This is a genomic window from Streptomyces sp. NPDC021749, assembly GCF_040640655.1.
GTDB lineage: Bacteria > Actinomycetota > Actinomycetes > Streptomycetales > Streptomycetaceae > Streptomyces.
Map to the genome: position 1 here is coordinate 1 of NZ_JBFACE010000001.1, position 226,394 is coordinate 226,394.

Genomic DNA, 226,394 nt, shown 5'->3' on the forward strand with positions numbered 1-226,394 from the left:
CTCTTCTGTGGGTTTGTGTTTCCCTCTTGCGTTGGGCCCTTGTGCGCCCCCGGCGTCGGGGGGCGGCCCCGGGGGCCCGCCCCCCCGCCCGGCGCTCACGCCTCGTCCTCGATCCGGCGGTCCCGGCCGGCCAGCACGCCGACCGCGATCTGCGGCACCATCAGCCCCGCCATCAGGGCGATCGGCAGGCCCCAGCCGCCGCTGTGCTGGTAGAGCGTGCCGACCAGCAGCGGGCCGGGGATGGAGATCAGATAGCCGACGCTCTGGACGAAGGCGGACAGCTTGACGACGCCCGCGGAGCTGGTCGAGCGCATGCCGATCATGGTCAGGGCGAGCGGGAACGAGCAGTTGGAGATGCCCATCAGCAGCGCCCAGGCCCAGGCCCCGGCGGCCGGCGCCAGCCACAGGCCCGTATAGCCGGCCAGACCGCACAACCCCAGGAGCACCGCGATCGGACCCTGATGCCGCATCCGGGTCGCCAGCCGGGGCAGTACGAAGGACAGCGGGACGCCCATCGCCATGGTGACCGCGAGCAGCACCCCCGCGGTCTGCGCCGAGACCCCGGCGTCGCGGAAGATCTGCGGCATCCAGCCCATGGTGATGTACGCGGCGGTCGCCTGGAGGCCGAAGAAGACGGCGAGCGCCCAGGCGGTCGGCGACGAGGTGATCCGCAGCGGGGCCCGCCCGGTGTGCGCGGCGCCGCCAGCGGCCGGCCCGGAGGCCGTGGCGCGCTGCCGTACGACGGCGAGCCACGGCAGCACGGCGACCGCGGCGAGCACCGCCCACACGGCCAGCCCGGTGCGCCAACTGCCGCCCAGCGCCTGGGTCATGGGCACGGTGACCGCCGCGGCGAGCGAGGTGCCCAGGGCCAGCGCCATCGAGTACAGCCCGGTGAGCGGGCCGACCCGGTCCGGGAACCAGCTTTTGATCACGACCGGCATCAGCACGTTGCTGACCGCGATGCCGGCCAGGGCGAGCGCGCTGGCGGCGAGGAAACCGCCGGTGCCGCCGGCGTACGGCCGCACCACGACGCCGACGGCGATCGCGGCCATGCCCGCGCAGACGATCGCGCCGGGCCCCCAGCGTCGGGCCAGCCGGGGCGCCGCGATCCCGAAGACCGCGAAGCACAGCGGCGGTACGGAGGTGAGCAGCCCGGCGAGGGTGCCGCTCATGCCGAGGCTGTCGCGGACCTCCTCCAGGAGCGCGCCGAGGCTGGTGATGGCCGGACGGAGGTTGAGCGCCGCCAGGACGAGACCGGCGATCACGATCCGCGGCAGCCAGCGCCCGGCAGCCGGGGCGCTCCCCCGGCCGCCCGCCGCGGCATCCGGTTGCGCCCCGGGGCCGTCGGGCGCCGGGGCGGTGGTGGTCGTAGGGGCCTCGGTTTCGGTGCCGAGGGTCGCGAGGTCTTCGTCTGCCATGCGCTCCATCATAGAATCATGGGATGAATACGTGTCCAGCCGAGGTCGCAGCCGATGTCGGTAGCCTCTGCTGTCCCGGCCGGCACCGGGGGCCGGGAGGACCCGCCGGGCGCCGCGCCGCCGTCGTCCGTCCGCCCCTGCACACCGGAGCGCCGACATGCCGCCTCTGACCTCGCCCCGCCGCTCCGCGCTGGCCGACCAGGTGATCGCGCAGCTGCGCGCCCAGATCACCTCCGGCGAGTGGCCGGTGGGCTCGCGCATCCCGACCGAGCCGGAACTCGTCGAACAGCTCGGGGTGGCCCGCAACACCGTCCGCGAGGCCGTGCGCGCCCTGGCGCACAACGGGCTGCTGGACATCCGGCAGGGCTCGGGCACCTACGTGGTGGCGACCAGTGAACTGGCCGGGGTGATGAACCGCCGGTTCGCCGCCGCCGAGCAGGGGCACGTCGCCGAGCTGCGCAGCGCCCTGGAGGCGGCCGCCGCCCGGCTGGCCGCCCGCCGCCGCACGGACCAGGACCTGCGGCAGATCGACGCCTTGCTGGAGCGGCGCGAGCGGGCCTGGGAGTCCGGTGCCGCGGAGGCGTTCGTGGAGGCGGACGCAAACCTCCACATGGCCATCGTGTCCGCCTCGCACAACGAGGTGCTGGCCGAGATCTATGCCGATCTCGGCGGCGTGCTGCGCGACTTCCTCCGGGCGGACGTCGGTGAGGAGCTGCGTCCGGAAGCGCACATGGACCACTCCCGCCTGGTGGAGGCGATCCGCGCGGGCGACGGCGAACGCGCCGCGGCCGAGGCCAGCACCCATCCCTTCGGGTGCCGGGCGGGGGCCTTGGAGAGCTCGGCGGAGCGCTAGGGGCGGGGAGGCGGGGGCTGGGGGCCTGAAGGCCTTACGGCTCGGGGCGGGGCTGGGGGCCGGAGACCTTAGGGGCGGTCGAACAGTTCCCGTAGGGGACGCGAGGGCCCCCTGCGGGGCCACAACCAGCCGGGGTCAGAAGGTATTCCCGCAGAAGGCCCCGGCACTGAGCTCACGGCTCACGGCGCGGGGCTCACAGTCCGGGGCTCACGACTCAGCGCAAGGCTCACAGCCCGGGGTCCACGACTCAGCGCGAGGCCCACAGTCCAGGGCTTCACGACTCACAGCGCAAGACCCACAGTCCACGGCTCACGGCTCACGATTCACAGCGCGGGGCCCACAACGCGTACTGCCCGCCCCGGCGACCGGGGCGGGCAGTACGGAAGTACGCCACGGAAGACGGAGCCGTCAGGCGCCCATCATGTGGACGCCGCCGTCGACGTGGACGATCTCGCCGGTCGTGCGGGGGAAGAAGTCGGACAGCATGCCGACCACGCCGCGGCCGGCCGGCTCCGGGTCGGCCAGGTCCCAGCCGATCGGGGCGCGGTGGTTCCACACGTCCGCCAGTTCCTCGAAGCCGGGGATGGACTTGGCGGCCATCGACTTGATCGGGCCGGCCGAGACCAGGTTGCAGCGGATGCCCTTGGGGCCGAGGTCGCGCGCCAGGTAGCGGTTGGTGCTCTCCAGCGCCGCCTTGGCCACGCCCATCCAGTCGTACTTCGGCCAGGCGATCTGCGCGTCGAAGGTGAGGCCGACGACCGCGCCGCCGTGCTCCATGAGCGGCAGGCAGGCCATGGTCAGCGACTTGTAGGAGTACGCCGAGACCTGGACCGCGGTGCTCACGTCCTCCCAGTCGGCCTCCAGGAAGTTGAAGGCGCCCTGGGGACCGAAGGCGATCGAGTGCACGATGCCGTCGAGGCGGGCGCCCTCGCCCTGGTGCTCGCGGATCTTGTCGGCCAGGCCGTCCAGGTGCTCCTGGTTGGTGACGTCCAGCTCGATGACCGGGGCCTCCTTGGGGAGGCGCTTGGCAATCCGCTCCACCAGGGAGAGCCGGCCGAAGCCGGTCAGGATGACCTCGGCGCCCTCGTTCTGGGCGACCTTGGCCGCCTGGAACGCGATGGACGACTCGGTCAGAACGCCCGTCACGAGGATGCGCTTGCCTGCGAGGATTCCACTCATGCTGATCAGTGACCCATGCCCAATCCGCCGTCGACGGGAATGACGGCTCCGGTGATGTACGCGGCCTCGTCGGAGGCCAGGAAGCGGACCGAGGAAGCGACCTCCTCGGGCTGCGCGTACCGCGCGAGCGGCACCTGCTTGACGATGTTCTCCCGCTGCTCGTCGGTGAGCACCCGGGTCATGTCGGTGTCGACGAAGCCCGGCGCGACGACGTTGACGGTGATGTTGCGGCTGCCCAGCTCGCGAGCGAGCGAGCGGGCGAAGCCCACCAGACCGGCCTTGGAAGCGGCGTAGTTCGCCTGACCCGCGCCGCCCATCAGACCCACCACGGACGAGATGAGCACGATCCGGCCCTTGCGGGCCCGCAGCATCGCGCGGTTGGCGCGCTTGACCACCCGGAACGTGCCGGTGAGGTTGGTCTCCAGGACCGAGGTGAAGTCCTCCTCGGACATCCGCATCAGCAGCTGGTCACGGGTGACACCGGCGTTCGCCACCAGCACCTCGACCGGACCGTGCTTCTCCTCGATCTCCTTGTACGCCTGCTCGACCTGCTCGCTGTCCGTGATGTCGCACTTCACGGCCAAAAATCCCGCGGGCGGCTCGCCCGAGCGGTAGGTGATGGCGACCTTGTCGCCTGCCTCGGCGAAGGACCGGGCGATGGCGAGACCGATGCCGCGGTTACCTCCGGTGACCAGAACCGAGCGGCTCAAGAGATCACCCTTTCCGTTTTCTGTCCGTCCTGCGTTCGATACGAAACTATCGGTCACGGGCCCCTTCCGGGGAATCGAGCACGGACAGCCGCGCGCGCCGCGCTCTGTCGGGTCCCCACAGAACCGCCACCCTCGGTGGCCGACGCGCCGTGCCACGCACCCGTTCCTCTGGGCCGCGCGCCCGGCACAGGGCATGATGCAGGCGCCGACTACGGGAGGACGCCTTGGCCGCTGCACCACCTGCCCTCGACGCATCGTTCCTGGCGCTGCCGCTGCGCGCGCTGGCCGACGCCGCGCTGGCCCGGGCCCGTGCCCTGGGCGCCACGCACGCGGACTTCCGCCTGGAACGGGTCCGTGAGGCGTCCTGGCGGCTGCGGGACGCCCGGACGTCCGGGACGTCCGACACCACCGATCTGGGGTACGCGGTCCGGGTGGTGCACGACGGGGCGTGGGGATTCGCGTCCGGGGTGGACCTGACGATGGACGCCGCGGCGCGGGTGGCCGCGCAGGCGGTGGCGATGGCGAAGCTGTCGGCGAAGGTCATCAAGGCGGCCGGCTCCGAGGAGAGGGTGGAGCTGGCGGACGAGCCGGCGCATCCGGACCGTACATGGGTGTCCTCGTACGAGATCAACCCGTTCGAGGTGCCGGACACGGAGAAGACGGAGCTGCTGGCGGAGTGGAGCTCCCGGCTGCTGGCCGCCGACGGCGTGGCCCACGCGGACGCCTCGCTGACGACCGTCCAGGAGAACAAGTTCTACGCGGACACCGCGGGCACCAGCACCACCCAGCAGCGCGTCCGGCTGCACCCGCAGCTGACCGCGGTCGCGGTGAACCCCGAAAGCGGCGACTTCGACTCGATGCGCACCCTCGCCCCGCCGGTGGGCCGCGGCTGGGAGTACCTGACCGGCGGCCACTGGGACTGGGACGGAGAGCTGGCCCGGATCCCGGAACACCTGGCCCGGAAGATGTGCGCGCCCAGCGTCGAGCCCGGCAGGTACGACCTGGTGGTGGATCCGTCCAACCTGTGGCTGACGATCCACGAGTCGATCGGGCACGCGACCGAGCTGGACCGGGCGCTGGGCTACGAGGCGGCCTACGCCGGCACCTCGTTCGCCACCTTCGACCAGCTCGGGAAGCTGGCGTACGGCTCGCCCCTGATGAACGTGACCGGTGACCGCACCGCCGAGCACGGGCTCGCCACGATCGGCTACGACGACGAGGGGGTGGCCGCGCAGTCCTGGGACCTGGTCCGGGAAGGCACCCTGGTCGGCTACCAACTCGACCGCAGGATCGCCAGGTTGACCGGTTTCCCGCGGTCGAACGGCTGCGCCTACGCGGACTCGCCGGGCCACGTCCCGGTGCAGCGGATGGCGAACGTGTCCCTGCAGCCGGCGCCCGGCGGCCCGTCCACCGAGGAGCTGATCGCCGGCGTGGAGCGCGGCATCTACGTGGTGGGCGACCGCTCCTGGTCGATCGACATGCAGCGGTACAACTTCCAATTCACCCAGCAGCGGGCGTACGCGATCCGGAACGGGCGTCTTTGCGGACAGCTCCGGGATGTCGCCTACCAGGGCATCACCCCGGAGTTCTGGGGGTCCATGGAGGCCGTGGGCGGGCCCGGCACCTACGTCCTGGGAGGGGCTTTCAACTGCGGAAAGGCCCAGCCGGGACAGATCGCCGCGGTGTCCCACGGCTGCCCGTCCGCGCTGTTCCGGAACGTCAACATCCTCAACGCTTCGGCGGAGGCGGGCCGCGCCTGACGGGCATCCGGCACGGCCGGGGAGGGCGTCGACGCCCCTGCTCCCGGTCGGCGGCGCTTCGCCGGTCAGTCAGGTGAATTCCTGCTCAGCGGCTCAGCGTCTCCACCCCCGGTGGTACATGAGGCACGTGAGCTCCCCACCACCGACCGGCCCGCCTGCCGGCCCTCCGAGCGGCCCCCTGCCCGGGCACACCCCGGTGCCCGGCACCCCGCCCCCTCGACGCCCCTGGTGGCGCACTCCGCCCGTGCTCGTCGGCGCCGGCATCGGCGTCGTGGGAATCGGGGTCGCGCTCGCCTTCATTCTGAGCGCCGGCGGCGATTACTCCCCCAACGCGAATTCCGGTGAGCCGTCGAGCATTCCGAGCGTCGACTCACCTGCGGCGGCCCGCACCGTCGTGAATCGCGTGACGCTGAAGCCGGCAGACTGGGGCAGCGGGTATGTGGCGGAAGACCCGTATGAGACGCGCGATCTGACCGACATTTCCGTCGACCAGAACTGTGATTGGGCGGTCCGGTCGATCAATGATGCGTTCGCTACCCTGTTGCGCTCGTCCAGAACATCCGACAAGACGGCCTTCACCTCAGCACGAACCACCGTCTACAAGGCTGCGGACCCGGCCCGGTACCGCATGTCTCAGCAGCGCGAGGCGTTGCAGCGATGCCCGACGCAAAAATCAGGAAAATCACGGATTGAGAATGTCCACGAGATCAGCATTCCGGAGCTGAAAGGTTTTGATGAAGTGGTGGCCGAGGAAGGCCACCAGGTCCTGGATGAAAATGGCGAAAAGGTCGACGTCTATTACACCTACCTCACCGGCCGTAAGGCGAATTACGTGATGACCAGCGAGGTGGACAGATCAGGAACGGAAACGCAAGAGCAGAACCGCAACGACGCGAGCAGCGCCCTTTCACTCATGTTGAGCCGTCTTGAGGGTGGCGCATCATACTGAGCCGGGTGCTTCCCCACGGTGAAGTCCGCGACGCGACTCCCCCGGTCACGCCCCCTGGCAGCGCGCCGCCCGGTCGATAAGCTCGGGTGCCCGTCGGCCCTCTTCGAGGGCGTCAGCGTCGTGACCACCCTTCAGGAGGCCGGTCGATGCCCCGTCGTACCACTGCGCCGCACGAGATCGTCGAGCGGGCTCTGGAGCTGTCCCGTGCCGACGGGTGTGTCGTCATCGCCGACGAGCACTCCGACGCCAATCTGCGCTGGGCGCGCAATGCGCTCACCACGAACGGTGTCACCCGGGGGCGGACCCTCACGGTGGTGGCGACCATGAACGGCGCGGAGGGCACCGCCTCCGGGGTCGTCTCGCGCTCGGCGGTGACCGCGGACGAGCTGGAGCCGCTGGTGCGGGCGGCGGAGGCGGCGGCGCGGGACGCCGGTCCGGCCGAGGACGCCCAGCCGCTGGTGGGCGGCGAGAAGGCGTCCGCGGACTTCACCGACGCGCCGGCCGAGACCTCTTCGGAGGTGTTCGCGGCGTTCGCCCCGGCCCTGGGTGAGGCCTTCAAGCAGGCCCGGGCGGCCGGTCGCGAGCTGTACGGCTTCGCGCAGCACGGCGTGGTCTCGTCGTACCTGGGCACCTCGGCCGGGCTGCGGCTGCGGCACGACCAGCCCACCGGGACGCTGGAGCTGAACGCCAAGGCACCGGCCCCCGGTGCGGCGGCCGCGCCGCGCTCGGCCTGGGCGGGGCGGGCGACCCGTGACTTCACCGATGTCGACCCGCGGGAGCTGGAGGCCGAGCTGGGCCGGCGGCTGGCCCGGGCCGAGCGGCGGGTGGAGCTGCCCGCCGGGCGGTACGAGACGCTGCTGCCGCCGACCGCGGTCGCCGATCTGCTGATCTACCAGATGTGGTCCTCCGGGGCGCGGGACGCCGCGGAGGGACGTACGGTCTTCTCCCGGCCGGCCGGGAGCGAGGGCGGGCCGGCGGACCGGCCGGCGGACCGCACCCGGCTCGGTGAGCGGCTGAGCGAGCTGCCGCTGACCCTGCGCAGCGACCCGCGGGCGCCCGGCCTGGAGTGCGCGCCGTTCGTGCTGGCGCACTCCTCCGGGGACGACGCGTCGGTCTTCGACAACGGGCTGCCGCTGGCGGCCACGGAATGGCTGCGCGAGGGCGTGCTGAACCGGCTGGTCACCACCCGGCACAGCGCCGGGCTGACCGGGCTGCCGGTGGCGCCCGGTGTCGACAACCTCCTTCTGGAGGGCGGCGGTTCGCGTTCGCTGGAGGAGATGGTGGCCGCTGCCGGGCACGACGGGCCGGCGCTGCTGCTGACCTGTCTGTGGTACATCCGCGAGGTGGACCCGGCGACGCTGCTGCTGACCGGGCTGACCCGGGACGGGGTCTACCTGGTCGAGAACGGCGAGGTGACCGGCGAGGTCAACAACTTCCGGTTCAACGAGTCGCCGGTGGACCTGCTGTCCCGGGCGGTGGAGGCGGGCCGTACGGAGCGCACGCTGCCGCGGGAGTGGAGCGACTACTTCACCCGGGCGGCGATGCCGGCGCTGCGCATCCCGGACTTCAACATGAGCTCGGTGAGCCGGGGCGTGTGAGCGGGCGCCCGGCCGGGCGCGCGGGCACAGCAGCGGGAGTGTCACAGGGGGCTAATAGACTGTGCGCCTGTCCTCCCGTTTCGGGAACAACGATCGATCAGGGACGCCATGACACGCCTCGGCGAATCCGTCGCCCGCGCCAGTACGCTGCTCTCCGCCGACCTCTCCTCGGACGCCACGGTCCGGGAGCTGCTCCAGGAGACGGGCGCGCGGCGTTATCTCGACCTGACGGACCTGCCCGCCAAGGAGCAGGCCGAGCTGATCGCGTCCCGTACGGTCGAGGTGCTTCCGGGTGTGGAGCAGCTGGCCGAGCGGATCGAGGAGCGCCGGGCGGCCGGCAAGGGGCTGCACATCAAGCTGGGCATCGACCCGACGGCGACCGATGTGCATCTGGGACATGCGGTTCCGCTGATCGTGCTGAGCCGGTTCCAGCGGCTGGGCCATGACGTCACGCTGATCATCGGTGACTTCACCGCCAAGATCGGTGACCCGTCGGGCCGTACGGCCGAGCGGCCGCCGCTGACCGACGAGGACATCGCGCACAACCTCGCGACGTACCGCGAACAGGTCCGCCCGTTCTTCGACTTCGAGAAGGTCAGCTTCCGGCAGAACAGCGAGTGGCTGGCGCCGTACACCTTCCCGGAGCTGCTGTCGCTGCTCGCACAGGTGCCGGCCTCGCAGCTGCTGCAGCGCGAGGACTTCCGCAACCGGCTCGCGGCCGGTTCGGGGCTGACCATGACCGAGCTGCTGTACCCGATCGCGCAGGGCCTGGACTCGGTGGCGCTGGAGTGCGACGTGGAGCTGGGCGGTTCGGACCAGCTGCTCAATCTGCAGATGGGCCGGAAGCTGATGGAGCTGCGCGGGCAGCGGCCGCAGCTGGTGGTGACCATGCCGCTGATCGAGGGCACGGACGGCACCGGCGCCAAGATGTCCAAGTCCAAGGGCAATTACGTCGGGCTGAGCGCGCCCGCCGACGACGTCTTCGGCAAGATCATGTCGGTGCCGGACCGGCTGATGGAGCCGTACCTGAAGGCCTGGACGGAGTGGACGGACGAGGAGATCGCGCTCGCCCTGGGCCGGGTCACGGACCGCTCGCTGCACCCGATGGACCTGAAGAAGATCCTCGCGGGTGAGGTGGTGGCGGCGCTGTACGGCCTGGACGCGGCGATGGCGGCGCGGGGCGGGTTCGTCGCGCAGTTCTCCAAGAAGTCGTTCTCCGACGTGGAGTCGCTGCCGGTCGTCGAGGTCGCCGAGCACGGCGCGGAGACGGTGGCGACGGTGCTGAGCAAGGTGCTGGAGTTCACGCCGAGCGCCTCGGCGGCCCGGCGGCTGGCCAAGCAGAACGCGCTGCGGCTGGTCGTGGAGGGCGAGGGCGGTCAGCAGACGGTGGTGCTGGCGGAGGCCGATGCGATCCGTCCGTTGGCCGAGGTGCTGGCCGAGAAGCTGGCGGAGGCGGCCGGGGACGTGTACCTCAAGGCGGGGCGGAAGCTGGCCCACCTCCAGGGCCGCTGAGGAAGCCGTACGGCGGGGCGGCCGGTGCGCATGGTGCGCGCCGGCCGCCCCGCCGTCTTCTCCGTCGGGTGTCTGTGTGTTCTTCTCAGGTCGCGTGTCTGCGATGGCCGCGCAGGGAGGCCCACAGCCGGTCCCCGATGGCGACGATAAGGACCGCGCCCGCCAGTTGCAGCAGGTGGCGGACCCAGTCGATGCCCTTGGTCTCATTGACTCCGAGACCGGTGGCCGCCCAGTTGCCGAGGACGCTGCCCAGCATGCCGAAGATGATGGTCAGCCACAGCGGGATCCGCTGCTTGCCCGGGATGATGGCCTTGGCGATGAGGCCCAGGACCAGGCCCAGAATGATGGCCCACAACCACGTCATGTCGCCTCCTCTGACGGCGCGGTGCACATGAGGTCGCACGTGCGGGTCGCCCCGTCAGTGTCGCTCCGCCCCGGCCGCGGCGCACGCCGGAGCCGGCCCGGGCGGGCGGGCCCCGGTCTCGAATGCGGCGCAGCCTGGGCGTACCGTGGAATCCGACCGGAAACCGGGGAATATTCCGGCGGAATCGAAGCAGGTGGTGGACATCGTGATGCGGAAGCAGAGCAGCGACCAGACCTTCCGGATCACGGGGGCCCGGCAGGGGCTGACCGAGGACGTGCGCGGCCGGCAGCGCCGGTATGTGATCTCGATGGGCGTGCGGACCGTGGCGGTGCTGCTGACGGTCGTGCTGTGGAACGTCGAACGGCCGGTCGCCATTGCCACGCTGGTGCTGGGCATGGCGCTGCCGTACATTGCGGTAGTGATCGCCAACGCGGGCCGGGAGAACGCCCCTTCGCTGCCGTCGACGTTCGTGGCGGGGCCGAGCCGGCCGATGCTGACGCCGGGGCCGAGCAGCGGTGCGGCGGATTCCGTTCCGGAACGGCCCGCGGCGGGCGCGTCGGCATCCGACTCCGACCTCGGCTGATCGCCTACCGGTCTGCAAAGCTCAAGAAAAGCTCAGATCAATCATGGAGTTCCGGTGCACCGCGCACCATTCCCCGTGACATACTGCGTACGCGCTCCGCATCCCCCGTCGGAGCGACGGACCGACGCCGGGCGGCTCCCCCCGTGGCTGCCCGGCGTCGTCATGTCCGCAGGCCGGTCGGGCGGCCCGGGCGGGCGGACGTAGGGTTGAGGCGTGAACTCCCCGAACTCCGCCGAGAACGTCACCATCTGTTCGGCCAAGGGCTGCCGGGCCGACGCCGTGTGGGTGCTGGCGTGGAACAACCCGAAGCTGCACACTCCGGACCGCCGCAAGACGTGGCTGGCGTGCGAGGAGCACCGGGAGCATCTGTCGCAGTTCCTCGGCGTGCGCGGGTTCCTCAAGGACGTGGTGGCGCTGCGGGAGTGGGAGGCGTCGGCGGGCGGGCGCTGACGGCCGGGGCGGGTCTTCGGGCTCAGCCGCCGATCGCGGACATCGGGCGTTCGGGCTGGAGGAAGGACGGGTCGTCCAGGCCGGAGCCCGCCTTCTTGCCCCACATCGCAAGCTTCCATATCCGGGCGATCTCGTCGTCCGGCGCCCCGGAGCGCAGTGCGCCGCGCAGGTCGGTCTCCTCGGTGGCGAACAGGCAGGTGCGGACCTGGCCGTCGGCGGTGAGCCGGGTGCGGTCGCAGGCGCGGCAGAACGGGCGGGTGACGGAGGCGATGACGCCGACGCGGTGCGGTCCGCCGTCGACCAGCCAGCGCTCGGCGGGTGCGGCGCCGCGGGCCTCCTGGCCCTCGGGGGTGAGCGCGAAGCGGGTGCGCAGCGAGGTGAGGATGTCACCGGCGGTGATCATGCCGTCGCGCTTCCAGCCGTGCTGGGCGTCGAGCGGCATCTGCTCGATGAAGCGGAGCTCGTAGTCCTGGGCGATGGCCCAGGCGAGCAGGTCGGGGGCCTCGTCGTCGTTGAGCCCGGGCATCAGGACGGTGTTGACCTTCACCGGGGTCAGGCCGGCGTCGCGGGCCGCCGCCAGACCGCGGAGGACGTCGTCGTGCCGCTTGCGGCGGGTGAGGGCCTGGAAGACGTCCGGGCGGAGGGTGTCCAGGGAGACGTTGACGCGGTCCAGGCCGGCGTCGCGCAGGGCCCGGGCGGTGCGCTGCAGGCCGATGCCGTTGGTGGTCAGCGACATCTGGGGGCGCGGGGTGAGGGCGGCGACCCGCTCGACGATGCCGACCAGGCCGGGGCGGAGCAGGGGCTCGCCGCCGGTGAAGCGGACCTCTTCGATGCCCAGGTCGCGCACGGCGATCGTGATCAGCCGGACGATCTCGTCGTCGGTGAGCAGGTCCGGCTTGGCGAGCCACTGCAGGCCCTCTTCCGGCATGCAGTACGTGCAGCGCAGATTGCACCGGTCGGTGAGCGAAACCCGCAGGTCGGTGGCCACGCGGCCGTAGGTGTCGATGAGCACAGGGCCCCCTCCCCGAGAGCGACGGACCGGTACGTCGTCCGCTGGTGGATCAGTACGTCTTCGAGACTACGCGATGGGTCCGACAGTGAGCAGAGATCAGAAGCACGAGGTGGGCGGGACGGCGTCGTAGCTCTCTACGACGCCGCCCCGCCCGGGTCCCGTACGGATGGCTCAAGGAGTCAGTGCGCTCCGGTGCCGGTCAGGGAGCGGACCTCCAGTTCGGCGTACTTCTGGGCGTCCGGCTCCTCCTTGGAGAGCAGGGAGGCCAGCCAGCCGAGCAGGAAGCCCAGCGGGATGGAGATCAGGCCGGGGTTCTCCAGCGGGAAGACGGCGAAGTGCGCGCGGGGGAACATCGAGGTGTCCTTGCCGGAGACGACGGGCGAGAAGAGTACGAGCAGCACGGACGAGGCCAGGCCGCCGTAGATGGACCACAGCGCGCCCTGGGTGGTGAAGCGCTTCCAGAACAGGCTGTAGAGGAGCGTCGGGAGGTTGGCGGAGGCGGCGACCGCGAAGGCCAGCGCCACCAGGCCGGCGACGTTCAGTCCGCGGGCGAAGACGCCCAGCACGATGGCGACCGCGCCGATCCCGACGGTCGCCCAGCGGGCCGCGCCGATCTCCTCCTTCTCGGTGGCCTCGCCCTTGCGGAGCACGTTGACGTAGATGTCGTGGGCGAAGGACGAGGACGAGGCGAGGGTGAGGCCGGCGACCACGGCGAGGATGGTGGCGAAGGCGACGGCGGAGATGAGGGCGAGCAGGACGGCGCCGCCGGTGGATCCGGCGCCGCCGCCGATGACCTCGGCGAGCTGCGGGGCGGCGGTGTTGCCCGGCTTCTCGATGTCCGCGGGCTTGATCAGGGCCGCGGCGCCGAAGCCGAGCGCGATGGTCATCAGGTAGAAGACGCCGATGATGCCGATCGCCCAGTTCACGGATTTCCGGGCGGCCTTGGCGGTGGGGACCGTGTAGAAGCGGATGAGGATGTGCGGCAGGCCGGCGGTGCCCAGGACGAGCGCGAGGCCCAGCGAGATGAAGTCGATCTTCGAGGTGGCGGTGGCGCCGTATTTGAGGCCGGGCTGCAGGAAGGCGGCGCCCTTGCCGCTGTTCTCCGCCGCGGCGCCGAGCAGCGACGAGATGTCGAAGTGGAACTTCAGCGCCACCAGGAACGTGATCAGCAGGGTGCCGGCGATCAGCAGCACCGCCTTGATCATCTGGACCCAGGTGGTGCCCTTCATGCCGCCGATGGTCACGTAGAGGATCATCACGATGCCGACGAGGACGACGACCAGGACCTTGCCGGTCTCGCTGGTGATGCCCAGCAGCAGGGTGACCAGCGCCCCGGCGCCCGCCATCTGGGCGAGCAGGTAGAAGATCGAGACGACGATGGTCGAGGTGCCCGCGGCGGTGCGGACCGGGCGCTGGCGCATCCGGTAGGCGAGGACGTCGCCCATGGTGAACCGGCCGGAGTTGCGCAGCGGTTCGGCCACCAGGAGCAGCGCGACGAGCCAGGCGACGAGGAAGCCGATGGAGTAGAGGAAGCCGTCGTAGCCGAAGAGGGCGATGGCGCCGGCGATGCCGAGGAAGGACGCGGCGGACATGTAGTCGCCGGAGATGGCCAGGCCGTTCTGGAAGCCGCTGAACCGGCGGCCGCCGGCGTAGAAGTCCTCCGCGCCCTTGGTCTGCCGGCCGGCCCAGACGGTGAGGGCGAGGGTCGCGGCGACGAAGACGGCGAAGAGGGTGATGATCAGGGGGCGGTGCTCACCCGCTCCGCCGGCCGCGAGCGAAACCGCGGACAGCTGCTGATGGGTACTCATGCGCCCGCCTCCAGGCGGGACTTGATGGCCTCGGCCCTGGGGTCGAGCCTGCGGGCGGCGTACCGCGAGTACCACCAGGCGATGAGGAAGGTGGTGACGAACTGGGCCAGGCCGAGGACGAAGGCGACGTTGAGGTGGCCGACGACCTTGGTGGCCATGAAACCGCCGGCGTAGCTCGACAGCACGACGTACACCAGGTACCAGAGGACGAAGGCGACGGTGAGCGGGAAGGCGAACGAGCGGTGGGCGCGGCGGAGTTCCTCGAATTCCGCGCTCGACTGCACCTGTCGGTAGTCGGGCGGCTCGTGCGTCCCCGGATCGATGGTCGGTGCGGCGCTCACGGGATCTCCTGACGCGAGGGGGCGGTTTTCCCGGCCGGTCCGGCGGCTGCGCGGGCCGGTCCAGGCCGACGATAAAGCTCACGTAAGTGACGTGGATCACGCATGGTAGAGCCGTGGCACCCGATCCGACAGGGGGCCGTTGGTTGAAAAACTGAGGAAAAACGCGGCGGATGGCGGCACCGCCCGCCACCGCGCGCGGGGCGCTTCGTTGAGCCCGGTGTGAACCCGCCGCCCCAGCAGGCCCCGCAGCCCTCCGCTCCCCGTCGGCGCCCCTACGGCAGCGTGCGGCTGCCGGCGCCGCTCGTCATCGTCCCGTCGGAGCCCCGGCCGGGTGCGGCCCCCGCCGTGCGCCGCTGGTACGGCCGGCGGATCCCCCTGCCGCCGCTGAGCATCACCACGCTGCGCCGCACCGACTGACGGTCCGGCATGGATGACGGTACGTCAACCCCCCGTCGCCACAGGTCCGTACCACCTCCGCCGCCGTACGGTTTTCGCCCGGTTTTTTCTCCGGATTCCATTGCTGCACCCGAGTGATCGCCGATAGCTTCACGTCTCATTGCACCCGCCCGTGCGCAAACCCGTGCACGGGCGGTCTCACGGATGATGTGGAGTACCCATGGCTCATCCCCGATCCAGACGCATGCGGGCGCTGGCCGTACCGCTCGGGCTGGCTCTGACGGCGTCCCTCGGCTTCCTCTCCCCCGCGGCCACCGCCGCGCCGCAGGACGCCCCGGCCGCGGCCGACGGCCCGCTGCTCTCGTACGTCGTCAACACCACGCCCGGCCATGCCACGGTCGGCAAGGTCGAGAAGGCGATAGCCCGGGCCGGCGGGAAGGTGATCGTCGCCCACGAGAAGATAGGCGTGATCGTCGTCCACTCGGCCGATCCGCAGTTCGCCGCCTCGATACGCACCGTGCCGGGCGTGGCGTCGGCGGGTGCGACCCGGACCGCGCCGCTGAAGGCGTCGGGCACCACCGACGTCGGCAAGCCGCAGAAGGTGGACCTGTCCACATCGCAGCTCGCGGCGGCCGGCAAGGCCGCCAAGGCGAAGGGCGGCGAGCCACTCGAACCGCTGCAGTGGGACCTCCCCGCCATCAAGGCCGACCGGGCCGCGAAGGTGAACCCCGGCAGCCGGAACGTCACCGTCGCCGTCATCGACACCGGCGTGGACGACACCCACCCGGACCTGAAGCCCAACTTCTCCGCCCGGCAGTCCGCCAACTGCGTGGGCGGCGTGGCCGATACGTCCAAGGGGGCCTGGCGGCCCTGGGACCCGGCCAGCGACTACCACGGCACGCATGTCGCCGGCACGATCGCCGCGGCCCGCAACGGCGTCGGGGTGGCCGGTGTCGCCCCGGGCGTGAAGGTCTCCGCCATCAAGGTCAGCGAGCCGGAGACGAGCCTGTTCTACGCCGAGAGCGTGGTGTGCGCCTTCGTCTTCGCGGCCGACCACGGCGTGGCGGTCACCAACAACAGCTATTACGTCGACCCGTGGATGTTCAACTGCAAGGATGACGCCGACCAGGCCGCCATCGTTGACGCGGTCGGCCGGGCGGCGAGCTACGCGACGCGCAAGGGCGTGCTCAACGTCGCCGCCGCGGGCAACTCCGACCTCGACCTCGCGGCCCCGAAGCTGCCCGACGCGTCCAGCCCGAACGACTCCACGCCCGTCGAGCGCAGCATCAACCCCAAGACCTGCTGGGACGTGCCCACCCAGCTGCCGGGCACGGTGACGGTCGCGGCGACCGGTGTGCACAAGCTCAAGTCCGGCTACTCGAACTACGGCCTGGGCCAGATCGACGTGGCCGCGCCGGGCGGCGACTCGAAGCAGGTGCCCGAGCTGCCGGCCAAGAACGGCAACATCCTCTCCACCATGCCGGGCGGCGACTGGGCCTATCTGGCGGGTACGTCCATGGCCACCCCGCACGTGGCGGGCGTCGCGGCGCTGCTGAAGAGCGCCCACCCCAAGTCCAGCCCGCAGGAGATCCAGTGGCTCCTCAAGGCACAGGCGGACAACCCCGGCTGCCCCACGGGTGACACCACCTGCACGGGCACGCAGCACATCAACAGCCACTTCGGTTACGGGATCGTCGACGCGCTCGACGCGGTGAAGAAGTAACCGCGGACGTCACCGGGAGACGCGGCCGCGAGCCGCTCAGGCGGTGACCGTCTGCGGGGGCCGGGTGCTTCGGCGCCCGGCCCCTTGCCGTTCCGCCGCCGCCTTCAGCACGCCCTCGGCCAGCGCGAACTGCGCCGCCGTATACGTGAACATGATCCAGAACTGCGGGGCCGGCAGCTGCGGCCAGTGGGCGATACCGGAGGCGATCAGGGTGTCGGAGAGCAGGAAGAGCAGTCCGCCGGCCGCCGCCCAGGGGCCCGCGCGCAGCGCGCCGAAGGCCATCGCGGTGAGCAGCAGGCTGTATCCGGCGACCGGGATCCGCAGGTCGGCCGGGAGGTCCGGCCACAGCAGGGCGACGGTGGCGACCAGCGCGAGGGCGTAGCCGCCGGCGAACGCACCCGTACGGGCCCGGCCGCCCGGCGGGGTGCCGTGGCGGCCGCACAGCAGCAGGTAGCAGACGTGCCCGGCCGCGAACGAGCCCATCCCCACCAGGAAGACCACGCCTCCGCCGTGTCCGCCGATCTGGAGGAAGGTGTCGCCGCCGCAGCCGAACAGCAGCGCCCCGGCGAGCAGTACGGGGCCGCCGCGGGCCAGGACGTATGCGGCGAGGACCGGCATCAGGGCGGGTTTGGTGAGGTGGTCGACGAGGGTGGCGCCCGCGAGCAGCGCACCGAGGTGGACGACGGCGAGCACGGCGAACACGGCCAGCAGGGGCCGGACGGCCCCCGGCCGGCGGGGCGTCACGCGACGGTCTCCTCGACCGAGGCGGGGGCGGAGGCTGCGGGGGCGGGGTCGGTCCCGGGCCGCCGGGCGGCCGGGGACCAGCCCGGACCGCGGAAGATCCGCCCGGCGCGCTCGGCCCAGCTGTCCGCGGCCCGTACGTCCCGGGCGATGGCGGCGTACTCGTGGGTGGCCACCCGCAGCGGGTTGTAGGTCTCGATGTTCTTGGTGAGGCCGTAGACGGGCCGCTCGGTCTCGGGGACGAACGAGCCGAACATCCGGTCCCAGATGATCAGGATCCCGCCGAAGTTGCGGTCCAGATAGCCGCCTTGGGAGGCGTGGTGGACGCGGTGGTGGGAGGGTGTGTTGAGGACGAACTCGAAGGGGCGGGGCAGTTTGCCGACGCGTTCGGTGTGCACCCAGAACTGGTAGACGAGGTTGGCGCCGGAGGTGAAGGCGATCACGGCCGGATGCACGCCGAGCGCGACCATCGGCACGTAGAACGGCCAGACGGTCCAGGTCGTCCAGGGCTGGCGCAGGGCGGTGGTGAGGTTGAACTTCTTGCTGGAGTGGTGCACCACGTGGCAGGCCCACAGGATGCGGATGACGTGGTGGCCGCGGTGCGACCAGTAGTAGAAGAAGTCCTGGACGAGCAGCATCAGCAGCAGCGTCCACCACAGCACGGGGATGCGCAGCGGGGTGAGTTCGTAGATCGCGGCGTAGATCGCCACGATGGGTATCTTCCACAGCGCGTCGAAGACCAGGCTGCCCAGTCCCATGCCGACGCTGGTGGCCGCGTCCTTGGCCTCATAGCCCGCCGCGTCCTCGTCGGGATGCAGGCGGTAGCTCACCATCTCCACCACGGTGAGCAGGACGAAGGCCGGTACGGACCACAACACGACATCGGGCAGGTGCGGCATGTCCCGCACCATAAGGGCGTGGACGGGGGTGCCGCTAGGGGTTGTTACTCAGAAGTATGTGAGACGTGATGTCAGTTGCCGGCGAATGCTGTGAGGCCCGATGACGACCGCACCCTCCCTCGCCGTCCTCGGCGGCGGTTTCTCCGACGATCCCGACACCCTGCTCGACGACTTCGTGCTGGCCGCCGCCGGGCGGCCGCGGCCGAAGGTCTGCTTCCTGCCCACGGCCAGCGGCGACGCCCCCGGCTACATCGAGAAGTTCCACACTGCCTTCGCCGCCCGGGACTGCGAGAGAAGCCACCTGGAGCTGTTCCGCCGCACCGTGACCGATCTGCGGGCCTTCGTCCTCGCGCAGGACGTCGTCTACGTCGGCGGCGGCAACACCGCCAACATGCTCGCCGTCTGGCGGCTGCACGGCCTGGACGCGGTGCTGCGCGAGGCGTACGCGGCCGGCGTCCTGCTGTGCGGCATCAGCGCGGGCGCCTGCTGCTGGTTCGAGAGCGCCTTCTCCGACTCCTTCGGCCCGCCGGCGCCGCTCACCGACGGCCTGGGCCTGCTGCCGGGCAGCCTGTGTCCGCACTACGACACCGAGCCGGAACGCCGCCCCGGCTACCTGGCGGCCGTCAAGGACCGCTCCCTGCCCGCGGGGTGGGCCGTCGACGACGGCGCGGCGGGCCTGTTCTCCGCCGGCCGCCTGGTGGACGTCGTGACCCGCACCCCGGGCGCCACCCTGCACCGGGTGACCCTTGGCCCGGACGGCACGGCACACGAGACGGCGGAGGAGGCACGGGTGCTGGGCGGGTGACGGCGGGCGGGCGGTCCCGGCCGGGGTGCGGGCGAGGGCAGACGACGCTCACCGTCCCGGCCTGGGCCGGTAGTGACACTTGTCCATCAGCAGGTCGAGGTCGATCACGCCGTCCTGAGCCAGCCGGCGCGACGCGACGAGGGCCTGGGCGCGCCGCACGCGATCTGCCCCTGCGGGGAGGGGGTCGGACGCCTCCCGGGCGGCGGCCCCGGCGTCCTCGTCATTGGCGGGGGGCACCTCGGCCATGACTGCCTCCTTGCTCGTCAGGCGGGCAAAGATAGTGGACAACGCCGGGTCGGGCGGCGGCGCTTCTCCCCCTGGTGGTCCACCGCCCCGCCCCTCACCACACCCGTACCGACCCGCCCGGGGCGAAGGCCGGGCTGGTGGCGGTCGGGGGGATCTTGTCGAGGGGGCGGGTGAGTTCGGTGACCGTGGGGCCGACGCGGGCGGCTATGGGGGCCAGGTGGGCGAGGTCGAAGCCGTAGACGTGGGCGGCGTTGGTGGCGAGCAGGGCGGCGGTCTCGTCGCGGGGGAGATCCGCGTAGGCGAGGCGGAGGGCCTCGCGGGAGTAGGGGTGGGTGCCCTCGTCGTGCGGGTAGTCGCTGCCCCACATGATCTTGTCGAGGCCGATGCGGTGGCGCAGCGGGACCTCGTGCGGGCGCATGAAGCTGGCGCCGACGTAGCAGTGGTCGCGCCAGACGGCGGCCGGGGTGGCGTCCATGGTGGCGTCCAGGCCCGCGCCGAACCGGGACTCCGCCGTGGTGGCGGTCCGGGACGCCGCGGCGACCAGCCGGCCGTGGTAGTAGTCCAGCATGTCCAGGACGCCGGGGATCCAGCCGGAGCCCTGTTCCGTCAGGACGAGCCGGAGGCCGGGGTGGCGGCGGAAGGCTCCGCCGAAGATCAGGTGCCACAGGGCGCGGTGCGAGAACCAGGTCGTCTCGACCATGAAGACCGCGCGGGCGGCCGGTTCGTCGCCGAGCGGCGGGGAGGCGGAGCCGCCGTGGTGGTTGACCGGGACCTGCAGCTCGTCGCAGACCGCCCAGAGCGGGTCGTAGACCGCGGAGTGGAGTTCGGGGAGGCCGGAGCCGGGCGGGGTGCCGGGGAGCAGGACGCCGCCGGTGAGGCCCGCCTCCTTGGTGCGGCGGACCTCCTGTGCGGCCAGCTCGACGTCGTGGAGGAGGATCTGTGCGACGCCGGCCCGGCGGCCGGGGGCCTCGGCGCAGAAGTCGGCCAGCCAGCGGTTGTGGGCCCGCAGACCGGCCCAGCGCAGCTCGAACTCGGTGCCGGTGGGCGGCGGCGCCATGAGGGAGGCGCTGGGGAAGAACGGCGGGATGGTGTTGGGGAAGACGACCTCGGCGACGATGCCGTCGGCCTCCAGTTCGGCGAGCCGGCGGGCGGAGTTCCAGTTGCGGTCGGCGGTGTCGGCGAGCAGGTCCTCGTGCGGGTTGACGTAGGTGGCCGCCCAGGCGTCGAAGTCGTCGTGGTGGCGGGACTCCAGGTACGGCTTGTAGTCGAGCAGGTCGGCGCCGGCGTGGCAGTCGGCGGAGATGACGGTGTAGCGCTCCTCGGTCGTCATGGTGGTTTCCCTCGGTGCAGTCATCGTCCTCACTCCGTTCCCAGGACCGGGAAGTCGTGGCCGGTGAGCCAGTGGCGGCCCGCGGCGCGGGAGCGGGCCCAGGCCGCCTCGACCGCCGACTGGTCGTCGGACTGGCCGAGTTCGGCGGGTGTCGGGCCGAAGCGGCGGGCCAGCGGGGCGAGCGCGTCCGGGTCGAAGCCGAAGACCTCGGCCGCGGCCAGGCCGAGCATCCGGCGGGTCTCGGCCACCGGTATGTCGTGGAAGGTGTCGCGCAGCCACCTCCGGGTGTCCGGCCAGGTGCCCTCGGGGTGCGGGAAGTCGCTGCCCCAGAGGATGTTGTCGACGCCGATCTCGTAGCGCTGGGCGAGTTCGCGGCGTTTGGTGTTGGTGGCGCAGACGAACACCTGGCGGTCGAGGTATTCGTGGGGCGGACGCTTCAGCTCCGCGAAGGGGCTGAGCTTCTTGCCGCCGTGGGCGCCCAGGTAGAGACGGTCCATGAACCACAGCAGGTTCGGCAGCCACCAGCAGCCCGACTCCGCGACGCCGAACTTCAGGCCGGGGTGGCGTTCGAAGACGCCGGACCAGAGCAGGAACCACAGCGGGCGGGCCGGCCACCAGGTCACCTCGGAGACGAAGATGCCCAGGTGGTCGCCGTATTCATGGCGGGGCGCGGCCCCGGAGTGGGTGACCACCGGCATCGCGCACTCGGCGGCGGCCGCCCATACGGGGTCGTAACGGCGGTCGTGGTAGGGCGCCTTGTCCGCCCACATGGCGGGGATCATCAGCGCGCCCAGGCCGGACTCCCTGGCGCGGTGGATCTCCGCGACGACCTCGCCGGGGTCCGCCGTCACGGGCAACAGGGCGACGCCGCAGTGCCGTTCGGGGTGCGCGGAGACGAACTCGGCGAGCCAGCGGTTGTGGGCCCGGGCCCCGGCCATGCCCAGGTCGGGGTCCTGGTCGCCGGAGAGGCCGAGCCCCACGCCGAAGGGCGCGGCGGTCCGGCTGTCCACGGCGTCCGCGTCCGGGAAGACCACCTCCGCCGCGACGCCGTCCCCGTCGAGTTCCTTGACGCGCTGTGCCGGGTCCCAGCCGCCGCGCAGGCCCTCCTCGTGGTCGGCGAACCAGCGGGCGGCGAAGGCGTCGTTGCGGATGCCGAGGCGGGTGGCCTCCTCCCGGCGGGCGCCGCGCTCCCCGAGGAACTCGTCGAAGGCCCGGTGGAACCGGCGCTCCAGATAGGGCCGGTACTCCTCGGTGGGCAGCCCGGCGTGGCAGTCGGAGGAGATGATCAGGTACGGGTCCTGGTCGGTCATCACACACCCCTCAGTCCAGGATGAAGCGTTCGAGGTACGACGGGGCGGACCGGTCGAGCATCGACCGGGCCCGGGCCCTGATCTGCCGGTCGCCGTGCTCGCCGGGCGGCAGCATCCAGAACCGGTCGGCCCGGATGCCGGCGACCACGGATGCGGCGACCTCCTCGACCGGTGTGAACGCGATCTCGTGCCCGGCCTCCTTCATCGCGGCCTCCCACTGGCCGAGGCTGCGGTAGGGCGTGCGGCGGGGCTTCTCCTTGGCGTACCGCGCCGGCCGGTTGCGGTGCGACTCCCACAGGCCGGTGCGCAGCATGTGCGGGCCCGGGAAGAGCACCGACGTCCCGACGGGCGCGTCCTCCGCCTTCAGATGGGCGTAGAGCGATTCCGTCATGGTCACCACGGCGGCCTTGGTGACGGCGTAGACGGACGCGGTCGGCAGCGGGGCGATACCGCCGTCGGTGGACGAGGTGTTGACGACGTACCCGGGTGCACCGCCCGCGAGCATGCGGGGCACGAAGGCCTGGATGCCGTGGAAGACGCCCCAGACGTTGACCGCGAAGGCCCACTTCCAGTCGTTGACCTCGTGTTCCCACATGCGGCCCTCGGCGCCGGAGCCGACGCCCGCGTTGTTGCACAGCACGTGGACCGCGCCGAAGGCGTCGTACGCCGCGGCGGCGAGGCGGTGCACCTCCTCGCGCACCCCGACGTCGACGGTGTGCGCGAGGACCTCCGCGCCGTCGGCCGTCAGCGCGTCCGCGGCGTCCCGCAGCGGCGCCTCCTCGACGTCCGCGAGGACGACCTTGAGCCCCTCGGCGGCGAAGCGCCTCGCCAGGGCGAGGCCGATGCCGCTCGCGGCGCCGGTGACGACCGCGACCTGTCCCGCCCGCAGGTCCATCAGACGCTCCCCTCGGGCGGCCCGTCGAGGATCTGCTGCGGATCGTCGTACCGCTGGTGGGCGTAGGGCAGCAGGGCCTGCGGGTCGACCCGCGCGACCACCGTGCCCCGCTGGTCGCTGGTCTTCTCGCCGAAGGTGATTCCCACGAGGGTGCGGACGGGGAGGTCGGCGACCGGGTCGTGCATCGACTCCCGGAGGACGACGTCGCCGGTGACCCGCTCCAGGGTCCGGTGCTTCTCCTGCCGCACGCAGTGCACCAGCACCGGGTCGGTGTCGAAGCCCGAACCGTCCACCGCGGGAAGGAACTTGAAGTAGAAGTCCGTCCTCGGCTCCGGGTCGGGGACCGGCAGGGCGCCGCTCACCGCGCCGCGCACCTCCACGAAGGCGATGCCGTGCCGGGCGAGCGCGGCGCGTACGGTCAGGCCGTCGCGCTCGACGGTCACCTCGCCCAGCTTCTTGGGCTCCCCGAAGACCTCCCGGCCGCCGGTCAGGGCCCGCTCGTGGGTCATCGGCATGACGAGCGGATACCAGCCCGGCACGCCGTCGTGCGCGGCGGCGACCGCGACCGAGCCGGCGCCGAGCGGATAGCCGGGCAGCGTAACGGTGCTGATGGTGGCCCGGACCAGCGGGCGTCCGGAGGGTTTCAGCGGCGGCGGCAGCACGGCCGCGACCGCGTCCGGATCACTCTCCCAGAGCGCCACCACACCGGTGGACCAGATGTCGGGGAGCCGGGAGCCGGTGGCGCGCGCGGCGGCGATCTCCGCCTCGGTGCGGGCTCCGTAGCGTATGCGTGCCATGCCGTACCGCCCTTCTCAGGTCGTGACCTTCCGGGGGTTCCATCGGCGCCTGTAACACAGTTACACCGCGCGGGACGAAGGGTAAAGGGCCTTGCGAACAAGGGAAGTTGACGGGATGGGTGAGGGTCATGACACGTACCGGACTGACCGGCGAGGAGGTGCTGGCGGCCGCCGCCCGGCTGGTGCGGGAGCACGGCCCGGCCGCGCTGACCATGCGCCGGCTCGCCACGGAACTGGGCACCGCCGTCACCTCCATCTACTGGCACGTCGGCAACCGCGAGTCCCTGCTGGACGCGCTGGTCGAGCGCACCGTCCGGGAGATGGGCGAGATCCGGCCCGCCGGACGCACCCCGCACGCCCGGATCGTCTCGGTCGGCCGGGCGCTGTACGCGGCGCTGCGCGAACGGCCGCAGCTGATCGCGATGGTGCACGAACGCGGCCTGACGGAGCGGATGTTCCTGCCCGCGCAGCAGGCGCTGGTCCGTGAGCTGCACGTCGCCGGGCTGCGCGGGGAGCCGGCCGCCGAGGCGGTCCGCGCGGTGCAGTTCCAGGTCGTCGGCTTCGTACTGGTCGAGCGGGCCCGCGAGCGGTCACCCGCGCAGCACCCGAGCGAGGGCGAACTGTGGGACTCCCCCGCCGCGGCACACGATCCGGCGCTGGCCCGTGCCCTGGCCGCACCGGCGGACGCGGAGCGGCTGTTCACGGTCGCGCTGGAGGCGCTGGTGTCGTCGCTGCTGCCGACCTGAGGGGGGATCGGACGGCGGGGGCGTCAAACCCGCGCCATCGGGCCGGATTTGCCCGGATGCAGGCCGTACGGGCGGGTTGCGGCGGCGGTACGGGTTCGGCCGGTGTCGGTGGGGGCCCGTATCCTCAGGGACCATGCTCGAAGACCGCATGGCAGCAGCCGACCCGATCGCGCCGAAGATCGGGCAGCAGCCGGGACCATCGACCCCACCGGGTCCGCCGGCTCCCTGGCCGTCCGGGTACCCCGAGGGGTACGCGGTGGTCGACGTGGAGACGACGGGCCTGGCACGGGACGACCGGATCATCTCCGCGGCCGTGTACCAACTCGACGCACACGGCGAGGTGCAGGACCACTGGTACTCCCTCGTCAACCCGCAGCGGGACCCGGGCCCGGTGTGGATCCACGGGCTCACCAGCGCGGTGCTCGCCGACGCCCCGCTCTTCGCGGACGTCGTCCCGGAGCTGTCCCGGCGGCTCGACGGCCGGGTGCTGGTGGCGCACAACGCCATGTTCGACTGGTCGATGATCGCCCGCGAGTACGCCCGCGCCGCGGCCGTCGCCCCGGTCCGCCAGCGGCTGTGCACCATCGCGCTGTCGAAGGAGCTGGGGCTGCCGCTGCCCAATCACAAGCTGGAGTCGCTGGCCGCCCATTACGGCGTCGTCCAGGAGCGCGCCCACCACGCGCTGGACGACGCCCGGGTGTTGACCGAGGCGTTTCGCCCCAGTTTGCGGCGGGCCGCCCGGGAGAACCTCCGGCTGCCGCTGCTGAGCTGCCAGCCGCTCACGGAGTGGTCGGACAGCCCCGCCCCCCGCCGGACCGCCGCCGCGTCGTCCTACCGCCCGTCCACCTGGCGGCCGTCCCGTAAGCGGCCGGCCTGCCCGTACCCCAATCCGGGGCGCTACGTCGAGGGCGGGCGGCTCGTCCAGGGGATGCGGGTCGCCTTCTCCGGTGACACCTCGGTGGACCGCGAGCTGCTGGAGGACCGGGCGATCGAGGCCGGCCTGCACGTCGCCACGAGCGTGTCCCGGCTGACCAGCCTGCTGGTCACCAACGACCCGGACGCCCGTACCTCCAAGACCGCCAAGGCCGCCGCGTACGGCACGGTCGTGATCGACGAGGCGGCGTTCATGCAGCTGCTGCAGGACGTCGCGCCGGCCGGGTCCGCGCCTGCGTCCGGGTGAAGCCCGCCCAACACGCCCGCCGGCGCCTCGCCCCGCACCCGCCCCGCCCGCACGCTGTGGCGCATGGCACGTTGTGAGGTCTGCGGAAACGATTACGGAATGACGTTCGAGGTGCACGCGCAGGGCGCGGTGCACGTCTTCGACTGCTTCTCCTGCGCCATCCACCGCATGGCGCCGATCTGTGAGCACTGCCGGGTCCAGATCATCGGCCAGGGCGTCGAGGCCGACGGCAAGTGGTACTGCGGGGCGCACTGCGCGCGGTCGGACGGGCGGGTGGGCATCGTCGACCGGGTGTGAGCGCGGGGCGGCGGCCGGCGCTCCAGGACCCGGCGCCGGGCGGCCGGACCGCCCCAGGTACCGTCGAAGCCGTGTACCGCTTCCTGTTGTCCCGGCAGTGGGTGATCCTCACCCTCGTGGGTCTCGTGCTGATCCCCGTCATGATCAAGCTGGGCTTCTGGCAGCTGCACCGCCATGAGCACAAGGTGGCGCAGAACCGGCTCATCGCGTCCAGCCTGGCCGCGAAGCCGGTCCCGGTGACCGACCTGGCCGCCCCCGGACGGGACCTGCCGCACCGCGACATGTGGCGCCCGGTGACCGCCACCGGCCGCTACGACACCGCCCACGAGGTCGTGGTCCGGCAGCGCACCGCCGCCGACGAACAGTCCATCGGCTACTACGTGCTCACCCCGCTGGTCCTCGCCAAGGGCGACGCCGTGCTGGTCAACCGCGGCTGGATCTCGGCGGGCAACGACCTCACCAAGTTCCCCCACGTCCCGCCGGCCCCCAAGGGCACGGTCACCGTCACCGGCCGGATGATGGCCGACGAGACCACCGCGGTCAGCGGCATCAAGGACACCAAGGGCCTGCCGCCCCGCCAGGTGATGCTGATCAACAGCAAGGAGCAGGCGGAGCGGACCGGCCGGACGATGCTCGGCGGCTACATCGAGCAGACCGCGCCCGAGCCGCCGGGCGGCACGCCGGAGCTGGTCCCCGAACCGGACCACGACTCCATCGGCCCGCACATGGCGTACGCGATCCAGTGGTGGCTGTTCGCCGCGGCGGTACCGGTCGGCTGGGTGGTGCTGGTGCGCCGGGAGCGCCGCGACCGGGTGAAGGCGGCCGAGGAGGCCGGGGCGGGACCGGACGGGTCGGGCACGGACGGGTCGGGCACGGACGGGGCAGGCACCGACGGGACGGGCACGGCGCCCGAAGTCCCCGGCACCGACGGCGCGGGCATGGCACCCGAAGTCGCCGCAACGGGGCGGGAGAACGGCGGCTCCGCCGGCGTAGCCCGGTCGGCCGTCAGCACCGAGTAGGGCGAGCGCACCGCGGGAAGGCGAGCTGCGTGCACCCACATATCGAGGACTACGCGCTCATCGGGGACCTGCAGTCCGCCGCGCTCGTCAGCCGCGACGGCTCGATCGACTGGCTGTGCCTGCCCCGCTTCGACTCGCCCGCCTGCTTCGCGGCCCTCCTCGGCGACAAGGACAACGGCCACTGGCGGCTGGCCCCGCAGGCGTCCGAGGCCCGCGCCCACCGCTCGTACCGCGGCGAGTCACTGATCCTCGACACCGTCTGGGAGACCCCGACCGGCCGCGTGAAGGTCACCGACTTCATGCCGCAGCGCGACGTCCAGCCCGATGTCGTACGGATCGTGGAGGGCCTCCAGGGCCGCGTCGAGATGCGCGGGACGCTGCGGCTGCGGTTCGACTACGGGCGGGTGGTGCCCTGGGTGCGGGCCACCGAGGGCTGCCGGGTGGCGATCGCCGGCCCGGACTCCGTATGGCTGCGCACCCCGGAGCAGAGCCACACCTACGGCAAGGACCTCAGCACCCGCTCGGACTTCACCGTCGCCGAGGGCGAGCGCACCGCCTTCGTGCTGACCTGGCACCCCTCGCACGAGCCGCGGCCGGACCAGATCGAGCCGTTCGGCGCGCTGGACGACACGCTGGAGGACTGGCAGGCCTGGGCCGCGCGGTGCCGCTACGACGGGCCGTACCGCGAGGCGGTGGTCCGCTCGCTGATCACCCTCAAGGCCCTCACCTACGCGCCCACCGGCGGTATCGTCGCCGCGCCCACCACCTCGCTGCCCGAGGAGCTCGGCGGGGTGCGCAACTGGGACTACCGCTACTGCTGGCTGCGCGACGCCAGCCTGACCCTGAACTCCCTGCTCTCCGCCGGCTATCTGGACGAGGCCGGCGCCTGGCGGGACTGGCTGCTGCGGGCGGTGGCCGGCGCCCCGGACGACCTGCAGATCATGTACGGGCTGGCCGGGGAGCGGCGGCTGCCGGAGTACGAGGTGCAGTGGCTGACCGGCTACTGCGACTCCGCGCCGGTGCGGATCGGCAACGGCGCCGTCGACCAGCGCCAGCTGGACGTCTACGGGGAGGTGCTGGACTCCTTCCACCTCGCCCGCACCGCCGGTCTGCCGGCCGAACCGCACGCCTGGAGCATCCAGCGGTCGCTGATGGAGTACCTGGAGTCCAACTGGCGCGACCCCGACGAGGGGCTGTGGGAGATCCGCGGGCCGCGCCGGCACTTCGTGCACTCCAAGGTCATGGCGTGGGTGGCGGCCGACCGGGCGGTCAAGGCCCTGGAGGCGAACCCGAAGCTGGGCGGCGATGTCGACCGCTGGCGGGCGATGCGCGACGAGGTGCACCGGGAGGTGTGCGAGCGGGGCTACGACGCCGAGCGCGGCACCTTCACCCAGTCCTACGAGACCCGGGACCTGGACGCGGCGACCCTGCTGATCCCCCGGGTGGGCTTCCTGCCCGGTGACGACCCGCGGGTGCGGGGCACCATCGAGGCGGTGCGCCGGGAGCTGACGCACGAGGGCCTGGTGCGCCGCTACACCACCGACGGGGGCTCGGTCGACGGGCTGCCGGGCGGTGAGGGCACGTTCCTGGTCTGCTCGTTCTGGCTCGCCGACGCGCTGCGGATGAGCGGCCGGCGGGACGAGGCGGCGCAGCTCTTCGAACGGCTGCTGTCGCTCCGCAACGACGTGGGGCTGCTCGCGGAGGAGTACGACCCGGCGGCCGGCCGCCAGCTGGGGAACTACCCGCAGGCGTTCAGCCACATCGGGCTGGTGGGGACCGCCTTCGGGCTGCTGGACGGGTCGGAGGCAGACTAGGGCCATGGATCTTGGACTCACCGACCGGACGTACCTCGTCACCGGGGCGACCCGTGGCCTGGGTTTCGCCACCGCCCGTGAACTCGTCGCCGACGGCGCGAACGTCGTGATCAGCGGACGCACCGAGGAGAGCGCCGCCGAGGCCGCCGCCGCGCTGGGCGACCGCGCCGTGGGGGTGGCGGCCGACAACGCCGCGGCGGACACCCCGGCCCGTCTGGTGGCGGCGGCCCGCGAGCGCTTCGGCCGGCTGGACGGCGTGCTGATCAGCGTGGGCGGGCCGCCGCCGGGGACGGCGGCGGCCAACACCGACGAGCAGTGGCAGGCGGCGTTCGAGTCGGTCTTTCTCGGCGCGGTGCGGCTGGCCCGGGCGGCCGCCGCCGAGCTGGACGAGGGCGGCGTGATCGGCTTCGTGCTGTCCGGCTCGGTGTACGAGCCGATCGCCGGCCTGACCGTCTCCAACGGACTGCGGCCCGGTCTGGCCGGTTTCGCGAAGTCGCTCGCCAACGAGGTGGGGCCGCGCGGCATCCGGGTCCTCGGTGTGCTGCCCGGCCGGATCGCCACCGACCGGATGACCCAGCTCGACGCGCTCTCCGGCGACCCGGAGGGCGCCCGGGCCCGTAACTCCGCAAAGATCCCGCTGGGCCGGTACGGCACGCCCGCGGAGTTCGGCCGGGTCGCGGCGTTCCTGCTGTCGCCGGCCGCGTCGTACGTGTCCGGAGTGATGGTGCCGGTCGACGGCGGGGCCCGGCACGGCTTCTGAGGGGCGGGCGGCGACCCGCCCCGGCCTCAAGTGACGCGTTCGGGGCGGTGCTTGACCTCGCGGAGCCGGACCTCGGCCGGCAGCCGGTCGAGCCCCGCCGAGCGCCGGGCGTGCGTCATCGTCTCGTCGGACAGCCGGCCGAGGACCTTGCCGGGGTCGGCGTGCGGGGCGAGCGCGAGGACCGCGCGGATGCGGGGGTCGGTGCGGCGGCCGGTGAGCCGTACGGTGGCCCGGTCGACGCCGTCCAGCGCCTCGGTCTCGGCGGTGAGCACCGCCTCCAGCGCCCGCCCGCGCAGCTCCGCGCCCTCGCCGTCGCCGCTGTCGACGAGGAGCTCGCCGAGCCGGTGGCGCCGGAACTGGGCCAGCAGCCACCACAGCAGGAGCAGCACGAGGACGGCCAGGCCGGCGATCACCACCGGCCAGAACCAGCCCTGGCCCGTCCAGCGGGTGCGCTGGTACGCGGTGAGCAGGACGTCGCCGGGATGGGACCAGGGCCAGCCGGCCGGCAGCCCGAGGTGCCAGGCCGCGGGCAGGTCCAGCCCGCCCAGCAGCACCAGCCCGCCGGCGCCGAACAGCACCACACCGATCAGGCCGAGGAGCACCCGGTTGGCCGTTCTGCGGGTCCGGCGCATCGCACTCACCTCTTCTTCGGACGCCGGACGTGCACGGTCAGCCGCGGCCTGTGGGCCAGGCCCAGCTGGTCGAGGCCCACGCCGAGTGCGGCGTCGAGGTCGGCGCGGACCTCGTCCAGTTCGCGGAAGTGGGAGACCGCCCGCGCCCTGGCCCGGTGCCGGCCGACGCTCATCCGTACCGACTGCACACCGGCGACCTCCATGGCGCGGTCGCGCAGGATCAGTGCGGCGGCCGGGCGGTCGAGGCCGGCCCGGACGTCCGGGGCCACCGGCCGCATCGGCAGCATCCGGCGCAGCCCGGGAGTGACGGCGAGCACGATCAGCCACAGGCCCACCGCCGCCACCAGCGCCGCGGCGGCCAGCACGTAGGTGTCGTCGAGGTGACGGGTGGCCAGTTCCCGGGCCAGCCACTTGCGCCAGACCATCGCGGAGCGGTCCGCGCGCACCGCGGCGACGTCGTAGAGGAGAAGGCCCGCGGCGGCCAGCAGCACGGCAGCGACCAGTGCGGCCGGGACCCGGCGGGACGACCAGAAACGACCGGTGCGGCCGCCGTCCGCGGCACCGGTGGCGGTGGCGCCGGTGGCGGAACGGGCCGATCCGCCCGGCGGCTTCTCCAGCGTGGGCAGCCGTCGGGTGTCCGCCGGCTCCGCGTCGTCGTCGCTCATCGCACCCTCTCCCGGCCCCGGCCCTCCAGCAGTGCGGAGTGCAGCCGCTCGACCTCCACGCCGACCTCGGGAACCGTCATGTTCGCCAACTCCGCCACACGCTCGGTCACCCGCCTGCGCACCGCAGCGCACTGCGCGCCGATGTCCGAGGGGTAGCCCAGCTCCACCGCGATCCGGACCCGCGCCTCGCCGAAGTGCGCCAGGTCCTCGCGGCGGTGGACGGTCACCGTGGCGTGCGCGTCCGTACGGTCCTGCGGGGATTCCGCGCGCAGCGCCTCGCGGGCGGACCGCGCGGCGATCTTCGCCACCACCCGGTCCGCGATCCGCGTCGCGCCCCGCTCGCCCGCCGGTACGTCAGCGGCAGCGGTGGGCGGGGACACCGTCGCCACCCCGGATCACCGCCGCCGTTCTTCGCGCTCGCCGGTGCGCGCGCGGAAGAACTCGCGGGCCTCCACGTCCCCGTCGAGGATCCGGCCCGCCACGAACCCGACCGCGCCCAGCGCCGCCACCAGTACGAACGCGCCGAAGCCGCCGAAGTATCCGGCGAAGCCCAGCGCCATTCCGGCCAGAAGACCGGCCACAGCCATGCTCATCGTGCGCTCCCTCGCTGCCACTCCGGACGGGCCCGCTCACTGGAGCCGGGGCTCCGCTCCCTCTTCTTCGTCCGATTCGTCGGGGAGCTTGACGTCGCTGACCGCGATGTTCACCTCGACGACCTCCAGGCCCGTCATCCGTTCCACCGCCGCGATGACGTTCTCCCGGACGTTGCGCGCGACCTCGGCGATCGCGACGCCGTAGTCGACCACGATCTCCAGGTCCAGCGCCGTCTGCACCTCGCCGACCTCGGCCTTCACCCCGCGGCTGGCGGTCGCCCCGCGGCCCCCGGCCGCGGGCACCCGCTCGCGGACCGCGCCGAACGTGCGGGCCAGACCGCTGCCCATGGTGTGCACGCCGACGACGTCCCGGGCCGCGAGGCCGGCGATCTTCTCCACGACGCCGTCGGCGATGGTGGTCCGTCCGCGGGTCGCGGGGGCACCGCCGCCGCGCTTGACCGGCGTCCTGGGTCCGTCCTCTTGCTGGCTCTCGGTCATCACCGTACGTCCCTTTCCGGAAAGAAGGGGATTAGATCCTCACTTTTCCGATTTCAGCCTGTTTCGCTCTCACCGTAGGCGCGGTCGGCCCCGGCCGCTCCGGGAATGCGGCAACGGAGTGCTCCCCCTGACGCCGTTCGCCGCACCGCCCTGCCGTACGGGCCGGTCTGCGGCAGGCTGGGGGCGGGGAAGCGAAAGGGGTGACGCGGTGGCCGGTGAGCAGTTGGCGCAGACGGTACGACAGCAACTCGGGATCGGCCGGGTGCTGCCACTGGGCGGGCCCGCGAACGGGTCCTGGATCACCGAACAGGCCGCCGCCGGCGCGCTGCGCGCGGCGCTCGGCACACCGGCCGGGGTGCGGCTCGGCACGCTGCGGCTCTCCGTCGCCGACCCGGCGCACGCCCCCGCCCCGGCGGTGCCCGCGCCGGCGAGCGCCCTGCCGCCGGGCCCGCTGCGGATCAGCGCCGAGTTCGCCGCGGTCGCCGACCGGCCGCTGCCCGCGGTCGCCGACCAGGTGCGGGCGGCGCTGCTGGAGACGTCGGTGCAGGGGCTGGGTCTGGTGGTGGCCGCGGTGGACCTGCGGGTGACGGGCCTGCTGGAGGAGGACGAGGCCGGCGCGGGCGGGGCGGAGCCGGCGCTCACCACCGTCCGCCCGGAGAAACCGCCCGTGACGGCCGAGCCGTCCGGTGCGGCCGCGGAGGGCCCGGAGGGCATCGCCGCCGCGGTGCTGGCGGTGTCCGGAGTGGCCCGGCTGGCGCCGGTGCTCGGCGGCCGGACCCGGGCGGTGCGGAGCACCGACGGTCATGTGCTGGTCCAGCTGGCCGTGGCGGCCGGCTACCGCGCGCTGGACGTCGCCGTCGCGGTCCGGGAGGCGGTGGCGTCCCTGGCGGACCCGCCGGAGACGGTCGCGGCGCTGGTCACGGCGGTGGAGCGGGACTGAGGCGGGAACCGGCGCGGGGACGGACGCGGCCCGGCCGGGTGCCGTGCGGCGGCCGGCCGGGCCGCGTCAGGACATACGTCGGCCTCGGTGTCCTAGTCGCCGACGCCGGCGAGGTCGCGCAGCCGGCGGGCCTGGGCGGCACGCTCGGCGCGGCGCTGCTCCTCGTAGGTACGGCCCGCGGCGCCCGCCAGCAGGGCCTTGGTCTCGATGACGGCGGCGCGCGGCGGCGCGAGCAGCGCGGCCGCCAGGTCCGCCACCGCGGCATCGAGTTCGTCCGCGGGCACGACGAGGTTGGCCAGGCCGATCCGCGCGGCCTCGTCGGCGTGCACGAACCGCCCGGTGGCGCAGATCTCCAGCGCCCGGGCGTAGCCGACCAGCCCGACCAGGGGGTGGGTTCCGGTCAGGTCCGGGACCAGCCCGAGGCTGGTCTCCCGCATGGCGAACTGGGCGTCCTGGGCGGCCACCCGCAGATCGCAGGCGAGCGCCAGCTGGAAGCCGGCGCCGATGGCGTGCCCCTGGACGGCGGCGATGGACACCAGGTCGTTCCGCCGCCACCAGGTGAACGCTTCCTGGTACTCGGCGATCGTGCCGTCCAGTGCGTCGTCCGCACCGCGTGCCAGATCGATGAACGACGGCTCGCCGTCGAAGCCTTCGGGCGTGAACGCCTGCCGGTCGAGGCCGGCGGAGAAGGACTTGCCCTCACCGCGCAGTACCGCGATCCGGACGTTGCCCGGCAGCAGCGAGCCCGCCTCGGCCAGCGCCCGCCACATGGCCGGCGACTGCGCATTGCGCTTGGCCGCATTGGCGAGGGTCACCGTGGCGATGTCGCCGTCCACGGTGAGCCGCACACCGTCCTTGTCGAGCAGAGTCATGAGGCGCCTCCGAGTCAGCCAGCCGCACGTGCGTGCGTAAGTGACTGAACGGTAACCTCCCGGCCGACGGGTCGGCCGACCGGGGGGACACCGCTGCTCCGGAGACGCGGCCGTCAGACCGCGGCGGCCTTCTTACCCCTTGTGGCTCCGCCGCGACCGCGCAGCACCACGCCGGATTCGGTGAGCATCCGGTGCACGAATCCGTAGGAGCGGCCGGTTTCCTCGGCCAGCGCCCGGATGCTCGCACCGGAGTCGTACTTCTTCTTCAGGTCTGCCGCGAGCTTCTCGCGCGCGGCGCCGGTCACCCGGCTGCCCTTCTTCAGAGTCTCGGCCACCCGTGCCTCCTCGTGGGAAGTGCGCTCTGGACTCTCATGATCACCCCTCCCCGGCTTCCTGGCCACCCATTCCGCAAGGCTTCTCCGACATCCTTCGCCGACGCGGGCCCGCTCAGAGCGGCCGGAATGTGCAATTCCGCTCTTCTCGCGGGCCGAGCGTCCGCCGATCAGGACGAGAAGTGGCAGGTCAGGTGGTGTACAGCCGAAAAGGGGCGCTCCGGGGCGGAGCGGACCGGGCGCCGCGCGCAGGCACGCCGGTGTATGAGCCGTTCTCACTCAGATGATGGATCACACGTCGGCCGAATGATCCAGACGGCATGATCCCTCCCGCCGTGAGCGCACCGCGGGAGGCCGCTACGCCCCGGCCCGGGGTCACCGGGCCGGGCGCCCGGATCAGGCCAGGGCGACCAGGTCCGCGTAGTCCTGGCCCCACAGGTCCTCGACGCCGTCGGGCAGCAGGATGATCCGCTCCGGCTGGAGCGCGTCCACCGCGCCCTCGTCGTGCGTCACCAGGACCACCGCGCCCGCGTAGGTGTGCAGCGCGCCGAGGATCTCCTCGCGGCTGGCCGGGTCGAGGTTGTTGGTGGGCTCGTCGAGCAGCAGCACATTGGCGGACGAGACCACCAGCGTGGCCAGCGCCAGCCGGGTCTTCTCGCCGCCGGAGAGCACCCCTGCGGGCTTGTCGACGTCGTCGCCGGAGAAGAGGAAGGAGCCCAGCGTCTTGCGGATGGCGACCAGGTCCATGTCCGGGGCGGCCGAGCGCATGTTCTCCAGGACCGTGCGGTCCGGGTCCAGGGTCTCGTGCTCCTGGGCGTAGTAGCCGAGCTTGAGACCGTGGCCCGGGCGGACCTCACCGGTGTCCGGCTGCTCGACGCCCGCCAGCAGCCGCAGCAGGGTGGTCTTGCCCGCGCCGTTCAGGCCCAGGATGACGACCCGGGAGCCCTTGTCGATGGCGAGGTCGACGTCGGTGAAGATCTCCAGGGAGCCGTAGGACTTCGACAGGCCCTCGGCGGTGAGCGGGGTCTTGCCGCACGGCGCCGGGTCCGGGAAGCGCAGCTTGGCGACCTTGTCGGCGACCCGCACCTCCTCCAGGCCCGAGAGCAGCTTCTCGGCGCGCCGGGCCATGTTCTGGGCGGCGACGGTCTTGGTGGCCTTGGCCCGCATCTTGTCGGCCTGGGAGTTGAGCGCGGCGGCCTTCTTCTCGGCGTTCGCCCGCTCGCGCTTGCGGCGCTTCTCGTCGGCCTCGCGCTGCTGCTGGTAGAGCTTCCAGCCCATGTTGTAGACGTCGATCTGGGACCGGTTGGCGTCCAGGTAGAACACCTTGTTCACCACGGTCTCGACCAGGTCGACGTCGTGCGAGATGACGATGAAGCCGCCGCGGTAGGTCTTGAGGTAGTCGCGCAGCCAGACGATCGAGTCGGCGTCGAGGTGGTTGGTCGGCTCGTCGAGGAGCAGGATGTCGGAGTCCGAGAAGAGGATCCGGGCCAGCTCGACGCGGCGCCGCTGACCGCCGGAGAGGGTGTGCAGCGGCTGGCCGAGGATGCGGTCGGGCAGGCCCAGGCTGGCCGCGATGGTCGCGGCCTCCGCCTCGGCCGCGTACCCGCCCTTGGTGAGGAACTCGGTCTCCAGGCGCTCGTACTTCTTCATCGCCTTTTCGCGGGTGGCGCCCTTGCCGTTGGCCATCCGGTCCTCGTTCTCGCGCATCTTGCGCAGCACGGTGTCCAGATCGCGGGCGGACAGGATGCGGTCGCGGGCGAGGACGTCGAGGTCGCCGGTGCGCGGGTCCTGCGGCAGATAGCCGACCTGTCCCGAGCGGGTGACCGTGCCGGAGGCGGGGATGCCCTCCCCCGCCAGCACCTTGGTGAGGGTGGTCTTGCCGGCGCCGTTACGGCCGACCAGGCCGATCCGGTCGCCCTTGGCGATGCGGAAGGAGGCGGATTCGATGAGGACGCGGGCGCCGGCGCGCAGCTCGATGCCGGAAGCGGTGATCACGGGAAAACTCCAGGGCAGGAAGACGGCGGATTGGACGGACGGTCCGAGAGCGGGCTGCGCCGTCTAATGAACCCAGAGGAGAACTGCCATGGGAGGCAGTCTAACGGGCCGGTGCAAGTAGTTTTTCCGGCCGCCCGGCGGGGGCGGGGGCCGGTCGCCCGCCCGGCGGGGCGCAGGCGACGCCGTGCGCTGCGGCGGCTTCCGCGAGCGGCGGGCGGGCGTTGTCGGTCCCCGGTGCAAGACTGTGATCCAAGACACAGGAAGCCGCTGAGGGAAGGACGTGATCACGATGTCAGGAACCCCGACGATGTACCCGACGGTGCTCTACCAGGACGCCCAGGCCGCCATCGCCCAGCTGACGAAGGCCTTCGGCTTCGCCGTCGGCGCGAAGTACGAGACCGAGGACGGCCTGGTGCTGCATGCCGAACTCTCCTACGGCAACGGCACGGTGATGGTGGGTTCGAAAGGGCGCGGCGGGGTCTTCGCCGAGGCGATGGAGGACGCCGGGCCGGTCGGCGTCTACGTCCGCGTCGAGGACACCGACGCCCACTACCGGCGCGCCGAGCGGTCGGACGTGGAGATCCTGCTGCCGCCCACCGACATGGAGTACGGCTCGCGGGAGTACCTCGCCCGGGACGCCGAGGGCAACGTCTGGAGCTTCGGCACCTACACCCCGGCCGTCGCCACCGCCGGTGCCGGGCCCTGACCCCCTGGTCCGGACCGGCACCGGCCGCCGGCGGTCAGGCCCCGCCGGTGTGCACCTGGAACGCCGCCCGGCGCACGGCCTTGGCGAGGGCCGGGTCGGGATGGGCCGCGGCCAGCGCGACCAGTACCTGGACGGTGCGCGGGTGGCCGACGGCGCGCACCTCTTCGAGGAGGCGGGGCACCGAGCCCTGGACCGCCGAGTCGAGGTGGCGCACCAGCAGCTGGGTCTCCCCGTGGTCGGCGACCGCCGCCGCGGTGTCCACCCACAGCCAGGTCGACTCCTCGCGGGTGAGCACGTCCGGCGCGGTCTCCGGGTCGCCGCCCTCGTGCTCGACGAGCCACAGCAGGGCGTACGGGCGCAGCACGGGCTCCTCGGCGGCGGCGCGTACGGCCTGTTCGGCGGGGGCGCCGACGGCTCGCAGCGCCTCGAAGGCCAGGCCGCGCAGCAGCGCGTCCTCGCCGCGGGCCACGGTCAGCAGTTCCTCGACGGCCGCGCCGACGGAGCGGGCGGCGAGCCAGGCGCGGTACTCGGCGCGGGCCGGTCCCGGGGTCAGCCGGGCGCAGCCGCGCAGCATCGCCTCCGCGGACTGCTCGATGTTGCCGGCCGGGCTCTGCGCGGCGACGCAGATCTGCTCCAGCTTGACCCACACCGACCAGTTGCCCAGCGCGGTGAGCTGCGCCTCGGCCGCGTCAGGTGCGTCCTGGTGGGCGCCGCCCTTGCCGGCACCCTCCAAAGGCATCAGCGCGCCGACGGTCAGCAGGGCGTCCAGTGCCCAGCCCAGGAGTTCGGCCAGCGACGCCCCCGCGGCGCCGTCGGCCGGGGCGGGTGCCGGGTGCGGGGCGCCTGGGGCGTCCGGCGCGCCGGGAGTGGCCGGGGTGTCCTGGCCGTAGGGGACCTCGCAGCGCTCCGTGCGCAGTTCGGTGACCCGCTGTTCGAGCATGTCGAGCAGGACCGGCAGCCGTACCGGCCCGGCGGACAGGTGCAGCAGGGAGAGCAGCTGCGGCAGCGCCTCGACGACCTCGGCGACGATCGCGGGGGCCGCGCCGGGCGGGGCGGGGCGGGCCAGCGACCAGGCGTCGAAGAGCGCGACCCAGCCGCGCAGCACGGCGGTGTCGTCGCGGTCCCAGGCGCGCAGCCGCCAGCCGGGGCGGACCAGGCCGTCGTGCAGCTCGATGAGTCCGGCGAGCCGGGCCAGGTCCCAGTCGGTGCGCACCTGCCGCGGCGTCAGGGCCAGCGCGTCCGCCGCGCGTTCCACCGCCGCCGGCGGCAGCGCGCCGTCCGGGCCGGCCCGCAGACCGCCGGTGCCGCCGGCCGCGCCGGTGCCGTCGGCCCAGCGGGCGAGCCGGGCCGCGCCGGCCAGCACGGCGCGGGCCTGGCGGGCCAGTTCCGCGGGCGGCGGGGTGCCCTCGGGCGGGCGGGGCGCCGGCCGCTTGGCCCGGGTTGTCACTGCCCGGCGGGCGGCCGCAACCGGTTGACGGGGGACGAGTCGGAGCCGGGAGTCGCGCGGAGTACGGGACGTCACAGGAGCAGTCTTGCCGCTGACGGCCCGAAAGCCCAATCGGAACCCGGCTTGCGATCTGGTGGGGCGCCGTCATCGCGCCGACCCATCCCGGATGGGGGGAGTTGTCCTTCCGTACGCCGGGGCGTCACCGGGCCGCCCGGGGCCGGGCCGGGCGTGGCCGCGGCGCATCCGGCGGCGCCCGGAGCAGCACCGGAAGCGGCACACCGGGCGCCGCACGGGGCCTCACATGAGGGGGATGAGGAAGCGGCGCAGGGCCTCCTCGTAGCCGGCCGGGTCGGCGTTCCACATCGCGGCGTGCGGGGCGTGCGGGACGGCGTGCAGGGTGACCAGGTCGGGGCGGCGGGCGGCGAAACCGCGGGAGGCCGCCCAGGGGGCGATCCGGTCGTCGGGGCCGTGGAAGATCAGGGTGGGCGCGTTGAGGGCGGCCGGGTCCGCGGCGTCGGCGGGCCGGTCGACGGGCATCCCGGTGACGCCCTCGGCGGCCCGGACGACGAGCGGCAGCAGGGCGCGCGGGACCCCCCGGGCGGCGGCCAGCGCGCGGACGGTGGTGTGCCGGTCGAGGACGGGCGAGTCCAGGATCAGTCCGCTGATCCGGTCGCGCAGCGCGGAGTGGGTGGCGGCGCGCAACGCCATGGTGGCGCCGACGGACCAGCCGTGCAGGACGACGTCGCGGGCGCCGTGGCGGACGGCGTAGCGGATCGCCGCGTCCAGGTCGCGCCATTCGCTGTCGCCGAGGTGGTTGATGCCGTCGGTGGTGCGCGGGGCGCCCGGGTCGTTGCGGTAGGCCAGGTCGAGGACGGGCAGCCGGTGGCGGTGCAGGAACGGCATGACCACCATGGGGTGTTCGCGGGTGGTGCCCAGGCCGTGCGCGGTGATGACCCAGGTGTCGCGGACGCCGGGGACGAACCAGGCGGGGAGCGGCCCGAGTTCGCCGGGCACGTCGACGTCCGCGCAGTCGAGGCCGAGGGCGTCGCGGGGGTTGCCGCTGTGCACCTGCGGGGTGAGCCGCATCCGCATGCCGGGCCGCAGGGTGCCGTGGGTGACCCGCTCCAGGCGGCGGACGACGGCGTCGGCGGGGTGCGGGGCGCCGTGGACGACGGAGCCGATCTCCGCGTGGCAGCCGGCGCCGCTCAGGCCGTAGGTGCCGGGTCGCAGGGACGCCAGGCTGCGGGTGAGGGCGATCCGCTCCTGGCCGGCTGAGTGCACGGTGAGCCGGGAGTCCCCCGGAAGGGGGTGGTCGGGGGATGGTTTCAGGGCAATGTTGCCGGCGTACCGGCCGACCGCCACGGCGGCCGCCCCGGCACCGGCCACGGTGAGGACGGCCACGGCCGCCGCGGTAACCGGACGCACCCCCTCAGTGTGGGCGGCGGCGCCGGGTGCGGCCACTCGGCCGAGTCGACGGGGTGACGGCGGGGCGGCGGCCCGCCGGCTGCGTCGGCCGCCGTCCCGGGTGCGGTCAGCCGCGGGCGCCGTTGGGCTGGCCGTAGCCGCGCAGCCGGGCGCCGGCCGCGTCGAGCTGCCCGGGTGACAGCACGGTGGGCGAGCAGCCGGGCACGGAGTGCGCGAGCAGCCAGACCCGGGACATCCACTCCAGCTGGGCGGTGCGGTCGAAGGCCTGGTCGAGGCTGTCGCCGTAGGTGAGGGTGCCGTGGTTCTGCAGCAGGCAGCCGGTGCGGTCGCGCAGCGCCTCCAGCATGTGGCCGGCGAGCTCGTCGCTGCCGTAGAGCGCGTAGGGGGCGACGCGGACCGGGCCGCCGAGCGCCGCGGCCATGTAGTGCACCGGCGGGAGCTCGGGGACGAGGGTGGAGACGGCGGTGGCGTGCGGGGCGTGAGTGTGGACGACGGCGGTGGCCGGGGTGCTGCGGTAGACCGCCAGGTGCATCGGGAGCTCGCTGGTCGGCCGGAGGGTGCCGATGATCTGGCGTCCTTCGAGGTCGACGGCGGTGGTGTCGCGGGGGCCGAGCCGGTCGTAGGGGACGCCGCTGGGGGTGACCAGGACCAGGTCCTTCAGGCGGCACGAGACGTTCCCCGAGGTGCCGACGACCAGGCCGTCGGCGACGGTTCTGCGGGCGGTGTCGACCAGGTCGCTCCAGGCGGCGGCGAGCTGGTCGGAACGGTCCTTCATGAGGTCCTCCGGCGCGGTGCGGCGAGTGCGGATGCAGTGCGCGCCACCGTACGAGCAGGCCGGAGAAGGGTACGCCGCGGGCCCGCCGGGCCGGTATCCCCCATATGGGGATACCTGGTGGACTGAGGGGGATTGGCCGGAGATCGACCGTCTTGCGCGACTGAGCCGTTACCTTCGCATTGTCATGCACGGCACGACCGGCCACGGACCGGCGTAGCCCAGGGACTTCACCAACGGGTGAGACGAAAGTGACGGCGGAGGCATCTCCGTGTGAACAGTGCGGGGGTGTCACCACCACGCCCGGCCCAGTTCACCTTCCGTTCACCCACCCTCCGTACGTTCCGAGCGACACTGACCTTCGAACTGATTGCCTGGGTGAATGGAACACATCACGCTTCTCATCGGGATCGTGATCGTCACGGCCTTGGTGTTCGACTTTACGAACGGCTTCCACGACACGGCCAACGCGATGGCCACCACCATTTCCACCGGGGCATTGCGACCCAAGACCGCGGTGGCGATGTCGGCAGTCCTCAATCTTGTCGGCGCGTTCCTCTCCGTCGAGGTGGCCAAGACCATCTCCGGCGGCATCATCGACGAAGCCTCCGGCATCAGACCGGAGGTGATCTTCGCCGGCCTGGTCGGCGCGATCGTCTGGAACCTGGTCACCTGGCTCGCCGGCCTGCCCTCCAGTTCCTCCCACGCGCTCTTCGGCGGCCTCATCGGCGCCACCCTGGTGTCCGTCGGCACCCACGGTGTGCACGGCGAGGCCGTGGTGATGAAGGTCCTGATCCCGGCGGTGGCCGCCCCGTTCGTCGCGGGCCTGGCCTCGATGGCGGCGACCCGGCTCACCTACCGCCTGGCCCGCGGCCGCGACGAGGCCGACACCGCCAAGGGCTACCGCGCCGGGCAGATCGCCTCGGCCGCCCTGGTCTCCCTCGCCCACGGCACGAACGACGCCCAGAAGACCATGGGCGTGATCACCCTCGCGCTGATCACCGGCGGGGTCGTCGCCCCGCACGCCGATCCGCCGCTGTGGGTCATCGCCTCGGCCGGTCTGGCCATCGCGCTCGGCACGTACCTGGGCGGCTGGCGGATCATCCGCACGATGGGCAAGGGCATCACCGACATCCAGCCGCCGCAGGGCTTCGCCGCCCAGACCGGCGCCGCGGCCACCATCCTGGCCTCCTCCCACCTCGGCTTCGCGCTCTCCACCACCCAGGTCTGCTCCGGCTCCGTGATGGGCTCGGGCCTGGGCCGCAAGGGCGGCGTGGTGCGCTGGTCCACCGCCGGCCGGATGGTCGCCGCCTGGGCCCTGACGCTGCCGGCCGCCGGTGCGGTCGCCGCGGGCGCCGCGTTCCTGACCGGTCAGGGCACCTGGGGCGTGGCCGCGGTGGCGATCCTCGCACTGGGCGTCTGCGGTGCGATCTGGGCCGCCTCCCGGCGCAAGCCGGTCGACCACACCAACGTCAACGAGGGCCCGGCCGCCGAACCGGTGGGCGTGGTGACCGCCGCGCTGCGCGCCGTCTCCCCTCCCCCGGCCGGCCACCCGGTCGCGCCGGCCGACACCCGGACCGACGCCGAGGTGCCGGCCCAGGCCGGCGCCACCGACACCCCCTCCCCCTCCGCCCCGCGCGCCCAGGCCGCGACGGTCACCCGCTAGCGGCTCTCACCTAAGGAACCCCATGACCATCGACTGGGCAGCTCTCGGCCAGGTCTTCGGCGTCACCCTCGTGGTGACGGTCGGCCTGGTGGGCCTCTTCACCGTCGGCATCGTCGGCACCTCCCGCAAGCCGGTCCAGGAGGGCGAGGCGGCGGCCGTGACCGCGCCCGGGACGGGCGCGCGGACCGGTGCGCTGGTCGCCTTCGCCCTGTGCGCGGCGGCGGTGGCCTACGGCATCTATCTGATCGTCGCCGGCTGACGGCGGACGACGGCAGGACCGACGGCGCGAGGCGTCCGGGGGGGCACGGCTTCAGCCGTCCTCCGCCGGGCGCCTCGTCCGTTGTGCGCCCCGCCCGCTGAGCGCCTCGTCCGCCTCGCGGGCCAGCTCGTCGGCGATGGCCGTACCGCCGGGGCTGGCCAGGTACTCCGAGACCCGGATCTGCACGACCTTGCTGAAGGTCTGGTAGTGCGCGCTGCGCGGGCGCGGTGCGGCCGCCAGCAGCGCCGCGTACAGCGTCCTGGTGTACGGCGGCTCCTGGTCCGGCCAGGGCTGCCCGGCAGCGCCGTGCTCGCCCCGCTCGGGCGGCAGCGGGCAGACCGGCGCCTTGCCCGCCCGCCGGTACGCCGAGTCGCGGGTGGCCGCGAATCCCCGTTCCAGCAGACAGCGTTCACCGGCCGGACCGGTCAGCGCCTCGATCAGCGCGCGGGCCCCGTCCGGCCGCTTGCTGCCGGCGGAGATCGCGAGGTTCTGCCCGCCCAGGACGGACATCCGCTTGCCGTCGGCGGGCCGGGCCGGCAGCTCGGCGACGTCGAACTTCTCGCCGGGGGTGAGCTTCTCGGCGACCGAGGCGTACTCCACCGGCCAGTTCCGCATGAACAGCGCCCGGCCGTCGGCGAACCAGCGGCGGCTCTCCGTCTCGTCCATCGTCGTGGCCGCGTGCGGCATGATCGTGTCGAGCCGGTTCTTGAGGTCCGCGACGCCCAGTTGGAGGGCGCCGACCTGCTCGCCCTTGGTGAAGCTGGTGGCGTCCGGGTCGCCGCCGTTGGCCCAGGCGGACTCCAGGGTGTTGACGGTCAGTCCCTCGTAGGGCCGCAGCTGGGCGACCATGCCGTACATCTTCTTGTCCTCGGGGACCTTTCCGTCCTTGGCGGTGCGGGCGAGCGCGCGGTTGTACGCGCCGGTGACCGCGACGGCCAGGTCCTTCAACTGGCCCCAGTTGGTGGGCGGTTGGGGATGGCGGCCGTACTTGGCGAGGATGTCCTTGCGGTAGTAGAGCAGGCCGGCGTCGGTGTTGAAGGGGACGGCCCAGACCTTGTCGTCGTACTCGACGGTCTTGACCACGCTGTCGAGGAAGTCGCCGTCCAGGCTCGTGCCCCAGGGGCGGATGACGCCCGCCTCGGCGAACTCCGCGGTCCAGGCCACGTCGAGGTTGAGCACGTCGTAGGCGCCGCTGCCGGACTGGCCGGCGGCCAGCAGCTGACTGCGCTGGCCGTCGGCGGTGTCCGGCAGCTTGACGATCCGCACCGAACGGCCGGTGCGCCGCTCGAAGTCCCGGATCAGGGCCTGGCGGACGCCGGTGCTGCTGAGGTCGCTGCCGGTGGCCAGGACGATCGGACCCTTCTCGGGTCCGGGTCCGGGACCGGAGGTGCAGCCGGAGACCGCCGCGGTCAGCGTCAGGGCGAGCGCGGCGGCCGGCCAGGTGGTACGGCGGTTCCTCACCGGTCCTCCTTGCCCGCGGTGCCGATCGACGCGATCAGACCGGCCAGCAGATCGGGTGCCTGGGGGCCGCCGGGCACGCACTGCCCCCGCGAGGCGCCGGCCAGCCCCTGGAGGGTGAAGGTGTCGCAGCCGGCCTTGTCCAGCACCAGCGTCAGCACCGGCACCGCGGGCTTCTCCTTCAGCAGCGCGGTCAGCCGCTGCTCGACACCGGCCGCGCGCCGCGACCTGCCGTCGTCCTCGTCCATGATCAGCACGATGGCCTGGTTGCTGCCGGACGACTTCTTCATCTCCCGTACGGCGGCGGTCAGCGCCTCCTCCATCGCGGCGCCGTGGTCGACGAGTTCGCCCTTGGCGATCCGGTCCAGGGCGGCCTTGCCGGGTGCCGGAACGGCCGTGCCCAGCGGGACGACCCGGCGCACCGCGTCCGGATCGCCGGGGTGGGCGCGGTCGGGGAAGGTCCACAGGCCGTAGGTGTGGCGGTCGCCGACCATTTCCAGGGCGCGGCCGGCGGCGCCGAGGGCGACCGGGAGCTTGCCGCCGTCGGCCATCGAGGTGGAGGTGTCCATGAGGATCAGCAGCCGGCTGGGCTTCTGCGCCTTGTCGTAGCCGTCCAGCACCCGGGCGACCTGGTCGGTGCCGGCCGTGAAGCGGTTGACCGGGGCGTCGAGGTCGGCGTTGGCGCGGCTGCTGCGCAGCGGGGAGCCCGGCGCGGGTGCGGGGTCCGTGCCGTCCTCGCCGGGGACCGGGCGGTAGCCCTGCGCGCTGAGGACCGGCCGGCCGCCGTCCGGGGCGCGCAGCCAGTCGGCGAAGCGGTCGACCGCGGCCCGGCGGGCGGTGGCGTCCGTGGTGCCGCGCCAGTCGACGCGGATCAGCGGGTGGTCGAGCGCGGGGACGTTCTTGGGGTAGTACGCGACGTACCGGTCGCGGGGGGCGAGCGGGCCGTCCAGGGCGGGGCAACTGCCGATCGCACGGCCGAGGTTGTAGTCGGCCAGGGACTTCTCGGAGACCAGCGGTGCCGAGCGGTCGCCACGGCCGCCGCCGGCGGGGGCCTGGGCGGCGGCCGGGGCGGCGGCGTCCGGGGCGGCGGCCGGGCGCAGCGAGCACAGCAGCTCGGTGCTGTCCGCGTACTGGCTGCCCGGGGCGGAGAGCCGCTGCTCGGCGCCCTCGGCGAGGGCCGGGTCCGGGGAGCCGGAGGAGCCGATGCGCGAGCCGTCGTTGGCGAGGTAGAGGCCGATGGTGTGCAGCAGGCCGGTGCCGGAGAGCACCGGGCTGGGGCGCAGCAGTTTCAGGTCCTGGTGGCCGCTGTCGGTGCCGGTGAGCAGGTCCTGCCAGGAGGCGCCGACCCGCCGGACGTCGTCCAGCCGCTTTCCGGCGGGGATGCCGACGACCAGCGGGCTGTAGGCGACCGGGCCGGTGTTGTGCAGGGTCGCCGGGGAGCCCTTCGCGGGCATGCCGCGGCGGGCCTCGTCGTAGTCGGCGGTGGATTCGGGGATCCACAGGTCGGGTTGCGGGCCGGGCCGGTAGAGCGGATCGGTGCCCTTGTCGTCCTGCCGGCCCTGGCCGGTGCCGCGGGCCTCGCCCTGCCAGCGGCCGGCGGCGGCGAAGCCCTGGTCGGTCTGGTCCTTGGCGGCGGAGTAGACGGTGATCTGGGCGCGCCGGCAGCCCGCCGGGAGGTCGCCCTCGCCCGGCAGCGGGCGGGTGTTGGCCTCGGACATCTCGTAGTCGAACGCGGCCCGGCGCAGGGTCGGTTCGGCCTCCGGCGCGGTGAGCAGCCGCAGTTCGAGGGCGGGCGGGCAGTCCGGCAGCGGCTGCAGCAGGTGCCGTACGACGAGCCCGGCGGCGATCAGGGCCAGGGCGGTGACGAGCGCGAGCAGCAGCTTCAGGCGGGGCCGGAGGTGCTGGTTGAACCAGCGGCGTAAGCGGACCCGCGGCGGGGTCGGCAGCCGCGCCTCGGGGGTGGCGAAGGACAGCACGACGTCGTCGACGGTGTTCTGCTTCGCCGACCGGGGCTCCCACACGTCGCCCATCGGCGTCCGCTCACCGGCGAGCCGGACCCGCAGTTCCCGTACGAGGTCCTCGAAGGTGACGAACCGGCGTCCGGGGATGCCGTTTTCGAGGATCTGCACCAGCGCGCGGGTGAAGACGGTGCCGCCGGCCGGTTCCTCCCCGCTGAAGATCCGGCGGTTGGGCTGCGCGGCCATCAGCAGCGACATGGGCTTGCGGTGGGAGTGGAAGGCGCCGCCGGCGTTGCCCGCGTAGCAGGACTCCAGGACGATCACGATGCGTTCGGCGCGGGCGCTGTCGAGGCAGGAGAGCACCGCGTCCTGCCAGGAGACGGTGGTGTGGCTCTGCCGGGGCACCGAGGCGCCGACCATCAGCTGCAGGTCGCCGCCGTCGCTGCCGACCCAGCCGTGGCCGGAGAAGTACACCAGCAGCAGTCCGCGGGCCTCGTCGGCGGCGGCCTTCAGCGCCTGGCTCAGTTCCCAGGGCTCGGCCGGGCGGCAGAGGGTGACCTCCTCGGCGGTGAACAGGTCGGTGGCGGTGAGGGCGCGGCGCAGCTCGGCGGGGTTGCCCTCCACCGCGGGCAGTCCGTTGAGCGTGGCGTAGTCGTGGACACCGATCAGCAGCGCCCGGTTGATCTTTCCCCGCGCGTCGTATTCGGACATCCGGGTCAGTCCTCGCCGGTGCTGCCGCTCTCGTGCGTCGGGTTGCCGGGATCGGGGCGCCCGGGGCCGCCGTCGCCGATGATCTCGACGGCGGGCTCCTCGCCGGCGGAGCGCTCCTCCCGGCGGCGCCGCAGCCATTCCCGCAGGGCGATGCCGAGCCCCTTGGTGACCTCGGCGGCCATCGCGCCGACGATGACCAGGATCAGGTCGTCCACGCCGACGGCCATGTCGGCGGGGCCCGGTTCGCCCCCGTCGTCCGTGGTGTGCGGGGGCTGCGGCCGGTGTTCCCAGGCGTGGTCCCGGCGGTTCAGCCAGGGTTCGCGCTCCAGCCAGGCCCGGAGGTCGTCGAGGTCCTGCTGCGGATTGTCCGTCCCGGTGACCCTGAGGCGGATCTCCTGACGGTCCTCGTGATGGTCGGCGTGCTCCGGCATCCCCCAGCCCCCTTCCGGCGGCCCCTTCGCCGCCGTGCACCAGATAGTGACGTGGAATCAGGGACCGGGGCAACCGTCCGTGACGCCACCACCACCCTGTGGCGTGCGCCACAGGACCTGCTGCGGGGCAGCGCCGCAGGTCAAGGGCGAGTTGACGGGCCTCGCGGACCGTGGTGGACTGCCGGGGCCAATCGGCGACAGATGAGGAAGTCCGGTGAGAATCCGGCGCGGTCCCGCCACTGTCACCGGGGAGCGTTCCTCCGAGGAGGGCCACGGTCCGTACGGAACGTACGGACGGGAAGGCCGGGGGACACGCCGATCCGGGAGCCAGGAGACTCTGGTCGCCGTCACGTCGAGCCAGGGCGAGGACCCTGAGTGAGGACATACCGCCATGCCCGGCCGCCCGCCCCGATCCCCACTTCCCGCTGCCGCAGGGCCCCTTCGAGGACTGACGGCGGCCTGATCCGATGCGCGGCGAACACGCGGGATACGCGTGCGGCGCGGCCCTCGGCTTCCTCGGCGACCTGATCGTGGCGGACCCCCGGCGCGGCCACCCGGTGGCCGCCTTCGGCCGGGCCGCCGCCGCCGTCGAACGCCGGCTGTGGCGCGACCACCGGGGTCACGGCGCGGTCCATGCCGTGCTGTGCGCGGGCGGTGCGGCGGCCGGCGCGGCGCTGCTGGAGCGGGCCGTACGGCACCGCCGCGGCGCCCGGGTGGCGCTCACCGCGGCCGCCGTGTGGGCGGTGCTGGGCGGCACCTCGCTGGGCCGGGAGGCGCGGGCCGTCGGCGGTGCGCTGGAAGCGGGCGATCTGGACGTGGCGCGGGAGCGGCTGCCGCATCTGTGCGGGCGCGACCCGCAGGCCCTGGACGGGCCGCAGATGGCCCGGGCGGTGGTGGAGTCGGTGGCCGAGAACACCTCGGACGCGGTGGTCGGCGCCCTGGTGTGGGGTGCGTTCGGCGGGGTGCCCGGCCTGGTGGCGTTCCGGGCGGTGAACACCCTGGACGCGATGGTGGGTCACAAGTCTCCGCGCTACCGCCGGTTCGGCTGGGCCGCGGCCCGGCTCGACGACGTCGCCGGCTGGCCCGGTTCCCGGCTGACCGCCGCGCTGGCCGTGCTCGCGGGCCCCGACCGGCGCGGTGCGCTGCGGGCCTGGCGGGCGGACGGCGGGGCGCACCCGAGCCCCAACGCGGGCCCGGTGGAGGCGTCGTTCGCGGGCGCACTGGGCGTACGGCTGGGCGGCACGCTGGCGTACGGCGGGCGGGTGGAACACCGTCCGGTGCTGAACGGCGCGGCGCGGCCGCCCGCGGTGGCGGACATCGATCGGGCGGTGCGGCTGTCGCGGCGGGTGAGCGCGCTGGCGCTGGTGGCGACGGTGACGGGACGGCTGGCGGCGGGCGCGGTACGGCGCAAGGCCGCGGGCAGCAGGGGCACGAGCGGGAGGAAGCGCCGGTGAACGGGCAAGGCGGGACGGCCGGGGGGCTCGGCGGCGGGCTGCTGGTGGCCGGTACGACGTCCGACGCGGGCAAGAGCGTGGTGACGGCGGGGATCTGCCGCTGGCTGGTCCGGCAGGGCGTGAAGGTGGCGCCCTTCAAGGCGCAGAACATGTCGCTCAATTCGTTCGTCACCCGCGAGGGCGCGGAGATCGGCCGGGCGCAGGCGATGCAGGCCGCCGCCGCCCGGGTCGAACCGACCGCGCTGATGAATCCGGTCCTGCTCAAGCCGGGCGGCGACCGCAGCAGCCAGGTGGTGCTGCTGGGCAAGCCGGTGGGTGAGCTGAGCGCGCGCGGGTATTTCGGGAGGCCCGGGGGGTCGTCCCCCGGGGAGACGCAGTACGCGGGCGGGCGGGAGCAGTTGCTCGGCACCGTCACCGACTGCCTCGCCGAGCTGCGCCGCACCCACGACGCCGTCATCTGTGAGGGCGCGGGCAGCCCCGCCGAGATCAATCTGCGGCGCACCGACATCGTGAACATGGGCATCGCCCGGGCCGCCCGGATCCCGGTCGTGGTGGTCGGCGACATCGACCGCGGCGGCGTCTTCGCGTCCTTCTTCGGCACCACGGCGCTGCTGTCCAAGGAGGACCAGGCGCTGGTCGCGGGATACCTCGTGAACAAGTTCCGGGGCGATGTGACGCTGCTGGAGCCCGGTCTGGACATGCTGCGGCGGCTGACCGGGCGGCCGACGCTGGGCGTGCTGCCGTACGCGCACGGCCTCGGCATCGACGAGGAGGACGGCCTGAGGGTCTCCCTGCGCGGTGCGGTGCGCGAGAGCGTGGTGGCGCCGCCGCACGGCGCGGACGTACTGCGGGTGGCGGTCTGCGCCGTCCCGCTGATGTCGAACTTCACCGACGTGGACGCGCTGGCCGCCGAACCGGGCGTGGTGGTGCGGTTCGTGGACCGGCCGGAGGAACTGGCCGACGCGGACCTGGTGGTGCTGCCGGGCACCCGCGGCACGGTCCGCGCCCTGCGGTGGCTGCGCGAGCGCGGCCTGGCGGACGCGGTCGCCCGGCGGGCCGCCGAGGGCCGCCCGGTGCTGGGCATCTGCGGCGGCTTCCAGATACTCGGCGAGCACATCGACGACGAGATCGAGTCGAAGGCGGGCGCGGTCGAGGGCCTCGGGCTGCTGCCCGTACGGGTCCGCTTCGCGGCGGAGAAGACACTCGCCCGGCCGGTGGGCCAGGCGCTCGGCGAGCCGGTGGAGGGCTACGAGATCCACCACGGGGTCGCCGAAGTGACCGGCGGGGACGAGGAGTTCCTCGACGGATGCAGAGTGGGTTCCGTATGGGGCACGCACTGGCACGGCTCGCTGGAGAGCGACGCCTTCCGCCGGGCCTTCCTGCGCCGGGTGGCCGCGGACGCCGGGCGGGCCTTCGTCCCGGCCCCCGACACCCGCTTCGGCGCGCTGCGCGAGGAGCAACTGGACCGGCTCGGCGATCTGATCGAGGAGCACGCGGACACCGACGCGCTGCTGCGGCTGATCGAGAAGGGGGTGCCGGAGGGGCTGCCGTTCGTGCCTCCGGGGGCGCCATGAGGGGTACGCAAGGGACGGGACACCGGCCGGCCGGCGACGTGGAGGACGACACAGCATGACGAGCGCGCACAACACCACCCCGCAGTACCCCTTCACCGCGGTCGTCGGCATGGACGACCTGCGGCTGGCGCTGCTGCTGAACGCGGTGAGCCCGGCGGTCGGCGGGGTGCTGGTCCGCGGCGAGAAGGGCACCGCGAAATCCACCGCGGTGCGCGCGCTGTCAGCGCTGATGCCGGCCGTGGACGTGGTGGCCGGCTGCCGCTTCGCCTGCGCCCCCGCCGCGCCCGACCCCGGCTGTCCCGACGGGCCGCACGGTTCCGGTGCCGCCGAGAGCCGTCCGACGCGCATGGTGGAGCTCCCGGTCGGCGCCTCCGAGGACCGCCTCGTGGGCGCGCTGGACATCGAACGGGCCCTGTCGGAGGGCGTGAAGGCCTTCGAGCCGGGCCTGCTGGCGGACGCGCACCGCGGCATCCTGTACGTGGACGAGGTCAACCTGCTCCACGACCACCTGGTCGACCTCCTGCTGGACGCCGCCGCCATGGGCGCCTCCTACGTGGAGCGCGAGGGCGTCTCCGTCCGGCACGCCTCCCGTTTCCTGCTCGTCGGGACCATGAACCCCGAAGAGGGCGAGCTGCGGCCGCAGTTGCTGGACCGGTTCGGGCTGACCGTCGAGGTCGCGGCCTCCCGGGAGCCGGAGCAGCGGGTGGAGGTGGTCCGGCGGCGGCTCGCGTACGACGCCGATCCGGCCGGGTTCGCGGCGCGCTGGGCGGCCGAGGAGGCGGCGCTGCGGCAACGGATCGCCGCGGCACGGGAGTTGCTGCCAAAGGTGGTGCTGGGCGACGCGGCGCTGCGGCAGATCGCGGCGACCTGCGCGGCGTTCGAGGTGGACGGGATGCGCGCGGACATCGTCATGGCGCGGACCGCCACCGCGCTGGCCGCGTGGGCGGGACGGACGGAGGTCCGGGAGGAGGACGTGCGGCAGGCGGCGCTGCTGGCCCTGCCGCACCGCCGGCGCCGCAACCCCTTCGACGCCCCCGGCCTCGACGAGGACAAGCTCGACCGGACGCTGGAGGAGTTCGCCGGACAGGACGATCCGGCGGACGGCGGGGACGATCCGGAGCCGGACGGTCCGGACGACGGGGGCCCCGACGGGGGCGGCCCGGGCGGCGGGCTGCCCCCGCAGGAGGGCGGCCCGCAGGAGGGCGGCTCCCAGGAGTCGCCGGTTCCGCCGGGGGACGGACTGCCGCATCAGCGTGAGCAGGAGACACCGCAGGCGCCGGAGCCCGCGCCCGAGCCGTCGGGGGACGAGGCCGGGGCCCGGCCGCAGGCACCGGGCGGGGCGGCCGCGGAGCAGGCGGCGGTGGCGGCCGGTGAGCCGTTCAAGGCCCGGCGGCTGGACGTGCCGGGGCTGGGCGAGGGCGCCGACGGGCGCCGCTCCCGGGCCCGTACCGCGCACGGCCGGACGACCGGCGCCCGCCGCCCCCGGGGTGCCCTGGGCACGCTGCACCTGGCGGCCACGGTGCAGGCCGCGGCGCCGCACCAGAAGGCGCGCGGGCGGCGCGGCACCGGTCTGCTGGTGCGCCGGGACGATCTGCGCGAGGCGGTGCGCGAGGGCCGGGAGGGCAATCTGGTCCTGTTCGTCGTGGACGCGTCCGGCTCGATGGCGGCGCGCAAGCGGATGAGCGCGGTCAAGGGTGCGGTGCTCTCGCTGCTGCTCGACGCCTACCAGCGGCGCGACAAGATCGGCATGATCACGTTCCGGGGCGCCGGCGCGGAGGTCGCGCTGCCCCCGACCTCGTCGGTCGAGGCGGGTGCGGCGCGGCTCGCGTCGCTGCCCACCGGGGGCCGTACCCCGCTGTCCGAGGGGCTGCTCGCGGCGCACGAGGTGCTGCGGGTGGAGCGGATGCGGGACCCGGCGCGCCGCCCGCTGCTGGTCGTGGTCACCGACGGCCGGGCCACCGGCGGCCCCGAGCCGCGGGTCCGGGCGTCCCGGGCGGCGCGGCTGCTGGCCGCCGACGGCACCGCCTCGGTCGTCGTGGACTGCGAGGCCGGTCCGGTACGGCTGGGCCTGGCCGGCGAGCTGGCCCGGGACCTCCGGGGCACCGCCGTCACCCTCGACGCACTGCGCGCGGACAGCGTCTCCGCGCTGGTACGGACCGTTCAGGGCACAAGGACCGTTCACGGCAACAGGAAGGCCGCGTAATGCCGCAGGGACAACCGTCCGTCGTACCGAACGACGGGCTCACCACCCGCCAGCGCCGCAACCGGCCGCTGGTGCTGGTCCACACCGGTCTGGGCAAGGGCAAGTCGACCGCCGCCTTCGGGCTGGCGATGCGGGCCTGGAACCAGGGCTGGCCGGTCGGGGTGTTCCAGTTCGTGAAGTCGGCGAAGTGGAAGGTCGGCGAGGAGCGGGCGCTGCGGGTGCTCGGTGACTCCGGTGAGGGCGGCACGGTCGCCTGGCACAAGATGGGCGAGGGCTGGTCGTGGGTGCAGCGCGACGCGCAGTTCAGCAACGAGGAGGCGGCCCGCGAGGGCTGGGAGCAGGTCAAGCGGGACCTCGCCGCGGAGACCTACAAGCTGTACGTCCTCGACGAGTTCGCGTATCCGCTGCACTGGGGCTGGGTGGACACCGAGGAAGTGGTCTCGGTGCTGCGCGACCGGCCCGGCACCCAGCACGTGGTGATCACCGGCCGGAACGCCCCGCAGGCACTGTGCGACGTGGCCGACCTGGTCACCGACATGACGAAGGTCAAGCACCCGATGGACGCGGGTCAGAAGGGCCAGCGGGGCATCGAGTGGTGAGCGAGGTGGACGCAGCATGAGCGGCGGGGGCGGCATTCCCCGGCTGGTGATCGCCGCGCCGTCGTCCGGTGCCGGGAAGACCACCGTGGCCACCGGTCTGATGGCGGCGTTCGCCGAGGCGGGGCTCGCGGTCTCGCCGCACAAGGTGGGCCCCGACTACATCGATCCGGGCTACCACTCCCTGGCGACCGGCCGCCCGGGCCGCAACCTGGACGCGTACCTGTGCGGTCCGCAGCGGATCGCACCGCTGTTCCTGCACGGTGCGGCGGGCGCGGACCTGGCGGTCGTCGAGGGCGTGATGGGGCTGTTCGACGGAGCCTCCGGCATGGGCGAGCTGTCGTCGACGGCGCAGGTGGCGAAGCTGCTGCGGGCGCCGGTGGTGCTGGTGGTGGACGCCTCCTCGCAGTCCCGGTCGGTGGCCGCGCTGGTGCACGGCTTCGCGTCGTGGGACCCGGAGGTGCGGCTGGCCGGGGTGATCCTCAACAAGGTCGGCTCGGACCGGCACGAGGCGCTGCTGCGGGAGGCGATGGAGTCCTCCGGTGTGCCGGTGCTGGGCGCACTGCGGCGGGACGGCCGGGCCGGTACGCCGTCCCGGCACCTGGGGCTGGTGCCGGTGGCCGAACGCCGGGCCGAGGCGCTCGCATCGGTGCGGGAGCTGGCCGCGCGGGTGCGCGAGGGCTGCGACATGGAGGCGCTGCTGGCGCTGGCGCGGTCGGTGCCGGAGCTGCCGGACGCCGCCTGGGACCCGGCGGCACAGGTGCGGGCGGTGGCGTCCGGGGGCCGGCCGGTGATCGCCGTCGCGGGCGGTGCCGCGTTCACGTTCTCGTACGCCGAGCACGCCGAGCTGCTGACCGCGGCGGGCGCCGAGGTGGTGCCGTTCGATCCGCTGCGGGACGAGCAACTGCCGCCCGGTACGCGAGGGTTGGTGATCGGCGGCGGCTTCCCGGAGGTGTATGCGCCGGATCTGTCGGCGAACGCACCGCTGCGCGCCGCGGTGGCCCGCCTGGCCGCCTCGGGGGCGCCGGTGTCCGCCGAGTGCGCCGGGCTGCTGTACCTGTCCCGGGCGATCGACGGGAAGCCGATGTGCGGGGTGCTGCCCGCCGAGGCCCGGATGACCGAACGGCTCACGCTGGGCTACCGGGAGGCGGTGGCGCTGGCGGACAACGCGCTGGCCGCGGCCGGGACCCGGGTGCGCGGCCACGAGTTCCACCGCACGGTGCTGGAGCCGGGCGCGGGCGACGGGCCGGCCTGGGGGCTGACGCATCCGGAGCGGCGGGTGGAGGGCTTCGTGACCGGCGGGGTGCACGCGTCGTACCTGCATGTGCACTGGGCGGCGGAACCGTCGCTGGCGGCGCGGCTGGTGGCGGGCGCGGCGCGCCGGGTGGCGGTGGCCGCGCCGTGACCGGCGGGCCCGATCCGGAGCAGCCCGCGCCGGACCGGCCGCGATGGTTCGGCATCGACGCGCTGACCGGGCCGCGGCTGGTCACCTGGGCGGTCCGGGTCACCGGTATCGCGGACCGGGTGGCCGCGGCGCGGGCGCTCGGCCACGACCCGGGCGAGGCGGTGGCGATGTCCCGGCGGACGCCGGACGGCGGCCGGCTCACCTGGCGGCTGACGCCGCCGGGGGCGGGCGACGGGGTCGTGCCGTTCCTGCTGGACTGGGGCGCCACCCCGCATCCGTCCGCCGGGCTCCCGGTGTTGCCGCTGGTGGCGCTGCGGGCGGTGGACCCCGATCCGGCGGTGACCCGGGCCGCCTGGGCGGCGCTCGGCGTCCGGTGGCCGGGTGAGCTCACCGCCGGGCCGGAGCCCGGGCTGACCGCGGTGGTGCAAGGGCGGGACGGCCGGGTGGCGTTCGGGCGGGGAGTCGGCGCGGTATGAGACGCCGGACGGCCGGTGGCCGGGGCGGTCCGGCGGCCCTGGTGGTGGGCGTGGGGGCGCGCCGCGGGGTACCGGCGTCCGAGGTCCTGGAGCTGATCGGGGCGGTGCGTACCGCAGCCGGGTGTGCCGGTCGTCCGGTGCGGGCGCTGGCGACGGTGGCGGCGAAGGCGGACGAGCCCGGACTGACCGAGGCGGCGCGGCGGCTGGGGGTGCCGTTGTGGTCGTTCCCCGCGGCGGCGCTGGCGGCCGTACCGGTGCCGGCTCCGTCCGCGGTGGTGGCGGCCGCCGCCGGGACGCCGGGTGTGGCCGAGGCCGCCGCGCTGCTGGCCGCCGGGCCGGGGGCCGAACTGGTCGCCGGCAAGCGGAAGTCGCCGGCGGGCGGGGCGACCTGTGCGCTCGCGCTGGCGGCAGTAACGCCCCACGGTGGGCTTACCGCTGGTAGGGAGGGAGCGGCCGCCGCCCCCTCGCCCGGTGCCGATATCGTCATGTCCTCCCCCGACCCGCTCCACCGTGGCACCGGCCGGCGGCGGCCGGACATCGACGACAAGGCGCCCGACGGCGAAGACACCGGTAGCAAGGAGACCCCGTGACACCCCCTCCCGCAGTGCTCATCGCCGGTCACGGCGCCCGTGACGACGGCGCGGCCGAGGCCCTGCGCGCGCTGGTGAGCGCGCTCGGCGAGCGTCATCCCGAGGTCCCGGTCGCCGGCGGGTTCTTCGGCGCACCGGGGTCGCCGATGCCGCTGGCCGATGCCGTGGACGGGCTGGCCGGGCAGGGAGTGACCGAACTCGTCGCGGTACCGCTGCTGCTGGCGCCGACCGGTGCGGGCACGGAGAGCCTGCCCGCGGCGCTGTCGCGCGCGGCCGCCGGGCACCCGGGTCTGCGCACCGCCTGCACCACCGAACTGGGCCCGGATCCGCGGCTGCTGGACGTGCTGGAGCGGCGGCTGGAGGAGGCGCTGGGCGCCGGCGCCCGTACGCCGCAGGACCGGGCCCGGACCACGGTGCTGCTGGTGGGGCGCGGGGCGAGCGATCCGCACGCCAACGCCGAGGTGGCGCGGGCCGCGCGGCTGCTGTGGGAGGGGCGCGGATTCGCGGGCGTGGAGACCGCGTTCGTCGGGCAGACCGCGCCGGACGTGCCGGCCGGGCTGGACCGCTGCCGGGCGCTGGCCGGGCCGGTCCCGGGCGCGGCCGGCCCGGCCCGGATCGTGGTCCTGCCCTACGCCGTCTTCGCCGACGGGCCGGTGGAGCGGCTGTGGATGCAGACCGAGGGCTGGGCGGCGGCGCACTCGGGCATCGAGGTGTTCGGTGCCCAGGTGCTGGGCACCGGGCCCGAGGTGGCCGAGGTGGTCATGGAGCGCTACCGCGCGGCGGTGGCCGGGGGCGCGCTGCCGGCCGGCGACCGGGCGGTGGACGGCGGGGAGTCGTACGGCCCGGCGCGGGTGGCGGCGGGCGCCGGGGAGCGGTGAGCATGCCGGCGCACACCGATGCGGTCCGGCTGCACGGCTCCGGTCCCGCCGTGTCCGCTCCCGCCCCGGCCGGTCCCTCCCCCGGCCCGGCGGACGAGCCCGATCTGCGGCACCACGGTGATGCCGAAGTGCGGGGCGACGGCGGTGCGTTGACGGACCTGGCGGTCAACGTCCGGGCCGGCACTCCCCCGGCGTGGCTCAAGGCGCACCTCGCCGCGTCACTGGACTCGCTGGCCGCCTACCCGGACGGCCGGGCGGCGCGCCGGGCGGTGGCCGGGCGGCACGGTCTGCCCGTGGAGCGGGTGCTGCTGACGTCCGGGGCCGCGGAGGCGTTCGTGCTGCTGGCGCGGACCGTGCGGGCCCGCCGCCCGGTGGTGGTGCACCCGCAGTTCACCGAGCCGGAGGCGGCGCTGCGGGACGCCGGGCACGACGTGGCACGGGTGCTGCTCGCCGAACGGGACGGGTTCCGGCTGGATCCGGACGCGGTGCCGGACGAGGCCGATCTGGTCGTGGTCGGCAATCCCACCAATCCCACCTCGGTGCTGCACCCGGCGGACGTGCTGGCCCGGCTGGCGCGGCCCGGGCGGACGCTCGTGGTGGACGAGGCGTTCATGGACGCGGTGCCCGGTGAGCGGGAGTCGCTGGCCGGGCGCACGGACCTGCCGGGGCTGGTGGTGCTGCGCTCCCTGACCAAGACGTGGGGGCTGGCGGGGCTGCGGATCGGCTACGTGCTGGCCGGTCCGGAGACGGTGGCGGAGCTGGAGCGGGCCCAGCCGCTGTGGCCGGTGTCGAGTCCGGCGCTGGCCGCCGCAAAGGCGTGCAGTGCGCCGGCGGCGCTGGCGGAGGCGGCCGCGGCGGCCGAGGAGATCGCCCGGGACCGGGCCCATCTGCTGGCCCGCCTGGGCGGGTTCGGGCAGATCCGGGTGGCCGGGCCGGCGGCGGGGCCGTTCGTCCTGCTGCGGCTGCCGGGCGCGGCCGGGGTGCGGGAGGGCCTGCGGGCGCGGGGCTTCGCGGTGCGCCGCGGGGACACCTTCCCGGGCCTGGGGCCGGACTGGCTGCGGCTCGCGGTGCGGGACCGGGCCACCACCGACCGGTTCGTGGCGGCGCTGGCCGAGGTCCTGCGCTGACCGGACGTGCGCGGGTCCGCCGGGTCCCGTCGCACCACGCTTCCCTTCCGACGGGCCCCGGCGGGGTGGGGTGTGCCGTACGGGCCGCCTCCGGTCCGTACGGCACACCCCGGCCGTACCCCGCCGCCGACGCCCCCACAGCACCGGCACGGGGTACGGGGCCGTCAGCCGCCCTGCGGGGCGGCGGCGCGGCGGCGGCGGGTGAGGGCCAGGGCCCCGGCGCCGGCCGCGACCAGCAGCGCGGCACCGCCGGCGAGGTACGGGGTGGCCGAACTGCCGCCGGTCTCGGCGAGGTCGGGGCCGGTGTTCCCGGCGCCGCTGTGGCTGACCTGGGTGCCGCCGCCGGCCGGCTTGTCGCCCCCGCCGCCGCTGGTGGCACCGCCGTCGCTGCCGCCGCTCGTGCCGCCGGAGCCGCCGTGGCCGGGCGGGGTGGTGGCGCCGGGCGCGGTGCAGCCGGCGCGGACCAGGGTGACCCGGCCGTGCACCTCGGCGACGTTGAGCTTCAGCGGGTTGACCGAGACGTTCAGCTGCAGCGCGGTGGCCGCGGCGGTCTTCCCGGTGACGCTCTTCTGCGACAGGTCCAGCCGTACCTCGCCGACGCCCGGCACCTTGACGTCCGTCGTGCCGCCCGCGGTGAGCGTGACCTTCTGGCCGAGGACGCGGACGGGGCCGAGGACGTTGGCCTCCGCCCGGGGACGGTGGCCCGCCTCGCACACCGCCTTGGCGGTGACCTGCTGGACCTCGATCAGGGACAGCAGCGGGAGACCGGGCAGCCGCACCTTGGCGTGCAGCAGGTTGGCGTAGCCCTCGGCCTTGTGGCGGCCGGTGGTGGCGCGGGCGGTGGCCGCGTCGGCGCGCAGCACGGTGAACGGGCGGCCCCCGTCGAGGCCGTCGAGGCGCACGGTGAGCGCGGTCTTGCCGGCCGAGGCGGGCGCGTGCACCTCGTTCAGCACGGCGTTCAGCGGAACATCGGCCGTCTTGTTGAGTAGGCCGACGTTCAGGCCGGTGCGCAGCACGACCGCGTCGGCCGTGCCACGGGCCGGGCCGTGCCCTCCGGTGGCGTGTGCGGGCGCGGCGCCGAGCAGCACGGCGGGACCGGCCGTGAGCGCGGCGGCGACGACGGCCGCGGCCAGGCGCCGGGGCGTACCGGAGGACTGGGTGGGACTGGTGGACACGTGTGTGGAACCCCCACGAGAGAAATGGAGCCGCCGGCCGCGCCAATGGGGGACATCACGCGGGCCGGCGACATCGACCCGCACATCGTGTCCGCACCGAGGGTGAACGGGCAGCCACGTGGGGTCAGTTCATCCCAACGGGTGGTTTTCGCGTGGGGGTTCGATTCCCGCAACACCCCGCTTCTCCCCCGCCACAGCCGCCCCACCGCCCGGGTGATCACCGTTGACCACCCCGGTCCGGCGACGGACCGGATCGGGTGCCCGTCCAGGATCCGAACTCGTTGCCCTGTACACGAACACTGCGGATAGGGTGCCGCCGTGTCGATCGAGCAGAACAGCCAGCACCCGGACGTACGGCGGGAACGCCCTGCCGCGCCCCCTCCGGGCGAGCTGCCCGCGTCCGAGGGGGCGGCCCGCCGAGCGGTCACCGTCTTCCCGCTGCTGGTGGTCGCCGCGGGGGCGGTCGGGCTGGGGTGGCCGGCGCACTTCACCGGCTGGGCGCCCGCGGTCCCGTGGCTGCTCGGCGTGGTGATGTTCACGATGGGGCTGACCCTGACCCCGCCCGACTTCGCGGCGGTCGCCCGGCGGCCCTGGGCGGTGGGCCTGGGACTGGTCGCCCACTACGTGATCATGCCGGGGCTCGGCTGGCTGATCGCGACCGTGCTGGACCTGCCGCCGCAGCTCGCGGCCGGGGTGGTCCTGGTCGGCTGCGCGCCCAGCGGCACCGCGTCGAACGTGGTGACGTTCCTGGCGCGCGGCGATGTCGCGCTGTCCGTCGCGGTGGCGACGGTCTCGACGGTGCTCGCCCCGCTGATCACACCGGCGCTGACGCTGCTGCTCGCCGGGCGGTTCCTGGCCGTGGACGCCGGGGGCATGGTGACCGACATCCTGAAGACGGTGCTGCTGCCGGTCCTGGCGGGGCTGCTGGTCCGGCTGGCCGCGGGCCGGTTCGTGGACCGGCTGCTGCGGGCGCTGCCCTGGCTGTCCGCGGCGACCGTCGCGGTGATCGTCCTGGTGGTGGTCGCCGGCAGCGCGCCGGCGATCAGGACCGCGGCGGTGCCGGTACTGCTGGCCGTGGTGCTGCACAACGGCCTCGGGCTGGCGCTCGGGCACGCCGCGGGCCGCCTGGCCAGGCTCGGCGGGCCGGCGAGCCGGGCGATGGCCTTCGAGGTCGGCATGCAGAACTCCGGCCTGGCCGCCTCCCTGGCCACCGCCCACTTCGGCCCGGCCGCGGCGCTGCCCGCCGCGGTCTTCTCGGTGTGGCACAACGTCTCGGGCGCGGTGGTGGCGGCCTGGATGTCCCGCCGGAGGCAGTCCCCGCCCCGAGGGGCCCGCTGAGCCCCCGCGCAGCGCCTCAGCCGACGATCTCGCCGCGCAGCACGATCCGGCGCGGGGCCGCCAGCACCCGGACGTCCTCGCGCGGATCGCTCTCGTAGACGACCAGGTCCGCCGGGGCGCCCTCGGTGAGGCCCGGGCGGCCGAGCCACTCGCGGGCGCCCCAGGTGGTGGCGGAGAGCGCGGCCCGGGCGGGCAGCCCGGCCCGGGTCAGCTCGACCACCTCGTCGGCGACCAGGCCGTGCGGCAGCGAGCCGCCCGCGTCGGTGCCGGCGAAGACCGGCACCCCGGCGTCGTAGGCGGCCCGGACGGTGTCGTAGCGGCGGTCGTGCAGCCGGCGCATGTGGTCCGCCCAGCGCGGGAACTTCCCGGCGCCGGCGTCCGCCAGGCGCGGGAAGGTGGCGATGTTGACCAGCGTGGGGACGATGGCGACCCCGCGCTCGGCGAACAGCGGGATGGTCTCCTCGGTGAGCCCGGTGGCGTGCTCGATGCAGTCGATGCCGGCCTCGACGAGCGGGGCGAGGGTCTCCTCGGCGAAGCAGTGGGCGGTCACCCGGGCGCCCAGGCGGTGCGCCTCCGCGATGGCCGCCTCGACCGCGCCCTTGGGCCAGCAGGCCCCCAGGTCCCCGGTGGAGCGGTCGATCCAGTCGCCGACGAGCTTGACCCAGCCGTCGCCGCGGCGGGCCTCCCGGGCGACGTAGGCGACCAGGTCCTCGGGCTCGATCTCATGGGCGTAGTTGCGGATGTACCGCTTGGTGCGGGCGATGTGCCGGCCGGCACGGATGATCTTCGGCAGGTCCGTGCGGTCGTCGACCCAGCGGGTGTCGGAGGGTGATCCGGCGTCCCGGATCAGCAGGGTGCCGGCGTCACGGTCGGTGAGCGCCTGCTTCTCGCTGGTGGGGGCGTCCACCGGGCCGTGCGCGTCCAGCCCCACGTGGCAGTGCGCGTCGACCAGGCCCGGCAGTGCCCAGCCCTGCACGGTGGTGGCATCGCGTGCCAGGACCGGCCGGTCGTAGGTCACCCGCCCGCCGACCACCCACAGCTCGTCGCGCACGTCGTCCGGTCCGACGAGGACCCTCCCCTTGAGGTGCAGCACCGCACCTTCACTCATGGACGTCATACCGGCACTCTAGGCCGCGCCGGCGGCTCTGCCGGAGACGGCGGTCACAGTCGTGAGGGGGCGGCCGGGAGGCGGCTCGCGACGGCGGGTACGCGGGGGTTCCGGGCCGGCGGGCCGGTCGCCCGGCGCGGTCGCCGACGCTCGGTAGGCGTTTATTGCCGCAATGTTTCCGAAAAAGCCCCGCGGCCGTTCTCGGCGTATGTTCTTGCGAAGCTTCTCATGGGTGTGCCGCACAGCTTTTCTCGGGCCTTGCGCCAGGGTCTCCGGTGGCGAATTCCCATTTCTTTCGAGTACAGCTTCCCGTCTTCTTCTGCCCGCTTTCCCGCAGCTCAAACGCCAAGATTCCGCTAGCGCCGGAGCCCGTAATTCGGACGGATCTCGCGGGCGTTACGGACCTGTGACCGACTCCACAGCCCGCCCGTTTCGCCCCGTACTTCCCGGTCAAATCAGGGCAACACGCATCGGCGTCGCGCGCCCGGGCGCCCGGGCGCGATAACACATCAGGCGGCCCGACGTAACCCCTCCTCGCGATGCAATTTCCTTTTTCCCTGGGTAAATTTAATTTCCATGACCGCCGCACAAGCAGACCATGCAGGTGCCCGTAGCGATATCGGAGAATTCCCGGAGGGCTTCAAGCTCGACACCCCCCGCGTGGAGGACGGAGCCGCGATCTGGCGCATCGCCCGCGACTCCAAGGCGCTGGACCTCAACTCCTCCTACAGCTACCTGCTGTGGTGTCGGGACTTCGCCGCCACCTCCGTCGTCGCCCGTGACGCGGAGGGCGCGCCGGCCGCCTTCCTGACCGGCTACATCCGTCCCGAGCGCCCCGAGACCCTGGTCGTCTGGCAGGTCGCCGTCGACGCGGCGCACCGTGGCCGGGGCCTGGCGGCCGCGCTCCTGGACGGGGTGACCACCCGGGCCCGGGAAGAGCTGGGCATCCGTTACGTCGAGACGACCATCACCCCCGGCAACGCCGCCTCCAACCGGCTGTTCGCGTCCTTCGGCGAGCGGCACTCCGTGCCGGTCAAGCGCGAGGTGCTCTTCGACGCCGGGCTGTTCCCCGAGCAGGGCCACGAGCCGGAGGTGCTGCACCTCATCGGCCCGTTCGCGCCCCCGGCCAGGCCCGCGCACTAGCGACCAGGGCCGCGCGGCACCGCCGCCGCGACGGCCGTGCGGCACCGGCACCCCCACGCACCGCCGGGCCCGCAAAACCCCCGACGACTTCTTCCGCCTCTCGCACTCATCTCCCAGGAGCATGCTGTGACCATCACCCAGCCCGATCTGAGCGTCTTCGAGACCGTGGAGTCGGAGGTGCGCAGCTACTGCCGTGGCTGGCCCACCGTCTTCGACCGCGCGCAGGGCAGCCGCATCACCGACGAGGACGGCCACACCTACCTCGACTTCTTCGCCGGCGCCGGCTCCCTCAACTACGGGCACAACAACCCGGTCCTCAAACGCGCCCTGATCGACTACATCGAGCGGGACGGCATCACCCACGGCCTGGACATGTCCACCACGGCCAAGCGGGCGTTCCTGGAGTCGTTCCAGAACATCATCCTGCGGCCGCGCGACCTGCCCTACAAGGTCATGTTCCCGGGCCCGACGGGCGCCAACTCGGTCGAGGCCGCGCTGAAACTGGCCCGCAAGGTCAAGGGCCGCGAGTCGATCGTGTCCTTCACCAACGCCTTCCACGGCATGTCGCTGGGCGCCCTCGCGGTCACCGGCAACTCCATGAAGCGGGCCGGCGCCGGCATCCCGCTGGTGCACGGCACCCCGATGCCGTTCGACAACTACCTCGACGGCCAGACCCCGGACTTCCTGTGGTTCGAGCGGCTGCTGGAGGACCAGGGCTCCGGCCTGAACAAGCCCGCCGCGGTGATCGTGGAGACCGTGCAGGGCGAGGGCGGCATCAACGTCGCCCGCGCCGAGTGGCTGCGCGCCCTGGCCGCCCTGTGCGAGCGCCAGGACATGCTGCTGATCGTCGACGACATCCAGATGGGCTGCGGCCGTACGGGTGCCTTCTTCTCCTTCGAGGAGGCGGGCATCGTGCCGGACATCGTCACCGTCTCGAAGTCCATCAGCGGCTACGGCCTGCCGCTCGCGCTCACCCTGTTCAAGCCGGAGCTGGACATCTGGGAGCCGGGCGAGCACAACGGCACCTTCCGCGGCAACAACCCGGCGTTCGTCACCGCCGCCGCGGCGCTCGACACCTACTGGGCCGACGGTCAGATGGAGAAGCAGACCCTGGCCCGCGGTGAGATCGTCGAAGCGCACCTGAAGGCGATCGTCGAGGAGAACCCGGGCACCTTCGCCGAGTACCGCGGCCGCGGTCTGGTGTGGGGCCTGGAGTGCAACGACAAGCCCCTCGCCGGGAAGATCGCACAGCGCGCCTTCGAGCTGGGTCTGCTGATCGAGACCTCCGGCCCGGAGAGCGAGGTCGTCAAGCTGCTGCCGGCCCTGACCACCACCCCCGAGGAACTGGACGAGGGTCTGCGCATCCTCGGCCGCGCGGTCCGCGACTGCGCCTGAGCGCGGCGTTCCGCACCGCACCACAGCTACGACAGAAAGGCAGCCCGCACCGTGATCGTCCGCTCCTTCAAGGACATCGAAGGCACCGACCGCCACGTCAAATCCAAGTCCGGCACCTGGGAGAGCAAGCGCATCGTGCTCGCCAAGGAGCGGGTCGGGTTCTCGCTGCACGAGACCGTCCTGTACGCCGGCACCGAGACGTCGATGTGGTACGCCAACCACATCGAGGCCGTCGTCTGTGTCGAGGGCGAGGCCGAGCTGACCAACGACGAGACCGGCGAGAAGCACGTCATCACGCCGGGCGTGATGTACCTGCTCGACGGGCATGAGAAGCACACCATGCGGATCAAGCAGGACTTCCGCTGCCTGTGCGTCTTCAACCCGCCGGTCACCGGCCGCGAGGACCACGACGAGAACGGGGTCTACCCGCTTCTCACCGAACCGGACACCGAGCCCGAGACGGTCTGAGGCGACCTGGCGCCTGCCCCGTCCGGCAGAGCTCAAGGAAGGTACGCAACGCGCGCCCGTATGCCAGATTCCGTACGAGAGGAGAGGAAGGCAACACCATGACCACCGCACCCGAGCGCACCGCCGACCTGTACCCGACCCGCGGCATCTCCGAGGTGATCACGCCGCGGAAGGACCCGGTGGTGTGGTCGCAGCCCGGAACGGCCGGCCCGTTCGCGCCGTCCGAGCTGAGCGACTTCGAACGCGACGGCTTCTTCGCCATCGGGGAACTGCTCACCGCGGAGGAAGTCGCGGTGTACCGCGCCGAACTGGACCGGCTGGTGCTCGACCCGGCGATGCGCGCCGACCCGCGCTCCATCGTCGAGCCGAAGTCGCAGAGCGTCCGGTCGGTGTTCGAGGTGCACAAGATCAGCGAGGTGTTCGCCAAGCTGGTCTCCGACCCGCGTGTGGTCGGCCGTGCCCGTCAGATCCTCGGGTCGGACGTCTACGTCCACCAGTCGCGGATCAACGTGAAGCCCGGCTTCGGTGCCTCCGGCTTCTACTGGCACTCGGACTTCGAGACCTGGCACGCCGAGGACGGCCTGCCGAACATGCGCACCGTGTCGGTCTCGATCGCGCTGACGGAGAACTACGACACCAACGGCGGCCTGATGATCATGCCCGGTTCGCACCAGCACTTCGTGGGGTGTGAGGGCGCGACGCCGAAGGACCACTACAAGCGGTCGCTGCAGATGCAGGACGCCGGCCTGCCGTCGGACGAGGCGCTGACGAAGATGGCGGACCAGCACGGCATCCGGCTGTTCACCGGCAAGGCCGGCTCGGCGACGTGGTTCGACTGCAACGCCATGCACGGCTCCGGCGACAACATCACGCCGTACCCGCGCAGCAACGTCTTCATCGTCTTCAACAGCGTGGAGAACACGGCCGTGGAGCCCTTCGCGGCCCCGGTCCGGCGCCCGGAGTACATCGGGGCGCGGGACTTCACCCCGGTGAAGTAGCCGTACGAGGCAGGCGGAAGTACCGGTGGCGCGGCCGCCGCACAGCAGGGTCTGTGCGGCGGCCGCGCTGTCGTGTGGAGGTCAGTCCGCCAGCGCCGGGTAGTCGAGGTAGCCGGTGTCGTCGCCGCCGTAGAAGCTCGCCCGGTCGGGGGTGTTGAAGGGGCCGCCGAGGGCGAGCCGGCGGGGCAGGTCGGGGTTGGCGAGGAACAGCGCGCCGTAGGCGAGCAGATCGGCCTCGCCCGCCTCGATGAGCCCGAGCTCCTCGGGGCCGGTGGGCCGGCCGTCGGTGGCCGGGTTGAGCAGGAACGTGCCGCCGAAACGCTTGCGCAGGCGGGCCAGCAGGTCCTGGTCGCGGACGTCGCAGGTGTGCAGATAGGCCAGGCCCAGCGGGGCGATGGCCTCGATCAGCGTGGTGTAGGTGGCCTCGGGGGCGGGCTCGGCGATGTCGTTGAAGGGGTTGCCGGGCGAGATCCGCAGTCCGGTGCGGTGCGCGCCCACGGCGTTGGCGACGGCCCGGACGACCTCGATGGCGAACCGTGCCCGGGCCTCGTCGGAGCCGCCCCACTCGTCGGTGCGGAGGTTGGCGTTGGGCGCCAGGAACTGGTGGATCAGATAGCCGTTGGCGCCGTGGATCTCCACGCCGTCGAACCCGGCCTCGACGGCGTTGCGGGCCGCCGCGGCGAATCCTTCGATCGTCTGGGCTATCTCCTCGCCGGTCAGCTCGCGCGGGGTGACGAAGTCCGTCGGGCCCTCCTGGGTGAAGCCCTGGCCGGCCGCGGCGACCGCGGAGGGCCCGACCGGCACCAGGCCGTCCGGCAGCAGCACCGGGTGGCCGATCCGGCCGCCGTGCCACAGCTGGGCGAAGATCTTGCCTCCCGCGGCGTGCACGGAGTCGGTGACCGCGCGCCATCCGGCGACCTGCTCGGGGGTGTGCAGTCCCGGGGTCAACGGGTAGCCACGGCCGACCGGTTCGGTCTGCGCGGCCTCGGTGATGATGAGGCCGGCCGAGGCCCGCTGGGTGTAGTAGCGGACCATCGACGGGGTGGGGACGCCCTCCTCGGTGGCACGGTTCCTCGTCATGGGCGCCATCACGATGCGGTGGGCGAGCGGGATGCCGGCGAGCTCGTACGGCTCGAATGCGGTGGTCACTGAGGGCCTCTCAACAACGGGTCGGAGCAGGGGCGTTGCCCATGACGGTTCGAGACCTTCCAACGCCCCGGCGCCGCCCGGAATTCCCCCGCCGCCCGGGATTCCTCCGCCGGCCGGCTACTTCACCAGCTCCAGCAGTCGTTCCACGTCGGCCGTCCCGTTGTAGAGGTGGAAGGCCGCGCGCAACAGGCCGCCGCGCACCGAGATCCGTACGCCGGCCTCGGCCAGCCGCTCCTGGGCGTCGGCCGGTCCGGGGACGGAGACGATCGCCGAGCCGGGCGCGGGGCGCGGGGTCAGACCGCGTTCGGCCAGTCCGGCGCGGTACTGGTCGGCGAGCGCGGTGTTGTGGGCGTGGACGGCGGTCACGCCCAGTTCCTCGATGAGGCCGAGGGACGCCGCGGCGCCGATGTACGCGAAGTGGGCGTGCGGTTCGTCGTAGCGGCGGGCGGTGGCGGCCGGCCGGATCAGGCCGTAGGTGGACTCGCCGATGTCCTCCCCGGCCACCCAGCCGGCGTGCGGGGCCGCCGGCCAGCCGGGGCCGGTGCCGCTCGGGCCGCGGTCGCCGCCGAAGGCCATGAAGGTCGTGCCGCGCGGGCACAGCAGCCATTTGAACGCGCCGCAGACCAGGAAGTCGTAGTCGGTGGCGCGCAGCGGCAGCCAGCCGGCGGCCTGGGTGGCGTCGAGGTAGGTGAGCGCGCCGTGCGCCGCCGCGGCCTCGCGCACCGCCGCGAGGTCGGCGATCCGGCCGTCGAGCGACTGCACGGCGCTGAAGGCGACCAGGGCCGTGCCGGGGCGCACCTCGTCGGCCAGCGCCTCCAGCGGCACGGTGCGCAGGGTGAGGTCCGGGTGGGTGCCGAGCGGGTTGACCAGGGAGCTGAAGTCGCCCTCGGGGGCGAGGACTTCGCTGCCGGGCGGCAGCGAGGCGGCGACGACCGCGGACTGCACCGCGACCGAGCTGCCGACGGCGACGCGTTCGGCGGGGAGGTCCACCAGCCGGGCGAAGGCGGCCCGGGCGGCGGTGGGGGCGGCGAAGTAGTCGCGGCCCATCGTGCCGTAGGAGGTGGCTTCCTCGACCGCCGCACGCAGGGCGTCGGCGCTGCGCCGGGGGAGCAGTCCGCTGGAGGCGGAGTTCAGGTACGTCGTCTCGGGCGCGAATTCGGCCCCGCCGAGTGGCTCATGTCGCTGCATGTCCCCCACTGTGCTCGGCGGGGCACGCTCCGTCCACGGCGTTCCGGTCCGTGGTCGTCCCCGATCGGCCGGCCGGCGGTCAGCTTCCGGGCACCGCGCAGCCGTCCGGCCCGCAGACCTCCGCGTCACCGGCCGGTACGAACTCCATCACGCCGTCGGCGTGCGCCCGCTCCAGGGCCTGCCGGAAGACCTCGGCGGGCTGGCCGCCGGAGATGCCGTAGCGGCGGTCGATGACGAAGAACGGGACGCCGGTGGCGCCCAGCTCGGCCGCCGCGCGCTCGTCGGCGCGCACCTCCCGGGCGTACGCATCGGGGTCGGCGAGCACCCGGGCGACCTCGTCGGCGGGCAGTCCGGCGCCGGTGGCGAGCTCCGCGAGGACGGCGGGGTCGCCGAGCGGCCGGGCCTCGGCGAAGTTGGCGCGGTAGAAGGCGTCGAGCAGCGCCTCCTGGCGGCCGTGCGCCGTGCCGAGGTGCAGCAGGCGGTGCAGGTCGAAGGTGTTGCCGTGGATGCGGTCGGAACGGTAGCCGAGGCCCTCCTGGGCGGCCGCGGCGGCGACCCGGGCCTCCATCTCCTCGGCCTGGGCGCGGCTGACGCCGTACTTGGCGGCGAGCATGTCGAGCACCGGGACGTCGGAGGCGGGCGGCGCCTTCGGGTCCAGCTCGAAGGAGCGGTGCACCACCTCGACCTCGGCGCGGTGCGCGAACGCGGCGAGCCCGGCCTCGAAGCGGGCCTTGCCGATGTAGCACCAGGGGCAGGCGATGTCGGACCAGATTTCGACGCGCATGTGCTGACTTTCCTCGTCGGGACGTGTTCGTGTGGGCAACCGCGCGGGGCGCCGGGCTATTCCGTGGGTACCGTCCGGACATGACCTCGCCACAGGGATTCCTCGGGTTCTGGGAGACGACCGGCTCCGCGAAGACCTTCACCCATCCGCTCGATCCGGCCCTGCTGGACGCGTACCTGCCGCGGGCGGCGCGGGTGCTGGACTACGGCTGCGGCTACGGGCGGCTGACCGCCGAGCTGGCGGGGCTGGGGTACCACGGGGTGTGCGGGGTGGACGTCTCGGCGGCGCTGATCGCGCGGGGGCGGCGGGAGCATCCGGAGCTGGATCTGCGGCACCACCCCGGGCTTCCGCTGCCGTTCGGGGCAGGGTCCTTCGACGCGGCGCTGCTGTTCGCGGTGCTCACCTGCGTGCCCCGGGACGCGGACCAGGAGGCGATCGCCGGGGAGCTGGGGCGGCTGGTGCGGCCGGGCGGGGTGCTGTACCTGAGCGATGTACCGCTGCAGGAGGACGCGTTCAACCAGGAGCGGTACCGGCGGTTCGCGGACCGGTACGGCACGTTCGGGGTGTTCGAGACGCCCGACGGCGGGGTGTTCCGGCACCATGCCCCGGAGCGGCTGCGGGGGCTGGTGCGGGCGGCGGGCTTCTCGGTGGTGGCGGAGCGGACCGGGTCGGTGGGGACGCTGGACGGGCGGCGGGCCGAGCGGCTGCAGCTCATCGCCCGGAGGACGGGGGCTCCGGCGGCTCCGGCGGCGGGCCGTCCGGAGCCGGGCGGCTCAGGTCCAGTGCCAGGGTGAGGTGGCTGGCGTCGGGGGCGGGGCGGCGGTCCGGGTCGGGGCGCCAGCCGAGCCGGGCGTAGAAGGCGCGGGCGCGGTGGTTGTGCCAGAGGACGTCGAGGACGGCGCGGGAGAATCCGGCCGTGCGCCAGGCGCGCAGGCAGGCGGTGTGCAGGGCGCGGCCGACGCCGGTGCCCCAGTGGGCGGGCGCGACGTGCAGCTGGTGGAGGGTGACGGTGGGACGGGCGGTGCCGGGGCGACCGGCGTCCCCTGGCGCCGTGGGGGCGTGGGCCACGTAGGAGGCGGCGCCGACGACCGTGCCGTGCCGTTCGGCGCAGAGCGCGGGGGTGTCGGCGCGGTCCAGGGCCCGGGCCCAGGCGTCGTGCCAGCGGGCCTGTTCGGCCGGGGTGTCGAAGGGCGCGCCGGGGTGCCGGGCGCGGTGGTACGCGGCGCGGGCACCGGCGTGCAGGGCGGCGATCGCCGTCAGGTCCGCGGGGGTCGCGCCGCGGACCCGGACGGCGGTCGGGCCGGGGGCGGGGCGCACGCCGGGCCTCAGCCGCCCTCGGGGCGGCCGTCGATCCGGCGCGGCAGCCCGAGGGGATTGCCGTCGCGGAGTTCCGGCGGCAGCAGGGCGGGCGGGGTGTCCTGGTGGACGACCGGCCGCAGCCAGCGTTCCACGGCGGTGCCGCCGACGGAGGTGGCGGTCGAGGTGGTGGCCGGGTAGGGGCCGCCGTGGTGCTGGGCGGGGGCGACCGCGACGCCGGTCGGCCAGCCGTTGACGACGACCCGGCCGGCGAGCGGGGTGATCCGGGCGAGCAGCCGGGCGCCGAGGCCGCCGCCGGTCCCGTCCCCGTCGGTGCCGTCGGTCTCCGCGTCGCCGAGGTGGAGGGTCGCGGAGAGGTTCCCGGGCAGGCGGTCGAGGACGGCGCCGATCTCGGCCTCGCCGGTGTAGCGGGCGACGACGGTGACCGGGCCGAAGCACTCCTCCAGCAGCAGGTCGTGCGGGCCCTCCGCGGCCAGTCGGGCGGCGGGCACGGTGAGGAAGCCGGCGCTGACGGTGTGCGTACCGCCGGCGCCCGGGGTCACCGGCGCCTCGACGTCGGGGAGCTCGGCGCGGTCGCGGACGCCGTCCAGGAACGCCTGGCGCATCCGGTGGTCGAGCAGCACCCCGGCCTCGGTGTTGCTGACCGCGTCGGTCAGCGAGCCCAGCAGCCGGTCCCCGGCCGGCCCGGCGGGCGCCAGCACCAGGCCCGGCTTGACGCAGAACTGGCCGGTGCCCAGGGTCATCGAGCCGGCCAGTCCGGCGCCGATCTGCTCGGCGCGTTCGGCGGCCGCGGCCTCGGTGACCACGACCGGGTTGAGGCTGCCCAGCTCGCCGTGGAAGGGGATCGGGTGCGGGCGGGCCGCGGCCGCGTCGTACAGGGCGCGGCCGCCGCGCACCGAGCCGGTGAAGCCGGCCGCGGCCACCAGCGGGTGGCGGACCAGGTCGATCCCGGCCTGGAAGCCGTGGACGAGGCCCAGCACACCGGCCGGCAGCCCGGTCTCGTCGGCGGCGCGGCGCAGCAGCGCGGCGCACAGCTCGGAGGTGGCGGGGTGGTCCGGGTGCGCCTTGACGACGACCGGGCAGCCGGCCGCGAGGGCGCTGGCGGTGTCGCCGCCGGGGACGGAGAAGGCGAGCGGGAAGTTGCTGGCGGAGTAGACCGCGACCACGCCCAGCGGGATCTTGTAGCGGCGCAGGTCGGGCCGGGGCGGGACGAGGCCGGGGTCGGCGTGGTCGATCCGTACGTCGAGGAACGCACCGTCCTCGACGAGGTCCGCGAAGGACCGCAACTGGTAGGTGGTGCGGGCGAGTTCGCCGGTGAGCCGGCCGGGGCCGAGCGCGGTCTCGGCGTCCGCGGCCTCGATGACCGCCTCGCCCGCCTCGTCGAGCAGGCCGGCGGCGCGGCGCAGCAGCGCGGCGCGCACCCCGCGGTCGGCGAGCGCGTCCCGGGCGGCGTGCGCGGCGCGGACCGCGCTGTCCACCTCGGCCGCTGTGGCCTCCACCGCAACCTGCTCCCGCCGCTTCCCGGTGCGGGGGTCGACACTCCAGACTGGTGCTGCCGCTGCCGATGCCACCGTGCATTCCTCCCGGGTGATGCCGTGCCGAGGTCGTACTGCGTCGCCGCCGCGTGTGCGGTCCGGGACCGCCCGTTCCCGGGCGGGACGCCCGGTTTCCGGAACCGCCCGGACCTTGCAGCGGACCGGACACCGTTCTATATGCTGAACGCCGTCCCAGATCATGAACAAACGGGACTCTATGGCTGTCCGAACAGAGGGGTCAAGGGCGATGTCAGCTGCCGATTCCGGAGGATCGCAGGTCAAGTCCGCGGTGCGGACGGTCGAGCTGCTGGAGTACTTCGCGGGCAGCCCCGGTATGCACTCCCTCGCCTCCGTCCAGGAAGCCACCGGCTACCCGAAGTCCAGCCTCTACATGCTGCTGCGCACCCTCGTCGACCTCGGCTGGGTGGAGACCGACGCCACCGGCACCCGCTACGGCATCGGCGTCCGCGCACTGCTGGTCGGCACCTCGTACATCGACGGCGACGAGGTGGTGGCGGTGGCCCGGCCGACGCTGGACCGGCTCTCCGACGACACCACCGAGACCATCCACCTCGCCCGCCTCGACGGCACCAACGTGGTCTACCTCGCGACCCGGCAGTCGCAGCACTACCTGCGCCCGTTCACCCGGGTCGGCCGGCGGCTGCCCGCGCACTCCACCTCGCTGGGCAAGGCGCTGCTCGCCACGTACACCGACGACCAGGTGCGGGCGATGCTGCCGCCGGCCCTCGCGCAGCTGACCGAGCACACGATCACCGACCGCGAGCAGCTGATCGAGGAGCTGCACGCGGTGCGCGAGCAGGGCTATGCGATCGACCGCGAGGAGAACACCCTCGGGCTGCGCTGCTTCGGCGTGGCGATCCCCTACCGCACCCCGGCCCGGGACGCGGTCAGCTGCTCGGTACCGGTGGCCCGGCTGCCCCCCGGCCATGAACAGACCATCAAGGACGCCCTGTTCGACGCCCGCGACCGGCTGGCCCTGGCCACCCGGCGGCTGTGAGGCGCCGCCCGGGCCGACCGCCCCTCCCCCGCACGGGGGAGGCGGATCGTCGGCGGGGGCGAGGTGCGGCGGCCGGGGCCGGCGGAAGCTGGCAAACATGACCGCAGCCGTCGCGTCCAGCACCCCCTCGCCGGGCCGGGGCCGGCCGCCCCTCGCCGCCCTGACCGGCACGGCCGGCTCCCCGAAGCGGCCCACCCCGCTGAGGAGCCTCCCTTACCCTGTCCGGATGATCATCGGGATGCCGGCGGCCGCCGCCGGGACCTGCCTCTTTGCCGAACGCGAGGCCACACGGTGCGACTGACCGACGGGCGGCGGGGGGTCCGGACCGGGCGGCGCCTGCTGGGCGGCCGCTGGGTCCATCTGATCCTGGGCGGCGCGCTCCTGATGCCGTTCTACCTGCTGTCCTCGGTCGTCCTCCCGCTGATCCGGCACGGCGCCGATCCGCTGCGCCAAGTGGCCGTGCAGTTCCTCGCGTTCGGCTGCTCGCTGCCGCTCGCCGCGGTGACCGGGCTGCTCTTCCCGCTGCTGCGCCCGCTGGAGGTGGCCGCCGTACGGTCCCTGTGCGGGGTCCCCGGGGAGCGGCTGGCCGACGGACCGGCCCTGACGTGGGCGGCCCGGCGGCGCAGCGCGCTGTGGTTCGTGGCGCACCTGCTGGCCGGCGGCGTCGTGAGCGGTATGACGCTGTCCGCGCCACCCGCCGCGGTGGTGCTGCTGGCGCTGCCGTTCTCGGCCTCCCTCCGGAGCTCCGTACCGCCCTGGACGCGGGACCTGCCCGGCGCCCTCGGCCCGCTCGCCGGACTGGGGCTGCTGGGCCTCGTGCTCGGCACCGCCTGGGTGGCCGGGACCCTGCTGGCGCGCTGCGCCCCGCCGCTGCTCGGGCCCACCCCCGCCGACCGGCTGGCCGCGGCCGAACGCCGCGCCGCCGACCTGGCGTCCCGCAACCGGCTGGCCCGCGAACTGCACGACGCGGTGGGCCATGCGCTGAGCGCGGTCACCCTCCAGGCGAGCGCGGCCCGCCGGGTCCTGGACGCGGACCCCGAGTTCGCCCGCCGGGCACTGGCCGCCATCGAGGACACCACCCGCGCCGCGGTCGCCGAACTGGACACCGTCCTGGGCCTGTTGCGCGAGGAGGACGGCACCGACCCGGCGCTGCCCGCGCCCACCCTGGACGCCCTGGAGGAACTGCTGGACCGGACCCGGGCGGCGGGCGTACCGGTCGAGGCGACCGTGCGGGGCCGGACCACCGGGCTGCCGCCGGTGGTCTCCCGGGAGGCGTACCGCATCGTGCAGGAGGGCCTCGGCAACGTCCTGCGGCACGCCGGGCCGGTTCCGGTACGCCTGCGACTGCACCTCGACCGAAGGGAGTTGAGCCTCCGGATGGAGAACCCGCTGACCGGGGCGGAGCCGCCGGAGGGGGTGCCCCGGGTGGGCGGCGGCCGCGGTCTGCGGGGCATCGCGGAGCGCGCCCGGCTGCTCGGCGGGGAGGCGGGCGCCGGTCCGCAGGACGGAACATGGCGGCTGACCGCCCGGCTGCCGCTGGCGGAGCGGACGCACGACACGACGGATGACACGACGGACCACCCGGGGAACGGGACACCGGCCCGGGGACGGGCCGGGACGGAGGGGGACGCACCATGACGCAGGAATCAGCCACCGAACCGCCGGCGGAACGGGACGCGCCGCCGCACGCCCCCCTGCGGATCGTCCTCGCCGACGACGAGCGGATGGTGCGCACCGCGCTGCGCGCGATCCTGGGCGCCGAGCCCGACATGGAGGTCGTCGGCGAGGCCTCGACCGGCGCCGAGGCGGTGCCGCTGATCCGGTCGCTGCGCCCGGACGTGGTGCTGATGGACGTGCGGATGCCGGAGATCGACGGGATCCGGGCGACCGAGCAGCTGCTCGCCGGGATGCCCGGGCCCCCGCGGATCATCGTCGTGACGACCTTCGAGAACGACGCCTACGTCTACGACGCGCTACGGGCCGGCGCCAGTGGCTTCCTGCTCAAACGGTCCGGCGCCGACGAACTGGTGCAGGCGGTACGGCTGGTGGCGCGCAGCGACTCGCTGCTGTTCCCGGCCGCGGTCCGCGGGCTGGCCGCCCGGTACGCCGGGCAGCGGGCCGCGGAGGACACTGCGCGGCTGCTCACGGCCCGGCTGTCCGAGCGGGAGCGGGCGGTGCTGCGGCTGATGACCGCGGGCCTCACCAACGCCGAGATCGCCGACCGCCTGGGCGTGGGTCCCGCCACCGTGAAGACCCATGTGGCGGGCGTCCTGGCCAAACTCGGCGTCCGCGACCGCACCCAGGCCGTCATCACCGCGTACGAGTGCGGCTTCGTCCGGCCTACGGCCCCTCCCCCGCCCCGTCCCTGAGCTCAACCAGCGCTTCCCGTACGGCGGCCGGGCCGTCGACGCCGGGGTCCGCGAGGGTGCGGGGGCTTCCGGGGTGCCGATGACGTCCCAGGGGTAGCGGAAGGCGGTGGTCCGTATCAGCCGCCGGTCCCGGGGCACGTCGCGGCCAGCGCCAGGCCGCGGTCGATCAGTCCGGCCAGCTGTTCCAGGTGCGCGGGGGCCGGTTCGCCGAGCGGGGGCCGGACCTCGCCGACGTCCCGGCCGCGCAGCCGTACGCCCGCCTTGACCAGCGAGACGGCGTAGCCGCTGCCCTGGTTGCGGAGTTCGACCAGCGGCCGGTAGAAGCCGTCCAGCAGCCGCTGCACGGTGCCGTGGTCGCCGGTGGTGAGCGCCCGGTGGAAGGCGAGGGCGATCTCCGGGGCGAAGGCGAAGACGGCGGAGGAGTAGCGGCGCACGCCCAGGCCCAGGTAGGCGGGGCCGGTGAGTTCGGCCGTGGGCAGGCCGTTGACGTAGAGGAAGTCCTCGTCGGGCGCTTCGGTGCGGACCGCGCTGATGATGCGCTGGAGCAGGTCGAGGTCGCCCAGGCCGTCCTTGAGGCCGATGATCCCGGGGGTGCGGGCCAGGGCGGCGACGGTGGACGGGGCGAAGACCGCGTTGTCGCGCTGGTAGACGACGACCGGCAGCGGGGTGGCCGCGGCGAGTGCGGTGTAGTGCCGCAGCAGACCGTCCTGCCCGGGGACGACGAGGTAGGGCGGCATGGCGAGCAGCCCGTCGGCGCCCGCCCGGTGGGCGAGGCCGGCGAAGTGGACGGCGAGCGCGGTGCCGTAGCCGGTGCCGGCGATCACCGGGACCCGGCCGGCGGCCTCCTCGACCGCGGCTGCGACGCAGTCGGCGTACTCCTCGGGGGTGAGCGCATGGAACTCGCCGGTGCCGCAGCACGCGAAGACCGCGGCCGCGCCCGCGTCGATGCCGCTGCGCACATGGGCGCGGAAGGCCGCCGGGTGCACAGCTCCGTCGGGGCCGTACGCGGTCACGGGGAAGAACAGCGGTCCGTCGAGGCGGTCGGCGAGCCGGGGGCCGGCTGCCGCGGGGGGAGGGGGTGCGGTCACTGGGCTCTCCCTGAGATACGCAGACGACTACCGCGCACATCACTGATCAGTGTCCATATTCCTGAACGACGCCACGCTAGAGCAGCCACCCACCCCGGTCAAGGACACTCAACTCCCCCGACACCAGCGGGATGACAAGCGGATTTACCCGATCCGTCACATGTCTTGACCGGTCATGGCGCCCTTTCTAGCGTGTCGCGTCCACGGATATGAATACGGTCCCCGTCGTGCGCAGGGGAACCGTCCGGCCCGCCCCACCGCCCGAGGAGCCCACCGCCCATGACCGCACCCCGCACCGTCCTGCTCACCGGCGCCGCCGGCGGGCTCGGCACCCTGATGCGCGAGCTGCTGCCGCCCTACGGATACCGGCTGCGCCTGTTCGACCAGCGCACCATCGAGGACACAGCGGGCGAACCGGACGTCATCACCGCCGAGTTGGCCGACAGGGAGGCGCTGCGCGAGGCGGTGCGCGGGGTCGACGCGATCGTCCACTTCGCCGGGATCTCGCTGGAGGCCCCGTTCGAGAAGATCCTGCGCGCCAACATCGAGGGCACCTACCACCTCTACGAGGCCGCGCGCGAGGCGGGCGTCCGCCGGATCGTCTTCGCCTCCTCCAACCACGCGGTCGGCTTCACCCCGCGCCCGGCGGACGGCTCCGGCGCGATCCCGGTGGACACCCCGCACCGCCCGGACACCTACTACGGCCTCTCCAAGGGGTTCGGCGAGGACCTCGCCTCGCTCTACTGGGACCTGCACGGCATCGAGACGGTGTCCGTCCGGATCGGCTCCTGCTCCCCGGAACCGACCACGGTGCGGATGCTGTCGATCTGGCTGAGCCCCGCCGACGCGGCCCGCCTGCTGCACGCCGCGCTCACCGCCCCGGACGTCGGCCACACCGTCGTCCACGGCTCCTCCGCCAACACCCGCCTGTGGTGGGACCTGTCGTCCGCGCGGGCCCTCGGGTACGAGCCGCAGGACGACTCCGAGCCGTACGCCGCGGAACTCCTCGCCGCCCAGGGCGAACTGGACCCCGACAATCCGGAACACGCCCATCTCGGCGGCGCCTTCTGCACCGACCCGCCCCGGTGGCCGCACTGAGCTGCGGCCGCCGGCCCGGGCGGAGCGGGCGTGGTACGGACCACGGCACGGAACCCGCGCCGCCCACGAGGCGTCCTCGTCTGTGTGCCGGCACCCCGCTGGGCACGCACACACGCGCAGGAACGAGGAACGCATCATGGGCATCGTCAGCTGGCTCGTACTGGGGCTGATCGCGGGCATCATCGCCAAGGTCCTGCTGCCGGGGCGGGACCCGGGAGGGATCGTCGGCACGACCCTGATCGGCATCGTGGGGTCCTTCATCGGCGGCTGGCTGTCCACCAAGTTCCTGCACCGCCCGATACCGAAGGACTTCGGCGAACCGTCCATGTGGATCGCCTCGGTCGCCGGTGCGCTGGTCCTGCTGATCGCCTACCGGCTGCTGTTCGGCAACTCCCGCGAACGACGGTGAAGGTGCGGCGGACGGCGGTGCGGCGCACGGTGACACGGCACACGACGGTGCGGCGGGCGGGCGGCCGTCCGGCGGCGGGTAATGGAACCGCAAAGGCGAACCGATCGTTGGTCCCGGCATGACCGCTATGACTCCTGGCTCGAACCTCCCGCTCACCGCCGTACGGGTCGCGGTGGACGTCACCGCCCCGGTGCGGCTGGACGTGTCGGGCCTGCTGCTCGGCGCCGACGGCAAGGTGCGCTCCGACGACGACTTCGTGTTCTACAACCAGCCCACCGGCCCCGGGGTGACGTACTCCGCGGCGGCCGGCGGCGACACCATCACGGTGGACACCGCCGCGGTGCCCGAGACCGTCGAGAAGGTCGTGGTCACCGCGAGCCTGGACGCCCCCGGTGCGACCTTCGCGGGCACCGAGCCGACCGGCACGGTCCGCAACGCCGACGACGGCAGCCTGATCGCCACCTTCACCCCGCCGCGGCTGGGCACGGAGACCGCGCTGGTGGTCGTCGAGCTCTACCGCCGGGCCGGGGCCTGGAAGGTCCGCGCGGTCGGCCAGGGCTACGCCGACGGCCTGGCGGGCATCGCCACCGACTTCGGCGTGCACGTCGAGGAACCCGCCGCCGCGCCCACCGCACCGGCAACCCCGGCGCCACCGGCCACTCCCCCGGCCCCGGCCGGCCAGTGGGGCCCGCCCGCCGGCACCCCGGCCCCGGTCGCCGCACCCGCCGCACCCGCGCCCGGCTCCGGGAAGGTCAACCTCGACAAGGGCCGGGTCAGCCTGCAGAAGAACCAGACCGTCTCGCTGGTCAAGGGCGGCCGCCCGCTGCTGGGCTCGGTCCGGATGGGCCTCGGCTGGGAGCCCGCCTTCCGCGGCAAGAACATCGACCTGGACGCCTCCGTCATCGCCTACGGCCCGGACCGCAAGAAGATCGACAACTGCTTCTTCGGCAAGCTGATGATCCTCGGCGGCGCGATCCAGCACTCCGGCGACAACCTCACCGGCGAGGGCGCCGGCGACGACGAGGCGATCACCGTCCACCTCGGCGGGGTGCCCCCGGAGGTGACCGGCCTGGTCTTCGTGGTGAACTCCTTCTCCGGCCAGAAGTTCTCCGACGTCGCCAAGGCCTACTGCCGCCTGCTGGACGCCGGGACCGGCGAGGAACTGGTCCGCTTCGACCTCACCCACGGCGAACCGCGCACCGGCGTGATGATGGCCAAGCTGATCCGCCAGTACTCCGGCGAGTGGGAGATGACCGCCCTGGGCGAGTTCGTCGACGCCCGCACGGTCCGCGGGATGGTCAAACCCGCCGGTCAGGCGCTGTGAGCCCGGCAACCCGGGCCAGCCGCTCGTACGACTCGATCAGCGCCGCACGGTCGTAGGTGCTGGTGGTCACCAGCACCTCGTCCGCGCCGCTGCGCTCGATCAGCGTGCCGAGGGCGTCGAAGACCTGCTCCTCGGTGCCGTGGACGTGCCCGCGCAGGGCGTCCTCGTAGAAGCCGCGCTCACGGTCGGACATCCCGGCCGTGGCCGCCGGGCCGTCCTCCGCGGGCCGCAGCGGCGGGAAGACGCCGTGGGTGCGGGAGTACGCCAGCGCGCGGGCCTCCGGCAGCAGCAGCCGGCGCGCCGCCGCCTCGGTGTCCGCCACCGCCACCGTCCCGGAGACGACCACGTACGGGCGCTCCCACAGCGGCGACGGCCGGAAGCCCTGGCGGTAGTCGTCGATGGCGTCCAGCATCCTCTGCGGGCCGCGGAGGTCGCCGATGACCAGTGCCAGCCCGGCCGCCGCGGCGATCCGCGCGCCGGCCCCGGTCGCCAGGACGAACGCCGGGACCGGCAGGCCCTCCGCCGGCCTCGCGTGGACCTGCGGGTGGGCGGTCTGGGTACCGCTGAAGTAGCCGAGCAGCTCGGCGAGTCGGTCGCCGAAGTCCTCGGCGGCGTCCTTGTCCGCGCCCAGGGCGCGGCGGATCCCGCCGGTGAAGCCGACCGACCGGCCGAGCCCCATGTCGATCCGGCCGGGGAAGAGCGACTCCAGCACCCCGAACTGCTCGGCGACGACCAGCGGCCGGTGGTTGGGCAGCATCACCCCGCCGGTGCCGACCCGGATCCGGGACGTGGCGGCCGCCACCGCGGCGGCGAGCACGGTCGGCGCGGAGCCGGCGACGCCGGGCACGCCGTGGTGCTCGGAGACCCAGAAGCGGTGGTAGCCGAGCTCCTCGACGCGCCGCGCCAGCGCCACCGTGTCCCGCAGGGCGGCCGCCTCCGGGTGCCCTTCCCTGGTGCGGGAGCGGTCCAGGACCGAAAATTGTGTCGCTTGTGTCGTCGAGTTCACCACGTCCGCTTCAACGTCCCACCGTCCCCGGGATTCCCCGTCCCGCCCGCCGGCCGCGGAAGGAGCCGTCGCGATGGCGCAGCAGCAGCCGCAGACCGGCCCGGCCGGAGCCGCCGGCGACCCGGACGGCCCAGCGGCCCCGCCGGACCTCCCGCCCCGGGTCGCGACGGTCTACGGCGAGCACGACCTGGCCACCGTGCCCGCCTTCGCCGGCGGGTTCATCAACTTCGGCTACTGGGCGGAGCTGGGTGACCTGACCGGCCGGCGGCTGACCGAGGCCGACCGGGTGCGCAGCGAGCAGGACCTCTACCGCCTGGTGCTCGGCACGTTCGACGGGATGCGCGGCCGCAGTGCCCTGGAGGCCGGCTGCGGGCGCGGGCTGGGCTGTGCGCTGGCGCTGCGGGAGTTCGGGCTGGGCCCGGTCATCGGTCTGGACGCGCATCCGGACCAGATCGCCCGCGCCCGGGCGATCCACGCCGAGCTGCTCGCCCGGGGCGCGGGCGGCGCCGGGCGGCTGACGTTCGTCCTGGGGTCCGCCCAGCGGATGCCGCTTTTCGCGGAGACCGTCGACTGCCTGTACTCCGTCGAGGCCGTGCAGCACTTCCGTTCCCCGGCCGCCTTCGCCCGGGAGGCGGTGCGGGTGCTGCGGCCGGGCGGCCGGCTGGCGGTGACCACGTTCTTCGCCCGCACTCCGGCGGCCGCCCGGGAGCTGCCGGGGCTGCTGCCGCCGTACGCCGACGGGCTGGACGTGCCGCATGTGATCGACGAGTTCGCCGGGACGCTGGCCGCGGCCGGGCTGCGGGACCTCACGGTCCGGCCGATCGGCGAGGCGGTGTGGGAGCCGTACGACCGCTACATGGCCCAGCAGCCCGAGCTCGCCGACGACGAGTGGCCGCGCCGCTATCTGACGGCGTACGAGACCGGGCTGCTGGACTACTACCTGCTCACGGCGGCCGCGCCGCGCCGAACGGAAGGCTAGCGCCGGGGCTGCCGCTTCCAGGGGCCGGTGATGGCCAGCATGATGCCGGGCTCCTGGATGTTGGCGAAGAGGGTCCGGCCGTCCGGGGAGAAGACCGGGCCGGTGAACTCGCTGTACTCGGGCTCGTCGGCGGTGCCGATGTTGAGTTCGTTGCGGGCCAGGGGGTAGGTGCGGCCGTCCTCGGTGGCGCCGAAGAGGTGCTGGACGCCCTCGCCGTCCTCGGCGATGATCAGCCCGCCGTAGGGCGAGACGGTGATGTTGTCCGGGCCGTCGAACGCGCCGTCCTTGCCGGGGTCGGGGTTGACGCCGAGCAGCACCTTCAGGGTCAGGGTCCGCCGCCGCGGGTCGTAGAACCACACCTGCCCGTCGTGCTGGACCGGGCTCTCCTCGCGGGCGTAGGAGGACACCACATAGGCGCCGCCGTCCGCCCACCACAGGCCCTCCAGCTTGCGGGCGCGGGTGATCTCGCCGTCCTTGAACTGCTTGCGGACGGAGGTGGTCCGGGCGTCGCGGTCGGGGACGTCGACCCAGTCGACGCCGTAGACGGTGCCGGGCCGGGTGGCGCGGGAGAGGTCGTCGACGAACCGGCCGCCGGAGTCGAAGCACTTGAACGCCTGGAGGACACCGGCGTCGTCGGCGAGGGTGCGGAGCCTGCCGCGGCCGTGGTGGAAGCCCTCCGGCGGGGTCCAGCGGTAGAAGAGGCCGTTGGGGCCGGCCGCGTCCTCGGTCAGGTAGCAGTGGCCGCGGCGCGGGTCGACGACGACGGCCTCGTGGGCGTAGCGGCCCAGTGCCTTGACGGGCTTGGGGTCGCGGCCGGCCCGCGCGTCGCGGGGGTCGACCTCGAAGACGTACCCGTGGTCCTTGGTCATGCCGTGCTGGCCGGCCTTGTCCTCGGTCTCCTCGCAGGTGAGCCAGGTGTCCCAAGGGGTCGTGCCGCCCGCGCAGTTGGTGGACGTACCGGCGATGCCGACCCACTCGCCGACCGGGGTGCCGTCCTTGGCGACCTCGACGACGGTGCAGCCGCCGGCCGCGGCCGGGTCGTAGACCAGGCCCTCGGCCAGCGGGACCGGGTGCGGCCAGTCGGCGCGCGGGCCCTTCAGCTCGTGGTTGTTGACGAGGAGGGTGGTGCCGCGGTGGCCGGCGAAGGTGCCGGTGCCGTCGTGGTGGGACGGGGTGGGCTCACCGCTGTCGAGCGTGGTCACACCGCAGTGGGTGACGATCTTGTACGAGAACCCGGCGGGCAGGGCGAGGATGCCGTCCGGGTCCGGCAGCAGCGGGCCGTAGCCGGCCGGGTGGCCGGGGCCGTCCGCCGCGCCGTCCTGGCCGGCGTCCGCCGCTTCGGCGGCGAGCGCGCCGGGCGCGGTGGCCAGTACGCCGGCGCTGCCGGCCAGCGCGACCCCCGCGCCGGCAAGGGCGGAACGCTTGGCGAAGTCTCTCCGGGTGAGCGGCATTGTCAATCTCCTGGATGGCCGGTTCTACTCCCCTGTGCCTGCGCCGCACACGCTCTCGTGCGCCGTCGAACTCCAGTTGAACGCGGCACGACATCCAGGAAGCAGTTGGGGCCGGCCCGGGGCGGTGTTCCCGCCCGCGGACCGGCCCCTGCCGGGACCGCTCAGTGCGACTGCCGGGAGCGCGCCTTGAACGCGGCCTTGCGGGCCTCCTTGGCGGCCTTCTTGTCCGGGTGCAGCCGGCCCATGGCCTCCAGGACGTCGGCGGTGGCCGGGTGGTCCACCCGCCAGGCGGCGTCGAAGAAGCCGCTGTGCTGCTCGGTCAGGCCCTGGACGAGGTCGCGCAGCTCCGCCTCGGCTCCTTCGTCCGCGCTGCCCAGCTGGGCGGCGATGGTGTCGATCGTCAGCCAGAAGATCATGTCCTGGGACGGCTCGGGGATGCCGGGCAGTCCGCGCTCGGCCAGCCAGACCCGGGCCAGGCCGCCCAGCTGCCGGTCGTCGAGGACCTCGCGCAGCGCGGCCTCGGCGTCCGGGGCGACCAGCGAGAGGGTCTGCTGGGCGGCGAGCCGGCGGCGCGGGGCGCCCTCGTCGTCGCCGCGGGCGGCGCCGAGCAGCTCGCGGGCGGCGTCCAGCGGGCCGCGGGCGGCGAGCCACTGCTCGGACTCGGCCTGGGCGTGCGACTCGGGGTAGTCGGGCAGCGCTTCGAGGAGGACGTCGGCGCCCTTGCCGGTGAGGTCGCCGACCGCCGGGGCGTGCGCGCCCGCGTCCAGCAGCCGGGCGCGCACCGCGTAGACGCCCAGCGGGGTGAGCCGGACCAGGCCGTAGCGGGAGATGTCCTCGTCGGTGAGCGGTTCGGCCATGGGGGTCCCCCCTGGACCGGAGCCCGTCGAAGGCCCTTGGGGGAGGACGGTCTCGCCCTCCCCGTCCAGTTCCTCGATCAGGGCCTCGTCGACCGGCCGGTACGCGACCAGGCCGATCGGCTCCAGGACCCGGAACTGGTCGTCCAGGCGCATCATCGCCTCGGAGACCTCTTCGAGGACCTCGTCGGTGGGCTCGTCCATGTCGTCCGGGACGATCATGGACGCGGCCAGCGCGGGCAGCGGGATGCTCTGGTCCGGGCCCTCGGCCAGGGCCGTGAGCAGGTAGAGGTTGCCGAGGATGCCGTCGAGCAGCTCGGCCTCCTCCTCCGGGTTCCAGTCGAGGGCGTCCAGGTCCAGCTCACCGCCCTCGGCGAGCTGGTCGGCGAGATCGGCGAGGTCGGGGGCGGCCGCGTCGGCGAGCACGGTCTCCATGCCGGACAGCCAGATGTCGAGGACGTCCTGGGGGCTGCCGGAGGTGAGCAGGGCGAGCTCCTCGCCGGGGGTGGCGGTGCCGACCGCGGCGTCGGCGGGCCCGGCCCCGTCCCCGGCCGTCGTGTCGGCCTCCGGGGTCTCCTCGATCTCGACCAGGCCGGTGTCCACCGCGAGCTGCCATGCCTCGGCGGTGCAGGCGGGGCCGTCCTCGTCGGCGGACAGCCCGAGGTGCTCGGTGGCGGCGGCCAGCGCGTCGTCGAGGATCTCCCCGCCGGCCCCCACCGGGACGCCCCGCTCGGCCCAGCGGGCGAGCCGGGCGGCCCGGGCCATCAGGGGGGCGCTGAGCGCGTCCCGGGCCAGTTCCGCTTCGGAGAGCAGCCGCACCGGCGGCAGGGTGGGGCGGTCTGCGGACATCGGGTGCTCAGCTCCTCGGAACGGACTGCGGCTGGGGGGCCTCCCAGCGGTGGCTGGGGGAGGGCGCCGCCCCAGGGTAGACGGAATTCTCCGTATCTCGGGCGGTTCACCCCCGCGCCGCCCGCCACTCACCGGCAGAGCCTTGACAACTCCCTTGCCCGCACAAGAGATTGACGCGCGTAGCGTGACGCCGTTCCGGCTCCGCACACACTTCCACCCCCCTCTTCCCTCGGAGGCATGCATGCCGTCCCGTCGTCCGCTCCGCAGACCAGCCGCCCTCGGCGCGGTGGCCGCGGCCGCCCTCGCCGGCGGACTGCTGACCGCCACCCAGTCCGCCTCGGCGGCCGGCACCCGGATCCACGACATCCAGGGCAGCACCCGAATATCCCCGCTGGCCGGGAAGCAGGTCAGCGACGTGCCCGGCACGGTCACCGCCGTCCGGGCCTTCGGCTCCTCGCGCGGCTTCTGGGTGCAGGACCCGCACCCGGACGACGACCCGGCCACCAGCGAGGCGGTCTTCGTCTTCACCGGCAAGGAGACCCCCAAGGTCTCGGTCGGGGACGCGATCACGTTCTCCGGCACGGTCAGCGAGTACTACCCCGGCGGCAAGGACGCCGGCCTGCAGTCCGTCACCGAGATCACCAAGGCGACCTGGCAGACCGGCTCCTCGGGCAACGGGCTGCCGGCCGCGTTCACCCTCAACTCCGCCTCGGTGCCGAATCGTTACGCCCCCGAGGCGGGCGGCAAGAGCATCGAGTCGCTGAAGCTGCGCCCCGGCAGCTACGCGCTGGACCGCTACGAGTCGCTGGAGGGCATGCGGGTCGCGGTCGGCGGCGCCCGGGTCGTCGGCCCGACGAACAAGTACCACGAGCTGTGGGTGACCGCCGAGCCGGGCCACCACCGCACACCGCGCGGCGGCACCCTCTACCGCTCGTACGCGGACCCCAACGGCGGCCGGGTGAAGGTGGGTTCGCTGATCCCCTTCTCCGAGCGGCCGTTCCCGGTCGCCGACGTCGGCCAGACGCTGGCGGGCACCACCGCCGGTCCGCTGGACTACGACAACTTCGGCGGCTACACCCTCCAGGCCACCGAGCTGGGCAAGCTCACCGGGCGCGGCCCGAAGCCGGAGACCACCCGCAAGCAGAAGTCCGGCGAGCTGGCGGTGGCCACGTACAACGTCGAGAACCTCGCACCGGACAACCCGCAGGCGAAGTTCGACCGGCTGGCCGAGGCGCTGGTGCACAACCTGGCGGCCCCGGACGTCGTGGCCCTGGAGGAGGTCCAGGACGACAGCGGCGCCAAGGACGACGGCACGGTCGGCGCCGGCAGCACCCTCAAGAAGCTCACCGACGCGATCAAGGCGGCCGGCGGTCCGGCGTACGAGTGGCGGCAGATCGACCCGGTCAACGACCAGGACGGCGGCCAGCCGGGCGGCAACATCCGGGTGGCGTTCCTGTTCAACCCGGAGCGGGTGTCGTTCACGGACGTCAAGGGCGGCGACGCCACGACCCCGGTCAAGGTGGTCGATGACCACGGCCGGGCCGCGCTGTCCGCCTCCCCCGGCCGGATCGCCCCGGCCGACGAGGCGTGGAAGACCAGCCGGAAGCCGCTGGCCGGGCAGTTCTCGCTCAAGAGCCGCCCGGGCAGCCGGATCTTCGTGATCGCCAACCACTTCAACTCCAAGGGCGGCGACCAGGGCCTGGACAGCCGTTTCCAGCCACCGGTCCGCTCCTCGGAGACCCAGCGCACCGCCCAGGCCAAGCTGGTGAACGCGTTCGTGAAGGACCTGCTGGCCAAGGACCCCAAGGCGGACGTGGTGGTGGCCGGTGACCTCAACGACTACCAGTTCTCGCCGGCCCTGAAGAACCTCACCGCCGGTGGCGTCCTCACGGACCTGGTGAACGGGCTGCCGGCCGCGGAGCGCTACGGCTACGTCTACAGCGGCAACTCGCAGGTGCTCGACCACATGCTCACCAGCCGCCACCTGACCAGGCCGGACTACGACATCGTGCACCTCAACGCCGAGTACGCCGACCAGGCCAGCGACCACGATCCGCAGGTGCTGCGGATCGCTCCGTGAGGTCCTGACTCCCGCCGTCCCGTCACCCCGCGTGACCTGTTCGTCACTCGTTCGGCCCACGTCCGGGCGCCAACCGCGGCCGGGGGTGCGGTACTGGCAACGTAAGAAACATTCGGCGAGACATAGGGAGTCATCATGCCGAAGGCGCAGAACCGTAAGTCGGGCAACAAGGACCGTGCCGCGGAGCGGCGCGCCGACCAGCGGAAGCCGAAGTCGTCGGAGGAGTCCGCGTCCGAGCGGACCCAGGACCTGAAGCGTTCGCGGAATGGCCTGACTGACGCGTGATGGGCCTCAGCAGCCCGGCGGCCGTCGCACCGAGAGGTGCGGCGGCCGCCCCGCGTTTGCGGGTGCCGGCCGCACCGCCAGCCGGCACGGGCCCGCGGGAGCCCTCACGCCCCCGGCCGCACACCATCAAGCCCTCAACTACATGCCATCGCTTAAGAGTTCTGAAACGACAACTAAGTGGACGTGAAAGATGATGGGCCCTCACACTTCCGGCATGGACCACCCCACCACCCCCTTCGGCCGCACCGCGGTCGCCATGATCACCCCGTTCACCGCCGACGGGGAGCTGGATCCGGACGGCGCGCAGCGGCTCGCCACCCGGCTCGTCGACGAGGGCGGCTGCGACGCCCTGGTCCTCAGCGGCACCACCGGCGAGTCCCCCACCACCTCGGACGCCGAGAAGGAGACCCTGCTGCGGGCCGTCGCCGAGGCGGTCGGCGACCGGGCGTGGCTCACCGCCGGGGTCGGCACCAGCGACACCCGGCACACCGTCGAGCTGGCCCGCAGCGCCGAACGGGCCGGCGCGCACGGCCTGTTGGTGGTCACGCCGTACTACTCGCGGCCCCCGCAGGAAGCCGTCGCGCACCATCTGCGCTCGGTCGCCGACGCCACCGGGCTGCCGGTGATGCTCTACGACATCCCCGGCCGCACCGGCACCGCGCTGACCGCGGACACCCTGCTGCGGCTGGCCGGCCACCCGCGGATCCTGGCGGTCAAGGACTGCGGCTACGACCTGCTCAAGTCGGCGAAGGTACTGGCCGCGACGGACCTCGCGTACTACGCGGGCTGCGACGAGCAGATCCTGCCGCTGCGCGCGCTGGGCGCCGCCGGCTGCGTCAGCACCGCCGGCAATGTGGCGCCACGGGCGGTGCGGGCGGTCCTCGACGCCTACGACGCCGGCGACACCGCCGGCGCGGCCCGCCGCCAGCTCGCGCTGATCCCGCTGATCGAGGCGGTGACCGGGTCCGGGACGCCCGGCACGGTCGCCGTGAAGGCGCTGCTGACGCACCTCGGACTGCCGGCCGGGCCGGTCCGCGGGCCGCTGCTGGACCCGGACGCCGCGCTCACCAGCCGGCTGGCGGACGCCCTGCGGACGGCCCTGGACCGGACTGCGGACGCGGCGGCCACGGAGCGTGCGGTGCCGGCGGGGGTACCGGGCTAGCGGGCAGCGGGCCGGCACCGGCCGGGGCGGCGACGTCGCCCCGGCCCGCGGTCCCGTCCGCACCCCCGGAGGTTGCCCCGTCCCCGTCCCCGTCCGGCAGCAGGTCCCGTACCAGCAGCGTGGCGCCGGCCACCGCGCCCGGCATGAGGACGACCGCGAGGAACGGGATCAGGAAGAGCAGCACCAGCGGGGTGCCGAAGCCGACCGCCAGCGCCTTCCGGCCGCGCAGCAGCCGCAGCCGCTCGCGCACCGGGACGTCCCGGCGCTGCATCGCCACCGCGGTCAGTTCGACCGTGAGGAAGAAGCCGGAGACGCAGAAGCCGATCACGGGCACCACGGTCTGGCCGAGGAACGGCACGAAGCCGAGGACGAACAGCAGGACGCCGAAGCCGGCCGCGCGCAGCAGCACATGGACGCTGTCCCGCAGCGCGAGCGCGATCTCCCGCCACAGCGGCCGGTCCGGGCCGGGCGGGCAGTACCCCTCGCTCTCCTCGACCTGCTCCGAGAGCGACTCGTAGAACGGGTCGCCGATCAGCAGGGTGACCGCCGTGAAGGTCAGCACGGACAGGGTCAGCCCGCCGGCCAGCAGCAGTGCCACGAACAGCCCGCGCAGCAGCCCCTGCCAGGGCGAGCCCCAGTCGTCGGCGAACGGCGTCGCCCAGGCGGCGAGGTCGCCGGACCAGATCGCCAGCGCGGTGAGCACCCCGGCGTAGAGCACCAGCGCGATCAGCGCCGGGATCAGCCCGAACCCCCACCACCGGCCGTGCCGGGCAACCCAGCGCTGACCCTCGCCCAGATACCGCATCCCCGCTACAAGATCACGCATGGCCCACAGCCTAGAGGGTGCCCGGCGGGGACGTGGACGCCGGCGGTCACCACGCGAAGGGCGGCCCGGCAGAGAGGTTCCGCCGGGCCGCCCTTGGCTTCACCGAGGGTGCGCCACCGCCCCGTCGGGGCGGGACCGTCAGTTGTGGCTGTGCAGGATCTCGTTCAGGCCGCCCCAGGTCGCCTTGTTCGGGCGGGCCTCGACGGCGCCGGTGGTGGAGTTGCGGCGGAAGAGGATGTTGTCCGCGCCGGACAGCTCCAGGGCCTTGACGATCTGGCCGTCGGGCAGGGTGACCCGGGTGCCCGCGGTGACGTACAGACCGGCCTCGACGACGCACTCGTCGCCCAGGGCGATGCCGATGCCGGACTCGGCGCCGAGCAGGCAGCGTTCGCCGATCGAGATGATCTGCTTGCCGCCGCCGGAGAGGGTGCCCATCGTGGAGGCGCCGCCGCCGATGTCGGAGCCGTCACCGATGACCACGCCGGCGCTGATCCGGCCCTCGATCATGGAGGTGCCGAGCGTACCGGCGTTGAAGTTGACGAAGCCCTCGTGCATCACGGTGGTGCCGGCGGCCAGGTGGGCGCCCAGGCGGACCCGGTCGGCGTCGGCGATCCGCACCCCGGCGGGCGCGACGTAATCGGTCATCCGCGGGAACTTGTCGACGCTGGTGACCGCGAGGTGCAGCCCCTCGGCGCGGGCGTTGAGCCGCACCGTCTCCAGCCGGTCGACCGGCACCGGGCCCAGCGAGGTCCAGGCCACGTTCGCCAGCGCGCCGAAGATGCCGTCGAGGTTCTGCCCGTGCGGCTTGACCAGGCGGTGGCTGAGCAGGTGCAGACGCAGGTAGGCGTCGTGCGCGTCCAGCGGCTTGTCGTCGAGCGAGGCGATGACCGTGCGGACGGCCACGACCTCGACCTCGCGGACCGGGTCGGGGCCGATCGCCTTGAGGACGGCCTGGCCCAGCAGTTCGGTGGCGCGCTCGTCGTCCAGGCGCTCGGTGCCGGCCGGGCCGGGGCCCTCGGCGGTCACGTCCACCAGCCGGGGGGCCGGGAACCAGGTGTCGAGAACGGTGCCGTCGGAGGTGACGGTGGCGAGGCCGGCGGCGACGGCGCCGGTGGTGCGGGGAGCGGAGGTAGCAGCATCGGTCATGCGGGAAACCTAACCGGAGGGCGCCCGCCGAGGCGAACCGGTCTCAGTGCTCGGGCCCGGCCCGTACGGTCGCACCACCCTCTTCGTACGGCCGCACGAGGCCGCCGCCGGCCGGGGCGACGTCTCCGTCGGTGCGCCCCGTCGCCGTCAGTGCGCCCCGTCCAGGTTCAGCACCACGACGCCGGCGATCACCAGCAGCACCCCGAGGATCTTCGGCGCCCCCGCGCCCTCCCCCAGGAACACCATGCCGATGGCCGCGATCACGCGGTCCCGACCCCGGGACAGGATCGCGCCGGCGAGCGTCACATAGGCCATGCGGACGACCGTACCGAGCGCGGGGACGCGGATCAGCGGGCCGGCCGGCCTCCGGTCGCCCGGTCAGCCGGCCTTCGGCGCCCACCGGGCCAGGGCGGCGCTGAGCGCCTCCGTGCGGGGCCGGCGGCGGGTGTTGTGGAAGGCCCGGATCCGCCAGTCGCCGTCCGGCTCGCGGACCAGGACGTAGGTCTGCACGGAGAGCGCGCGGCGGCCGGGCCGGGTGCGGCGGCCCTTGAGGACGGCGCCGCGGGCGTGGACCAGTGCCACGTCCGGGGTGAGGAACACCAGGCCGGTGATCTCGGCCCAGAGGCGGGAGCCCGCGAGGACGCCGGCGAACAGCCCCCGGTGCCCCTCGACGACCCCCTCACGGCCGGTGAGCCGGCCGCCGTAGAAGGTGATGTAGTCGGCGTCCTCGGTGAACGAGCGGCCGTAGGCGTCGGCGTCGCCCCAGGCGAGACGGTGCGCCGCGAAGCGCTCGCGTACGGCGGCCGCCGCGTCCTGGGTGGCTCCTGCCGGTGCTGCGGTCATGACTCCCCCTGCGAAGAAGAACGGCTGCAGTTATTTGCATGCGCGCATGCAATATATGCAGGCATGCAAGGATGTGGCAAGGGGTCCGCCCGTAGGGGATCCGCCCCCAGCGAGTCACGGTTTCCGCCCGGAAGGTGAGCGAGATGTCCGACCAGCAGCGCGACGCCCTGCTGCAGCAGCACGCCGACGACTACCGCGCCTACGTCACGGCCACCGTGCTGCACGGCCAGGCCGCCGCGGAGGTGCTCGGCCAGCACCCCACCGACCTCTACGCGCTGCACACCCTGGAGCTCGCCGGGCCGCTCACCACCGGCGCCCTCGCCGAGCGCATCGGGCTCTCCCAGAGCGCCACCACCCGGCTCGTCGACCGTCTCGTACGGGCCGGCCGGGCCCGCCGGGCCGCCGACCCCGAGGACCGGCGGCGGGTGGTCGTCGAGCCGCTGCCGCTGCCGCACGAGGAGGACGAGGCGGCCTTCGGGCCGGCCCGCCGGCGGATGGCCGAGGTCTTCGGGTCCTTCACCGAGGACGAACTGCGCGTCCTCTTCCGCTACTTCGCCGCGGCCGCGCCGGCGCTGCGGGCCGCCACCGCGGAGACCAAGGGCCTGCCCGGGGACTGACCGCACGGGCACGAGAACGCGTCACGGCCGTGCCCGCCAGCGGTGACTGGCGGGCACGGCCGTGAAGTCTTGGCAGGCCCGCGGGGTGCGGGGCCCGGCCGGACGTCGATCAGACGTTGAAGCCCAGCGCGCGGAGCTGCTCGCGGCCGTCGTCGGTGATCTTGTCCGGGCCCCACGGGGGCATCCAGACCCAGTTGATCTTCAGCTCGTTGACGATCCCGTCCGTGGCGGACTTCGCCTGGTCCTCGATGACGTCGGTCAGCGGGCAGGCCGCGGAGGTCAGCGTCATGTCGATGGTGGCGATGTTGGCGTCGTCGATGTGGATGCCGTAGATCAGGCCGAGGTTGACGACGTCGATGCCCAGCTCGGGGTCGACGACGTCGTACAGCGCCTCGCGGACCTCTTCCTCGGAGGCCGGCTTGGTGGTGGTCGGGGTGTCGGTCATGCGGTCTTCGCCTCCTCGGAGAGGGCCTTGGCCGTGGCGTCCTTCCAGGCCATCCAGCTCAGCAGGGCGCACTTCACGCGCGCCGGGTACTTGGAGACACCGGCGAACGCCACCGCGTCCTCCAGCACCTCCTCCATGGCGTCGTCCGGCTCCACCTGGCCCTTGGACTGCATCAGCTCCAGGAACATCTCCTGGATCTTCTGCGCCTCACCGAGCTCCTTGCCGACCAGGAGGTCATTGAGCACCGACGCACTGGCCTGGCTGATGGAGCAGCCCTGGCCCTCGTAGGACACATCATCGATCGTCGTGCCGTCGAGCCGGACCCGCAGCGTGATCTCGTCGCCGCAGGTCGGGTTGACGTGGTGCACCTCGGCGTCGCCGTCCCGAAGACCGCGCCCATGGGGGTGCTTGTAGTGGTCCAGGATGACGTCCTGGTACATGGAATCCAGCTTCACGGCTCAGTCAGTCCTCGTCCTCATCCGCTGTGCGTGGTCATCCGAAAAAGTTCCGCACGTGCTCCAGGCCCTCGACCAGGGCATCGACCTCGGCCGGCGTGGAGTACAGATAGAACGACGCTCGCGTGGTCGCGGGAATTCCGTAGCGCAGGCAGACCGGCCGTGCGCAGTGGTGGCCCACCCGGACCGCGATCCCCTGCTCGTCGAGGACCTGGCCCACGTCGTGCGGATGGATGTCGCCGAGCGTGAAGGAGATCGTCGCCCCGCGGTCCTCGGCCGAGCTCGGGCCGATGATCCGCAGGTCGGGGACCTCCAGCAGCCGCTTGACGGCGTACTCGGTGATCACGTGCTCATGGGCGGCGATCTTGTCCATGCCGATCGAGGTGAGGTAGTCCACGGCCGCGCCGAGGCCGACGGCCTGGGCGATCGGAGGCGTACCGGCCTCGAACTTGTGCGGTGCCGGCGCGTAGGTCGAGGAGTGCATGGACACCGTCTCGATCATTTCGCCGCCGCCCAGGAACGGGGGCAGGTCCTCCAGCAGCTCCTGGCGGCCCCACAGGACGCCGATGCCGGTCGGGCCGCACATCTTGTGGCCGGTGAAGGCCACGAAGTCGGCCTGCAGCGCCTGCACGTCCAGCACCATGTGCGGGGCGGCCTGCGAGGCGTCGATGCAGACCAGCGCGCCGACCTCCTGGGCCCGCCGGATGATCGTCTCGACCGGGTTGAAGGTGCCCATGAGGTTGGAGACCAGCGTGAACGAGACGATCTTCGTCCGCTCGGTGATGACCTCTTCGATGTTCGAAAGGTCCAGGCGGCCGTCGTCGGTCAGGCCGAACCACTTCAGCTGCGCACCCGTGCGCTGCGACAGCAGCTGCCACGGGACGATGTTGGAGTGGTGCTCCATCTCCGTGATGACGATCTCGGTCTCACGGTCCACCCGGTAGGGCTCGTCGGCCCAGCCGAGCATGTTCGCCACGAGGTTGAGCGACTCCGAGGCGTTCTTGGTGAAGATCACCTCGTCGCGGCTCGGCGCGTTGATGAAGGCGGCGACCTTGTCGCGGGCGCCTTCGTACAGCGCCGTGGCCTCCTCGGCGAGCACATGCACGCCGCGGTGGACGTTGGCGTTGTGGCGTTCGTAGTAGGCGTTCAGGGCGTCGAGGACCTGGCGCGGCTTCTGCGAGGTCGCCGCGTTGTCCAGGTACACGATCTTCCGGCCGTCGTGGACCTGGCGGTCCAGGAGGGGGAAGTCCTTACGGATCGCCTCTGTGTCGAGGAGGCCCGGCAGCTGTGTCACGCGGTCGTACCACCCTTCACGTATGCCTCGTAGCCCTCGGCCTCCAGCTTGTCCGCCAGCTCCGGGCCGCCGGACTCGGCGATCCGGCCGTTGGCGAAGACGTGGACGTGGTCGGGCTTGATGTAGCGCAGGATGCGCGTGTAGTGGGTGATCAGCAGGGTGCCGACCTGGCCGGTCTCGCGGACGCGGTTGACGCCCTCGGAGACGATGCGCAGCGCGTCGACGTCCAGACCGGAGTCGGTCTCGTCGAGGATCGCGATGGCCGGCTTGAGCAGCTCCAGCTGGAGGATCTCGTGGCGCTTCTTCTCACCGCCGGAGAAGCCCTCGTTGACGTTCCGCTCCGCGAAGGAGGGGTCCATCTGGAGGCGCTCCATGGCCTCCTTGACCTCCTTGACCCACAGCCGCAGCTTGGGGGCCTCACCGCGGATCGCGGTGGCGGAGGTGCGCAGGAAGTTGGAGACCGAGACGCCGGGGACCTCGACCGGGTACTGCATGGCGAGGAAGACGCCGGCGCGGGCGCGCTCGTCGACGGACATCGCAAGGACGTCCTCGCCGTCGAGGGTGACGGTGCCGCCGGTGATGGTGTACTTCGGGTGGCCCGCGAGGGAGTAGGCGAGGGTCGACTTGCCGGAGCCGTTGGGGCCCATGATGGCGTGCGTCTCGCCCTGCTTCACGGTCAGGTCGACGCCCTTCAGGATCTCGCGCTGGCCGTTCTCGGCCTCGACGGAGACGTGCAGGTCGTGGATCTCAAGCGTTGCCATGGGTGACTCAGGACTCCTGGGTGACGGAGACGAGCACGTCGTCCCCTTCGATCTTTACGGGGTATACGGGGACGGGGCGCGTCGCGGGGAGGCCGGACGGCTTGCCGGTGCGCAGGTCGAAGCTCGAACCGTGCAGCCAGCACTCGATCGAGCAGTCCTCGACCTCGCCCTCGGAGAGGGAGACGTTCGCGTGCGAGCAGATGTCGTTGATCGCGAACACCTCGCCCTCGGTGCGGACCAGGGAGATGGGCGTGCCGTCGATCTCCACCCGCTTCGGGGTGTCCTCCTCCAGCTCGCTCAGTGCCGCTGCGCGTACGTAGCTCATACCGCGGACGCTTCCAGCTCGGCCTCGATCTTGCTCATGAGGCGCTCCTCGACGTCCGGCAGACCGATCTGCTGGACCAGCTCGGCGAAGAAGCCGCGGACGACCAGCCGGCGGGCCTCGTCGGCGGGGATGCCGCGGGCCATCAGGTAGAAGAGCTGCTCGTCGTCGAAGCGGCCGGTCGCCGAGGCGTGGCCGGCGCCGACGATCTCGCCGGTCTCGATCTCCAGGTTGGGCACCGAGTCGACCCGCGCGCCGTCGGTGAGGACGAGGTTACGGTTGAGCTCGTAGGTGTCCGTGCCGGTCGCCGAGGCGCGGATGAGGACGTCGCCGATCCAGACGGCGTGTGCGTCCTCGCCCTGCAGCGCGCCCTTGTAGGTCACGTGCGAGCGGCAGTTGGACGCCTCGTGGTCGACGAACAGGCGGTGCTCGTGGTGCTGGCCCCGCTCGGTGAAGTACAGGCCGTAGAACTCGGCCTCGCCGCCGGGGCCGGCGTACGTGACGCGCGGGTGCAGGCGGACCAGGTCGCCGCCGAAGGTGACGACCACGGACTTGAAGGTGGCGTCCCGGCCGACCAGGGCGTTGTGCTGGCCGGTGTGGACGGCCGACTCGTCCCAGTCCTGGACGGAGACGACGGTCAGCTTGGCGCCGTCACCGAGGAGGTAGTCGACGTTGGCGGCGAGCACCGCGTCGCCGGTGTGGTCGATGACCACGACCGCCTCGGCGAACGCACCGAGCTCGATGACCTGGTGGCCGAAGGCGGTGCCGCCCTCGCCGTGCACCGAGATCCGGATCGGCTCGCTGAGCACGGTCTCCTTGGGGACCGTGACCACCGAGGCCTTCTCGAACGAGCTGTACGCCTGGGCGGCGACCCGGTCGACGGGCTTGCCGGCCTTGCCGACCCGCGGGTCGGCGCGGTCGACCAGCTCGTGCGTGACGCCCTCGGGCGCGGTGATGTCGATCTTCAGGTCCGGACCGCCGGCCTCGGCGGAGCCGTCGTGCAGGCCCTTCAGGCGCGTGAGGGGCGTGAACCGCCACTCCTCCTCGCGGCCGTGCGGCACCGGGAAGTCCGCCACGTCGTAGGACGGCGGGGCGCTCATCCGTGTGGCGACGGTGGACTCCGCGGCCACCGCGATGGAGCCGGTGGTCGTGGAACCCGCCGGGATGTTCTGAGCCTCAGCCATGGCTGTCGTAGTGCTCGCTTTCTGCGTCAAGAAGTGTGCTGCGGGCGGGGACGGGCGGCCGGGTCAGCCGACCGCACCCTCCATCTGCAGCTCGATCAGCCGGTTCAGCTCCAGCGCGTACTCCATCGGCAGCTCACGGGCGATCGGCTCGACGAAGCCGCGCACGATCATCGCCATGGCCTCGTCCTCCGACAGACCGCGGGCCATCAGGTAGAACAGCTGGTCCTCGCTGACCTTGGAGACGGTCGCCTCGTGGCCCATGGAGACGTCGTCCTCGCGGACGTCGACGTAGGGGTAGGTGTCCGACCGGGAGATGGTGTCCACCAGCAGGGCGTCGCACAGCACGTTGGACTTGGAGCCCGCGGCGCCCTCGCCGATCTCGACCAGACCGCGGTAGGAGGTCCGGCCGCCACCGCGCGCCACCGACTTGGAGACGATGTTGGACGAGGTGTTCGGCGCCATGTGCACCATCTTGGAACCGGCGTCCTGGTGCTGGCCCTCGCCGGCGAAGGCGATGGACAGGGTCTCGCCCTTGGCGTGCTCGCCCATGAGGTAGACCGCCGGGTACTTCATCGTCACCTTGGAGCCGAGGTTGCCGTCGACCCACTCCATGGTCGCGCCCTCGTAGGCGACGGCGCGCTTGGTGACCAGGTTGTAGACGTTGTTCGACCAGTTCTGGATGGTCGTGTAGCGGCAGCGGCCGCCCTTCTTGACGATGATCTCGACCACCGCGGAGTGCAGCGAGTCCGACTTGTAGATCGGCGCGGTGCAGCCCTCGACGTAGTGGACGTAGGCGTCCTCGTCGACGATGATCAGCGTCCGCTCGAACTGGCCCATGTTCTCGGTGTTGATCCGGAAGTAGGCCTGCAGCGGGATGTCGACGTGGACACCCTTGGGGACGTAGATGAACGAGCCGCCGGACCACACCGCGGTGTTCAGCGACGCGAACTTGTTGTCACCGACCGGGATGACCGTGCCGAAGTACTCCTGGAACAGCTCCGGGTGCTCCTTGAGCGCCGTGTCGGTGTCCAGGAAGATGACGCCCTGCGCCTCCAGGTCCTCGCGGATCTGGTGGTAGACGACCTCGGACTCGTACTGCGCGGCGACACCGGCGACCAGGCGCTGCTTCTCCGCCTCCGGGATGCCGAGCTTGTCGTAGGTGTTCTTGATGTCCTCGGGCAGGTCCTCCCAGGAGGCGGCCTGCTGCTCGGTGGAGCGGACGAAGTACTTGATGTTGTCGAAGTCGATGCCCGACAGGTCCGAGCCCCACTGCGGCATCGGCTTCTTGTCGAACAGCTTCAGCCCCTTCAGGCGGAGCTTGAGCATCCACTCCGGCTCGTTCTTCTTCGCCGAGATGTCGCGGACGACCTCCTCGGAGAGACCGCGCTTCGCCGAAGCGCCGGCCGTGTCGGAGTCGGCCCAGCCGTATTCGTACTTGCCCAGACCCTCGAGTTCGGGGTGAGCAGTCTCCGTGGGGAGCGTCATGCGGGGTTCCTCCCGGCCGTGCTTGCAGATGATGTCGTGGTCTTGTGGGGGCGCTCACCGGTGCGGTGAGCTGCCTTGCCGGCGCCGGCCTTCGGGACGAAGGTCGTGCACACCCCGTCGCCGTGGGCGATGGTGGCAAGGCGCTGTACGTGGGTCCCGAGCAATCGGGAGAAGACCTCGGTCTCCGCCTCGCACAGCTGCGGGTACTGCTCGGCGACGTGGGCGACCGGGCAGTGGTGCTGGCAGAGCTGTTCACCGAGCTGGGGGTTGGGGGCGCTGCGCGCCGTAGCAGCGTACCCGTCCGCGGTCAACGCCCTCGCCAGGGCCTGGGTGCGGGCCTCCGGCTCGGCGCTGTCGACCGCCTCGCGGTAGGCCTCGGCCTGGGCGGCCAGCCGGGCCCGGGCGAACGCGGCGACCGCCGCCTCGCCCTTCTCGCCGCCGCCCGCACTCTGCGCGATCCAGCGCAGCGCGTCGGAGGCGAGCTGGTCGTAGGCCTGGTCGAAGGCGTCCCGCCCGCAGTCGGTGAGGGCGAAGGCCTTGGCCGGACGGCCGCGGCCGCGGCTGCCGTAGACCCGCTGCTCGCGGGGCTCGACGACGCCCTCGGCGACCAGCGCGTCCAGGTGCCGGCGGACGGCGGCCTGGGTCAGCTCCAGCCGGAGGGCGAGCTCGGCGGCGGTGGACGGACCGTGGTCGAGGATGGAACGGGCGACCCGGTTGCGGGTCCCCTGCTGTTCGTCGTGTGACACGGGGGCGGTCTGCGGGGCCGGCGTCGTCCGGGCGTCCCCTCCGGGCGCGGAGGCGGCCGGCCCGGCGGTCTTGCCGACCCCGGGCTCTCGCTGATCCTCGCTCGCGTATTTCACAACGCCATTGTTGCGTAATTCGTCAAAGCGATTCAAGCGCGGTCCGGATCGCGGGATGGTGGCCTCTATCACTTAGGTTCACCTCATTTCAACCCCGCCCCTTGCCCCCCGATCCCGCCGCCGACCTGCAAGGACGCGCCATGATCCGGGGGCACCGCCGGAGGCGCCGGCAAAGGGCGCGGACGGTCGTCCCGCACTGGGCCGAACCGGCGACGCCCGGCCTTCCGGGGGACCGGACGGCAGCCACTCCCCCGCCGGCCGCCGCCGAAGCCCCCACTGACGGCGGGGCGGCCGCTCTTCGTAGACTGCGCGGCATGCGCAGCACCTCCCCGGGGAGCACTCCCCGGCCCCCCGGACGGGCGCCGGCCGTCGAGGTCACCGGCCTGGTCAAGCGGTACGGAACGAAGACCGCGGTGGACGGGCTCGACCTGACCGTCGCCCACGGCACGGTGACCGCCGTGCTCGGCCCCAACGGCGCCGGCAAGACCACCACCGTCGAGACCTGCGAGGGCTACCGCCGCCCGGACGCCGGCACGGTCCGCGTCCTGGGCCTGGACCCGGTCGCCGACGCCGCCGCGCTGCGCCCCCGGATCGGCGTGATGCTGCAGTCCGGCGGCGTCTACGCGGGCGCCCGCGCCGAGGAGATGCTGCGGCACACCGCCACCCTGCACGCCCATCCGCTCGACGTCGGCATGCTCATCGACCGGCTGGGCCTGGGCTCGTGCGGCCGGACGCCCTACCGGCGGCTCTCCGGCGGCCAGCAGCAGCGGCTGGCGCTGGCCATGGCCGTGGTCGGCCGCCCGGAACTGGTCTTCCTCGACGAGCCGACCGCCGGCCTCGACCCGCAGGCCCGGCACGCCACCTGGGACCTCGTACGGGAACTCCGCACCGACGGCGTGAGCTGCGTGCTCACCACCCACTTCATGGACGAGGCCGAACAGCTCGCCGACGACGTCGCGATCATCGACGGCGGCCGGGTGATCGCCCAGGGCAGCCCCGACGAGCTGTGCCGCGGCGGCGCCGAGAACAGCCTGCGCTTCACCGGCCGGCCCGGCCTCGACCTCGCCTCCCTCCTCAAGGCGCTGCCCGCGGACAGCTCCGCCTCGGAGCCCGCCTCCGGCATCTACCGCGTCCACGGCAAGATCGACCCGCAGTTGCTGGCCACGGTCGCCTCGTGGTGCGCACAGAACGGCGTGATGCCGGACGCGATAGCCGTCGAGCGGCACACCCTTGAGGACGTCTTCCTGGAGCTCACGGGTAAGGAGCTGCGCGCATGACCGCCACCGAGGCCGGTACCGCCACCGGAACGGGCGCCTTCGCCCCGCGGCCCGGCGCCGCACCCCTGCCCCGGATGATCCGCGCCCAGGCGGCCCTGGAGACCCGGATGCTGCTGCGCAACGGCGAGCAGCTGCTGCTCACCGTGATCATCCCGACGCTGCTGCTGGTGCTCTTCTCCGCCGTCGACATCGTCGACACCGGGGCGGGCAGGACGGTGGACTTCCTGGCGCCAGGCATCCTCGCGCTGGCCGTGATGTCCACCGCGTTCACCGGCCAGGCCATCGCCACCGGCTTCGAGCGCCGCTACGGCGTCCTCAAGCGGCTCGCCGTCTCGCCGCTGCCGCGCTGGGGCCTGATGACCGCCAAGACCTGTGCGGTGCTGGTCACCGAGGTCCTGCAGATCGTGCTGCTGACGGCGGTGGCGCTCGTGCTGGGCTGGTCCCCGCACGGCAACCCGCTCACCGTGCTGCTGCTCCTGTTGCTCGGTACGGCCGCGTTCTCGGGGCTGGGGCTGCTGATGGCCGGGACCCTGAAGGCCGAGGCGACGCTGGCCGCGGCCAACCTCGTCTTCCTGCTGCTCCTGGTCGGCGGCGGGGTGATCGTCCCGCTCGCCAAGTTCCCGGAGGCCGCCCAGGCCGTGCTGCACCTGCTGCCGATCTCGGCGCTCTCGGACGGGCTGCGCGAGGTGCTCGGGCACGGCGCCGCGGTGCCGTGGTCCGACCTGGGCGTCCTCGCCGGGTGGGCGGTGCTGGGGCTGGGCGCCGCGGCGAAGTTCTTCCGCTGGGAGTAGCGGCGAGCCGGGGCACCTTCCCCGGAACGCGGCTCCCCCGGCACCCCTCGTGAAAGTTTGCACAAGGCCCGGCCTACGATGGCTCCCGTGCCGAATTCGCTGAATCCCCTTGAGCTGATCGCCCGCCGCTGGCAGCCGTCCGCGGCCTTCGTGCGGCGGGCCGCGCTGGCGACCGTCGTGATGGCCGTGATCATCGTCGTGACCGGCGGCGCGGTCCGGCTCACGCAGTCCGGACTGGGCTGCTCGACCTGGCCGAAGTGCACGCCGGAGAGCCTCACGCCGACCCACGCGATGGGCATCAACGGCCTCATCGAGTTCGGCAACCGCATGCTGACGTACGTGCTGTGCGCGTTCGTCGGGCTGTTCATCATCGCCGCCCGCGCCCGGCACCCCCGGCGCCGCTCGCTCACCCGCCTCGGCTGGGCCCAGTTCTGGATCGTGATGGGCAACGCGGTCTGGGGCGGCATCGTGGTCCTGACCGGCCTGAACCCCTACCTCGTCGCCGCGCACTTCCTGCTGTCCACGACCCTGCTCACGGTCGCCGTGCTGAGCTGGAAGCGGTCCTGCGAGGGCGACGAGGAGCCGCGGGACGTGGTCGCCCGCCCCGTCCGGCAGCTGGCCTGGCTGCTGGTGGTGGTCACCGGCGCGCTGACCGTCATCGGCACGGTCGTCACCGGCGCCGGCCCGCACGCCGGCGATGCGCACAAGGTCCACCGCATCCCGCTGAACTGGCAGGAGATCACCCAGCTCCACGTCGACTTCGTCTACATCGTGGTCGGCCTGAGCGTGGCCCTGTGGTTCGCGCTGCGCGCCGTCACGGCACCGGCCGCCGCCCGCCGGACCGTGCTGGAGCTGTTCGCCTGCCTCGCGCTGCAGGGCGTCATCGGCTACGTCCAGTACTTCCTGGGCCTGCCCGAGATCGTCATCGGGCTGCACATGCTGGGGTCGACGCTGGTGTGGATCGCCGTGCTGCGGGTGGCGCTGTCGCTCCGCGACCGCGGGCCGCTGCTGGAGGACGACCCCGGGGACGGCGACCGGCCGGCCGCCGCGGACGAGGAGCCCGCGGAGCCTCAGGTGGCCTCCGCGTCGAGCCGGTAGACCCGGCGGGCCGTCCCGGACCCGACCATCTCGGTGATCCGCCGCCCGTCCTCCGCCCCGCACAGCCCCTCGGCGGTCCACTCCCGTACGAGGCGGTCCACGGCGCGCAGGAAGGACCGGGCGCCGGTCACGTACAGCTCGGGCAGGCCGCGGGCGCCGGAGGAGAACAGCAGCTTGCCGAACGGCGCGTGCGGCAGGGTCTCCTCGGGGCAGGGCCCGGTGTCGGCGTACACATGGGCGTGCGCGGCGGCGAGCTGGGCGGCCCGCCGGTGGTGCGGGGCCGCGGGCAGCAGGACCAGGTCCGCGCCGATCCCGGTGGTGGCCCGCAGGAACCCGGCCAGCGGCTGCGGGTCGGGGCAGTGCAGCTGTACGGGCAGCCCGGTGGCGACCGCGCTCCACAGCAGGTGCCGTACGAGGGCCGGTTCGGCGAGCCGGTCGCCGGGGCGGCGGGCACGCAGCCAGCGGTCCGCGGCACGCCGCACCTCACCGGCCTCGGGGGCGTGTCCGTCGCAGTAGGTGGCGCCGGAGGCGAAGGCGGTGGCGTGCTGGGCCGCCGCGTAGAGGGCCTCGGCGGTGTAGCCGATGAAGGAGTCGACGCTGCCGGAGGTGTCGGCGACCTGTTCGGCGAGCGGTTCGAGCCGTACGACCTCGTGGGCGCGGGCCTCGGCGGCGGTGGCGATCTCGGCGGCCGAGGTGAGTTCGCTGGGGGTGCCGGCCTCCAGCAGGAAGGTGCCGATGCCGGAGCCGCGGAGCAGCATCCGGCCGGCCGTATAGGCGCCCACCTCGCGTCTGCGGGCCAGATAGCGGGCCGGCGGACAGTGCGGCTCCAGGCCGAGCAGCGGGGGGCACCAGCGGCGTATCGCGAGGCCGGTGAAGCTGTCGAAGTAGCTCGTACCGGCGGGGGCCGGGCCGTGGGCGCCGACCGCGGCGGCCAGATGGGTCTCGAAGGAGCCGAGGCCGAGTTCGCCGTGCACGGCGCCGTGGCTGTACTGATCGATGAGCGGTGGCTGATCCGCCAGCAAGGGAAGGCCGTCCATCCGCTCCTCCGCGCCGAGAGCCCGCCGGGCGTGGCCGGAGCGCCGCGCCCGGTGGACTTAACGGACGAGGGGGTGGTGAGGTAGCGGGCTCCGCTTCCGGCGCGCGCCCCGGCGCGCCGCCACCACCGCCGTCAGGCGTTGGCCGGGCCGCCCAGCTGCAGGCCCGCCATCCGCGACCACTCGTAGCGGCCGGTGCGGACCTTGGCGGCCAGGTCGCCGTCGAAGTCGTCGTGGAGGGTGAGGCCGGCCCGGGCCGCGGCGTCCTTGGCCTCGTCGTACGTACGGGCGACGAGGTTGCCCCACTCGCCGTTGGCCCCGACGAGGGCGATCCGGACGCTGCCGCGGGCGATGTGCGCGAGCTGGCCCTCGGCGCTGCCGCCGTGGGAGTCGGCGAAGGCGCGGATCTGCCGGGCGAGCCGCGCCGCGCGCTTGCCGGCCCGCTTCTCGTCCTTGGTGGCGGTCGCCGCGCCGACCGCCGTCTCCGCCTGCTGGGTGTCTGCCATGGACAGCATGCTACCCATCGGTAATCACCGAAGGAAGGGATCCACGGCGACGGCGACGAACAGCAGCGACACATAGGTGATGGACCAGTGGAACAGCCGCATCTCCTTGAGCTTCGGCCCGGTGATCCCGGCCTTGGCACGGGACTGCAGGGCGTGCGCCTCCTTCAGCCAGAACGCGCCGCAGGCCAGCGCGACCGCGGTGTAGAACCAGCCGGTGTAGCCCAGCGGCTGCAGCAGCAGCGAGACCAGGACCATCACCCAGCTGTAGGCGACGATCTGCCGCGCCACGGCCTTGTTGCCGGCGATCACCGGCAGCATCGGCACGCCGACCCGCTCGTAGTCGTCCTTGGCCTTCATCGACAGCGGCCAGTAGTGCGGCGGCGTCCAGAAGAAGATGACGAGGAAGAGGACCAGCGCGGCCCAGGAGACCGAGTTGGTCACCGCGGACCAGCCGATGAAGACCGGCATGCAGCCCGCGATGCCGCCCCAGACGATGTTCTGCGAGGTGCGGCGCTTGAGGATCATCGTGTAGACGACGACGTAGAAAAGCAGCGCCCCGAGCGACAGCATCGCCGACAGCGGGTTGACGAAGAACCAGAACAGGGCGGTGGAGCCGACCGCGAGGGCGGTCGCGAAGACCAGGCACTCGCGCGGCGAGACCATGCCGGTGACCAGGGGCCGCTGGGAGGTGCGGTCCATCAGGGCGTCGATGTCCCGGTCGATGTACATGTTGTAGGCGGCCGCACCGCCGGCGGAGAGGTAACCGCCGACGCAGGTCGCCAGCACCAGCCACAGGTCGGGGACGCCGCCCGCCGCCAGGAACATCACCGGGATCGTCGTCATCAGCAGGAGCTCGATGACCCGCGGCTTGGTCAGCGCCACGAACGCCTTCACTCGGGCCCCGAACGGGCGGTGACCCGGACCCCCCGGGCTCTCGGAGAGCACCCCCGCAGGACGGGATTCGACGGCCGTCACGCACACCCCTGGAAGTAACATCCGCGGCTCCCGCCGCGGATGGAGATAAGGCTCGCAAGCCCTTACGACCCCGTGAACCGGGTAAAAGCTTGCGCGTACCACGCCACTTTAGACGTTGGCCATACGGCGATCTTCGCGGGGGTGGGGTCGTGTTGGGGCCCGAGCGGCGGGGTGGAGGCGGCAGCTTTCCCCGGGCGTTCACCCGTTGTTCGGGAGGCGGGCGGGACCGTCGCCCGGCAGTCTGGTCGTATGGCCGTGGCCGCCGGGCCGGGAATGCCCGATCCGGCACGTCGGTTGCCCGAAGCGACGAACCCCCCGTGACGGCCACGCTGCGACTGAGCACCGAAAACACCGAATGAGCGTCGAAAAGACGCCCGCACTTGCGGGGGTAGGCTCGACACCGCCTGGCGGACATACCCGTCCGTGGCATTCGACATGTGGAGAGGAGCCCTGACTCAGGGTGAGCACCAAGCCGACCACCACAGAATTCGAGTGGACCGAACTGGACCAGCGGGCGGTGGACACCGTCCGGGTCCTGGCCATGGACTCCGTGCAGAAGGTCGGTAACGGCCATCCGGGTACGGCCATGAGCCTGGCTCCCGCCGCCTATGTGCTGTTCCAGAAGCTCATGCGGCACGACCCCGCGGACGCCGACTGGACCGGCCGTGACCGGTTCGTCCTCTCCGCCGGCCACTCCAGCCTGACCCTCTACATCCAGCTCTACCTGGCCGGCTACGGCCTGGAGCTGGACGACCTCAAGGCCTTCCGCACCTGGGGCTCGAAGACCCCCGGCCACCCGGAGTACGGCCACACCACCGGCGTGGAGACCACCACCGGCCCGCTGGGCCAGGGCGTCGCCAACGCGGTGGGCATGGCGATGGCGGCCCGCTACGAGCGCGGCCTGTTCGACCCGGACGCGGCCCAGGGCTCCTCACCGTTCGACCACTACATCTACGCGATCGCCGGCGACGGCTGCCTCCAGGAAGGCATCTCCGCCGAGGCGTCCTCGCTGGCCGGCCACCAGAAGCTCGGCAACCTCATCATGCTGTGGGACGACAACCACATCTCGATCGAGGGTGACACCGAGACCGCCATCTCCGAAGACACCATGAAGCGGTACGAGGCCTACGGCTGGCACGTACAGCGCGTGGAGCCCAAGGAGAACGGCGACCTCGACCCCGAGGGGCTGTTCCGCGCCATCGAGGCCGCGAAGGCGGTGACCGACAGGCCGTCGTTCATCGCGATGCGCTCGATCATCGCCTGGCCGGCCCCCAACGCCCAGAACACCGAGGCCGCGCACGGCTCGGCGCTGGGCGAGGAGGAGGTCGCGGCCACCAAGCGCGTCCTGGGCTTCGACCCGGAGAAGCACTTCGAGGTCACCGACGAGGTGCTCGCCCACACCCGCGGCGCCCTCGACCGCGGCCGGGACGCCAAGAAGGAGTGGGAGAAGTCGTTCGCCGCCTGGCGCACCGCCAACGCGGAGCGCGCCGCGGAGTTCGACCGGATCGCCGCCACCGAACTGCCCGAGGGCTGGGAGGACCACCTCCCCGTCTTCGAGACCGGCAAGCCGGTCGCCACCCGCGCCGCGTCCGGCAAGGTGCTGCACGCGCTGGGTGCGGTCATCCCCGAGCTGTGGGGCGGCTCCGCCGACCTCGCGGGCTCCAACAACACCACGATCGACAAGACGTCGTCGTTCCTCCCCGAGGGCAACCCGCTGCCCGAGGCCGACCCGTACGGCCGCACGATCCACTTCGGCATCCGCGAGCACTCCATGGCCGCGGAGATGAACGGCATCGCGCTGCACGGCAACACCCGCATCTACGGCGGCACCTTCCTGGTGTTCTCCGACTACATGCGCAACGCCGTCCGCCTGTCGGCCCTGATGCACCTGCCGGTGACGTACGTGTGGACGCACGACTCCATCGGCCTGGGCGAGGACGGCCCGACCCACCAGCCGGTCGAGCACCTGGCCTCGCTGCGCGCCATCCCGGGCCTGAACATCGTGCGCCCGGCCGACGCCAACGAGACCGCCCTCGCCTGGCGCGAGATCCTCAAGCGCTACACCAAGAAGTTCGGCGTCGGCGCCCCGCACGGCCTCGCGCTGACCCGCCAGGGCGTCCCGACGTACCCGGCGAACGAGGGCACCGCCAAGGGCGGTTACGTGCTCTTCGAGGCCGACGGCGGTGAGCCGCAGGTCGTGCTGATCGGCACCGGCTCCGAGGTGCAGCTCGCCGTCGAGGCGCGCGAGCAGCTGCAGGCCGCGGGCATCCCGACCCGCGTGGTGTCGATGCCCTCGGTCGAGTGGTTCGAGGAGCAGGACCAGGCCTACCGCGACAGCGTGCTGCCGCCGTCGGTCAAGGCGCGGGTCGCCGTCGAGGCGGGCATCGGCCTGACCTGGCACCGCTTCGTGGGTGACGCCGGGCGCATCGTGTCGCTGGAGCACTTCGGCGCCTCGGCCGACGGCAAGGTCCTCTTCCGCGAGTTCGGCTTCACCGCCGACGCGGTCGCCGCCGCCGCCCGGGAATCGCTCGAAGCCGCCGCGCGCTGACGCACGTATACGACGAGTAGGAGATGCAGAACCCATGACAGACGCACTCAAGCGCCTCTCGGACGAAGGCGTCGCGATCTGGCTGGACGACCTGTCGCGCAAGCGCATCACGTCCGGCAATCTCGCCGAGCTGATCGACCAGCAGCACGTCGTCGGCGTCACCACCAACCCCTCGATCTTCCAGAAGGCGATCTCCGCCGGCGACGGCTACCAGCAGCAGGTCGCCGACCTCGCCGCCCGTAAGGTCACCGTCGACGAAGCCATCCGCATGATCACGACGGCGGACGTCCGGGACGCCGCCGACGTCCTGCGGCCGGTCTTCGACGCCACCGGCGGCCAGGACGGCCGGGTCTCCATCGAGGTCGACCCGCGCCTGGCCCACAACACCGCGGCGACCATCGCCGAGGCCAAGCAGCTGGCGTGGCTGGTGGACCGCCCGAACACGCTGATCAAGATCCCGGCCACCAAGGCGGGCCTGCCGGCAATCACCGAGGTCATCGGCCTGGGCATCAGCGTCAACGTCACGCTGATCTTCTCGCTGGAGCGCTACCGCGAGGTCATGGACGCCTACCTCGCGGGTCTGGAGAAGGCCAAGGCCGCGGGCCTGGACCTGTCCCTGATCCGTTCGGTGGCCTCGTTCTTCGTGTCCCGCGTGGACACCGAGATCGACAAGCGTCTGGACAAGAACGGCACCGACGAGGCCAAGGCCCTCAAGGGCAAGGCCGCGCTGGCCAACGCCCGGCTGGCCTACCAGGCGTACGAGGAGGTCTTCTCCTCCGAGCGCTGGGCCGCCCTGGACAAGGCCGGCGCCAACCGGCAGCGTCCGCTGTGGGCCTCGACCGGCGTGAAGGACCCGGCCTACAAGGACACCCTGTACGTGGACGAGCTGGTCGCCCCGGGCACGGTCAACACCATGCCGGAGGCCACCCTGGAGGCCACCGCGGCCCGCGGCGAGATCACCGGCAACACCATCGCCGGCACCTACGCGGCGGCCCAGGCCGACCTCGACGCGATCGGCGCGCTCGGGATCTCGTACGACGACGTCGTGCAGCTCCTGGAGGACGAGGGCGTGGAGAAGTTCGAGGCCGCCTGGAACGACCTGCTCAAGTCGACCGAGGCGGAGCTCAAGCGCCTCGCTCCCTCGGAGGGCTGATCCCCTTGACCGCTGTTCATGGAGCGAACCCGCTTCGTGACGCCGCGGACCGACGGCTCCCGCGCATCGCGGGGCCGTCGGGCCTGGTCATTTTCGGCGTCACGGGCGATTTGTCCCGTAAAAAGCTGATGCCTGCCGTGTACGACCTGGCGAACCGCGGCCTGCTTCCGCCGGGTTTCTCCCTCGTCGGATTCGCCCGCAGGGAATGGGAGGACGAGGACTTCGCGCAGGAGGTGTACACGGCCGTCAAGGAGCACGCCCGTACGCCCTTCCGCGAGGAGGTCTGGCAGCAACTGGTGCAGGGCTGCCGCTTCGTCCAGGGCAACTTCGACGACGACGAGGCGTTCGAGACCCTCAAGAACACCATCAACGAGCTCGACAAGGCACAGGGCACCGGCGGCAACTTCGCCTTCTACCTGTCCGTGCCGCCGAAGTTCTTCCCCAAGGTCGTCCAGCAGCTCAAGAAGCACGGACTGGCCGACCAGAAGGAGGACTCCTGGCGCCGCGCGGTCATCGAGAAGCCGTTCGGGCACAACCTCGAAAGCGCCCAGGAGCTCAACCGGATCGTCCACGAGGTCTTTCCTCCGAACGAGGTCTTCCGGATCGACCACTACCTGGGCAAGGAGACCGTCCAGAACATCCTGGCGCTGCGCTTCGCCAACACGATGTTCGAGCCGCTGTGGAACCGCAGCTACGTCGACCACGTCCAGATCACGATGGCCGAGGACATCGGCATCGGCGGCCGGGCCGGCTACTACGACGGCATCGGCGCGGCCCGTGACGTCATCCAGAACCACCTCCTCCAGCTGCTCGCGCTGACCGCCATGGAGGAGCCCGCCTCCTTCGACGCGGACGCCCTGGTCGCGGAGAAGACCAAGGTGCTCGGCGCGGTCCGGCTGCCCAAGGACCTGGGCAAGGAGACCGTCCGCGGGCAGTACGCGGCCGGCTGGCAGGGCGGTGAGAAGGCCGTCGGCTACCTCCAGGAAGAGGGCATCGACCCCAAGTCGAAGACCGACACCTACGCCGCGATCAAGCTGTCGATCGACAACCGCCGCTGGGCGGGCGTCCCCTTCTACCTGCGCACCGGCAAGCGGCTGGGCCGCCGGGTCACCGAGATCGCGGTCGTCTTCCAGCGCGCCCCGCACTCCCCCTTCGACCACACCGCCACCGAGGAACTCGGCCAGAACGCCCTGGTCATCCGCGTCCAGCCGGACGAGGGCGTGACCGTGCGGTTCGGCTCCAAGGTGCCCGGCACGTCAATGGAGGTCCGGGACGTCTCGATGGACTTCGCCTACGGCGAGTCCTTCACCGAGTCCAGCCCCGAGGCGTACGAGCGCCTGATCCTCGACGTCCTCCTGGGCGACGCCAACCTCTTCCCGCGGCTGGAGGAGGTCGAGCAGTCCTGGCGCATCCTCGACCCGATCGAGGAGTACTGGGACAAGCACGGCACGCCCGCGCAGTACCCGGCGGGCACCTGGGGCCCGGCCGAGGCGGACGAAATGCTCGCACGAGACGGACGGAGCTGGCGTCGGCCATGAAGATCGATCTGACGGAAACCACGGCCAGCAAGATCAACAAGGCACTGGTGGAGGGCCGTCGCGCCGTCGGCACCCCCGCCATCGGCATGGTGCTCACGCTCGTCATCGTCACCGACGAGGAGAACGCCTACGACGCCCTCAAGGCGGCCAACGAGGCGTCCCGGGAGCACCCCTCGCGCACCCTCGTCGTCATCAAGCGGGTCAGCCGGTCGCCGCGCGACCGCGCCAAGGCACGCCTGGACGCCGAGGTGCGGGTCGGCACCGAGGCCGGCACCGGCGAGACGGTCGTGCTGCGGCTCTACGGCGAGGCGATCGACCACGCCCAGTCCGTCGTGCTGCCGCTGCTGCTGCCGGACGCCCCGGTGGTGGTCTGGTGGGCGGTCAACGCCCCGCTGGACCCGGCCAAGGACCCGCTGGGCGCCCTCGCCCAGCGCCGGGTGACCGACGCCTACGCCTCCGAGCGCCCGGTGCAGGAGCTCTCCGCGCGTGCAGAAACGTATACGCCGGGTGACACCGACCTGTCCTGGACCCGGATCACGCCCTGGCGCTCCATGCTGGCGGCGGCACTCGACCAGGCCCCGTGCACGGTCACCTCGGCCGAGGTCGAGGGCGAGGAGTTCAACCCCAGCTGCGAACTGCTCGCCATGTGGCTCGCCAGCCGGCTGGACGTGCCGGTCTCCCGCAAGGTCTCGGGCGGCCCCGGCCTCACGGCCGTACGCATGGAGTCCAGCGGCGGCCCCATAGTGCTGGACCGCCCGGAAGCCTCGCTGGCCACGCTCTCCATGCCCGGCCAGCCGGACCGCTCGGTGGCACTCAAGCGCCGGGAGACCTCGGAACTCCTCGCCGAGGAGCTCCGCCGGCTCGACCCGGACGACATCTACGCCGCCGCCCTGAAGTTCGGCGTCGACCGCCTCGGCGTCGGCCCCGACGGCCAACCGGCCGGCGGCGGCAAGAGCCAGTCCACCGACGGCGGCACGGACCAGCCGGCCGAGGGTGGCGCGAGCCGGCCGTCTGAAGGAGCGACGGCGGCGTCCTCCGACGACACCCCGGCCAAGCCCGCGTCCTCGGGGAAGAAGGCGCCCGCCAAGAAGGCGGCCACCAAGTGAGTGCTCCCGAAGTCGTCGTCCACCGCGACAAGGAGCTGATGGCGAAGGCCGCGGCGGCCCGGCTGATCACGAAGATCGTGGACGCCCAGGCCGCCCGCGGCTCCGCCGCCATCGTGCTGACCGGCGGGCGCAACGGCAACGGGCTGCTCGCAGCCCTCGCCGAGGCGCCCGCCCGGGACGCCGTGGACTGGTCCCGGCTCGACCTGTGGTGGGGCGACGAGCGCTTCCTGCCCGAGGGCGACCCGGAGCGCAACGACACCCAGGCCCGCGCGGCGCTGCTCGACAGCGTCCCGCTCGACCCGGCCCGGGTGCACCCGATGCCCGCCGCGGACGGCCCGTACGGCAACGACCCCGACGCCGCCGCCGAGGCGTACGCGGCCGAACTCGCCGCCGCAGCAGGCCCGGAGGACCACGGCCCGGTCCCGTCCTTCGACGTCCTGCTGCTCGGCGTCGGCCCGGACACCCATGTCGCGTCGCTCTTCCCCGAGCTCCCCGGCGTACGGGAGACCGAGCGCACGGTGGTCGGGGTGCACGGCGCGCCCAAGCCGCCGCCCACCCGGATCTCCCTGACCCTGCCGGCAATCCGTGCGGCACGGCAGGTCTGGCTGCTGGCGGCCGGCGAGGACAAGGCCAACGCGGCGGCCATCGCGCTTTCCGGCGCGGGCGAGGTGCAGGCCCCGGCGGCCGGCGCCCGCGGCCGCAGCCGCACGCTCTGGCTCCTCGACGAGCCGGCCGCGGCCCAACTGCCGCGCAGCCTCTACCCACCGGCGTCGGCCTGAGCCGTCCTCGGCCCGGACCGCTCGGGAACCCGCTCCTGCGACGTGGCCCCGTCCTCCTTCGAGGGCGGGGCCACCGTCCGTTTCCGCTCAAGGGGCCGCGCGATGAACTGCTCGGCCCCGTGGCGGCATCCGGTTCACCCGGGGCTCAACGGCCCCGCAGCTCCCGGTACTTGGCGACCAGTCCGGTGGTCGACGGGTCCAGGCCCGGCACCTCGGCGCCCTCGGTCAGAGCCGGTTCGACGCGCTTGGCGAGGACCTTGCCGAGTTCGACGCCCCACTGGTCGAAGGAGTCGATGTTCCAGACCGCGCCCTGGACGAAGACCTTGTGCTCGTACAGGGCGATCAACTGGCCGAGTACGGACGGGCTGAGTTCCTTGGCGAGGATCGTGGTGGTGGGGCGGTTGCCCTGGAAGGTCTTGTGCGGGACCAGTTCCTCGGCGACGCCCTCCGCACGCACCTCGTCCGGCGTCTTGCCGAAGGCCAGTGCCTGGCCCTGGGCGAAGAGGTTGGCCATCAGCAGGTCGTGCTGGGCGACCAGTCCGGGCTGCAGGTCGTCGACCGGTTCGGCGAAGCCGATGAGGTCGGCCGGGATCATCTTCGTCCCCTGGTGGAGCAGCTGGTAGTAGGCGTGCTGGCCGTTGGTGCCGGGCGTGCCCCAGACGACCGGGCCGGTCTGCCAGTTCACCCGGTGGCCCTCGCGGTCCACGGACTTGCCGTTGGACTCCATGTCCAGCTGCTGGAGGTAGGCGGTGAACTTGGAGAGGTAGTGGCTGTAGGGCAGGACCGCGTGCGACTGGGCGTCCCAGAAGTTGCCGTACCAGATGCCGAGGAGGCCCAGCAGGAACGCGGCGTTCTCCAGCGGCGGGGCGCAGCGGAAGTGCTCGTCGACGAGGTGGAAGCCGGCCAGCATCTCGCGGAAGTGTTCCTTGCCGATGGCGATCATCAGCGAGAGGCCGATTGCGGAGTCGTAGGAGTAGCGGCCGCCGACCCAGTCCCAGAACTCGAACATGTTGTCCGGGTTGATACCGAACTCGGTCACCTTCTCGGTGTTGGTGGAGAGGGCGACGAAGTGCTTGGCGACGGCCTCTTCGCCGGCCCGGAGGCCGGTGAGCAGCCAGTTGCGGGCCGAGTTGGCGTTGGTGATCGTCTCGATGGTGGTGAAGGTCTTCGAGGCGACGATGAAGAGCGTCTCGGCCGGGTCCAGGTCGCGTACGGCTTCGTGCAGGTCGGCGCCGTCCACGTTGGAGACGAAGCGGAACTGCATGTCCCGGTGGGTGTAGGCGCGCAGCGCCTCGTACGCCATGGCGGGGCCGAGGTCCGAGCCGCCGATGCCGATGTTGACGACGGTCTTGATGCGCTTGCCGGTGTGGCCCTTCCAGTCGCCGGAGCGGACCCGGTCGGAGAAGGTGCCCATCTTCGTCAGGACGTGCTGGACGCCGGGGACGACGTCGGCGCCGTCGCTCTTGATGACCGCGGAGCCGGGTGCGCGCAGTGCGGTGTGCAGCACGGACCGTTGCTCGGTGACGTTGATCTTGTCGCCGCGGAACATCGCGTCGCGGAGTTCGGCGACGCCGGTCGCCGTGGCCAGGTCGCCGAGCAGCCGCAGGGTTTCGTCGGTGACCAGGTGCTTGGAGTAGTCCAGGTACAGGTCGCCGACCTGGAGGGTGTAGCGGTCGGCGCGCGCGGGGTCGCGCTCGAACAGCTCGCGGAGGTGTACCTCCCCCATCTGCTCGCGGTGCTTGCTCAGCGCGGTCCACTCAGGCATCTGGTCGAGCCTGCTGCGGCCTTGTGGGTTCATCTCGGACATCAGCCTTCTTCATCTCGTACCGGCCCCGCCATCTTCCAACCTAATTGATCAGGGCTCGGTATGAGGTATCTGTCCGCCGGCGGTCGGTGCGCTGTCGGGCTTCTGACGAGCCGGTGGACGGGCGGGGAGGAGTGCCAGGGTCGCGAGGGCCAGCAGGCCGGCGGTGAGGAGGGCGGGGCTGTTCGGGCCGTACGCGGTGGCGACCGCGCCGCCGAGCAGTCCGCCGAGGGGGGCCGTACCGATGGACATCGTCCGAAATGCGGCGCTGATGCGGCCGAGTGCGGCGGCCGGGGCGCGCTGCTGGATAACGGTGACCTCAAGGACGTTGGCCACCATGCCGGCGAAGCCGAACAGGCCGAGCCTCCTTCGCATGGCCACACTCCGCAGCCGCGTGACCACTTAGCGTCGGCGTGAGCAACGGTACGGCCGACCACTGACAACGAGCCTCGGGCAACTGCCCCATCCGGTGCCTCAGATGCGGCGGAGGGCCGGTGGGGCGACGGGCGGGGAACCCGAGGGACGGCGGGGGAAGCCCGAGGGGCGGCGGGGGAAGCCCGAGGGACGGCGGGGGAAGCCCGAGGGGCGCGGGCCCCGCAAACGCGGCCGGCCCGGCCGGAGGGGGTTCCCTCCGGCCGGGCCGGCCGGTGTGTGTCTGTTCCGTCAGATCTCGCCGCGGAGCTTGGCGAGCGCCTCCGCGAGGATCGCCTCGCCGTCGGCGTCACTGCGGCGCTCACGGACGTAGGCGAGGTGGGTCTTGTAGGGCTCGGTGCGCGGCGGGTCCGGCGGGCTGTCCCGGTCCTTGCCGGCCGGGAAACCACAGCGCGGGCAGTCCCAGGTGTCCGGAACCTGCGCATCGCCGGCGAAGCTGGGCTGCGTCTCGTGCCCGTTGGAGCACCAGAAGGAGATGCGGATGCGCGGCGCGGACTCGCCGCGCTCGGCCTCCCCCATCGGCCCCGCCCCGACCCGACTTCCTCGGATCGCGTTGCCACTTGCCACGGTCGTTACTCCCTGCGTAATGGTGCTGCAAAGCCTTCACATCAGCTGCGCTGCGGAACGCCACAGTCTACGTAAGGCCCAACGCGCGTCCAGTGACCGGAGTTACCGTCCCGGGACGCCGCCCTCATGATAGGCCGCGCCCCCGACGGTATGTCAGCTGCCGAGCTTCATCAGGACGCCGAGGACGACAATGCAGGCGAACCACAGCAGACCGACCACGATGGTGATGCGGTCGAGGTTGCGCTCGGCGACCGAGGAGCCGCCGACCGAGGACTGCATGCCGCCGCCGAACATGTCGGACAGACCGCCGCCCTTCCCCTTGTGCATGAGCACCAGCATCATCAGCAGCAGGCTGAAGACGATGAGGGCGATCGAGAATCCGATGACCACGGCTGGACCAACTCTCTAGGACTGACGGACGGACGTATGGATCACGATACGTGGAACATATGGTGCGGGGCCGGGTCGGCGCTGGTGCACCGGTCCCGGCCCCGACAGGGTACGACGAGGGCTCGTCCTCGTCATAGCTGCTGGTGTTGCGCGGCTGCTACTGGTCGCGGAAGCGGACGATCTTGACGAATTCGTCGGCGTCCAGTGCCGCGCCGCCGACCAGGGCACCGTCGACGTCCGGCTGCGCCATGATCGCCGCTACGTTGCCGGACTTGACCGAGCCGCCGTACTGGATGCGGACCTTGTCGGCCAGCTCCTGGCTGTAGAGCTCGGCCAGGCGGCCGCGGATCGCCGCGCAGACCTCCTGGGCGTCCTCGGGGGTGGCGACCTCGCCGGTGCCGATGGCCCAGACGGGTTCGTAGGCGATCACGATGGTCTCGGCCTGTTCGGCCGGGATGTCGGCGAGGCCGCCGTCGACCTGGGCGAGGGTGTGCGCGACGTGGTGGCCGGCCTTGCGGACGTCCAGACCCTCGCCGACGCAGAGGATCGGCGTGATGCCGTGCTTGAAGGCGGCCTTGACCTTGGCGTTGCAGATCTCTTCGTTCTCGCCGTGGTACTGGCGGCGCTCGCTGTGGCCGACGGCCACGTACGCGCACTTGAGCTTGGCGAGCATGGCGCCGGAGATCTCACCGGTGTAGGCGCCGGAGTCGTGCGCGGAGAGGTCCTGCGCGCCGTACTTGATCTTGAGCTTGTCGCCGTCGACCAGGGTCTGCACCGAGCGGAGGTCGGTGAAGGGCGTCAGGACGGCGACCTCTACGGCGTCGAAGTCCTTGTCGGCGAGGGAGAAGGCGAGCTTCTGGACGTGGGCGATGGCCTCAAGGTGGTTGAGGTTCATCTTCCAGTTGCCCGCCATCAGCGGGGTGCGGTCACTCACGGTTGTTCAGTCCTCCAGAGCGGCGAGGCCGGGGAGCGTCTTGCCTTCGAGGTATTCGAGGCTGGCGCCGCCACCGGTCGAGATGTGGCCGAATGCCTTCTCGTCGAAGCCCAGCAGGCGGACCGCGGCGGCGCTGTCGCCACCGCCGACCACGGTGAAGGCATCGCTGTCGACGAGCGCCTGGGCGATGGCGCGGGTGCCACCGGCGTAGTCCGGGTGCTCGAAGACACCGAGCGGACCGTTCCAGAAGACGGTCGCGGCGTCGGCCAGCTTGGAAGCGTACAGCTCGCGGGTCTTCGGGCCGATGTCCAGGCCCTCCTTGTCGGAGGGGATCTTGTCGGCGTCGAGGGTGTCGAAGTCCGCGGGGGCCTTGGTCTTGAGGTCCGGGAAGTCGGTGGAGGCGAGGACGTCGACCGGCAGGACCAGTTCGACGCCGTTCTTCTCGGCGCGCTCCATGTATTCCGTGACGGCCGGGATCTGGTCCTCCTGGAGGAGGGAGATGCCGACCTCGTAGCCCTTGGCCTTGAGGAAGGTGTAGGCCATGCCGCCGCCGATGAGGAGGCGGTCGGCCTTGCCGAGGAGTTCGTCGATGACGGCGAGCTTGTCGGAGACCTTGGCGCCGCCGAGCACGACGACGTAGGGGCGCTTGACGTCCTCGGTGAGCTTCTTCAGGACGCCGACCTCGGTGGCGATCAGGTCGCCGGCGGCGTGCGGAAGGCGCTGGGGGAGGTCGTAGACGGAGGCGTGCTTGCGGTGCACGGCGCCGAAGCCGTCGCCGACGTAGAGGTCGGCGAGAGCGGCGAGCTGGTCGGCGAAGGCGCCGCGTTCGGCGTCGTCCTTGCTGGTCTCGCCGGGGTTGAAGCGGAGGTTCTCCAGTACGGCCACCTGGCCGTCGGCGAGGCCGGCGGTGACGGCGGCGGCGGACTCGCCGACGGTGTCGGTGGCGAACGCCACGTCCTGGCCGAGGAGTTCACCGAGCCGCTGGGCGGCGGGGGCCAGGGAGAAGGCCGGGTCCGGGGCGCCCTTGGGGCGGCCCAGGTGGGAGGCGACGATCACCTTGGCGCCGCGCTCGGTGAGCTTGGCGATCGTCGGGGCGACGGCGCGGATCCGGCCGTCGTCGGTGATGGTGGTGCCGTCCAGCGGCACGTTCAGGTCGGCGCGGACAAAGACCCGCTGTCCTGCTACCTGGAGGTCGTCGATCGTCTTCATGGGAAGTGCTCCGTCGCTTGGTTCGGTCGCAGGACGGGGCTCGTACGACGCTTCGTCGCGCCGTACGAGCCCCGTCCTTCACACCTCGGTGCCTGGGGTATCAGGCAGAGATATCAGAGCTGGCCGCCGACGAAGGTGGTCAGGTCCACCAGGCGGTTGGAGTAGCCCCACTCGTTGTCGTACCAGCCGACGACCTTGACCTGCTTGCCCTGCGCCATGGTCAGCGAGGAGTCGAAGGTGCAGGAGGCCGGGAAGTTGACGATGTCCGAGGAGACGATCGGGTCCTCGGTGTACTCCAGGATGCCCTTGAGCTGGCCCTCGGCGGCCTTCTGGAACGCGGAGTTGATCTCGTCCTTGCTGACCTCGCGGTCGAGTTCCAGGACGAGGTCGGTGACCGAGCCGGTGGGGACCGGGACGCGCATGGCGATGCCGTCGAGCTTGCCCTTGAGCTGCGGGAGGACCAGCGCGGTGGCCTTGGCGGCGCCCGTGGAGGTCGGGATGATGTTCTCCGCGGCGGCACGGGCGCGGCGCAGGTCCTTGTGCGGGAAGTCCAGGATGCGCTGGTCGTTGGTGTACGCGTGGACCGTGGTCATCAGGCCCTTGACGATGCCGAAGTTCTCGTCGAGGACCTTCGCCATCGGCGCCACACAGTTGGTGGTGCAGGAGGCGTTGGAGATGACGTGGTGGTTGGCGGCGTCGTACTTGTCGTTGTTGACGCCCATCACGATCGTGATGTCCTCGTCCTTGGCGGGCGCGGAGATCAGGACCTTCTTGGCGCCGGCGGCGAGGTGCTTCGCGGCGTCCTCGCGCTTGGTGAAGATGCCGGTCGACTCGACGACGATGTCGGCACCGAGCTCGCCCCAGGGGAGGTTCGCCGGGTCGCGCTCCGCCATCGTCTTGAAGGTCTGGTTGCCGACCGTGATGGTGTCGTCGGTGTGGCTGACGTTCTGCTTGAGACGACCCAGGATGGTGTCGTACTTGAGCAGGTGGACCAGGGTGGCGTTGTCGGTCAGGTCGTTGACACCGACGATCTCGATGTCCGCGCCCTGCTCCAGGAGCGCGCGGAAGTAGTTGCGACCAATGCGGCCGAATCCGTTGATGCCTACGCGGATCGTCACGAACCGATCTCCTCGTTGGTACGCCGGCAAAGACACCGGCGAGCTGTATGGGCTGTCCCCGACCGCCTCCGACCCTACCCCCTATACGAGACGTACGTGACATTGACAAAACGCGCTCGATGCTTCTCAGATGAGCACTTTCGGGCCTGAACAGCGGGCGCACGAGTGCGCCCCCGGTGCGGTTTGCTGCACCGGGGGCGGAATGGGCGGATGAGGAGGGTGGGGTCAGCCGACCATGCCCTCGGCGAGTTCCTCGGTGAGGTTGGATTCGGTGCCGGGGATGCCGAGGTCCTGGGCGCGCTTGTCGGCCATCGCCAGCAGGCGGCGGATCCGGCCGGCGACCGCGTCCTTGGTCAGCGGCGGGTCGGCGAGGGCGCCGAGCTCTTCCAGGGACGCCTGCTTGTGTTCCATCCGCAGCCGGCCGGCGGCCGCGAGGTGCTCGGGGACCTCCTCGCCGAGGATCTCCAGCGCGCGCTGTACGCGGGCGCCGGCGGCGACCGCGGCGCGCGCGGAGCGGCGGAGGTTGGCGTCGTCGAAGTTGGCGAGGCGGTTGGCGGTGGCCCGGACCTCGCGGCGCATCCGCCGCTCCTCCCAGGCGAGCACCGATTCGTGGGCGCCGAGCCGCGTCAGCAGCGCGCCGATGGCGTCACCGTCACGGACGACGACCCGGTCCACGCCGCGGACCTCGCGGGCCTTGGCGCCGATGCCGAGGCGGCGGGCCGCGCCGACCAGGGCGAGGGCCGCCTCGGGGCCGGGGCAGGTGACCTCCAGGGAGGAGGAGCGGCCGGGTTCGGTGAGCGAGCCGTGGGCGAGGAAGGCGCCGCGCCAGGCGGCCTCGGCGTCGCAGGTCGCGCCGGAGACGACCTGTGGGGGCAGTCCGCGGATGGGGCGGCCGCGGCCGTCGACCAGGCCGGTCTGGCGGGCCAGCTGGTCGCCGCCGGCCACGACGCGGACGACGTAGCGGCTGCCGCGGCGCAGCCCGCCGGGGGCCATCACCACCAGGTCGGAGCTGTGCCCGAAGATCTCCAGGATGTCCTTGCGGAGCCGGCGGGCGGCGATGCCCGTGTCCAGCTCGGCCTCGATCACAATCCGCCCGCTGACCAGGTGCAGACCTCCCGCGAACCGCAGGATCGACGAGACCTCCGACTTCCGGCAGCAGGTCCGGGTGACGGGGAGCCGGGAAATCTCATCCTTCACCGCAGCCGTCATCGCCATGGGCCGATCCTTCCATGCATCCGAAAAATACGGTCGTACGCGGCGGCCAGCAGCTCCGGGTCGTGCCGGTCGGGGGCTCCCCCGGTGGTCGAGCGGGCGTCGTCTCCTTGGGCGGCGACCGCCGCCAGCTCGACCTCGCTGCCGACGAGCTGCTTGGCGGCAACCGTCAGACCATCGATGTCGGGCACGGCGGCCCTGTCGGCCAGCACCACGTCGAAGGCGAGTTTAGGGGCGTGTCGGGCCAAAACCTCCAAATGACGCTGCGGGGAGAAGCCATCGGTTTCGCCCGGCTGCGGTGCGAGGTTGAGGGAGAGCACCTTGCGTGCCTTGGTCTCCTCCAGGGCCAGGCGGAGCTCCGGCACCAGCAGATGGGGGATCACGGAGGAGAACCAGGATCCGGGGCCGAGAACCACCCAGTCGGCGTCACGCACCGCGGCGACCGCCTCGGGGACGGCCGGCGGGTCCTCGGGGACGACGTGCACGGACTGCACCTCGCCGCGGGTGAGGGCGACGGTGGCCTGGCCGCGGACCGTGGAGACGTCGTCGGGGCGGTCCGGGTCGTGGCCCCTGACCTGGGCCTGGAGCTCCAGGGGGACGGCGGACATGGGCAGGACCCGGCCGTGCGCGCCGAGCAGCTTGCCGACCAGGTCGAGCGCCTGGACGTGGTCGCCGAGCTGCTCCCACAGGGCGACGATGAGCAGGTTGCCGACGGCGTGGTCGTGCAGCTCGCCCTCGCTCTGGAAGCGGTGCTGGATGACCCGGGCCCAGGTCTGGCCCCAGTCGTCGTCGCCGCACAGCGCGGCCAGCGCCTTGCGCAGGTCGCCGGGCGGCAGCACGCCGAGCTCGTCGCGGAGCCGGCCGCTGGAGCCGCCGTCGTCGGCGACCGTGACGACGGCCGTGAGGTCGCCGGTGATCCGGCGGAGCGCGGCGAGGGAGGCGGACAGGCCCATGCCGCCGCCGAGCGCCACCACCTTGGGGGTGGCGCCCTTCGTCGTACGGCCGCTGGGGACGAATCGGCGGACCCGGCGCAGCCGTGGTGTGCGGCCGGTCACTCGCGCCCCATGTCGCGGTGGACGACGACGGTTTCCACCCCTTCGGAGACCAACCGCCGGGCGAGCTTCTCGGACATCGCGACGCTGCGGTGCTTGCCGCCGGTGCAGCCCACGGCGATGGTCACGTAGCGCTTGCCCTCGCGGCGGTAGCCCTCGGCGACGATCCGCAGCAGCTCGGCGTAGCCGTCGAGGAACTCCTTGGAGCCGGGCTGGCTGAAGACGTAGTGGGAGACCTCGTCGTTGAGGCCGGTGAAGGGGCGGAGTTCGGGGACCCAGTGCGGGTTGGGGATGAAGCGGCAGTCGATGACCATGTCGGCGTCGACGGGCAGGCCGTACTTGAAGCCGAAGGACATGACGGTGGCGCGGAGCTCGGGGACCTCTTCGCCGGCGAACTGGGCGTCCATCTTGGCCCGGAGCTCGTGGACGTTGAGGCTGGAGGTGTCGATGACCAGGTCGGCGTCGCCGCGCAGCTCGCGCAGCAGGTCGCGTTCGGCGGCGATGCCGTCGACGATGCGGCCGTCGCCCTGGAGGGGGTGCGGGCGGCGGACGGACTCGAAGCGGCGCACCAGGGCCTCGTCGGAGGATTCCAGGAAGACGATGCGGCGCTTGACGTTCTGCGCGTCGAGGGTGGCCAGGGATTCCTTGAGGTTGGCGAAGAACCGGCGGCCGCGGACGTCGACGACGACGGCGATGCGGGCGACGTTGCCCTGGGAGCGGGCGCCGAGCTCGACCATCGGGGGGATCAGCTCGGGCGGGATGTTGTCGACGACGAACCAGCCGAGGTCCTCCAGGCACTTGGCGGCCGTGCTGCGGCCGGCGCCGGACATCCCGGAGATGATCACCAGCTCGGGGATCGCGGCGCTCTCGCCCTGGTCGGACTCGCGCATCGTGCCCGTACTCACCTGTGCACCGTTTCTCTCGGTTTCCTGCGTCTCGTGCTCTGTGCTCATGGTTCCTGCCCCCGTTCTGCCGACAACGCGGCCGGTGCGGCCCCGTCATCCTCAATGATCTCTCCTGTGGCGGTGTTCACCGCGGGAGCGGTCGGTGCCGCTCCGGCCAGTGCCGCGGCGACCGTCTCGGCGGTCTTGCGGCCGACCCCCGGGACCGCGCAGATCTCGTCGATCGTCGCGGCCCGCAGCTTCTTCAGCGAGCCGAAGTGCTTGAGCAGTGCCTGGCGGCGGGTGTCGCCGAGGCCGGGCACGGCGTCGAGCGGTGAGGCCTTCAGTCGCTTGGTCCGCTTGCTGCGCTGGTAGGTGATCGCGAAGCGGTGTGCCTCGTCGCGGACGCGCTGGAGGAGGTAGAGGCCCTCGCTGCTGCGGGGCAGGACGACCGGGTCGTCCTCGCCGGGCAGCCAGACCTCCTCCAGGCGCTTGGCCAGGCCGCAGACGGCGACGTCGTCGATGCCGAGCTCGTCCATGGCCCGGCGGGCGGCGGCGACCTGGGGGGCGCCGCCGTCGACGACGACGAGCTGGGGAGGGTAGGCGAACCGCTTGGGGCGGCCGTCGTCGTCGAGCGGGCCGCCGGCGGCCTGGGGGGCGTCCTCGGGGGCCTCGTCGTCCGGCTGTCCGCCTTCCTCGGTCCACTCCCCCGACTTCTGCTTCTCCTGGAGGTAGCGCCGGAAGCGGCGGCCGATGACCTCGTGCATGGAACGGACGTCGTCCTGCCCCGCGAATCCCTTGATCTGGAAGCGGCGGTATTCGCTCTTCCGGGCGAGGCCGTCCTCGAAGACGACCATGGAGGCGACCACGTCCTCGCCCTGGAGGTGGGAGATGTCGAAGCACTCGATGCGCAGCGGGACCGAGTCCAGGCCGAGGGCCTCGGCGATCTCCTCCAGGGCGCGGGAGCGGGTGGTCAGGTCGGAGGCGCGCTTGGTCTTGTGCAGGGCGAGGGCCTGCTGGGCGTTGCGGCCGACGGTGGCCATCAGGTCCTTCTTGTCGCCGCGCTGGGGGATGCGCAGGGAGACCTGGGAGCCGCGGCGCTGGGTGAGCCACTGGGCGACCGGTTCGACGGGGTCGGGCAGCGCGGGGACCAGCACCTCCTTGGGCACGGCGTCGCCCTGTTCGTCGCCGTAGAGCTGCTGGAGGGCGTGTTCGACGAGGTCGCCGGTGGTGACCGCCTCGACCTTGTCGGTGACCCAGCCGCGCTGGCCGCGGACCCGGCCGCCGCGGACGTGGAAGATCTGGACGGCGGCTTCGAGTTCGTCCTCGGCGACGGCGATCAGGTCGGCGTCGGTGGCGTCGGCGAGGACGACGGCGCTCTTCTCCATGGCGCGCTTGAGGGCGCCTATGTCGTCGCGGAGCCGGGCGGCGCGTTCGTACTCCATGTCCTCGGCGGCTTCCTGCATGCTGCGCTCCAGGCGGCGGATGTAGGCGCCGGTGCGGCCGGCCATGAAGTCGCAGAATTCCTCGGCGAGTTCGCGGTGGTCCTCTTGGGAGATCCGGCCGACGCAGGGGGCGGAGCACTTGCCGATGTAGCCGAGGAGGCAGGGGCGGCCGATCTGGGCGGAGCGCTTGAAGACGCCGGCGGAGCAGGTGCGGACCGGGAAGACGCGCAGCATGAGGTCGACGGTCTCGCGGATGGCCCAGGCGTGGGCGTACGGGCCGAAGTAGCGGACGCCCTTCTTCTTGGCGCCGCGCATGACCTGGGCGCGGGGGAAGTCCTCGCCCAGGGTGACCGCGAGGTACGGATAGCTCTTGTCGTCGCGGTATTTGACGTTGAAGCGGGGGTCGAACTCCTTGATCCAGCTGTATTCGAGCTGGAGCGCCTCGACCTCGGTGGTGACGACGGTCCATTCCACGGAGGCGGCGGTGGTGACCATCGTGCGGGTGCGCGGGTGGAGGCCGGCCAGGTCCTGGAAGTAGTTGGCCAGGCGCTGGCGCAGGCTCTTGGCCTTGCCGACGTAGATGACCCGGCCGTGCTCGTCGCGGAATTTGTAGACCCCCGGCGAGTCGGGGATCTGTCCCGGCTTGGGTCGGTAGCTGCTGGGGTCTGCCATGAACCCCACCCTACTGACCGCCACCGACAATCACGGTGTCCGGACTGCGGCCGGGGTGCCTGCCCGCCGTGGGGGTGGCGGGCAGGCGGCCGGGGGCCCTGGTCAGCGGTGGCGGCGCCGGCGCAGGGCGGTCGCGGCGGACAGGCCCAGGGCGAGCAGGGCGGCGGCGCCGGCCGCGGTGGTGGCGGCGGTCACGGGGAGGTCGCCGTCGGGGAGTGCGGACGCCTGTGCGGGCTGCCGGGCGGCGGGTTCCGCGGCCGGGGCGGCGTGCTCCGCGGCCCTGGGGCCGTAGCCGCCGGCCTCGCCGCGCTTGTCGTACGCGGAGCCGGGGAGCTTGTCGCCGTAGGCCTTCGCCACCCGCTTGCGGTAGGCGGCGACGGTGGTGCCGTGGGTGCCGACGGCCTTGCGGGCGTCCGCGTCCAGGGGCTCGATGCGGTCGCCGCGCTGGAGGTACCAGGCGTCGATCTGCGGCTCGTGGAAGACGGTGCCGGCCCTGTCCCGGGCGGCGCCGGCCGCGGTGTAGCGGGTCTCGTCGTCGCCGCTGGCGATGTTGACGACCTTCCAGGTGCGGCCGTGGCGCACGGTCCACACCGAGGCGGTGCGGCCGTCGGCGGCGACGGCCTTGCTGGCGAGGAACTCCAGGCGGGCGACGGGGGCGTGGGCACTGCCGCGGACGAAGTCCGGGGAGAGGGCGTAGACCGGGACGGCGGCGCCCTCGATGTGCGGCCGTACGGCGCCGGGCGCCACGGCGCGGGCGCCCTGGCGCTTTCCGTCGGCGGCGAAGAAGCGGGCCAGGGTCTTCAGGGTCGCAGGGGCGGCGGCCGCGTCGTGGGCCGCGGTGAGGCTCACCCGGGCCGGTGCCTGCGGCGCGGGGAGGGGCGCCGCGACCGCGGCGTACGGCGCGAGGCCGATCAGGGCGGTGGCCAGCGCTCCGGTGGCGACGGCGCGGACGACGGTGGGGGCGGCGGTGCGCTGCGTCATGCCTCAGGCTCCTATCCGGTAGAGGGAGTGCGTCCAGGAGAAGGAGCTGCCGTTGACGTAGTAGTCGAAATCGCCCCAGTTGTAACGGTAGTTGGAAGGCCAGGGGTCGCCCCAGTAGATCCAGTCGTTGTCGGTGTCGTAGCCGTAGACGACGTGCATGTGGCCGCCGCCGGAGGACCACTGGATGCGGGTCTCGATGGGCCGGTTGGCGTTGATCTCGTTCTGGACGGTGCTGTAGCGGAGCCAACCGGTCACGTAGGAGCCGGAGTTGATGCCCATCCAGTCGAAGGCGTTCTGCACGTTGCCGAGGGTGGCCTGGTTGTTGGGGCAGGTGGTGCCCTGCCGGCGGTTGAACGCGGCGTTGCAGAACTGGTTCTGGCTGTAGTTCCTGCCGTACCAGGAGGCGATGGTGTTGCCGGAGCCGGCCCAGCACCAGTTGGTCTTCTCCTGGGCCTGCATGGAGATGTCGAGGCGGTTGGCGGTCAGGGGGCGCGCGGTGGCGGCCGTGGCGGCGGGGCGCGACGGGCTGACGGGCGGGGTGGCCGCCGCGGCGGTCGCGGTGGAGGAGGCGGTCAGTGCGGCGGCGGTGAGCGCCGCGGCCGACAGCCATCTCCGGCGGGACAGGGGTGCACGTGGCATGGCGTTCCTCCCGATGGGGGGTGAGGGGGAGAGGAGCGCATCCGGATGCTTGCGAGGAGCATCGGGTGTTGTCGCAGGCAGGTCAACACGCTTCAATGCGGGATGACATGGGGGTGTGGACGGACGGGCCCGGATGTGAACGACCGGTGCCCGGCGTACTGCAGTGAACAGGCACGGAGAGCACGCGGCGCGCAATCCGGTTGTGAACGTTCACCCGCGCGCCGGAGGAAGAGGAACATGGCACAGAACACTCCCCAGTCGGCCGAGCTGACCCAGCTCCTGCGGACCGGCCCGTTCCACCTCGCCCTGCGCTCCGCGCTCACCGCACGGGGGCTGGCCCTCACCCGCGTCCAGCACAAGCTCGCCCAGCGCGGCATCACCATCGGGGTGACCAGCCTGAGCTACTGGCAGCAGGGCGCCCGGCGGCCGCAGCGGCCCGAATCGCTGCGGGCGGTCCGTGCCCTGGAGGAGGTGCTGGAGCTGCCCGCGCACTCCCTGCACCGGCTGCTGGTCCCGGAGGGCGGCGCCCGTCCGGAGGCCGAGCGGCCGGCCGGTCGCTCGTACCGCTCGCTGGTGGCGCCCGCCGACGCGTTGCAGCGGCTGTTCGCCGAGCTGGAGGCGCCCGCGGACGGCGGGCTGCACACCGTCGGCCACCACGAACGGGTCCGTATCGGGCCGCAGCGCCAGCTGGTCGAGCGGGAGTCCCACCAGGTGGTCCGGGCGCACCGGGACGGCGTGGACCGCTATGTCGCCATCCACCGCGGCGAGGCGGGCTGCGAGCCCGCCCGGGTGCGGGTGCACGCCGGGGAGAACTGCCGGCTGGGCCGGGTGCGCGGGCACGCCGAGGCCGGTGTGGTGGTCGCCGAGCTGCTCTTCGACACCCGGCTGCGGGCCGGCGACACCCATGTCTTCGGGTACGTCTTCGAGGACGGCAGCGGCGGTCCCAGCACCGAGTACCTGCGCGGTTTCAGCTTCGCCGGCTGCCAGTACGTCCTGCAGGTGCGGTTCGACGAGGCGGCGCTGCCGGTGCGCTGCCGCCGCTTCGCCCAGGCCTCGGCGGGCGCCCCGCGCAGCGCCCAGCAGGAGCTGACGCTGAGCGGCCGGTACCACGCCGTCCACCTGGTCGAGCAGGGCGTACGGCCCGGAATACTGGGGATCGGGTGGGATTGGGGATAACGGCGGTATCGGGTGGGATGGGGAGTAGCAGCGGCATCGGGTGGGCCACCGGGGTGGCCGGGACGCCGGAGGCTCCCCCTCAGCTTGCCGTGCTCGGGCCCGCGATCAGCTTGCCGTGCTCGGCCCTGACCGGGACCTCGGGCAGCGGCTCGGAGGCCGGGCCCTGGACGACCTTCCCGGTGGTGACGTCGAAGCGGCTGCCGTGGCAGGGGCAGCTGCCCTCCTTCTTCTCGACGTCGGACAGGATGCAGCCGGCGTGGGTGCACTTGGCGCTGAAGCACTTGTACGTGCCCTCGGCGGGCTGGGAGACGACGAGCCGGTCCTCGCGGTAGAGCTTGGCGCCGCCGACCGGGACGTCGGCGGCGGGCCCCAGCTCCACGGGCTTGTCGGGGATGGCCGAGTCGTCCGAACCGGCGGGCGTGCAGGCCGTGAGTCCGAAGCCGGCGGCCCCGGCGAGCGCGGCACCCCGCAGCACGGTCCGGCGGGCGGGGGGCTGGCTCATGGTGGCTCCAGGGATCACACGGTTCGGAGGCGGGCGGATCCCGACGATACCGGCACGGTTTCCTCCGCTTCCGGCCGGGCCGGGGCCCCGCAGCGGCTCCTCCCCGCCTCCTCCAGGCCGCGGCCCCCTGGTTTTCGGCAGCGGCCGCTTGCCGAAGAGGAAGGCCGGCGGCGTCGCGTCGGCCCCACGAGTCGCCCGGCCGCCGAGAGGCGCGCGCCCCGCTCCCCCGGCCACCGCCGCGAGCCCCGGACCGGCCGCCGGGACTGCCCGGGCCGTGGCCGAGAGCGCGCGCATCGGCGCCTCCGCACACCGTGGTGCGGGGTGCGCTGCCGGGACCCCGCGGGAAGAACCCCAGCGCGTAAACGCTTACGCAAGCGTTTACGTTTGCGGTCGTTGCTCGTAATGTGGGGACTCGCGGAACGAGGCCGTACGGCCGCGGCCGTGGGCGCCGCCCTGGTGCCACCCGCGGGGAGGAAGATCCGGATGACGACGATGATGGACGTGGCGCGGCGGGCCGGGGTCTCCGTCGCCACGGTCTCGCACGTGCTGAACGAGACCCGGCCGGTGCGCCCGGACACCCGGGCCGCGGTGCTCGGCGCCATCGAGGAGCTCGGCTACACCCCCAACACCCTGGCCCGCTCGCTGGTGACCGCCCGCACCCGGTCGATCGGCCTGGCGGTCTCGGCGATCAGCAACCCGTACTTCACCGAGATCCTCCAGGGCGTCGAGGCGGGCGCGCTGCAGGCCGGCTACAGCCTGCTGATCGCCGATCCGCACGACGACCCGCAGCATGAGCGCAAGGTCGTCCAGCTGCTGCACGAACGCCGGGTGGACGGCATGATCGTCGCGCCGTCGGCGGAGCCCGCCGGTATGGCCGCCTATCTGGCCCGGTGCAAGGTGCCCACCGTCTTCCTGGACCGGCTGGTCGGTGAGGAACACGACCAGGTGTGCGCGGAGAGCACCGGGCCGGTGCGGCAACTCGTCGAGCACCTCGCGGACGCCGGGCACAGCCGGATCGGTCTGGTCGCCGGCCTGCCGGGGCTGAGCACGACCACCGAACGCGTCCAGGGCTACCGCGAGGGCCTGCGCTCGCGCGGCCTGGCATTCGCGCCCGAACTGCTCGCCGGCGGCAACTCCGAGGCGGAGGGCGCCGAGGACGCCACCCGCCGTCTGCTCGCCGCTCCCGAACCCCCCACCGCGCTGATCACCGCGAACAACGCGATGACCATCGGCGCCCTGCGTGCGCTGCGCGACCTGGGCCTCGACGTCCCCCGCGACATCGCGCTGGCCTGCTTCGACGACTTCTCCTGGGCCGACCTCTTCAGCCCCCGGCTGACCGCGATCGCCCAGCCCAGCAAGGAGATCGGGGCCACCGCGGTCCGGCTGCTGCTGGAGCGGCTGGAGGAGCCCGGCCGGCCGCCGCGCACCGTCCGCCTGCCCTGCACCTTCGTGCACCGTACGTCGTGCGGCTGCCCGGAAACCGGCCCGGGGCCCGAACCCGGCCCGGCCGCTGCTCTCGCCGACGGGACCGCTCCCCCCGCTGAACAGGCCGCTCACCAGGCCGGACAGGCCGCTCGCCCCGGCGTCCGCGCCGTCCCCGCCGCTGCCCGGGGCGCCCGGGCCGCCCAGGAAAGGAACCCCAGCCCGTGATCGTCGTCGCCGGCGAGGCGCTCATCGACCTCGTCCCCCGTTCTCAAGGTCCTTCTCTGGACGGGCAGTTGCCCGCGCTGCTGCCGCGACGCGGCGGTGGTCCGTACAACACCGCGGTCGCACTGGGGCGGCTGGGCTCGCCCACCGCGTTCTGCTCCCGGGTCTCGACCGACAGCTTCGGCGAGGCGCTGCTGAACGGGCTGCGCAGCGGCGGGGTGGACACCTCGCTGGTGCAGCGCGGCTGCGAACCGACCACCCTCGCGGTGGCGGACATCAGCCCGGACGGTTCGGCAGGCTACGGCTTCTACGCCGACGGCACCGCCGACCGCCTCTTCACGCTGCCGCCGGAGCTGCCTCCCACGGCCCGGGCGCTCTCGCTGGGCACCTGCTCGCTGGTCCTGGAACCGGGGGCGAGCGCCTACGAGTCCCTGCTGCGGCGCGAGGCCGCGCGCGGCGTGTTCACCGCCCTCGACCCCAATGTCCGTCCCGGTCTGATTCCCGACCCCGACGCCTATCGCGCCCGCTTCCGCTCCTGGCTGCCGCATGTCGCCCTGCTGAAGCTCTCGGAGGAGGACGCGCTGTGGCTGGCGGGTGCCGGTACGGGCGGGGACGCGGCGGGTGCCGGTACGGGCGGGGGCCGGTCGGCGGTCCTCGCGGCGGCCCGGGAGTGGCTGGCCGCGGGGCCGGCGGCGATCGTGCTCACCCATGGCGGCGCGGGGCTGACGGTGCTGACGCGGGGCGGCGGCGAACTGACCGTTCCCGGTGAGCGCGTCACCGTCGTCGACACCATCGGCGCGGGCGACACCGTCAACGCGGCGCTGCTGCACCGGCTCGACGCCCATGACGCGCTCTCGTACGCGGCGCTCACCGCCCTCGGCGACACGGACTGGGAGGACATCCTGCGCTTCGCCGCCCGCGCGGCCGCCATCACCTGCTCCCGGGCGGGCGCGGAACCGCCGTACGCCACGGAACTGGCGGCGTAGCCGGAGCTCGCTGCGTAGGATCCGGCCCGCGCCGGCCCGGCTGAGACCTCTGCGGTCCCAGCCGGGCCGGCGGGCGTCAGGACGCGGACCGGCGGGTGCGCGCCGCGGTCTTCTTGGCGGCGGTCTTCTTCGCCGCCGTGGCCGCGGTCTTCTTCGCCGCGGTCTTCTTGGCTGCCGGCTTCTTGGCGGCCGGGGTCTTCGCCGCGCCGGGGCCGGCCGAGCGGCCGCCGTTGCCGACCGCGACCGTCGCGGCGTCGCTGACCCGGTCGCCGAGGATCTCCCGCAGGAACTTGCCGGTGTGGCTGGCCGGGACCGAGGCGATCTCCTCGGGCGTGCCCTCGGCGACGACCAGGCCGCCGCCGTTGCCGCCCTCGGGGCCCATGTCGACGACCCAGTCCGCCGTCTTGATCACATCGAGGTTGTGCTCGATGACGATCACCGTGTTGCCCTTGTCGACCAGCCCGGACAGCACGTTGATCAGCTTGCTGATGTCGTCGAAGTGCAGACCGGTGGTCGGCTCGTCGAGGACGTAGACCGTGCTGCCGGTCGAGCGCTTCTGGAGCTCGCTGGCGAGCTTGACGCGCTGTGCCTCACCGCCGGAGAGCGTCGGCGCGGACTGTCCGAGGCGGACGTATCCGAGGCCGACCTCGTGGAGCGTCTTGAGGTGCCGGGCGATGGTGGGGACCGCCTCGAAGAAGCTCAGCGCCTCCTCGATGGGCATGTCCAGCACCTCGGCGATGGACTTGCCCTTGTAGTGGACCTCCAGCGTTTCGCGGTTGTAGCGCGCGCCGTGGCAGACCTCGCACGGCACGTAGACGTCCGGCAGGAAGTTCATCTCGATCTTGATGGTGCCGTCGCCGGAGCAGTTCTCGCAGCGGCCGCCCTTGACGTTGAACGAGAAGCGTCCCGGCAGGTAGCCCCGGACCTTGGCCTCCATCGTCTCCGCGAAGAGCTTGCGGATGTGGTCGAAGACGCCGGTGTAGGTGGCCGGGTTGGAGCGCGGGGTCCGGCCGATCGGGGACTGGTCGACATGGACGACCTTGTCCACCAGGTCGTCACCGGCGACCCGGGTGTGCCGGCCCGGTACCGACTTGGCGCCGTTCAGCTCGCGCGCGAGGTGGGTGTAGAGGATGTCGTTGACCAGCGTCGACTTGCCGGAGCCGGAGACGCCGGTGACGGCGGTGAACACCCCGAGCGGGAAGGACACGTCGATGTCGCGGAGGTTGTTCTCCTTGGCGCCGTGCACCGTCAGCCGGCGGGCGGGGTCGGCGGGCCGGCGGATGTCCGGGGTCGCGATGGCCTTCTTGCCGGAGAGGTACTGACCGGTGATCGACTCCTTGTTGGTCAGCAGCTGCTTCATGGGGCCGCTGTGCACGACCCGGCCGCCGTGCTCGCCGGCGCCGGGGCCGATGTCGACGACCCAGTCCGCGACCTTGATGGTGTCCTCGTCGTGCTCCACCACGATCAGGGTGTTGCCCATGTCGCGCAGCCGGACGAGGGTTTCGATCAGGCGGTGGTTGTCGCGCTGGTGCAGACCGATGGACGGCTCGTCGAGGACGTAGAGCACGCCGACCAGTCCGGAGCCGATCTGGGTGGCGAGCCGGATGCGCTGGGCCTCGCCGCCGGAGAGGGTGCCGGCCGCGCGGTTCAGCGAGAGGTAGTCCAGGCCGACGTCGACCAGGAACTTCAGCCGTTCGTTGACCTCCTTGAGCACCCGCTCGGCGATCTTCTTCTCACGGGCGTTGAGCGTCATGCCTCGCAGGAAGTCGGCGCAGTCGCTGATCGACATGGCCGCGACCTCGGCGATCGACTTCTCCTGGACCGTGACGGCGAGCACGATCGGCTTGAGCCGCGTGCCCTCACACGTCGGGCAGGGCACCTCGCGCATATAGCCCTCGAAGCGCTCGCGGCTGCTGTCGCTCTCGGCCTCGGAGTGGCGGCGCTTGACGAACGGCACCGCGCCCTCGAAGGGGGTGGTGTAGGCCCGCTGGCGGCCGTAGCGGTTGCGGTAGCGGACCTCGATCTGGGTCTTGTGGCCGTACAGCAGCGCCTTCTTGGCGCGGGCCGGCAGCCCGGCCCAGGGGATGTCCGTACGGAATCCGAGGGCGTCGGCGAGTGCGCCGACCAGGCGGCCGAAGTAGTCCTTGGTGTGTCCGCCGGACCAGGGGTGGATGGCGCCCTCGTCGAGGGAGCGGTCCTCGTCGGGGACGATCAGCTCGGGGTCGACCTCCATGCGCGTCCCGATGCCGGTGCACTCGGGGCAGGCGCCGAAGGGCGAGTTGAAGGAGAAGGAGCGGGGTTCGAGCTCTTCGAAGGAGAGGTCGTCGTAGGCGCAGTACAGATGCTCGGAGTACATCCGCTCGCGCTGGGGGTCGTCGGCGTCGAGGTCGACGAAGTCGAGGATGACCATGCCGCCGGAGAGGCCGAGGGCGGTCTCGACGGAGTCGGTCAGCCGGCGCTTGGCGCTCTCCTTGACCGTGAGGCGGTCGACGACCACCTCGATGGTGTGCTTCTCCTGCTTCTTCAGCTTGGGCGGCTCGGCGAGCTGGATGGTCTCGCCGTCGACCCGGGCGCGGCTGTAGCCCTTGGTCTGGAGGTCGGAGAAGAGGTCGACGAACTCGCCCTTGCGCTCGCGCACCAGCGGGGAGAGCACCTGGAAGCGGCTGCCCTCGGGCAGCTCCAGCACCTTGTCGACGATGGCCTGCGGCGACTGCCGGGCGATCGGCCGGCCGCACTCGGGGCAGTGCGGCTTGCCGATGCGGGCGAAGAGGAGGCGGAGGTAGTCGTAGACCTCGGTGATCGTGCCGACCGTCGAGCGCGGGTTGCGCGATGTCGACTTCTGGTCGATCGACACCGCGGGGGACAGGCCCTCGATGAAGTCCACGTCGGGCTTGTCCATCTGCCCGAGGAACTGCCGGGCGTACGAGGACAGCGACTCGACGTAACGCCGCTGCCCCTCGGCGAAGATCGTGTCGAAGGCGAGCGAGGACTTGCCCGACCCGGAGAGGCCCGTGAAGACGATGAGGGAGTCGCGGGGGAGGTCGAGCGAGACGTTGCGGAGGTTGTGCTCGCGAGCGCCACGGACGATGAGACGGTCGGCCACGCCGGTCGGCACCTTTCTTGGAGAGGGGCGGGAGCCGCGGGCTCTGCGTCCGCCGCTCGGTGAGCGAGCAGAGGCGGCGGAACGGAGCGGGGCCCCCGCCCCAGGGTATGGGGCCCGCAGCGGCAGTGTCTTTGGGATGCCACACACGAGCCTATAGCACGCGCATTCGATTTACGGGGCCCGCAAGCCCTCTTCACCCAAACGTGTGGCGGCCGTACAACCTTCCCGGCTCGCCGCACGCCCGTACGCTGCGGAAACGCCCGCGGCACAGCCCGCCCGGCCCGTCAAGCCGGCAGCGCCCGCTCCAGCGCCTCGAACGTGCGCCGCAGCACCTCCGCCTGCCCTGCGGCCACCTCCTCGACCGGCTCACCCGCGAGCTGGCGGCCCACGGCCTCGGCGTACGCGGTCCGGATCCCGGCGACGATCAGCCCCGCGGCCAGCCGGGCGGGGTGGTCCGGCCGCCCGGCGTCGCCGCCCGCGGCCTCGGCGAGGAGTCCGGCGAGGGTACCCTCCAGCTCCTCGACCGCCTCGCGGGCCCGGGCCCGCAGCGCCGGGGAGCCCAGCACCGTACGCCAGAAGTGCTCGAACCCCTCCCCCACCCCGCACAGCGGATGCCGCTCGGCCAGCAGGTCGAGGACGAGCCGGCGCAGTGCGGCCAGCGGCGCCTCGTCCGGGCCGCGTTCCCGTACGGCGCGGACGACCAGCTCCCGCCCCTCGGGGATGCGGTCGAGGAAGAGGTCCTCCTTCCGCGGGAAGTAGTTGAAGACGGTCATCGTGGAGACCTCGGCGGCGCGGGCCACCTCGGCGACGGTGACGTTGTCGAAGCCGCGCTCGATGAAGAGCAGGGTGGCCTCGCCGGAGATCCGCTGGCGGGTGCGGAGCTTCTTCCGCTCGCGCAGCGTCAGCCGCCCGTCCTCCGCCTCGAAGCCGGTCTCCGCCTGCCGACCGCGGGCCGCTTCGGTGCGGCGCCCCGCACCGGCCGGGCCCCCGCCCGTCGCGGCCCCGCCCTTCGGGTCCTCACCGGTCCGCGCGTCCACCCGCTGCTGCACATCCACCATGCCGGGAATCCTAGGCGCCCCCTCCGACAATTTTGAGTCGCAAAAAATTTTTAGTGGCTACACTTCGGCGCATGACCTATGACGCAGACGTAGTCGTGGCAGGGGGCGGCCCGGTGGGGCTGATGCTCGCCTGCGAACTGGCACTGGCCGATGTCCCGGTCGTCGTCCTGGAGCGGCTGACCGAGGTGGACACGACGATCAAGGCGGGGGCGATCAACACCCCCAGCGCGGAGGCCTTCTACCGGCGCGGGATGCTCCCGGAGCTGGCCGAGGTGCAGCGCACCGTCCTCGGGAAGTTCAGCTCGTTCGTGCGCCAGCGGCAGGCCGCCGGCGCCTCGGTGGTGCAGCAGCCGCCCAAGTTCGCCGGGCACTTCGCGGGCATCATGCTGCGCGGGGATCTGCTGGACGAGTCCGATCCGGACCTCCATGCCGCCGGCCCCGCCGCCGACATCGGGCTGGTCCCCCAGGAGGCCCTGGAACGGCTGCTCGCCGCGCGCGCCGCCGAACTGGGCGTCGAGGTGCGCCGCGGGGTGACCCTGACCGGCTTCGACGCCGGGGAGGACGGGGTGCGGGTGCACACCTCGGAGGGCACGCTGCACACCGGCTGGCTGGTGGGGTGCGACGGCGGCCGCAGCACGGTCCGCCGGCTCGCCGGATTCCCGTTCCCCGGTACGGACCCGGGGATCACCGGCCGCCAGGCCCTCGTGGAGATGACCGGCACCGAGGCGCTGGGGGCCGGCTGGAACTGGACGGAGGTCGGGACGTACGCGCACGGTCCGATGCCCGGCCGGTTCCTCACCGTCGAATTCGACGGTCCGCCGGCGGACCGTGAGGCTCCGGTCACCGCGCAGGAGTTGGAGGAGTCGCTGCGCCGCGTCTCCGGTGTGGACGACGTCCGGGTCCACAAGGTGATCTCGGCGACCCGGTTCACGGACAACGCCCGTCAGGTGCCCGACTACCGGGCCGGGCGGGTGCTGCTCGCCGGTGACGCGGCGCACGTCCACTCGCCGTTCGGCGGGCAGGGGCTGAACCTGGGCATCGGCGATGCGGTGAACCTCGGCTGGAAGCTGGCCGCGACGGTCCGCGGCTGGGCGCCCGAGGGGCTGCTCGACACCTACACGGCCGAGCGGCACCCGATAGGCGCCTGGGTGCTGGACTGGACCCGTGCCCAGGTGGCGCTGATGCGTCCGGAGGCCCATGCCGGGGCGCTGCGCCGGGTCGTCGCCGAACTGACGGGCACGGTCTCCGGCACCACCTTCTTCGCCAAGAAGATCTCCGGTGTCTGGCAGCGCTACGACCTGCCCGGCGACCATCCGCTGACCGGCCGCAGCGCTCCCGACCTGGAACTCTCCGACGGCAGCCGGCTCGGGGACCATCTGCGGGACGGCCGGGGGCTGTTGCTCGATCTCGCCGACGACGCGGAGCTGCGCAAGTGCGCCGCCGGATACGGCGGCCGGGTGCGGCCGCTCACCGCCGGTTGCCCGCAGCGGCCGGAGCTGGCCGGCCTCCTGGTGCGGCCGGACGGCTGCACCGCCTGGGCCGCGGACATCTCCGGGACGCCGGCGACCACGGGCGGCACGGCGAGTGCGCCGGACGGGTTGGCGGCCGCGCTCCGGCGGTGGTTCGGCGCGCCCGCCGATCTGGCGGGCTGACTCCGCCGGGCTCTGGAGGGGGCGGCGCCCGGTGGCCCGTCCGGCCGTCGCGCGCCGCCCTTCCCGCCCCGCGTACGCCCTGACCGGTGCCCGCCGACTCCCGCACTCGCCCGCTCGGCGCTAGCTTCGGAGCATGACCGTCACCCCGACCGATTTCGCGCACGACGTGGCCGCCGTCCGTGAGTCCACCGACCGGCTCCTGATCTCGCTGGGCAAGCTCGACGACGAGGCGATCGGCGAACCGTCGCTGCTGCCCGGATGGACCCGCGGCCATGTCCTCGCCCATCTGGCACGCAACGCGGACGCCCTGGTCAACCTCCTCACCTGGGCGCGGACGGACGTCCGTACGCCGATGTACGCCGGCGCCGAGGCCCGTGACGCCGACATCGAGCGGGACGCCGACCGTTCCCTGGAGGCGCATCTGGCGGACCTGAAGGAGAGCGCCGCGCGGTTCGACGCGGCGGTGGACGCGCTGCCGGAGGCGCGCCGCGCCTTCGAGGTGGAGATGCGCAACGGGGTCGTCGAGCGCGCCGACCGGCTGCCGTTGCGCCGGCTGGCCGAGGTGGAGCTGCACCACCTGGACCTCGGGGTCGGCCACACCCTGGACCAGCTGTCGCCCGGGTTCATCGACAGGGAGCTGGCGTTCCTCACCACCGTGAAGTTCGCCGGGCATCCTGACCTGCCCGCCCTGGAGATCCGCACCGACGACGGCCGGCACTGGCGCACCGGCCGCGCGGCCGCCGGCTCGGGGGACACGGCCGCGCCCGTAGTGGTGAGCGGCTCGGCAACGGCCCTGGTGGGGTGGCTCACCGGGCGCGGCGACGGCACGGGACTCGACGGTCACGGCTCCGCGCTGCCTGTCGTACCCCCGCTCTAGAGTGGGCTCCATGGCCTACAGCGGAGCAGTGAAGGTCGGCGGACCGGCCGACGTGCACGAGCTGACCGACCTGATGATCTCGAAGGTCGCGGTCGGTCCGATGGACAACAACGCCTATGTGCTGCGGTGCCGGGCGACCGACGAGCAGTTGCTGATCGACGCGGCGGCGGACCCGCACACCCTCCTCGCGCTGGTCGGCGAGAGCGGTCTGGCGTCGGTCGTGACCACGCACCGCCACGGCGACCACTGGGGCGCGCTGCGGGAGGTGGTCGACGCGACGGGCGCGCGGACGTACGCGGGCCGGTACGACGCCGAGGGCATCCCCGTGCCCACGGACGTCCTGGTCGACGACGGCGACACGATCACCGTCGGCCGGGTCCGGCTGACGGCGCGCCATCTGGTCGGCCACACCCCCGGCAGCATCGCGCTCGTCTACGACGACCCGCACGGCCCCCCGCATCTGTTCACCGGCGACTGCCTGTTCCCGGGCGGCGTCGGCAACACTTGGGGCGACGCCGAGAAGTTCACCAGCCTGATCGACGGGGTGGAGAGCAAGCTCTTCGGTGAACTCCCCGACGAGACCTGGGTCTACCCGGGCCACGGCAACGACACCACCCTGGGCGCGGAACGCCCGCATCTCACGGCGTGGCGCGAGCGGGGCTGGTAGCGGGGCTGCGGGCCGCCGGGAAGCCTGCGGAGACGGGCCGTGCGCCGGCCCGTCTCCGCATGTTCAGACCTCGATGCGCTCCTCGGCGTCCGCCGCCTCGGCCGCCGACTGTTTCTTCGCGGCGCGCAGGCTGGTGAGCGTGGTGACGACCAGCACGGCGCAGATCACGCCCAGGGAGACCGGGATGCTGATCTCCGGGACGGCCACTCCGGACTCGTGCAGCGCGTGCAGCACGAGCTTCACGCCGATGAAGCCGAGGATGACCGACAGGCCGTAGGAGAGGTGGACCAGCTTCTTGAGCAGTCCGCCGATGAGGAAGTACAGCTGCCGCAGGCCCATCAGGGCGAAGGCGTTGGCGGTGAAGACGATGTACGGGTCCTGGGTGAGGCCGAAGATCGCCGGGATGGAGTCCAGGGCGAAGAGGACGTCGGTGGTGCCGATCGCCATCATGACGATCAGCATCGGGGTCATCAGCCGCTTGCCGTTCTCGACGACGAACAGCTTGGTGCCGTGGTAGCGGTCGGTCGACGGGAAGCGCCGCTCGACCATCTTGAGGAAGCGGTTCTCCTCGTACTCCTCGTCCTCCTGGTCCGCCCGCGCCTCCTGGATGAGCTTCCAGGCGGTCCAGATGAGGAACGCGCCGAAGAGGTAGAAGACCCAGGAGAAGTTGGCGATGATCGCGGCGCCCGCGCCGATGAAACCGGCCCGCAGCACCAGCGCGATCAGCACGCCCACCATCAGCACCCGCTGCTGGTAGACCGCCGGAACCGCGAACTTCGCCATGATCAGGACGAAGACGAAGAGGTTGTCGACGCTCAGGGACTTCTCGGTGATGAAGCCGGCGAAGAACTCACCGGCCGGTGCGGTCCCGCCGAAGACCAGCAGACCAAGGCCGAACAGTGCGGCGAGCGCGATCCAGACGGCGGTCCAGGTGCCGGCCTCCTTGAGGGAGACCTCGTGCGGTTTGCGGCCGCCGATGAAGAAGTCGGCGGCGATCAGGGCGCACAGACCGAGAATGGTCAGCACCCACAGGGTCAGGGAAACGTTCACTGCTCCTCCGGCAGAGTCGTACGGCACTCACAGCGTCGTCGCTGCCGGAGGTCTCTTCCGCCCCGCACCGCCCGAAGGGCACGGGGCCGGCGTCCCGGGATCTCGTCACTCTCACGATCCGTGATGACGGGTACGCCGCATCGGGAGTACTCCCCTCCGCACCAAGAAGAGTAAAGGATGACCAAGATTTAGTAAAGGGATGGGTAAAAGAGCTGGTCAGGCGGTTGGCGGCAGGGGTGGCCGGGCGGGTTCGGAGCGGGCCGCGGCGCGCCGGGCCTCCGCGAGGCGGGTCAGCACCTGACGCACCACCTGGCTGCCCTTCGGGGCGAGCGCCGGCTCGTACGTCCAGGCGTGGCCGACCCAGGGATCGGCGAGGTGGGCGTCCGGCACCGGCGTGATGCGCAGCAGGGAACGCCACAGCGGGTCCAGCACCGGGCCGAACTCCCGGGCCTGGGCCCGGTCGGCGACCATCATCAGATGGACCCCGGCCGCCGGGCCCTCGTCGGCCAGATAGCGGAGCCGGGTCACCGCGCGGTCGTCGAAGCCGTGCGGGAAGTCATGGACGATCAGCAGCTGCTCGGCGGTGTCCAGATCGGGCGGCAGCGCGTCCGCGGCCCGGCTGCGCACCGCCATCTGGACCAGGTCCACCCGCCTGATCAGCCCCTCCAGGACCGTGGCCACCCCCTTGGCGCCGGGCACCGGAGGCCCCGGCAGGGCACCGGTCTCCACGAGCGGCGCGAGCGCCTGGGCCGCCGTACCGCCGGGGTCGATGACCTGCACGGCGAACTGTCCCGCGGGGTGGACGGCGAGCAGCCGGGCGGCGATCGCCACGGCGGTCTCCTGGGCGAGCCGCCGTACCTCCGCCGCGTCCGGCGGGCCGTCCGTCAGTGCGCTGCCCAGCTCGCGCCGGCCGAACTCGCGCTCCGGGCCGGGCTCCGGGCCCCGGGCGAAGGTGTCCGGTCCGCTGTCGATCCACAGCCCGCGCTCCAACGGGAGCCGGACGAGCATGGGGATGCGCAGGTCCAGCACCTCGGGGAGGTGCAGATCGCCCAGCCGCAGCGCCATCGGGCGTTCCAGGGGGACGTGGTGGCCCTGCCACACGGGGTTGTCCCAGCGGGCGAACGCGGGCGGCAGGGCGGGCTCGACGACCTCCGACTCCGCGGTCAGCTGCGCCAGGTCGCGGTCGAGGGCGGCGCGGGCCCGGGTCAGGAGGGTGGCGTGCCGGTCGCGGGCGGTGGCCCGGGCGACGTCCGCGGCCGTGCCGAGGCGGTTGCGCGGGTCGGCGAGGACCTCGTCGAGCTCCTGCTCCAGACGGGACGCGGCGAAGTCCGACGCGCTGCGGTACGCCGCGACCGACCGGGCCAGGTCCTCGAACATGCCCCAGACCTGGTTGTAGAGCCGCTCCTCCATGCTCCATCCGGCGGCGTCGCCGGCCACGGGTGGCGGCGGGCCGTCCGCCTCGGGGGCGGCGGACGTGGATGCGGCGGCCGTGGGGGCGGCGGCCGTGGGGGCGCCGGAGGGGGCTGGCGGGGTGGAGCCGGGTGCGGGGGCGCTGCGGCGCTTGGGGTGGCGGTAGTCGACGGGACCGCCGGTGGGCGGGGTGCCGGCCGCGGACCTGACGGCGGGGGCGGGCGCCGGGGCCTCGCGGGCCGGGTCCGGCACGGCCGCCGCCTCGGCCTCGGCGGCCAGCTCGGCCGCCTGCGCCAGCCCTTGGTCGTGCAGCAGCGCGGCCAGGCCGCCGGCGTATCCCTGGCCCACCGCCCGTACCTTCCAGGCGTCCTGTCGGCGGTACAGCTCGACGGCGATGACGGCCGTCTCGGTGGTCAGTCCGGTGAGGGTGTAGCCGACCAGGTCCGTGCCGTCGGCGGCGGCGAGCCGCACGGACGGTGCGGGGGCCGCACCGAAGGCGGCCGGCGCGCCGCTCCGGGCGGCGAGCGCCAGCAGCACGCTGACCCGGTGGACGGCCGCGGGCAGCGCGTCGAGGTCCACCGTGATGCGGTGCTCGGCGGCTGCCCGGGCCGGCACCTCGACGCCGGGCCGGCAGGGGGCACCCGGGTGGGCCACCGCTTCGGCGTCCGGGAGCCCGCCCCGCTCGTCGCCGAGCGTCACCCCGGCCACGACGGGGACGCCCGCCGCGATCCGGACCTCCACCCGGCTCCGGTCCAGTGGATGGTTCTGGCCCCGGACCAGCTCGGCCGTCATCGTTCTTCCCCCTGGTCGTCACTCGTCCCGGGCCCGCCCCGGGCGGCTGCCCGGGGCGCACGGCGGCGCGGCCCGGGTGCGCGCTGCCGTACTACTGCCGCGTTCTACAGGTGCGGGACGATCGCCGGGACCAGGTCCTGGAAGGTGCGGCCGACGGAGGGCTCGCCGATGGCGGTCATCTGCCAGCCGTTGCCGACGCGGTGCACCTTCGCCATGACCTGGGCGGTGTAGTTGCCGCCGCCCGTGAGGGTGTAGCGGGCCAGCTCCTGGCCGGTGCCCTCGTCGACCAGCCGGCAGAAGGCGTCCTCCACCTCGGTGAAGGTCTGCCCGGTGAAGGAGTTGACGGTGAAGACGATCTGGTCGATGTGGACCGGCAGCCGCTCCAGGTCGACCAGGATCGCCTCGTCGTCGCCGCCCTGGCCGGCGCCGCCGACCAGGTTGTCGCCGGTGTGCCGGACCGCACCGTCGTCGCTGACCAGGTGCTGGAAGAAGACGACGTCGATCGGCTGCTTGCCGGCGAACAGCACCGCCGAGGCGTCGAGGTCGATCTCCTTGGTCCGCCGGCCGAACAGTCCGCGGCGCGGCGCCGAGCGCCACCCCAGCCCCATCCGGACCGCGGTCAGCGTCCCCCCGTCGGACTTCTGCAGGCTGATGCCCTGTCCCTTGGACAAATTGACCGACACGCGCCGTCCCCTCTCTGTACTGTCCCGCCCACGTTTCCGGCGGCAGCCCCGACCCTACGCACGACGACGGGCCCGGGGCGTCGCGGGCCCGCGTTTGTGGCGTTTCTGCAACACCCGGGCGGGCGCGCCACCGTACCGGTGAGTGCGTCACCCGCCCGGCCCCCACTACTTCACGCCGGCCTCCCTCATTTGCCGCAGCTCCTTCTTGAGCTCGCCGACCTCGTCGCGCAGCCGGGCGGCGATCTCGAACTGCAGCTCGGCCGCGGCGGCCCGCATGCGCTCCGTCATCTCCTCGATGAGCTCGGCGAGTTCGGCCGCGGGACGGTCCGTCAGAGGTGCTTCCGCCTTGGCGCCCTTGCCCTTGCCCTTGGCCGGCTTGGCGCCGAGCGCCGGGACCGGCGCCTTGCCCTTGGTGTCCTTGGCGTCGCCCGCCTTGCGGTAGCCGCTGCCGAGCAACTCCCGGGTGTCGATCTCCTCGCGGGCGATGGTGGCGACGATGTCACCGATCTTCTTGCGGAGCGGCTGCGGGTCGATGCCGTTCTCCTTGTTGTACGCCAGCTGCTTCTCCCGGCGGCGGTTGGTCTCCTCGATGGCCTTCTCCATCGCCGGGGTGACCTTGTCGGCGTACATGTGGACCTGGCCGGAGACGTTGCGCGCGGCGCGGCCGATGGTCTGGATCAGCGAGGTCCCGGAGCGCAGGAAGCCCTCCTTGTCGGCGTCGAGGATGGCCACCAGGGACACCTCGGGCAGGTCGAGGCCCTCACGCAGCAGGTTGATGCCGACCAGGACGTCGAACTCGCCGGAGCGCAGCTCGCGCAGCAGCTCGACGCGGCGCAGGGTGTCGACGTCGCTGTGCAGATAGCGGACCTGGATGCCGAGTTCCAGGAAGTAGTCGGTGAGGTCCTCGGCCATCTTCTTGGTGAGCGTGGTGACCAGGACGCGCTCGTCCTTCTCGGTGCGGGTGCGGATCTCGTGCACCAGGTCGTCGATCTGCCCGTCGGTGGGCTTGACCACGACCTCCGGGTCGACCAGGCCGGTCGGGCGGATGATCTGCTCCACGAAGCCGTCGCTGCGGGCCAGCTCGTACGGCCCGGGGGTCGCGGACAGATAGACGGTCTGCCCGATGCGGTCCAGGAACTCCTCCCACTTCAGTGGCCGGTTGTCCAGCGCGGACGGCAGCCGGAATCCGTGGTCGACGAGGGTGCGCTTACGGGAGGCGTCGCCCTCGTACATGGCGCCGATCTGCGGGACGGTGACGTGCGACTCGTCGATGACCAGGAGGAAGTCCTCCGGGAAGTAGTCGATGAGGGTGTTGGGCGCCGAACCGGGCTCGCGGCCGTCCATGTGCATGGAGTAGTTCTCGATGCCGGAGCAGGAGCCGATCTGGCGCATCATCTCGATGTCGTACGTCGTGCGCATCCGCAGCCGCTGGGCCTCCAGCAGCTTGCCCTGCTTCTCCAGGGTGGCGAGCCGGTCGGCCAGCTCGGTCTCGATCCCGGCGATGGCCCGCTCCATGCGCTCGGGGCCGGCGATGTAGTGGCTGGCCGGGAAGATGTACAGCTGCCGGTCGTCGCTGATCACCTCGCCGGTGAGCGGGTGGAGGGTGGAGAGCGCCTCGATCTCGTCGCCGAACATCTCGATCCGGACGGCCAGCTCCTCGTAGACCGGGAAGATCTCGATGGTGTCGCCGCGGACCCGGAAGGTGCCGCGGGTGAAGGCCAGGTCGTTGCGGGTGTACTGGATGTCGACGAAGCGCCGCAGCAGCTGGTCGCGGTCGATCTCGTCGCCGACCTTGAGCGGCACCATCCGGTCGACGTACTCCTGCGGCGTGCCCAGGCCGTAGATGCAGGACACCGAGGCGACCACGACGACGTCACGGCGGGTGAGCAGGGAGTTCGTCGCGGAGTGGCGCAGCCGTTCGACTTCCTCGTTGATGGAGGAGTCCTTCTCGATGTACGTATCGGACTGCGGGACGTACGCCTCGGGCTGGTAGTAGTCGTAGTAGGAGACGAAGTACTCGACGGCGTTGTTCGGCAGCAGCTCGCGGAACTCGTTGGCGAGCTGGGCCGCGAGGGTCTTGTTGGGCGCCATCACGAGGGTCGGGCGCTGCAGCTTCTCGATCATCCACGCGGTGGTCGCCGACTTGCCGGTACCGGTCGCGCCCAGCAGGACGACGTCCTTTTCACCCCCGCGGATGCGCTGCTCCAGCTCGGCGATGGCCGCCGGCTGGTCACCACTGGGCTGGTACGGGCTGACGACCTCGAAGGGTGCCACCGTGCGTTCGATCTTTGATACGGGCCGCATGGGATCCACCGTACGACCCGCCACTGACAATCGACGTGGCAATTGCTCCGACCTGCGATTTCGCAAGCGGGACCGGTCGGCGGGCGGCGCGAGCGGGCGGGCGCGGGACGCGGTGCGGCGGCGACGGCGGGGCGCCGCGGGGGCGCCGTGGCGGCCCGCCCCCGCTGATCGTCTTCGCCGGGACGGCGGCCCGGCCCTTCGATCGCCCGGGCGCCCCGCGCGAGGCGATCCGGAGTTCGGCTTTTCTGCCCGTATGACCAAAACCGGTCAGACGCGCGACGGGTGACGCATCATCGGCCAAGATGCGCGGACGCCCGGGCTCCGGCAAGTTGGACGGCGGCGGAAGCGTACGTCTGTTGCATGACAGATCCGGGCATCCTGCAATTGCGCGACGCTCCACACGGCACACCGGTCACGTCTCGTTCAGCGCCCGGCCACCGCACGACCGCCTCCCGCTACGGCCCGGCTGCGAGCCTCTGTCCGTCCCTCCGGTTCCCGTCCGTTCTCGTCAGCTCACCTCAACGACGTCACGAGGAGTCCGTATGCGTATTCGCCCCGTCGCCACCGTCGTCGCCGGTGCGCTCATGGGTCTGTCCGCGCTCGTCCTCTCCCCGGCCGCCGCCCAGGCCGCACCGCACCGGACCACCCCGGTGACGGTCGCGCACCGCGGCGCCTCGTCGTACGCCCCCGAGAACACCCTCGCCTCCATCGACGAAGCCGCCCGGCTCGGCTTCGAATGGGTCGAGAACGACGTCCAGCGCACCAAGGACGGTGAGCTGGTGATCCTCCATGACAACTCGCTCGCACGGACCACCAACGTCAAGGAGGTCTTCCCCGACCGCTCCCCCTGGAACGTCTCGGACTTCACCCTCAAGGAGATCGAGAAGCTGGACGCGGGCAGCTGGTTCGGACCGAAGTTCGAGGGCGAGCGGGTGCCGACCCTTGAGGACTACATGGACGAGGTGGAGGAGAACGACCAGAGCCTGCTGATGGAGCTGAAGTCCCCGGAGCTCTACCCGGGCATCGAGCTGCAGACCCTCAGGGAGCTGCGCCGGGCCGGCTGGCTGGACCGGTCGCACGTCCGGCACCGGCTGGTCATCCAGAGCTTCAACGCCGACGCCATCAAGACCGTGCACACCCTCCGCCCGGAGATCAGGACGGGCTTCCTCGGGAACCCGTCGGTGGCCGACCTGCCGAAGTACGCGAAGTACTGCGACCAGATCAATCCGGTCCACACGGCGGTCACCCCGGAGTACGTCGCCGCCGTGCACGGGCTGCGGGGGCCGCACCGGCGGGCGCTGGACCTGTACACCTGGACCGTCGACGACGCGGCCACCGCGGTGAAGGTCGCCGGTCTGGGCGTCGACGGCATCATCACGAACAAGCCCGACGTGGTCCGGGACGCCGTGGAGGGCCACGACCACTCCGGCTGAGCACCGCCGCCCTGCGGGGAGCGGGCCGCGGCAGCCGCCGGAGGGCCGTTCCCCGCCGCGTTGTCAGTGGGGCGTCCTACCCTGATCAGGTGACGAATTCCGAGCAGGTTCCGGGGCCGGCGGCCCGGGCGGACGCGCCGCCGGAGGCCGGGTCCGCCGCCCGGCGCGACTGGGCGTGGACCCGCCTTACGACCCCGATCGGTCCGCTGCTGCTCGCCGCGACGCGGGACGGACTGGTGCAGGTCGTCTTCCACGCCGACGAGCGGACGAGCCGCCGGGCGCTGACCCGGCTGGAGCAGTTCTTCGACGGACCGCCGCGTGCGGAGATACCTCCTCTGGCGACGGCCGCGGCCGAGCTCACCGCCTATTTCGCCGGTGAGCTGCGGACCTTCACCGTCCCCCTGGACTGGTCGCTGTCGTCCGGTTTCCCCGCCCGGGTGCTGCAGGCCCTGGCCTCGGGTGTCCGGTACGGCGACGTGGTCGGCTATCAGGACCTCGCCGACCGGGTCGGGGAGCCGGGTGCCGCCCGTGCGGTGGGCGCCGCGATGGGGTCCAATCCGCTGCCGGTCGTCGTGCCCTGCCATCGTGTGGTCGCCAGTGACGGCGGGATCGGCGGTTTCGGCGGCGGCCTGGAGACCAAGCGGCAGCTGCTCGCCCTCGAAGGCGTGCTGCCCGCGCCGCTCTTCTGATCCCGTCCCTCCGGTTCCGGCTTCCGGTTCCGGCCGTACCGTCCGGCCTCACCCCAGGTCGGCTCCCCGAAGGGCAGTGCCATGTCCCGTCAGATCGCCCTGCTCCGCGGCATCAACGTCGGAGGCCACCACCCCTTCCCCAAGGCCCGGCAGCGGGAGCTGGCGGAGTCGCTGGGGCTGAAGGAGGTCACCGTGCTGCTGCAGACCGGCAACCTCGTCTTCGCCGATCCGGGCGCCCCGCCCGAGGAGACGGCCCAAAGGATCGAGGACCGGATCGCCGACGAGCTCGACTTCACGGTGCCGGTGATCGTGCGGACCCGGGACGAACTGGCCGCCGCCGTCGACGCGAACCCGTTTCCGCAGGCCGTGGCGGAGCCCAAGAGCCTGCACGTCACGTTCCTGTCGGACGTGCCGGCCGACACCTCGCGGCTGGACGAGATCGACCAGGCGGCGTTCGCGCCCGACCGTTTCCGGCTGGCCGGACGCGAACTGTATCTGTGGTGCCCGGACGGCATCGGCCGCTCCAAGCTCGCCGCGCTGGTGAGCCGCACCCCGCTCGGGGTGTCGGCCACCGCCCGCAACTGGAACACCGTCACCAAGCTCCTGGCGCTGGCGGACGCCTGACCCCGCCCGGGCGGCCGGCCGTTCAGCGCCAGCCGTGGAACTCCCGCAGCCGGTTGGCGACGAGGTTGAAGCGGCCCCGGTCCAGGGCGCAGGCCTCGCGTCGCATGCCCTCCGGGTGCACCCGCAGGACCCGGTCGAGCGCCACCCAGGAGTCGCGGCCCGCGCGGTCCCAGGGTCCGGCGCCTATGGCCACCCATTCCCGGTCGTGGCTGTGCCGTTTGCTGGACAGCTGGACCGCCAGCAGCGTGCCGCCGGTCTCCCGGGCGACGACCAGGACCGGCCGGTCCTTGCCCCGGCCGTCGTTCTCCTCGTAGGGCACCCAGGTCCAGACGATCTCGCCCGGGTCCGGGTCGCCGTCCGGGTCGGGCGCGTAGGTCATCCGGACGGTGCCGACGGAGCCCGGCCGGGCTTCCACGGTTGCGGTGGGCCCCTGGCTGCCGGGCAGCGCGTCGGCCGCGCCGGAGGGGTCTGATGCGGTGAAGGAAGAGGTCACGCCCCCACGCTAACCGCCGCCCTGAGCAGGGCTTTCAGCGGCCCCGGTGCGCGCTCCGCGGCCCGTTGTCAGTGGTCGGCCGTACGGTTTTTCACAGCGGGGGACGGCCGTCGGGGCCGCCCGGGAGGGGAGCATCATGTCCGAGACCACGACGTATCTGGAACTGTCCCAAGAGGGCGGCGGCGCCCACAAGTTCTACGAGGTGACGGTGCGGGACACGGTCGTCTCGGTGCGCTACGGCCGGATCGGCGCGCCCGGCCAGCGGCAGACCTCGACGTTCCCGACGCGGGAGAAGGCGCAGGCCGCGGCCGCGAAGAAGATCGGCGAGAAGGTCCGCAAGGGCTACGCGCCGGCCGTCCAGGGGCAGCGCGCCGCCCGTCCGGTGACGCGCCGTCAGGTTTCCTCGGCGCCGTCGACGGCCCGCGCGGTCGCACCGGTGCTGTGGCGGTTCCGCACCGGCGCCGCGGCGTTCGGCATCCACATCGACGAGGACCGGTGCTGGGTCGGCAACCAGAACGGCGATGTGCACACCCTCGGCCACGACGGCGAGGTGCTGGCGCACTACCGGCTGCCGGACGGCGTCAAGTGCCTGGTGGCGGACGACTTCTGGATCTACGCCGGCTGCGACGACGGCACGGTCTACGACCTCTCCTCGAAACTCCCGTTCGCCGCCTACGGCATCGCCCCCGACGTGGACATCTTCTGGCTGGACATCCGCGAGGGCATACTCAACGTCGCGGACCGCAGCGGTGGTCTGACGGTCATCGACCACGAGGACGAGTACCAGTGGTCGCGGCGCAGCACGGGCGAGCACGCCTGGATGGTGCGGCGGGACGAGCGTGCCGTCTACCACGGCCACCGCCGCGGTGTGACGGCCTATTCCACCGACGGCAGCGGCGAGTTGTGGCACACGCCGACCACGGGCGCGGTGCTGTTCGGCTGGCAGGAGGACGACGCGGTGTACGCCGGTACCGACCGGCGGGTGGTCCAGCGGCTGGCGAAGGGCTCCGGCGCGCTGGAGGCGACGTACGCCTGCGACACGGTCGTCTACTCCTGCGCGACGGCACCGGGCGGCCGTTACGTCTTCGCCGGCGACTCGGCCTCCTCGGTGTACTGCTTCGCCGCCGACGGCACCCGGCTGTGGAAGCTGGGCACGGGCGGGGGCTCGGCGCTGTCGATGCAGTATCTGGACGAGAAGCTCTACATGGTCACCACCGACGGGTCGCTGGTGTGTGTGGACGCGAGCGAGGCGGCCGTCGCCGCCGCCCGTGCGGGCACGGTGCCGGTGGCCCGGGACGTGAAGTCGGCCGCCGCGCTGCCGACGTACACCCCGTCGGCCACGGTGCGGACGGTGACGTCCGCGGCCGCCTCGGGGATCGTGGTGGAGTGCGTCCAGGAAGGCGGCCGGCTGCGGGTCCATGTGGTCTCCGAGGGCTATGAGCCGTCGTGGAACGTCCAGTTCCCCCGTCACATACGGCGGGCCGGGGCGCGGTATGTCGTCGACGACCTGTCGGCGGCCGCGGGCGGGTTCTACCGCGTCCGCGGCGAGATCCGGCAGCTCGTCTGAGGTCACCGGACCGCTCCGCGGCCGCCGGATCAGGCGGATCCGCTCCAGGCCGGCCGGCGCGGGTCGTCGGCCCGGACGACGATGTCCGCGGCCTCCTCGGGCCGGGTCTCGGCCTCGTAGCGCGCGAAGGCGGGCAGCGTCCAGTGCTCGTGCTGCGGGGTGCGGCGGGCGAGCGCGGCCGGCGACAGCGTGAGGTGGACGGTGAGATCGAAGGGGAACCAGTGACCGAGCAGGAGGGGGCCGTGCAGCAGCAGGACGCCGCCGGGCGGCAGCGTCACGTACCCGCTGCGGGTGGCCCGGTCGGCCACCGGGTCCCAGAGGTCCGGCAGGACACGGCCGGTGCCGCCCGGGTCGAGCGGCTGGAAGACCTCGCGCCACAGCGCCTGCCGGTCGAACCACTCGTCGTGGTAGGCGTCGGGGTCCTGCCGGCCGTATTCCAGCCGCAGCGAGGCGGGGCGCAGGAAGCCGAAGGCGCCGGCCTGGTGCACCGCCCGCCCCCGGAGCCGCAGGGCCTCGGCGAGCCGCCCGGCCAGGTCGCCGGGGGCGGCGGCGGGCGCCCCGTCGAGGGCCACTCTCCGCCAGGGGCTGCCGTCCTCGGCCTCGGTGGTGAGGATCCGCTCGGCGAGCGCGTCGGTGAGCCGTTCCCAGGTGATCGCTTCGAGCCGCACCCCGCCATTGTGCCGGGCGGCGGGGCGCGGCGCGCGGGGCGTCAGCCGGGGAGCGGTCCGCCGGGTGGGGTGTGGAAGGTGGGGGCGCCATCGACGAATCCGATCTGGATGGCCATGCCGTGGGACCCGCCGCTGATGGTGTTGTGCGCCACTCGTACCGTTCCGCGGTCCGGCTCCTGCGGCGCCACCTCGTCCAGCAGGGCGCGGAGTTCGGCCGCGGCGGCCGGGTCCTCGTTCAGCAGCCGGCGCAGCCGCAGCCGCCAGGCCGCGGTCACGCCCGCCACCCCGTCCTGGTCGCCCTCCTCCTGCGCGGCGACGAGATCGGCGCGCGAGTCGTCCAGCTCGCCCTCCAGCGCGGCCTCGTCGCCGGCGCCCCGGCGCCGGGCGAGGAAGGCCGCCATGCGGCGCCGGACGCCGGCCCAGCCCTCCGTCGCCATCTGCTGTACGAGCGCGTTCGCCCCTGTCGTGGCGAGTGCCACCAACTCCGCTTCCATTGCTCCCCCTCGGGTGTCGGGTGTGGTTCGGTCCCGCCGCGGTTCAGGCCTGGCCCGCGTCCGGGCCGGCGGCGCCGTAGCGGCTGAGTTCGGCCGCCGCCTCCTTCGTCGCCTCGATGACGCTCTCGGGGGCCGCCGGCATCACGGACTTGAGCTTGAGCAGCAGGACCGCGCCCATGATGGAACCGTCCCACATGATCGGCGCGGCGCAGGAGTTCCATCCGGCCATGCACTCCTCGTACCCGAGGGCGTAGCCGAGGTCGCGGACCTCCGCGAGGGAGGCCGCCAGCGCGTCGTTGTCCCGGTAGACGCCCGGTCCGGCCTGGTCGGGTACGGGCTCGGCCAGGACCCGCTGCTGGAGCACCTCCGGCAGGTAGGCCAGGATCGTCCGCCCGGAGGCGCCGGTGCGCAGGGAGCGTGTCACGGACAGCACATCGCGCGGCGTCATGCCGAGTTCGGCCAGGTCGGAGTCGCCGACGGCCATGTCGACGCACTGTCGTTGTGCGCCGGAGAAGGGCGCCACCATGTAGAGGAAGGCCAGGCCGCCGTCGGTGGCCGTCCGCAGTTCGCGGAGCACGGTCTGGGTGACCGTGCCGTCGAGGCGGTGGTCGAGCGCGGTGAAGGCGAGCTGGGCGGCCGAGGTCCGCAGGCGGTACAGGCCGCGGTCGACCCGTTCGAAGATGCGCTGGTAGATGCCGGACTGCAGGATGCGGTAGACGACGGAGTCGTCCAGGCCGGTGAACTCGGCTATCTCGCCGGGGCCGTGCGCCGATCCGCCCAGTTCGGCGAAGGCGGTCTGGACGAGGAAGACCCGCTCGGCATGGCTGGATCCGGACGCCCGGGAGCCCGTCGAGGGCCCGTTCTTGGCCGTCTGGCGTCCGTTCTTGCGCCCCGGGGTGCCCGGCGTCGTGACGGCGGTATCCGAAGCGGAGGCGGGCGCGGCGACCGGGGTCGTCGATCCCGGTGTGGTGGTGCGGTGGCCCATCGTGTGCTCTCTCCCCTGGCAGTGTTCCGCGCCCGAAGGCGCCCGGCGTGTCCGGCGTGTCCGGTGGAAGCCGACGCCCCCGTCACCCGCGGCCGCACCCTCCGGCAGTCGGCGCCCGGGAGTGCTCCCGGGGCGGTTCTGCCCGTCGGTGGCCCGGGGTTGTCCGCCTCATCGGGTTACGTCGAGGGCGAGTTTCCCGGTCGGTGTGCGGGCGGCGAGGTCGTGGTGTACGCGGGCCGCCTCGCCGAGCGGGTGGACGGCGCCGGTGAGCGGCTTGAGGGTGCCGTCGGCGACGGCGTCGAACAGCGCGCGCATGGACGTCGGCAGCGCCGTACGGTCCGCGTAGAGCTGCGGCAGCCAGAAGCCGGAGACGGTCAGCGAGCGCTCCATCAGCTCCCGGGTCGGCACGCTCGCCAGGTCGCCGCCGGCGAAGCCGTAGACGGCGAGCCGGCCGCGCGGTGCGACGGCGGCGAGGGTGCGGGTGAAGGTGGCGCCGCCGGTCATCTCCAGCGCGGCGTCGACGGGTCCGCCGGCGGCGTCCAGGATGCGCTCCGTCAGGTCGTCGGCGTGCGAGTCGACGACGGCGTCGGCGCCCAGTTCCGCGGCCAGTTCGCGCTTCTCGGGCGAGCCGGCGAGGCCGATGACCCTGGCCCCGGCGTGCGCGGCGAGCTGGACGGCGAGCGAGCCGACGCCCCCGGCCGCGGCCGGCACGACGAGGGTCTCGCCCTTGGTGATCCGCAGTACGGTGAACAGCAGGTGCCAGGCGCTGTTGCCCTGGAGGGCGAGGGCGACGGCCTGTTCGTCGCTGATGGCGTCGGGCACGTCCCAGGTGACGCGGCGGTGCAGCAGGGTCCGCTCCGCGTATCCCCCGCCGCGGCACAGCCCGACGACCCGGCGGCCGCCGTCCACGGTCCCCACGACCTCGTTGCCGGGGATGTACGGCAGTTCCACGGGTGCGAGGTAGGAGTCCCCCCGGGCGTGCACGTCCGCGTAGTTGACGCCGGCCAGGGTCACCTGGACCAGCGAGTGGCCGGCGCGGGGTGCGGGCTCGGGCACGTCCTCCAGCCGCAGCACGTCCGGACCGCCGAATTCTCGCATCACAATCGCGCGCACGACTCTCCCTCAGGTTCACAAGTGCGGTGCCCGCACAGGGTAGGCGGGGTGCCCGTTGTCGGGCGGATACCCGATCATTTCGCGCCAACCATGAGAGGTTCGGGATGCCGCTGCCCTTCTTCTGACGAGTTTTTCCCGTCTGCTTTCTCGCGACACGAGAAACAGCCACAGTGTTTTCCACCCATTGCGCCGTTTTGCTGCAGATCTACCCGGGGGTACGGCCGGGGTGGCTGCCTCGCATCCCTCGCTCAAACTCGGCTACCGGATGTGATCGCCGCCGCCTACGATCCCGAATTGTGTCCGCCGTCGACCACTTGTGACGGCCGCGTCCCCAGGGGCCGAGCACGCTCCGCGAGGCAGCGCTGCTCGCCCGCCGCACCCGGTGATACGGGCGGGTGGCGGAGGGCATGGCCGCGTGCAGGGCAGCGCGGGCACGGCATGAGGGGGAATCATGATGGGGAAATCGGGGGGCGGCAGGCCGGCGTACGCGCCGGCCTGCCGGGACCCACAACGCGCACTGCCACTGCCACCGGCACCTCTCCGCCTGCTGCGGACCGCATCCGCGTCCTTGCCGCCCTCGTTGACGGCCACCTTCGCGGCCGCCACCGATGCCGTCATCGCCGCCGCGCGCCGCCGCTCCCGGCCGTACGCGGCGCCGCTCTATCTGGACGTGTCCCGCCCCCGCCGGGGGACCGTGCGCCCACGACGAGAACGGGACTGCCCATGAACGCATCGAGCAGTGCGCCCGGCACCGGGCTGCAGTTCACCCATCCCTACCTCGCCGTGGTGCTCGGCGGCGGCTTCACGGGCATGCTCGCCGCGGCGGCGCTGTCCGAGTACGCCGAGGTCATCGTCGTCGAGCGGGAGCGGCTGCCGCGGACCCCGGCCCTGCCGACCGATCTGCCGCACGCCCGGCACGCCCATCTGCTGGCCGCGGACGGCGCCCGGACGGTCGAGGCCCTGGTGCCCGGCAGCATCGAGCACTGGCTGGCGGAGGGCGCCCGTCGGGTCCCGGTGCCGGCGGAGCTGGCCGGCCGCGCTCCGCTGGGGCGGTCGGACCGGCGGTGTCCGCCGCATCTGATCGCCTGTTCCCGCGATCTGCTCGACCGGGTCATCCGCCGACAAGTGCCCGCACGCGCCGGGGTCGCCGTCATCGACGGCACCGAAGCGGAGGAGCTGACGGGCACCGCAGAACACATCACCGGGGTCCGGGTCCGCGACACCACGACTGGTGAAACGTATCGGCTCGACGCCGACCTGGTCGTCGACGCCACCGGCCGCCACTCCACCACCCGGGCGCGTCTGGCCGCCCTGGGACTGCCGCCGGTGGGAGAAGACCTCGCGGACTCCGCGATCGTCTCGGCGACCCGCATCTTCCGCGCTCCCGAGGGCATGGCCAACCTCCCCGTGCTCACCTCCCGTTCCGGCCTCACCGTGCCGCCGCCCGGCCCGTCCGGCGCCGGCCGTACCGTTCCCGGACGTGCCCTCCCGGTGCGTGCCCTGCCGGAGCGGACCGCAACGCTGGTACCGATCGAGGGCGGCCGCTGGCTGGTCACGCTCACCGGCACGGGCCGGGACCGGCCGACCCCGCACGCCCGCCGGTTCGTGCCGTTCGCCCGGCGCGCCGGGGACCCCCGCATCGGCGACCTCATCGCCGACGCCGAGCCGCTGAGCGAGGTGCGGCTCTCCCCCGACACCGTCAACCGGCGGCGGCGTTACGAGCAACTGCCCTCCTGGCCCTCCGGATTCCTCACGCTCGGCGGTGCGGTGGCCGCGCTCAGCCCCGATTTCGGCCAGGGCCTGTCGCTCGCCGCCCACAGCGCCACCGCACTACGCGAGGCGCTGGGCCGCTACGGCATGGACGATCCCACGCTCGCCCGGAGGGTGCAGCGCACCATCGGGCGTCTCGTCGACGAGCCCTGGTCCCTGGCCACCGGTGCGCCCCGGCACTCCCCCGCCGCCGGCCGGACCACCGTCTGCCGCGCCTATGTCGACGTCGTCACCGGTGGGCCGCGTCCGGCACCGTTCCTGCGCGGCCCGGCCGCTCTCGCCATGCTGCGGGGCACGACCCGGAACCTCCCGGTCAACGGCACCGCGGACTGGGAGGCGTCCCCGCTGCCCGTCCCGCCCACCGTGCCCCCCGCGTCCGGTGCCCCGCCCGAGGTCTCGCCGGCCGCGGCCGCCGCACCGTCCGCGGCCGCCGCACCGTCCGCGGTCTCGGCCGGGCCGGCCCAGAGGCGCCTCCCCCGCCCGCTCGGCTTCCGGCCGACGGCGCTGCGCCGCATCGGCGGTGCGGACCGCCGTAAACCGGCCGCGGACTGAGCCCGCGGCCGCCTTCGCGCGCGGTGCGGGTGCCGAGCGGGAGGGCACCGGCGACCGGGGCGAGCGCGGTGGCGGCGACGACCTTTCTGCGGCTGGGTGCCGGCCGGCGGGAAAATCGGTCGCCGGGCGTCGTCGGGGTCGATCAGAGTGGGACGGGGGCGGCGCACCGGGCGGCGCCCGACGCAGAACGGGGGGCGGAATGTCGACGCTGCGCGTCACCGCCGAGGAACTGACCGTCCACGCGCATCCGAACGCCGATGCGCTGGAGCTCGCCCAGGTGGGCCTGTATCGCGCGGTGGTCGCCAAGGGGGCCTACCGGACGGGTGATCTGGCGGTCTACATACCGGAACAGGCCGTGCTGCCCGCGGAGTTGGTGGCCGAGCTGGGGCTGACGGGGAAGCTGGCCGGCTCGGCGGCCAACCGGGTCAAGGCGATCCGGCTGCGGGGCGAGCTGTCGCAGGGCATCGTCTGCCGTCCGACGTCCCTGGCCGGGGTGGATCTGGCGAAGGCGCGGGCGGACGGCACCGACTTCACGGCGGAGCTGGGGATCGTGAAGTGGGTTCCGCCGGTCCCGGTTTCGATGAGCGGGGAGGTCGAGCCGGCGCCCGATCTGCTGCCGTGGATCGACATCGAGAACCTCAAGCGCTATCCGGCGGCGTTCACGGACGGCGAGCCGGTGGCGGTCACCGAGAAGGTGCACGGCACCGCCTGCTGTGTGACGTACCACGCCGAGGGCGGGCGGCTCCAGGTGACGTCCAAGGGGCTGGGCAGCCAGCGGCTCGCCCTGGTGGAGGATCCGAAGAACCTGTATTGGCGGGCGGTGCGCGGCCATGACGTCGCCCGGGTGGCGGCGGAGCTCGCCGGGGAACTGGGCGCGTCGCGGGTCGGCGTGTACGGCGAGGTCTACGGCGCCGGCGTGCAGGACCTCGGTTACGGCGCGGACGGCCGGCGCGGGGAGCCGGGGTACGCGGTGTTCGACGTCGCCGTGGAGGCCGGCGGGCAGCTGCGGTGGCTGGACCCCGAGGAGTTGACCGGGATGCTGGACGGGCGGCTCCCGTTGGTGCCGACGCTGTACCAAGGCCCCTACGAGGCGCGCGAGGTGATGGAGCTGGCCGAGGGCCGCGAGACGTTGTCCGGGCGCGCGGAACACCTCCGTGAGGGGGTGGTCGTCCGCCCGCTGCGGGACCGCTACAGCGCGGTGCTGGGCGGCCGGGCCGTGGCCAAGGTGGTCGGCGGCGCCTATCTGACGCGCAAGGGCGGCACGGAGTACGAGTAGCCGGGGCCGCGGCCCGGGCCGTCCGCGCCGGCCGCCCCTGCCCGCCGCCGGTCGGGCCGCCTTCGCCCCGTCAGTTCGGCCCGGTCGGGGTGGCGGCGGTCTCCTGGGGCCGTTCCTGCCCCAGGAGGCGCCGGGCGAGGTGGAGCGGGGCGTGCGGGTCGCGGGCCGGTGCGGGGGCCTGGCTGCGGTGCGAGGGGAGGCGTTCGACGGTGGTCGTGCCGGTGTCGGACTCCAGGGCGGGCGCATAGCCCGCGGCGCGCAACGCGTCCAGGGTGGCGGTCGGCGGACGGCCGCTGACCAGGACGGTCGGGGCGATGGCGCGCAGCGCGAGATCACGCAGTCCGCGGTGGCCGGCGAGTTCCTTGACGAGGGTTTCGTCGTCGGAGCGGATGCAGCAGGCGGCCGGCAGCACCCGCATCCGGCCGTGGGCGCGGGCGGCGTCCCGGACGAGGAAGTGGAGCGGCTGCGGCAGACCGCCGGTCGCCGAGACCGCGGTGAGCTCCGTCAGGAGGGTGTCGGCGGAATGTCCGGCGTCCAGCGCGCGGCGGACCGACACGGGGGTGAACCGCCAGGTCACGGCGTGTTCCTCGGACTCCCGGTCGGCGGCGGAGGCGAGCAGTCCGGTGAGCGCGGCGGACGGCCGGCCGGGCACGACGGCGGTCAGGTCGGCCTGGAAGTGGGCCCGTTCGAGCGGTGGCGGCAGCAGGTCGCCGAGCGGCTCGGCGAGGGCGTCGGGGCCGTCGAGCAGCGCCCGCCCGAGGGGCGTGAGGGTGCCGTGGGCGACGAGCCCCAGGTAGGCGGCTTCGTGGAGGGTGTGGGCGGCGCGTTCCTCGGCCATCGGCTGGCGGGTGACGGCGAGCGGACGGTACCAGTCCGCGGCCCGTAGCAGGTCCCCCAACGGGCCGTCGGCGGACTCCTGTTGCGGTGGTGTGCCCGTGGACGGCAGGGCCGGCAGGGGCGTTCCGGCGCCCGAGGGAACGGTGTCCAGGGCGGCGAGGAGGGCGTGCCGGAGTGCGGGGGCGTGCCGGTCGCTGCCGCGGACGAGTGCGGTCGGGGTCTCTCCGAACGGGGTGTGGGTGGGGACGGCCCACAGCGCGGACCAGGCGGCGAGGACGGGGGCGAGGCGGGCGCCGGGCGGGCGGTCCAGCCAGTCGTCGTAGGCACCCGTGGGGAGGGCGGTGATGCCGGCCGGGGTGCGGGTGAGGGCGATCAGGTCGGCGGCGAGGGCGAGATCGAGGAGCAGGCGGACGTGCGGTTCGGTGGCGCCGGCGGCCTTGGCCAGCCGTTTGATCTCCCGTACGGCCAGCCCGCCGGACTTGCGGAGGGCGGCGGGCTGGGTGGCCAGAGAGGCCAGCAGGCGTTCCAGGGTGGCGGCGAAGGTGGCCGCGGCGGCCCGGGACTCGTCGTACGGCGAGGTCGCCGGGACCGGTGCGGTGGGCATGCCGGGGTCGGCACTCGGGTCCGGGCCGAGCCGTGGGGCGTCGGGGTGGAACGGGCCGAGGTCGTGGGCGCCGAGGAGTTGGGGGAGGCGCGGCGGGACGACGACGGCGCCGTCCTCGGTGGGGGCGGCGAGGCCGTCGTCGTAGAGGGCGCGCAGGGCCGCCTCGGCGGCGGAACGCGCGGGTCCGGGCCGGTCGGCGCCGAGGGCGGTGAACACGTCCTGGGGCGGGACCGGTTCGCCGGCCAGGTGGGCGAAGGAGAGCCGGTGCGCCATCAGGGACTGGTAGTCGGCGCCGGGCGCGGGGGCGGTCCGCCCGGTGCGCTCCTGGCTGAGGCGGGCGGTGGCGGCGAGTACCTGGAGCCGGGGGTGGTCGAGGTGCAGCACCAGGTGGTGGAGGGTTTCGTAGGACCACAAAGCGGTTGCCAGGCCGCGGAGTTCGGTGGGGGCGGGGCGGCGGGCGAGCGGTTCGGCGTGGCGGGTGAGGAGTGCGGCGAGCTGCTCGGGGGTGCGGCGGGCGAGGGAACGGGTGAGTGTGTCGAGACCTTCCACGGTGTTGAGGTTAGTCATCGTGCGAGCAGGGTGGTGAGGGCGCCTACGGGGTCCGGGTCGGCGGGGCCGGCGGGCCACCAGTCCTCGGCGCCTGGTTCGGATTCGTACGGGTACCAGCGGTGGTCGTGGCCGAAGCGGAGCTGGAGGCCGCGCACCGGGTCGGTGAGGTGGTTGTGGTGGGGCCGGAGGGCCGGGAGGTCCGCGGCGCGGAGGGCGCTGCGGGCCCGGTCGAAGTCGCCGGCCGGGGGGTTCCAGGTGGTGTGGAGGAGGGCGAGCCCTTCGGGTCCGCCCTGGCGCCAGGCGGCGACGGAGCGGGCCACGTCCGTGGGGGTCCGTCCGGTCGCCGCGGCGAGGTCGCGGTAGAGGGTGCGGGTGGCGGAGGTCAGTCCGGCGGTGGGGTGGGCCGTGGCGGCGAGGCGGACGGCGTCCTCCCAGGGCGGGAGTTCCGGGAACGGGCCGGTGGGGGCCGGCCGGCCGTCGCCACCCGCGGCGGCGGTGATACAGGCGTGGGCGCGGGCCGCGGCGTCGGCGGCGAGCAGTTCGAGGGTGGCCGGATCGAAGGGCAGGCCGTCGCCCTCGGGCAGGGCGTGCGGCCGGCCGGGGTGCGGCGGGGCGGGCAGGGGCGGCGGGAGGGCCGGACGGCGGCGGTCGGCCAGGGCGGCGCGGGCGAGAACGTCGCGCGGCGCGGGCGTCCCCGGCGCGGCTGCGGCCGGGTCCTCACCGGTGGCACTGGGGCGCCCGGAGGTGCCGGGCCGCGCCGGTTGCGCGGCATCGCGTCCCCTGGTGGGCGGTGCGGTGCCGTCCGGTGTCCGGTGGCGGGCCTCCCCTGCGGTGAGGGCGGTGTTACGGCGGGAGAGTGCGTCGAGGAGTTCGCGCTCGCCGCGGCCGCGCATCAGCAGCAGCACGAACGGGTCGGCGTCCAGCAGCCTGGCCACCTGGAAGCAGAGGGCGGCGGCGTGTTTGCACGGCCTGCCGTGGTCGGGGCAGGAGCAGCGGGGGACGAGATCGCCCGGCCCGGGAAGGAGGCGCACCTCTCCCTCGGCCAGCGCGCGGGGGAGCTTTTTGGCCAGCAGGGCGGCGAGTTGGTCCGGTTCGGCGGCGACGGCGTCCAGGAGGCCGTCCCATTCGTGGTCGCTGAGGGTGCGCAGGCGGATCTCGGCGCTGTACGGGCGGGGCCTGCTGCCCCGTACGGTGGCGAGGATGCGGCCCGGGGTGACGTTGATGGTGTCGACATGGCCGTCGCGGGCGTAGGTCCGGCCGCGGGCGAGCCGGGCGCTGTCGAGCGCGGTGGTCTCCAGTGCGTCCAGCCAGGCGCTGCCCCACCAGGACTCGGCGAACAGCCCCCGGGCGCCGGGCCGGGGCGGCAGGGGCGGGAAGCTGCGGGTACGGTCGGCGCGGGCGAGCCGGTCCGCGGCGGCGGCACGCCCCGAGGGGCGACGAGGGATCATGCGGCCCTCCTCAGGGAGACGAGATCGGCCAGCTCGGCATCGGAGAGCTCGGTGAGTGCGGTCTCCCCTCCGGAGAGCACGGCGTCGGCGAGCGCCCTTTTGGCGGCGAGGAGTTGGGCGATGTTGTCCTCGACGGTGCCTTCGGTGATCAGCCGGTGGACCTGCACGGGCTGGGTCTGGCCGATGCGGTAGGCGCGGTCGGTGGCCTGCTCCTCCACCGCCGGGTTCCACCAGCGGTCGTAGTGGATCACGTGTCCGGCCCGGGTGAGGTTCAGGCCGGTGCCCGCCGCCTTCAGGGACAGCAGGAAGACCGGGGCCCGTCCCGCCTGGAACCGGTCGACCATCTTCTCCCGTTCGGCGACGGGGGTTCCGCCGTGCAGCAGTTGGGCGGGGACGCCACGGGCGGCCAGATGGCGTTCGAGGAGCCGGGCCATGCTCACGTACTGGGTGAAGACCAGGGTGGAGCCGCCCTCGGAGAGGATCGTCTCCAGAAGCTCGTCGAGGAGTTCGAGCTTCCCGGAGCGGGCGGCCAGGCCCGGCGCGGTCTCCTTGAGGTACTGCGCGGGGTGGTTGCAGATCTGCTTCAGGGCCGTGAGCAGCTTCATGACCAGGCCGCGGCGGGCGATGCCCTCGGCGGTCTCGATCCGGGCGAGGGTCTCGCGGACCACGGCCTGGTACAGGGCGGCCTGTTCGCGGCCGAGGGCGACCGGGTGGTCCGTCTCCGTCTTGGGCGGGAGCTCGGGGGCGATCCCCGGGTCGGACTTCTTGCGGCGCAGGACGAACGGGCGCACCAGCCTCGCCAACCGCTCCGCGGCCTCCGGGTCCTGGCCTCCCTCGACCTCGCGGGCGTGCAGGGCCCGGAACGTCTTCAGCGGGCCGAGCAGGCCGGGCGTGGTCCAGTCGAGGAGCGCCCACAGCTCGGAGAGGTTGTTCTCGACCGGCGTGCCCGTGAGGGCGATCCGGGCCGGTGCCTTGATGCCGCGCAGCGCTTTGGCCGTGGACGAGCGGGGGTTCTTCACGTGCTGTGCCTCGTCGGCGACGACCCAGGCCCAGCGCCGGGCGGACAGTTCGGTGGCACTGCTGCGCATCGTGCCGTACGTCGTCAGCACGAAGCCGCCCGCCAGCCCGTCCAGGCTGCGGCCGGTGCCGTGGAAGCGCCGTACGGGCGTGCCGGGGGCGAAGCGCTCGATCTCGCGCTGCCAGTTGCCGAGGAGGGAGGCCGGGCAGACCACCAGGACCGGGTCGGTGGGGCGCCGGTGCAGGTGGAGGGCGATGACGGTGATGGTTTTGCCCAGGCCCATGTCGTCGGCCAGGCAGCCGCCGAGGCCGACGGAGGTCATGGTGTCGAGCCAGGTCATGCCCCGGAGTTGGTAGTCGCGGAGGGTCGCGCGCAGTCCGGAGGGCTGGGGCAGTGGGCGGACTTTTGAGGTGAGGCGGCCGCGCAGCGCGGCGAGCGCCCCCAGAGGCACCACCTCGACCTGCTCCCCGTCCACCTCGGTGGTGCCGTTGAGCGTCGCGGCGAGGGCGTCCGCCGGCTCCAGATAGCCCAGTTCCCGCTTACGGGCCTTGCGTACGAGCCCGGGGTCCACCAGGACCCACTGGTCGCGCAGCCGGACGACGGGGCGGTGCGCCTCGGCGAGTTCGTCCATCTCGGCTTCGGTCAGCGGCAGGCCGTCCATCGCCAGCTGCCAGCGGAACTGCAGCAGTTGGCCGGTGTCGAAGAAGCCGAAGCCGTCCGCGGCGGAGCCCGGTGCCGGGCGCAGCACCGCGGCCGCGGTCAGGCCGCGGGCGAGTTCCCTGGGCCAGTGGACGGCGATGCCCGCGGCGCCGAGCCGGGGCGCGGCATCCCCCAGCAACTCGTACAACTCGTCCTCCCCCAGGGGGAGTACGTCGGGGACCGGCCGCTCCAGGAGGCGGGTCAGCGGGGCCCAGACCCGGGCGGCACGACGCAGCGCGAGCAGGGTGTCGACGCGGGAACGCGGACCGAAGTGGTCGGCTTCGCCGTCCCACAACTGCCGGGCGTCGGCGATCAGCGTCGGGTCCGTGAGGCTCTGCACCTGCAGCACCACCGCCGCACTCCCCTCGCCTCCCTCTTCACCCTCACCCGTGACGTCGAAGAGCCGGTCCGGCGCGAGATCGAGGCGCAGGGACAGCCGCACGCCCGCGTCGACGCCGGCCGCGACCTCGGCGGCCCAGTCGCGCGCACCCGGAAGGCGCTGCGGTGGGTACGCGGCAAAGGGGGCGCCGGCCACCAGCTCGGCGGCGGGGGTACGGGGCAGCGCGTCCACCACCGCGTCCACATAGCGCCGCACCAGGTCTGCGGGGTCGTGCAGGTGCAGCGGGCGGCTGCCGGGGAGGGGGACGGCGTAGGCCTCGGCGGGCATGGCGGCGGCGATCGCCCGGAGGTGCGCGATGTCGTCCGGGTCGAGCGGGCCGGCGCGCCAGGCGTCGGTGTCCTCGGGTGTCAGCCCCGGCAGCAGCCGCCCGCGCGCGGCGAGATGCAGCGCGTGCAGGGTGGCCGCTCCCCAGCAGGCGGCGGCCGGGTCGGCGTCCGGATCGTGCCGGGCGCGGACCAGCAGGGGGACGGCCTCGGCCACCGGCAGCAGCACGGCGGGGACCGTACGGGCCCGGGCGCCGCTGCCGTGACGACGGGCCACGGTCAGCTCCGTCGCCTCCGCGCCCGTCGACCGCGAGCCGTCGTCCCGTGCATCGGCGCCCGGCTGCGAGCCGTCGTCCTGTGCATCGGCGCCCGGCTGCGGAAGCGGCCCGCCGTCGGGCCGCCAGAGCGCGATCCGTCCGGCGCGGGGCGGCTGCGCGGGCAGGAAGATCGCGGCGCAGCAGGCCGCGGCGGCGTACCCACCGTCATCCCACTGCGTGCTCATGCCGTCTCCTGACGTCCGCATCCTCCGGCTCCTGCCGTCTCCCGATGAAAGCAGACGGCACTGACAACGCCGTCGGCCGGCGGGGGCGAGGGGGGCGCTCGGCCGGCAGCGGTGGGGCGCGGCGGCCGGTGCCCCGTGACCGGTGACCGGCAACCGGGGGTCTGCGGCCGACGGCCGACGGCCAGCGGCCAGCGGCCCGAAGTTATCCACAGGCAAAAAGAAATTCGTCGCACATCCGCCGCGATCCGCTACAGTCAGTTGCATCGTCACTCTCAGTGATCGTGCAATGTCGATCGGCGGGCGCGGGGCCCTCCCGCATCCCGCCGCCACTCCCACCCGAAAGGCAGCCCCATGCACACTCCGACGCCCGAACAGTGCGCCGCCGCCGCGGTCTTCCCGACCGGCGACCACCTCGTGATCCAGGCCGGTGCCGGCACCGGCAAGACGACGACGCTGGCGATGCTCGCGCACTCCGCGCGACGGCGGGGCCGCCTCGGCCGCTATATCGCCTTCAACAGAGCCGTCGCCCGCCACGCCGCCCGGACCTTCCCACCCGAGGTCGCCTGCGGGACCGCCCATGCCCTCGCCTACACCGCCGTGGGCAAGCACTATCAGTCCCGGATGAACGCCCCACGGCTGGCGGGCTGGCGCACCGGCGCAGCCCTGGGCATCGAGGACGGCATGTCCTTACGCATCGGTGCACGCAGGGTCACGCACAAGGCACTCTCGTATACGGTCCTGCGCACGGTCACCCGCTTCTGCCACTCGGCCGACCGCGAGCTCCGTGCCCGGCACGTCCCGCCCCTGCGCGGCGCCGAATCCCCGCCACTGCAGGCGCACCTCGCCGAGGCCGTCCTCCCGTACGCCCGCAAGGCCTGGGCCGACCTGCAGCGGCCCGATCACGGCGTGGTCCGCTTCGAGCACGACCACTACCTGAAGATGTGGGCCCTCAGCGACCCCGTCATCCCGGCCGACTTCCTGCTCCTGGACGAGGCCCAGGACACCAACCCCGTCGTCGAGCAGGTCTTCACCGCACAGCGCGACCGCGCCCAGTTGGTGCTGGTCGGAGACTCCGCCCAGGCCATCTACGGCTGGCGTGGCGCCCGGGACGTGATGACCGGCTTCGACGGCAGACAGCTCACCCTCTCCCACTCCTTCCGCTTCGGACCGGCGCTGGCGGCCGAGGCCAACCGCTGGCTCGCGATCGTCGACGCGCCGATCCGGCTCAGAGGCTCCCCGGACCGCAAGACGGAGCTGTGCGCGGTCCGCTCCCCCGAGGCCGTTCTGTGCCGGACCAACGTGGGAGCGGTGGTGGAGGTGATACGGCAGTTGGAGGCGGGCCGCCGGTCGCCCTCGCGGGCGGCGGCGAGCCCCTGAGTGCCCTGGCACGCGACGTGCAGGACCTCGAAGCCGGGCGCCGGACCGGCCATCCGGAGCTGACGCTCTTCGAGACCTGGGCCGAGCTGCGCGAGTACGCGGAGTTCGATCCGGCCGGACGGGACCTCCTGCCCCTGGTGGAACTCGTCGACGAGCACGGCACGGACGCCGTGCTCCAGGCCCTGGACCGGCTCTCACCCGAGGACTCCGCCGAGGTGACGGTGTCGACGGCCCACCGAGCCAAGGGCCGGGAGTGGCCGCGCGTACGCATCGCGGACGACTTCACGGGCCCCGACGACCTCGACGAGTGCGACGAAGCCGGCCAGCCGCTCCCCGGCCCGGTCGATGTCGACGAGGCGCGCCTGGCATACGTCGCGGTGACCCGCGCCCGCTCGCAGCTCGACATCGGCGGGCTGTCCTGGATCAACGGCCACCCAGCAGGCGATCCCCGCCCCACGGGCAGGACGACCACGGAGACGAAGACCGACCAAGGAGAAGAAGGCGAGACGAGTGACTGACCCACGGATCGGGAGGATCCTGGAAGGTGAAGTGGGAGATGATGCCGATGCGTACGGGAAATGAGCCCCTGCAGGCACGCAGCCCGCTGAAAATACGCTGCGGACTGGCGCTGTGGGGACTGCTGTGGGCCGTCGCCGGAGCCGTGGCCTTCGCCGACTTCGGGCGGCCGGAATGGGCGGCCGCGTGTGCCGCACTCGCCATGGTGGCCGCCGCGGACCTGATCATGGTCATCCGCCATATCCGCCAGGGAGCCCACTACCAGCCGGGCAAGGACGTACCGCCGTACGAGCCCGACCGGGGCCGGAACGACGCCTTCGGCATACGCACCGACCCGAACCGCCGACGCGGCAGCCGACCGTAACGCCGCCGCCGACCGCGGCGGCTGACCGTGACGCCGCCGACCGATCGCAGGGAAGCGCCCGTAACCGGAGGGAGGCGGTCCCAGCGGCAGAGGGAGGTGGTCCCAGCCCGGAGGGAGGCGGTCCCGGCCTGAAGGAAGGCCGCCGCCGGGAGGGAGGAGGCAGGCAGGCAGGCAGCCGAACTCTACGGCCGGGTGCAGCCGGCGTCCCTTGCTCCGGCCCCCGTTACTCCGGTCCCGGTTACTCCGGTCCCCCGTTACTCCGCTCCCCCGTCCATCGGAGCCCGGCCACCGTTGCCCGTGTCGTCCGGGGCGAAGCGGGCCGCCTGGATGAACTCCGGGCGGGGGTCGAGGGCGGCCGCCAGCCGGAAGTGGCGGAGCGCCTCGTCAGGGCGGGCAGCGCGCTCCAGAGTGCGGGCGAGCGCGAAGTGCGCGAAGGCGTTGTCGGGCTCGCGCTCCAGCACGATCTGGAACTCCAGTTCCGCCGGCCGTAGTTGGGCGGCGAGGAAAAAGGCACGGGCGCGCAGCAGGCGGGCCGCAGTGTTCTCCGGATGCGCGGCGATGACCGAGTCCAGCAACCGGATCGCGCCTCGCGGGTCGCGGGCAGCCAGCAGCTGCTCCGCGGCGCGGAAGTCGATGACATGTGTCTCGGGGCTGCTCTCGGGCACGGCCTACTCCTCTCCACCGGCGTCGCCGTCGGCGCAGGCATGCGTCCGCCACGGACCGTACGGCGTTACCAGGGGCCAGAACAACCCTGCCGGCCACGGCATTCCCCGGCTCCGGCGGAGGCCGAGGCAGCGCGGAGGCACACTCGCCCGGGCACCACCGGCACCCTCACTCCTCCAGCTTCTCCAGCTTCTCCAGCCCCTCCGGCTCCTCCGGCTCCTCCGGCTCCTCCGGCTCCGCGCGCGAGGTTCATGTGCCGCCGGAGAACCGCCAGAGGGTCGCTAGAGACTGATGTGGTAGGCCTTGCGGAGCGTCTCGTGGACGGTCCAGCGGGTGCGGTCGCCCTCGCGGAGGATGCAGGCGTCGCCGGGGCCCACCTCTAGGACCGAGCCGCCCTCGACCTCGATGGTGGCGCGTCCGCTGACGACGACGAACAGCTCATTGGCCTCGGTGTCGGTCACCACACCCGGTGTGATCTGCCAGATACCGCGGATCTGCCGACCGTCGGCGGATTCCCACAGCACCTTCCCCGTCACCTCAGGCGCACCGGAGACGATCTGCGAGGGGTCCAACGGATCCGGCTCCAGCTCGGCGTCCGCGATGCCGGGGATGTTCACGACGAAGGAAGGAGGTGCCACCTCGGCGGCGGAAGGGGACGAGGCCGGCTCGGTCGCGGACGCGGTCGCGGACGCGGACACGGACGCGGACACGGACACGGATGCGGACACGGACACGGATGCGGACTCGTCGGCCGGCGTCGTGGCGTCAAGATCGGAAGCAGCAGTCATGGCGGCGAGGGTATCGCCCAGCCGTTCGAGCCCGGCAGCCACTCCCCCCGGCAGACCGGGACCACCCTGCCCGCCAGCCGGCACCCCGCACCTCGGCGGGCCCGCACCCGCTCCCCTGCCGCTCCGAGCCTCGCTCCCCTGCCGCTCCGAGCGCCCCTCCCTTGACGGTCCGAGCACCCGCTCCCTTGACGGTCCGAGCACCCGCTCCCTTGCCGGTCCGAGCACCCGTCGCCTCAGTCGCTCGGCAGTACCCGCTTCCCCTGCCGGTTTCCCCCTGCCGGTCCGGGGCTCGTCACCTCAGCGGCCCGCCGCCCGTTCCGCTTGCGGACCGCGCTGGTCGCCCCAGTCACCCCAGTCGCTGCGCAGGCACGTCAGCCGCTGCGCAGTCACCTCAGCGGTTGCGCAGGCGTTCCCAGACCTTGCGGACCTGGGGTTCCAGGGCCTCCAAGGGGCCGTCGTTGTCGATGACGAGGTCGGCGATCGCCAGCCGCTGTTCGCGGGTGGCCTGGGCCGCCATGCGGGACTTCGCCTCGTCCTCCGCCATGCCGCGCAGCCGTACCAGGCGGTCCAGCTGGGTCTCGGGGGCGGCGTCGACCACGACCACCAGGTCGTAGAGCGGCGCCAGACCGTTCTCCGTGAGGAGGGGGACGTCGTGCACGACCACCGCGTCCGGGCCCGCCGTCGCCTCAAGTTCGGCCGACCGCGCACCCACCAAGGGGTGCACGATCGCATTGAGCGCCTTCAGTTTGCCGGGGTCGGCGAACACGATGCCGCCCAGCTTGGGGCGGTCCAGCGTGCCGTCCGGCGCGAGTACGTCCGCCCCGAACTCCTCTACCACGGCCGCGAGTCCGGGCGTGCCCGGCTCGACGACCTCGCGTGCGATCTTGTCCGCGTCCACGATGACCGCGCCGTACGACGCCAGCAGTCGTGAAACCTCGCTCTTGCCCGCGCCGATGCCGCCGGTCAGCCCCACCTTCACCATGGGCCCACGCTATACGGTGCCCGGAGCGGGGCGCTGTGCGGGAAGCGATGCGCCGGAAGCGATGCGTGGGAGAGGTCCGGGCGGGAGAGGTCCGGGCGGGAGCCGGGCAACGCGGGGGGGGGCAGGGCCGGGCGTCAGATGCCGGGCCCGCCTCCCTCGCCCTCCCGTTCCGCCAGGAAGCGCTCGAATTCCCGGCCGATCTCGTCGGCCGACGGGAGCTCCACCGGTTCGGCCACCAGGTTCCCCCGGCTCTCGGCGCCGGCCACCGCGTCGTACTGGTGCTCCAGCCCGCTGACCAGCGCGACCAGCTCCTCGTCGCCCTCGGAGATCTGCCGCTCGATCTCCTCCTGGGTGCGCAGCGCCTCCGTACGCAGCGCGTGTGCCGGGCCGGGCAGCACCAGGCCGGTCGCCGCCGTCACGGCCTCCAAGACCGTCAGCGCGGCATCCGGATACGCGGAGCGGGCGATGTAGTGCGGCACGTGCGCGGCCACACCGAGCACGTCGTGCCCCGCCTCCGCCAGGCGGAATTCGATCAGTGCCTCCGCGCTTCCCGGCACCTGTGCCTCGTCGAAGAAGCTGGCGTGCCCGGGCATGAGGTCGGTGCGGTTGCCGTGCGGGGTGATGCCGACCGGGCGGGTGTGCGGAACGCCCATGGGGATGCCGTGGAAGTTGACCGAGAGACGCACCCCGAGCCGCTCGACGATCTCCTTCACCGCCGCCGCGAAGCGCTCCCACTCCACGTCCGGTTCCGGACCGGACAGCAGCAGGAACGGTGCGTCGGTGGTGTCGCGCACCAGCTTCAGCTCGATGCTCGGCGTCTCGTAGGCGGTCCAGCGGTTGCGCTCGAAGGTGAGCAGCGGGCGGCGGGCGCGGTAGTCGATGAGGCGGTCGTGGTCGAAGCGGGCCACGACCTGGTGCGGCAGGCCGTCCAGTAGCCGACGGACGATCTGATCGCCCGTCTCACCGGCGTCGATGTACCCGTCGAAGTGGTACAGCAGCACCAGTCCGGCGGAGTCCCTGGAGGCCAGCGCCTCGACCTCCGCGAGCCCGCTCGGCTCCCATTCGTACAAACCCTGGGGATCCAACACAGTGACCGCTCCTCCTCGTTCTCATGAACGGCAACGTGCGGTCGGCCGCCGGCATTCCCGGCCGTGGATATGACCCCGTCCCGTACCGGACAGTTCCCGCCACCGCCGGACCCCGCCGTTCCGCCACCCGGCCGACTGCCGTGCCCTCTGCCTGAGCACGCCTCTCCCCTCTCGCCCTCACCTTTCCCGGACATGACGCCAAATGGGCTCATTTGAAGGGGAGTTGAATCGTGCCATTGCTCTCGATCGCAACCCTGACGCGTTCCCCACCCGCCTCTACCGCCGGCCCGGACCACCAGGGTTCACAAGGTCACCGAACGTTCACCTACAGGAAGGCAGTTGGGTACCCAAATGGATTCGCCTTCGCATGCCCGTTCCGCTGACGAGTGGACCCCAAGCTGAACGCTGAACGCGACGCCGAGTGGAGTACGTACCAGCCCGTCACCGAAGGGCCCGCCGCGCCGGCACGCGGGCGGCACACATGTCCGGGTGGCCGGCGGTACCGGCGGCGCTGCGCTGCGGCGTCCCCCACTGGACCTGTGCCTGGACATGGACCTGGGCCTGGACCGGGACCTGGACCTGGTCATGGTCATGGCCATGGAGGGCGTGCACTTCCGGGCGTCCAGCAAGCGCGGCGCCATCAAGGCCTCCCCCATCAAGGCCTCCCCCATCCGCGACACCGGCAAGAACGGCCGCGCCACGGGTCAGGCCGTTACGCTCCTCCAACATCGCCCGCTCCGACGCGTCCGAATGTTCGGCGACCATCACAAGGGACGACACCGTCACCGGCGGCCGTGGCGGCACCGATCCGGGCACCCCGGTGGGCTGACCCTCCGGCTGACGCGACCGGAGCCCCCGGCCGGCACACACGTCCACGACGCCACGCCGCCACGCCGGCACGCCGACACGGTCACCACCACGACAACACGACAGGACGACGGCACAACGGCACAACAGAACGACGACACGCGGCACGGCGGCACGGCGGCACGGCGGCACGACGACACGTGGCACGACGGCACGGCGAAGGCCCGCTCCCCGAGGGGAACGGGCCTTCGTCGATCAGCTACTGCCTACCGGCGCGAGCTCAGCTCTGGCCGCCGGCCAGCTTCTCGCGGAGGGCGGCGAGCGCCTCGTCCGACGCCAGGGCGCCGGAGTTGTCCGCCGACTCCGAGGAGTACGAGCCGCCACCGGCGTTGCCGCCGCCGGCCTGGCCGCCACCCTGCGCCGCCGGCGCCGCAGCGCCCTCGGCCGCAGCCTGCTCGTCGGCCTCGCGGGACTTGATGACCTGGGCCTGGTGCTGCTCGAAGCGCTGCTGCGCCTCGGCGTACTGCTGCTCCCACGCCTCGCGCTGGGCCTCGTAGCCCTCCAGCCAGTCGTTGGTCTCCGGGTCGAAGCCCTCGGGGTAGATGTAGTTGCCCTGGTCGTCGTAGGACGCGGCCATGCCGTACAGGGTCGGGTCGAACTCGACCGCCGTCGGGTCGGCGCCGAAGGACTCGTTGGCCTGCTTCAGCGAGAGGCTGATGCGACGGCGCTCCAGGTCGATGTCGATGACCTTGACGAAGATCTCGTCGTTGACCTGGACGACCTGCTCCGGGATCTCGACGTGGCGCTCGGCCAGCTCGGAGATGTGGACCAGGCCCTCGATGCCCTCGTCGACGCGCACGAACGCACCGAAGGGAACCAGCTTGGTGACCTTACCCGGGACGACCTGACCGATCTGGTGGGTCCGGGCGAACTGCTGCCACGGGTCTTCCTGGGTCGCCTTGAGCGACAGGGAGACGCGCTCGCGGTCCATGTCGACGTCCAGGACCTCGACCGTGACCTCCTGGCCGACCTCGACGACCTCGGACGGGTGGTCGATGTGCTTCCAGGACAGCTCGGAGACGTGGACCAGACCGTCGACGCCACCCAGGTCCACGAAGGCACCGAAGTTGACGATGGAGGAGACGACGCCGGAGCGCACCTGACCCTTCTGGAGGGTGGTGAGGAAGGTCTGGCGGACCTCGCTCTGGGTCTGCTCCAGCCAGGCGCGGCGGGACAGGACCACGTTGTTGCGGTTCTTGTCCAGCTCGATGATCTTGGCTTCGAGCTCCTTGCCCACGTAGGGCTGCAGGTCGCGGACGCGGCGCATCTCGACCAGGGAGGCCGGGAGGAAGCCACGGAGGCCGATGTCGAGGATGAGACCACCCTTGACGACCTCGATGACGGTACCGGTGACGATGCCGTCCTCTTCCTTGATCTTCTCGATGGTGCCCCAGGCACGCTCGTACTGGGCGCGCTTCTTCGAGAGGATCAGGCGGCCTTCCTTGTCCTCCTTCTGGAGGACGAGGGCCTCGATCTCGTCACCGACGGCGACGACCTCGTTGGGGTCGACGTCGTGCTTGATCGAGAGCTCGCGGCTCGGGATGACGCCTTCGGTCTTGTAACCAATGTCGAGCAGGACCTCGTCCCGGTCGACCTTCACGATGACGCCGTCGACGATGTCGCCGTCGTTGAAGTACTTGATCGTCTCGTCGATCGCGGCGAGGAAAGCTTCCTCGTTACCGATGTCGTTGACCGCAACCTGCGGGGTGGTGGCGGTGGTCTCGGTGCTGCTCGTCATGTGGGAAAGGGCTCCGGTACGGACATTGAAGTCGTAGGTACTGCTACGCCGAGAGCCCGTATCGCCTCTGCATAAGCCGGACAGTGTCAGAGACGCCTTCTCGGGGAGGTCCGTGAATGCCGGAGCATTCGGAGCCGCCCGAAACGCCTCAAAACCGAGGGGTGCATACAGATGCGAGCGCGGCCTGCTCCGTCTGAGGCGCGCAAGCCCGCAGCGCAACTTGTAGCATACGGGGGCAGCCGGACACGGTCAATGCGCGAACGCGCACACCGGGGGCAGAGCGCCCCAAAACCGGCACACGCGATGTTCCACGAGGCCGGGGGGCCTCACAGTCCCTGCAGCAACAAGCAGAGCGAAGACTACGACGACGGGCGCGATGAACCAAGACCACGAGCCGGAGGCGACCCGCCGTGACGCCTCGGCCACCGAGAGCAGCCGGGCCAATCGGGGCTGGTGGGACCGCAACGCCGACGAGTACCAGAGCGAGCACGGCGCGTTCCTGGGGGACGACCGGTTCGTGTGGGGTCCCGAAGGGCTGGACGAGGCGGAGGCGGCGCTGCTCGGCCCGGCCGTCGAGCTGAAGGGCCGCCGGATCCTGGAGATCGGCGCCGGCGCGGCGCAGTGCTCCCGCTGGCTGGCGGCCCAGGGCGCGCTCCCCGTGGCGCTGGACATCTCCCACCGGCAGCTCCAGCACGCGCTGCGGATCGCCGACGCCGCGCCGGAGGACGCCGTCCCGGACCTGGTGGAGGCGGACGCCGGGGCGCTCCCCTTCCGCGACGGCAGTTTCGATCTCGCCTGCTCGGCCTACGGGGCGCTGCCGTTCGTCGCCGATCCCGTACGGGTACTGCGCGAGGTGCGCCGGGTACTGCGGCCGGGCGGCCGGTTCGTCTTCTCCGTCACCCACCCGCTCCGCTGGGCCTTCCCGGACGAGCCGGGACCCGAGGGGCTCTCTGTGGCGGCCTCCTACTTCGACCGCACCCCGTACGTCGAGCAGGACGCGACCGGGCGGGCGGTGTATGTCGAGCACCACCGGACGCTGGGCGACCGGGTGCGGGACGTGGTCGCGGCCGGGTTCCGGCTGCTGGACCTCGTCGAGCCGGAATGGCCGGAGTGGAACACCCAGGAGTGGGGCGGCTGGTCCCCGCTGCGCGGGCGTCTGATCCCGGGCACGGCGATCTTCGTGTGCGAGGCGGAAGCGTAGAGCGGTGGCGTAGAGCGGTGGCGTGGCAGCCCTCGCGGCGGCCGGGCGGTGCGGCGGCGCCGGCGGGCCGCGGCGTTGTCGGTGGCGGGCGGCAGACTGGGGGATGTGATCGCCCGTGACGCCCTCGCCCAGCTGCCCGTACGGACCGCCCTGCCCGCGCTGCGCGCCGCCCTCGACGGGCCCGGCAGCGCGGTGCTGTGCGCCCCGCCGGGCACCGGAAAGACGACGCTGGTGCCGCTGGACCTGGCCGGGCTGACCGGGGACGGGCCGCGCCGGCGGGTGCTGGTCGCGGAGCCGCGGCGGATCGCGGCCCGGGCCGCGGCCCGCCGGATGGCCTGGCTGCTGGGCGAGCAGGTGGGCGACCGGGTGGGGTTCACGGTGCGCGGTGAGCGGCGGGCCGGGCCGCGTACGGCCGTGGAGGTGGTGACGACCGGCGTGCTGCTGCAGCGGTTGCAGCGCGATCCGGAGCTGGCCGGGGTGGACGTCGTGGTGCTGGACGAGTGCCATGAGCGGCATCTGGACGCCGACACGTCCGCGGCGTTCCTGCTGGACGTGCGGGAGACGCTCCGTCCGGAGCTGCGGCTGGTGGCGGCGTCGGCGACGACGGATGCCGAGGGGTGGGCCGGGCTGCTGGGCGGGGCGGCGGGGCCGGCCCCGGTGGTGGAGGCGGCGGGCGTGTCGCATCCGGTGGAGACGGTGTGGGCGCCGCCGGAGCGGCCGGTGCGGCCGGCGCACGGCCTGCGGGTCGATCCGGCGCTGCTGACGCATGTGGCGGGCGTGGTGCGGCGGGCGCTGCGCGAGCGGACCGGCGATGTGCTGTGTTTCCTGCCGGGTGTCGGGGAGATCGGGCGGGTCGCCGGGGAGCTGGCCGGGGTGGACGCCGAGGTGCTGCAGGTGCACGGGCGGGCCCCGGCCGAGGTGCAGGACGCCGTGCTGGCGGGCGGGGACGGCGTGCGCAGGGTGGTGCTGGCGACCTCGGTGGCGGAGTCCAGCCTGACCGTGCCGGGGGTGCGGGTGGTGGTCGACGGCGGGCTGGCGCGGGTGCCGCGGATGGATCATGCCCGGGGGTTGAGCGCGCTGACGACCGTACGGGCGTCCCGGGCGGCGGCCCGGCAGCGGGCGGGCCGGGCCGGGCGGGAGGCGCCGGGCGTGGTCTACCGCTGCTGGGCGGAGGGCGAGGACGGGCGGCTGCCGGCCTTCCCCGACCCGGAGATCAGGGTGGCCGATCTGACCGCGTTCGCGTTGCAGGCGGCGTGCTGGGGCGATCCGGACGCGAGCGGACTGGCGCTGCTGGACGCGCCGCCGGCCGGGGCGCTGGCCGCGGCCCGGGAGGTGCTGACGGCGGTCGGTGCGGTGGATGCGGAGGGCCGGGCGACGCAGCGGGGGATGCGGATGGCGCGGATGGGCGTGCATCCCCGGCTGGCGCGGGCGCTGCTGGACGGCTCCGCCGAGGTCGGGGTGCGGCGGGCGGCGGAAGTGGTCGCCCTGCTCAGCGAGGAGCCGCCGCGGGCGTACGGGGACGATCTGGCGGAGGCCTGGCGTACCGCGCGCCGGGGCGGGGACGGCTATGCCGCCAGATGGCGGCAGGAGGCGCGGCGGCTGGCGGCGGCGGTCGGTGAGCCCGGCGCGGCCGGCGCCGGGGAGGCGCCCCGGGGCGACGGCGCGGGGCGGGGCGCGTCGGACGATGCGGTGGCCGGGCTGGTCGCGGCGCTGGCGTTTCCCGAGCGGGTGGCCCGGGCGCGTGGGGCCGGTAGCTATCTGATGGCGTCGGGCACCGGTGCCGAGCCCGGCGGGGAGGGTTCGCGGCTGCGGGACGCACAGTGGCTGGCGGTGGCGGTGGCGGACCGGCCGGTGGCCGCGGCGTCGGCGCGGGTGCGGCTGGCCGCGGTGATCGACGAGGACACGGCGTGTGCGGCGGCGCGGGCGCTGTATGCGTCGGGTGAGGAGGTGCGCTGGTCGGACGGCGACGTGGTGGCGCGGCGGGTGGAGCGGCTGGGGGCGATCGAGTTGGCGGTGCGGCCGCTGCCGGCGCCCGATCCGGAGCTGGTGCGGGAGGCCGTGGTGGCCGGGCTGCGCCGGGAGGGGCTCGGGCTGCTGCGGTGGCCGGCGGGCGCGGTGGCGGTGCGGCAGCGGATGGCGTTCCTGCACCGGGAGCGGGGCGCGCCGTGGCCGGACGTGTCGGACGAGGCGCTGCTCGGGCGGGTGGAGGACTGGCTGGGGGTGGAGCTGGGCCGGGCGCGGCGGCGGGCCGACCTGGAGCGGGCCGATACGGCGGCGGCGCTGGCCCGGCTGCTGCCGTGGGCGACGGGTGACGCGGCCCGCTTCGACGAGCTGGCGCCGGAGCGCATCGAGGTGCCGAGCGGTTCCCGGGTGCGGGTGGACTACGGCGGGGAGCAGCCGGTGCTGGCGGTGAAGCTGCAGGAGCTGTTCGGCTGGCAGGAGTCGCCGCGGATAGCCGGCGGGCGGGTGCCGGTGCTGGTGCATCTGCTCTCGCCCGCGGGCCGCCCGGCCGCCGTCACGGCCGATCTGGCGTCCTTCTGGCGGGACGGGTACCGCGCGGTGCGCGCGGAGTTGCGCGGCCGCTATCCCAAGCACCCCTGGCCGGAGGACCCTTCGGCGGCCGAGCCGACCCGGCACACCACCGCGCGGCTCAGACGGGGCTGACGGCGGGCTCCGCTTCCGTCTCCGGGGTGGCCGGGCGGCGGCCGCGGGCTTCGAGGTGGAGGCTGAGTGCGAGCAGTGCGGCGCCGAGGAGGAGGAATCCCCAGGGGAGGTAGCCGGTCAGGAGCAGGACGAGGGTGCGCTGGGACGTCACCAGGGCGACGGTGGAGTCGACGTAGTCGGCGCGCATCTTGACGTGGCCGGCGAAGGCGGTGACCTTGCCGCCGCCGGGCAGGAGGTCGCCGCCGCGCAGCTCCTCCTTGTGGATTTCCTGGCCGTTGACGGGGGCGCCGGTCACCGGCTCGACCCAGAACATCCGCTTGGTGGTGTACCAACGGGTGGTGCCCATCTTCTGGACGGCTTCGGGGGTGATGCCCTTGACCGGCATCTTCTTGGGCAGGGGGACCTTGGTCCAGGGGATGGTCTGCTCGAAGTAGTAGACCTCCAGGCCGCGGAAGGTGCGGGTGCCCTTGTAGTGGATGGGGGCCGAGGTGCGGGTCTGGGCGTCGAAGTAGGTGTAGTCGCGTTTCTCGGTGAGGAACGGCCACTTGTACTCGATACCGGCGCGGTGCACGGGGTCGCCGTCGACCGTCTCGCCGGTGGCGTGCACGGGTTCCTGGGAGTGCGCGTCGAAGATGTAGCGCTCGGGGACCTGGGAGACCATCTTGCCGTCGGGTCCGGCGACGTAGGAGAGGGCGTCCCAGACGACGACGTCGCGGCCTGCGGTCCGCTCGATCCGGTCGGAGGCGGCGACGTTGCCCTTGAGGGTCTGGACGATGGTGACCTTGGGGACCGTCCTGGCCTTCATGGTGCCGTAGTCGATGAGCGTGGCGGGCCGGGCCTCCAGCACCATGTCCTGGTACTGGCCGGCCGGGATCTTGGCGAGCCGCGGGAAGGCGTACCACCGCAGCAGCGGGGAGAGGGCGGTGAAGAAGACGGCGAAGGCGAGCAGTACCAGGCTGGCGGTGCGGCGCATGGCGGTGACGTCCCTCCCTCAGGGGTGTGCAGGGACGGTGGTGAGCAGCGGCTTGGGTGAGGTGGTGCCGCTGGGGGCGCCGACGGCCGTGACGGTGAGGATGAGGGCGAGTGCGGCGGCCAGTCCGGCCGCGGCGGCAATCAGGGCGCGCATGGTCGCCTCCCGGCACATCTGATGCGGCGTCAGGGAGGGCGCACCGTAGCAACGGTCGGCGGAGATGAGAACACGTGCCACCGGAGCGCATGGGGCACCGCCGTCCTGCCCGGGACGGCGGGCAGGACGGCGGTGCGGACCGGGCGGGGTGCCGGGCCGGCCGGGGTCTGCGGCCGGGGGCGCCGGCCGCCGGTGCGGTCAGGAGGCGGCGGGGGCGGCGACCTTCAGCTTGACGGTGAGGACGGCGCCGTCGTCGGTGGTCAGCCGCAGCAGGAACGTCCCGGTGTGCGCGTCGGTGTAGATCTTCGGGAGCTTCAGCAGGCCGTTGGCGTCCGTGGTGAGCCCGGCGAGGGTGCGGACCGGCTTGTCCTTGTTGTCGCCGGTGGCCTTGGGGTCCTTGAAGTAGGGGCCGCGGTCGTTCTCCACCGGCTTGTCGGGGTCGTCGGTGACCATGGTCGCGGTCACCGGCACCCCGGCCGCGATCTTGCCCTGGTAGGTGGCCTTGATCTCGACGGCGTCCTCGGCGAAGGCCTGGCCGGCGGTGGCCGTCAGTTCCTTGTCCGAGGTGCGGGCGAGGGTGTCGGCCTTCGGCTCCGGCTTGGCCTTGACGGTGGCGTCGAAGGTGACGGCGGGCAGGGTCCGGCCCACGGCCGTCGCGCGGACGGTGAAGTCACCGGCCCGGTCGCCCGCGTGCAGAGTGGGCGCGGTGGCCAGGCCTTTCTTGTCGGTGGTGACGGTCGCGGAGATGGCGTTGCCGGGGAAGCGGGCGTCGGTGCCGGCGGGGAGGGTGAAGCGGATCCGCACGCCGGCGACGGGCCTGCCCGCGGCGTCCTTGGCGCGTAGTCGGGGCGCGGTGGCGAAGTCGGTGCCGGCGGTGGCGGTCAGGGCCCGGTCGCCGATGCGGGCGAGGGCGGTGACGGGGCCGGGCTTGGCGGGTGCGGGGGTGCCGGGCCTGGGGGTGCCGGGCCTGGGCTTCGGGGTGGGGGTGCCCGGGGTGCGGCCGGAGCCGGAACCGCCGGGCCGGGCGGGCCCGTTGGGCTCGGGACGGGGCTTGGCGGGCGTACCGGAACCCTGGTGGGGACGGCCGGGGCGGTGGCCGCCGGTGCGGCCGGTGCCGTGCCCGGTTCCGTGCCCGTTGTTGCCGTGGCCGGTTTCGTGCGCGGGGCGGCGGTGTGCCGGGAGGACGCCGTGGCCGTCGGGCACCTCGTAGGTGCCCTTGCGGTAGAACGTGTACCAGGACAGCACGGTGCGCAGGTAGTCGGCGGAGTTGTTGTAGCCGAGGACGGCGCGGTCCAGGTCGCGGGGGTCCGACAGGTCGCGGCCGTCGGCGCAGAGGTAGCGGCCGGCGGCGAGCGCGGCGTCGTAGACGTTGTTGGGGTCCTTCTTGCCGTCGCCGTTGCCGTCGGCGCCCCAACCGCCTTGGTACGGGCCGCCCTGGGCCCAGGTGGAGGGGATGAACTGCATCGGGCCGACGGCGCGGTCGTGGGTGGTGTCGCCGTCGTAGCGGCCGCCGTCGGTGTCGAGGATGCGGGCGAAGCCGTGGCCGTTGAGCTGCGGGCCGAGGATCGGCTGGAGGGTGGTGCCCTCGGCGTCGACCGCGCCGCCGGATGCCTGGCCGGATTCCACCTTGCCGATTCCGGCGAGCAGTTGCCAGGGGAGCCGGCAGCCGGGGGCCTCGGCGTCGAGGCGGGACTGGGCCTTCTTGTAGGCGGCGAGGACGGTGGCGGGGATGCCGGCCTGGGCGGGTCCGGTGATGACGCGGGTGCCGCCGTCGGGGCGGGGGTGGGAGGAACGGCGGGGCGGCGCCGGGCGGTTGTGCGGCGGCAGGTCGGCCCAGTACGTCGTACCGCCGTCGATGGGGGTGTCGGCCGGCGGGGAGGGTTTTTGTTCCTTGGCCGCCTTCGCGGTGGCGTCCGGCGACTGAGAGGCGGTCAGGGCGGCGAGAACGAACGCCGCCACGGCCGTCGAGGCCGCTCCCCTGCGAAGCCGCCGCCGGAATGTGGCTGCCATACGTGGTCCCCTCCGCGTTGACGCACCGCGTTTTCTGACGTGGTGTCGCGCTCCCCGGCGCTCCAACTCAGGCGACACTACGACAACTCGGGCCCGGCATCTACCACCTCATCGGACACATAATGATCTGAATCGATCGAGGAGAAGCTGCCATGCCGTTCACGCTCAGCCATGCCGCGGCCGTGCTGCCGGCCGTCCGGCGCACCGGTACGGCCCGCGGCCGGCTGGTCGCCTCGGCGCTGGTCGCGGGGTCGTTCGCGCCGGACATGACGTACTACGCGGACACGTTTGTACCCGGCGGCATGGAGTTCGGCGCGGTCACCCATGCGCTGCCCGGGGTGCTGACGGTCGATGTACTGATCACCGCGGCGCTGGTCGGCGGCTGGCTGCTGGTGCGCGACCCGCTGCTGGCGCTGCTGCCGCAGGCGTGGCGGGGGCGGGTGGCGCTGTGCGTCCGGGGCCGCCCGTGGCGCCCCCGCGGCCCCCGTGAACTCGCCGCGCTGACCGGCTGGTTCGTGCTCTCCGCGGTGCTCGGCTCGGCGACCCATGTGGTGTGGGACGCCTTCACCCACCCGGGCCGCTGGGGTACCCGGCTGGTGCCCGGTCTGGACCGGGTCGTGGGCGGGTGGCCGGTGCCGACGTATCTGCAGTACGGCACCTCGGTGCTGGCGACGGCCGCGCTGGTGTGGTTCGGGTGGTCGGCGCTGCGGGCCGCCGGGGCCGCCGACTCCGCGGTCAGGGCCGGCGCCGCGGCGGCCGTGCCCGCGCTGTCCGTACGGCTGCGGCTGCTGCTCACCCCCCTGCTGCTGGCCTGCGTGCCGGCCGCTGCGGTGGACCGCGTCCTGCGGGCCCACGCGGAGTACGGGGACACGGCGGTGTGGTTCGACTATCTGCCGACCTCGCTCTTCGGCGCGGGCGCCGGCCTCCTCGTCGGGCTGCTGCTGTACGGCCTGGCGGTACGGCTGCTGGACCGGCGGGCGCGCCGCGGCCGGCCCGCCGACGGCCCCCTGCCCGCCTCGCGGGCCGGCGCGGCGGCGGACCCACGCGAGGCGGTGCACGCCACCGACTGAGGCCCGTCCGCGCGGCGGCGGGGCCCCTTCCCGCCCCGGCTCGCCGCGCCGGGAAGGGGCACCCGCGGCGACGTCAGTGCGCCGCCGACTCCCAGTCCTTGCCGGAGCCGACCGAGACGTCCAGCGGGGCGCGCAGTGCGACCGCGCCGGCCATCTCGCGCCGGACCAGCTCCTCGACCTGGGTGCGTTCGCCGGGGGCGACCTCGACGACGATTTCGTCATGGACCTGGAGCAGCATCCGGGACTCCAGCTCCGCGGCCCGCAGGGCGGTGTCGACCCGCAGCATCGCGATCTTGACGATGTCGGCGGCGGTGCCCTGGATCGGGGCGTTCAGCGCCATCCGCTCGGCCATCTCGCGGCGCTGGCGGTTGTCGCTGTTGAGGTCCGGCAGATAGCGGCGGCGGCCCAGCATCGTCTCCGTGTAGCCGGTGGCGCGGGCCTCCTCCACGACGCGGCGGAGGTAGTCGCGGACCCCGCCGAACCGCTCGAAGTAGGTGTCCATCAGCTTGCGGGCCTCGTCGGGCTGGATGCCCAGCTGCTGGGAGAGGCCGAACGCCGACAGCCCGTACGCCAGACCGTAGGACATCGCCTTGATCTTGCGGCGCATCTCCGGGTCGACCGCGGTCTTGTCGACCGAGAAGACCTGGGAGGCGACGGTGGTGTGCAGGTCCTCGCCGGAGGTGAACGCCTCGATCAGGCCCTCGTCCTCGGAGAGGTGGGCCATCACGCGCAGTTCGATCTGGCTGTAGTCCGCGGTCAGCAGCGATTCGAAGCCCTCGCCGACGACGAAGCCGCGGCGGATCGCCCGGCCCTCGTCCGTCCGCACCGGGATGTTCTGCAGGTTGGGGTCGGTGGACGACAGCCGGCCGGTGGCGGCGACGGTCTGGTTGAAGGTGGTGTGGATCCGGCCGTCCGCGCCGATGGTCTTGATCAGGCCCTCGACGGTCGTGCGCAGCTTGGCCTGCTCACGGTGGCGGAGCATGATCACCGGGAGCTCGTTGTCGGTCTGCGCGGCCAGCCAGGCCAGGGCGTCGGCGTCGGTGGTGTAGCCGGTCTTGGTCTTCTTGGTCTTGGGCAGGCCCAGCTCGCCGAAGAGGACCTCCTGGAGCTGCTTGGGCGAGCCGAGGTTGAACTCATGGCCCGCGGCGGCGTGCGCCTCCTTGACGGCCTGCGCGACCGCCCCGGCGAACTGCTGCTCCATCCGCTCCAGCCAGCCGCGGTCCGCGGCGATACCGGCCCGCTCCATCCGGGCCAGCAGATCGCTGGTCGGCAGCTCCACATTGCGCAGCAGATCGGCCGCGCCCACCTCGGCGAGCTTCGCCTCGAACGCCGTGCCCAGGTCGACGACCGTACGGGCCTGTGTCATCAGGGCGTCCGCCTCGGCCTGTTCGTCCACGCCGAACGCCAGCTGGCCGTCGGTGGCCGCGGCCGGGGCGAGGTCCCGCCCGAGGTACTCGATGGAGAGGGCGTCCAGCGCGAAGGAGCGGCGGCCGGGCTTGACCAGATAGGCGGCGAGGGCGGTGTCCATCGTCACGCCCTCGATGCGCCAGCCGTGCTCGCCGAAGACCCGCATCAGGCCCTTGGCGTTGTGCATCACCTTCGGGCGCTCCGGGTCGGCGCTCCAGGCGGCGAACGCCTGCTCGTCGGCCTCGTCCAGCTGCGCGGGGTCGAACCAGGCGGCCGGCCCCTCCGGGGTGGCGAGCGCGATCTCGGCCACGCTGCCGCTGCCCAGCGTCCAGACGTCGACGGTGGACACGCCCAGCGGGCCGGTGGCGTGTGCGGCCAGCCACGGGGCGAGTTCACCGGTGGAAAGGACCGTACCGTCCACCTCGACGCCGGGGGCCGGTGCGGCCTCCTCGGCGGTCTCCACGGCGCCCGGGTCGACGGCGTGCAGCCGGTCGCGCAGGCCCTGGTTGCGGATCTCCAGGGCGTTGAGGAACACCTTGAGGGCCTCGCGGTCGTACGCCTCGCGGGTCAGCTCCTCGGGGCCGCACGGCAGCTTCACATCGCGCACCATCTCCGTGAGCACGCGGTTGCGCTTCACCGACTCCAGGTGGTCGCGGAGGTTCTGACCGGCCTTGCCCTTGACCTCGTCGACCCGCTCGACCAGTTCCGCGAACGAACCGAACTGGTTGATCCACTTCGTGGCGGTCTTCTCGCCGACGCCGGGGATGCCGGGGAGGTTGTCGGACGGGTCGCCGCGCAGCGCGGCGAAGTCCGGGTACTGGGCGGGGGTCAGGCCGTACTTCTCGAAGACCTTCTCGGGGGTGAACCGGGTCAGCTCCGAGACGCCCTTGGTGGGGTAGAGGACCGTGACGTCGTCGGAGACCAGCTGGAAGGAGTCCCGGTCACCGGTGACGATCGAGACGTGGAAGCCCTGGGCGACGGCCTGCTCCGTGAGCGTGGCGATGACGTCGTCGGCCTCGAAGCCGTCCACCGCGAAGCGCTTGACCCGCATCGCGTCGAGCAGCTCGCCGATCAGCTCGACCTGGCCCTTGAACTCGTCGGGGGTCTTGGAACGGTTCGCCTTGTACTCCGGATACTCCTCGGAGCGCCAGGTCTTGCGCGAGACGTCGAAGGCGACCGCGAAATGCGTGGGCGCCTCGTCACGCAGGGTGTTCGCGAGCATCGACGCGAAGCCGTAGATCGCATTGGTCGGTTGGCCGGTGACGGTGGTGAAATTCTCCACGGGCAGGGCGAAATATGCCCGGTATGCCATGGAATGCCCGTCCATGAGGAGCAGGCGGGGACGACCGCCCGCCGCCGCCTCGGTGCCGGTCGCTTCGCTCTTCTTCGCTGCCTTTGCTGCCACGCCCCCGATCCTGCCACGCCCCACTGACAATCCCCGCCGCGACGGTCAGCGCCCCGCCCCGCACACCCCCGCCCCCTCGCCACCGCCCCTCCCCCGCACCCCGCCCGCACTCCCCTACACCGCCCGTCCCGGTCCGTGACAGGATCGGATGTGCACGACAACGATCCGCCGCGCCGGCGGAGCGAGCACAGCTCACGGCTCAAGGGAGAGCGCCATGGCAGGCAAGCCGCCCGCGTCGGACCCCATCCAGGACGCGCCCCAGGTCAGCGCACCCCAGCACTCCGCCGTGGGCATGCCAGCGATCACCAACGCCCTGAAGATCTCCCAGCAGCAGATGGGCGTCCGCCGCACCGCCCTGACCCTGCTGCGCGTCAACCAGCCCGACGGCTTCGACTGCCCCGGCTGCGCCTGGCCCGAGCCCGACAAACCGCACACCGCCGAATTCTGCGAGAACGGCGCCAAGGCCGTCGCCGAAGAAGCCACCCTGCGCCGCGTCACCCCGGACTTCTTCGCCGCCCACTCCGTCGCCGACCTCGCCACCCGCAGCGGCTACTGGCTCGGACAACAGGGCCGCCTCACCCACCCCATGTACCTCGCCGAAGGCGCCGACCACTACACCCCCGTCACCTGGGAGCGCGCCTTCGACATCATCGGAGAGGAACTGACCGCCCTCGACTCCCCCGACGAGGCCGTCTTCTACACCTCCGGCCGCACCAGCAACGAGGCCGCCTTCCTCTACCAGCTCTTCGCCCGCGAATTCGGCACCAACAACCTGCCCGACTGCTCCAACATGTGCCACGAGTCGTCCGGCTCGGCCCTCACCGAGACCCTCGGCATCGGCAAGGGCAGCGTCCTGCTGGAGGACCTCTACAAGGCCGACCTGATCATCGTCGCCGGCCAGAACCCCGGCACCAACCACCCCCGCATGCTCACCGCCCTGGAGAAGGCCAAGGCCGGCGGCACCAAGATCATCTCGATCAACCCGCTGCCCGAAGCCGGCCTGGAACGCTTCAAGAACCCCCAGACCCCCCGCGGACTGGCCGGCGGCGGCACCGCCCTGACCGACCTCTTCCTCCAGGTGCGCCTCGGCGGCGACCAGGCACTCTTCCGCGCCCTCAACCACCTGGTCCTCGCCACCGACGGCGCCGTCGACGAGGAATTCATCCGCGAACACACCCACGGCTTCGAGGAGTTCGCCCGGACCGCGAAGGCCGACGACGACTGGGACGCCACACTCGCCGCCACCGGACTGACCCGCGCCGAGATCGAACGCGCCCTGGAGATGGTCCTCGCCTCCCGGCGCACCATCGTGTGCTGGGCGATGGGCCTGACCCAGCACAAGCACTCCGTGCCCACCATCCAGGAAGTCGTCAACTTCCTCCTCCTGCGCGGCAACATCGGCCGCCCCGGCGCCGGCGTCTGCCCCGTACGCGGCCACAGCAACGTCCAGGGCGACCGCACCATGGGCATCTTCGAACGCCCCGCCCCCGCCTTCCTCGACGCCCTGGAGAAGGAATTCGGCTTCGCGCCCCCGCGCGCACACGGCCTCGACGTCGTCCGCGCCATCCGCGCCCTGCGCGACGGACAGGCCAAGGTGTTCTTCGCCATGGGCGGCAACTTCGTCTCCGCCACCCCCGACACCGACGTCACCGAAGCCGCGATGCGCCGCGCCCGGCTCACCGTCCACGTCTCCACCAAGCTCAACCGCTCGCACGTCGTCACCGGTGCCCGCGCCCTGATCCTGCCCACCCTCGGGCGCACCGAGCGCGACCGCCAGGACGGCGGCGAGCAGTTCGTGACCGTCGAGGACTCCATGGGCATGGTGCACGCCTCCCGCGGCCGCCTCGCACCGGCAAGCCCCCACCTGCTGTCCGAGCCCGCCATCGTCGCCCGCCTCGCCCGCCGCGTCCTCGGCCCCGACAGCCGCATCCCGTGGGAGGAGTTCGAGAAGGACTACGCCACGATCCGCGACCGCATCGCCCGCGTCGTCCCCGGCTTCGACGACTTCAACACCAAGGTCGCCCGCCCCGGAGGCTTCGCCCTGCCGCACGCCCCCCGGGACAGCCGCCGCTTCCCCACCGCCACCGGCAAGGCCAACTTCACCGCCGCACCCGTGGAATACCCCGCCGTCCCCGAAGGCCGGCTGCTGCTGCAGACCCTCCGCTCGCACGACCAGTACAACACCACCATCTACGGCCTCGACGACCGCTACCGCGGCATCAAGAACGGCCGCCGGGTGGTTCTGCTGCACCCCGACGACGCCCGCGCCCACGGCCTCGCCGATGGCGACTACACCGACCTGGTCAGCGAATGGACCGACGGCAGCGAACGCCGCGCCCCCGGCTTCCGCGTCGTCCACTACCCCACGGCCCGCGGCTGCGCCGCCGCCTACTACCCCGAGACCAACGTGCTCATCCCGCTCGACCACACCGCCGACACCAGCAACACCCCCGCCGCCAAGTCCGTGGTGATCCGACTGGAGAAGACCCCCACCGACTGACCCCCACCACGGCGGCCGGCACCGCACCGGCCGCCGGGAACACCCCACCCCGCGCTGAGCGCTCGCTCAGTGGCCTGATAGGAACGGGCACGGATCGACGACGATCACGGGCGAGCGAACGGAGCCGAAGGCATGGGTGAGCAGACCACCACGACATTCCCGCAGGAGATCCTCGACCAGTGGGCCGGAATCGGCCTCGACCTGCCCGCACTCTTCTCCGCCGGACACCTCGGCGAGCGGATGAGCGTCCAGGTCACCGAAGCCGCCCCCGACCGCGTCGTGGGCACCATGCCCGTCGAGGGCAACACCCAGCCCTACGGCCTCCTGCACGGCGGCGCCTCGGCCGTGCTGGCCGAAACCCTCGGCTCCGTCGGCTCCATGCTCCACGGCGGCCCCACCAAACTCGCCGTCGGCGTCGACCTCAACTGCACCCACCACCGCGGCGTCCGCTCCGGCCTCGTCACCGGCGTCGCCACCCCCGTACACCGCGGCCGCTCCACCGCCACCTACGAGATCGTCATCACCGACGAACACGGCAAGCGGGTCTGCACCGCCCGGCTGACCTGCATGCTGCGCGACGCCGACACCGACGCCTACCGCAGCTGACCGGATCCGGACGGCCCACGCCGCCCACCACCACGGCCCCGCGCCCGCCCAGGGAGCGGGGCCGCACCTTTTCCCGTAACTCTGCGTGACACACACGCAATACCGCCTCAACCCGCACATCCCCGGACCCCGTGCCACCACAGGCCCCTGCCCACCCCCTCCGATAGCCGGACACCCTCCGGCGGTCGCACCGCGCAACCACCCACGGAAGTGCGAGTTCACCTTCCGCGCCGCGTTCGCTCCACCTGTAAGGACCATGGCGGCAAAACGCTCATCGCCGGTCATAACAAGAGCGTCACATCCTGGCCAGCGCCTCTGCCGACGCGACGAACACCGCTCTAGAGTCACCGCCAGTCACCGCGCCGCCGGGCGCGCTGCGAGCACGGCCCCTGTATTCCCGTGCAGCCCGGCGCGCGAATCGGCCATGCGACAGCCGTGGCCGCGCCAGGGAAAGGACTGATCGTGCGTCACCGTTCCTTGCTTCTCCTCACCACCGCAGTCACCACCGGCGCCCTCACGCTCTCCGCGTGCGGCTCTCGCGGCGACGACAACACAAACGGCGAAGGCAAAACCACCGTCGTCATCGGTCTCGACGCCCCCACCACCGGCGAACTCTCCGCGCTCGGCCTGGGCATACGCAATTCCGCCCAGCTCGCCGTCGACATCGCCAACAAGACCAACGAGGTCAAGGGCGTCACCTTCAAACTCAAGCCGCTCGACGACAAGGCACTTCCCAACGTCGGCCAGCAGAACGCCACCAAACTCGCCGGCGACAAGGACGTCCTCGGCATCGTCGGCCCCCTCAACTCCGGCGTCGCCCAGTCCATGCAGCAGGTCTCCAAGCAGAACAACCTCACGCTGATCTCCCCGGCCAACACCACCCCCGACCTCACCCAGGGCCCGGACTGGAAGAAGAACAAGCGCGTCCGGCAATTCCCCACCTACTTCCGCACGGCCACCACCGACGAAGTACAAGGCGCCTTCGACGGCCAGTACGCCTGGGAAAAGGTCAAGGCCAAGAAGGCCTACGTCATCGACGACCAGAAAACCTACGGCGTCGGCCTCGCCTCCTCCTTCAAGGACCAGTTCGCCAAACTCGGCGGAAAGATCGTCGGCACCGAACACGTCAGCCCCGACGACCGCGACTTCAAAGCCGTCGTCTCCAAGGTCAAGTCCGCCAAACCCGACCTGGTCTTCTACGGCGGCGAATACCCCGCCTCCGGCCCCCTCAGCCAGCAGCTCAAGGACGGCGGCGTCACCGTCCCCCTCATGGGCGGCGACGGCATGTACAGCGCCGACTACATCAAGCTGAACAAAAAGGCCCAGGGCGACTACGCCTCCTCCGTCGGCAAGCCCGTCGAGGAACTCCCCTCCGCCAAGAAATTCATCGCCGACTACAAGGCAGCCGGATTCAAGGAGCCCTACGAGGCCTACGGCGGCTCCACCTACGACTCCACCTGGGCCCTCATCCAGGCCGTCAAGAGCGTCGTCGAAGCCAACAACGGCAAACTCCCCGACGACGCCCGCAAGCAGGTCACCGACGCCATGAACAAGGTCACCTTCGACGGCGTCACCGGAAAGGTCGCCTTCGACAAATACGGCGACACCACCAACACCATGATCACCGCCTACCAGGTCGAAAAGGGCGACTGGGCCGCCCGCTTCAGCGCCCCGTTCAAGGAATTCGACAAGAGCTGACCCCCCAAGCACCACCCACACACCCGGGCCGCGCCAGGACGCCACCAACGACCCTGGCGCGGCCCGCGGCACACCGGGACACCCCGAACTCCCGAATTCCCACCCGTGCTTGATCACACCACGGAGGCCCTGCGGTGAGCGAACTGCCGCAACAGCTGGCCAACGGACTCATCCTCGGCGCGATGTACGGACTCATCGCGATCGGCTACACGATGGTCTACGGAATCGTCCAGCTCATCAACTTCGCCCACGGCGAGATATTCATGGTCGGCGGCTTCGGAGCGCTCAGCGTCTACCTCGCCCTCCCCACCGGAACCTCACTCGCCCTCGCCCTGCCGGTCATGCTCCTCGGCGGCATCCTCGTATCCGTCCTCGTCGGCATCGCGGCGGAACGCTTCGCCTACCGCCCCCTGCGCGGAGCCCCCCGCCTCGCCCCCCTCATCACCGCCATCGGCCTGTCCATCGCCCTCCAGCAAGCCATCTGGAAGTGGTACCCCGACGGCAAACAGGCCCGCGTCTTCCCCCAGTTCAAGGGCCACGCCCTCGACATCCTCGGCGCCACCGTCCAACGCGGCGACCTCTTCGTCCTCATCGCCGCGCCCCTCTGCATGATCGCCCTGGGCTTCTTCGTCTCCCGCACCCGCAGCGGCCGCGCCATGCAGGCCACCGCCCAGGACCCCGACACCGCCAAACTCATGGGGATCAACACCGACCGCATCATCGTCCTCGCCTTCGCCATCGGCGCCGCCTTCGCCGGCGTCGCCGCCGTCGCCTACGGCCTGCGCACCGGCGAGGTCCAATTCCGCATGGGCTTCATCATGGGCCTCAAAGCCTTCACCGCAGCCGTCCTCGGCGGCATCGGCAACATCTACGGCGCCATGCTCGGCGGCGTCGTCCTCGGCATCGCCGAAGCCCTCGCCACCGCCTACATCGAAGACATCCCCGGCATGCAGCAATTCGGCGGCGGAGCCTGGAAGGACGTCTGGGCCTTCGTCCTCCTCATCCTCGTACTCCTCCTGCGGCCACAAGGCCTGCTGGGCGAACGCGTCGCGGATCGGGCGTGATACCGATGACCACCACCACCGCAACCACCCCCCGGGGCCTGTTCCCCCTCCCCGAACGCACCGCACGCCTCACCACCGCCGCCGGCGCCCTCGCCACCGCCGCCACCACCGGCCTCTCCTGGACCTGGAGCAGCGACTTCCCCGGCGACCTCACCTACTACGGCTCCCCCGCCGGCCTCCAACTCGTCACCCTCACCGGCGGCCTCCTCACCCTCCTCCTCGCCGCCTCCGCACTCGGCCTCCGCGGACTGACCTGGCTCACCCCCGCCGGACGCAACGCCCCCACCCTCCTCGCCGCCCTCGCTACCTTCGCCGCCACGTGGTTCACCCTCGGCGCCATCGCCGTCCAACTCGGCGGCCTCGTCAACCTCGAACCCGGCGGCGTCGCAGCCGGCATCACCGCACTCCTCACCCTCCTCGCCGCCCTCGCCCTGCCCCCCGACCAACCCCCCACCACCCCACCCGCCAACCCCTGGCAACGCCTCACCGCGCTCCTCACCGCCAGCCCCCTCCGGCCCCGCACCCGCCAACTCCCCACCTGGGCCGAGATCCTCACCATCGCCGCCGCCTTCGCCGCCGGGCTGATCGCCTTCACCTACGGCATCGACACCGACGACGGCGCCCCCTTCGTCGGCTACCTCCTCTTCATCGCGCTCGCCGTCCCCGCCCTCCACCGCGCCGGACTCATCGCACGCCTCACCGAACTCACCCACCGACACCGCGGCATCGCCCTCACCGCGGCCTTCCTCGCCGCCGCCAGCTTCCCCCTCACCCAGGACACCGACCAGTACACGATCATCGGCGCCAACATCCTGATCTTCGCCACCGTCGCCCTGGGCCTCAACGTCGTCGTCGGCCTCGCCGGCCTCCTCGACCTCGGATACGTCGCCTTCCTCGGCGTCGGCGCCTACGCCGCCGCCCTCGTCTCCGGCTCCCCCGAATCCGCCCTCGGCCTGCACTTCCCCTTCTGGGCCGCCCTCCTCACCGGAGCCGCCGCCTCCCTCGTCTTCGGTGTCCTCATCGGCGCCCCCACCCTCCGGCTACGCGGCGACTACCTCGCCATCGTCACCCTCGGCTTCGGCGAGATCTTCCGCATCGCCATGCTCAACCTCAACGGCACCACCGGCCCCGACGTCACCAACGGCGCCATGGGCATCCCCAACATCCCCAACCTCGAAATCTTCGGCTTCAACTTCGGCGAAACCCACGACATCCTCGGCATCCCCATCGCCACCTACGGCAACTACTACCTGCTGATGATCCTCGTGACCGCCCTCGTCGTCCTCGTCTTCCGCCGCGCCGCCGCCTCCCGCATCGGCCGCGCCTGGATCGCCATCCGCGAAGACGAAACCGCCGCCGTCGCCATGGGCATCAACAGCTTCCGCCTCCGCCTCCTCGCCTTCGCCCTCGGCGCCGCCCTCGCCGGACTCGCCGGCACCGTCCACGCCCACGTCGTCACCACCGCCACCCCCGAACAATTCCAATTCGCCGGACCCCAACCCCCCAACTCCGCCTTCCTCCTCGCCGCCGTCATCCTCGGCGGCATGGGCACCCTCAGCGGCCCCCTCGTCGGCGCGGCACTCCTCTTCCTCATCCCCGCCAAACTCGACTTCCTCCAGGACTACCAACTCCTCCTCTTCGGCCTCGCCCTCGTCCTCCTCATGCGCTTCCGCCCCGAAGGCCTCATCCCCGACCGCCGCAAGCAACTCGAATTCCACGAAACCGGTCAACTCGACGTGCCCGACCAACGCCTCCCCGACCCAGCCGCCACCACCGGCGTCACCAAGGCAAAGGCGTGACGACCATGACCACACCACCCACCCTCGCACCCGCCACCGACAACACCCCCACCGACGACGACCCCGTCCTCCGCGCCGACGGCGTCACCATGCGCTTCGGCGGACTCACCGCCGTACGCGGAGTCGACCTCACCGTCCACCCCCGCGAAATCGTCGGCCTCATCGGCCCCAACGGCGCCGGCAAAACCACCTTCTTCAACTGCCTCACCGGCCTCTACATCCCCACCGAAGGCACCGTCTCCTACCAAGGCACGGTCCTCCCACCCAAACCCCACCTCGTCACCAAAGCCGGCATCGCCCGCACCTTCCAGAACATCCGCCTCTTCGCCAACATGACCGTCCTCGAAAACGTCCTCGTCGGCCGCCACACCCGCACCAAGGAAGGACTCTGGTCCGCGCTCCTCCGCAGCCCCGGATTCAAAAAGGCCGAACGCACCAGCGAAGAACGCGCCACAGAACTCCTCGAATTCATCGGCCTCGCCCACAAACGCGACCACCTCGCGCGCAACCTCCCCTACGGCGAACAACGCAAACTGGAAATCGCCCGCGCCCTCGCCTCCGAACCCGGCCTGCTCCTCCTCGACGAACCCACCGCCGGCATGAACCCCCAGGAAACGCGCGCCACCGAAGAACTCGTCCACGCCATCCGCGACAAAGGCATCGCCGTCCTCGTCATCGAGCACGACATGCGCTTCATCTTCAACCTCTGCGACCGCGTCGCCGTCCTCGTCCAGGGCGAAAAACTCATCGAAGGCACCTCCGACACCGTCCAGGCCGACGAACGCGTCATCGCCGCCTACCTCGGTGAACCCTTCGAAGGCGCCCCCGGAGAAGCCGAAGCGGCCGAGGTCGCCGCCGCCGAAGCGGTCGCCGGCGCGGCAGCGGACACGACGGCCGACGCGGCGGACACCCCGAGCACCCCCGGCACCACCAAGGGAGAAGCCCCGTGACCGCACTACTAGAGGTCGAAGACCTCCGGGTCGCCTACGGCAAGATCGAAGCCGTCAAAGGCATCTCCTTCACCGTCGAAACCGGTCAGGTCGTCACCCTCATCGGCACCAACGGCGCCGGAAAAACGACCACCCTGCGCACCCTCTCCGGACTCCTCAAGCCCAGCAGCGGAAAAATCACCTTCGACGGAAAACCCCTCACCGGAACAGCCGCCCACAAAATCGTCGCCCTGGGCCTCGCCCACTCCCCCGAAGGCCGCCACCTCTTCCCCCGCCTCACCATCGAGGAAAACCTGCAACTCGGCGCCTTCCTCCGAAAGGACAAAGAAGGCATCGACAAAGACATCCAGCGCGTCTACGACCTCTTCCCCATCCTCGGAGAACGCCGCAAACAAGCCTCCGGCACCCTCTCCGGCGGCGAACAGCAAATGCTCGCCATGGGCCGCGCCCTCATGTCCCGCCCCAAACTCCTCATGCTCGACGAACCCTCCATGGGCCTCTCACCGATCATGATGAAGAAGATCATGGACACCATCCGCGACCTCCGCGAACAAGGCACCACCATCCTCCTCGTCGAACAGAACGCCCAGGCCGCCCTCACCCTCGCCGACCACGCCCACGTCATGGAGATCGGCCGGATCGCCCTCTCCGGCACCGGCCAGCACCTCCTCCACGACGAATCCGTCCGCAAGGCCTACCTCGGCGAGGACTGACCCCACACGCATGCGGCCCCGCACCGGTTCACACCGGTACGGGGCCGCACACACAGAGCGCAGCGCGCGCTACTGCTCCTTCTTCTGCTGCTTCTTCTCCTCGGCATCCTCGATGACCGCCTCCGCGACCTGCTGCATCGACAGCCGCCGGTCCATCGACGTCTTCTGGATCCACCGGAAGGCAGCCGGCTCGGTCAGCCCGTACTGCGTCTGCAGAATGCTCTTCGCCCGGTCCACCAGCTTGCGCGTCTCCAGCCGCTGCGTGAGGTCCGCGACCTCCTTCTCCAGCGTCTTCAGCTCGGTGAACCGGCTCACCGCCATCTCGATCGCCGGCACGACATCGCTCTTCGAGAACGGCTTCACCAGATACGCCATCGCACCCGCGTCCCGCGCCCGCTCGACCAGCTCACGCTGCGAGAACGCGGTCAGCATCAGCACCGGCGCGATGCTCTCCTCGGCGATCTTCTCGGCCGCCGAGATACCGTCCAGCACCGGCATCTTCACGTCCAGGATCACCAGGTCCGGACGGTGCTCCCGGGCCAGCTCCACGGCGGTCTGCCCGTCCCCGGCCTCGCCGACGACGGTGTAGCCCTCCTCCTCCAGCATCTCTTTGAGATCCAGACGGATGAGGGCCTCGTCCTCCGCGATCACGACGCGCGTGGTCAGCGGCGGAACGTGCGACTGATCGTCATCGGCGACGGGCTGCTCGGGCTCGGCGGCGCTCACGGGACTCCTCATTCCGGTCAGGTGGTGCCCCATGAGCCTACCTATCTCCTGTAGGGTGGTCCCACAGCAGGTAGGCACGAACCTTGGATCCGCTGGCCCCGGTAGCCCAATTGGCAGCAGGCAATGGATTCAAAACCCATACAGTGTCGGTTCGAATCCGACCCGGGGCACTTTACCTTCGATTCCAAGGTCACCTGAGCTTTCACGAAGTTCGCTCGATAGGGCGAACATCAGCTCGGACGCCCCTCCATGGATCATCCCCGCGGCAAGCTCGCATGCATGTACGACCGCAGTACGCGCGAGCAGACCCTGGCCCTCGTCGCCCAAGGCCGCAGCCTCACCTCCGTAAGCAAGCAGACCGGCATATCCCGGTACGCCATCCGCTCCTGGCAGACCAGGATCGAGCCGCTCTCCCGCGCGACGGAATGTCCGCGATGCGAACCCGAGCCACGACCACCGGCGCCCGCCGAGGCCTACGCCTATCTGCTCGGCCTCTACCTGGGCGACGGGTGCCTCAGCAAGCAGCCCCGGAACCGCGGATATGCGCTCCGCATCGCTTGCGCGGACGCGTGGCCCGGCCTGATCGTGGCGTGCCGCGCGGCGGTGAAGGCGGTCCGCCCCATGAACAGCGTGTGCATCATCCAGCGCGAAGGATGCGTCATGGTGACGAGCTACAGCCACCACTGGCCGTGCCTCTTCCCCCAGCACGGCCCCGGCAAGAAGCACGAGCGGCGGATCGCTCTCGAACCCTGGCAGCAGGAGATCGTGGACGAGCACCCCTGGGAGTTCATCCGCGGGCTGATCCACTCCGACGGGTGTCGGATCACCAACTGGACGACGCGGATGGTCGGGGGCAAGCGCAGGCGCTACGAGTACCCGCGGTACTTCTTCACCAACATGTCGACCGACATCATCCGTCTCTACACCGACACCCTCGACAAGGTCGGCGTCGAGTGGAAGACGGCGCACCAGGCACGCAGGGCGGAGAACATCTCCGTAGCCCGCAAGGCCTCCGTGGCCCTCATGGACCGACACATCGGGCCGAAGTACTGACAGGGACGGCAGTCAGGTACCTCGGCCCAGCGGGAATCTCGTGCGGGTGGGGCTAGTTGGTGGCGTCGGATTCGCCGATGCGGTGGACGCGGACGAGGTTGGTGGAGCCGGGGACGCCGGGCGGGGAGCCGGCGGTGATGATGACCAGGTCGCCCTTCTGGCAGCGGCCGATCTTGAGGAGTTGCTCGTCGACCTGGGCGACCATCTCGTCCGTGGAGTTGACGGTGGGGCCGAGGAAGGTCTCCACACCCCAGCTGACGTTGAGCTGGGAACGGGTGGCCGGGTCGGGGGTGAAGGCGAGCAGCGGGATGGGTGAGCGGTAGCGGGAGAGGCGGCGGACGGTGTCGCCGGACTGGGTGAAGGCGACGAGGAACTTGGCGCCGAGGAAGTCGCCGATGTCGGCGGCGGCGCGGGCGACGGCGCCGCCCTGGGTGCGGGGCTTGTTGGCCTCGGTGAGCGGCGGGAGGCCCTTGGCGAGGAGGTCTTCCTCGGCGGCCTCGACGATGCGGCTCATGGTCTTGACGGTTTCGGTGGGGTATTTGCCGACGCTGGTTTCGCCGGAGAGCATGACCGCGTCGGTGCCGTCGATGACGGCGTTGGCGACGTCGGAGGCTTCGGCGCGGGTGGGGCGGGAGTTGTCGATCATCGAGTCGAGCATCTGGGTGGCGACGATGACCGGTTTGGCGTTGCGCCTGGCGAGTTTGATGGCGCGCTTCTGGACGATCGGGACGGTTTCCAGGGGCATTTCGACGCCGAGGTCGCCGCGGGCGACCATGATGCCGTCGAAGGCGGCGACGATGTCGTCGATGTTGTCGACGGCCTGGGGTTTTTCGACCTTGGCGATGACGGGGAGGAAGCGGTTTTCCTCGCGCATGATGCGGTGGACGTCTTCGATGTCGCGGCCGTTGCGGACGAAGGAGAGGGCGATGACGTCGGCGCCGTAGCGGAGGGCCCAGCGGAGGTCGTCCTGGTCCTTTTCGGAAAGGGCGGGGACGGAGACGGCGACTCCGGGGAGGTTGAGGCCCTTGTGGTCGGAGATCATGCCGCCTTCGATGACGACGGTGCGGACCTGGGGGCCGTTGACTTCGGCGACCTGGAGGGTGACCTTGCCGTCGTCGACGAGGATGCGTTCGCCGGTGGTGACGTCGGCGGCGAGGCCGGGGTAGGTGGTGCCGCAGAGGTGGCGGTCGCCCTGGGTGTCGGGTTCGACGGTGATGGTGAACTCATCGCCGCGTTCGAGAAGTACGGGTCCTTCGCGGAATCGGCCGAGTCGGATCTTCGGGCCTTGAAGGTCGGCGAGGATGCCGACGCTGCGGCGGGTTTCCTCGGATGCTTTGCGGACCCGGTCGAATCGCGCTTCGTGGTCGGCGTAGGTGCCGTGGCTGAGGTTGAAGCGGGCGATGTCCATTCCGGCTTCGACGAGGGCTTTGATCTGCTCGTACGAGTCGGTGGCGGGTCCCAGAGTGCAGACGATCTTTGCTCGGCGCATGTTTCGACCCTATGACTTACCCGGCGGTAGGGAACTGTAAGTAAGTGACTGCTCAACGAGCGCTTGGTGAAAGGCTGTTGACAAGTATTGGAATGCGCGCGAAGGCGCTCCGATGAGCGGAATTTCGCCCTCGCGCGGTGGCGTCTCAGAGTGCGGGACGGGTCATGGTGAAGCGGGCGTTGACGCTGGCGTAGACGATTTGGCGTTGGGGTTCGAGGTCGAGGGCGGGGGCGCTTTCCTGGGCGGGGGCGCCGCCGTAGCCGGCGAAGGAGCGCATGGCGGGTGCGGCGGGGGCGGTGTTCTCGGCGCCGAGGTCGGCGATTTCGAGGAGGGCGTCGAGGCGGGCGCCGAGGGCTTCGGCGTATTCGCGGGCGCGTTGGACGGCTTCGTGGACGGCTTGGGTGCGGGCGGCGCGGTGGGCGGGCGAGTCGGGGCGGAGGGCCCACCAGGGGCCGTCGACGCGGGTGAGGTCGAGGTCGGCGAGACGGGTGGTGAGTTCGCCGAGGGTGGTGAAGTCGGTGAGGGTGGCGGTGTGGGTGACGCGGCCGCGGTAGGCGCGGATGCGTTCGTGGCGGCCTTTGTCGGTGAGTTCGGGGGTGAGGCTGAAGGCACCGGTTTCGAGCTTTTCGAGGGCGTCGGGGTAGCTCTTGATGAGGGTGAGGGCTTGTTCGTTGCGGCGGGTGAGGTCGGTGAGGGCGGCGGTGCGGTCGGTGCCGCGGGCGGCGACGGTGACGGCGATGCGGGCGATTTCGGGGTCGACTTCGAGGGTGGCTTCGCCGCGTACGGCGAGGCGGGGGGTGTCGGGGGTGCCGTAGGGCAGGGGGTTGGGGTCGGTCATGGGTGGCTCCTCGGGGGGGGTGGGGTGTGGGTGGGTGCGGTGGGCGCAGGGTTGCACATCCGGGGGCGGATCGTGGGGTTCCAGTCGTCCGGGGGTGTTGGCGTAGGAGCGGCCGGGGCCAGAACCAGAATCTACGCGCGTTGCCACGGCTTGTGGTGGCGCTTGTCCCGGTGGGTTCAGGGGAGTTGGGATGCCGCTCGACCGTAGGACATTCGTGGGGAGTTCTGTGGTGACGGGGCCGGGGCGGCGCTCGCGGGGGCTGCGGGGGCACCGGCGGCCGCGGCGGCGGGGCCGGTGGGGCAGCGCGGGCACGGTCGTGGTCGTCGGCCGGAGCGGTATGCGTGCACGGTGATGAGGACGACGGATCTGCACGGGAACGTCTTCAACCGGGACTACACCACGGATGCGGAATTCGACGACGCGGACCACAACGATGGGGGGCTGGCGAAGATCTCGACGCTGGTGTCGCGGGTGCGGCGGGAGAAGGGCCGGCACAACACGCTTGCGGGAAGAAGGAGATCGATCCGTCGGTGTTCGCGTCGGTGGACCGGCGGTTGGTGCGGGACGAAGTGCCGGTGTTCTAGCGGCCGGACGGTGGGGGCGACGGAGGGTGCGGCGGTGCCGGGGGCGCCGCCGCGCCCTGCTGTTAGTGGCGTGGGACGAGGGTGCTGCCTTGGGTGGGGATGGCGCGGGTGTGGGGGGTGGGGGGTTGCGGGAGGCCGAAGGTGGTGAAGGCGGTGCGGGTGGGGAGGGGGTAGGGGGTGGTGTCGGTGAGGTTGTTGAGGATGGTGGCGCTGCGCCAGGCGGCGAGGCCGAGGTCGGGGGCGCCGACGCCGTGGGTGTGGGTTTCGGCGTTCTGGACGTAGAGGGACCCGGTGACGGTGGGGTCGAGGACCATGCGGTGGTGGGCGTCGATGCGGGGGCGTTCGGCGGCGTCCCGGCGGATGTAGGGGTCGAGGGCGGCGAGCAGGGTGTCCATGCGGCGTTCGCGGTAGCCGGTGGCGAGGACGACGGCGTCGGTGGTGAGGCGGGAGCGGCTGCCTTGCTGGATGTGGTCGAGGTGAAGTTCGACCTTGGTGGTGCCGACGCGGCCGGCGGTGCGTACGGAGACGCCGGGGGTGAGGGTGGCGTCGGGCCAGCCGCCGTGGAGGGTGCGGCGGTAGAGCTCGTCGTGGATGGCGGCGAGGGTGTCGTGGTCGATGGCCTTGTGGAGTTGCCACTGGGCGGGGACGAGGTCGTCGCGGACGCGTTCGGGCAGGGCGTGGAAGTAGCGGGTGTAGTCGGGGGTGAAGTGTTCGAGGCCGAGTTTGCTGTATTCCATGGGCGCGAACGCGGGGGTGCGGGCGAGCCAGTGGAGGCCTTCGCGGCCGACGGGGCGGGCGCGGAGCTGGTCGAGGAAGATTTCGGCGCCTGACTGGCCGGCGCCGATGACGGTGAGGTGGTCGGCGGCGAGCAGGCGGTCGCGGTGGTCGAGGTAGTCGGCGGAGTGGAGGACGGGGACGGCGGGGGCGTCGGCGAGCGGGCGGAGGGGGACGGGGACGTGGGGGGTGGTGCCGATGCCGAGGACGAGGTTGCGGGCGTGGGTGCGGCCGAGGGCTTCGGCTTCGCCGTCGGTGCCGAGGTGGGTGTAGTCGATCTCGAAGATCTCGCGTTCGGGGTTCCAGCGGACGGCGTCGATCTGGTGGCCGAAGTGGAGGGTGGGGAGGTTTTCGCTGACCCAGCGGCAGTAGGCGTCGTATTCGGCGCGGTGGATGTGGAAACGCTCGGCGAAGTAGAAGGGGAAGAGACGTTCGCGGGTCTTGAGGTAGTTGAGGAAGCTCCAGGGGCTGGCGGGGTCGGCGAGGGTCACGAGGTCGGCGAGGAAGGGGACTTGGAGGGTGGCGCCGTCGATGAGGAGGCCGGGGTGCCAGTGGAAGGCGGGGCGCTGGTCGTAGAAGGCGGTGCGGAGGTGGGTGAGGGGGTGGGCGAGGGCGGCGAGGGAGAGGTTGAAGGGGCCGATGCCGATGCCGGCGAGGTCGAGGGGCTCGTCGGGGGTGGCCGGGTGGGTGACGGGGGTTTCGGGGGTGCTGCTCATCGGGGGATGCGGCCTTCCACGAGTTTGAGGAGGGTGGTGAGGTCTCCGGTTTGGGTGTGGGGGTTGAGGAGGGTGGCCTTGAGCCAGAGGCCGGTGGGGGTGGTGGCGCGGCCGAGAACGGCCTGGCCGTCGGTGAGGAGGGTGCGGCGGATGGTGGCGAGGGCGGAGTCGTCGGCGCCGGTGGGGCGGAAGAGGACGGTGCTGAGGGTGGGGCGGGAGTGGAGTTCGTAGCGGGGGTGGTCCTCGATGAGGTCGGCGAGGGTCTGGGCGGCGGCGAGGGTGCGGTTGACGAGTTCGCCGAGGCCGTGGCGGCCGAGGGCTTTGAGGGTGACGGCGATTTTGAGGATGTCGGGGCGGCGGGTGGTGCGCAGTGAGCGGTGGAGGAGGTCGGGGAGGCCGGCTGCGGTGTCGTCGTCGGCGTTGAGGTAGTCGGCCTGGTGGGTGAGGGGGGCCAGCGCGCTCGGGTCGGGGACGGCGAGGAGGCCGGCGGCGACCGGTTGCCAGCCGAGTTTGTGCAGGTCGAGGGCGACGGTGTGGGCGCGGGCGAGGCCGGTGAGGGCGGTGTGGTGGGTGTTGCTGAAGAGGAGTGCGCCGCCGTAGGCCGCGTCGATGTGGAGACGGGCGCCGTGGTGGTCGGCGAGGTCGGCGAGGTCGGGGAGGGGGTCGATGGCGCCGGAGTCGGTGGTGCCGGCGGTGGCGGTGAGGAGGACCGGTCCGGAGTGTCCGGTGAGGTTGGCGAGGCAGGTGTGGACGGTGTCGGGGGTGAGGATGCCGTTGGGGGTGGGGAGGGTGAGGGGTTCGGGGAGGCCGAGGAGCCAGGCGGACCGGTGGATGGAGTGGTGGGCGTTGGCGCCGCAGACGATCTGGAGGGGGCCGGTGTGGGGGCGGCCGGGGGTGGGGGTGGCTTCGCGGGCGAGGAGCAGGGCGAGTTGGTTGGATTCGGTGCCGCCGGTGGTGATCAGCGCGTCGGGTTCGGGGGTCTGGGGGTAGACGAGGGCGGCGAGGGCGCGGCTGGTGAGGGCTTCGAGGGTGGAGGCGGCGGGGGCCTGGTCCCAGGAGTCGAGTGACGGGTTGAGGGCGGCCGCGGCGAGGTCGGCGGCGGTGGCGACGGCGAGTGGGGGGCAGTGCAGGTGGGCGGCGCAGTGCGGGTCGGCGGGGTCGGCGGCGCCGGCGGCGAGGGTGTGGACGAGGGTGCGCAGGGCGGCGTGCGGGCCGGTGCCGTGGTCGGGGAGGAGGGGGTGGCAGGCGTCGTGCACGGCGCGGGCGACGGTGTCGGGGCCGCCGGGCGGGAGGGGGCCGGCGCGGTCCTCGGCACCGGCGGTCAGGGCGTCGAGGACGGTGTCGAGGAGGGGGCGGAGTGCGCGGGGGCCGTGGGTGCCGCCTGCGAGGGCGGTGCCGGCAGGGGGCACAGACATGGATGTGCTCTTCTGTCAGGGAGGGTTGGGGCGTGTGCCTGGTCGGTCCGGGTGCGGACGAGCCGTTTAGGCGGCCCTAAGTTACTTTCCCTGTACGGCGCGTATCCACCGGTCGCGGTCATACCACCCGTAAGTGGTACGGGTGTACCGCAGGTGTTCGGGTGCGGTGGAGGGGGTGGCCCGGGGGGAGTTGTGGGGGTGGGGCGGGGGGCCGGGGGGGCGCGGGGCGGGGAGCGGGCGCCGGGCGCGGGGGCGCCGAAGGGTGGGGCGCGGGGCGCCGGGGGTGGGAACGGATCCCGTAGGGGTTACCCGTAGGGGACGCGAGGGCCCCTTGCGGGCCATAACGCCGGGTCAGGGGGCGGGTATTCCGGGCGGGTCAGGGGTCGGTATTCCGGGCGGGTAAGGGATAGGGGTTCCCGGCGGAAGACGCGGGGGTTGGTGTGCCCGGGGCGGTCCCGCCGGGGCGGGTTCCCGGGGGCGGTGACCCCCGCGGCGGGGTGGGCGTGCGGCCGGGCGAACGGAACTCGAACGGAACTCGGAGGGGGTTACCCGTAGGGGGCGGGAAGGCCCCCTACGAGTCCACAACGCGGGCTGACGGAGCGGTATTCCGGGGGGAACGGCCACCCGGGCGGACTCGCCGGGACCCGGGCGGGGAGTCCCCGGGTGGGGACTCCCCCGTGGCGGCACCCCCGGTGGCGGAATCCCCTCGGCCGGGCTTCCCGGCTTCGGCAACTACCCTGTGGCGGAGTCCCCGTGGCGGGGCTCCCCGGCTTTGAGGACTACCCCGTGGCGGAATCCCCGCGACCGGGCTCCCCCACTTCGGGCTCCCCCGCCTCGGGCCCCCCGAATGCGCCCCGGACCCTCAACGCCCGCCTCAAGTCGTCGAGTTGGTCGATGAGTTTGCGGCGGAGGGCGGGGGTGGGGTTGCCGTCGGTGAGGCAGGTTTCGCCGAGGTGGAGGGTTTCCGCGTCGACGAAGGTGGCGGGGAAGGCGTAGCGGCCGGCGGCCTCGGCGAGGGCGGCGCCGCGGGCGGCGGCGAGGTCGGGGGCCTCGGCGAAGTAGCGGGCCACGTAGGGGCGGAGCAGGTCGTGGTGTTCGGGGGCCCAGAAGCCGGTGGCGGTGGCGGTGAAGAGGTAGTTCGAGAGGGCGGTGTCCTCGTCGGTGGTGAAGAGGGCGTCCCAGGCGGCTTGTTTGGCGGCGGGGTCGGGGAGGGCGGCGCGGCAGCGGGCGGCGCCCTCGCGGCCGGTGGCGCTGGGGTCGCGGACGAGTTCGGTGTCGATGGCGGCGTGGAGTTCGGCGGCGGGTGCGGCGCCGAGGGTGGCGAGCCGGCCGAGGATGCGCCAGCGCAGTTCGGGGTCGAGGTGGGGGCCGCCGGGGACGCTGCCGTCGTCGAGCCAGTCCTGGAGGCCTTCAGGGGTCGTGGCGCTGTCGATGAAGGCGCGGACGGCGGTGAGCCGGAGCCCGGCTGCGGTGCCGTGTTCGGGGCCTTCGGTGCGGCGGAGTATGTCGCGGCTGAGGGCGGTGAGGGTGGTCAGGGCGGTGTGGCGGGCGGTGGGGGTGAGGTAGCGGTCGGCGATCTGGGTGCGGGCGAAGGCGAGGACACCCTGGAGGATGGCGAGGTCGGTTTCGTGCGGGAGGTGGGCGCGGGCGGCGTCGAGGTAGGCGGTGGGGTCGAGTTCGCCGTCGCGGACCATGTCGCGGGCGGCGTTCCATACGACGGCGCGGGTGAGCGGGTCGGGCAGGCCCGAGAGGGCGGCGAGGGCGGTGTCCCAGGAGGCGGGGTCGAGGCGGACCTTGGCGTAGGTGAGGTCCTGGTCGTTGAGGAGGAGCAGGGCGGGGCGGCGGCCGGTGCCGGTGTGGGCGGGGTCGTCGGGGACGTCGAGGATGAGGGGGGTGCGGGCCACGAGGCGGCCGGGGGTGTGCGGGTCGGGGTCGTAGAGGCCGACGGTGAGGCGGTGCGGGCGGGTGCCGTCCTGGCTGCCGGTCTGTTCGACGGTGAGGTTCCAGTGGCCGTCGGTGCCGCCGACGACGGGGGTGAGGGTGTCGACGCCGGTGGTGCGCAGCCAGCGGGCGGCCCAGGTGTGGACGTCGCGGTCGGTGGCGCGGGCGAGGGAGTCGATGAAGTCGGCGAGGGTGGCGTTGCCGAAGCGGTGGCGGGCGAAGTGGTCGTTGATGCCGGCGAGGAAGTCCTTCTCGCCCATCCAGGCGACGAGTTGGCGCAGGGCGGAGGCGCCCTTGGCGTAGGAGATGCCGTCGAAGTTGAGGAGGGCGGAGGCGGTGTCGGGGACGTCGTCGGGGGCGGGGGCGACGGGGTGGGTGGAGGGGCGCTGGTCGGCGTCGTAGCCCCAGCCCTTGCGGGCGACGGCGAAGTCGGTCCAGGTGTCGGTGAAGCGGGTGGCTTCGGAGAGGACCTGGTAGCCCATGTATTCGGCGAAGGACTCGTTGAGCCAGATGTCGTCCCACCATTGGAGGGTGACGAGGTCGCCGAACCACATGTGGGCCATTTCGTGGGCGATGACCATGCCGCGAGTCTGGCGTTCGGTGTCGGTGACGGCGGAGCGGTAGACGAATTCGTCGCGGAAGGTGACCAGGCCGGGGTTCTCCATGGCGCCGGCGTTGAATTCGGGGACGAAGGCCTGGTCGTAGGAGTCGAAGGGGTAGGGCTCCTCGAAGATCTGGTGGTAGCGGTCGTAGCAGCGGCGGGTGAGGTCGAGGATTTCCTCGGCGTCGGCGTCGAGGTGGGGGGCGAGGGAGCGGCGGCAGTGGATGCCGAAGGGCAGTCCGGCGTGTTCGGTGCGGACGGAGTGCCAGGGGCCGGCGGCGACGGCGACGAGGTAGGTGGAGATGAGGGGGGTGGGGGCGGCTTTCCAGTGGCCCTCCCCCAGGTGTTCGGTGATGCCGTTGGCGAGGACGGTCCAGTTTTCCGGGGCCTGGACGGTGAGGGCGAAGACGGCCTTGAGGTCGGGCTGGTCGAAGGCGGCGAAGACGCGCTGGATGTCCTCCATGAACAGCTGGGTGTAGACGTAGGCCTCGCCGTCGGCGGGGTCGGTGAAGCGGTGCATGCCCTCGCCGGTGCGGGAGTAGCGCATGGTGGCGTGGAGGCGGAGTTCGTGGGGGCCGGCGGTGAGGCCGGTGAGGGGGAGGCGGTTGTCGTCGAGGGTGGCCGGGTCGAGGGGCCGGCCGTCGAGGGTGGCGGTGTGCAGCTCGGCGGGGCGGAGTTCGACGAAGGTGTCGCCGTCGGTGCGTGCGGTGAAGTGGATGACCGTACGGGAGCCGAAGCGCTCGTCGCCCTGGGTGAGGTCGAGTGCGATGTCGTAGCGGTGGACGTCGATGTGGCGGGCTCGGGTCTGCGCCTCGTCGCGCTGCAGTTGGGGCATGGTGGCCATGCTGCCGTACGGTCGGTCGGCGGCGCACGGGGGTTTGCCGAGGGCGGCGGGCGGGGCGGGGTCAGCCGACGAGGGGTGGGTCGTCGGGGTCGGGGATCTGGGTGGACCAGCCGCCGGGGACGCTTGTGACCTGGCGGTCGCGGAAGCGGACGGGGGCGGTGCCGACGCGGCGGGTGAAGAGGCGGCTGAAGTAGGCGGGGTCGTCGTAGCCGACGCGGCGGGCGACGGCGGCGACGGGGAGTTCGGTGCCGACGAGGAGTTCCTTGGCGCGGCCGAGGCGGATGCCGAGGAGGTAGTCCTTGGGGCTGCAGCCGGCGCCGCGGCGGACGGCGGTGCGGAGTTCGGCGGGGGTCATGCCGTGGCGGGCGGCGTGTTCGGCGACGGAGAGGGGGAGGAAGGCGTCGCGGGCGAGGGCGGCGAGGACGGGGTGGCCGTCGGCGTCGGTGTCGGCGCGGGCGCGGCGCAGGGCGACGAGGAGTTCGTGGACGGCGGCTGCGGTTTCGACTTCGAGGAGGGGGTTGCCGCGGCGGGCGGCGCGGGTGATCTTGCCGATGGCGGTGCGGGCGGGGCCGGTGTCGGCGAGGGGGACGACGGGGCGGTCGGGTTCGATGTAGCCGAGTTCGGTGTAGGTGGTGGTGGCGGGGCCGGTGAAGTCGACGAAGCTTTCGTCCCAGCCGGTGTCGGGGTCGGCGCCGTAGTGGTGGGGGACGCCGGGGAGGATCCACATCAGGGCGGGGGCAGTGAGGGTGTGGCGGTGGCCGTCGGGGGTGCTGTACCAGCCGCGGCCGGCGCGGATGACGAGGGCGACGTGGTGGTCGAGGGTGCGGGGGCCGACCGGGGGGAGGGTGCCGTGCTGGAGGCCGACGCCGAGGCAGACCAGGCCGAGCCGGTGGTGGGCCGGGCTCGGAGTGAAGTAGCGCATCCAGGTGTGGTACACGCCGGGTCTCCCGTCGCTCCGTACCGGGCGGTGTCTTCCGGGTCGTTCGCATCTGGTTGATCCGGGGACGTGCCCTGACCGCTTCCGTCCAAACAACGCCGATCTTTGTCCATGGACCGGCGGGCCGCCAGAGGGCGAGGGTGCTCGGTGAGGTGAGCGTGCCCGTGCGGGGCCGGCCGGCCCGGCCGGGTGTGCGCGGATGGCCCGGGAGGGGGCGTGGTGGCGCGGTTCGCGGTGGGTGAGCGGGATTTCGAGCTGGACGGGCGGCCGGTGCGGCTGCTGTCGGGGGCGCTGCACTACTTCCGGGTGCACGAGGCGCAGTGGGGGCACCGGCTGGCGATGCTGAAGGCGATGGGTCTGAACTGTGTGGAGACCTATGTGCCGTGGAATCTGCACGAGCCGCGGCCCGGGGAGTTCCGGGACGTCGAGGCGCCCGGACGGTTCCTGGACGCGGTGGCGGCGGCGGGGATGTGGGCGATCGTGCGTCCGGGGCCGTACATCTGCGCGGAGTGGGAGAACGGCGGGCTGCCGGAGTGGCTGACGGGGCCGTTGGGGTCGCGGGTGCGGACGTGGGACGCGGTGTACCGGCGGGCGGTCCAGGAGTGGTTCGGGCGGTTGTTGCCGCAGGTCGTGGCGCGGCAGTGCACGGTGGCGGGGCCGGACGGGCGGGGTGGTCCGGTGGTGATGGTGCAGGCGGAGAACGAGTACGGCTCGTACGGGAGTGATGCGCGGTATCTGGAGTGGATCGTGGGGCGGCTGCGGGGGCTCGGGGTGGAGGTGCCGCTGTTCACGTCGGACGGGCCGGAGGACCACATGCTGACGGGTGGTGCGGTGCCGGGGGTGCCGGCCACCGTGAATTTCGGCAGGGGGGCGCGGGAGGCGTTCGCGGCGCTGCGGCGGCACCGGCCGGCGGGGCCGTTGATGTGCACGGAGTTCTGGTGCGGATGGTTCGCGCACTGGGGGCGGGCGCCGGAGCCGCGTGCGGCACAGGAGGCGGCCGGGGCGTTGCGGGAGATCCTGGAGTGCGGTGCCTCGGTGAATGTCTACATGGCGCACGGCGGGACGAGTTTCGGCGGGTGGGCGGGGGCGAACCGGGCGGGTGAGCTGCACGACGGGGCGTTGCTGCCGACGGTGACGTCGTACGACTACGGGGCGCCGGTGGACGAGCGGGGGCGGCCGACGGAGAAGTTCTGGCTGTTCCGGGAGGTGCTGGCCGAGTGGGCCGAGGGGCCGCTGCCCGAGGTGCCGGAGCCGTTGCCGGTGCTGGCGTCGCCGGCGGTGGTGGAGCTTTCGGAGTGGGCGCCGGCGGCGGCGGTGCTGGACGCGCTGGGCGGGGCCGAGGTGGCGGGCGGTGGTCCGGCGACGTTCGAGGAGCTGGGCGTGGACCGGGGGCTGGTGCGCTACCGGGTGGCGGTGCCGGGGCCGCGGGGCGGGTATCCGCTGCGGCTGCGGGGGTTGCGGGACCGGGCGGTGGTGTATGTGGACGGGGTGCGGCGGGCGGTGGTGGACGGCGAGGACGCGGTGGTCGGGGAGGTGGCGGGGCCGGCGTCGGTGGAGGTGTGGGTGCAGTCGCTGGGGCGGGTCAACTACGGGCCGCGGCTGGGTGAGTCGAAGGGGATCACGGGCGGGCTGCTGCACGAGCGGCAGTTCCTGCACGGGGTGCGGTCGCGGGGGCTGCGGCTGGATGCGCTGGAGGAGCCGGGGGCGCTGGAGAGGGTGCCGTTCGGGCCGGTGGCGCGGGCGGCGGGCGGGGCGGGGCTGTACCGGGGGGTGGTGACGGTGGCGGGGCGGCCGGGGGACGCGGAGGTGGTGTTGCCGGGCTGGGTGCACGGGTTCGTGTGGGTCAACGGGTTCTGTCTGGGCCGCTATCGGGCGGTGGGGCCGCAGCATGCGCTGTATGTGCCGGGGCCGGTGCTGCGGGCGGGCCGCAACGAGGTGCTGGTGTGGGAGTGGGAGGGCGCCCCGGTCGCTGTGGGGGAAGGGGCCGGGGCGCCCGGTCTGGGTCCCGCGGTGGGGTGACCTGCCGCGGGTGGGTGAGGCCGTGGGGCTGAGGCCGTGGGGGCGCACCGACCCGCCCCCACGGCTGGCTACACCTGGTGCACCTCGAAAGAGTCCAGGACGAACTCCGCGGTTCCGTCGTCGCCGGTTTTGTGCAGCCCGACCCATGTCTCGCCGGTGGCGGGCGCGGTGAACTCGTAGGTGTGGGTGGTGGGCCGGGTGGCGACCGGGAGCGGGGTGCGGGTCAGTTCGCGGGGCGCGGGGTCGTCGGCGGCGGTGATCCAGGCGTACTGGCCGGCGCGTTCGTTCGCGTAGCGGAAGGTCACGCGGTAGCGGTGGCCGGGGGTGAAGCGGACGGTGTGCGGGACGGTGCGGTAGACCAGTCCGGGGTTCTCGCCGCGGGACTTGAGGGACTGGCCGCCGTCGAGGACGTCGTCGACGGCCTTGCCGTTCCAGCCGGCCTGGGTGTACGGGGCGTGCCGCTGGGCGATGTGGGTGCGGGGGTCGGTGCTGCCGCCGGCGTCGCCCTTGACGAAGACGCCCCAGCCCTGGGGGACGTGTTCGAAGTCCTCGTAGGCGAGGGCGCCCTCCTTGGTGGTGGGGGTGGCGGGGACGACGCGGACGTTGTCGAAGCGGATGCGGGCCGCTCCGGCCGCGGCGGTGAGGGCGAGGGTGGTGGGGCCGCCGCCTTCGGGGACGGTGAAGTGGGTGAAGAGGCGCTGGAAGCGGGTGCCGGACTTGCGGTCGGCGGCGACGTAGTTGCCGGCGGTGGAGGTGTCGGTCCAGTTGGTGGCCGTGATGCCGTCGGCGGTGCGGATCTCCAGGGCGGCGCGGCGGCGTTCGCCGGGGGTGGCGCCGACCTCGATCTGGACGGAGGCGGCGTAGGTGCCGGGGGCGAGGCGGGTGAGGTTCTGGGCGACGCGGGCGGCCGGGCCGGCGCCGATGACGAGTTCGTGGTCGCCGCGGTCGTTGGTCTCGACGGTGGCCGGGCCGGTGGTCCGCCAGGCGTCGAGGGTGCCGGAGTGGAAGCCGGGGTCGGTCAGCGGGGTGCCTTCGCCCCAGTGGGGGCCGGCCTGGGCGGGTGCCGGGTCGCGGTGGACGACGTAGGGCACGCCGGCCTCGGCGGTGAGGGTGATCCGGCCGCCGCGGACCGGCAGCCGGGTGTGCCGGGTGCGGCCCTGGTCGGTGAGCCGGTAGGCGTGCACGGTGGTGGCGGTGGCCCAGCCGCGGGGCAGGTCCCAACTCGTGGTGCCGCCACGGGGGTTGTAGTGGTAGAGCTTGCCGGGGTCGGTGGCGCGGCGGGGTTCCCAGGGGAGCAGGTAGCTGCCGCCGTCGTAGACCAGCCGGCCGTCGGTGGTGATCCGGCGGGTGCCGCCGGTGTCGGTGACGGCGGTGCGGGTGGGGCCTTCGAAGGTGATCTCGTGGTCGGTCCAGGTCTTGATCGGGTAGGCTTGGAGGTATTTGGCGGGGAGCGCGTCGGTCCAGATGATGGCGTAGAAGGCGGGCCAGTCGGTCTTGCCGGCCCAGCCCTCGAAGTTGCCCATGCGGCCGCTGCCGAGGAGGGTGGGCCACTTGTCGGCGAAGACGTCCTTGTGGTGGTTGCGCAGGAAGCGGATCAGCCGGGAGTTGATGCCGCGGGAGGTGTCGGGGCCGTAGTCGGTCTCGTTGGCCCAGTGCGACCAGAGGGCGGACCGTTCCAGGCCGTGGCCCCATTCGGTGGCGATCTGCCAGCCCTGGTCGCGCAGATGGCGCTGGAGGCGGTCGGAGTTCCAGCCGGATTCCCGGAAGACGTCGAGGTAGAGGGTGGTCAGGGCGGGGTCGGTCTCCTTGCGCAGCTGGGCGAAGCGGCGGGCGATGTCGCCGGACACCAGGTCGCGGCGGGCGTCGATGCGGTAGGACTGGTCGAGCCAGTCCCACTGCTTGTCGTCCTTGTCGACGAGCTGCTCGGAGAAGGCGTGCGCGACGGGGTAGGACTCGGTGGCGTTGACGTGTACCGCGAAGTCGCTGTTCCACTTCTTTCCGGCGCGCAGCAGGGTGTTGAGGTCGGCGAGGCCGCCGGCCCGTTCGTTGTAGTTGCCGGCGTAGTCGGGGTGGGCGGAGTCGTGGCCTTCGGACTGGTAGCCCTTGAGGAGGGTGAACTGCCGTAGTCCGTCGGTGGCCAGGGCGATCCGTTTGACGTGGTCGAGGGTGGCGAGGAACGGGTTGGTGGCCTGGCTGGCGAAGTTGAACGGGATGTGCGGGACGACGCGGAGGTGCTGGTCGTCGGCGCCCAGCGGCACGACCATGATGTCGCGCAGGGCGATCGCGGCGTCCTGCCAGTCGGTGCGGCCGTCGCCGTTGCGGTCGCGGGTGACGATGACGGTCGCGTACGGCAGCGGGTCGGTGGCCCCGACGGGCTGGCCGGCCGCACGGTGGGTCCACTGTCCGGGGGTGAGCGTGGCCGCGATGAAGCCGTCGCCCTGCACGGTCTGCCGCCACAGCCGGCCGTTCTCCCAGGTGGTGGCGCCGGTGGGCTTGTCGTAGACGGTGTTGGTCTCGATGCCGGCGGCCAGCCGGTCGGTGGCGACGACGGCGTAGGCGCAGCCGGTGGGCGCGGCTTCGGCGGGGGTGTGGTCGGTGACCTCGATGAGGGTGTCGCCGCTCTGGGCCTTGTCGAGGTGGATGCGGGCGGCGAGCAGGGTCGCGCCGGGCTGGTCGCTGCGTACGGACAGCAGGGCGAGGCCGGGGATCTGGAGGGTGCCGATGCGCAGTGCGGGGGTGTCGGCGATGCGGGTGACCCGCCAGGTGGTCCGCCAGTCCTGGACGGTGATCTCGACGGTGACGGTGGTGCCGCCGTCGAAGGTGAGGGTGTAGGTGGCGCGGTCGGTGCGGGCCCGGTGGGTGACGCGGGGGGTGCGGGCGGTGCCGTCGACGAGGACCTGGGTGACCGGGGTGTGCCGGCCGTGGAGGACGGCTCCGGTGGCGCGGTCGGTGTAGGAGACGATGCGCGGGAAGGCGGTGTCGACGCGGACCTCCAGCGCGTCGGACCGCAGGACCGCTTCCGCGGCGCGGGGCGCGGCCGCGGCGGTGCGGGTGCCGAGCGGGAGGGCGCCGGCGACCGGGGCGAGCGCGGTGGCGGCGACGACCTTTCTGCGGCTGGGCCCGCGCGGGGCACCGGTCTGTTCGTTCACGCGCGCTGTCCTCCCTCGTGCGGCACTGCTCGGCGTGGCACTGCCTGGTGTGGCTGCCTGGTGTGGCACCGGCTGTCGGCGGACAGCGTGCTGCGGGGGCGGGGCGCGCGCCTATGGACAAAGGAGGGGGAGGTGTTGGACAGATGTGGCGGCGGGGCGGGGGCCGGGGCGGTGGCCGGTCCGGATGGTGCGGCTAGCCCAGGGCAGGGGACGGACGGGCGGTGCCGGCGGGCGATTCGACGGGCGATTCGACGGGGCCGTGATGGCCGCCGAGCAGGACGTAGGCCAGGGCCGCGGCGGAGGCGGCGAGGAGGAGGGCGGCGAGGACGGTGGCGCGGCGGTCGCGGTCGGGGCCGGGGGGCCGGGTACGGCGGTCGCTGGTCATGCCGTTCACGCTAAGCGGCCGGGCGCGGCCCGCCCATGGGTCGTACGGTCATCGGCGGCGGCACAAGCCCCGGCGGAAGGGTGAGCTCGGTCCCGGGCCGGGCGGGACGAAGGTCCCGGTGGGGCGGGGACGAAGGTCCCGGTGGGGCGAGGACGGAGGTCCGGTGGCCGGGCGCGGCGAAGGGCCCGGGGAGCGCTCCCCGGGCCCTTCGGTGCGTGGGTGGTGCGGGTTCAGCCGCCGAGCTCGCCCGCGGCCTTCTTGATGTCCGCGGCGAAGGTGCTCACCTCGGAGTAGACACCGGGCTTGCCGGGCCGTGCGCAGCCCTCGCCCCAGGAGACGATGCCTACCTGGAGCCACTTGCCGGCCTCGTCCTTGCGGAACATCGGGCCGCCGGAGTCGCCCTGGCAGGTGTCGATGCCGCCGGTGTCCAGCTTGCCGGCGCAGATCTCGTCGCCGGGCGTGAGCTGGTCGCCGTACGCCTTCTGGCAGGTGGCGTCGTCGACGAACGGGACGGTCGCCTTGAGGAGGTAGCGCTGCTGGTCGCCGCCCTCCTTGTCGGCGCCCCAGCCGGCGATGGTGAAGTCGCCGTTGTTGAGCTTGGTGTCCTCGGCGATCTTCAGGGTGGGCTGGTCGATCGGCTTGGCGAGCTTGATCAGCGCCCAGTCCTTGCCCTTGCCGTTGTAGCCGGGCGCCTGCAGGACCTTGGTGGAGTTGACCTTGACGGCCGCCGAGTCCTGCAGGTCCACCACGCCGGCGGTGGCGGTGATGGAGGTGTTGTCGCCGCTGCCGTCGACGCAGTGCGCCGCGGTCAGCACGATGTCCTTGGCGTAGAGGGCGCCGCCGCAGCCCATCGACAGCCGGACCATGAAGGGGAATTCACCCTGGTCGGCCTTGGTGCCGCCGACGACCTTGGTGTGTATGGAGCCGGACGGGTCGGGTGCGGGGGCGGCGGAGGCGGTGCCGGGCTGGAGGCTGAAGGCGGCCAGGGCGACCGCGCCGACGGCGGTGGTTCTGGTGAGGAGCTTCCGGTAGCTGCGCAACGGGCTTCCTTTCGTGGGGGGTTGCACGTCGCTGACGAGCCCATGCCAACACCGGAGCCCGAGGTGGCCGTCGATGGATCGATGTGGAGGACGACAGCCCGCCGCTTGGCGTCCGGACCCAGTGGGGGATGAGTCCGTGGAGCGCCCTGTGATTATCCGGAGTGTCAGATCGGGGTGACAAGGGTGCGCATCCGGCCAACTCCCGTGGGAGCCACGCCCACAGGGCCGTACCGGACATTCCCGGCGGAGCCGTACAGTGGCCGGATGACGACGGGTAAGCGCGAGATCGAGCACGGCTATCCCCATCTCGACACGGTCCGTTCGGCCGTCCACGCGCTGTTCACCCGGCTGTCGTACGACACGGTCAGCACCTTCGGCACCAGCGTGCTGCCGGTCGACGTGGCCTTCGACGACGCCGAGGACCTGCATCTGGGCGCCCAGCGGATCGCCCGTGCACTGGTACGGCAGCTGCATCTGCCCGATGCGCGGATCGTGGTGAGCTTCCGCGAGATGGAGCACGCCGCGAACGTCGAACTGACCGCCGGGCCCGAGTACTTCATCGAGCTCAACGACCGCTTCCGCACCCACCGCAAGGACATCGGCGCCGCGCTCGCGCACGAGGTGATGCACGTCTACCTGCACCGCCTGGACCTGTCGTTCCCCGGCACCCGCGACAACGAGATCCTCACCGACACCGCCGCCGCCTACCTCGGCGCGGGCTGGCTGCTGCTGGACGCCTACCGCGAGCACGGACCGTTCTCGCAGAAGCTCGGCTATCTGACGCCGGAGGAGTTCGGTTACGTGCTCGCCAAGCGGGCCGCGTTCTTCGGCGAGGACCCGGCGCCGTGGTTCACCAGCCCGCAGGCGTACGACGCGTACACCGCGGGCGCGGCGCGGGCCCGGCAGGACCTGCGCCGGCCGCCGCTGGCCGCCGCCGGGTGGACCGCCCGGCTCCGCTACGCCAAGGACCGGCGGGCGGCCCGGGATCCTGCGCGGTCCGGCCGGCCGTCCGGCCCCGGCGGGGACGACTACGTCTTCGAGGGGCCGGCACCGCTGCGGGTGTCGTTCGCCTGCCCGGCCTGCCACCAGCGCCTTCGCCTGCCGGTGCGCGGACGGCTGCAGGCCCGGTGCGGACTGTGCAAGACGCTGCTGGACTGCGACACCTGACAGCCGGTCATGCCCTTGCGGCGGGCTAGACCCAGCCCTCCAGCCCCGTCAGGAAGCCCTCGAAGTCGTCGCGGTGGATGGTGTGGCCGGCGCCGGGCACGGTACGCACCTCGAAACCGCGCCGGGTGAGTTCGGCGGCCGCCTCGTCCGTGAACAAGAACCCCTCCCCCGCGATCTGCACCAGTGAGGGGACCACCGGCTTCTCCGGCATGTGGTCCTTGAGGTGCTCGGCGGACAGCGCGAGCGCGGTCGCGGTGTCCCAGTCGGCGAGCGTCGCCAGCTCGATGTCGACGTCGGCGTCGGACCAGCGCGGGTTGAAGCCGCGCACCATCGCGCGGTCGGCGTTCTTGAACGGCAGGAACACGGCCGGGTCGACGGGCTGCCCGGTCCGGCCCAGCGCCCAGGCCGGATCGCAGTAGACCGCGCGCCGCGGCCGCAGCCGCTCCACGGCCAGGGAGAGCGCGAGGCCGCCCAGGGAGTGCCCGATGACGACCTCGGGCGCGGCGGGCAGGGTCTCCACGAGGTCCTCGGCGAACAGTTCGGCACCGTACTCCCCGCGCGGGCTGCGGCCGTGGCCGCGCAGGTCGACGGCGAGCACCCGGTAGCCCCGTTCCGCGAGCGCCGGGCCGACCCGGTGCCAGGTGCGGTGGTCGGACATCATTCCGTGGACCAGCACCGCGGTCCGGCCGCCGGCGCCCCATTCGTGGGTGTACAGCTGCATGCCCGTACCTCTCTCCCGTACGTCCGCGCTCCGGTGGCGGCGCCCTCGGGCCGGTGTCCCGCACCGGGCGCACCCGGCCGACGTTACACGTGTCATCGGTGGCGGGGAACCAGCCGCGCCCGGGCCCGCCGGGCAAATCCCCTGTGCGAGGATGCCCCGCAGGATGACTGACCCAGCCGGCCCCCGGCCCACCCCGACTCCCCCGACCAGCGCGGCCGTTGCCCGGCTCGCCGGGGTCTCGCGCGCGACGGTCTCCTACGTCCTGAACGGGCAGGCCGAGGGCCGGGTCGGGGCCCGCACCCAGGCCAGGGTCCGGGCCGCCGCCGAGGAGCTGGGGTACGTACCGCACGCCGCGGCGCGGACCCTGCGGGCCGGACGGGGGAGCATCGTGCTGCTGGCCGCCCCCGCCGACACCGTCCCGGCCTTCGGCCCGCTCTTCACCCGCTTCCTGGCGGGTTTCCAGACCGCGCTGCACGGCCTCGGCTACACCGGTGTGCTGCACGGCGCGCCCGCCGCCACGCCGATGGCGGCCGCCCGCGCCTGGGCCGAGCTGCGGCCGGCCGCCGTACTGGCGCTGCACGGGCCGCCGTTGGATGCCCCCGCGGTCGCACTGCTGCACCGCGCGGGCACCGCCGCGGTCCTCACCCACGGGCCGTCCGCGCCGCCCGGCGCCCACGCCCTGCTGCTCGACCAGCGGGAGGCCGGGCTGCGGGCGGGCGAGCACCTGCTGGCCGGCGGCCGGCGCCGGCTCGGGGTGGTCCGGCCCGCCGATCCGGGCCTGGCGGACTTCGCCGGGCCGCGCCTGGCGGGCGTACGGGAGGCGGCGGCCGGCCGGTCCGGCGCCGCGGTGCACCCGCTCGACCTGGAACCGACCGAGGAGTCCGCGGCACGACTGGCGGCCCGCTGGTCCGATCTGGGCCTGGACGGGGTGTTCGCCTACAACGACGAGTACGCGATGCTGCTGATGCGGGCCCTGCAGGACGCCGGGCACACCGTCGGCACCGGGCCGGACGAGATCGGAGTGGTCGGCGCGGACGACCTGCTGCTGGCCCGCCTGCTCCGCCCCCGCCTGACCAGCGTCCGCGCCAAGCTCACCCCACCGGACCGGATCGCCGCCCTGGTCGCCGCGCTCATCCGCGAACCGGACCGGGCCCCCGCGGTCCACCGGCTGGGCACGTTCGGGGTGGTGGGGCGGGAGTCGGGGTGACGGGCGGGGCCGGGAGTCGGGATGACGGGTGGTGCGGGGTCGGGCACGTGCCTCCGCTCGCCTACTGCCAGACCGTTGGCGCGGGGCCGGGCACGTTCCCCCGCTCGCCTACTGCCAGTCCGTCTCCGGGGTGGCCGCGGCCAGCACTTCCCGGGCGTTCTCCCGGATCGGCCCGCCGTGCGGCACGCACACCGTGGCGACGTCGTCGAGCGCGGCCAGCCGCCGGAAGGAGGCCACGGCCTGCTCCCGGGCGACGTTGAACGGGCCGAGCACCGCGCGGTCGCCGTCCGGGGAGGCGCCGATGACGTCACCGGGGAACAGCAGCCCGCTCGCGGGCAGATGCAGCGCGATCCCACCGGGCGTGTGGCCGGGGACCGCGAGCACCCGGACCGGCTCGGGCCAGCCGTCGAGGGTGTCGCCGTCGTGCAGTTCCCGGTCGACCGCGACGTGCCGCAGCGGGGGGACCCCGGCGGCCGCGAAGCCCGCCATGATGCTCTCGTGCAGCGGCAGTTCGGCCGCGGTGAGGACGGGCGCGGGCTCGGTGGCGGTACCGCGCACGTACGGGGCGTCCGGTGCGCCGGCCAGCACCTCGGCCCCGGTGGCGTCGACCAGGTCGGCCGCGGAACCCATGTGGTCCGGATGGCAGTGGGTGAGCACGATCTGCCGCAGCTGGTCCGGGCGGCCGCCGAGCCGGGCGAGCGCGTCCAGGACGGCCGGCGCCGAACCGGGGACGCCGGTGTCGACGAGAGCGAAGCCGTCGTCGGGGAGCGCGACGACGTACACGTGCCCGACGGGGAAGGGAAGGTGCCAGACGGCACTGCTGAGACGGGTGAGTTGGGCCATGGCCCGGACGCTAACCGCGGGTCGCGGTGCAGGTCACCGGATTGCGCCGTGGGCGGATTGAGCGAACGGCGAACGTGCGGGCGGGGGCGCGGGCCCGTCACCGCGGACGGCGGGCGCGCGGCCGGGGGCCCGCGGATCAGGGTGGCGCAGCCGCGGAGGCAGTCCGGCGAAATCCGGCCGGAACCGGTCTTGCGCCTGCCACGTCTCATCCGTGAACCAAGGAGGCATGTCATGCGAGGAATCCCCCACTCCCGCACCCGTACGCTCACCGCCGTGCTCGCGCTGGCGGTGTCCGGCGCCGTCGCCCTGTCCGGCTGCGGCAAGGAGCAGCAGACGGTGAGCAGCAAACCGCCGCAGAAGAAGCAGGACGCGTTCGAGGAGCGGGCCGCACAGATCGTGCGGGACTGGCCGAAGATCTCGCCGGTGCACGGCCGCAAGCAGGCGCTGCTTCCGCTGGTGAAGGCGCAGCGCCCCAAGGACGCCGCCGCGGCCCGGGAGTTCACCGTGACCGTCGGGCACAGCGCCTGCGACGCACATTTCGGCGCGCGCAGCCACGAGTCGAAGGGGCTCGTGGTCGTCACCGGCTGGGGAAAGCGGAAGAGCTCCAAGGGGATGTGCACCGAGATGCTGGCCACCGACAAGGTGACCATACGGCTCAAGGACGCCCTCGGTGACCGGAAGGTCGTCGACGCGGCCACCGGCAAGGAGCTGCTGAAGGGCTGACGGCCGGCAGGCACGGCACGCTTGTCGGGCCTTCGCGTGGGAGTGCGCTCCAGCGCCTACCCTCGCCGTATGAGCCCTTCCATCGCCACCACCACCCGTGTCGACCTGCCCGAGCTGCTGGAGTTCGTCCGCCCCCGGCACCGCGCGATCCTGCTCACCCGCCGCTCCGACGGCACCCCGCAGGCCTCGCCGCTGACCTGCGGGGTGGACGACTCCGGCCGCCTGGTCATGTCGACGTACCCGGAGCGCGCCAAGGTCCGCAATCTCCGCCGGGTGGCGTCGGCCAGCGTGCTGGTGCTGTCCGACGAGTGGAACGGCCCGTGGGTGCAGATCGACGGGGAGGCGGAGGTCGTCGACGCGCCGGAGTCGGTCGAGCCGCTGGTCGAGTACTACCGCAACATCGCCGGTGAGCACCCGGACTGGGACGAGTACCGCGAGGCGATGCGCAAGCAGGGAAAGTCACTGATCCGGGTGACCCCGCTGCGCTGGGGCCCGATCGCCACCGGCGGTTTCCCGGCCCGCCTCGTGACCGGCGACGACCAGGCACCGGACGACAGTCAGGCGTAGGTCGACCAGGCACCCGGGAAGCGGGCATCCGACGACGACCCGGCCTGACCGCCGTCAGCCGCGCGGGGCGGGGAAGGTCAGGGACGGGGAGAGGGCTTCCTCGGGGAGGCCGAAGCGGTCGCGGAAGGCCGCGCGCCCGGCTTCGGTGACGCCGAGGATGCGCGTCGTCGGGGACTTGACGATCCATCGGCGCTCCAGGGTGTGGCGGTAGAGGGTGGCGCCGAGCGCACCGGAGAGGTGCGGGCGCCGCACCGTCCAGTCCAGGCACGTACGGACGTGGGCGCGGTGGGCGAGGGACGGGCCGGTGTCGGGGATGCCGAGGGCGGCCAGCCAGTGGGCGCCGGCGGCGGTGAGGACCAGGCCGTATTCCCGTGCCAGCAGGCCGCGTTCGATCATGACCTCGGCGAGGGCACAGCCCAGCGCGCCGGCGATGTGGTCGTAGCACGTACGGGCGTGGTGCAGGGCCCGGCGTTGGTTGGCCTCGGCCAGGGAGCGGATCGGGACCGGGCGGTAGGGGGCGAGGCCGGCGAGGTTCTCCAGGGTTTCCGCGGTGTCCGGGCCGGCCAGGCGGACGTAGCGCCGCCGTCCCTGGCGTTCTTCGGCGAGCAGCCCGCCGGCGACCAGGAGGTTGAGGTGCTCGGTGGTCGTGGAGGGTGCCACCCCGGCGTATTCGGCGAGTTCTCCGGCGGTCCAGGTGCCGCCGTCGAGCAGGGCCATGCAGATGGCGGCGCGGGTGCGGTCCGCGAGCAGCGCCGCGAGCGCGGCGAGATCGGGGGTATCCGCGAGTTTTTCCAGATCTGCGTCCCATCGGTTCATGTACACAGAGTAACCTCTGATAACATTTCGGTGAGCACCGAATCATCCGGCTTCTATCCTCAACGGCATGAGAGGCGCGCTGGAGAAGAGCAGTTCGGTCACCCCGGCGCTGCTGTCCACGGAGAACGACGACGGAACATTCATCCTGGTCGAGCTGCGGATCCGGTGGGAGCTCGGCCCGGTCGTGAACCTCTGGCTACCGACCCGGGGGCGCACCGCCAGGAACCTCGCGGTACGCCCGGACGTGGTCTTCAATCTGCCGCCGGACGCGACGGGGACCGAAGAAGGACCGGGGGCACCGCCGCCCCTGGCGGAGGCACCCTGGACGGAGCCGTCGGAGCTGGTACGCCCGCCCCGACTGGCGCACTGTCCGGTGCAGTTGGAAGCCCGCCGGGTCGGGGAGCGCACGGTGACCGACGGGGCGTGGACGCAGATCGAGGCACAGGTGCTGCGGGTGCACGCGGATCCGCGGTGGGTGCTGCCGCTGAGCGACCGGCGGATCGACCTGGGGGCGTGGCGTCCACCGGTGCACGACTTCCGGCCGTCGGCCGCTCCCCCGGACCGCGCCGTACCGGTCCCCGCCCGGGAAATGGCCCGCCAACTGGGCCACCGCTACCCGGCCGCCGAACCCAGCGGTTCGTAGGGGCCGTTGAGGTGGACGCGGGGGTGGGCGAGGGGGCGCGAGAGGGGGCGGGGGCTCGGAGGGGGAAGGGGCGGGGCGGGGCTCGTAGGGGGTGAGGGGCCGGGGCCCATGGAGGGCCGAGACCCATGGGGGCTGGGGCCCGTGGAGGGCCGGGACCCGTAGGGGTGGGGCGAACAGATCCCCTAGGGGATGCGAGCGCCCCCTGTGGGGCCCTCAACGAGCAGGGTGCCGCGGGTATTCCGGGAAGACCCGCGGCGCCTGCCCTCCGGTCGGGGAGAAAAGACAGGCGCCGCGGACGGGATCCGGGGCGGGCCCCGGTACCCGTGCCTCCGTACGACGTTGTACGGGACATTCAGGGACGGACGCGCACCGTGCGCGCCGTGTTGTCAGACAGCCAGTGCGCGGTCCGTCGGCTTGATGGGAGCCGGCAGGGCGCTGGCTCCCGTCAGGAAGCGGTCCACACCGCGGGCGGCGGAGCGGCCCTCGGCGATGGCCCACACGATCAACGACTGACCGCGGCCGGCGTCACCGGCGACGTACACGCCGGGGACGTTGGTGGCGAAGTCGGCGTCGCGGGCGATGTTGCCGCGGGCGTCGAGCTCCAGGCCGAACTGCTCGACCAGGCCGTTCTGCTGGTCGGTGCCGGTGAAGCCCATGGCGAGGGTGACCAGCTGGGCGGGGATCTTCCGCTCGGTGCCCGGCTTCTGCTCCAGCTTGCCGTCGACGAACTCCACCTCGATGAGGTGCAGCCACTGGACGTTGCCGTCCTCGTCGCCCTCGAAGTGGGTGGTGGAGACGGAGTAGACCCGCTCGCCGCCCTCCTCGTGTGCGGAGGTGACCTTGTAGAGCATGGGGAAGGTCGGCCAGGGCTGGTTCGCGTTCCGCTCCTCGCCCGGCTTCGGCATGATCTCCAGCTGGGTGACGGAGGCCGCGCCCTGGCGGTGGGCGGTGCCGACGCAGTCCGCGCCGGTGTCGCCGCCGCCGATGACGACCACGTGCTTGCCCTCGGCGGTGATCGGGGCGACCGTCAGATCGCCCTCCTGCACCTTGTTGGCGAGCGGCAGGTACTCCATCGCAAAGTGGATGCCCTTGAGCTCCCGGCCGGGCACCGGCAGATCGCGGGAGGTGGTGGCGCCGGCGGCGATGACGACCGCGTCGTAGCGCTTGCGCAGCTTCTTCGCGTCGATGTCGCGGCCGATCTCCACCTCCGTGCGGAACTTGGTGCCCTCCGCGCGCATCTGCTCGATGCGGCGGTTGATGTGGCGCTTCTCCATCTTGAACTCGGGGATGCCGTAGCGGAGCAGGCCGCCGATGCGGTCCGCGCGCTCGTACACCGCGACCGTGTGGCCGGCCCGGGTCAGCTGCTGGGCGGCAGCGAGACCGGCCGGGCCGGAGCCGATGACGGCGACGGTCTTGCCGGAGAGCCGCTCGGGCGGCTGCGGGGTCACGTCGCCGTTGTCCCACGCCTTGTCGATGATGGAGACCTCGACGTTCTTGATGGTCACCGGCTGCTGGTTGATGCCCAGCACACAGGCGGCCTCACAGGGGGCGGGGCACAGACGGCCGGTGAACTCCGGGAAGTTGTTGGTCGCGTGCAGCCGCTCGCTGGCCTCGCTCCAGTCCCCGCGGTAGGCGTAGTCGTTCCACTCGGGGATGAGGTTGCCGAGCGGGCAGCCGTTGTGGCAGAAGGGGATGCCGCAGTCCATGCAGCGCGACGCCTGCTTGCCGATGATCGGCAGCAGGGAGCCGGGCTGGTAGACCTCGTTCCAGTCCTTGACGCGCTCCGCGACGGGGCGGGTCTTGGCAGTCTCGCGCTCGTGGTTCAGGAAGCCCTTGGGGTCAGCCATTGGTCGCCGCCTCCATCATCTTCTCGTGGGTCTCGGACTCGGAGAGTCCGGCCTGCTCGGCGGCTTCCTTGGCGGCGAGCACTGCCTGGTACGTGGGCGGGATGACCTTGCTGAACCGCGGGGCCGCGGCATCCCAGTCGGCGAGGAGCTTCTCGGCGACGGTGGAGCCGGTCTCCTCCTGGTGGCGGCGCACGACGTCGTGCAGCCACTGCTTGTCGTTCTCGTCCAGCGGGTGCACCGCGTCGACGAGTTCCTTGTTGACGTTGTTGCGGTCCAGGTCGATGACGTAGGCGAAGCCGCCGGACATGCCCGCCGCGAAGTTGCGGCCGGTCTCGCCCAGGATGACCGCGTTGCCGCCGGTCATGTACTCGCAGCCGTGGTCGCCGACGCCCTCGGAGACCACCGTGGCACCGGAGTTGCGGACGCAGAACCGCTCGCCGACCCGGCCGCGCAGGAACAGCTCGCCGCCGGTGGCGCCGTAGGCGAGGGTGTTGCCGGCGATGGTGGAGTACTCGGCGAGGTGGGAGGCAGAGCGGTCCGGGCGGACCACGATCCGGCCGCCGGACAGGCCCTTGCCGACGTAGTCGTTGGCGTCGCCCTCCAGGCGCAGGGTGATGCCGCGCGGCAGGAACGCGCCGAAGGACTGGCCGGCCGAGCCGGTGAAGGTGATGTCGATGGTGTCGTCGGGCAGGCCGGCGCCACCGAACTTCTTGGTCACCTCGTGGCCGAGCATGGTGCCGACGGTCCGGTTGATGTTGCGGACCGCGACCTGGGCCCGGACCGGCTGGGCGGCCTCGGCGGTGTCCGCGGCCAGCGCGTCGGCGGCGAGCTTGATCAGCTCGTTGTCGAGCGCCTTCTCCAGGCCGTGGTCCTGCTCGACGACCTGGTGGCGGACCGCGCCCTCGGTCAGCTCGGGGACGTGCAGCAGCGGGGCGAGGTCGAGGCCCTGCGCCTTCCAGTGGTTGACGGCCCGGGTGGTGTCGAGGAACTCGGCGTGGCCGATGGCCTCGTCGAGGCTGCGGAAGCCCAGCTCGGCCAGGAGCTCGCGGACCTCTTCGGCGATGAACTGGAAGAAGTTCACGACGTATTCGGCCTTGCCGCTGAACCGCTCGCGCAGCGTCGGGTTCTGGGTGGCGATGCCGACCGGGCAGGTGTCCAGGTGGCAGACGCGCATCATGACGCAGCCGGAGACCACCAGCGGTGCGGTCGCGAAGCCGTACTCCTCGGCGCCCAGCAGGGCGGCGATGACCACGTCGCGGCCGGTCTTGAGCTGGCCGTCGGTCTGCACGACGATGCGGTCGCGCAGCCCGTTGAGCAGCAGGGTCTGCTGGGTCTCGGCGAGGCCGAGCTCCCAGGGGCCACCCGCGTGCTTGAGCGAGGTCAGCGGGGAGGCACCCGTACCGCCGTCGTGGCCCGAGATCAGGACCACGTCCGCGTGCGCCTTCGACACACCCGCCGCGACCGTGCCGACACCGACCTCGGAGACCAGCTTGACGTGGATCCGCGCCTGCGGGTTCGCGTTCTTGAGGTCGTGGATCAGCTGGGCGAGATCCTCGATGGAGTAGATGTCGTGGTGCGGCGGCGGGGAGATCAGGCCCACGCCGGGGGTGGAGTGCCGGGTCTTGGCGACCCAGGGGTAGACCTTGTGGCCGGGCAGCTGGCCGCCCTCGCCGGGCTTGGCGCCCTGCGCCATCTTGATCTGGATGTCGTCGGAGTTGACCAGGTATTCGCTGGTCACGCCGAAGCGGCCGGAGGCGACCTGCTTGATGGCCGAGCGGCGCGCCGGGTCGTAGAGGCGCTCGGGGTCCTCGCCGCCCTCACCGGTGTTGGACTTGCCGCCCAGCTGGTTCATGGCGATGGCGAGGGTCTCGTGCGCCTCCTGGGAGATGGAGCCGTACGACATGGCGCCGGTGGAGAAGCGCTTGACGATCTCGGAGGCGGGCTCGACCTCGTCCAGGGGGATGGCCGGGCGGTCGGACTTGAAGCCGAACAGGCCGCGGAGCGTCATCAGGCGCTCGGACTGCTCGTTCACCCGCTCGGTGTACTTCTTGAAGATGTCGTAGCGGCGGCTGCGGGTGGCGTGCTGGAGCCGGAAGACGGTGTCCGGGTCGAAGAGGTGCGGTTCGCCCTCGCGGCGCCACTGGTACTCGCCGCCGATCTCCAGCGCGCGGTGCGTGGCGGCGATGCCGGTGGCCGGGTAGGCCTTGGCGTGCCGTGCCGCGACCTCCTTGGCGATGACGTCCAGGCCGGCGCCGCCGATCTTGGTGGCGGTGCCGTGGAAGTACTGGGCGACGAAGTCCTCGTCCAGGCCGATGGCCTCGAAGACCTGCGCGCCGCGGTAGGAGGCGACGGTGGAGATGCCCATCTTGGACATGACCTTCAGCACGCCCTTGCCGAGCGCCTTGATGAGGTTCTTGATGGCGGTCTCGGGCTCGATGCCGGGCAGGAAGGTGCCGGCGCGGACCAGGTCCTCGACGGACTCCATGGCCAGGTAGGGGTTGACCGCGGCGGCGCCGTAGCCGATGAGCAGGGCGACGTGGTGCACCTCGCGGACGTCGCCGGCCTCGACGAGCAGCCCGACCTGGGTGCGGGTCTTGGTGGCGATGAGGTGGTGGTGGACCGCGGCGGTCAGCAGCAGCGACGGGATCGGCGCGTGCTCGGCGTCGGAGTGCCGGTCGGAGAGCACGATCAGGCGGGCGCCGTCGGCGATGGCGGCGTCGGCCTCGGCGCAGATCTTCTCGATGCGGGCGGCCAGCGCGTCGCCGCCGCCGGAGACCCGGTAGAGGCCGGAGAGGGTCACGGCCTTCATGCCGGGCATGTCGCCGTCGGCGTTGATGTGGATGAGCTTGGCCAGCTCGTCGTTGTCGATGACCGGGAAGGGCAGGGTCACGCTGCGGCAGGAGGCCGCGGTGGGCTCCAGGAGGTTGCCCTGGGGGCCGAGGGAGGAGATCAGCGAGGTGACGAGCTCCTCGCGGATGGCGTCCAGCGGCGGGTTGGTGACCTGCGCGAAGAGCTGGGTGAAGTAGTCGAAGAGCAGCCGGGGGCGCTCGGAGAGCGCGGCGATCGGCGAGTCGGTGCCCATCGAGCCGATCGGCTCGGCGCCGGTCTTGGCCATGGGGGCGAGCAGCACCCGCAGCTCTTCCTCGGTGTAGCCGAAGGTCTGCTGGCGGCGGGTGACCGAGGCGTGGGTGTGCACGATGTGCTCGCGCTCGGGCAGGTCGGCGAGCTCGATCAGGCCGGAGTCCAGCCACTCCTGGTAGGGGTGCTCGGCGGCGAGCTGCGCCTTGATCTCGTCGTCCTCGATGATGCGGTGCTCGGCGGTGTCGACGAGGAACATCTTGCCGGGCTGCAGGCGGCCCTTGCGGACGACCTTGGCCGGGTCGATGTCGAGGACGCCGACCTCGGAGGAGAGCACGACCAGGCCGTCGTCGGTGACCCAGTAGCGGCCGGGGCGCAGGCCGTTGCGGTCGAGGACCGCGCCGACCTGGGTGCCGTCGGTGAAGGTGACGCAGGCGGGGCCGTCCCAGGGCTCCATCATCGTGGAGTGGTACTGGTAGAAGGCGCGCCGGGCCGGGTCCATGGAGGGGGAGTTCTCCCACGCCTCCGGGACCATCATCAGCACGGAGTGCGGCAGCGAGCGGCCGCCGAGGTGGAGCAGCTCCAGGACCTCGTCGAAGGAGGCGGAGTCGGAGGCGTCCGGGGTGCAGACCGGGAAGATCCGCTCCAGTGCCGACTCCCCGAAGAGCTTCGAGGCGAGCTGGGACTCGCGGGCGCGCATCCAGTTGCGGTTGCCCTGGACGGTGTTGATCTCGCCGTTGTGCGCGACGAAGCGGTACGGGTGCGCCAGCGGCCAGCTCGGGAACGTGTTGGTGGAGAAGCGGGAGTGGACCAGCGCGATCGCGGTGGCGAAGCGGCGGTCGGACAGGTCCGGGAAGAAGGGCTCCAGCTGGCCGGTGGTCAGCATGCCCTTGTACACGATCGTGCGGGCGGACAGCGAGGGGAAGTAGACCCCCGCCTCGCGCTCGGCGCGCTTGCGCAGCGCGAAGGCCTTGCGGTCCAGGGCCAGGCCGGTGTTCTCGCCGTCGCTCACGAAGAGCTGGGAGAAGGCCGGCATGGTGGCGCGGGCGCCGTTCCCGAGCAGCTGCGGGGCGACCGGGACGACGCGCCAGCCGATGACGTCCAGGCCCTCCTCGCCGGCGATGGTCTCGATGCGGGAGACGGCGTCGGCGGCGGCCTGGGCGTCGGACGGCAGGAAGGCGATGCCGACGGCGTAGGCGCCGGCCTCGGGGAGCTCGAACGTGACGTTCTCGCGCAGGAACGCGTCCGGCACCTGGAGCAGGATGCCGGCGCCGTCGCCCGAGTCGGGCTCGGAGCCGGTGGCACCGCGGTGCTCCAGGTTCGTCAGGACGGTGAGCGCCTGTTCGACCAGCGCGTGGCTCGCCTCGCCGGTGAGGGTGGCCACGAAGCCGACGCCGCAGGCGTCGTGCTCGTTGCGCGGGTCGTACATCCCCTGCTGGGCGGGGCGCCCGTCCATGGGCGACCAGGCGGCGTGGGCGCTGCTGGTGGTCGCGGAGTGCGTGGACGCGAAGCGCATCGGCTCTCCCAACGTCGTCGTGGCATAGGCATTGCCGAGGGACGACGTTGGCCCTCCGCGAAATTTCGTGCAGGTTACAGGATGACCCGCTTCCCGAGAACCGAAAAGGGGCTTCCAACATGCGGACACCGCAGGCGCGGTGGGTCTTGGACGCGGACGGAAACGAGCCGTCCCACAGGGCGGCGTTCGGCGAGCGACATTGCCCGCGACGCCAGGGCCTTATGCCCGGTCGTCAACGAACCGAAACCGCGGGGTAACGGGTTAATTATGCAGTCACCCGTATGACACGTCACCCTACGACGGTCCCGAACAGTGCCCCCAGGGCGTATGTCACACCCGAGGCGGCGCCGCCGAGGGCGAGTTGGCGCAGTCCGCTGTACCACCAGGAGCGGGCGGTCACCCGGGCCACGACGGCGCCGCAGGCGAACAGTCCGGCCAGCGCGAGCAGCACCGCCGGCCAGATCGCGGAAGCGCCCAACAGATAAGGAAGGACAGGGAGAAGCGCGCCCAGCGCAAAGGATCCAAAGGAAGAAACGGCGGCAACGGCGGGAGAAGGAAGGTCGGACGGGTCTATGCCCAATTCCTCACGGGCATGGATCTCCAGCGCCTGCTCGGGGTCGCGGGACAGCTGCTCGGCGACCTTGCGGGCGAGCTCCGGCTCGACGCCCCGCGACTCGTAGAGGGCCGCGAGCTCCTCCTGCTCGTCCTTGGGGTGCTTGCGCAGCTCGTCCCGCTCGACGTCCAGCTCGGCCTGCACCAGCTCGCGCTGCGACGCGACCGAGGTGTACTCCCCCGCGGCCATCGAGAAGGCGCCGGCGGCCAGCCCGGCGAGGCCGGTGATGATGATCGTCTGCTGCGACAGCTCACCGCCCGCGACACCCGTCATCAGGGCGAGGTTCGAGACCAGACCGTCCATCGCGCCGAAGACGGCGGGGCGCAGCCAGCCGCCGTTGACGTCGCGGTGGGTGTGGTTGTCGCGGTGCGCCACATGCGTCGGTGCCGCGGCATCCATGATCTCCATGACGGACATATCGGGACCTGCTCCCTTCCACGAGGTGTGGGCCGATGGCGGCACTTCCCCCTGCAACCCCTCGAAGTTATGCGGGGATCACCCTCCGCCGCTAGCAAGGAAGGCCGAACTTACCGCGCTGACCTGCGGTTTCTTCGAAAAGTCGGTGATGACAGGCCCGTCACGGGCGGTGATCGGGCCGCTTGCCGACCGCTCGCCGAGGCTCTTCCGGGGCCGTACGGGGTCCCGGGCGGGGCGTCGACCGGGTGACCTCGCGGCCCGGCGCAGGAGAGCCGGGGCGCGGCGTGGCACGCATAGCACCATGAGCGCAGCGGACCCCCCGTCCCCGGAGCCGGGTGCCCCGGTCAGCGCCGTCGACGGCGTACGCGACCGGGCCCGCGGGGCGCTGCTCGGGCTCGCCGTGGGTGATGCGCTGGGCGCCCCCGCTGAGAACATGAAGCCCTCGCAGATCCGCCGCCGCTGGGGCCGGATCGAGGGCTACGTCGAGGACGACCCGGCCGGCACCGACGACACCGAGTACGCGATCTTCTCCGGACTGCTGCTGGCCGCGCACGGCTCGGCGCTGACCGTCGCGGACGTCGAGGCGGCCTGGCACCAGTGGATCGCCGACCGGGACGAGGGGCCGTTCCGCGGCGCCGGCTTCAGCGAACGCGGAACCCTGGAGAACCTGCGGCGCGGGCTGGCCGCCCCGATCTCCGCCCAGCACCGGCACGCCTGGAGCGACGGGCTGGCGATGCGCGCCGCGCCGTTCGGGGTGTTCGCGGCCGGCCGGCCCGCCGAGGCCGCCCGGCTGGTCGCCATCGACGGCACGGTCAGCCATGACGGCGAGGGGATCTACGGCGGCCGGGCGGTGGCCGCGGGGGTCGCCGCGGCGATGGTCGCCCTCCCCCAAGGACCCTCCCGAGGCTCTGCGCCCGGCGGGGCCGCCCTCACCGACGTGGTGCTCGCCGCCGCGCTGTCCGTCGTCCCGGAGGACTCCTGGACCGCCCGCTCGCTGCGCCGGGCGGTGGGCGCGGCCCGGCGCTGCGGCCACGATCCGCGCATCACCCGGCTCGGCACGGAACGCGCGGTGCGCTCCGCCGTGGTGGTCGGCGGCTATCCCTGGACGGACCTGGCGCCGGAGGCGGTCGGACTGGCCTTCGGGGCGTTCGCGGCGGCCCGCGGGGACTTCCGGGACTCGGTGCTGACCGCGGTCAACATGGGCCGGGACGCCGACACCACCGCCGCGGTCGCCGGCGCCCTGGCCGGGGCCCTGGGCGGAGCCACCGCGATCCCGGCGGAGTGGGCCCGTGCCATCGGCCCGGCCCGCGGCAGCTGCCTCCCGTCGATGGCCGGCTACCACGTCCTGGACATCGCCGAGCTGCTGGCACCGGACGCGGTGGACGGGGGCCGGACCGGCGGGCCCGGTGCGGCACAGCCCGTTCCCGGGGCGCAGGCCGGTGCCGGGGTGGGGCCGGGATGAGCCTCGCGGTGAACGGCGGAGCGGACGCCGGCGCCGCGGGGGCCGCGCACAGCCGGATCGAGGGGCTGCTGCTGGGGCTGGCCGCGGGGGACGCCGCCGGGTGGCCCGCGGCACGGCACCGGGCGGCGCGGATGCCGGAGTGGACCCGGCGGCTCACCCGTGAGCTGGACACCTTCGCGGAGCAGAACGCCACCACCACCCTGCCGGTGCCGATCGCCCTGAACCAGCCGCCCGAGCCGCTGCGCCTGGGCCCGTCCGACGACGCCGAGTGGGCGGCCTTCACCGCCGGGTCCGTGCTGACCGCGGCCGGGGCGCTGCTCAGCGACCTGGGCCGGGACCGCCGGATGCGGGCCGCCCTCGACCTGGCCTGGAACGCGCTGGCGGGCGAGGTCGCCGCGGCCGCCGACCGGGCGCCCGAGGTGGAGTCCGCCGTCCTGCCGCTGCGCGCCCGGATCTCCGTACGCGCCGGGCTCGGCAACCTCGCCGCCGGGCTGCGGCCGCCCGCCACCGGCCACGACAACCCGCACTTCTTCGACGACGCGGCGTGCGTCCGGGCCGCCGTCCTGGCCGTGGTGCACCCGGGCGACCCGGCCGCGGCCGCCGACCTGGCCGAGTACGACGCGCGCTACACCCAGGACGGCGACGGGGTGCACGGGGCCCGGGCGACGGCCGCGGCGGTGGCCGTCGCGCTCGGCGGCGCCCCGGCGTCCGGCGCGGTGGACGCCGCGCTGGCCCAGCTGCCCGACGGCACCGAGATCCGCCGCAACGCCCTGCACGCGGTCCGCCTCGCCCGTACCCACGCCGCCGGCCGGCCCGGCCGCCCCGGCACCGCGTTCGCCCTGGTGCCGGTCCTGGAGCACGAGATCGTCGACCACGTCTACAGCTACGGCATCGCCGCCGCCGAGACCGTCCCCGTCGCCCTGGCCCTGGCGCTCGCGACCGACGGGCGGGTCGCCGAGGCGGTGCCGGCCGCCGCCTGCCTCTCCCGGGTCGCCGACTCCGCGCCCGCCCTCGCCGGGGCGCTGACCGGCGCGCTCGGCGGCGCCCCCGCCCTCCCCCGCACCTGGCGCGACGCCTGCCGGGTGCTGTCCGGCTGCGCACTGCCCCGGCTGGCCGGCACCGACCTCGTCGAACTGGCCGGCGCACTGGCCCGGGCGGAGCTGACCGCCCCGGAAGGACCCGCGGCCGCGGGCCCGGCGGACACCGGCCCCGCAGCCCCGCCCGATGCCGCGCCGGAGGCCGCTCCGGCACCCTCCCCCGCCCCCCTCGTGGAAGGACTCATCCGCACATGACGTACACCAGCGACACCGCACCGGAGAAGCCCGGCGCACCCGAAACCCTCGACCTCCAGGCCACCCAGGTCCTGCCCCTCACCCCCCTCACCTCCCCACCCCCCGCCGCCCCCGCCGTGTCCGCCCCGCCCACGCCCGTCGCACCGCCGGCCGCCCCCAAGACCCCCTCCCTGGAGGACCGGGCGATCGGCTGCCTGATGGGCGCCGCGGTCGGTGACGCGCTCGGCGGTGCGGTCGAGGGCCGGACGCCGGAGGAGATCGTCAGACGGCACGGCGGCCGGATCACCGGCATCGTCGGGCCGTTCCACGACGACTGGCGCACCGCCCGCCCCCTCGCGCCGTACCACAAGGGCAACGGCCACGTCACCGACGACACCCTGATGACCCATGCGCTGGTCCGGGTCTACGAGTCGGTGCGCGACCACCTCGACGCCTACGACGTCGCCGACCACCTCGTCCCGGACCTGATCGGCACCCCCCGCTGGATCCCGGAGCTGGAGGCCGAGGCGCTGCCGTTGCAGCGGATCTTCCTCGCGGAGAAGTGGATCGTGGCCCGGCTGCACTACGGGCACGCCGATCCGCGCGAGGCGGGCGTCGGAAACATCGTCAACTGCGGTGCGGCGATGTACATGGCGCCGGTCGGTGTGGTCAACGCCGGCAATCCGGACCGGGCCTACGCCGAGGCGCTGGACATCGCCGGTGCGCACCAGTCCTCCTACGGGCGGGAGGCGGCCGGGGTGTTCGCCGCGGCGGTGGCCGCCGCTTTCCTGCCCGACGCCACCCCGTCCTCGGTCGTCGTGCAGGCGCTGCGGCTGGCGAAGGACGGCACCCGCGCCGCGATCGAGGCGGTCTGCGAGGCCGCCGCGCCGCTGCGCGACCACGAGTCGGCGCTGGCCCCGCTGCGGGCCGCAGTCGCCCCGTTCGACACCGTCGGCCCGGACTACCGCAACCCCTCGCTCGGCGCCCGCCGCCCCTCCCGGCTGCACGCGATCGAGGAACTGCCCATCGCCCTGGGCATGTTGCTGGTCGGCGGCGGGGACTTCCGGTCCACCGTGCTGGGCTCGGTCAACTACGGCCGGGACTGCGACTCGATCGCCACGATGAGCGGCGCGCTGGCCGGTGCGCTGCGCGGTGCCTCGGCGGTGCCGGAGGAGTGGAGCACCGAGGTCGCCCGGGCCAGCCGGCTCGATCTGCAGGCCCCCGGCGCGGCGCTGGCGACGGTCGCCCGCGAGATCTTCACCCGCGACCGGGCCCGGGCGCGCACCCACGAGCAGGCGTTCACCGCGATCTCGGCCATCCCGGCGCTGACGGAGGCGGGCGCACCGTGACGACGAAGGCTCCGGCCGCCGCCCGTCCGGCACCGCTCCGGCTGACCTGGGTGCAGCCCGAGGACCTGCTCGGGCACGAACTGCGGCAGGCGGCGGAGGACGGCCGGGACGCCGCCGCGGTGGCCGGGATCGCGCGGCGCTGGCAGGAGGCGGGCGGAGCACCGGCACCGGAGCGGGCGGGCGCCTCGGACCGCCCCGCGGACCCGGCCCTGCGCACCACCGCGACCGCCCTGCTCGACGAACTCGCCGCGCTGCCCGGCCCGTTGGCCGATGACGAGCCCACTGAGCTGACGGGCATTCAGGCCGCTTGTGCCTCATGGCCGTTGGCGCGTACCGACGCGGTACCCGAGGGCCCGGCCGTCGCCCGGCTGGAGGCCGCCTGGCTCGGGCGGGCGGCCGGCTGCCTGCTCGGCAAGCCCGTCGAGAAGCTGCCGCTGAACGGAATCCGGGCGCTCGCCCGCGCGACCGGGAACTGGCCGCTGACCTCGTACTTCACCGAGAACGGGCTCGATCCGGCGGTGGCCGCGCGGTACCCGTGGAACCGCCGCAGCCGCGCCACCTCGCTCGCCGGGAACATCGACGGGATGCCCGAGGACGACGACCTCAACTACCCGGTGCTGAACCTGCTGCTCCTCGAACGGCACGGGCCCGACTTCACCACCGCCGACGTGGCACGGCTGTGGCTCGACGAGCTGCCCGCCGGGCGGACCTTCACCGCCGAGCGGATCGCGTACCGCAATGTGCTGGACGGCATCGAGCCGCCGCACACCGCGCGCCACCGCAACCCGTTCCGGGAGTGGATCGGCGCGCAGATCCGGGCGGACGTCTTCGGCTGGACCCGGCCCGGCGACCCGGCCGGCGCCGCGGCGCTGGCCTGGCGGGACGCCACCCTCAGCCACACCGCCAACGGCGTCTACGCGGCGATGTTCACGGCCGCCGCGCTGGCCGCGGCCGGGGGCGGCCGCACCGATGTGCACGGCGCGCTGCGGGCCGGCCTCGCGGTGGTCCCGCCGCGCTCCCGGCTGGCCCGGGCGGTCCGCCGCGGTATCGCCCTGGCCTGTGAGGCGCCGGACCGCACACCGGCCGGATTCGCCGCCGTGGCCGACCAGTTGCACGCCGCGTACGGCCACCACCACTGGGTGCACGCGGTGCCGAACGCCGCGCTGCTGGCCGCCGCGCTGACCCATGCCGACGGTGACTTCGCCGGTTCCGTCTGCCGGGTGGTGTCCGGCGGCTGGGACACCGACTCCAACGGGGCGACCGCCGGTTCGCTGACCGGGCTGCTCGCCGGGTCGCCGGACGCGCTGCCCGGCCACTGGACCGCGCCGCTGCGCAACCGGCTCGCCACCGGTGTCGGCGGACTGGACGGCATCGGCTTCGACGCCCTCGCCCACCGCACCGCCGCGCTCGTCGTCCCGCCGGACCGAGCCGCCCCCTCGCCCGACCGACCGGAGGCGACCGCACCATGACCGACCCGTCCCTGTCCGGGATGTCCCGGCCCGCGGCCGGCGCCCCCGCCGGCCCGGACGCCGCCCGCTCCCCCGGCCCGCTCGCCGGACTGCGGGTGCTCGACCTCGCCACGCTGTTCGCCGGGCCGCTCGCCGCCACCCTGCTCGGCGACTTCGGGGCGGAGGTCGTCAAGGTCGAGCATCCGCGCCGGCCCGATCCCGCGCGCGGCCACGGGCCCGCCAAGGACGGCGTCGGGCTGTGGTGGAAGCTGCTGGGCCGCAACAAGAAGACCATGACGCTCGACCTGTCCCATCCGGGCGGCCGGGAGGTGCTGCTGCGGATGGCCGCCGGGGCGGACGTCGTCATCGAGAACTTCCGGCCCGGGACCCTGGAGAAATGGGGGCTGGGCTGGGCCGAACTCTCCGCCGTCAACCCGCGGCTGGTGCTGGCCCGGGTCACCGGCTTCGGGCAGTTCGGCCCGTACGCCCGGCGGCCCGGGTTCGGCACCCTCGCCGAGGCGATGAGCGGGTTCGCGGCGATCACCGGTGAGCCGGACGGGCCCCCGACCCTGCCGCCGTTCGGCCTCGCCGACGGCATCGC

At 72.8% G+C, this 226,394-nt stretch carries 196 protein-coding genes, 1 tRNA gene, 3 pseudogenes and 1 riboswitch (1 of these 201 running past the window's edge); of the genes and pseudogenes, 93 read left to right on the forward strand and 107 right to left on the reverse strand.

Going from position 1 to position 226,394, the window contains the following annotated elements; genetic code table 11:
* Positions 1–95: 95 nt before the first annotated feature.
* Positions 96–1,418: an MFS transporter gene (locus AB0G35_RS00005; RefSeq protein WP_360941065.1), complete on the reverse strand. Its 1,323-nt coding sequence runs from the start codon at positions 1,416–1,418 to the stop codon at positions 96–98.
* A 157-nt stretch (positions 1,419–1,575) separates the two neighbouring features.
* On the opposite strand from AB0G35_RS00005, the gene AB0G35_RS00010 reads away from it, so the two are divergent.
* Positions 1,576–2,271 carry an FCD domain-containing protein gene (locus tag AB0G35_RS00010; RefSeq protein ID WP_360941068.1) on the forward strand — a complete coding sequence of 232 codons (696 nt, stop codon included), beginning with the start codon at positions 1,576–1,578 and terminating at the stop codon, positions 2,269–2,271.
* Positions 2,272–2,679: 408 nt separating this feature from the next.
* On the opposite strand, the gene fabI is transcribed toward AB0G35_RS00010, so the two are convergent.
* Both fabI and fabG read right to left on the reverse strand, forming a co-directional pair.
* Positions 2,680–3,450: an enoyl-ACP reductase FabI gene (gene fabI / locus AB0G35_RS00015; RefSeq protein ID WP_360941071.1), complete on the reverse strand. Its 771-nt coding sequence runs from the start codon at positions 3,448–3,450 to the stop codon at positions 2,680–2,682.
* Positions 3,451–3,455: 5 nt separating this feature from the next.
* Positions 3,456–4,160: a 3-oxoacyl-[acyl-carrier-protein] reductase gene (fabG, locus tag AB0G35_RS00020; RefSeq protein WP_030411678.1), complete on the reverse strand. Its 705-nt coding sequence runs from the start codon at positions 4,158–4,160 to the stop codon at positions 3,456–3,458.
* Positions 4,161–4,384: 224 nt separating this feature from the next.
* Here fabG and AB0G35_RS00025 point away from each other — a divergent pair, with 224 nt between their 5' ends.
* From AB0G35_RS00025 to tyrS, 4 genes are all read left to right on the forward strand, one after another.
* Positions 4,385–5,920, forward strand: coding sequence for a TldD/PmbA family protein (locus tag AB0G35_RS00025; RefSeq protein WP_360941074.1), 1,536 nt, complete (start codon positions 4,385–4,387; stop codon positions 5,918–5,920).
* 244 nt (positions 5,921–6,164) lie between these two features.
* On the forward strand, positions 6,165–6,869 hold the full coding sequence (locus AB0G35_RS00030; protein WP_360941077.1) for a hypothetical protein: 705 nt from the start codon (positions 6,165–6,167) through the stop codon (positions 6,867–6,869).
* Positions 6,870–7,015: 146 nt separating this feature from the next.
* Positions 7,016–8,467 carry a metallopeptidase TldD-related protein gene (locus AB0G35_RS00035; RefSeq protein ID WP_360941080.1) on the forward strand — a complete coding sequence of 484 codons (1,452 nt, stop codon included), beginning with the start codon at positions 7,016–7,018 and terminating at the stop codon, positions 8,465–8,467.
* Positions 8,468–8,575: 108 nt separating this feature from the next.
* Positions 8,576–9,979 (forward strand): tyrosine--tRNA ligase, encoded by a 1,404-nt coding sequence (gene tyrS, locus AB0G35_RS00040; protein ID WP_360941083.1) that lies wholly within the window; start codon positions 8,576–8,578, stop codon positions 9,977–9,979.
* Between the two features lie 85 nt (positions 9,980–10,064).
* On the opposite strand, the gene AB0G35_RS00045 is transcribed toward tyrS, so the two are convergent.
* On the reverse strand, positions 10,065–10,343 hold the full coding sequence (locus tag AB0G35_RS00045; protein WP_360941086.1) for a GlsB/YeaQ/YmgE family stress response membrane protein: 279 nt from the start codon (positions 10,341–10,343) through the stop codon (positions 10,065–10,067).
* Between the two features lie 208 nt (positions 10,344–10,551).
* On the opposite strand from AB0G35_RS00045, the gene AB0G35_RS00050 reads away from it, so the two are divergent.
* Both AB0G35_RS00050 and AB0G35_RS00055 read left to right on the forward strand, forming a co-directional pair.
* A complete protein-coding gene (locus tag AB0G35_RS00050; RefSeq protein WP_360941089.1) occupies positions 10,552–10,926 on the forward strand; it encodes a DUF3099 domain-containing protein in 375 nt (124 codons plus the stop codon).
* Positions 10,927–11,139: 213 nt separating this feature from the next.
* On the forward strand, positions 11,140–11,376 hold the full coding sequence (locus AB0G35_RS00055; RefSeq protein ID WP_360941092.1) for a hypothetical protein: 237 nt from the start codon (positions 11,140–11,142) through the stop codon (positions 11,374–11,376).
* A gap of 22 nt (positions 11,377–11,398) precedes the next feature.
* Here AB0G35_RS00055 and moaA read toward each other — a convergent pair whose 3' ends face one another.
* From moaA to AB0G35_RS00070, 3 genes are all read right to left on the reverse strand, one after another.
* On the reverse strand, positions 11,399–12,388 hold the full coding sequence (gene moaA / locus AB0G35_RS00060) for a GTP 3',8-cyclase MoaA (RefSeq protein WP_360941095.1): 990 nt from the start codon (positions 12,386–12,388) through the stop codon (positions 11,399–11,401).
* A gap of 179 nt (positions 12,389–12,567) precedes the next feature.
* Positions 12,568–14,196: a cation acetate symporter gene (locus AB0G35_RS00065; RefSeq protein WP_360941098.1), complete on the reverse strand. Its 1,629-nt coding sequence runs from the start codon at positions 14,194–14,196 to the stop codon at positions 12,568–12,570.
* Positions 14,193–14,537, reverse strand: coding sequence for a DUF485 domain-containing protein (locus AB0G35_RS00070; protein ID WP_360941101.1), 345 nt, complete (start codon positions 14,535–14,537; stop codon positions 14,193–14,195). The genes AB0G35_RS00065 and AB0G35_RS00070 overlap by 4 nt, the downstream gene beginning before the upstream one ends.
* Positions 14,538–14,756: 219 nt before the next feature.
* On the opposite strand from AB0G35_RS00070, the gene AB0G35_RS00075 reads away from it, so the two are divergent.
* Both AB0G35_RS00075 and AB0G35_RS00080 read left to right on the forward strand, forming a co-directional pair.
* Complete coding sequence (locus tag AB0G35_RS00075) at positions 14,757–14,954, forward strand: hypothetical protein (protein ID WP_360941104.1); 198 nt, start codon at positions 14,757–14,759, stop codon at positions 14,952–14,954.
* A gap of 199 nt (positions 14,955–15,153) precedes the next feature.
* Positions 15,154–16,656: a S8 family serine peptidase gene (locus AB0G35_RS00080; protein ID WP_360941107.1), complete on the forward strand. Its 1,503-nt coding sequence runs from the start codon at positions 15,154–15,156 to the stop codon at positions 16,654–16,656.
* A gap of 36 nt (positions 16,657–16,692) precedes the next feature.
* Here AB0G35_RS00080 and AB0G35_RS00085 read toward each other — a convergent pair whose 3' ends face one another.
* Together AB0G35_RS00085 and AB0G35_RS00090 are read right to left on the reverse strand one after the other, a co-directional pair.
* Positions 16,693–17,400: a lysoplasmalogenase gene (locus AB0G35_RS00085; protein WP_360941110.1), complete on the reverse strand. Its 708-nt coding sequence runs from the start codon at positions 17,398–17,400 to the stop codon at positions 16,693–16,695.
* Positions 17,397–18,296: a sterol desaturase family protein gene (locus AB0G35_RS00090; RefSeq protein ID WP_360941113.1), complete on the reverse strand. Its 900-nt coding sequence runs from the start codon at positions 18,294–18,296 to the stop codon at positions 17,397–17,399. The genes AB0G35_RS00085 and AB0G35_RS00090 overlap by 4 nt, the downstream gene beginning before the upstream one ends.
* A gap of 100 nt (positions 18,297–18,396) precedes the next feature.
* Between AB0G35_RS00090 and AB0G35_RS00095 the strand changes: the two genes are divergently transcribed.
* Positions 18,397–19,101 carry a peptidase E gene (locus AB0G35_RS00095; RefSeq protein ID WP_360941116.1) on the forward strand — a complete coding sequence of 235 codons (705 nt, stop codon included), beginning with the start codon at positions 18,397–18,399 and terminating at the stop codon, positions 19,099–19,101.
* 48 nt (positions 19,102–19,149) lie between these two features.
* Here the strand turns inward: AB0G35_RS00095 and AB0G35_RS00100 are convergent, their stop codons facing one another.
* The 5 genes from AB0G35_RS00100 to AB0G35_RS00120 form a co-directional block, all read right to left on the reverse strand.
* Positions 19,150–19,347 (reverse strand): type II toxin-antitoxin system VapB family antitoxin, encoded by a 198-nt coding sequence (locus tag AB0G35_RS00100; RefSeq protein ID WP_360941119.1) that lies wholly within the window; start codon positions 19,345–19,347, stop codon positions 19,150–19,152.
* Positions 19,348–19,441: 94 nt separating this feature from the next.
* A complete protein-coding gene (locus AB0G35_RS00105; protein WP_360941122.1) occupies positions 19,442–20,701 on the reverse strand; it encodes an amidohydrolase family protein in 1,260 nt (419 codons plus the stop codon).
* A 5-nt stretch (positions 20,702–20,706) separates the two neighbouring features.
* Entirely contained in the window at positions 20,707–21,987 is a 1,281-nt protein-coding gene (locus AB0G35_RS00110) for an amidohydrolase family protein (protein WP_360941125.1), read from the reverse strand.
* Positions 21,988–21,997: 10 nt separating this feature from the next.
* Positions 21,998–22,882, reverse strand: coding sequence for an SDR family NAD(P)-dependent oxidoreductase (locus AB0G35_RS00115; RefSeq protein WP_360941128.1), 885 nt, complete (start codon positions 22,880–22,882; stop codon positions 21,998–22,000).
* Positions 22,882–23,679 (reverse strand): acetoacetate decarboxylase family protein, encoded by a 798-nt coding sequence (locus AB0G35_RS00120; protein WP_360941131.1) that lies wholly within the window; start codon positions 23,677–23,679, stop codon positions 22,882–22,884. Before AB0G35_RS00120 ends, AB0G35_RS00115 begins: the two co-directional genes overlap by 1 nt.
* Before the next feature lie 128 nt (positions 23,680–23,807).
* On the opposite strand from AB0G35_RS00120, the gene AB0G35_RS00125 reads away from it, so the two are divergent.
* The 6 genes from AB0G35_RS00125 (at position 23,808) to AB0G35_RS00150 (ending at position 29,495) form a co-directional block, all read left to right on the forward strand.
* Positions 23,808–24,425: a helix-turn-helix domain-containing protein gene (locus AB0G35_RS00125; RefSeq protein WP_360941134.1), complete on the forward strand. Its 618-nt coding sequence runs from the start codon at positions 23,808–23,810 to the stop codon at positions 24,423–24,425.
* 133 nt (positions 24,426–24,558) lie between these two features.
* Entirely contained in the window at positions 24,559–25,605 is a 1,047-nt protein-coding gene (locus tag AB0G35_RS00130; protein WP_360941137.1) for a DEDDh family exonuclease, read from the forward strand.
* 63 nt (positions 25,606–25,668) lie between these two features.
* A complete protein-coding gene (locus AB0G35_RS00135) occupies positions 25,669–25,902 on the forward strand; it encodes a hypothetical protein (protein ID WP_077192103.1) in 234 nt (77 codons plus the stop codon).
* A gap of 71 nt (positions 25,903–25,973) precedes the next feature.
* Positions 25,974–26,921, forward strand: a complete 948-nt coding sequence (locus AB0G35_RS00140; RefSeq protein WP_360941140.1) for an SURF1 family protein — start codon at positions 25,974–25,976, stop codon at positions 26,919–26,921.
* Positions 26,922–26,950: 29 nt separating this feature from the next.
* The gene (locus AB0G35_RS00145) at positions 26,951–28,735 is read left to right on the forward strand and encodes a glycoside hydrolase family 15 protein (protein ID WP_360941143.1); all 1,785 of its coding nucleotides are present in this window, start codon (positions 26,951–26,953) and stop codon (positions 28,733–28,735) included.
* A 4-nt stretch (positions 28,736–28,739) separates the two neighbouring features.
* Positions 28,740–29,495 carry an SDR family oxidoreductase gene (locus AB0G35_RS00150; RefSeq protein WP_360941146.1) on the forward strand — a complete coding sequence of 252 codons (756 nt, stop codon included), beginning with the start codon at positions 28,740–28,742 and terminating at the stop codon, positions 29,493–29,495.
* Positions 29,496–29,521: 26 nt separating this feature from the next.
* On the opposite strand, the gene amaP is transcribed toward AB0G35_RS00150, so the two are convergent.
* Genes amaP through AB0G35_RS00175 form a run of 5 tightly spaced genes read right to left on the reverse strand, consistent with a single transcriptional unit; the run spans position 29,522 to position 31,883 of the window.
* Positions 29,522–30,127 carry an alkaline shock response membrane anchor protein AmaP gene (gene amaP / locus AB0G35_RS00155; protein WP_360942031.1) on the reverse strand — a complete coding sequence of 202 codons (606 nt, stop codon included), beginning with the start codon at positions 30,125–30,127 and terminating at the stop codon, positions 29,522–29,524.
* Positions 30,128–30,132: 5 nt separating this feature from the next.
* Positions 30,133–30,792: a DUF6286 domain-containing protein gene (locus tag AB0G35_RS00160; RefSeq protein WP_360941149.1), complete on the reverse strand. Its 660-nt coding sequence runs from the start codon at positions 30,790–30,792 to the stop codon at positions 30,133–30,135.
* Positions 30,789–31,181, reverse strand: coding sequence for a hypothetical protein (locus AB0G35_RS00165; RefSeq protein WP_360941152.1), 393 nt, complete (start codon positions 31,179–31,181; stop codon positions 30,789–30,791). The genes AB0G35_RS00160 and AB0G35_RS00165 overlap by 4 nt, the downstream gene beginning before the upstream one ends.
* A 6-nt stretch (positions 31,182–31,187) precedes the next feature.
* Entirely contained in the window at positions 31,188–31,385 is a 198-nt protein-coding gene (locus AB0G35_RS00170) for a hypothetical protein (protein ID WP_360941155.1), read from the reverse strand.
* 36 nt (positions 31,386–31,421) lie between these two features.
* A complete protein-coding gene (locus AB0G35_RS00175; protein WP_360941158.1) occupies positions 31,422–31,883 on the reverse strand; it encodes an Asp23/Gls24 family envelope stress response protein in 462 nt (153 codons plus the stop codon).
* Between the two features lie 208 nt (positions 31,884–32,091).
* On the opposite strand from AB0G35_RS00175, the gene AB0G35_RS00180 reads away from it, so the two are divergent.
* Positions 32,092–32,823: a hypothetical protein gene (locus AB0G35_RS00180; RefSeq protein ID WP_360941161.1), complete on the forward strand. Its 732-nt coding sequence runs from the start codon at positions 32,092–32,094 to the stop codon at positions 32,821–32,823.
* Between the two features lie 92 nt (positions 32,824–32,915).
* Here the strand turns inward: AB0G35_RS00180 and AB0G35_RS00185 are convergent, their stop codons facing one another.
* From AB0G35_RS00185 to AB0G35_RS00195, 3 genes are all read right to left on the reverse strand, one after another.
* Positions 32,916–33,695 (reverse strand): enoyl-CoA hydratase/isomerase family protein, encoded by a 780-nt coding sequence (locus AB0G35_RS00185; protein ID WP_360941164.1) that lies wholly within the window; start codon positions 33,693–33,695, stop codon positions 32,916–32,918.
* A gap of 113 nt (positions 33,696–33,808) precedes the next feature.
* The gene (locus AB0G35_RS00190; RefSeq protein ID WP_360941167.1) at positions 33,809–34,030 is read right to left on the reverse strand and encodes a helix-turn-helix domain-containing protein; all 222 of its coding nucleotides are present in this window, start codon (positions 34,028–34,030) and stop codon (positions 33,809–33,811) included.
* A gap of 393 nt (positions 34,031–34,423) precedes the next feature.
* Positions 34,424–36,022, reverse strand: a complete 1,599-nt coding sequence (locus AB0G35_RS00195) for an ABC-F family ATP-binding cassette domain-containing protein (RefSeq protein ID WP_360941170.1) — start codon at positions 36,020–36,022, stop codon at positions 34,424–34,426.
* A 289-nt stretch (positions 36,023–36,311) separates the two neighbouring features.
* Between AB0G35_RS00195 and AB0G35_RS00200 the strand changes: the two genes are divergently transcribed.
* A complete protein-coding gene (locus tag AB0G35_RS00200; protein WP_360941173.1) occupies positions 36,312–36,728 on the forward strand; it encodes a VOC family protein in 417 nt (138 codons plus the stop codon).
* A 34-nt stretch (positions 36,729–36,762) separates the two neighbouring features.
* On the opposite strand, the gene AB0G35_RS00205 is transcribed toward AB0G35_RS00200, so the two are convergent.
* From AB0G35_RS00205 to AB0G35_RS00215, 3 genes are all read right to left on the reverse strand, one after another.
* Positions 36,763–38,250: a hypothetical protein gene (locus tag AB0G35_RS00205; RefSeq protein WP_360941176.1), complete on the reverse strand. Its 1,488-nt coding sequence runs from the start codon at positions 38,248–38,250 to the stop codon at positions 36,763–36,765.
* A gap of 222 nt (positions 38,251–38,472) precedes the next feature.
* Positions 38,473–39,600: a hypothetical protein gene (locus AB0G35_RS00210; protein WP_360941179.1), complete on the reverse strand. Its 1,128-nt coding sequence runs from the start codon at positions 39,598–39,600 to the stop codon at positions 38,473–38,475.
* Positions 39,601–39,706: 106 nt separating this feature from the next.
* Entirely contained in the window at positions 39,707–40,375 is a 669-nt protein-coding gene (locus AB0G35_RS00215) for a class II aldolase/adducin family protein (protein ID WP_360941182.1), read from the reverse strand.
* A gap of 379 nt (positions 40,376–40,754) precedes the next feature.
* Between AB0G35_RS00215 and AB0G35_RS00220 the strand changes: the two genes are divergently transcribed.
* A complete protein-coding gene (locus AB0G35_RS00220) occupies positions 40,755–42,038 on the forward strand; it encodes an inorganic phosphate transporter (RefSeq protein WP_360941185.1) in 1,284 nt (427 codons plus the stop codon).
* Positions 42,039–42,060: 22 nt separating this feature from the next.
* Positions 42,061–42,297: a hypothetical protein gene (locus AB0G35_RS00225; protein ID WP_360941188.1), complete on the forward strand. Its 237-nt coding sequence runs from the start codon at positions 42,061–42,063 to the stop codon at positions 42,295–42,297.
* A gap of 51 nt (positions 42,298–42,348) precedes the next feature.
* On the opposite strand, the gene AB0G35_RS00230 is transcribed toward AB0G35_RS00225, so the two are convergent.
* The 3 genes from AB0G35_RS00230 to AB0G35_RS00240 are packed head-to-tail and all read right to left on the reverse strand — an operon-like array spanning position 42,349 to position 46,855.
* Positions 42,349–43,758: an extracellular solute-binding protein gene (locus AB0G35_RS00230; protein WP_360941191.1), complete on the reverse strand. Its 1,410-nt coding sequence runs from the start codon at positions 43,756–43,758 to the stop codon at positions 42,349–42,351.
* Positions 43,755–46,424, reverse strand: coding sequence for a caspase family protein (locus AB0G35_RS00235; RefSeq protein ID WP_360941194.1), 2,670 nt, complete (start codon positions 46,422–46,424; stop codon positions 43,755–43,757). The genes AB0G35_RS00230 and AB0G35_RS00235 overlap by 4 nt, the downstream gene beginning before the upstream one ends.
* Before the next feature lie 5 nt (positions 46,425–46,429).
* Positions 46,430–46,855, reverse strand: coding sequence for a hypothetical protein (locus AB0G35_RS00240; protein WP_360941197.1), 426 nt, complete (start codon positions 46,853–46,855; stop codon positions 46,430–46,432).
* A 201-nt stretch (positions 46,856–47,056) separates the two neighbouring features.
* Positions 47,057–47,193, forward strand: a riboswitch (cobalamin riboswitch).
* 129 nt (positions 47,194–47,322) lie between these two features.
* On the opposite strand from AB0G35_RS00240, the gene AB0G35_RS00245 reads away from it, so the two are divergent.
* From AB0G35_RS00245 to cobC, 9 genes are read left to right on the forward strand one after another with little or no spacing between them, the layout of a single operon-like run.
* Entirely contained in the window at positions 47,323–48,309 is a 987-nt protein-coding gene (locus tag AB0G35_RS00245; RefSeq protein WP_360941200.1) for a cobalamin biosynthesis protein, read from the forward strand.
* Positions 48,306–49,883 carry a cobyric acid synthase gene (locus AB0G35_RS00250; protein ID WP_360941203.1) on the forward strand — a complete coding sequence of 526 codons (1,578 nt, stop codon included), beginning with the start codon at positions 48,306–48,308 and terminating at the stop codon, positions 49,881–49,883. The genes AB0G35_RS00245 and AB0G35_RS00250 overlap by 4 nt, the downstream gene beginning before the upstream one ends.
* Before the next feature lie 55 nt (positions 49,884–49,938).
* Positions 49,939–52,086: a putative cobaltochelatase gene (locus tag AB0G35_RS00255; protein ID WP_360941206.1), complete on the forward strand. Its 2,148-nt coding sequence runs from the start codon at positions 49,939–49,941 to the stop codon at positions 52,084–52,086.
* Positions 52,086–52,685, forward strand: a complete 600-nt coding sequence (gene cobO / locus AB0G35_RS00260) for a cob(I)yrinic acid a,c-diamide adenosyltransferase (RefSeq protein ID WP_360941208.1) — start codon at positions 52,086–52,088, stop codon at positions 52,683–52,685. The genes AB0G35_RS00255 and cobO overlap by 1 nt, the downstream gene beginning before the upstream one ends.
* Before the next feature lie 16 nt (positions 52,686–52,701).
* A complete protein-coding gene (locus tag AB0G35_RS00265; protein WP_360941211.1) occupies positions 52,702–54,087 on the forward strand; it encodes a cobyrinate a,c-diamide synthase in 1,386 nt (461 codons plus the stop codon).
* Positions 54,084–54,563, forward strand: coding sequence for a VOC family protein (locus AB0G35_RS00270; RefSeq protein WP_360941216.1), 480 nt, complete (start codon positions 54,084–54,086; stop codon positions 54,561–54,563). Before AB0G35_RS00265 ends, AB0G35_RS00270 begins: the two co-directional genes overlap by 4 nt.
* Positions 54,560–55,153, forward strand: a complete 594-nt coding sequence (locus AB0G35_RS00275) for a cobalamin biosynthesis protein (protein ID WP_360941221.1) — start codon at positions 54,560–54,562, stop codon at positions 55,151–55,153. Before AB0G35_RS00270 ends, AB0G35_RS00275 begins: the two co-directional genes overlap by 4 nt.
* Entirely contained in the window at positions 55,150–56,031 is an 882-nt protein-coding gene (locus AB0G35_RS00280; RefSeq protein WP_360941224.1) for a sirohydrochlorin chelatase, read from the forward strand. Before AB0G35_RS00275 ends, AB0G35_RS00280 begins: the two co-directional genes overlap by 4 nt.
* A gap of 2 nt (positions 56,032–56,033) precedes the next feature.
* The gene (gene cobC / locus AB0G35_RS00285) at positions 56,034–57,158 is read left to right on the forward strand and encodes an Rv2231c family pyridoxal phosphate-dependent protein CobC (protein ID WP_360941227.1); all 1,125 of its coding nucleotides are present in this window, start codon (positions 56,034–56,036) and stop codon (positions 57,156–57,158) included.
* Between the two features lie 164 nt (positions 57,159–57,322).
* On the opposite strand, the gene AB0G35_RS00290 is transcribed toward cobC, so the two are convergent.
* Positions 57,323–58,333, reverse strand: a complete 1,011-nt coding sequence (locus AB0G35_RS00290; RefSeq protein ID WP_360941230.1) for an SCO1860 family LAETG-anchored protein — start codon at positions 58,331–58,333, stop codon at positions 57,323–57,325.
* Between the two features lie 390 nt (positions 58,334–58,723).
* Between AB0G35_RS00290 and AB0G35_RS00295 the strand changes: the two genes are divergently transcribed.
* Positions 58,724–59,671, forward strand: coding sequence for a bile acid:sodium symporter family protein (locus AB0G35_RS00295; RefSeq protein ID WP_360942034.1), 948 nt, complete (start codon positions 58,724–58,726; stop codon positions 59,669–59,671).
* 16 nt (positions 59,672–59,687) lie between these two features.
* Here the strand turns inward: AB0G35_RS00295 and AB0G35_RS00300 are convergent, their stop codons facing one another.
* Positions 59,688–60,779, reverse strand: a complete 1,092-nt coding sequence (locus AB0G35_RS00300; protein ID WP_360942037.1) for an amidohydrolase family protein — start codon at positions 60,777–60,779, stop codon at positions 59,688–59,690.
* 576 nt (positions 60,780–61,355) lie between these two features.
* On the opposite strand from AB0G35_RS00300, the gene ectA reads away from it, so the two are divergent.
* The 4 genes from ectA to thpD all read left to right on the forward strand — a co-directional run bounded on the left by ectA (position 61,356) and on the right by thpD (position 64,783).
* Complete coding sequence (ectA, locus tag AB0G35_RS00305; RefSeq protein WP_360941233.1) at positions 61,356–61,922, forward strand: diaminobutyrate acetyltransferase; 567 nt, start codon at positions 61,356–61,358, stop codon at positions 61,920–61,922.
* Positions 61,923–62,048: 126 nt separating this feature from the next.
* Entirely contained in the window at positions 62,049–63,317 is a 1,269-nt protein-coding gene (ectB, locus tag AB0G35_RS00310; protein ID WP_360941236.1) for a diaminobutyrate--2-oxoglutarate transaminase, read from the forward strand.
* 51 nt (positions 63,318–63,368) lie between these two features.
* Positions 63,369–63,785, forward strand: coding sequence for an ectoine synthase (locus tag AB0G35_RS00315; protein ID WP_360941239.1), 417 nt, complete (start codon positions 63,369–63,371; stop codon positions 63,783–63,785).
* Between the two features lie 98 nt (positions 63,786–63,883).
* Positions 63,884–64,783, forward strand: a complete 900-nt coding sequence (gene thpD / locus AB0G35_RS00320; RefSeq protein WP_360941242.1) for an ectoine hydroxylase — start codon at positions 63,884–63,886, stop codon at positions 64,781–64,783.
* A gap of 81 nt (positions 64,784–64,864) precedes the next feature.
* On the opposite strand, the gene AB0G35_RS00325 is transcribed toward thpD, so the two are convergent.
* The 3 genes from AB0G35_RS00325 to AB0G35_RS00335 form a co-directional block, all read right to left on the reverse strand.
* Complete coding sequence (locus AB0G35_RS00325) at positions 64,865–65,932, reverse strand: alkene reductase (protein ID WP_360941245.1); 1,068 nt, start codon at positions 65,930–65,932, stop codon at positions 64,865–64,867.
* A gap of 117 nt (positions 65,933–66,049) precedes the next feature.
* Entirely contained in the window at positions 66,050–67,120 is a 1,071-nt protein-coding gene (locus tag AB0G35_RS00330) for an aminotransferase class V-fold PLP-dependent enzyme (protein ID WP_360941248.1), read from the reverse strand.
* 79 nt (positions 67,121–67,199) lie between these two features.
* Positions 67,200–67,904 carry a DsbA family oxidoreductase gene (locus AB0G35_RS00335; protein WP_360941251.1) on the reverse strand — a complete coding sequence of 235 codons (705 nt, stop codon included), beginning with the start codon at positions 67,902–67,904 and terminating at the stop codon, positions 67,200–67,202.
* Positions 67,905–67,984: 80 nt separating this feature from the next.
* On the opposite strand from AB0G35_RS00335, the gene AB0G35_RS00340 reads away from it, so the two are divergent.
* Positions 67,985–68,698: a class I SAM-dependent methyltransferase gene (locus tag AB0G35_RS00340; protein ID WP_360941254.1), complete on the forward strand. Its 714-nt coding sequence runs from the start codon at positions 67,985–67,987 to the stop codon at positions 68,696–68,698.
* Here the strand turns inward: AB0G35_RS00340 and AB0G35_RS00345 are convergent.
* Entirely contained in the window at positions 68,616–69,221 is a 606-nt protein-coding gene (locus AB0G35_RS00345) for a GNAT family N-acetyltransferase (protein WP_360941257.1), read from the reverse strand. The genes AB0G35_RS00340 and AB0G35_RS00345 overlap by 83 nt on opposite strands.
* A gap of 8 nt (positions 69,222–69,229) precedes the next feature.
* Positions 69,230–70,792 carry an aldehyde dehydrogenase (NADP(+)) gene (locus AB0G35_RS00350; RefSeq protein ID WP_360941260.1) on the reverse strand — a complete coding sequence of 521 codons (1,563 nt, stop codon included), beginning with the start codon at positions 70,790–70,792 and terminating at the stop codon, positions 69,230–69,232.
* Positions 70,793–71,003: 211 nt separating this feature from the next.
* On the opposite strand from AB0G35_RS00350, the gene AB0G35_RS00355 reads away from it, so the two are divergent.
* The 4 genes from AB0G35_RS00355 (at position 71,004) to AB0G35_RS00370 (ending at position 74,143) form a co-directional block, all read left to right on the forward strand.
* Positions 71,004–71,774, forward strand: a complete 771-nt coding sequence (locus AB0G35_RS00355; RefSeq protein ID WP_360941263.1) for an IclR family transcriptional regulator — start codon at positions 71,004–71,006, stop codon at positions 71,772–71,774.
* Positions 71,775–71,871: 97 nt separating this feature from the next.
* Positions 71,872–72,075: a hypothetical protein gene (locus AB0G35_RS00360; protein WP_360941266.1), complete on the forward strand. Its 204-nt coding sequence runs from the start codon at positions 71,872–71,874 to the stop codon at positions 72,073–72,075.
* A gap of 83 nt (positions 72,076–72,158) precedes the next feature.
* Positions 72,159–73,412, forward strand: coding sequence for a histidine kinase (locus AB0G35_RS00365; RefSeq protein ID WP_360942040.1), 1,254 nt, complete (start codon positions 72,159–72,161; stop codon positions 73,410–73,412).
* Positions 73,409–74,143, forward strand: a complete 735-nt coding sequence (locus tag AB0G35_RS00370; RefSeq protein ID WP_360941269.1) for a response regulator transcription factor — start codon at positions 73,409–73,411, stop codon at positions 74,141–74,143. Before AB0G35_RS00365 ends, AB0G35_RS00370 begins: the two co-directional genes overlap by 4 nt.
* Positions 74,144–74,259: 116 nt before the next feature.
* Here the strand turns inward: AB0G35_RS00370 and AB0G35_RS00375 are convergent, their stop codons facing one another.
* Complete coding sequence (locus tag AB0G35_RS00375; protein WP_360941272.1) at positions 74,260–75,231, reverse strand: 5-dehydro-4-deoxyglucarate dehydratase; 972 nt, start codon at positions 75,229–75,231, stop codon at positions 74,260–74,262.
* Positions 75,232–75,510: 279 nt separating this feature from the next.
* On the opposite strand from AB0G35_RS00375, the gene AB0G35_RS00380 reads away from it, so the two are divergent.
* From AB0G35_RS00380 to AB0G35_RS00390, 3 genes are all read left to right on the forward strand, one after another.
* Positions 75,511–76,329, forward strand: coding sequence for an NAD(P)-dependent oxidoreductase (locus AB0G35_RS00380; protein ID WP_360941275.1), 819 nt, complete (start codon positions 75,511–75,513; stop codon positions 76,327–76,329).
* Between the two features lie 136 nt (positions 76,330–76,465).
* A complete protein-coding gene (locus AB0G35_RS00385; protein ID WP_030411749.1) occupies positions 76,466–76,738 on the forward strand; it encodes a GlsB/YeaQ/YmgE family stress response membrane protein in 273 nt (90 codons plus the stop codon).
* A gap of 127 nt (positions 76,739–76,865) precedes the next feature.
* Entirely contained in the window at positions 76,866–78,062 is a 1,197-nt protein-coding gene (locus tag AB0G35_RS00390; protein ID WP_360942043.1) for a TerD family protein, read from the forward strand.
* Here the strand turns inward: AB0G35_RS00390 and AB0G35_RS00395 are convergent.
* A complete protein-coding gene (locus AB0G35_RS00395; protein ID WP_360942046.1) occupies positions 78,037–79,068 on the reverse strand; it encodes an MsnO8 family LLM class oxidoreductase in 1,032 nt (343 codons plus the stop codon). The two genes, AB0G35_RS00390 and AB0G35_RS00395, sit on opposite strands and share 26 nt — an antisense overlap.
* 73 nt (positions 79,069–79,141) lie before the next feature.
* On the opposite strand from AB0G35_RS00395, the gene AB0G35_RS00400 reads away from it, so the two are divergent.
* Entirely contained in the window at positions 79,142–80,047 is a 906-nt protein-coding gene (locus tag AB0G35_RS00400; RefSeq protein WP_360941278.1) for a methyltransferase domain-containing protein, read from the forward strand.
* Here AB0G35_RS00400 and AB0G35_RS00405 read toward each other — a convergent pair.
* Entirely contained in the window at positions 80,044–81,498 is a 1,455-nt protein-coding gene (locus AB0G35_RS00405; protein ID WP_360941281.1) for an alkaline phosphatase PhoX, read from the reverse strand. The genes AB0G35_RS00400 and AB0G35_RS00405 overlap by 4 nt on opposite strands.
* 161 nt (positions 81,499–81,659) lie before the next feature.
* A complete protein-coding gene (locus tag AB0G35_RS00410) occupies positions 81,660–83,201 on the reverse strand; it encodes a hypothetical protein (RefSeq protein WP_360941284.1) in 1,542 nt (513 codons plus the stop codon).
* A gap of 241 nt (positions 83,202–83,442) precedes the next feature.
* On the opposite strand from AB0G35_RS00410, the gene AB0G35_RS00415 reads away from it, so the two are divergent.
* The 3 genes from AB0G35_RS00415 to dapA all read left to right on the forward strand — a co-directional run bounded on the left by AB0G35_RS00415 (position 83,443) and on the right by dapA (position 86,728).
* Positions 83,443–85,281 (forward strand): endonuclease/exonuclease/phosphatase family protein, encoded by a 1,839-nt coding sequence (locus tag AB0G35_RS00415; RefSeq protein WP_360941287.1) that lies wholly within the window; start codon positions 83,443–83,445, stop codon positions 85,279–85,281.
* Between the two features lie 135 nt (positions 85,282–85,416).
* On the forward strand, positions 85,417–85,566 hold the full coding sequence (locus AB0G35_RS00420) for a hypothetical protein (protein WP_199812430.1): 150 nt from the start codon (positions 85,417–85,419) through the stop codon (positions 85,564–85,566).
* Between the two features lie 214 nt (positions 85,567–85,780).
* A complete protein-coding gene (gene dapA, locus AB0G35_RS00425) occupies positions 85,781–86,728 on the forward strand; it encodes a 4-hydroxy-tetrahydrodipicolinate synthase (RefSeq protein ID WP_360941291.1) in 948 nt (315 codons plus the stop codon).
* Here the strand turns inward: dapA and AB0G35_RS00430 are convergent.
* The 4 genes and pseudogenes from AB0G35_RS00430 to AB0G35_RS00445 form a co-directional block, all read right to left on the reverse strand.
* Positions 86,631–87,554 carry an EI24 domain-containing protein gene (locus AB0G35_RS00430; RefSeq protein ID WP_360941294.1) on the reverse strand — a complete coding sequence of 308 codons (924 nt, stop codon included), beginning with the start codon at positions 87,552–87,554 and terminating at the stop codon, positions 86,631–86,633. The genes dapA and AB0G35_RS00430 overlap by 98 nt on opposite strands.
* A gap of 138 nt (positions 87,555–87,692) precedes the next feature.
* The gene (gene dapD, locus AB0G35_RS00435; protein ID WP_360941297.1) at positions 87,693–88,700 is read right to left on the reverse strand and encodes a 2,3,4,5-tetrahydropyridine-2,6-dicarboxylate N-succinyltransferase; all 1,008 of its coding nucleotides are present in this window, start codon (positions 88,698–88,700) and stop codon (positions 87,693–87,695) included.
* 147 nt (positions 88,701–88,847) lie between these two features.
* A pseudogene (locus AB0G35_RS00440) lies at positions 88,848–88,961 on the reverse strand (QacE family quaternary ammonium compound efflux SMR transporter); the annotation flags it as partial.
* A gap of 117 nt (positions 88,962–89,078) precedes the next feature.
* On the reverse strand, positions 89,079–89,543 hold the full coding sequence (locus AB0G35_RS00445) for an SgcJ/EcaC family oxidoreductase (RefSeq protein ID WP_360941300.1): 465 nt from the start codon (positions 89,541–89,543) through the stop codon (positions 89,079–89,081).
* A gap of 143 nt (positions 89,544–89,686) precedes the next feature.
* On the opposite strand from AB0G35_RS00445, the gene AB0G35_RS00450 reads away from it, so the two are divergent.
* Positions 89,687–90,160 carry a MarR family transcriptional regulator gene (locus tag AB0G35_RS00450; protein WP_360941303.1) on the forward strand — a complete coding sequence of 158 codons (474 nt, stop codon included), beginning with the start codon at positions 89,687–89,689 and terminating at the stop codon, positions 90,158–90,160.
* A 109-nt stretch (positions 90,161–90,269) separates the two neighbouring features.
* On the opposite strand, the gene AB0G35_RS00455 is transcribed toward AB0G35_RS00450, so the two are convergent.
* The 8 genes from AB0G35_RS00455 to AB0G35_RS00490 form a co-directional block, all read right to left on the reverse strand.
* Entirely contained in the window at positions 90,270–90,605 is a 336-nt protein-coding gene (locus AB0G35_RS00455) for a metal-sulfur cluster assembly factor (protein ID WP_033270552.1), read from the reverse strand.
* Positions 90,602–91,060: a Fe-S cluster assembly sulfur transfer protein SufU gene (gene sufU, locus AB0G35_RS00460; RefSeq protein ID WP_360941307.1), complete on the reverse strand. Its 459-nt coding sequence runs from the start codon at positions 91,058–91,060 to the stop codon at positions 90,602–90,604. Before sufU ends, AB0G35_RS00455 begins: the two co-directional genes overlap by 4 nt.
* A gap of 37 nt (positions 91,061–91,097) precedes the next feature.
* The gene (locus tag AB0G35_RS00465; RefSeq protein WP_360941310.1) at positions 91,098–92,354 is read right to left on the reverse strand and encodes a cysteine desulfurase; all 1,257 of its coding nucleotides are present in this window, start codon (positions 92,352–92,354) and stop codon (positions 91,098–91,100) included.
* The gene (sufC, locus tag AB0G35_RS00470) at positions 92,351–93,115 is read right to left on the reverse strand and encodes a Fe-S cluster assembly ATPase SufC (protein ID WP_360941312.1); all 765 of its coding nucleotides are present in this window, start codon (positions 93,113–93,115) and stop codon (positions 92,351–92,353) included. The genes AB0G35_RS00465 and sufC overlap by 4 nt, the downstream gene beginning before the upstream one ends.
* A gap of 7 nt (positions 93,116–93,122) precedes the next feature.
* Positions 93,123–93,440, reverse strand: coding sequence for a non-heme iron oxygenase ferredoxin subunit (locus AB0G35_RS00475; RefSeq protein ID WP_030411902.1), 318 nt, complete (start codon positions 93,438–93,440; stop codon positions 93,123–93,125).
* Positions 93,437–94,621, reverse strand: a complete 1,185-nt coding sequence (sufD, locus tag AB0G35_RS00480) for a Fe-S cluster assembly protein SufD (RefSeq protein ID WP_360941314.1) — start codon at positions 94,619–94,621, stop codon at positions 93,437–93,439. The genes AB0G35_RS00475 and sufD overlap by 4 nt, the downstream gene beginning before the upstream one ends.
* 63 nt (positions 94,622–94,684) lie before the next feature.
* Positions 94,685–96,106 carry a Fe-S cluster assembly protein SufB gene (gene sufB, locus AB0G35_RS00485; RefSeq protein WP_360941316.1) on the reverse strand — a complete coding sequence of 474 codons (1,422 nt, stop codon included), beginning with the start codon at positions 96,104–96,106 and terminating at the stop codon, positions 94,685–94,687.
* Positions 96,103–96,966, reverse strand: coding sequence for an ArsR family transcriptional regulator (locus tag AB0G35_RS00490; protein WP_360941318.1), 864 nt, complete (start codon positions 96,964–96,966; stop codon positions 96,103–96,105). Before AB0G35_RS00490 ends, sufB begins: the two co-directional genes overlap by 4 nt.
* Before the next feature lie 314 nt (positions 96,967–97,280).
* Between AB0G35_RS00490 and AB0G35_RS00495 the strand changes: the two genes are divergently transcribed.
* The 3 genes from AB0G35_RS00495 to AB0G35_RS00505 all read left to right on the forward strand — a co-directional run bounded on the left by AB0G35_RS00495 (position 97,281) and on the right by AB0G35_RS00505 (position 100,132).
* Positions 97,281–98,243, forward strand: a complete 963-nt coding sequence (locus tag AB0G35_RS00495; protein ID WP_360941320.1) for an ABC transporter ATP-binding protein — start codon at positions 97,281–97,283, stop codon at positions 98,241–98,243.
* Entirely contained in the window at positions 98,240–99,034 is a 795-nt protein-coding gene (locus AB0G35_RS00500) for an ABC transporter permease (protein ID WP_360941323.1), read from the forward strand. Before AB0G35_RS00495 ends, AB0G35_RS00500 begins: the two co-directional genes overlap by 4 nt.
* 87 nt (positions 99,035–99,121) lie before the next feature.
* Complete coding sequence (locus AB0G35_RS00505; protein WP_360941326.1) at positions 99,122–100,132, forward strand: COX15/CtaA family protein; 1,011 nt, start codon at positions 99,122–99,124, stop codon at positions 100,130–100,132.
* On the opposite strand, the gene AB0G35_RS00510 is transcribed toward AB0G35_RS00505, so the two are convergent.
* The 3 genes from AB0G35_RS00510 to AB0G35_RS00520 all read right to left on the reverse strand — a co-directional run bounded on the left by AB0G35_RS00510 (position 100,105) and on the right by AB0G35_RS00520 (position 102,668).
* Entirely contained in the window at positions 100,105–101,169 is a 1,065-nt protein-coding gene (locus tag AB0G35_RS00510; protein WP_360941329.1) for an amidohydrolase, read from the reverse strand. The genes AB0G35_RS00505 and AB0G35_RS00510 overlap by 28 nt on opposite strands.
* Before the next feature lie 131 nt (positions 101,170–101,300).
* Positions 101,301–101,681 carry a hypothetical protein gene (locus AB0G35_RS00515; protein WP_360941332.1) on the reverse strand — a complete coding sequence of 127 codons (381 nt, stop codon included), beginning with the start codon at positions 101,679–101,681 and terminating at the stop codon, positions 101,301–101,303.
* Positions 101,682–101,696: 15 nt separating this feature from the next.
* Complete coding sequence (locus AB0G35_RS00520; RefSeq protein WP_360941335.1) at positions 101,697–102,668, reverse strand: heme o synthase; 972 nt, start codon at positions 102,666–102,668, stop codon at positions 101,697–101,699.
* A gap of 439 nt (positions 102,669–103,107) precedes the next feature.
* Here AB0G35_RS00520 and tkt point away from each other — a divergent pair, with 439 nt between their 5' ends.
* Genes tkt through pgl form a run of 5 tightly spaced genes read left to right on the forward strand, consistent with a single transcriptional unit; the run spans position 103,108 to position 109,771 of the window.
* A complete protein-coding gene (gene tkt / locus AB0G35_RS00525) occupies positions 103,108–105,195 on the forward strand; it encodes a transketolase (protein WP_360941337.1) in 2,088 nt (695 codons plus the stop codon).
* Between the two features lie 34 nt (positions 105,196–105,229).
* Positions 105,230–106,348, forward strand: coding sequence for a transaldolase (gene tal / locus AB0G35_RS00530; RefSeq protein WP_360941340.1), 1,119 nt, complete (start codon positions 105,230–105,232; stop codon positions 106,346–106,348).
* A 5-nt stretch (positions 106,349–106,353) separates the two neighbouring features.
* A complete protein-coding gene (gene zwf / locus AB0G35_RS00535) occupies positions 106,354–107,886 on the forward strand; it encodes a glucose-6-phosphate dehydrogenase (RefSeq protein WP_360941343.1) in 1,533 nt (510 codons plus the stop codon).
* The gene (gene opcA / locus AB0G35_RS00540; protein ID WP_360941346.1) at positions 107,883–108,992 is read left to right on the forward strand and encodes a glucose-6-phosphate dehydrogenase assembly protein OpcA; all 1,110 of its coding nucleotides are present in this window, start codon (positions 107,883–107,885) and stop codon (positions 108,990–108,992) included. The genes zwf and opcA overlap by 4 nt, the downstream gene beginning before the upstream one ends.
* The gene (gene pgl, locus AB0G35_RS00545) at positions 108,989–109,771 is read left to right on the forward strand and encodes a 6-phosphogluconolactonase (protein WP_360941349.1); all 783 of its coding nucleotides are present in this window, start codon (positions 108,989–108,991) and stop codon (positions 109,769–109,771) included. The genes opcA and pgl overlap by 4 nt, the downstream gene beginning before the upstream one ends.
* Before the next feature lie 145 nt (positions 109,772–109,916).
* Here the strand turns inward: pgl and pgi are convergent, their stop codons facing one another.
* The 13 genes from pgi to AB0G35_RS00610 form a co-directional block, all read right to left on the reverse strand.
* Complete coding sequence (gene pgi / locus AB0G35_RS00550; protein ID WP_360942049.1) at positions 109,917–111,569, reverse strand: glucose-6-phosphate isomerase; 1,653 nt, start codon at positions 111,567–111,569, stop codon at positions 109,917–109,919.
* A 57-nt stretch (positions 111,570–111,626) separates the two neighbouring features.
* Positions 111,627–111,950: a hypothetical protein gene (locus tag AB0G35_RS00555; protein ID WP_360941352.1), complete on the reverse strand. Its 324-nt coding sequence runs from the start codon at positions 111,948–111,950 to the stop codon at positions 111,627–111,629.
* A 288-nt stretch (positions 111,951–112,238) separates the two neighbouring features.
* Complete coding sequence (locus AB0G35_RS00560) at positions 112,239–112,574, reverse strand: RNA polymerase-binding protein RbpA (protein ID WP_016578660.1); 336 nt, start codon at positions 112,572–112,574, stop codon at positions 112,239–112,241.
* Positions 112,575–112,727: 153 nt separating this feature from the next.
* Entirely contained in the window at positions 112,728–112,964 is a 237-nt protein-coding gene (secG, locus tag AB0G35_RS00565) for a preprotein translocase subunit SecG (RefSeq protein ID WP_345082886.1), read from the reverse strand.
* 157 nt (positions 112,965–113,121) lie between these two features.
* Positions 113,122–113,898 (reverse strand): triose-phosphate isomerase, encoded by a 777-nt coding sequence (tpiA, locus tag AB0G35_RS00570; RefSeq protein WP_360941356.1) that lies wholly within the window; start codon positions 113,896–113,898, stop codon positions 113,122–113,124.
* A 6-nt stretch (positions 113,899–113,904) separates the two neighbouring features.
* Entirely contained in the window at positions 113,905–115,107 is a 1,203-nt protein-coding gene (locus tag AB0G35_RS00575) for a phosphoglycerate kinase (RefSeq protein WP_360941359.1), read from the reverse strand.
* Positions 115,108–115,220: 113 nt separating this feature from the next.
* Positions 115,221–116,225, reverse strand: coding sequence for a type I glyceraldehyde-3-phosphate dehydrogenase (gap, locus tag AB0G35_RS00580; protein ID WP_360941362.1), 1,005 nt, complete (start codon positions 116,223–116,225; stop codon positions 115,221–115,223).
* A gap of 225 nt (positions 116,226–116,450) precedes the next feature.
* Positions 116,451–117,440, reverse strand: a complete 990-nt coding sequence (gene whiA, locus AB0G35_RS00585; RefSeq protein WP_018091880.1) for a DNA-binding protein WhiA — start codon at positions 117,438–117,440, stop codon at positions 116,451–116,453.
* A complete protein-coding gene (yvcK, locus tag AB0G35_RS00590) occupies positions 117,431–118,492 on the reverse strand; it encodes a uridine diphosphate-N-acetylglucosamine-binding protein YvcK (RefSeq protein WP_360941365.1) in 1,062 nt (353 codons plus the stop codon). The genes whiA and yvcK overlap by 10 nt, the downstream gene beginning before the upstream one ends.
* Entirely contained in the window at positions 118,489–119,442 is a 954-nt protein-coding gene (gene rapZ, locus AB0G35_RS00595; RefSeq protein ID WP_360941368.1) for an RNase adapter RapZ, read from the reverse strand. The genes yvcK and rapZ overlap by 4 nt, the downstream gene beginning before the upstream one ends.
* A complete protein-coding gene (gene uvrC / locus AB0G35_RS00600) occupies positions 119,439–121,487 on the reverse strand; it encodes an excinuclease ABC subunit UvrC (protein WP_360941371.1) in 2,049 nt (682 codons plus the stop codon). The genes rapZ and uvrC overlap by 4 nt, the downstream gene beginning before the upstream one ends.
* 102 nt (positions 121,488–121,589) lie before the next feature.
* Positions 121,590–122,468, reverse strand: a complete 879-nt coding sequence (locus AB0G35_RS00605; protein WP_360941374.1) for a hypothetical protein — start codon at positions 122,466–122,468, stop codon at positions 121,590–121,592.
* A 3-nt stretch (positions 122,469–122,471) separates the two neighbouring features.
* Positions 122,472–123,107, reverse strand: coding sequence for a papain-like cysteine protease family protein (locus AB0G35_RS00610; RefSeq protein ID WP_360941377.1), 636 nt, complete (start codon positions 123,105–123,107; stop codon positions 122,472–122,474).
* Between the two features lie 237 nt (positions 123,108–123,344).
* Here AB0G35_RS00610 and AB0G35_RS00615 point away from each other — a divergent pair, with 237 nt between their 5' ends.
* Positions 123,345–124,283: a hypothetical protein gene (locus AB0G35_RS00615; protein ID WP_360941380.1), complete on the forward strand. Its 939-nt coding sequence runs from the start codon at positions 123,345–123,347 to the stop codon at positions 124,281–124,283.
* 79 nt (positions 124,284–124,362) lie between these two features.
* Here AB0G35_RS00615 and AB0G35_RS00620 read toward each other — a convergent pair whose 3' ends face one another.
* The gene (locus tag AB0G35_RS00620) at positions 124,363–124,785 is read right to left on the reverse strand and encodes a Rieske (2Fe-2S) protein (protein WP_360941383.1); all 423 of its coding nucleotides are present in this window, start codon (positions 124,783–124,785) and stop codon (positions 124,363–124,365) included.
* A 483-nt stretch (positions 124,786–125,268) separates the two neighbouring features.
* Here AB0G35_RS00620 and AB0G35_RS00625 point away from each other — a divergent pair, with 483 nt between their 5' ends.
* Together AB0G35_RS00625 and AB0G35_RS00630 are read left to right on the forward strand one after the other, a co-directional pair.
* Positions 125,269–126,435 carry a LacI family DNA-binding transcriptional regulator gene (locus AB0G35_RS00625; protein WP_360941386.1) on the forward strand — a complete coding sequence of 389 codons (1,167 nt, stop codon included), beginning with the start codon at positions 125,269–125,271 and terminating at the stop codon, positions 126,433–126,435.
* Positions 126,432–127,418 (forward strand): carbohydrate kinase, encoded by a 987-nt coding sequence (locus tag AB0G35_RS00630; protein WP_360941389.1) that lies wholly within the window; start codon positions 126,432–126,434, stop codon positions 127,416–127,418. Before AB0G35_RS00625 ends, AB0G35_RS00630 begins: the two co-directional genes overlap by 4 nt.
* 76 nt (positions 127,419–127,494) lie before the next feature.
* On the opposite strand, the gene uvrA is transcribed toward AB0G35_RS00630, so the two are convergent.
* Positions 127,495–130,521 carry an excinuclease ABC subunit UvrA gene (gene uvrA / locus AB0G35_RS00635; protein WP_360941392.1) on the reverse strand — a complete coding sequence of 1,009 codons (3,027 nt, stop codon included), beginning with the start codon at positions 130,519–130,521 and terminating at the stop codon, positions 127,495–127,497.
* A 284-nt stretch (positions 130,522–130,805) separates the two neighbouring features.
* Complete coding sequence (locus AB0G35_RS00640; RefSeq protein ID WP_360941395.1) at positions 130,806–131,579, reverse strand: TetR family transcriptional regulator; 774 nt, start codon at positions 131,577–131,579, stop codon at positions 130,806–130,808.
* A 71-nt stretch (positions 131,580–131,650) separates the two neighbouring features.
* Between AB0G35_RS00640 and AB0G35_RS00645 the strand changes: the two genes are divergently transcribed.
* The 3 genes from AB0G35_RS00645 to AB0G35_RS00655 all read left to right on the forward strand — a co-directional run bounded on the left by AB0G35_RS00645 (position 131,651) and on the right by AB0G35_RS00655 (position 134,775).
* Positions 131,651–133,231: an FAD-dependent monooxygenase gene (locus AB0G35_RS00645; protein WP_360941398.1), complete on the forward strand. Its 1,581-nt coding sequence runs from the start codon at positions 131,651–131,653 to the stop codon at positions 133,229–133,231.
* A gap of 133 nt (positions 133,232–133,364) precedes the next feature.
* Positions 133,365–134,108 (forward strand): maleylpyruvate isomerase family mycothiol-dependent enzyme, encoded by a 744-nt coding sequence (locus AB0G35_RS00650; RefSeq protein ID WP_360941401.1) that lies wholly within the window; start codon positions 133,365–133,367, stop codon positions 134,106–134,108.
* A 10-nt stretch (positions 134,109–134,118) separates the two neighbouring features.
* Positions 134,119–134,775 carry an MBL fold metallo-hydrolase gene (locus AB0G35_RS00655; RefSeq protein WP_360941404.1) on the forward strand — a complete coding sequence of 219 codons (657 nt, stop codon included), beginning with the start codon at positions 134,119–134,121 and terminating at the stop codon, positions 134,773–134,775.
* 63 nt (positions 134,776–134,838) lie between these two features.
* On the opposite strand, the gene AB0G35_RS00660 is transcribed toward AB0G35_RS00655, so the two are convergent.
* The 4 genes from AB0G35_RS00660 to uvrB form a co-directional block, all read right to left on the reverse strand.
* Positions 134,839–135,825 carry a TerC family protein gene (locus AB0G35_RS00660; RefSeq protein WP_360941407.1) on the reverse strand — a complete coding sequence of 329 codons (987 nt, stop codon included), beginning with the start codon at positions 135,823–135,825 and terminating at the stop codon, positions 134,839–134,841.
* 216 nt (positions 135,826–136,041) lie between these two features.
* Entirely contained in the window at positions 136,042–138,027 is a 1,986-nt protein-coding gene (locus AB0G35_RS00665; RefSeq protein ID WP_360941410.1) for a TerD family protein, read from the reverse strand.
* 104 nt (positions 138,028–138,131) lie between these two features.
* Positions 138,132–138,710 (reverse strand): TerD family protein, encoded by a 579-nt coding sequence (locus tag AB0G35_RS00670; protein WP_360941413.1) that lies wholly within the window; start codon positions 138,708–138,710, stop codon positions 138,132–138,134.
* 165 nt (positions 138,711–138,875) lie between these two features.
* Positions 138,876–141,014: an excinuclease ABC subunit UvrB gene (gene uvrB / locus AB0G35_RS00675; RefSeq protein ID WP_360941416.1), complete on the reverse strand. Its 2,139-nt coding sequence runs from the start codon at positions 141,012–141,014 to the stop codon at positions 138,876–138,878.
* Between the two features lie 542 nt (positions 141,015–141,556).
* On the opposite strand from uvrB, the gene AB0G35_RS00680 reads away from it, so the two are divergent.
* From AB0G35_RS00680 to AB0G35_RS00690, 3 genes are all read left to right on the forward strand, one after another.
* Positions 141,557–142,447 (forward strand): glycerophosphodiester phosphodiesterase family protein, encoded by an 891-nt coding sequence (locus AB0G35_RS00680; protein ID WP_360941419.1) that lies wholly within the window; start codon positions 141,557–141,559, stop codon positions 142,445–142,447.
* A gap of 89 nt (positions 142,448–142,536) precedes the next feature.
* Positions 142,537–143,136 carry a methylated-DNA--[protein]-cysteine S-methyltransferase gene (locus AB0G35_RS00685; RefSeq protein WP_360941422.1) on the forward strand — a complete coding sequence of 200 codons (600 nt, stop codon included), beginning with the start codon at positions 142,537–142,539 and terminating at the stop codon, positions 143,134–143,136.
* Between the two features lie 81 nt (positions 143,137–143,217).
* On the forward strand, positions 143,218–143,760 hold the full coding sequence (locus AB0G35_RS00690) for a DUF1697 domain-containing protein (RefSeq protein WP_360941425.1): 543 nt from the start codon (positions 143,218–143,220) through the stop codon (positions 143,758–143,760).
* Between the two features lie 22 nt (positions 143,761–143,782).
* Here the strand turns inward: AB0G35_RS00690 and AB0G35_RS00695 are convergent, their stop codons facing one another.
* On the reverse strand, positions 143,783–144,253 hold the full coding sequence (locus AB0G35_RS00695) for a type II toxin-antitoxin system PemK/MazF family toxin (RefSeq protein ID WP_360941428.1): 471 nt from the start codon (positions 144,251–144,253) through the stop codon (positions 143,783–143,785).
* 136 nt (positions 144,254–144,389) lie between these two features.
* On the opposite strand from AB0G35_RS00695, the gene AB0G35_RS00700 reads away from it, so the two are divergent.
* Positions 144,390–145,820, forward strand: coding sequence for a WGR domain-containing protein (locus AB0G35_RS00700; RefSeq protein WP_360941431.1), 1,431 nt, complete (start codon positions 144,390–144,392; stop codon positions 145,818–145,820).
* Positions 145,821–145,849: 29 nt separating this feature from the next.
* Here AB0G35_RS00700 and AB0G35_RS00705 read toward each other — a convergent pair whose 3' ends face one another.
* The 4 genes from AB0G35_RS00705 to AB0G35_RS00720 all read right to left on the reverse strand — a co-directional run bounded on the left by AB0G35_RS00705 (position 145,850) and on the right by AB0G35_RS00720 (position 149,080).
* Entirely contained in the window at positions 145,850–146,488 is a 639-nt protein-coding gene (locus AB0G35_RS00705) for a uridine kinase (RefSeq protein ID WP_360941434.1), read from the reverse strand.
* A gap of 41 nt (positions 146,489–146,529) precedes the next feature.
* The gene (locus AB0G35_RS00710; RefSeq protein WP_360941437.1) at positions 146,530–146,982 is read right to left on the reverse strand and encodes a hypothetical protein; all 453 of its coding nucleotides are present in this window, start codon (positions 146,980–146,982) and stop codon (positions 146,530–146,532) included.
* 43 nt (positions 146,983–147,025) lie between these two features.
* On the reverse strand, positions 147,026–147,967 hold the full coding sequence (locus AB0G35_RS00715) for an IclR family transcriptional regulator C-terminal domain-containing protein (RefSeq protein ID WP_360941440.1): 942 nt from the start codon (positions 147,965–147,967) through the stop codon (positions 147,026–147,028).
* 168 nt (positions 147,968–148,135) lie between these two features.
* Positions 148,136–149,080 carry a zinc-binding dehydrogenase gene (locus tag AB0G35_RS00720; protein WP_360941443.1) on the reverse strand — a complete coding sequence of 315 codons (945 nt, stop codon included), beginning with the start codon at positions 149,078–149,080 and terminating at the stop codon, positions 148,136–148,138.
* A gap of 723 nt (positions 149,081–149,803) precedes the next feature.
* Here AB0G35_RS00720 and AB0G35_RS00725 point away from each other — a divergent pair.
* Positions 149,804–151,402, forward strand: coding sequence for an FAD-dependent monooxygenase (locus AB0G35_RS00725; RefSeq protein ID WP_360941446.1), 1,599 nt, complete (start codon positions 149,804–149,806; stop codon positions 151,400–151,402).
* Between the two features lie 199 nt (positions 151,403–151,601).
* Positions 151,602–152,678, forward strand: coding sequence for an RNA ligase (ATP) (locus AB0G35_RS00730; RefSeq protein ID WP_360941449.1), 1,077 nt, complete (start codon positions 151,602–151,604; stop codon positions 152,676–152,678).
* Positions 152,679–152,748: 70 nt separating this feature from the next.
* On the opposite strand, the gene AB0G35_RS00735 is transcribed toward AB0G35_RS00730, so the two are convergent.
* From AB0G35_RS00735 to AB0G35_RS00745, 3 genes are read right to left on the reverse strand one after another with little or no spacing between them, the layout of a single operon-like run.
* Positions 152,749–154,686, reverse strand: coding sequence for a helicase-associated domain-containing protein (locus tag AB0G35_RS00735; protein ID WP_360941452.1), 1,938 nt, complete (start codon positions 154,684–154,686; stop codon positions 152,749–152,751).
* Positions 154,683–156,116, reverse strand: coding sequence for an SWIM zinc finger family protein (locus AB0G35_RS00740; protein WP_360941455.1), 1,434 nt, complete (start codon positions 156,114–156,116; stop codon positions 154,683–154,685). Before AB0G35_RS00740 ends, AB0G35_RS00735 begins: the two co-directional genes overlap by 4 nt.
* Positions 156,113–158,998, reverse strand: a complete 2,886-nt coding sequence (locus tag AB0G35_RS00745; RefSeq protein WP_360941458.1) for a DEAD/DEAH box helicase — start codon at positions 158,996–158,998, stop codon at positions 156,113–156,115. Before AB0G35_RS00745 ends, AB0G35_RS00740 begins: the two co-directional genes overlap by 4 nt.
* Before the next feature lie 351 nt (positions 158,999–159,349).
* On the opposite strand from AB0G35_RS00745, the pseudogene AB0G35_RS00750 reads away from it, so the two are divergent.
* Together AB0G35_RS00750 and AB0G35_RS00755 are read left to right on the forward strand one after the other, a co-directional pair.
* A pseudogene (locus AB0G35_RS00750) lies at positions 159,350–160,893 on the forward strand (UvrD-helicase domain-containing protein).
* Positions 160,894–160,919: 26 nt separating this feature from the next.
* A complete protein-coding gene (locus AB0G35_RS00755; RefSeq protein WP_360941461.1) occupies positions 160,920–161,255 on the forward strand; it encodes a DUF6343 family protein in 336 nt (111 codons plus the stop codon).
* A 254-nt stretch (positions 161,256–161,509) separates the two neighbouring features.
* Here AB0G35_RS00755 and AB0G35_RS00760 read toward each other — a convergent pair whose 3' ends face one another.
* The 5 genes from AB0G35_RS00760 to rpsA all read right to left on the reverse strand — a co-directional run bounded on the left by AB0G35_RS00760 (position 161,510) and on the right by rpsA (position 167,381).
* Positions 161,510–161,920, reverse strand: coding sequence for a tetratricopeptide repeat protein (locus AB0G35_RS00760; protein ID WP_360941464.1), 411 nt, complete (start codon positions 161,918–161,920; stop codon positions 161,510–161,512).
* A 279-nt stretch (positions 161,921–162,199) separates the two neighbouring features.
* Positions 162,200–162,556 (reverse strand): cupin domain-containing protein, encoded by a 357-nt coding sequence (locus tag AB0G35_RS00765; protein ID WP_360942052.1) that lies wholly within the window; start codon positions 162,554–162,556, stop codon positions 162,200–162,202.
* 541 nt (positions 162,557–163,097) lie between these two features.
* Entirely contained in the window at positions 163,098–163,688 is a 591-nt protein-coding gene (gene coaE, locus AB0G35_RS00770; RefSeq protein ID WP_360941467.1) for a dephospho-CoA kinase, read from the reverse strand.
* A gap of 134 nt (positions 163,689–163,822) precedes the next feature.
* Complete coding sequence (locus AB0G35_RS00775; protein WP_360941470.1) at positions 163,823–164,776, reverse strand: PAC2 family protein; 954 nt, start codon at positions 164,774–164,776, stop codon at positions 163,823–163,825.
* Between the two features lie 1,087 nt (positions 164,777–165,863).
* Positions 165,864–167,381: a 30S ribosomal protein S1 gene (rpsA, locus tag AB0G35_RS00780; protein ID WP_030411844.1), complete on the reverse strand. Its 1,518-nt coding sequence runs from the start codon at positions 167,379–167,381 to the stop codon at positions 165,864–165,866.
* A gap of 376 nt (positions 167,382–167,757) precedes the next feature.
* Between rpsA and AB0G35_RS00785 the strand changes: the two genes are divergently transcribed.
* A complete protein-coding gene (locus AB0G35_RS00785; protein WP_360941473.1) occupies positions 167,758–168,582 on the forward strand; it encodes a class I SAM-dependent methyltransferase in 825 nt (274 codons plus the stop codon).
* Positions 168,583–168,687: 105 nt separating this feature from the next.
* Positions 168,688–171,246, forward strand: coding sequence for an ATP-dependent helicase HrpB (gene hrpB / locus AB0G35_RS00790; protein WP_360941476.1), 2,559 nt, complete (start codon positions 168,688–168,690; stop codon positions 171,244–171,246).
* Here hrpB and AB0G35_RS00795 read toward each other — a convergent pair.
* The 3 genes from AB0G35_RS00795 to AB0G35_RS00805 form a co-directional block, all read right to left on the reverse strand.
* Positions 171,233–172,219 (reverse strand): DUF3068 domain-containing protein, encoded by a 987-nt coding sequence (locus AB0G35_RS00795; RefSeq protein ID WP_360941479.1) that lies wholly within the window; start codon positions 172,217–172,219, stop codon positions 171,233–171,235. The genes hrpB and AB0G35_RS00795 overlap by 14 nt on opposite strands.
* An 18-nt stretch (positions 172,220–172,237) precedes the next feature.
* The gene (locus AB0G35_RS00800; protein WP_360941482.1) at positions 172,238–172,372 is read right to left on the reverse strand and encodes an SPW_0924 family protein; all 135 of its coding nucleotides are present in this window, start codon (positions 172,370–172,372) and stop codon (positions 172,238–172,240) included.
* A 198-nt stretch (positions 172,373–172,570) separates the two neighbouring features.
* On the reverse strand, positions 172,571–174,382 hold the full coding sequence (locus tag AB0G35_RS00805) for a lytic transglycosylase (protein WP_360941485.1): 1,812 nt from the start codon (positions 174,380–174,382) through the stop codon (positions 172,571–172,573).
* 152 nt (positions 174,383–174,534) lie between these two features.
* On the opposite strand from AB0G35_RS00805, the gene AB0G35_RS00810 reads away from it, so the two are divergent.
* Positions 174,535–175,452 carry a DUF4184 family protein gene (locus tag AB0G35_RS00810; RefSeq protein ID WP_360941488.1) on the forward strand — a complete coding sequence of 306 codons (918 nt, stop codon included), beginning with the start codon at positions 174,535–174,537 and terminating at the stop codon, positions 175,450–175,452.
* A 73-nt stretch (positions 175,453–175,525) separates the two neighbouring features.
* Here the strand turns inward: AB0G35_RS00810 and polA are convergent, their stop codons facing one another.
* A complete protein-coding gene (gene polA / locus AB0G35_RS00815) occupies positions 175,526–178,264 on the reverse strand; it encodes a DNA polymerase I (protein WP_360941491.1) in 2,739 nt (912 codons plus the stop codon).
* 214 nt (positions 178,265–178,478) lie between these two features.
* Here polA and AB0G35_RS00820 point away from each other — a divergent pair, with 214 nt between their 5' ends.
* The 7 genes from AB0G35_RS00820 to AB0G35_RS00850 all read left to right on the forward strand — a co-directional run bounded on the left by AB0G35_RS00820 (position 178,479) and on the right by AB0G35_RS00850 (position 187,594).
* Positions 178,479–180,764 carry an FdhF/YdeP family oxidoreductase gene (locus AB0G35_RS00820; protein ID WP_360941494.1) on the forward strand — a complete coding sequence of 762 codons (2,286 nt, stop codon included), beginning with the start codon at positions 178,479–178,481 and terminating at the stop codon, positions 180,762–180,764.
* Positions 180,765–180,896: 132 nt separating this feature from the next.
* Complete coding sequence (locus AB0G35_RS00825; RefSeq protein ID WP_360941497.1) at positions 180,897–181,370, forward strand: hotdog fold thioesterase; 474 nt, start codon at positions 180,897–180,899, stop codon at positions 181,368–181,370.
* 477 nt (positions 181,371–181,847) lie between these two features.
* Positions 181,848–183,068: a branched-chain amino acid ABC transporter substrate-binding protein gene (locus AB0G35_RS00830; RefSeq protein ID WP_360942055.1), complete on the forward strand. Its 1,221-nt coding sequence runs from the start codon at positions 181,848–181,850 to the stop codon at positions 183,066–183,068.
* A 134-nt stretch (positions 183,069–183,202) separates the two neighbouring features.
* Positions 183,203–184,132 carry a branched-chain amino acid ABC transporter permease gene (locus tag AB0G35_RS00835; protein WP_360941500.1) on the forward strand — a complete coding sequence of 310 codons (930 nt, stop codon included), beginning with the start codon at positions 183,203–183,205 and terminating at the stop codon, positions 184,130–184,132.
* Between the two features lie 5 nt (positions 184,133–184,137).
* Positions 184,138–185,931, forward strand: a complete 1,794-nt coding sequence (locus AB0G35_RS00840) for a branched-chain amino acid ABC transporter permease (RefSeq protein ID WP_360941503.1) — start codon at positions 184,138–184,140, stop codon at positions 185,929–185,931.
* An 89-nt stretch (positions 185,932–186,020) separates the two neighbouring features.
* Positions 186,021–186,881 (forward strand): ABC transporter ATP-binding protein, encoded by an 861-nt coding sequence (locus AB0G35_RS00845; RefSeq protein WP_360942058.1) that lies wholly within the window; start codon positions 186,021–186,023, stop codon positions 186,879–186,881.
* Positions 186,878–187,594 (forward strand): ABC transporter ATP-binding protein, encoded by a 717-nt coding sequence (locus AB0G35_RS00850; protein ID WP_360941506.1) that lies wholly within the window; start codon positions 186,878–186,880, stop codon positions 187,592–187,594. The genes AB0G35_RS00845 and AB0G35_RS00850 overlap by 4 nt, the downstream gene beginning before the upstream one ends.
* A gap of 69 nt (positions 187,595–187,663) precedes the next feature.
* Here AB0G35_RS00850 and AB0G35_RS00855 read toward each other — a convergent pair whose 3' ends face one another.
* Entirely contained in the window at positions 187,664–188,320 is a 657-nt protein-coding gene (locus AB0G35_RS00855; protein WP_030816052.1) for a response regulator, read from the reverse strand.
* 95 nt (positions 188,321–188,415) lie between these two features.
* Here AB0G35_RS00855 and AB0G35_RS00860 point away from each other — a divergent pair.
* Together AB0G35_RS00860 and AB0G35_RS00865 are read left to right on the forward strand one after the other, a co-directional pair.
* Positions 188,416–188,490, forward strand: a tRNA-Leu gene (locus tag AB0G35_RS00860).
* A gap of 109 nt (positions 188,491–188,599) precedes the next feature.
* On the forward strand, positions 188,600–189,373 hold the full coding sequence (locus AB0G35_RS00865; protein ID WP_360941510.1) for a transcriptional regulator: 774 nt from the start codon (positions 188,600–188,602) through the stop codon (positions 189,371–189,373).
* A gap of 52 nt (positions 189,374–189,425) precedes the next feature.
* On the opposite strand, the gene pyk is transcribed toward AB0G35_RS00865, so the two are convergent.
* A complete protein-coding gene (gene pyk / locus AB0G35_RS00870; protein WP_360941513.1) occupies positions 189,426–190,862 on the reverse strand; it encodes a pyruvate kinase in 1,437 nt (478 codons plus the stop codon).
* 145 nt (positions 190,863–191,007) lie between these two features.
* The gene (locus AB0G35_RS00875; protein ID WP_360941516.1) at positions 191,008–191,700 is read right to left on the reverse strand and encodes an SIMPL domain-containing protein; all 693 of its coding nucleotides are present in this window, start codon (positions 191,698–191,700) and stop codon (positions 191,008–191,010) included.
* A gap of 190 nt (positions 191,701–191,890) precedes the next feature.
* Between AB0G35_RS00875 and AB0G35_RS00880 the strand changes: the two are divergent.
* A pseudogene (locus AB0G35_RS00880) lies at positions 191,891–192,204 on the forward strand (bifunctional metallophosphatase/5'-nucleotidase); the annotation flags it as partial.
* Positions 192,205–192,346: 142 nt separating this feature from the next.
* Here the strand turns inward: AB0G35_RS00880 and AB0G35_RS00885 are convergent.
* The 4 genes from AB0G35_RS00885 to AB0G35_RS00900 all read right to left on the reverse strand — a co-directional run bounded on the left by AB0G35_RS00885 (position 192,347) and on the right by AB0G35_RS00900 (position 199,512).
* Positions 192,347–193,774 (reverse strand): SidA/IucD/PvdA family monooxygenase, encoded by a 1,428-nt coding sequence (locus AB0G35_RS00885; protein WP_360941519.1) that lies wholly within the window; start codon positions 193,772–193,774, stop codon positions 192,347–192,349.
* Complete coding sequence (locus AB0G35_RS00890; RefSeq protein WP_360941522.1) at positions 193,771–195,189, reverse strand: pyridoxal-dependent decarboxylase; 1,419 nt, start codon at positions 195,187–195,189, stop codon at positions 193,771–193,773. The genes AB0G35_RS00885 and AB0G35_RS00890 overlap by 4 nt, the downstream gene beginning before the upstream one ends.
* 779 nt (positions 195,190–195,968) lie before the next feature.
* Positions 195,969–198,566 carry an aminopeptidase N gene (pepN, locus tag AB0G35_RS00895; RefSeq protein ID WP_360941525.1) on the reverse strand — a complete coding sequence of 866 codons (2,598 nt, stop codon included), beginning with the start codon at positions 198,564–198,566 and terminating at the stop codon, positions 195,969–195,971.
* A gap of 70 nt (positions 198,567–198,636) precedes the next feature.
* Positions 198,637–199,512 (reverse strand): AraC family transcriptional regulator, encoded by an 876-nt coding sequence (locus tag AB0G35_RS00900; protein ID WP_360941528.1) that lies wholly within the window; start codon positions 199,510–199,512, stop codon positions 198,637–198,639.
* A gap of 219 nt (positions 199,513–199,731) precedes the next feature.
* On the opposite strand from AB0G35_RS00900, the gene AB0G35_RS00905 reads away from it, so the two are divergent.
* The gene (locus tag AB0G35_RS00905; RefSeq protein ID WP_360941531.1) at positions 199,732–201,531 is read left to right on the forward strand and encodes a beta-galactosidase family protein; all 1,800 of its coding nucleotides are present in this window, start codon (positions 199,732–199,734) and stop codon (positions 201,529–201,531) included.
* 68 nt (positions 201,532–201,599) lie between these two features.
* On the opposite strand, the gene AB0G35_RS00910 is transcribed toward AB0G35_RS00905, so the two are convergent.
* From AB0G35_RS00910 to AB0G35_RS00920, 3 genes are all read right to left on the reverse strand, one after another.
* Complete coding sequence (locus AB0G35_RS00910) at positions 201,600–204,680, reverse strand: endo-alpha-N-acetylgalactosaminidase family protein (protein ID WP_360941534.1); 3,081 nt, start codon at positions 204,678–204,680, stop codon at positions 201,600–201,602.
* A 193-nt stretch (positions 204,681–204,873) separates the two neighbouring features.
* On the reverse strand, positions 204,874–205,065 hold the full coding sequence (locus AB0G35_RS00915) for a hypothetical protein (RefSeq protein WP_360941537.1): 192 nt from the start codon (positions 205,063–205,065) through the stop codon (positions 204,874–204,876).
* Positions 205,066–205,295: 230 nt separating this feature from the next.
* Positions 205,296–206,105: a serine protease gene (locus AB0G35_RS00920; protein WP_360941540.1), complete on the reverse strand. Its 810-nt coding sequence runs from the start codon at positions 206,103–206,105 to the stop codon at positions 205,296–205,298.
* A gap of 264 nt (positions 206,106–206,369) precedes the next feature.
* Here AB0G35_RS00920 and AB0G35_RS00925 point away from each other — a divergent pair, with 264 nt between their 5' ends.
* Positions 206,370–207,272: a hypothetical protein gene (locus AB0G35_RS00925; RefSeq protein ID WP_360941543.1), complete on the forward strand. Its 903-nt coding sequence runs from the start codon at positions 206,370–206,372 to the stop codon at positions 207,270–207,272.
* Positions 207,273–207,297: 25 nt separating this feature from the next.
* Here AB0G35_RS00925 and AB0G35_RS00930 read toward each other — a convergent pair whose 3' ends face one another.
* Positions 207,298–207,993 carry an alpha/beta hydrolase gene (locus tag AB0G35_RS00930; RefSeq protein WP_360941546.1) on the reverse strand — a complete coding sequence of 232 codons (696 nt, stop codon included), beginning with the start codon at positions 207,991–207,993 and terminating at the stop codon, positions 207,298–207,300.
* Positions 207,994–208,156: 163 nt separating this feature from the next.
* On the opposite strand from AB0G35_RS00930, the gene AB0G35_RS00935 reads away from it, so the two are divergent.
* Positions 208,157–209,200: a LacI family DNA-binding transcriptional regulator gene (locus AB0G35_RS00935; protein ID WP_360941549.1), complete on the forward strand. Its 1,044-nt coding sequence runs from the start codon at positions 208,157–208,159 to the stop codon at positions 209,198–209,200.
* Positions 209,201–209,308: 108 nt separating this feature from the next.
* On the opposite strand, the gene AB0G35_RS00940 is transcribed toward AB0G35_RS00935, so the two are convergent.
* On the reverse strand, positions 209,309–210,043 hold the full coding sequence (locus tag AB0G35_RS00940; protein WP_360941552.1) for an MBL fold metallo-hydrolase: 735 nt from the start codon (positions 210,041–210,043) through the stop codon (positions 209,309–209,311).
* A gap of 231 nt (positions 210,044–210,274) precedes the next feature.
* Here AB0G35_RS00940 and AB0G35_RS00945 point away from each other — a divergent pair, with 231 nt between their 5' ends.
* Positions 210,275–210,766, forward strand: coding sequence for a hypothetical protein (locus tag AB0G35_RS00945; protein ID WP_360941555.1), 492 nt, complete (start codon positions 210,275–210,277; stop codon positions 210,764–210,766).
* 69 nt (positions 210,767–210,835) lie between these two features.
* Positions 210,836–211,333, forward strand: a complete 498-nt coding sequence (locus tag AB0G35_RS00950; RefSeq protein WP_360941557.1) for a PPOX class F420-dependent oxidoreductase — start codon at positions 210,836–210,838, stop codon at positions 211,331–211,333.
* Positions 211,334–211,387: 54 nt separating this feature from the next.
* Here the strand turns inward: AB0G35_RS00950 and AB0G35_RS00955 are convergent, their stop codons facing one another.
* Entirely contained in the window at positions 211,388–212,149 is a 762-nt protein-coding gene (locus AB0G35_RS00955; RefSeq protein WP_360941560.1) for a winged helix-turn-helix domain-containing protein, read from the reverse strand.
* A gap of 67 nt (positions 212,150–212,216) precedes the next feature.
* On the opposite strand from AB0G35_RS00955, the gene AB0G35_RS00960 reads away from it, so the two are divergent.
* Entirely contained in the window at positions 212,217–212,792 is a 576-nt protein-coding gene (locus AB0G35_RS00960) for a hypothetical protein (protein WP_360941563.1), read from the forward strand.
* Positions 212,793–213,178: 386 nt separating this feature from the next.
* Here the strand turns inward: AB0G35_RS00960 and AB0G35_RS00965 are convergent, their stop codons facing one another.
* From AB0G35_RS00965 to AB0G35_RS00975, 3 genes are all read right to left on the reverse strand, one after another.
* Positions 213,179–214,639 (reverse strand): glutamate synthase subunit beta, encoded by a 1,461-nt coding sequence (locus tag AB0G35_RS00965; protein WP_360941566.1) that lies wholly within the window; start codon positions 214,637–214,639, stop codon positions 213,179–213,181.
* Positions 214,632–219,233, reverse strand: a complete 4,602-nt coding sequence (gene gltB, locus AB0G35_RS00970; RefSeq protein ID WP_360941569.1) for a glutamate synthase large subunit — start codon at positions 219,231–219,233, stop codon at positions 214,632–214,634. Before gltB ends, AB0G35_RS00965 begins: the two co-directional genes overlap by 8 nt.
* 289 nt (positions 219,234–219,522) lie before the next feature.
* Entirely contained in the window at positions 219,523–220,254 is a 732-nt protein-coding gene (locus tag AB0G35_RS00975; RefSeq protein ID WP_360942061.1) for a VIT1/CCC1 transporter family protein, read from the reverse strand.
* A 310-nt stretch (positions 220,255–220,564) separates the two neighbouring features.
* On the opposite strand from AB0G35_RS00975, the gene AB0G35_RS00980 reads away from it, so the two are divergent.
* The 5 genes in view from AB0G35_RS00980 to AB0G35_RS01000 are tightly spaced (at most 20 nt apart) and all read left to right on the forward strand, a layout consistent with a single transcriptional unit that may run on beyond the window.
* Positions 220,565–221,725, forward strand: a complete 1,161-nt coding sequence (locus AB0G35_RS00980; RefSeq protein WP_360941572.1) for an ADP-ribosylglycohydrolase family protein — start codon at positions 220,565–220,567, stop codon at positions 221,723–221,725.
* On the forward strand, positions 221,722–223,017 hold the full coding sequence (locus AB0G35_RS00985; protein ID WP_360941575.1) for an ADP-ribosylglycohydrolase family protein: 1,296 nt from the start codon (positions 221,722–221,724) through the stop codon (positions 223,015–223,017). Before AB0G35_RS00980 ends, AB0G35_RS00985 begins: the two co-directional genes overlap by 4 nt.
* Positions 223,014–224,345 carry an ADP-ribosylglycohydrolase family protein gene (locus AB0G35_RS00990; protein WP_360941578.1) on the forward strand — a complete coding sequence of 444 codons (1,332 nt, stop codon included), beginning with the start codon at positions 223,014–223,016 and terminating at the stop codon, positions 224,343–224,345. Before AB0G35_RS00985 ends, AB0G35_RS00990 begins: the two co-directional genes overlap by 4 nt.
* Entirely contained in the window at positions 224,342–225,814 is a 1,473-nt protein-coding gene (locus AB0G35_RS00995; protein ID WP_360941581.1) for an ADP-ribosylglycohydrolase family protein, read from the forward strand. The genes AB0G35_RS00990 and AB0G35_RS00995 overlap by 4 nt, the downstream gene beginning before the upstream one ends.
* Positions 225,815–225,834: 20 nt before the next feature.
* A protein-coding gene (locus AB0G35_RS01000) for a CoA transferase (RefSeq protein WP_360942064.1) crosses the window boundary here: on the forward strand, positions 225,835–226,394 show its 5' portion. It continues 676 nt past the right edge of the window; the window shows 560 of its 1,236 coding nt (coding positions 1–560); its start codon is at positions 225,835–225,837; the stop codon falls past the right edge of the window.

What these genes read in the sequence shown, in the direction of transcription:
- AB0G35_RS00005 (WP_360941065.1), bottom strand. Translation starts at nt 1,418, where the DNA reads ATGGCAGACGAAGACCTCGCGACCCTCGGCACCGAAACCGAGGCCCCT.
- AB0G35_RS00010 (WP_360941068.1), top strand. Translation starts at nt 1,576, where the DNA reads ATGCCGCCTCTGACCTCGCCCCGCCGCTCCGCGCTGGCCGACCAGGTG.
- fabI (WP_360941071.1), bottom strand. Translation starts at nt 3,450, where the DNA reads ATGAGTGGAATCCTCGCAGGCAAGCGCATCCTCGTGACGGGCGTTCTG.
- AB0G35_RS00035 (WP_360941080.1), top strand. Translation starts at nt 7,016, where the DNA reads ATGCCCCGTCGTACCACTGCGCCGCACGAGATCGTCGAGCGGGCTCTG.
- tyrS (WP_360941083.1), top strand. Translation starts at nt 8,576, where the DNA reads ATGACACGCCTCGGCGAATCCGTCGCCCGCGCCAGTACGCTGCTCTCC.
- AB0G35_RS00045 (WP_360941086.1), bottom strand. Translation starts at nt 10,343, where the DNA reads ATGACGTGGTTGTGGGCCATCATTCTGGGCCTGGTCCTGGGCCTCATC.
- AB0G35_RS00050 (WP_360941089.1), top strand. Translation starts at nt 10,552, where the DNA reads ATGCGGAAGCAGAGCAGCGACCAGACCTTCCGGATCACGGGGGCCCGG.
- AB0G35_RS00065 (WP_360941098.1), bottom strand. Translation starts at nt 14,196, where the DNA reads ATGAGTACCCATCAGCAGCTGTCCGCGGTTTCGCTCGCGGCCGGCGGA.
- AB0G35_RS00080 (WP_360941107.1), top strand. Translation starts at nt 15,154, where the DNA reads ATGGCTCATCCCCGATCCAGACGCATGCGGGCGCTGGCCGTACCGCTC.
- AB0G35_RS00090 (WP_360941113.1), bottom strand. Translation starts at nt 18,296, where the DNA reads ATGCCGCACCTGCCCGATGTCGTGTTGTGGTCCGTACCGGCCTTCGTC.
- AB0G35_RS00095 (WP_360941116.1), top strand. Translation starts at nt 18,397, where the DNA reads ATGACGACCGCACCCTCCCTCGCCGTCCTCGGCGGCGGTTTCTCCGAC.
- AB0G35_RS00100 (WP_360941119.1), bottom strand. Translation starts at nt 19,347, where the DNA reads ATGGCCGAGGTGCCCCCCGCCAATGACGAGGACGCCGGGGCCGCCGCC.
- AB0G35_RS00105 (WP_360941122.1), bottom strand. Translation starts at nt 20,701, where the DNA reads ATGACTGCACCGAGGGAAACCACCATGACGACCGAGGAGCGCTACACC.
- AB0G35_RS00110 (WP_360941125.1), bottom strand. Translation starts at nt 21,987, where the DNA reads ATGACCGACCAGGACCCGTACCTGATCATCTCCTCCGACTGCCACGCC.
- AB0G35_RS00115 (WP_360941128.1), bottom strand. Translation starts at nt 22,882, where the DNA reads ATGGACCTGCGGGCGGGACAGGTCGCGGTCGTCACCGGCGCCGCGAGC.
- AB0G35_RS00120 (WP_360941131.1), bottom strand. Translation starts at nt 23,679, where the DNA reads ATGGCACGCATACGCTACGGAGCCCGCACCGAGGCGGAGATCGCCGCC.
- AB0G35_RS00125 (WP_360941134.1), top strand. Translation starts at nt 23,808, where the DNA reads ATGACACGTACCGGACTGACCGGCGAGGAGGTGCTGGCGGCCGCCGCC.
- AB0G35_RS00130 (WP_360941137.1), top strand. Translation starts at nt 24,559, where the DNA reads ATGCTCGAAGACCGCATGGCAGCAGCCGACCCGATCGCGCCGAAGATC.
- AB0G35_RS00135 (WP_077192103.1), top strand. Translation starts at nt 25,669, where the DNA reads ATGGCACGTTGTGAGGTCTGCGGAAACGATTACGGAATGACGTTCGAG.
- AB0G35_RS00150 (WP_360941146.1), top strand. Translation starts at nt 28,740, where the DNA reads ATGGATCTTGGACTCACCGACCGGACGTACCTCGTCACCGGGGCGACC.
- amaP (WP_360942031.1), bottom strand. Translation starts at nt 30,127, where the DNA reads ATGCGCCGGACCCGCAGAACGGCCAACCGGGTGCTCCTCGGCCTGATC.
- AB0G35_RS00160 (WP_360941149.1), bottom strand. Translation starts at nt 30,792, where the DNA reads ATGAGCGACGACGACGCGGAGCCGGCGGACACCCGACGGCTGCCCACG.
- AB0G35_RS00170 (WP_360941155.1), bottom strand. Translation starts at nt 31,385, where the DNA reads ATGAGCATGGCTGTGGCCGGTCTTCTGGCCGGAATGGCGCTGGGCTTC.
- AB0G35_RS00175 (WP_360941158.1), bottom strand. Translation starts at nt 31,883, where the DNA reads ATGACCGAGAGCCAGCAAGAGGACGGACCCAGGACGCCGGTCAAGCGC.
- AB0G35_RS00185 (WP_360941164.1), bottom strand. Translation starts at nt 33,695, where the DNA reads ATGACTCTGCTCGACAAGGACGGTGTGCGGCTCACCGTGGACGGCGAC.
- AB0G35_RS00200 (WP_360941173.1), top strand. Translation starts at nt 36,312, where the DNA reads ATGTCAGGAACCCCGACGATGTACCCGACGGTGCTCTACCAGGACGCC.
- AB0G35_RS00215 (WP_360941182.1), bottom strand. Translation starts at nt 40,375, where the DNA reads ATGAAGGACCGTTCCGACCAGCTCGCCGCCGCCTGGAGCGACCTGGTC.
- AB0G35_RS00220 (WP_360941185.1), top strand. Translation starts at nt 40,755, where the DNA reads ATGGAACACATCACGCTTCTCATCGGGATCGTGATCGTCACGGCCTTG.
- AB0G35_RS00225 (WP_360941188.1), top strand. Translation starts at nt 42,061, where the DNA reads ATGACCATCGACTGGGCAGCTCTCGGCCAGGTCTTCGGCGTCACCCTC.
- AB0G35_RS00235 (WP_360941194.1), bottom strand. Translation starts at nt 46,424, where the DNA reads ATGTCCGAATACGACGCGCGGGGAAAGATCAACCGGGCGCTGCTGATC.
- AB0G35_RS00240 (WP_360941197.1), bottom strand. Translation starts at nt 46,855, where the DNA reads ATGCCGGAGCACGCCGACCATCACGAGGACCGTCAGGAGATCCGCCTC.
- AB0G35_RS00245 (WP_360941200.1), top strand. Translation starts at nt 47,323, where the DNA reads ATGCGCGGCGAACACGCGGGATACGCGTGCGGCGCGGCCCTCGGCTTC.
- AB0G35_RS00255 (WP_360941206.1), top strand. Translation starts at nt 49,939, where the DNA reads ATGACGAGCGCGCACAACACCACCCCGCAGTACCCCTTCACCGCGGTC.
- cobO (WP_360941208.1), top strand. Translation starts at nt 52,086, where the DNA reads ATGCCGCAGGGACAACCGTCCGTCGTACCGAACGACGGGCTCACCACC.
- AB0G35_RS00265 (WP_360941211.1), top strand. Translation starts at nt 52,702, where the DNA reads ATGAGCGGCGGGGGCGGCATTCCCCGGCTGGTGATCGCCGCGCCGTCG.
- AB0G35_RS00275 (WP_360941221.1), top strand. Translation starts at nt 54,560, where the DNA reads ATGAGACGCCGGACGGCCGGTGGCCGGGGCGGTCCGGCGGCCCTGGTG.
- cobC (WP_360941227.1), top strand. Translation starts at nt 56,034, where the DNA reads ATGCCGGCGCACACCGATGCGGTCCGGCTGCACGGCTCCGGTCCCGCC.
- AB0G35_RS00300 (WP_360942037.1), bottom strand. Translation starts at nt 60,779, where the DNA reads ATGAGTGAAGGTGCGGTGCTGCACCTCAAGGGGAGGGTCCTCGTCGGA.
- ectA (WP_360941233.1), top strand. Translation starts at nt 61,356, where the DNA reads ATGACCGCCGCACAAGCAGACCATGCAGGTGCCCGTAGCGATATCGGA.
- thpD (WP_360941242.1), top strand. Translation starts at nt 63,884, where the DNA reads ATGACCACCGCACCCGAGCGCACCGCCGACCTGTACCCGACCCGCGGC.
- AB0G35_RS00330 (WP_360941248.1), bottom strand. Translation starts at nt 67,120, where the DNA reads ATGCAGCGACATGAGCCACTCGGCGGGGCCGAATTCGCGCCCGAGACG.
- AB0G35_RS00335 (WP_360941251.1), bottom strand. Translation starts at nt 67,904, where the DNA reads ATGCGCGTCGAAATCTGGTCCGACATCGCCTGCCCCTGGTGCTACATC.
- AB0G35_RS00340 (WP_360941254.1), top strand. Translation starts at nt 67,985, where the DNA reads ATGACCTCGCCACAGGGATTCCTCGGGTTCTGGGAGACGACCGGCTCC.
- AB0G35_RS00355 (WP_360941263.1), top strand. Translation starts at nt 71,004, where the DNA reads ATGTCAGCTGCCGATTCCGGAGGATCGCAGGTCAAGTCCGCGGTGCGG.
- AB0G35_RS00360 (WP_360941266.1), top strand. Translation starts at nt 71,872, where the DNA reads ATGACCGCAGCCGTCGCGTCCAGCACCCCCTCGCCGGGCCGGGGCCGG.
- AB0G35_RS00365 (WP_360942040.1), top strand. Translation starts at nt 72,159, where the DNA reads ATGCCGTTCTACCTGCTGTCCTCGGTCGTCCTCCCGCTGATCCGGCAC.
- AB0G35_RS00370 (WP_360941269.1), top strand. Translation starts at nt 73,409, where the DNA reads ATGACGCAGGAATCAGCCACCGAACCGCCGGCGGAACGGGACGCGCCG.
- AB0G35_RS00380 (WP_360941275.1), top strand. Translation starts at nt 75,511, where the DNA reads ATGACCGCACCCCGCACCGTCCTGCTCACCGGCGCCGCCGGCGGGCTC.
- AB0G35_RS00385 (WP_030411749.1), top strand. Translation starts at nt 76,466, where the DNA reads ATGGGCATCGTCAGCTGGCTCGTACTGGGGCTGATCGCGGGCATCATC.
- AB0G35_RS00390 (WP_360942043.1), top strand. Translation starts at nt 76,866, where the DNA reads ATGACTCCTGGCTCGAACCTCCCGCTCACCGCCGTACGGGTCGCGGTG.
- AB0G35_RS00400 (WP_360941278.1), top strand. Translation starts at nt 79,142, where the DNA reads ATGGCGCAGCAGCAGCCGCAGACCGGCCCGGCCGGAGCCGCCGGCGAC.
- AB0G35_RS00405 (WP_360941281.1), bottom strand. Translation starts at nt 81,498, where the DNA reads ATGCCGCTCACCCGGAGAGACTTCGCCAAGCGTTCCGCCCTTGCCGGC.
- AB0G35_RS00410 (WP_360941284.1), bottom strand. Translation starts at nt 83,201, where the DNA reads ATGTCCGCAGACCGCCCCACCCTGCCGCCGGTGCGGCTGCTCTCCGAA.
- AB0G35_RS00415 (WP_360941287.1), top strand. Translation starts at nt 83,443, where the DNA reads ATGCCGTCCCGTCGTCCGCTCCGCAGACCAGCCGCCCTCGGCGCGGTG.
- AB0G35_RS00420 (WP_199812430.1), top strand. Translation starts at nt 85,417, where the DNA reads ATGCCGAAGGCGCAGAACCGTAAGTCGGGCAACAAGGACCGTGCCGCG.
- dapA (WP_360941291.1), top strand. Translation starts at nt 85,781, where the DNA reads ATGGACCACCCCACCACCCCCTTCGGCCGCACCGCGGTCGCCATGATC.
- AB0G35_RS00430 (WP_360941294.1), bottom strand. Translation starts at nt 87,554, where the DNA reads ATGCGTGATCTTGTAGCGGGGATGCGGTATCTGGGCGAGGGTCAGCGC.
- dapD (WP_360941297.1), bottom strand. Translation starts at nt 88,700, where the DNA reads ATGACCGATGCTGCTACCTCCGCTCCCCGCACCACCGGCGCCGTCGCC.
- AB0G35_RS00445 (WP_360941300.1), bottom strand. Translation starts at nt 89,543, where the DNA reads ATGACCGCAGCACCGGCAGGAGCCACCCAGGACGCGGCGGCCGCCGTA.
- AB0G35_RS00450 (WP_360941303.1), top strand. Translation starts at nt 89,687, where the DNA reads ATGTCCGACCAGCAGCGCGACGCCCTGCTGCAGCAGCACGCCGACGAC.
- AB0G35_RS00455 (WP_033270552.1), bottom strand. Translation starts at nt 90,605, where the DNA reads ATGACCGACACCCCGACCACCACCAAGCCGGCCTCCGAGGAAGAGGTC.
- sufC (WP_360941312.1), bottom strand. Translation starts at nt 93,115, where the DNA reads ATGGCAACGCTTGAGATCCACGACCTGCACGTCTCCGTCGAGGCCGAG.
- AB0G35_RS00475 (WP_030411902.1), bottom strand. Translation starts at nt 93,440, where the DNA reads ATGAGCTACGTACGCGCAGCGGCACTGAGCGAGCTGGAGGAGGACACC.
- sufD (WP_360941314.1), bottom strand. Translation starts at nt 94,621, where the DNA reads ATGGCTGAGGCTCAGAACATCCCGGCGGGTTCCACGACCACCGGCTCC.
- sufB (WP_360941316.1), bottom strand. Translation starts at nt 96,106, where the DNA reads ATGACGCTCCCCACGGAGACTGCTCACCCCGAACTCGAGGGTCTGGGC.
- AB0G35_RS00495 (WP_360941320.1), top strand. Translation starts at nt 97,281, where the DNA reads ATGCGCAGCACCTCCCCGGGGAGCACTCCCCGGCCCCCCGGACGGGCG.
- AB0G35_RS00500 (WP_360941323.1), top strand. Translation starts at nt 98,240, where the DNA reads ATGACCGCCACCGAGGCCGGTACCGCCACCGGAACGGGCGCCTTCGCC.
- AB0G35_RS00510 (WP_360941329.1), bottom strand. Translation starts at nt 101,169, where the DNA reads ATGGACGGCCTTCCCTTGCTGGCGGATCAGCCACCGCTCATCGATCAG.
- AB0G35_RS00515 (WP_360941332.1), bottom strand. Translation starts at nt 101,681, where the DNA reads ATGCTGTCCATGGCAGACACCCAGCAGGCGGAGACGGCGGTCGGCGCG.
- AB0G35_RS00520 (WP_360941335.1), bottom strand. Translation starts at nt 102,668, where the DNA reads ATGTTACTTCCAGGGGTGTGCGTGACGGCCGTCGAATCCCGTCCTGCG.
- tal (WP_360941340.1), top strand. Translation starts at nt 105,230, where the DNA reads ATGACAGACGCACTCAAGCGCCTCTCGGACGAAGGCGTCGCGATCTGG.
- opcA (WP_360941346.1), top strand. Translation starts at nt 107,883, where the DNA reads ATGAAGATCGATCTGACGGAAACCACGGCCAGCAAGATCAACAAGGCA.
- pgi (WP_360942049.1), bottom strand. Translation starts at nt 111,569, where the DNA reads ATGAACCCACAAGGCCGCAGCAGGCTCGACCAGATGCCTGAGTGGACC.
- AB0G35_RS00555 (WP_360941352.1), bottom strand. Translation starts at nt 111,950, where the DNA reads ATGCGAAGGAGGCTCGGCCTGTTCGGCTTCGCCGGCATGGTGGCCAAC.
- AB0G35_RS00575 (WP_360941359.1), bottom strand. Translation starts at nt 115,107, where the DNA reads ATGAAGACGATCGACGACCTCCAGGTAGCAGGACAGCGGGTCTTTGTC.
- whiA (WP_018091880.1), bottom strand. Translation starts at nt 117,440, where the DNA reads ATGGCGATGACGGCTGCGGTGAAGGATGAGATTTCCCGGCTCCCCGTC.
- rapZ (WP_360941368.1), bottom strand. Translation starts at nt 119,442, where the DNA reads ATGAGCACAGAGCACGAGACGCAGGAAACCGAGAGAAACGGTGCACAG.
- uvrC (WP_360941371.1), bottom strand. Translation starts at nt 121,487, where the DNA reads ATGGCAGACCCCAGCAGCTACCGACCCAAGCCGGGACAGATCCCCGAC.
- AB0G35_RS00605 (WP_360941374.1), bottom strand. Translation starts at nt 122,468, where the DNA reads ATGACGCAGCGCACCGCCGCCCCCACCGTCGTCCGCGCCGTCGCCACC.
- AB0G35_RS00610 (WP_360941377.1), bottom strand. Translation starts at nt 123,107, where the DNA reads ATGCCACGTGCACCCCTGTCCCGCCGGAGATGGCTGTCGGCCGCGGCG.
- AB0G35_RS00615 (WP_360941380.1), top strand. Translation starts at nt 123,345, where the DNA reads ATGGCACAGAACACTCCCCAGTCGGCCGAGCTGACCCAGCTCCTGCGG.
- AB0G35_RS00620 (WP_360941383.1), bottom strand. Translation starts at nt 124,785, where the DNA reads ATGAGCCAGCCCCCCGCCCGCCGGACCGTGCTGCGGGGTGCCGCGCTC.
- AB0G35_RS00625 (WP_360941386.1), top strand. Translation starts at nt 125,269, where the DNA reads ATGACGACGATGATGGACGTGGCGCGGCGGGCCGGGGTCTCCGTCGCC.
- AB0G35_RS00640 (WP_360941395.1), bottom strand. Translation starts at nt 131,579, where the DNA reads ATGGTGGATGTGCAGCAGCGGGTGGACGCGCGGACCGGTGAGGACCCG.
- AB0G35_RS00645 (WP_360941398.1), top strand. Translation starts at nt 131,651, where the DNA reads ATGACCTATGACGCAGACGTAGTCGTGGCAGGGGGCGGCCCGGTGGGG.
- AB0G35_RS00650 (WP_360941401.1), top strand. Translation starts at nt 133,365, where the DNA reads ATGACCGTCACCCCGACCGATTTCGCGCACGACGTGGCCGCCGTCCGT.
- AB0G35_RS00655 (WP_360941404.1), top strand. Translation starts at nt 134,119, where the DNA reads ATGGCCTACAGCGGAGCAGTGAAGGTCGGCGGACCGGCCGACGTGCAC.
- AB0G35_RS00665 (WP_360941410.1), bottom strand. Translation starts at nt 138,027, where the DNA reads ATGACGGCCGAGCTGGTCCGGGGCCAGAACCATCCACTGGACCGGAGC.
- uvrB (WP_360941416.1), bottom strand. Translation starts at nt 141,014, where the DNA reads ATGCGGCCCGTATCAAAGATCGAACGCACGGTGGCACCCTTCGAGGTC.
- AB0G35_RS00680 (WP_360941419.1), top strand. Translation starts at nt 141,557, where the DNA reads ATGCGTATTCGCCCCGTCGCCACCGTCGTCGCCGGTGCGCTCATGGGT.
- AB0G35_RS00690 (WP_360941425.1), top strand. Translation starts at nt 143,218, where the DNA reads ATGTCCCGTCAGATCGCCCTGCTCCGCGGCATCAACGTCGGAGGCCAC.
- AB0G35_RS00700 (WP_360941431.1), top strand. Translation starts at nt 144,390, where the DNA reads ATGTCCGAGACCACGACGTATCTGGAACTGTCCCAAGAGGGCGGCGGC.
- AB0G35_RS00710 (WP_360941437.1), bottom strand. Translation starts at nt 146,982, where the DNA reads ATGGAAGCGGAGTTGGTGGCACTCGCCACGACAGGGGCGAACGCGCTC.
- AB0G35_RS00715 (WP_360941440.1), bottom strand. Translation starts at nt 147,967, where the DNA reads ATGGGCCACCGCACCACCACACCGGGATCGACGACCCCGGTCGCCGCG.
- AB0G35_RS00725 (WP_360941446.1), top strand. Translation starts at nt 149,804, where the DNA reads ATGAACGCATCGAGCAGTGCGCCCGGCACCGGGCTGCAGTTCACCCAT.
- AB0G35_RS00730 (WP_360941449.1), top strand. Translation starts at nt 151,602, where the DNA reads ATGTCGACGCTGCGCGTCACCGCCGAGGAACTGACCGTCCACGCGCAT.
- AB0G35_RS00735 (WP_360941452.1), bottom strand. Translation starts at nt 154,686, where the DNA reads ATGACTAACCTCAACACCGTGGAAGGTCTCGACACACTCACCCGTTCC.
- AB0G35_RS00740 (WP_360941455.1), bottom strand. Translation starts at nt 156,116, where the DNA reads ATGATCCCTCGTCGCCCCTCGGGGCGTGCCGCCGCCGCGGACCGGCTC.
- AB0G35_RS00745 (WP_360941458.1), bottom strand. Translation starts at nt 158,998, where the DNA reads ATGAGCACGCAGTGGGATGACGGTGGGTACGCCGCCGCGGCCTGCTGC.
- coaE (WP_360941467.1), bottom strand. Translation starts at nt 163,688, where the DNA reads ATGGTGAAGGTGGGGCTGACCGGCGGCATCGGCGCGGGCAAGAGCGAG.
- rpsA (WP_030411844.1), bottom strand. Translation starts at nt 167,381, where the DNA reads ATGACGAGCAGCACCGAGACCACCGCCACCACCCCGCAGGTTGCGGTC.
- AB0G35_RS00785 (WP_360941473.1), top strand. Translation starts at nt 167,758, where the DNA reads ATGAACCAAGACCACGAGCCGGAGGCGACCCGCCGTGACGCCTCGGCC.
- AB0G35_RS00795 (WP_360941479.1), bottom strand. Translation starts at nt 172,219, where the DNA reads ATGCGCCGCACCGCCAGCCTGGTACTGCTCGCCTTCGCCGTCTTCTTC.
- AB0G35_RS00800 (WP_360941482.1), bottom strand. Translation starts at nt 172,372, where the DNA reads ATGCGCGCCCTGATTGCCGCCGCGGCCGGACTGGCCGCCGCACTCGCC.
- AB0G35_RS00805 (WP_360941485.1), bottom strand. Translation starts at nt 174,382, where the DNA reads ATGGCAGCCACATTCCGGCGGCGGCTTCGCAGGGGAGCGGCCTCGACG.
- AB0G35_RS00810 (WP_360941488.1), top strand. Translation starts at nt 174,535, where the DNA reads ATGCCGTTCACGCTCAGCCATGCCGCGGCCGTGCTGCCGGCCGTCCGG.
- AB0G35_RS00820 (WP_360941494.1), top strand. Translation starts at nt 178,479, where the DNA reads ATGGCAGGCAAGCCGCCCGCGTCGGACCCCATCCAGGACGCGCCCCAG.
- AB0G35_RS00825 (WP_360941497.1), top strand. Translation starts at nt 180,897, where the DNA reads ATGGGTGAGCAGACCACCACGACATTCCCGCAGGAGATCCTCGACCAG.
- AB0G35_RS00840 (WP_360941503.1), top strand. Translation starts at nt 184,138, where the DNA reads ATGACCACCACCACCGCAACCACCCCCCGGGGCCTGTTCCCCCTCCCC.
- AB0G35_RS00845 (WP_360942058.1), top strand. Translation starts at nt 186,021, where the DNA reads ATGCGCTTCGGCGGACTCACCGCCGTACGCGGAGTCGACCTCACCGTC.
- AB0G35_RS00865 (WP_360941510.1), top strand. Translation starts at nt 188,600, where the DNA reads ATGTACGACCGCAGTACGCGCGAGCAGACCCTGGCCCTCGTCGCCCAA.
- pyk (WP_360941513.1), bottom strand. Translation starts at nt 190,862, where the DNA reads ATGCGCCGAGCAAAGATCGTCTGCACTCTGGGACCCGCCACCGACTCG.
- AB0G35_RS00875 (WP_360941516.1), bottom strand. Translation starts at nt 191,700, where the DNA reads ATGACCGACCCCAACCCCCTGCCCTACGGCACCCCCGACACCCCCCGC.
- AB0G35_RS00885 (WP_360941519.1), bottom strand. Translation starts at nt 193,774, where the DNA reads ATGAGCAGCACCCCCGAAACCCCCGTCACCCACCCGGCCACCCCCGAC.
- AB0G35_RS00890 (WP_360941522.1), bottom strand. Translation starts at nt 195,189, where the DNA reads ATGTCTGTGCCCCCTGCCGGCACCGCCCTCGCAGGCGGCACCCACGGC.
- pepN (WP_360941525.1), bottom strand. Translation starts at nt 198,566, where the DNA reads ATGCCCCAACTGCAGCGCGACGAGGCGCAGACCCGAGCCCGCCACATC.
- AB0G35_RS00915 (WP_360941537.1), bottom strand. Translation starts at nt 205,065, where the DNA reads ATGACCAGCGACCGCCGTACCCGGCCCCCCGGCCCCGACCGCGACCGC.
- AB0G35_RS00925 (WP_360941543.1), top strand. Translation starts at nt 206,370, where the DNA reads ATGACGACGGGTAAGCGCGAGATCGAGCACGGCTATCCCCATCTCGAC.
- AB0G35_RS00930 (WP_360941546.1), bottom strand. Translation starts at nt 207,993, where the DNA reads ATGCAGCTGTACACCCACGAATGGGGCGCCGGCGGCCGGACCGCGGTG.
- AB0G35_RS00935 (WP_360941549.1), top strand. Translation starts at nt 208,157, where the DNA reads ATGACTGACCCAGCCGGCCCCCGGCCCACCCCGACTCCCCCGACCAGC.
- AB0G35_RS00940 (WP_360941552.1), bottom strand. Translation starts at nt 210,043, where the DNA reads ATGGCCCAACTCACCCGTCTCAGCAGTGCCGTCTGGCACCTTCCCTTC.
- AB0G35_RS00945 (WP_360941555.1), top strand. Translation starts at nt 210,275, where the DNA reads ATGCGAGGAATCCCCCACTCCCGCACCCGTACGCTCACCGCCGTGCTC.
- AB0G35_RS00950 (WP_360941557.1), top strand. Translation starts at nt 210,836, where the DNA reads ATGAGCCCTTCCATCGCCACCACCACCCGTGTCGACCTGCCCGAGCTG.
- AB0G35_RS00955 (WP_360941560.1), bottom strand. Translation starts at nt 212,149, where the DNA reads ATGAACCGATGGGACGCAGATCTGGAAAAACTCGCGGATACCCCCGAT.
- AB0G35_RS00960 (WP_360941563.1), top strand. Translation starts at nt 212,217, where the DNA reads ATGAGAGGCGCGCTGGAGAAGAGCAGTTCGGTCACCCCGGCGCTGCTG.
- AB0G35_RS00965 (WP_360941566.1), bottom strand. Translation starts at nt 214,639, where the DNA reads ATGGCTGACCCCAAGGGCTTCCTGAACCACGAGCGCGAGACTGCCAAG.
- gltB (WP_360941569.1), bottom strand. Translation starts at nt 219,233, where the DNA reads ATGCGCTTCGCGTCCACGCACTCCGCGACCACCAGCAGCGCCCACGCC.
- AB0G35_RS00975 (WP_360942061.1), bottom strand. Translation starts at nt 220,254, where the DNA reads ATGGAGATCATGGATGCCGCGGCACCGACGCATGTGGCGCACCGCGAC.
- AB0G35_RS00980 (WP_360941572.1), top strand. Translation starts at nt 220,565, where the DNA reads ATGAGCGCAGCGGACCCCCCGTCCCCGGAGCCGGGTGCCCCGGTCAGC.
- AB0G35_RS00985 (WP_360941575.1), top strand. Translation starts at nt 221,722, where the DNA reads ATGAGCCTCGCGGTGAACGGCGGAGCGGACGCCGGCGCCGCGGGGGCC.
- AB0G35_RS00990 (WP_360941578.1), top strand. Translation starts at nt 223,014, where the DNA reads ATGACGTACACCAGCGACACCGCACCGGAGAAGCCCGGCGCACCCGAA.